A 226,343-nucleotide genomic window follows, 5' to 3' on the forward strand; every position below is an offset into this window, starting at 1 on the left:
TGTCGAGGGCGGTGATGTCCGTCATGTCCTCGTCCGAGAGCTCGAAGTCGAAGATCGCGAAGTTCTCCTCGACGCGGGCACGCGTGACCGACTTCGGGAACACGATGTCGCCGCGCTGGATGTGCCAGCGGAGGACGACCTGCGCCGCGGACTTGCCGACCGACGCGGCGACGCGGGTGATGGTCTCGTCATCGAGGACGAGGCCCTGCGCGATCGGGGACCAGGCCTCGGTCGCGATGCCGAGCTCGCGGTTCACGGCGCGGAGGTCGTCCTGCGCGAGGTACGGGTGCACCTCGATCTGGTTGACCGACGGCGGGACGTCGGTCTCGGCACGCAGGCGGTGCAGGTGGTGCGCCTGGAAGTTCGAGACACCGATCGAGCGGGCGGTGCCGGCGTGGTACAGCTCCTCGAGGGCCTTCCACGTCGGGACGAAGTCCGAGACGGTGGGCAGCGGCCAGTGGATGAGGAACAGGTCGGTGTAGCCGCCGAGCAGGTCGGCCGACTTCTTGCCGTTCTCCAGCGCCGCCTCGGGGGCGTGGAAGCCGTTGTTGAGCTTCGAGGTGACGAAGATCTCGGAACGGTCGATGCCGGACTCGGCGATGGCCTCGCCGACCTCCTTCTCGTTGCCGTACATCTCGGCGGTGTCGATGTGGCGGTAGCCGACCTCGAGCGCGGCCAGTGTGGCGGCCTTCGTCTCGGAGGGGTCGATCTGGAAGACACCGAAGCCGAGCTGCGGGATGGTCTTGCCGTCGTTCAGGGTGATGTTCGGAACGGTCATGGTGTCATGCAACCAAATGCCCCTCAGCGCCCATTCCGCCAACACCCAGGAACGGCGACCCCGGGCGTGCCGTTCAGGCGAGCGCAGCCGTGATGTAGGCCTGGAGTGCCTGGCCGTACGCGATCGCCGGCACCTCGGACGCGAAGCTGCGGTCGGCCCCGCCGATCGTCGCCGTCACGGTGAAGACCACGCGACCGCCGACCTGCACGCGGGTCAGTCCGATGAACGACGGCCCGAGCAGTTCGCGCAGCTGGTCCTCACGGGGGAGCCAGAGCGACTCGGTGGCGGTGACCGAGTCGAGCGCCCACTCGGTGGTGCCGTTGAAGCCGAGGATCGTGCCGGTGGGGGAGTCGTGCCGTTCGACGGTCATCTCGGACACCGTGTAGACGTCGTCGTCGATGCCGGGCTTGTCGATCACGAACCGGTCCCCGGTCTCGGGGTGCCAGCGGAGGCCGGTGTCACGGAGGGACCTGGCGAGTTCGACGGTGATCACGTTCCCACCTTGCCCGCGCGACCCGCCCCTGTCACCACCTAGGTTGCCGAAAGCATCCCGTACTAGCATCGCCGAGCACCCCTCGCGCGAGCGCAACCCGTTCGTGCGCGCGACGTGACGACGCCCGGGCAACCGGTGCCGAGCCTCCAGGCCGTGGGAACCGGCCGCGGGTCGGACCGCCGGTCGGCGTCCCCGACCGAGGCTGACGGACACCCTGCCGCCGAAGAGAAGGACCCGCATGACCCTCGAACGCGAGGAACTCCGCGACGACTGGACCGTGACGATGGCCGGAGGAACCGGTGCGCCGGACGGCGTCGCGGGCCGCACCATCCCGGCGACGGTGCCGGGCCAGGTTCACACCGACCTGGAGCGGGAGGGCCTGCTGCTGGACCCGACGTTCCACCTGAACGAGCAGGCCGCGAAGTGGGTCGGCCGCGCCGACTGGGCCTACCGCCGCACGGTCGACGTCGACCCGCGGGGCCACGAGCGCGTCGACCTCGTCTGTGACGGTCTCGACACGGTCTCGGAACTCAGCCTGGACGGCGTCGTCGTGGGCACGACCCGCAACATGCACCGCCGGTACCGGTTCGACGCCCGCGTGCAGACGGGGTCCGGCGGCACCACGAAGGACCTCGAGATCCTGTTCGAGTCGCCCTACCGCGAGGCCGGCCGGGTCGCCGCGAAGGCCGGCAGCATGCCGGGTCCGTACGACGAGCCGTTCCCGTACGTCCGCAAGATGGCGTCGAACTTCGGCTGGGACTGGGGTCTGACGGCGGTCACGAGCGGCCCCTGGCGGCCGGTCGCGATCGAGCGCTGGTCGACCGCGCGCCTGCGCGAGGTCCGCCCGCTCGTGGACGTCGAAGCCGGCGAGGGGGTGCTCGACGCGCACATCACCGTCGAGCGCTCCGGCATGAACGACCTGGACCAGGACGGCGAGGACGACGACCTCGTGCTCGTCGTCACCGTCAGCGGCGAGACCGAGGACGGCGGCACCACACGCCAGCGGTCCCGCGCGCAACTGACCCCGAAGGACGACGAGACCGTCGTCACCGTGCGCGTCCCCGAGGCGCGGCGCTGGTGGCCGCGCGGCTACGGCGCGCAGCCGCAGTACGACGTCGTGGTCGAGCTGCAGACCGTCGACGGCGAGGTGCTCGACCGCGACACGTTCCGCACCGGGTTCCGGTCCACCCGCATCGAGACCCAGGTCGACGGCATCGGCCGCCCCTTCGCCGTGCACGTCAACGGCACGCTCATCGACGTCCGGGGCGTCAACTGGATCCCCGACGACGTCATCGTCTCGCGCGTCGACCGCGTCCGACTGGCGTCCCGGCTGGGTGCCGCGGCCTCGCTCGGCACGAACCTCGTGCGCGTCTGGGGCGGCGGAGTGTACGAATCGCGCGACTTCTACGAGGTCTGCGACGAACTCGGTCTGCTCGTCTGGCAGGACTTCCCGTTCGCGTGCTCGGCCTACCCCGAGGTCGAGCCCATCCGCAGCGAGGTCATCGCCGAGGCACGCGACAACGTCGCCCGGCTCGCCCGCCACCCCTCGCTGGTGGTCTGGAACGGCAACAACGAGAACATCTGGCTGCACGACGCCGACGGCTGGGGCGCGGAGCTGGGCGATCGGGGCTGGGGACTCGACTACTACCTCGACCTGCTGCCGACGATCGTCGACGCGGTCGACCCGTCGCGCTTCTACACGGTCGCGTCGCCGTGGTCCGGCTCCGAGTCGCTGCCCGCGAACGAGGTCGACCACGAGACGCACCACTCGTGGGACGTCTGGAACCGGCTGCCCGACACCGCCTACCGCGAGTCGGTGCCGCGCTTCGTGTCGGAGTTCGGTTGGCAGGCGCCGCCCGCCTGGCGCACGCTGCGCGAGGCGGTCACGGACGCGCCGCTGCGGGTCGACTCGCCCGGTGTGGTCCACCACCAGAAGGCGGCGGACGGGATGGCCAAGCTGGCCCGCGGGCTGGAGCCGCGCTTCGGCGCGGTCGACCCGGCCGCGTTCGACGCGTGGCACTACCTGACGCAGCTGCAGCAGGCGCGGGCGATCGCGACCGGCATCGAGCACTGGCGCACGCACTGGCCGCGCAACACCGGCGTGGTGGTGTGGCAGTTGAACGACCTGTGGCCGGTGTCGTCGTGGTCGGCGATCGACTCTGCGGGGCGCCTGAAGCCGCTGGCGCACGAGCTGCGCCGCCTGTACGACGACGTGCTGCTGACGATCCGTCCGGTGTCGTCGGTGGCGGTGACGCCGGGTGCGGCCGGTACCGCTGGTGCGTCGGTCGCGGTCGCCGCGTCGGGTGCGTCGGGACCGTCGGGTGCGGAGCGGACTGGAGGCCCGGATCACCCGGGTGCGTCGCCTGCGGTCGGCGAGACGGCCGACCTGGGCGAGCTCGCGGACACGCTCTCGCTGGGCGTCTCACCCGGTGCGTTCGGGTCCTCGCCCGTCGAGGTGGCCGTCCGGTCGACCCGCACCGGGCACGACAGCGTGGTGCGGGTGCGCCGGATCACCACTGCCGGCACGATCCTGGCCGAGGCATCGTTGCCGGTCCGGCTGTCGTCGGCCGGCGTCGCGGTCGTCGCCCTGCCCGAGTCGGTCGGTGTCGTCGACGACCCGGCCAACGAGCTCATCATCGCGGACATGGACTGGCGCCGCGCGGTCTGGACCCCCGGTCCCGACGCCGCGATGCGGTGGGAGCCCGCGCGCTACCGGACCTCGTTCGCGGTGGTCGACGGTGGCCTGGACATGACCGTCGAGGCCGACTCGCTCGTCCGCGACCTGCTGGTGCAGCCGGACCGGGTCGCGGCCGACGGCACGGTCGACCGCGGGTTCATGACGCTGCTGCCCGGCGAGCGGGTGGTGTTCCGGCTCGGCGGCGTGACCGAGGCCGACATCCCGGCGCTCCGCGAGGCGCCCGTGCTGTGGAGCATCGACGGCGTCCTGCGGTGACCGGAGCGCTTCCCTGGGCGAACGGTGTCCGTTCCGAGGACCGGCCTGGGCATCCAGGGGCGGGGGAGTTACCATGGGGGGACACGGACTTCCGCCGCGGTGATCGACGACGATCAGCGGACGGCGACCAGTTCCAGATCAAGGAGTCATGATGATTGGTAACCTGACCGGCCTTCACCTGCTGATCATCCTCGGGATCGTCATCCTGCTGTTCGGCGCGACCAAGCTCCCGGCCCTCGCCAAGGGCCTCGGCCAGTCGATCAACATCTTCAAGAAGGAGATGTCCGACGACGAGAAGAAGGCGCAGGCCAACGGCACGGCTCCGGACGGCACGGTGCAGAACAGCACCGTCCAGAACGTCCCCGCCGAGCCCGCCGCCGGTCCGGTCCTGAACCCGGGGCCGACCGCGCAGCCGAACACCGACTCCCGGCGTTAGGACACCCAGCCCCGTCCCGTCGGCAGCCCCCGCGACCACACCGGTCGCGGGGGCTTCGTCGTGCGGGATCGACCGCGGGGTACCCGGTGCCGCAGGATGAGCACATGACCGCTCCCGTTCCTGTTCCGGCCCCCGTGCCGCACGGCGTCGCGCCGCTCCGGGACGACCGGCGGATCGTGCTGGTGGTGGCGATCCTGGCGTCGTTCGTCGTCGGGCTCGACTCGAGCGTCGTGAACGTCGCACTCCCCGCGATCCGGCAGGAGCTCGGCGGCGGACTCGTCGTGCAGCAGTGGGTCGTCGACGCGTACCTGGTCACCCTCGGCTCGCTCATCCTGGTCGCCGGCAGCCTGTCCGACCTGTTCGGCCGCGTCCGGATCATCACGTGGGGGCTCGTGGTCTTCGGCATCGCGTCCGTGGTGTGCGCGATTGCCCCGACCGGCGAGGTGCTCATCGTCGCCCGGGCGCTGCAGGGCGTCGGCGGGGCGCTCGTCATGCCGAGCGCGCTCGCCCTCATCGTCGCGGCGTTCCGTGGAGCGGCGCAGGCGAAGGCCATCGGCACGTGGACGGCGTGGTCGAGCGCGGCCACGATCCTCGGCCCCGTGGTCGGCGGGCTGGTGGTGGACGGCATCGGGTGGCGGTGGGTCTTCGTGCTCACCGCGGTGCCGATCGCCGTGACGATCCCGCTGGTCCTGCGCATCACCGGCGACGTGCACCCCGCTGTCCGCCCGCGCATCGACGTCGTCGGGGCCGTGCTCGCCGTGGTGGGTGTCGGCGGTGTCGTGCTCGGGCTCATCGAGCAGGAGCGGTTGGGGTGGGGTGCGCCCGTGGTGGTCGGCGCGCTCGTGCTCGGCGCCGCCGCACTCGTGGCGTTCGTGCCGTGGGAGCTCCGGGTGACGCGGGCCACGGGTTCGCCGCTCGTGCCGCTCGAGCTGTTCCGGGCGCGGAACTTCACGGTCGGCAACCTCGCGACGCTGTCCATCTACGGGGCGCTCGGCATGGTGTTCTTCGTCGTCACCCTGTTCCTGCAGGAGGTCTGGCGGTTCCCGGCCTGGCTCGCCGGCCTCGCGACGCTGCCGCCGACGATCATGCTGCTCGCGCTGTCCACCGCCGTCGGGTCCTTCGCCGGTCGGTACGGCCCGCGGTGGTTCATGGCCGCGGGGCCGGCGGTGGGCGCGGTCGGGGCGCTCCTGCTGCTGCTCGCCGGCGACGACCCGACCGGGTACTGGTGGTCGGTGTTCCCGGGCCTGGTGCTGATCGGCGTGGGCATCGCCCTGATGGTCACGCCCCTGACCAGTGCGGTGCTCGGATCGGTGCCGCAGTCCGAGGCCGGGTCCGGTTCGGCCGTGAACAACGCGGTCGCGCGGATCGCCGGACTCGTCACGGTGGCACTGGCCGGCGTGGTGCTCGGCGGCGAGGTGAGCGTCGACGGGCTGCACCGGGCCATGGTGGTGATGGCGCTCCTGCTGGCGGCCGGTGCCGTCGTCTGCGCCGTCGGGATCCGGAATGTCCCGGAGCGCACGTAAGTTGAGTGGAGTAGACTCAACTCCAGGACCACCGCAACGAAAGGACGGAACGCATGGCGAACCTCCAGGGCGCTCCTGACTCGCAAGAACGACAGAAGACCGCCCTCGAGCAGTACGGCATCGACCTCACGGCGATCGCCCGCAGCGGCAAGCTCGACCCCGTGATCGGCCGCGACTCCGAGATCCGGCGCGTCTCCCAGGTGCTGACGCGCCGCACCAAGAACAACCCCGTGCTCATCGGCGAGCCCGGCGTCGGCAAGACCGCCGTCGTCGAGGGGCTCGCGCAGCGCATCGTCGCCGGCGACGTCGCCGACTCCCTCAAGGACAAGCGGCTCATCTCGCTCGACATCTCCGCCCTCATCGCCGGCGCCAAGTACCGCGGCGAGTTCGAGGAGCGGCTCAAGGCCGTGCTCAAGGAGATCAACGACTCCGACGGGCAGGTCATCACGTTCATCGACGAGCTGCACACCCTGATGGGTGCCGGCGGCGGCGAGGGCTCCGTCGCGGCGTCGAACATGCTCAAGCCGATGCTCGCCCGCGGGGAGCTCCGGCTCATCGGCGCGACGACCCTCGACGAGTACCGCGAGTACATCGAGAAGGACGCCGCGCTCGAACGACGCTTCCAGCAGGTCTACGTGGGTGAGCCCAGCGTCGAGGACGCCGTGGCGATCCTCCGCGGGCTCAAGGAGCGCTACGAGGCGCACCACAAGGTGACGATCAACGACTCCGCACTGGTCGCGGCCGCGAGCCTGTCGAACCGGTACATCTCCGGCCGGCAGCTGCCCGACAAGGCCATCGACCTGATCGACGAGGCCGCGAGCCGACTCCGCATGGAGATCGACTCCAGCCCGGTCGAGATCGACGAGCTGAAGCGGAACGTCGACCGTCTGCGTGTCGAGGAGTTCGCGCTCAAGCAGGAGAAGGACGACGCCTCGAAGGCCCGGCTCGAGACCCTGCGCAACGAGCTGCGGACCCGCGAGGAACGGCTGGCCGAGCTCGAGCAGCGCTGGCAGGCCGAGCGCGCGAGCCTGAACCGGATCGGTGAGCTCAAGCAGCAGCTCGACGACCTGAACATGCGGTCGCAGCGAGCCCAGCGCGAGGCCGACTACGAACTCGTCTCCCGCCTGGAGTACGGCGAGAAGCCCCGAATCGAGGCCGAGCTCGCCGCCGCCGAACAGGCCGAGAGCGCCGACCGGATGGTGAACGACAGCGTCACCGACGAGGACATCGCCGCCGTCATCGCGCAGTGGACGGGCATCCCGCTCGGCCGGCTGCTGCAGGGCGAGACCGAGAAGCTCCTGCACCTGGAGAGCGAGCTCGGCCGCCGGATCATCGGGCAGCGCACCGCCGTGACCACCGTGTCCGACGCCGTCCGTCGCACCCGCGCCGGCATCTCCGACCCGGACCGCCCGACCGGTTCGTTCCTGTTCCTCGGCCCGACGGGTGTCGGCAAGACCGAGCTGGCCAAGGCGCTCGCCGAGTTCCTGTTCGACGACGAGAAGGCCCTCGTCCGCATCGACATGAGCGAGTACGGCGAGAAGCACTCCGTGGCCCGCCTGATCGGTGCCCCGCCCGGGTACGTCGGGTACGAGGCCGGTGGACAGCTCACCGAGGCGGTCCGCCGCCGTCCGTACTCGGTGATCCTGCTCGACGAGATCGAGAAGGCCCACCCCGAGGTGTTCGACGTGCTGCTGCAGGTGCTCGACGACGGGCGACTGACCGACGGCCAGGGGCGCACCGTCGACTTCCGGAACACGATCCTCGTGCTGACGTCGAACCTGGGGTCGCAGTTCATGACGGACCTGTCCCTGAGCGACGCGCAGCGGGAAGAGGCGGTCCGTGAACTCGTGCAGCAGGCGTTCCGGCCGGAGTTCATCAACCGGCTCGACGACATCGTGGTGTTCCAGGCCCTGACGGCCGACGACCTCGGGCAGATCGTGTCGCTCTACGTCGACCGGCTGGCTCGTCGCCTGACCGACCGCCGACTCGAGCTCGCCGTCACCCCGGAGGCGCGCGGCTGGCTCGCGGAGCGCGGGTACGACCCGCTGTACGGCGCGCGGCCCCTGCGTCGCCTGATGCAGCGGCAGATCGACGACCGGTTGGCACGCGCCATCCTGTCGGGTGACGTCCGTGACGGCGACACCGTCCGGGTGGACGTCGCCGCGGACGGCGACGGCCTGACCGTCGAGCCCTTCGAGCTGGCCGAGATCGTCGAGGAGTAGCCCACCACGACGGACAGGAGGCCCGTCACCGGTTCCTGGGACCGGTGGCGGGCCGGTCGTCTACCGTCCACGGCATGCCTGAGATCCGCGCGATCCGTCGCCTCACCGACGCCGTCGAGCACGCGAGCGTGCTCGACAAGGTCGTCGACATCGACCGTGCCGTCGTGAACGCCCTCGCCAAGCCGAAGGCGCTGCGCCAGCTGCTGCACGGTGTGCCGTTCGGCCACCCGATCCACCCGCTCATGGTGCAGGTGCCGCTCGGTGCCTGGATCTCCGCCGCGGTGCTCGACCTGGTCGGCGGGAAGGGCAACGCGAAGGCCGCCAAGACCCTGGTCGGCGTCGGGGTGGTCTCGGCGAGCAGCGCCTCGGTCGCCGGCTACGTCGACTGGTCCGAGCTGAACCGCGAGCAGCTCCGGACCGGATGGGTGCACCAGGCCGTGAACTGGACCGGCCTGTCGCTGTACGGCCTGTCGTGGCTGCAGCGGAAGCGCGGCAACCACGGTGCCGGCAAGCTGCTCGGCTTCGCGGGTCTCGCCGTCGTCAGTGTCGGCGGGTACCTCGGCGGACACCTGTCCTACCGGCAGCGTGCCGGCGTCAGTGACCACGGTGAGGTGCCGTTCGACGCCTGATCCGCTTCCCAGGTCCGGCAAAGGTACGTCACGTGTAATGTATCGATGCGCGTACTCGTGGTGGACGACGAACGGGCCCTCGCCGACCTGGTCGCGACGGGCCTGACCCGGCAGGACATGGCGGTGGATGTCGCCTACCGCGGCGACGACGCCGACGAGCTGCTGGCGGTGCACGACTACGACGTCGTCGTGCTGGACCGTGACGTCCCCGGGCTGCACGGCGACGAGGTCGCACGGCGGCTCACCGCGCGCGGCGCGCTCACACGGATCCTCCTGCTCACCGCCGCGACGACGTTGAGCGACCGTGTGCACGGGCTCGAGCTCGGTGCCGACGACTACCTGACCAAGCCGTTCGAGTACCCGGAACTCGTCGCCCGGGTCCGCGCGCTCGGTCGGCGGAGCGTCGCACCCGTCGCCCCGGTGCTCGAGCGTGCGGGGTTCGTCGTCGACACGAACCGGCGGATGGCCACGCGCGACGGGCGGCCGCTCGACCTGACCTCGAAGGAACTCGGGGTGCTCGAGACCCTCCTCCGCGCGGACGGCAGGATCGTCTCCGCCGAGCACCTGCTCGAGAAGGTCTGGGACGTGAACACCGACCCGTTCACCGCCGCGGTCCGCGTGACGATGTCGAAGCTCCGCCGGAAGCTCGGGGACCCGGACCCGATCCGCACGGTGCCCGGCCAGGGCTACGCGCTGTGAGCCGGTGGGGCCGGGGCTGGAGCATCCGGACCCGGACGGCCCTGACGTTCGCGCTCGCGGCCATGGCCCTGGCGACCGGGGTCGTCGTCTTCACGAACACCATGTCGTTGGCCGGTGTCGGTGCCGGCCTCGACACCGCGGCCGTGCAGCGCCCGCCGTCCGGATCGCAGGGCGCCACGACCGCTCCGGCGCCGATCGAGGTCGACGGAACCGACGACGACGGTGCGGTGGCGGTGATCCGGCTCGTGGCCGTGCAGCAGTGGCAGTGGTCCGCGATCGGGATCGCGGGTGCCGGGCTCGCGGCCGGGGGCATCGGTTGGCTCGTCAGCCGCCGGGTCCTCCGGCCCATCGACCGGATCACCGCGACCACGAACCGCATCTCGGCGTCGAACCTGCACGAGCGCATCGCGCTGGACGGTCCCGACGACGAGCTCCGGCGGCTCTCGCGCACCGTCGACGACCTGCTGGCCCGCCTGGAGACCGCGTTCGAGAGCCAGCGCCGGTTCGTCGCCCAGGCGTCCCACGAACTCCGGACGCCCCTGGCGGTGCAGCGCGCGGCGGTGCAGATCGGCCTGCACGACGACGCCGACCCCGCGGCGGTCCGAGCGGTCCGGGCGGAGCTGCTGGAGCAGAACCGCCGCACCGAGCGGTTGGTCGAGTCGTTGCTCGTGCTCGCCGAGGCCGATCGTGGCCTGGCGGGCGCGACGCGCGCCGTCGACCTCGACGAGGTGACCGCCGAGGTCGTCGCGGGAGCGGCCCGGGACGCGGCCGAGGCGGGGGTGACGCTGACCCACGAGCGCCGCACCGGGCCTCCCGGCCTGGTCGTCCCGGGGGAGCCGACGCTGCTGCGGCAGCTGCTCGGCAACCTGGTCGGCAACGCCGTCGAGTACAACGAACCCGGCGGCACCGTCCTGGTGACCACGGAGCCGGACGGGTTCGTCGTCGAGAACGGTGGGCCGGTGGTCGCGGCGGACGAGGCGGAGCTGCTCGTCGAACCGTTCCGCCGCGGCGGGACGGACGACGCACGCGGCCAGCACAGCGGTCTCGGGCTGTCGATCGTGGCCGCGATCGTGCACGCGCACGGGTGGCAGCTGTCGATCACCGCACGGCCGATCGGCGGGCTGCTCGTGCGGGTCCGTGTTTCGTCGGTGCAACCCGACGTGCACGCGGGGCGAAACAGCCGTTCCGGTGTGCTGGAGGCATGAACCACACCACGAAGACGACCACCCGGCGCACCCGGTCCCTGATGAGCGCGGCCGCGGCCGTCGTCCTGCTGCCCCTGTTCCTGGTCGGCTGCTCGGACGCGTCACCGGACGCGTCACCGGACGCCGGCGGGACTGCGGCGTCCGGCGGTGCGGCACCCGGCGTCGCCCTCGCCGAGTGCATGCGCGACCGCGGCTACGACATGCCCGACCCCGGCACGGGTGGCGGGTCGATGCAGCTCAGCGCACCCGACGGCGTCGATCCCGAGCAGTACCTTGAGGACCTCAAGGGCTGCCTCGACGACTCCGCAGCGGCCGGCGACGCGCAGGCCGCGCAACCGATGCCGGGCAGCGAGGAGATCGCGAGGAAGACGGCGGAGTGCCTGCGGGAGCAGGGGTTCCCGGACTTCCCGGACGACCAGGAGGCGCAGAACCGGTTCCAGCCCGACGACCAAGAGGCGTTCGACGAGGCCGCCCACACCTGCACCGACGCGGCCTTCGAGGCCGTCCAGGGCGGAGCCGGGTCGTGACCCACCGTCGCGTCCGTCGCCGGGTGATCGTGTCGGTGTGCCTCGTCGCGGCGGTGGCCGCGGGGGCCGGGACGTGGGCCCTCGCCACGGTGCCGAGCGGTCCGGGAGCCTCGGCCAGCAGCGGGTCGCGCGGCGGGACCGCGTCGACCGGAGCCACCGCCACGGTCACCCGCGGCGACCTGACCGACTCGAAGGTGTTCGCCGGGACGCTCGGGTACGGCGCGGCGACGGGGGTCCCCGGTGCCGCCGCCGGCACGATCACCTGGCTGCCCCGTGCGGGTGACGTCATCGAACGCGACGGGGCCCTGTACGCCGTCGACGAGCGGGACGTCCGTGCGATGTACGGCACCGTGCCGCTCTGGCGGGACCTTCAGCGTGGGCTGCAGGGCGCCGACGTGCGGCAGCTCAACGAGAACCTGGCCGCGCTCGGGTACGACGTGTCCGTGGACGACCGGTTCGGTCCACGGACCGCGCGAGCCGTCCGGCAGTGGCAGCAGGACCGCGGACATGAGATGACGGGGGTGCTGACGGCGGACGACGTCGCGTTCGTGGACGGCGCGGTCCGGGTCGCCTCGGTCGACGGTCGGCTCGGCGAACGGATCGCCGGCGGAGCGGGCGCAGGGGCGGGGGCCGGTGGCGCTGGTGCCGGCGCGGGTGCGGCGGCCGCCGTGCTGCAGGTCACGAGCACCCGGCGCGTCGTCACGGCGACCGTTCCCCAGCGCGACGCGGAGCGGCTCGCGGTCGGCACCGACGTCGAGGTCCGGGTGAACGGTGCCGGGGCGGCGATGCCCGGTTCGGTCGTCGACGTGCAGCCGACGACGAGCGAGGACGGCGGCACGGCCGTCGACGTCTCGGTGTCGTTCAACCCGGGGAAGCGCACGTTGCCCGCGGCAGCGTCCGCGCAGGTCGACGCGAAGGGCACCACCGAGCGCGACGTCCTGTCCGTGCCGGTCGCCGCACTCGTCGCGGGCGCCGGCGGCCGGTACGCCGTCGACGTCGTGCAGGGGGACGGCACGACGGAGCGGGTCCGGGTCGAGCCCGGCTTCAGCGCGGACGGACGGATCGCGGTCACGGGTGACCTGGCCGCCGGCGACCGCGTGGTGGTGCCCGGATGAACGCCGCCGTGCTGCCATCCGCCGCCGTGCGGCCCACTGCCGCCGTGCTGCCGCCGGACTCCGTCCTGTCACTCCGGGACGTCACGAAGACCTACGGCGACGTCGGGGCCCTGCGCGGGGTGTCGCTCGAGGTCACCGCCGGCGAACTCGTCGCGGTCGTCGGCCCGTCGGGCTCGGGCAAGTCGACGATGCTCAACGTCGTCGGGACCCTCGACCGTCCCACGTCCGGCACGGTGACGATCGCCGGCAACGACGTCGCGACGATGTCCGACGACGCCCTGTCCGGACTCCGTGCTGACCACATCGGGTTCGTCTTCCAGCACTTCCACCTGCAGGCCGGCGCGACCGCCACCGAGAACGTCGCCGACGGCCTGCTCTACCAGGGCGTGCCCCGGCGCGAGCGGCACCGACTGGCGGTCGAGGCCTTGGGACGAGTGGGCCTGGCGCACCGGGTGGACCACCGACCGCACCAGCTCTCCGGCGGGGAGCGCCAACGCGTCGCCATCGCGCGGGCCGTCGTCGGCGACCCGACGATCCTGCTCGCCGACGAACCGACGGGTGCGCTCGACACGGCGTCCGGTGCCGCGGTGGTCGAGCTCCTGCGCGAGCTCAACGCGGCGGGCACGACGGTCGTGGTCATCACGCACGACCTCGACCTGGCGGCGTCGCTGCCCCGGCAGGTCCGGATGCGCGACGGCATGATCGAGCCCGAGGTCGCGCCGGTCGTCGACGAGGTCGCCCGATGAGCCGGCGTCGGTCCGTGGGCGCGGTCGACCTGCTCCGCCTCGGCGTCTTCGGGCTGCGGACCCGGCCCGGACGTGTCGTGCTGTCGGCGCTCGGCATCGCGATCGGCATCGCGGCGATGCTCGCGGTCGTCGGGATCTCGTCGTCGAGCAAGGCGAAGGTCGACCAGGTGCTCGACACCCTCGGCACGAACGTGCTCACCCTCACCCAGGCGCAGGGCCTCGGCGAACCGGTCCCGTTGCCGTCCACCGCACTCGAGTCGGTGCTGCGGCAGGACGACGTCGAGTCGGCCGCCGCCGTCGGCACCGTGCCGGACACCGGCGTGTACCGGAACGACCGCGTGCCGGCTCCTGAGACGAAGGGCCTCGGGGTGCTCGCCGCGTGGGGCGACGTGCCACGGGTCCTCGGCGGGCAGCTCGCAGCCGGGCGGTGGATCGACGACGCCGCCGGGGCGCCGCCGCAGGTCGTGCTGGGCGCACGGGCGGCCGCGGTCCTCGGCATGGAGGACCTGCATCCGGACAGCCGGGTCTGGATCGGCGGGCGGTGGGTGCAGGTGGTCGGGGTGCTCGACCCCGTCGCGCTCGCCGAGGACCTCGACTCGCGGGTGTTCGTGCCCCGCGGGTTCGCCGGGCAGCTGGGCTTCGACGGGGCCCCGACCGCGGTCTACACGCGCGTCGACCCGGCGCACGTCGAACGGTCGCGGGACCTGCTCGCCGGTGCTGTCCGACCCGGGGCACCGCAGGACGTCGGCGTGACACGGCCGTCGGACGCGCTGGCCGCGAAGGACGCCACGGACGACTCCTTCACCGGGCTGCTGGTCGGCATCGGCGGGGTGGCCCTGCTCGTCGGGGGCATCGGGGTGGCGAACACGATGGTGATCACCGTCCTGGAACGCCGCGCCGAGGTCGGCGTCCGCCGTGCGCTGGGGGCCCGTCGTCGGAGCATCCGCGACCAGTTCCTGGTCGAGTCCTTGCTGCTGTCGTTCCTGGGCGGCTTGGCCGGCGTCGTGCTCGGCGTCGCGGTGACGGTCGTCTTCGCCGTCACGCAGGGCTGGCCGGTCGCACTGCCGGTGTGGGCCGTCGTCGGGGGACTCGGCGCCACGGTCGTGATCGGCGGGGTCTCCGGGCTCTACCCGGCGGCACGCGCGGCGCGGATCCCGCCGACGTCCGCCCTGGCGGCCGTCTGACGCGTGCGGTGGGCGCGCGCACGGGAGGCCCGGTGCCGGTCCGGCGGACCGGCACCGGGCCTCCAGGCGGTCGCTTCCCCACGCCGGACGCGAGTCGCAGATCATGCCTGGTCATGACCACCTGGTCAAGCATCTGCGTCGATCTGTTCGACATCCGTGATGCCCCGGAAACACGCGGATCGAAAGCGGTCACAGGGACCGATCCAACGGTTGACAAGGGGCCGTGCAGGGTCTTCTATTGCGAATACGCAACGTCCTTTCATAAAGGTCGGACCAAGGGAGTCATCGTGACACGAACGCGTTTCGCCGCACTCGGTGCGCTCGCCCTCGCAGGCGCGCTCGCCCTCACCGGGTGCTCCGCCGGGAGCAACGCCGCTTCCGACGGCGGCACGAAGTCCATCGGCACACCCGATGGCACGGGCAAGACCATCACCGTCTGGATGATGAACGGCGACCTGAGCGACAAGGTGCTCGACGCCGCCGGCAAGCAGTTCACCGCCGACACCGGGGCGAAGGTGAAGATCCAGACCCAGCAGTGGGACGGGATCACCACCAAGCTCACCACGGCGCTCGCGCAGAGCGACGCCCCCGACGTCGTCGACCTCGGCAACACGCAGGTGCCGGTCTACGCGGCAGCCGGCGGGTTGACCGACCTGACGCCGTACCGCGACGAGCTCAAGGACGGCCAGACCTGGCTCACCGGGCTCGAGGGCCCCGCCACCGTCGACGGCAAGCTCTACGGGGCGCCGCTGTTCGCCGGCAACCGCGCCGTGGTCTACGACAAGAAGGTCTGGAAGGACGCCGGTGTGACCGACGTGCCGACCACCTACGACGAGCTCACGGCCGACCTCGACAAGGTCAAGGCCGCCAACCCGGCCAGTGACTTCTCCGCCTTCTACATGCCCGGGCAGTACTGGTACGGCGGGCTGCAGTGGGTCTGGGACGCCGGCGGCGAGATCGCCACGGACAAGGGCGGCAAGTGGACCGGCACGCTCGACTCCGCGGACGCGGTGAAGGGGCTGACCGCCTGGAAGGACTTCCAGAACGCGTACTCGGCGAAGTCCACGCAGGACATCAACACCGACAAGCCATCGCAGAGCGACGTCTTCGCGCAGGGCAACACCTCAGCGTTCCTCGGGTCCGCCTGGGAGATCGGCTCGATCACCACGGCGAAGCCGGAGCTCGCCGACCGCATCGGCACGTTCCCGATGCCGTCGTCCACGGCGGGGAAGACGCAGCCGGTGTTCCTCGGCGGCTCCGACCTGGGGATCCCGGCCAAGGCGAAGAACCAGGAGCTCGCGCTCTACTACCTGAAGATCCTGACCTCGAAGGAGTTCCAGCAGGACCAGGTGTTCGGGGTCGACGGCTGGGAGCCGAACTCCACCGAGCTGCTCGACGCGGTCGCCGGCGACGTCGACGAGCTGCACAAGCCGTACTTCGAGGCGGCCGGCACGAGCCGACCGACCCCGGCCACCCCGGGCTGGGCCACCATCGAGGGCGACGCCTCGTTCCAGTCGATGTTCGCCGACGTCGCCACCGGTCGGAAGTCGCCGGAGCAGGCCGCCGAGGGCTTCTCGAAGCACCTCACGACCGCGCTGAACGCGCAGCCGTAGGCGATGACGTCCACTGCGGAGCCGGTGACCGACGCGGAGCAGCCCGCGCCGGTCACCGGCGGGCAGGCCGGCGGACCGGTTCAGGGTCCGTCGCGGGGTTCCCGTCGAGGCGGGCGGGGCACGGGTCGTCGGTCGCCGGTCGGGTCGCGGGCGCCGCTCGTCCTGCTGGCCCCGGCGGCGCTGCTGCTCCTGGCCCTCGTCGTCTACCCGCTCGTCCGGCTCGTCGTCATCTCGTTCCAGGACTACGGGCTGCGGGCGATCTTCACCGGGCAGGCCGGGTTCACCGGGCTGACGAACTACACGGACGTCCTGACCGACGCGTCGTTCTGGCCGGTCATCCTGCGCACCGTGCTCGTGACGGGCGCGATGGTCCTCGGCACGATCGTCATCGGCATGGGGGTGGCGCAGCTGCTCACCCGTCTCGGGGTCGCGATGCGCACGGTCGTCAGCGTCGTGCTCGTGCTGGCCTGGGCGATGCCGAACGTGGCCTCGAGCCTGGTCTGGCAGTGGCTCTTCCAGCCGTTCTACGGCGTGCTCAACTGGCTCATCACGCAGCTGCGGGTGTTCGGCGACCACACGCAGGACAACTGGGCCTCGCATCCGGGGCAGGCGTACACGATCGTGCTGACGCTCGTCATCTGGCAGGCCGTGCCGTTCGTGGCGCTGACGCTGTACGCCGCGCAGTCCCAGATCGCGCCGGAGTACTACGAGGCCGGTGCGCTCGACGGGGCATCGGTGTGGACGATGTACCGCGCGATCACGCTGCCGGCACTCGCGCCGTCGCTGCTGCTCGTGTCGATCCTGTCGGTGATCTGGGACTTCAACGTCTTCAACCAGATCTGGCTGCTCACCCGCGGCGGACCGGAGGAGGCCACGCTGACCCTCGGCATCTGGACCTTCGTGCAGTCGTTCGTGTCCAACGCCTACGGGCAGGGTGCGGCGATCGCCGTGATCTCGACCCTGATCCTCGGGGTGCTCACCAGCTACTACATCCGCCGGCTCGTCCGCAGCGGTGAGGAGGACCTGTGACCGTCTCGAGAACGGCGCCGCGTGCGGGCAGCGCATCCGCGCCGGGCCCCGTGCGGGTGCGCAAACGCAAGCCGCGCATCGTCGCGAACACCATCGCCGTGGTGTTCTGCCTGGTCTGGGTGTTCCCGATCTACTGGATGGTGAACACGGCCTTCAAGCCCGCCGACGAGGTCACCACGATGACCCCGATCTGGGCGCCGCTGCACCCGACGCTCGACAACTTCACACGGGCGCTCACGCAGGAGGGCTTCCTGGTCTACCTGCGGAACTCCACCATCGTCGTGGTGGCGGCCGTGCTGCTGTCGATCGTCGTCGGGTTCCTGGCGTCGGCGGCACTGTCGCGGTTCCGGTTCCGGGGTCGGCGGGCGATCCTGGTCGCGATCCTGTTCGTGCAGATGATCCCCTCGGGCGCACTGCTCATCCCGCTGTTCCTGTCGTTCCAGACCCTGGGGCTGCTGAACAGCTACGTCGGGCTGATCCTGGCGTACGTGGCGAGCGTGCTGCCGTTCTCGATCTGGGTGATGCGCGGCTTCTTCGTGGCCGTACCCGTCGAGATCGAAGAGGCCGCGAAGGTGGACGGCGCCGGCACCTTCCGGATCCTGTGGAGCGTGCTGTTCCCACTCGTCATGCCCGGGGTCATCGCCACGAGCGTGTTCGCGTTCATCGCGGCGTGGAACGACTACCTGATCGCGTACGTGATGCTCAAGGACCAGGGGATGTACACGCTGCCGGTCTGGCTCGCCGGGTTCTCGACGAACAAGGGCACGGACTTCGGTGGGCTGATGGCGGCGAGCGTGCTGTTCTCGATCCCGGTCGTGGTGTTCTTCCTCATCGTGCAGCGCCGGCTGGTCAGCGGGATGACGGCGGGTGCCGTGAAGGGGTAGCGCTCGCACGACCGGCACCTGTGGACGTGTTGGTTGCGTGACGGAACGGTTGCGTTCTTGTGGGTTTCAGACGTACAGTGCTCGAAACCCAACGGAACGAAGGAGTTCGGGCATGTACGCAACCGAGCGGCACACCGCCATCGCCGCCGAGCTGCAGTCCGCCGGTCGCGTGTCGGTCGCCGGTCTGGCCGAGCACTTCGACGTCACCACCGAGACCGTTCGCCGTGACCTCGACGCCCTCGAGTCCGCCGGGGTCCTGCGCCGGGTGCACGGGGGAGCGGTCCCCGTCGGCCGTTCGAGCGTCGTCGAACTCAGCGTCGCCGAGCGCGAGGGGCAGCACGGCACCGCGAAGTCCGCCATCGCCCGCGCCGCGATGCGCCTGGTGCCGCCGACCTTCACCGGCTCGATCGCCCTCGACGCCGGCACCACCTGCGCCGCCGTCGCCTCCGAGCTCGCCCGCTGGGAGCCCGAGGTCGCCGGCTCGACCATCACCGTCATCACGAACTCGGTGCCGATCGCCGCGACCCTGCAGCACAGCGAGCACCTCGAACTGCACCTGCTCGGCGGCCGCGTCCGTGGCGTCACGAGCGCCGCCGTCGGCACGGCCACCGTCGAGCAGATCGGCGCGCTCCGGCCCGACGTGGCGTTCATCGGCACGAACGGCCTGTCCGCCGGCTTCGGTCTGAGCACCCCGGACGAGTACGAGGCCGCCGTGAAGGGCGCCTACGTGCTCGCCGCCCGACGGGCCGTGGTGCTCGCCGATGCCGCCAAGCACGGCGTGGAGGCCCTGATGCGGTTCGCGCGCCTGGACGAGATCGACACGCTCGTCACCGATGAGCAGCCCCCGGCCGACCTCGCCGGCGCGCTCGCCGACGCCGACGTCGAGGTGGTCGTCGCGTGAACGCCCGCATCGTCACGGTCACCCCGAACCCGTCCCTCGACCGCACGATCGAGCTCGCTGGCGAACTGCAGCGCGGCGCCGTCCAGCGCGCGACCCGGTCCACCGCGGAACCCGGCGGCAAGGGCGTCAACGTCTCCCGCGTGGTCGTCGCGAGCGGTGGGGACACCGTCGCCGTCCTGCCCGGCGACGAGCTCGACCCGGTCCTGCTCGGCCTGGCCACCCGCGGCATCCCGACCGCCGCGCTGCCGATCGGGGCGCCCCTCCGCTCGAACGTCACCGTGACCGAGCCGACCGGCACCACGACGAAGCTCAACGAACCCGGCCCCTCGCTCGCCGGCCGCCTCGACGATCTCGCTGCCCTGGTCGCCGACACCGCCGCTGCGACCGCGACCGGCCCCGCCGCACGCTGGGTCGTGGTCGCCGGGTCGCTGCCGCCCGGTCTGCCCGACGACGCGCTCGCCGTGCTCGTCCGGGCCGTCCGTGCCCGCCACGGTGCCGACGTCCGGATCGCCGTCGACTCGTCCGGGGTGCCGTTCACCGCGCTGCTGCAGTCGGGCGAACGGATCGACCTGGTGAAGCCGAACGCCGAGGAACTCGCCGAGGTCGTCGGCGGCGACCCCGAGGAGTACGAGCGCGACCTCGACGCCGCGGTGGCCGGAGCCCAGCGGCTGCGGCGGAAGAACGTCGGCACCGTGCTACTCACCCTGGGCAGCGCCGGCGCCGTGCTGGTCTCCGACGAAGGGGCGTTCGCCGCCGCTGCACCGAAGATCGTCGCCCGGTCGACGGTCGGCGCGGGGGACTCCTCCCTCGCCGGCTACCTGCTCGCCGAGGTCGCCGGAGCCGCACCCGAGCAGCGTCTCGCACAGGCCGTCGCCACCGGTGCCGCGGCCGCAGCCCTGCCCGGCAGCGACGTGCCGGCACTCGACCACACCGACCCGACGGCGGTCTCCGTCCGGGTGCTCCACACGCACCCGGCCCCCGAACCCGCCTGATCCCCTCCCCACCCCGCCCGACCACCCCACGAACACCTGCACCACCGCGCGATCAGCGCCATTGCGAAGGAGCAAGCACATGTCCGCAGACTCGAGTCCGCGCCTCATCAGCGCACAGCTCGTCGGCCTCGACGAGGACCTCGGCGCCACGTCGACCGACGTCATCCGGGTGCTCGCCGACCGCGTCGCCGCGACCGGCCGCGCCGCCGACGGTGCGACGCTCGCCGACGACGCCATCAAGCGCGAGGCGAGCGTCGGAACGGGCGTCCCCGGTGGCATCGCCATCCCGCACGCCCGGTCGGCGTCGGTGTCCGAGCCGACGCTGGCGTTCTCGCGCCTGGCCCGGAAGGTGCCGTTCGGCGCCCCGGACGGCGACGCCGACATCGTCTTCATGATCGCCGTGCCCGAGGGGGCGGACAAGGACCACCTGACGGTCCTCTCGACCCTGGCCCGTGCGCTCATCCGCGAGGACTTCACCGCCGCGCTCCGTGCCGCGACCACCCCCGACGAGATCGTCCGGTTGGTCGACAACGAGGTGAGCGGCGAAGTGGCCGAGGCCGGCGTCGGGAAGGCGAGTGGTGCCTCCGAACCGGCCACCGCGCCGGAGGCGGGCCGCAAGGTCTTCGTCGGTGTCACCGCCTGCCCGACCGGCATCGCGCACACCTACATGGCGGCCGACGCCCTCGTCGCCGCAGCTCAGCGTGCCGGTGCCGAGATGCACATCGAGACGCAGGGGTCCTCGCAGGTCGAACCCCTCGATCCGGCCCTCATCGCCCGCGCCGACGCCGTCGTGTTCGCGGTCGACGTCGACGTCCGCGATCGCGGTCGGTTCGCCGGCAAGCCGCTCGTGTCCGGACCCGTCAAGCGCGGTGTCGACGAGCCCGACAAGATGATCGCCGAGGCCATCCGCGCCTCGGAGGACCCGCACGCCGCACGCGTGCAGGGTGGTGCCGCCGTCGAGGGCGAGTCCACCGCCAAGAACGAGCACTTCGGCCAGTCGCTCAAGCGCTGGCTCCTCACCGGCGTCAGCTACATGATCCCGTTCGTGGCCGGCGGCGGGCTGCTCATCGCGCTCGGCTTCCTGCTCTCCGGGTACGGCATCGCGCTGAACCACGGCGACTCGGGCATGAGCAACGCCGCCTACACGCTGACGAACTCGACGCTGCTGAACCTGCCGCCGGAGGGCCTCGGCTACTACCTCGGCGCCGCCGCGTTCCAGATCGGACAGGTGTCGCTCGGGTTCCTGGTCGCAGCACTCGCCGGGTACATCGCCTACGCCATCGCCGACCGTCCGGGCATCGCACCGGGCTTCGTGGCCGGGTCGATCGCCGTGTTCATGAACGCCGGGTTCCTCGGTGGTCTGGTCGGTGGCCTCATCGCCGGTGCCGCCGCGTACTGGATCGGGCGCATCCCGACCTGGCGGTGGCTGCGTGGTCTGATGCCGGTCGTGATCATCCCGCTGTTCGCGTCGATCATCGCCTCGGGCCTCATGCTCCTGGTGCTCGGTGGCCCGATCGCCTGGGTCATGACCGAGCTCACCGCCTGGCTCAACTCCCTGTCGGGTGCCTCGGCCGTCCTGCTCGGGATCATCCTCGGCCTGATGATGGCGTTCGACCTCGGTGGTCCGGTGAACAAGGTGGCGTACGCGTTCGCCGTCGCCGGGCTCGGTGCCGGGACCGCCACGAACGTGGTGCCGTTCGAGATCATGGCCGCCGTCATGGCGGCCGGCATGGTGCCGCCGCTCGCACTCGCGCTCGCCTCGACCGTCCTCTACCGCAAGGGCTTCACGAAGCCGGAGCGTGAGAACGGCAAGGCCGCGTGGCTGCTCGGTGCGTCCTTCATCTCCGAGGGTGCGATCCCGTTCGCCGCAGCCGACCCGCTGCGCGTCATCCCGGCGTCGATGGTCGGTGCCGCGATCACGGGTGCGATCTCGATGGCTGCCGGCGTGACCTCGCGAGCGCCGCACGGCGGGATCTTCGTATTCTTCGCGATCGGTGACGTCCTGATGTTCGTCGTCGCGATCCTGGCGGGGACCGTGGTGTCCGCGCTGGTGCTCGTCGCCCTGAAGAAGTGGGTCCGTCGTCGCCCCGTCGACGAGGCCGCTGCGGCCGGTGAGGCTGCCGTGGCCGGCGAGACGGTGGGCCAGCGCGCACCGGTCGCCGCGTAGTCGACGCGACCCCGGGAACGACGGGAGGCCCGGTGCCAGCTGGCACCGGGCCTCCCGTCCGTCGTCCGGTCGCGTCGCGGGCCGGACGTGGGCCGGTCAGGCGGCCATCGCGAGTGCCGACGGGTCGACCTGGCCGGGGACGCACTCGTCGACGTCGCACGGAGCGATCGGCGCGACCGAGGTGTGGGTGATCTTGGGGTGTACCGGGCGGCGTTCGGTCTCGCCGCGTCCGATGAGGTCCTCGTGGAGCTTCTCGCCCGCCCGCAGGCCCGTGAACACGATGTCGGACGGGCTGCCGGTGGCCTGGAGCATGCGCCGTGCGATGTCGAGGATCCGGACCGGTGCACCCATGTCGAGCACGAGGACCTCGCCGGGGTGGGCGATCGCAGCCGACTGGATCACGAGGTGGCACGCTTCGGGGATGGACATGAAGTAGCGGGTGGCGTCGGGGTGGGTGACGGTGAGGGGCCGTCCGGCACGGATCAGCTCCGCGAAGAGCGGGAGCATCGAGCCGCGGCTGCCGAGGACGTTGCCGAACCGGACCGACACGTAGTCGTGGCCCGTGTCGGCGGCGGTCCAGGCGGTCAACCGCTCGGCGATGCGCTTGGTCGATCCGAGCACGCTCGTCGGGTTCGCGGCCTTGTCGGTCGAGATGTTCACGAGTGTCCCCACGCCCGCGGCAGCAGCGGCGCGGAGGACGTTCAGGGTGCCGAGGACGTTCGTCTTCCAGCCTTCGTCCGGGTACTGCTCGAGCATCGGCAGGTGCTTCAGCGCCGCGGCGTGGAAGACGACGTCGGGCCGGCGGGTCAGCATGATGTCGCGGATGGCGTCGGCGTCGCGGATGTCGGCGAGGACGACGTTCTTCGTGTCGAGGAGCCCGTGACCGTCCACGGAGACCTGCACCTGCTGCAGGGCGGTCTCGTCGCGGTCGAGCATGATGATCTCCGCCGGCTCGAACCGGACGAGCTGTCGGCAGAGTTCGCTGCCGATCGAGCCGCCGGCGCCCGTGATCAGCACCGACCGGCCCCGGACGAAGTCGACGGTGATCTCGAGCTCGGCCTCGGGCTGTCGATCCCCGATCAGTGCGTCGATGTCGAGCCCGTCGAGGCCGGGGATGCTGCGCTGTGGCATGGGGGTCTCCTCCGTGAAGTCCTCCCCAGTGTGAACCTCTCACATGTGAAATGTCAATTGGTCAGTCGGCGATGTTCGCCGTGACCGCGTCGATGTACGCCGCACGCTCCTCACGCGAGTGCGGGCGCCCCGGGACGCCCGGTCGCTGCTCCCACGGGAACGGCCCGGCCTCGTGCCGGTACTCGATGCCCATGGCCTCGAGCCGGGCGGTGTGCTCGGCCAGGCGTCCGCGGAACTCGGCGAGGTCGCGCGGCCCGGTGACGTCGGCCGACCACAGTGCCTCGGCGAGGGCGGCGACGCGGGGGAAGAGCTGGTAGTCGAGCCGACGGGCGGAGTCGACGTGCTCCGTCCACATGTTGCCCTGGCCGCCGATGACGTGGGCGCGCTCGTCGTCGGTGAGCCCCGACGGCACCGGGTCGAAGGCGAAGACGTCGTCGACGGTGAGCGCGATCGACACCGGGATCGGCTCGGTCGGCAGGTCGCTCTGGCGGTAGTCGAGGTACACCTGGTCGTCCGGCGACGAGATGACGTCGTGCCCGCGGCGGGCGGCGGTGCGTGCGCCGGTCAGCCCGCGCCAGGAGACCACGGTCGCCGAGGGGTCGAGCGTGCCGCCCTCGAGGATCTCATCCCAGCCGAACGCCCGCCGGCCGTGCGACTCGACGTGTGCGGCGAGCTGTCCGATGATCCAGGCCTGCAGCTGTTCCTCGTCCTGCAGCCCGAGCTCGCGGATGCGCTCCTGGGTGCGGGGGTCGGTCTCCCACTGCACCTTCGGGCACTCGTCGCCGCCGATGCCGATGTAGCCGGAGGGGAAGAGTGCGATGACCTCGTCCAGGACGTCCTTGAAGAAGTCGATCGTGGCGTCCTCGGCGTTCAGGACGTCGTCGGCGATGCCCCACTCCGTCCACACCTCGACCGGTTCGCCCGTGACGCCGAGCGACGGGTAGGCCGCCAGTGCCGCGCGGACGTGCCCGGGGGTCTCGATCTCGGGGACGACGGTGACGAACCGGTCGGCCGCGTACGCCACGATCTCGCGGACGTCGTCCTGCGTGTAGTACCCGCCGTGCGGGCGGCCGTCGGACCCGGCGACGACGAGTGTGCCGTCCGGCCCGGGGACGTGCGCGCCGACCTGGGACTCCCGACGCCAGGACCCGACCTCGGTCAGGCGCGGGTACTTCCGGATCTCGATGCGCCACCCCTGGTCCTCGGTGAGGTGGAAGTGCAGGCGGTTGATCCGGTGCGCGGCGAGCTGGTCGACCACCCGCATGACCTCGTGCTTCGTCCGGAAGTGCCGGGCGACGTCGAGCATCACGCCGCGCCAGGCGAAGGCGGGGGCGTCCTCGACGACCACGGCGGGGACGGACCACGGACCGGTCGCGACCCGGCCGCGGCGGTACACGTCCGGGGGCAGCAGCTGCAGCAGGGCCTGCACGCCGTAGAAGACCCCGGCGGGCGAACCGCCGACGACGTCGACGCCGTCCGGCGTCACCGTGAGGCGGAACGACTCCGCCCGGTCGCCCTCCGGCGTCGTCGGGCCCGCGGGCAGGGACGGGTCGTCGGCGACGCGCAGCGCGATCGTGCCGGTCCCCGGTGCCGTGTCGTCGAGGGCGTCCCGCACCGGCAGCCCGGTCGATCCCCGCAGGGTCTGCTGCAGGTACAGTCGGACGGACTCGCTCGCCGGGTCGGCGGCGATCCGGGTCGACGGGGTGATCGCGAAGGCCCCGACACCGGGAGCGGTGCGGCGCGGTCGTGGGACGAGCATGTCGGAGCCACCATTCCTCAATGATCTTTCGTAATGTGGAGGCTATGACCGTGGAGCAGACGGTGTCAACGACCCCCGGTGTCGTGGGGACGACCCCCGGCGTCCTGCGGCAGATGAACTCGCGGGCGATCCTCGACGAGCTCCTGCGCGATGACGTCTCCCGCACGGTCACCGAGCTCGGGCGCACGGTCGGACTCTCCCGCCCCACGGTCGAGGCGGCGCTCGCCGACCTGGTCGACGAGGGCTGGGTGACCGAGGCCGAGGCGATCGCCACCCCGAACAAGGCCGGTCGTCGCGCCAAGCGCTTCGCCGCGGACGCGTCGGCCGGCTCCGTGCTCGGCGTGGACCTCGGCCTGCACGGGATCGTCGGCGTGCGCGCGGACCTGCGCGGCGTCACGCTCGCCCGCGTCGAGGAGCGCTACACCGACCTCGCCGACGCCGAACAGGCCTGGTCGAGCGTGCAGGACGTCGTCCGTCGGCTGACGGCGCCCGTCGGTGGCGCGGTCGGCGGCTCCGTCGGTGGTGCGCCGGTGCTCGGTGCCACGTTCGGGGTGCCGGCGGTCGTCGACCGCGACGGTGCGATCGACTACACGGTCGCGGTGCCGGAGTGGGTCGAGCGGCGGGTGCCCGGCCGGATCCAGGACCTCTTCCCCGGGGTCGCCACCTTCTTCGACAACGACGCCAAGCTGGCCGCCACGGCCGAGGCCCGGTGGGGGCGGTTCCACGGCGTCCGGGACGGCCTGTACCTGGTGATGGGTCGGCAGATCGGTGCCGCCCTGGTGGTCGACGGCTCGTTGGCGCGCGGTGCGCGCGGTGCCGCCGGCGAGATGGGCGGCATCGCCTCGACCGGCTGGCCCGCCGCGCCCGCCCGCCTGGAGGCCCGGATCCCGTCCGGCACGGACCTCGAGTCCGTCTTCGCCGCGGCGGCCCAGGGCTCGGTGTCGGCCGTCGAGACCGTCCGTGCGTTCGCGGCCGACGTGGCTCCCGGCGTCGTGCAGCTCGTGACGACGATCGACCCCGAGGTCGTCGTCGTCGGTGGCGAGGTCCTGCCGGCTGCCGAGGTGTTCTGCGCCGCGCTCGACGAGATCGTCACGCCACAGCTCCGGCACCCGGTGGTGTTCGCCCCGTCGACCGTCGGTCGCGACGCCGTCGCCCGGGGCGCGCTCGCCCGGTCGCTCGCGCACGTCCGGTCCGCTCACATGGGACTCGGCTGACACCCAGGGAGCGTGCCGGGTCCTGACAGGGCGTTCAGGGATGCTGGGGCCATGACGACTGCCGTGACCGCCCGTGCCATGACCGTCGCCAATGGCGACTCCACCGCCCCGTCGGACCTCGGCGGCCTCTCCGGCCTGGTGCTGCAGCTGATCGACGCGCTGGGGGAGTGGGGCGTCGGGCTGATGCTCTTCGTCGAGACGGTGTTCCCGCCCATCCCGTCCGAGGTCATCCTGCCGCTGGCCGGGTTCCTCGCGGGTGCCGGCCAGATGAACCTCGTGCTGGTCCTGGTGCTGGCGACGATCGGTTCGTACCTCGGGGCGCTCGTGCTGTACTGGCTCGGCGCGAAGATCGGGTTCGAACGCACCACACGGTGGTTCGGCAAGCTGCCCCTCGTCGACGAGGACGACTTCCGCAAGGCGGCCGGCTGGTTCCACCGGCACGGCAAGAGCGCGGTGTTCTTCGGCCGGTTCGTCCCGATCGTCCGCAGCCTCATCTCGCTGCCGGCCGGCGCCGACCGCATGCACCTCGGCACGTTCTCGGTGTTCACGATCATCGCGAGCGGCATCTGGAACAGCGCGCTCGTGCTGCTCGGTGCCGCGTTCGGGTCGCAGTACGACCAGGTCGAGGCGTACACCGAGTGGATCGACCGCGTGCTCTACGTCGCGATCGCCGCGGTCGTGGTGACCTTCGTCGTGCGCCGGGTCCGCCGTGTCCGCGCCGAGCGGCGTGCGGGCAGCCCCGACGACGACCACGACGACGCCGCCGGCAGCCCTGCCGTGGGCGGTGCCCGGGGTCGTCGTCGCGCCGAGCCCGCCCGCGACTGAGCCTCAGGCCTTCGTCAGCGCCGACTCCTTGTGGGCGGCCTGCTTGCCGCTCTTCTCCGACTCGACGATCCAGTACGGGTCGTCGTCGGTCGGCGTGAAGTGCTGCCCGTCGAACTCGAAGTCGCTCGTCCGCTTGCGCACGAGCGTGCCGGTCGTCCTGCCCTGCGAGGTGTTCCAGTGCACCTCGTCACCCTTCGACAACGCCATGCTGTCCTCCTTGCGCGATTCCTCGTCCTGGTGGAGGTCGGACTGTACCCCGTCGATCCCCGGGAACTCAGGGAAGTACGGCGATCACGATGTCGTAACGGCCATGCGGATCGAGAGTCGGACGCGTACCGTTTCCCCTGAGCCCACACGCCGGCAGGCGCCGCGGAACCACGGGCTCCGGACGGGACGACGGACACCATGACCCTGCTGGACAGCGCGCGGGCGGACACCGTCCTCTCTGCGCGGTACCGGCTCGTGAAGCTCATCGGCACCGGCGGCATGGGATCCGTCTACGAAGCCCGTGACGAGCACACGTACCGGGCCGTGGCCGTGAAGCTCTTCGCGACCCCGGACAAGATGACCACCGCCGACCGTGTCCGCCAGGAGCGCGAGATCCGGCTGCTCAGCATGCTCTCCCACCCGGGCCTCATCCCGCTGTACGACGCCGGCACCCACGAGTTCGAGGACGGCCCGCACCGGTTCATCGTGATGGAGCTCATCGCCGACACGACGCTGCTCCGCCGTCTGTCCGAGGGAGCCCTGCACAACTACGAGGTGGCCGACCTCGGTGCGCAGCTCGCCGACGCCCTGGCCTACGTGCACTCCCGCGGCATCGTGCACCGCGACGTCAAGCCCGCCAACATCCTGATCAGCGACGAGGGCTCGTCCGGGTTCGCCCGTACGGTCAAACTCACCGACTTCGGCGTCGCCCACTTCGTCGACGGTTCCCGCCTGACGAACGACGGCACGGTCATCGGCACCGCCGCCTACCTCAGCCCGGAGCAGGTCGCCGGCGAACCGATCAGCTTCGCCACCGACGTGTACTCGCTCGGGCTCGTCCTGCTCGAGGCGCTGACCGGCAAGCAGGAGTACTCGGGCACCCTCATCGAGGCCGCACTCGCACGGCTCCGCCGCGATCCCGAGGTCCCGGACGACGTCGCCGACGAGTGGCGCGAGCTGCTCAGCCGGATGACGGCCCGCGACCCGGAGCGCCGGCCCACCGCGGTCGCCATCGCCAACGCGCTGCGCGGCGGCTCCACCCAGATCACCGGCCCGGTGCCGCTCGGTCCGGAACGCGTCAAGCACCAGCGCGACCACCGCATGCACCGTGCCGCGCACCGGCACGCCAGGCGCGGCACGTTCTCGGCGGTGCGTCGCTGGCGGCGGCGGAACGTCCTGGTCGGGTCCTTCGCGGCCTTCGGCGTCACCGCGGCCTGCGTGGCCGCCTACGTCGCGGGCGCCCTGCACTGACCCGCTCGGCGGCTCCGTGCTCCGGGTACCGGAGCGCCCTGGCAGGATGGACAGCATGACCGACCAGCGCTGGATCAAGATCTGTGGCCTGTCGACGCCCGACACCGTGGACGCCGCCGTCGACGCGGGTGCCGACGCCGTCGGGTTCGTCTTCGCGGCGGGCAGCCCCCGGACCGTCACCGCCGACCTGGCGAAGGAACTCGTCGAGCGGGTGCCGGACGGCATCGACGCCGTCGGGGTCTTCCGTGACCAGAAGATCGACGAGATCGTGGGCATCGCCTCCGAGGTCGGGCTCACGACGCTGCAGCTGCACGGTGGCGAGTCGGCGTCCGACTTCGCCCGCGCGCGCGACGCCGGCTTCTTCACCATCCGGGCCATCGCGGCCGAGGACTACCTGCGCGAGACGCCCGAGCAGCGCGCCGCGTTCGACCACGACCTGCTGCTGCTCGACGCCGCAGTGCCCGGCAGCGGTCGCCTGATCGACCCGGCCACCATCGAGGGCGTGGACGAGGCCTGGATCCTCGCCGGCGGGCTGACCCCGGCCAACGTGGTCGCCGCGGTCGAGGCGCTCGACCCCGACGGCGTCGACGTGTCGAGCGGGGTCGAGTCCGAGCGCGGCGTCAAGGACCCCGCCAAGATCCGCGCCTTCGTCGAGGCCGTCCGCAGCCTGGGCTGAGCGCCCGGCCGCGTCGGTCGCGTTCGCGGCTCTGGACGCGACCGGGGACGGACAGGAGGCGCGGTGCGGGCCCGCCACGGGCCTCCCGTCCGCCGCGCGGTCAGCGCAGGGTGGGGATGAGCTCCGTCAGGAACGCGTCCGTGTCCTCCCAGCCCTCCACCGCGTGGCAGGGGACCCCGAGCGCCTTCACCGGGTAGTCGTTGCCCTCGGGGTCGAGCCGGTCGCCCACGAAGAGCATGTCGTCGAGCGCGATGCCGGTGATCTCGGCGAGGCGCTGCATGCCGTAGGCCTTGTCGATGCCCTTGCGGGTGATGTCGATGCTGGTGGAGCCGCCCGAGCGGACCTCGAGGTCGGGCAGGTCCTGCTGCACCAGGCGGCGCAGGTGGTCCTTCTTCTCGCCGGTCGGGTCCCACTGCTTCTTGACGTCCACCGGGGCGGACTGGCCGAGGGCGGAGAACGTGATCTGCGACCCGCGGTCCTCGAGGATGGCGCCCCAGGTCTCGGACTCCCAGTACCCGGCTTCCTTCGCACGGGCCTCGACCGCGGCGAGGGCGCGGTCCTTCTGCTCGTCGGTGAGGTCCTCGGCGTACTGCAGCGCCCAGTCCTGGTCCTCCCAGCGGTAGTACCGGGTGCCGCAGGTGGGCAGGAGGTGCAGGGCGTCGAGCGTCAGGCCGTCGCGCTGCCGGAGCGGGGTGACCAGCTGCTGCTCGAACTGGGTGAAGTTGCCGCCGGAGATGACCGCGACCGGCACGACCTCGAGCAGGGACGCGAAGGTCTCGAGCATGCGGGGGTCGAGGGAGGACTTCGACGGGGCGAGCGTGTCGTCCAGGTCGAAGGCGACGAGGCGGGGCGTGGTCATGCCCCCGATCCTGCCAGAGCCCGCCGACCACCCGCAGGGTGCGACCAACAGGGCGCCCCGGTGCTGCGCGAAGTCTGCGGGGTCACGCGCGGTGCGTGGCGGGGACCCGGTCGCGCGCGTAGGTGATGTCCGTGTAGCCGTGCGGGGCCGGGCTGCCGTCCTCGTCGAGGTTCACGAACACGACCTCGTCGATCGTCAGGATGCTGCGGTGCGTGAAGAGGTTGCGCGCCTCGGCCCGCATGGTCAGCGACGTGCGGCCGAACCGGGTGGCGACGAGGCCGATCTCGACGATGTCGCCCTCCTTCGCCGAGGACAGGAAGTTGATCTCCGACATGTACTTCGTGACGACCTTGCCGTTGCCGAGCTGGATGATCGCGTAGACCGCGGCTTCCTCGTCGATCCAGCGGAGCAGGCTGCCGCCGAACAGGGTGCCGTTGGCGTTGAGGTCCTCCGGTCGCACCCACTTCCGGGTGTAGAAGTTCATCTCCGGCGGGGCGTCGTCCTGGTGCTGATCCATGTCACGTCATGGTACGCCGACGGCCGCGCCCCCGCAGGGACGCGGCCGTCGTGGCGATCGCGGGCGGCGGTGCCGCCGGAGCTCACTCCTTGACGAGGACGACCTCGTCGAGGGGGATGCGGGTGCGCGGGGCGACCTCGCGCTCGGCGGCCTTGTCGTCGAGCTGCGACGGGTGCGCGACGGTGCCGACGGCCGTGACCGTGTACGGCAGGAAGCGCTCGGGCAGGTCGAACGCGGCACGGAGCCCGGCGGCGTCGATGCCCGCCATCTGGTGCACGTGCAGGCCCTCGGCGTGCGCCTGCACGGTCAGGGCGGCGAGCGACTGGCCGAGGTCGTACTGCGCGAAGGGGCGCTCCTCGCCGTCGGCGGTCACGGTCTCGAGCACGCCGACGACGAGGGCGCTGGCGCGGAAGGCCCAGGCGGCGTTGAAGCCGAGCAGGTTCTCGTTGATCTTCCGGAACGTCTCGGTGCCGCGGCGGCCGGCGATGAAGCGGCGGGGCTGGAAGTTCATGGCCGAGGGTGCCCAGCGAGCGGCCTCGAGGACGGCGTCGAGCTGGTCGTCCGAGATCGTCGCGGTCTCGTCGTAGGAGCGGGGGCTCCAGCGCTCCTCGAGCAGCGGCACGAGCGGCTGGCTGGAGTCGGTGGACCGGGTGAGGGTGTCGGCGTTCGTCGAGGTCATGATGCGCTCAACGGTATTCGATGCGTACGCATTTCCGACCTGAGTGACGTCACATCACCGCCGGCAGGTGCCAGGATGGACGGGATGGGTGGCGTGTTGACCGGCTTCGCGATCATCGGCGCGATCATCGCCGGTGGGTACGTCGTCGGACGCATCGGCCTGCTGGGCCCGCACGCGCAGTTCGTGATGAGCCGACTCGCGTTCTTCGTGCTGATGCCGTGCCTGCTGTTCCACACCATCGCGACCGCCGACATCGCGTCGCTGCTGTCGTCGATGCTCTGGGTCTCGCTGCTGAGCGCCGCCGTGGTCGCCCTCGGTGCCGCCGCCGTGTTCCGCCTCGTGCTGCGCCGCCCCGTCACCACGACCACCGTCGGTGCGCTGGCGTCGAGCTACGTGAACGCGAACAACATCGGGCTGCCGGTGGCCGTGTACGTGCTCGGCCAGGCGACCGCGGTCGTCCCGGTGATCCTGCTGCAGCTCGTCGTGATGGCCCCGATCGCGCTGACGATCCTCGACGCTGCGACCGCGGGTGGCGGCGGATGGAGGCGGCGGATCGCGGGGCCGTTCCGGAACCCGATCATCATCGCCTCGCTCGTCGGGCTCGTGTGCTCGGCGACGGGGATCACGCTGCCCGACCCGGTGCTCGAGCCGTTCTCGCTCGTCGGCGCGGCCGCGGTGCCCGTCGTGCTGCTGTCGTTCGGGATGAGCCTGCACGGTGCGACCCCGCTGCGGGACCCGGCGATCCGCACTGACGTCATCGTCGCGTCGTCGATCAAGCTCGTGGTGATGCCGGCCGTGGCGTTCGTGTTCGCCCGGTTCGTGTTCGGGCTCGGCGACCAGGAGGTCTTCGTGCTCACCACCCTCGGCGCCCTGCCGGCGGCGCAGAACGTCTTCAACTACGCGCAGCGGTACGGGGCCGCGGTCCCGGTGGCGCGCGACGTCGTGCTCATCTCGACGCTCGGCTCGGTGCCCGTGCTCGTCGCGATCGCCGCCCTGCTGCACCCGTAGCGCGCCCTGGACGCGCGTCGCTGGCGTGTGGCCGTCCGGAAGACGCCGTCGTGTTGTCGAGACGCCTCGATGTCGCCGAGACGCCGCCGCATACGGCGGCGTCTCGCGCGCTTGCGGGCGTCCTGCGGACGCGCCGGCGTCTTCCGCGCCGTGGTCGCGCGCCACGGCCGGACGGGAGGCCCGTGGCGGGGCCGCACCGGGCCTCCCGTCCGGCTGTGGTGGCGACCACCGCGGATGGTGAGCAGAAAAGGTCGGGTCGCGTCCGCCGACTCGACCATTCCTGCTCACGAAGCGCGGACGGCACGCGCGTACCCTGGCGGGCACGCGGGGCGGACCGCCTCGTGACCGATGACCATGACGAGGAGACCGGCGATGGACACGATGGCGATGATGAAGAACATGTCGATGACGGACATGCCCATGGAGATGGACATGGACATGATGCAGGACACGATGATGGCGATGAACGCCGCGTCGATGGCGGCGACGATGTGCTCCGCGGCCGACATGCGGATGGGCGGCGAGATGGCCACCTGCGCCGCGATGTGCTCGAACACCGCGATGCTCGCCGACACCGGCATGCGGATGATGATGCGTCCGATGGGGATGGACGCCACCGTGATGCAGGCGATGCTCATGGCCGTCGTCGCGATGGGCACCGCGTGTGCCGCCGAGTGCCGCCAGCACCAGGACATGGACGAGTCGTGCCGGTACTGCGCCATGGCCTGCGACGAGATGGTGTCGAAGTGCCAGGCGATGCTCGACTCGATGGCGGCCTGACCCGCTCCGTGCGCGCTCCGCGACGCGTGGCCGCTAGGCGACGCGTGCGGTGGTCTGTCGACCGCTGGCGCTGAGGATCTCCGCGACCGGGTGGTGGGCGACCGGCTCGCCGACCGACAGGACGCTGTCGGCGTCCGCCACCCGCAGCTGCGTGATGCTCCCGTCGAGGAACAGCACCACGGCGTCGGCTGCGCGGGTCTCGACGACGATGCCGTCGCGCCACGCACCGGGGGCTGCGGTCGCCATGAGGCGCTGGATGGGAAGGATCGTCGTGCGGGACATGGCTTCACCTGCTCTCGAAGGGGTTCGGTGCAGGAAACCTACGTCGGCGTGACGGACGGCTCAATCACGGCGGACGCCGGGCGTAACAGAGCCGGACGGGCGCCGATCCGGGCCGGGCCGGGCCAGCGACCCGACTCCGATCAGAAGATCATCGGGCGGTCGTCGTCGAGCGACGTGTCCAGGTCGAGGTCGACCACCACGGGCACGTGGTCGCTCGGGGCGTCGCCCTTCCGCTCGTTCCGGTGGATCGAGGCGTCGGTGACGACGTCGGCGAAGGCCTGCGAGCCGAGCACGAAGTCGATGCGCATGCCCTCGTTGCGCGGGAACCGCAGCTGCTTGTAGTCCCAGTAGGTGTAGCCGTCGGGCACGATCGGGCGCACGACGTCCTGCAGGCCCCGTGCCTCGAACTCGCGGAACGCTGCCCGCTCGGGTTCGCTGACGTGGGTGGACCCCTCGAAGACCCGCATGTCCCAGACGTCCTGGTCGAGCGGTGCGACGTTCCAGTCGCCCATCAGCGCGAGCGGGGTCTCCGGCGACGCCTCGATCCACTCCGAGGTGCGGTCGGCCAGCTGGGCGAGCCAGTCGAGCTTGTACGTGTAGTGCGGGTCGCCGAGCTCGCGGCCGTTCGGGACGTAGAGGCTCCAGAGCCGCACGCCGTCGACGGTGACGCCGATCGCGCGGGCCTCGACCGGCAGGTCCGGCCCCTCGTGGCCCTTCAGGAACCCGGGCTGGCCGGGGAAGTCGCGGGTGACGTCCTCCATCGGCAGCCGGCTGGCGAACGCGACGCCGTTCCACTGGTTCAGGCCGTGCGCCTCGACGTGGTACCCCGCTGCCTCGAACTGGTCGACCGGGAACTGCTCCGGCTTGCACTTGATCTCCTGCATGCCGAGGACGTCGACGTCCTCACGCACCAGCCAGTCGACGATCCGACCCACTCGGGTGCGGACGGAGTTCACGTTCCAGGTCGCCACGCGCATGGAACAAGAACCTACCGGTGCCGACTGACGACGAGGTCGGCACGTGCGCCGCCTGTGCGGCGTACGGCACGATGGTGTTCGCTGGAGGCCAGCAATCGACCGCACGGAGGCAGCAATGGCATCGACGACCAACCGCGTCGACGGGACCACGACCGGGACCACGACCGGGGCCACGCTCGGGACCGGGGCCGGGAGCACCCAGCCCGCCGGCACCACCACGACGCAGGTCACCGCCAAGGGCAGGACCATCATCGACGACACGGTCGTCGCGAAGGTCGCGGGCATCGCCGCCCGCGACGTCCCCGGCGTCTTCGCGCTCGGCGGCAACGCCTCGCGGGCGTTCGGCGCCATCCGCGACGCCATCGGCTCGAGCGCGCTCGGCCAGGGCGTCCGCGTCGAGGTCGGTGAGACCCAGGTGGCCGTCGACCTGACCATCGTCGTGGACTACCCGACGCCGATGATGGAGGTCGCCTCCGCGGTCCGTGCCGCCGTCACGAACGCCGTCACCGAACTCGTCGGCCTCGAGGTCACCGAGGTCAACATCGCCATCAACGACGTGAACATCCCGGCGCTCAACGGCGTCGCGGACGAGCTCGACACCCGGGACGGTCGGGTCCGGTGAACGCCACCGTCGTCGGGATGGGCACCGGCGCCCTGCTCGCGATCGTCGCCGTGACGCTCGGGTTCTGGGCGTTCGTCGTCGTCGCCGTCTGCATGGCGGTCGGTGCACTGGTCGCCCGCATCGTCACGGGCGACGTCGACTTCCGTCGTCTGCTCGACGTGCTGCGCGGACGCCGGAGCTCGTCGTGAGCGACGCCGCCGTCGCCACGACCGGCGACAGCGGCGTCCGGCTCCGCGGCTCCGACCGCATCGGCACGTCGGCGCTGGTGCACACCGCCCAGGCGGTCGCCGCCGAAGCACTGCGCGTGGCCTTCCGGGAGGTCCGTGCCCGGGTCGCCGACGACGGTCGCGGCGCGCTGGCAGTCGAGATCACGGCCCCGCTCGCCCTGCCGGTGCTGGGCTCGCACGCACTCCCCGACGAACCCGTCGTCGCCACGGCGCACCGGGCTCGCGGCACGATCGCCGAGCGCTTCCGGACCATCACCGGCCGTCAGGTCGCCCGCGTGACCGTGACCTTCGCGTCGTCAGTCGTGGACACCCCGCGGAGGGTCCGGTGACCGCCCCACCCCTCGTCGGCGCGCCCACCGGGGACCACGCTGCCACCCACCGCCGCCTGCTGCGCCGCGAGACCCACGTCTCCCGCTCCGGTGCCGTCGTCGTCGCGATGCTCATCGCCCTGGTGCTCGCCGCCGCTGCGGTCTTCGCCGGTGCGCTCGTCCTGCTCGACCAGAACGTGCTCGGTGTCGACCCCCGTGCCGTGGTCGACGCCGCGCTCGCCGCTCCGGACGGCTTCGACACCACCATCGTGATCGGCATCGGCGCCGTCGTGGCCCTGATCGGCCTCGTGCTCCTGCTGCAGGGGATCCTGCCCCAGCGCCGTCCGCGGCACGTGATGTCGTCCGACCGGCTCGCAGTCGTCGTCGACGACGAGGTCCTGGCCTCCGCCGCGGCCCGAGCCGCCCGTTCCGCGACCCGTCTGGGCGCCGACGCCGCCGTGGGCACCGTCGGTCGCCGCACGGTCGACGTCGTGCTCCGGCCCGCAGCCGGGGTGGACGTCCCCGCGGTCGCCGCGACCGAGGCCGTCGAGCGGGAGTTCGCCGCGATCGACGCGCAGCCGGCCCTCGCCGCGCGCGTCCGGGTGCAGCCGACGGGACGGGTGGACGGATGAACGCCACGAACCGCGCGCTCGGCCGGACGGCGCTCGTCGTGCTCGGGCTCGTGCTGCTCGTCGCCGGGGTCGCCGCGATCCTGGTGCAGACCGCGCAGGGCCTGCCCCTCGTCACATCGTGGTGGCGCACGGTCGGCGATGCCCTCGCCGGACTCGGCACCGGGGCGTCGCGTGACGACTCGGTGTTCGCGTGGACCTGCGTGCTCGGCGGTGGCGTCGTGCTCGGCGTGCTCGCACTCGTCGTGCTGACGACGCTCGGCGGTGGCCGCGAGAGCACCGTCGTGGACAGCGACGGTTCGGCCGACGGCGTCGCCGGCTCGGTGCGCATCGAGTCCACCGCCGTGCAGCACGCGCTCTCCTCGGCCATCGGCGACATGCCCCAGGTCGGTTCCCTCGCCGTCGACGTCTACCGGGTCCGTGGTGGTCGGGCGATCCGGGTGCGGGTCCGTCCGCGCCGGGGTGCCGCGCCGCGGGAGATCACCGAACGGGTCGAGGCCGTCGTCGCCGACCTGGACGCCCTGCTCGGCGAACGCCTGCCCGTGCTGCTCGAGATCGCCCGTGGTGGGTCGGGGTCCTCCCGTCCGGACCGCGTGCACTGAGCGTCACCGTGGTGCGCTCGATCGGTGGGCTGCCCCGGCCGGGTGAGACCGTCCCGGTGCCGCGCGTGGTCACCGACGTCGCCCGAGGGCGTGAGGTCGCGCTCGTCTGGCACAACCAGATCGGCGGGACGACGTTCCGGATCGGACCGGACGCGCACGCCGACGAGTTCGTGAAGGTGCTGCCGCGCGCCTACGGTTCGTGGATCAGTGGCGAGGCCGCGCGGCTGACGTGGGCGTCCCGGTACGCCCGGGTGCCCGAGGTGCTCGACCACGGCGCCGACGACGACGGCGTCTGGCTGCACACGCGTGCCGTGCCCGGCTGGAGCGCAGTCGACCCGCGCTGGCACGACGAACCCCGGACCGCGGTGGTCGCGGTGGGCGAGGGCCTGCGCGCGCTGCACGACACCCTGCCCGTCGACGACTGCCCGTTCACGTGGTCCACGGCGGACCGGCTCGATCGCGCGCGTGGGACGAGCGCCGACGCTGCCGCCGACGCCGAGCGCGGCCCGGGCGGTCTCGGTCCGGAGCCGCCGACCGACCGGATCGTCGTCTGTCACGGCGACCCGTGCACGCCGAACACGCTCATCGGTGCGGATCGGCGGTGGAGCGGGCACGTCGACCTGGACGCGATGGGGGTCGCGGACCGCTGGGCCGACATCGCGGTGGCGACGATGGCGCTCGGCTGGAACTACGGACCCGGGTGGGAGCCGCTGTTCCACCGGGCGTACGGGCTGCCGGACGACCCGGAGCGCACCGCCTGGTACCGGGCGCTGTGGAACGCCGGCGACGACGGGATCGACGAGCCGGAGCCGGAACCGGGCACGTCGCCGGAGCCGGGGTCGATCGGCTAGAAGGCGACCCCGCGAGCGCCCATGAAGGGCACCGGGTCGGTGGTGGCGCCGTTGATGTGCACCTCGACGTGGCTGTGGCAGCCGGTCGACGCCCCGGTGGAGCCGACGAGCGCGATGAGCTGCCCCGCGGAGACCTGCTGGCCGGTGGCGACCCGGAAGCCGCCGTCGACGATGTGGCCGTACGCGGTCTGCACGCCGCCGCCGTGGTTGATGCGGACGTAGTTGCCGTAGCCGCCGTACCAGCCGACGTAGTCGACGGTGCCGGCCGAGGCCGCGACGATGGGCGTGTAGCAGCCGCTCGCCAGGTCGGTGCCCTCGTGCATGGTGACGACGCCGGTGATCGGGTGCACGCGGTAGCCGTAGGGGCTGATGACGTAGCCGCTGGCCGGGCGGACCCAGCCGGTCCCCGAGCCTGCGCCGACGGAACCGCCGCCACCCGAGCCGCTGCTGCCGGTCGAGCCGCCGCCTGACGGAGCGCCCCCGCCGGAGTTCGCGGCGGCCTGTGCGGCAGCTGCTCGCTGCGCGGCGGCTGCGCGCTCTGCGGCTTCGCGAGCGGCCTTCTCCTCCGCCGCCTTGCGGACGCGCTCACCCTTGGCGAACTCGGCTTCGGTCCGGACGCGGCCGGAGGTCAGGGTCGCGAGCTGGGCGTCGAGTCGGGCCTTGTTCGACTGCTGCTCGTCGTAGGCGGCCTGCACGGCGTCGGACGCCGCCTGGGCTTCCTGCATGCGGTCTTCGGCTTCGGCAGCGAGGTCGCCCAGCGCTTCGGCGGCGCGGTCGGCCTGTGCCTCGAGCGAGCTGGCGACGGCGGCGTCGGCGCTCGCGGCGGCCTGCACACGCTCGGCCTGCTCGGAGAGCTTGCTCAGCGCACCGAGGTTGTAGAGCAGATCACTGGCGTCTTCGCCCTGGGTGATCACCGAGGTGGTGACGTCGGCGCCACCGGAGCGGGACATCTGCGCGGCGAACTGCCCGGCCTGCGCGGCGCTCTGGTCGGCGACCTTGGCGTGGTCCTTCGCGTCGGCGCGGAGCTGCTGTTCCTTCTCGGCCGCCGTCTGGGCCTTGCGCTGTGCCTTGTAGAACACGTCGCCGAGCTTCTGCGCCTTCGCCTCGGCAGCCTCGACCTTGGCGTCGAGTTCGCTGATGATGCCCCGGATCTCGGTGATCTGTCCCTGCTTCGCGGATTCCTTGCCGCGGGCGGACTTCACTTCGTCCCACGTGGGGTAGGTCACCGCCTGGGCGGCCGGAGCGTCGGCGATGACCGTGCCGACGAGGCCCGCGAGTGCCAGGCCGGTGACGGCGAGGCGCTGGCGCACGGGGACACGGTGGGCGCGGGGGCTGGTGGGACGAGACATCGAGCACGAGCCTATACATCCGTACAGCGAGCATCGGACGGCAACGCGCCGCTGTGGACAACTTCAGCAGTGGATCAGAAGCCGCGGTCACGCCGGATGACGTCGGCGCTCCCGACGACGTCGCGCCGCAGGATCGCCTGCCCGGCGGTGCCGGCGTAGTCGTAGACGTCGAACCCGGTGCAGTGGGTGATCGTCGCCGGGGGGCCGAGGGAGTCCTCGACCGCGGTGGTCCAGAGGTCGTGCGAGCCGACCACCACGAAGCTCGGGTCGGCGTCGCGGTAGGCGCCGAGGTCGACGAGCCACGGGTACGTCTCGAAGGTGTCGCGGACCTGCAGCAGCCCGACGTTCGTCGCCGCGTAGGTGGCGAGGGGCCGGACCGTCCAGAACTGCCCGACGCCCGTGACCTGGCGTCCGTCGGCCCAGCGGTCCAGGCACGCGGCCGCCGGGTACCGCGCGGTCGACACGGCGTGGGCGGTGCCCGGGGCCACGGCGATCCCGGTCGCGAGGACGGCGGCCATCGCGACCGCCACCCCCGCCCGGACCCCGCGGTGCGGGCGGTGCACGCGGGTGCGGCGGACCGCGGTGCGGGTGAGCTCGGCCACGGCGACGAGCGCGAGCAGCGGTGCCGTCACGATCGGCTGCAGGTAGCGCGGGGTCTCGGACCCGGCGACGACGACCCCGACGGACACGGCGACGACGGTCACGAGCGGCAGCACCGTCGCGACCAGCACGGTGCGTGCGGTGCGGACCCGCCAGGCCCAGACCGTGCCGCCGACGGTGACGAGCACCCCGGCGAACAGCAGCAGGAGCCCGAGGTCGCCCGGTGCCGTGCCCGCCCGGTCGTCGGTCAGCGCCGCGAAGAACCGCAGGGTCTCCCCGGCCCGCGACGGCTGCACGTACGTCGCCGGGTCGAGGGAGACGAACGGCCGGAGCGGGATCCGCACCAGGTACCCGACGACCGATCCGACCGTGACGGCACCGGCGAGCAGCGCAGCGGGGCGCCACGGCACCCGCCGTGCCAGCACCAGGAGCCCGAGGGTGACGACGACGGGAGCGGCGGACCAGGGCACATACAGCGGGTTCGACGCGGTCGTGCACGCGGCGACGAGTCCGAGCACCACGAGCAGGGGCACCGACGCCCGGCCGAGGCGCACCGCCCGCAGCACCAGCACCGCGGTGCCGAGCACCGCCAGCACGGCGCCGTAGTAGTAGGTCGTCGTGAGCAGCAGGGACGCCAGCTCGAGCGAGGTCGCGGTCGCCGACGACTCGGTCAGCACGAGCAGCGTGACCAGGCCGAGCGCCCCCGCCGACACCGCGATCCGGGCGGGGCGCCCAGCGGACGGCATCAGTTCGTTCGCAGCGGCACGCACCAGCGCGTAGACCGCGAGGAGCACGAGCACCCCGTTCAGCGCCAGGGCCTGCTGCGGGGTCCCGGTCACCAGCGAGCAGAACAGGTACACGGGCAGCTCGGGGAAGAAGAACAGCGCGGGCGACATCGCCCACTCGAACGGCTGGCCGGCCTGCAGCGAGCGCTCGACGAGCGGCAGCAGCACCGAGTCGCCGTCGTACCAGAGCAACGCCACCCGTTCCGTCGCGACGACGTGGCGCAGGGCGATGACGGCCAGGGCCAGCGCGACCAGGCCGCCCAGAGCCTCCCGTCCGATCGTGACGGCCACCCCACCGGTCCGGCGGCCGCCGGACGGAGCCGGCTCCACGGCGGGGCGACGCGGTGCTCGGGACATGCCCCGGAGCGTACCGAGGCCGCCTCGGTGCCGGTACGCACGGACCCACAGGCTGGGGGAGCGCGTTGCGGGCCCGACCGACTACCCTTGTGCGCTGTGACCGACGCGCGCGAACAGTTGATCCAGTACATCTCCTCCGAAGCGGTGTTCCACGGCGACTTCACCCTGACCAGCGGGAAGAAGGCGACGTACTACATCGACCTGCGGAAGGTCAGCCTGGACCACCGTGTCGCGCCGCTGATCGGCCAGGTCATGACCGAGCTCGTGCAGCAGGTGCCGGACGTCTCCGCCGTCGGTGGCCTGACCATGGGCGCCGACCCGATCGCCAGCGCCGTCCTGCACCAGGCCGCCGCCCAGGGCCTGACCTACGACGCCTTCGTCGTCCGCAAGGAGCCGAAGGACCACGGCCGCGGCAAGCAGGTCGAGGGACCGGACCTCAAGGGCAAGCGCGTCGTCGTGCTCGAGGACACCTCCACCACCGGCGGCTCGCCGCTCAAGGCGGCCGAGGCGCTCGAGCGCGAGGGCGCGATCATCGCCGCCGTCGCGGTCGTCGTCGACCGGGACACCGGTGCCAAGGAGACGATCGAGGCGGCCGGCTACCCGTACTTCGCGGCCATCGGGTTGGCTGATCTGGGGCTGACCGCGTGACCGAGGAGCGTCCGGACGACGCACGCGAACCCGACGGCACCGCCGGCCCGGCAGACGGGGACGACGGCCTGGAGGCTCGGCGTGCGTCCGGATCGGACGCTCCGTTCCACGGTCTCCGCAGCGCTGCGGACATCTTCGGGGCTCCGCGCGGCGAGGAGGACTGGCCGTCGCGGCGGGAGCGCCGCGAGGCCGAGCGAACCGCCCGTGAGACGGGCGCGCCGCTGCCGGAGCCGTTCGTGGCCGAGGGGGAGGCGGAGGGCGCCGAGGCTGCTGCTCCTGCTCCTGCTCCTGCTCCTGCTGCTCCGGCGCTCGACGACGGCGCGACCCAGGCCATCTCGATGCCGCCCGAGCTGCTCGCACCCTCCGAGAACCCCGACGCCGTCGTCGAGCACGAGCGCTCCACACTGCACGACCGGATCCCGGCCGCCGCCGACGTCGCGCCGGACTCCACCGCGCCGCACCCGTCGTCGATCGTGTTGCCGACGGCACAGACCCACCGCGACGAACGAGCTGCCGCGTCGAAGGCCATCGAGGACGAGCGTCGCCGCGTCGACCCGTTCGGCGAGGGCCGCGCCGACGTCGACTGGCTCGGCCGTGCGACCGGCAACCACCCGGAGTCCGTGGCGCCCGCTGCTGCTGCTCCAGCTGCGCCGCAGCCCCTCGGCGTCGAGAACGTGCTGCCTCCGACCGAAGAGCCGCCGACCTTCACCGACCTGCTGCGCATCACCAGCACCGGGCCGGTCCCCACACAGACGGGCGCGCACGACCGGCCGTTCGACTGGGCGCTCGGTGACGACGAGCCCGGCGAGGTCCCGGCGACGCTGACCACCGACTCGTTCGACACCACCGCGCTGTCCGCCGGGTCCTGGTCGCTCGCCGACGAGTTGGACGACGAGGACGAGGTCGTCGCCGGCGAGGTCGACACCCCGGCCTCCGGGCTGCCGCAGGCACCGCGGACCTACCCGGTGCCGCCGGCGGTCCCCGTGCCGCCGGTGGTGCCGCCGGCGGTTCCGGCTGCGCCCGTGTCGGACACGGCTGCTCCGGCTGCCGTTCCCGCCGCTGATGCTGCTGGTGCTCCGTCGGAGGCGACCGAGGCCGTGGACGTGCCCCGTGAGCGCGCCGGAGGCGACGTGCCGGACGCGACCGAGGGCCTCCAGGCCGATGCCCCGACCACCGCGATGCCGGCGGCCGGGACGCCCTGGTGGTCCGAGCCCGACGCGACCGTGCCGCCGACCGCCGCGCCGCCGCTCGTGGAGCCCGCTGCGGGTGCCCAGGAGTACCCGGCGCACCTGCCGCCGTCGGTGGGGCAGGACCTCGACGCCGTGCTCGGCCTGCGTGGGAACGACACCGGTCCGCAGCCGGAGTCCCTTCCCGCTGCGGCGCCGGACGACCTGGACCAGTCCGAGTGGGACGGCCGCGAGACCAGTGACACGAGTGCCATCAAGGACCTGTTCGGCACCGAGGCCGTCGGGCAGCTCGGCGGGACCGGCTACGACCCGGAGGACACCGGGACGCGGATGATGCCGGCGGCTGCCGTGCCAGCGGCTGCTGCCGCTCCTGCTGCTGTCCCCGCGCCCGCTGCTGCTGGACGGCCGGCCGGCGGTCCGGACCGGCAGCCCGGCGATCGCGACAACTTCATCAACGAGGGCTTCGCGCGGCTGCGGAACGAGGGCAAGCGCGGCAAGCAGCTGCTGATCTACGGGTCGATCGCGCTGATCCTCGTGCTCATCGTGCTGGTGTTCCTGCTGTCGAAGTGGATCCTCGGCAACAACATCGCCGACCAGGCCGTGCCGACGAAGTCGCCGGTGGCTGCCTCCTCGGCGCCGGCGACCCCGAGCGCTGCGCCGTCGGCGTCGGCCTCGCAGCCGGGTGACGCCGCAGCACCGGCCGCCACGCTGCAGTTCGCCACGACCCCGGCCCTGCCCGGCGAGCACCCGTGGACCGACCTGGCTGGCGGGGAGTGCCTGTCGCCGTTCACGAACGCGTGGGCGCAGACCTTCACGGTGGTGGACTGCGCGACGCCGCACATCGGGCAGCTGACCGCACGGCTCGCGGTCGAGGGCGACACCTACCCGGGCGCCGAGGCCCTCGCGACCCAGGCGGCCGACCAGTGCCAGTCCGACGCGGCGCTGAACGCCTCGGCCGCCGCTGCCGTGGGGGACGTGCAGGTGCAGGGTTCCTACGCGCCGGACCAGGCGACGTGGGACCAGGGTGACCGGTTCATCGCGTGCTTCGTGACGCGGTCGTCGGGGCAGCCGCTGACCGGGTCGTTGGCGCCGGGGGCGTAGGGGCGGTCTGTCGGCCGGTCAGCACGGCAAGTCGGCGCGGGTCGGGCGGTCGACGTCCGACGCCGTACGACGATGTCGACGTCGTACGACAACGACATCGTCGTTCCTCGTGCCCCGGGACTGTCCGCGTGTGCAACGAACGACATCCCCGAGGTCGTGCGACGTCGGGGATGTCGTTCTGCGTCGGCGGCGGTGCGGGCCGCGCGGCGTCAGGCGCTCGCGGGCACCTTCGCCGACACGTCGGACAGCGTCTGCAGCTCGTCGGCGGTGAGCTCGAGCTCCGCCGAGGCCAGCAGCGCCGGCAGCTGCTCGGTGTTCCGGGCGCTCGCGATCGGCGCGACGACGTCGGGCTGCGCCTGCAGCCAGGCGAGTGCGACGGTGGCGATCTCCGAGCCGTGGGCGTCGGCGATCGAGGACAGCGCGTCCACGACGGCGAGCCCCTCGTCGGTGAAGTAGCCGGACACCTGGCCCTCGCGGTCCTTGCCGGCGAAGTCGTCCTTCGAGCGGTACTTGCCGGTCAGGAACCCCGCGGCGAGCGAGAAGTACGGCACGACGCCGAGTCCGTGCTCCTGCGCGAGCGGTGCGATCTCCGCCTCGTACGGCTGGCGGGTGACCAGGTTGTAGTGCGGTTGGATGGCGACGGGCTGGGCGAGGCCGTTCTCCGTCGCGATGCGGATCCACTCCGCGGCGCGGTCCTTCGAGTAGTTCGAGATCGCGGTGTAGCGGACCAGGCCGTCCTGCACGAGCTGGTCGAAGGCGCGGACGGTCTCCTCAAGCGGGGTCGACTGGTCGTCGAAGTGCGCGTAGTACAGGTCGATCCGGTCGGTGCCGAGGCGCTCGAGGCTCGCGCGGGCAGCGGCGGCGACGGTGCCCGCGGCGAGGCCCTGGAACTCCGGGTGCTGCGAGCCCTTCGTCGCGATGACGACGTCGTCCCGCTTGCCCGAGGCGCGCAGCCACGAACCGATGACCCGCTCGGACTCGCCGCCCGAGTTGCCCGGCGCCCAGGCCGAGTAGACGTCCGCGGTGTCGATGAAGTCGCCACCGGCCGCGGTGTAGGCGTCGAGGACCTGGTGCGAGGTCGACTCGTCCGCTGTCCACCCGAAGACGTTGCCGCCGAGGGCGAGGGGGAACACGTGCAGGTCACTGGTACCGATGCGGGGCATGCGGAGGTCCTTTCGTGGTCGGAGGTGCGGTGGGAGCGAACCGCACGTCTCCCGACGCTATGCCCCGATGCTTGGCACGGCCCCGGCGCGAGGGGCTTCGATGGACGGATGACCACGCTCACCGATGCCCTCGCCGATCCGCGATCCTCCGCCCGGCTGCAGGCGGTGATGGCCGCGGGGACCACCCCGGACCCCGCGGACCTCGAGGTGCTCGTCGCGCAGTGCGCCGTCGAGCCGGACTTCTTCGTCCGCGACATGCTGACGTGGGCGCTCACCCGGCACCCCGCCGACGACATCGTCGCCCGCGTCCTGCCCGAGCTCGAGCGCCCCGAGCCCCAGGCCCGCAGCCAGGCGCTCCACACCCTGTCGAAGATCGGCGACCCGGAGGCGTGGCCGGCGGTGCGCCCGCTGCTCGAGGACCACGACGACGAGGTGCTCCGCGCCGCCTGGCGCACTGCGGTCGTACTGGTGCCGGACGACGAGCGGGCGTCGCTCGCGCGGACCCTCGCGGTGCAGCTCGGCATCGGCGACCGCGAGCGTCGGCTCAGCCTGTCGCGTGCTCTGGTGGGACTCGGCGAGGACACCTTCGGACCGGTCCTCGCCGCGGCCGCCGACCGGGGGACCGACGCCGTCCGGGCGCACGTGCACGAGACCGAACGGCTGCTGCACGACCCGGATGCGGCATCCGCGCTCGCCCTCGAGCGCGCCCGGCGCGAGGTCGCGCTCGGCCGGACGCGCTCCGTCAAGGGCTAGGGCCGGCGGGCGCGCGCGGCCGGGCGGGCTGAGCGGTCGCGAAGCGTCGGCTGCGCGGTGGTGGGGCGGGCGCGTCGCGCGGTCACGACACCCCGTGGGCGGGGTGCCGAGTGGTCGCGAACTGTCGGTTGCGGGGCTGCCGGGCGACGGTTCCTGACCGCTCGGCGGAGGTGAGCGGGGTGCCGTGACCGGTGGGGGCGTCGGACGGGAGGCGCGTGGCGGCCGCGCACCGGGCCTCCCGTCCGACGCCACGCGCGTTCGCGGGCCGCGCTGCGGTCACGACGCCCCCTGCGCTGGGCGCCGAGTGGTCGCGAACCGTCGGTTGCGGGGCTGCCGGGCGACAGATGGTGACCGCTCGGTGGACGTGAGCGGGGTGTCGTGACCGACCGACCAGCCGGCCGACCATCCCGCCCGCGCACGCCGCGCGGTCAGTCGCCGTCGGGTGCGAGCCAGATGGAGGACGCGGCGGCGGCCGGCAGGTCGACGAGGGACTCCGAGCCGTCGGTCGCCCGCCGCGACACCGCGATGACGCCGGCGTAGTCCCGCACCCGCTCGACCCGCAGGTGCGTGCCCAGTCCCACCCCGAGCTCGTCGAAGTACCGCAGCAGTGAGGGGTCGTCGTCCGAGACCCGGTCGACGGTGCCGCACGCTCCCGGCTCGATCGCGCCGAGCAGGGTGCCGGGGGAGTCCGGCACGATGCCGTCCGCTCCGGGGATCGGGTCGCCGTGGGGGTCGTGCGTCGGGTGGCCGAGGTCGGCGTCGACCCGGTCGAGGAACTGCTCGGACACGGCGTGCTCCAGGGCCTCGGCCTCGGTGTGGACCTCGTCCCACGAGTAGCCGAGCCGCTCCACCAGGAACGTCTCGATCAGCCGGTGTCGCCGGACCATCGCCACCGCGACCTGCTGCCCGAGTGGGGTGAGCACGACGCCGTAGTACGGGGTGTGCTCGATCAGGCCGTCGCGGTCGAGCTTCTTGAGGTTGCCCGACACCGTCGACGCCGACACCTTCAGCGACGCCGCGATGTCCCGCGTCGCCAAGCCGGGCCCGCCGCGCTCGCTGGCCTTCCAGATGAGCTTGACGTAGTCCTCTGCCATGGTGGACAGGGATGGCAGGCGCATACCGCCAATCGTACGACCCGCCTGGTACAACCGGGAGGTGACCACCACCGCCCCCGTCCGAGCCCGCCGCCGTCGCTGGCCGGTGCCCCCGTCGCTGCTGCTCGGGCTCGCGCCGATCGTGGTGTTCGCGGCGATCAGCGCCTGGCGGTCTCGGCCGAGTGACGACTACGCGACCCTCGGGCAGACCGTCGACAGCGTCGTGCACGCCCTGGTCATCCCCGAGGGCATCGCCGTCGTGGCACTCGCCCTGTTCGTCACGGCGCTCGGCTGGTGGCGGATCGCCACGGTCGACCCGGTCCGGACGCGGCTGCGGTGGACGATGCTCGCGCCGATCCTCGTGCTCGTGGTGTGCGTCGTCCGGCTGCCCCTGATCGACTGGACGGCGCTGCCGGCGCACTACTTCCTGCTGCTCGCCGTCGGGGTGCTGTTCGTCGGGGTCTTCGAGGAGCTCATGGCCCGCGGGACCCTGCTCGTCGGGCTGCGCCGCCGCCTGCCCGAGATGGGGGTCTGGGCGCTGTCGTGTGTGCTGTTCGGGCTGCTGCACCTGCTCAACGCGCTCGCCGGGGCGGGCATCGGACCGACGCTGATCCAGGTCGTGTTCGCGGCGTCGTTCGGGTCGACGCTGTACGTCGCGCGCCGGCTGACCGGGTCCCTGCTCGCACCGGTGCTGCTGCACGCCTTCTGGGACTTCGGGTCCATCGGGTTCTCGGCGACCGCGGACACGGGCGACTTCGGGAAGCTGACGCTGCTCGGCCTGATCGGGCTGTTCTCGTTCGGGGTGCTCGCGTTCGGCATCGTGGCCGGCGGGGTCATCGCCTGGTACGACGACCGACGCCGTCGGCTCGCGAAGCGGTGGCGGACGGTACCGCCCATGGGAGCGGTCGTGGTGCCGGGAGGCGAGCCGCGCCTCCAGGTCGACGTGGTCTGAGGGAACGGACGCGACGGCCGCTGCACTGACGGACGCCGCGTGGCGACCCCGCGCGGACGCGACGGTGCCCCGGAGCGCAGCACGCTCCGGGGCACGGTTCGGTCGTGTCGGTCGACGCGACGCGACGTGTCAGTCGGCTCGACGTGTCGTGTCAGTCGACCCGACGCTCCGTGTCAGTCGGCCCGACGCCGGAGCTGTCGACGGCGGACGACGACCAGCGCGATGCCGGCCATCAGGAACACGATCGCGGCGATCGTGACCCCGGTGAGCTGCACGCCGGTGAAGGCCAGGCGCGTCGCGGACGGGTCGGTCGCGGACGGATCGGCGGCGACGGTCTGCCCCGCGGCCCCGGCTCCTGCTGCGGCGCTCGAGGCAGTCGCGGCCCCGCTGCCCGTGCCGGCGCCCGTGCCTGCCGTTCCTGCTGTTCCTGCCGCTCCACCGGAACCGGTGCTCGCGCCCGTGCCGCTGCCGCCGCCGGTCCCCGTGTGCGGCTTCGTCGTGGGCTTCGGGGTCGGCTTCGGCTTCGGCGTGACGGCCGTGGACACGATCCGCGAGACCGCACCGCTCTTCGTGTTCAGGAGCACCTCGCGGTGCTGCGGGTGCGTGAAGTCGAACATGCTCCGGATGGACCCGGCCCGAGCGTCGAACGACTGGTCGCCGATCCGGCCCGTCGACCAGTTGTCCTCGATGAACTTCGTGGTCGACGTCTGCTCGATGGCGGTGTGGTCGACGTGGTTCTGCTTGGCGAACGGCGAGATGACGAGGTACGGCAGCCGCTGCGAGGGGCCGCAGCGGTCGAGGTACCCACCGGCGACACCGACCTTGGTCGCGGCCGTGGTGCAGACCGTGGTGTCGTTCGAGGAGTCCGTCGAGCCGTTCAGGATCGTCGGCGCGACGTGGTCGTACCAGCCGTCGGAGTCGTCGTAGTTGATGACGATGGCCGTGCTCGACCACTCCGGCGACCGCTCGATCTCGTTGATCTTCGACGTCAGGAACTTCTGCTCGTCGAGCGGGTCGGAGTACGCGGCGTGGCCGTCCTGGGCCTCGGGCGCCTTGAGGAAGGACACGGCGGGCATCCGGTGCTCGGCGAGCGCGGTGTCGAACGCCGACAGGTCGTACTGGTGGTTCGCGCGGTCGGTGGAGCCGATCATGCGGTCGCTCGTCGGTGCCAGGTGGTGCGGGTTCGAGGTCGACGCGTAGTACGCGAACGGGTTGTGGTGCGGCGAGTAGTCGTTGCTGACCGAGCCGCCCACGTTCGTCGTGGTGGCGTCGCACTTGGCGAGGGTGCCGGTGCCCGCGTAGGCCGTCGTCGGGGTGAAGCCGCCCTGGAACCAGCCCCAGGTGACGCCCTTCGCGTTGAGCAGGTCGCCGATGTTCTTGCCCGACATCTCGACCAGGTTCGACGTCGACGTGTGGTCCTTGTCGGAGCAGTCGTCGAAGGCGGGGTCGGGGTCGGCGGTGACGGTGCCCTGGCCGGCGGCGTCCTTCGCGACGACGGCGGTCGAGGTCGGCACCGTGGCACCGGTGACGGAGTCCACGCCCGTGCCGCCGTGGGTGTTGCCGCTGATCAGGTTGAGCGCTCCGGGGGTCGAGGGGCCGAAGCCGGTGTCCCAGGCGTTGTCGCTCATCGCGTAGTTCTGGGCGTAGTTCCACAGCCCGGTGGTGGTGTTGCCGTCGTAGTAGTCCATCGTCAGGCCGGGGGACCCGTACAGGCCGGTGCAGGTGTCCACCGAGGTGCTCTCGACGAACTCGTCCATGGCACCCCCGTCGACGGCCTTCTGCTCGGGCAGGTAGTTGTGGTTCTGGTCGCACGTGAGCGCCTGGGCGGGCGTCAGCCGTGACGGGGCGTAGGCGTTCGGGTTCTTCGTCAGGGTGCCGGAGGACGCGAGCGTGTTCACCTTCGGGGTGCTCCGCGCAGCGGTGAAGCGGGTGCCGTCGGTGTTCGCGGCCTTCGGGTAGGTGCCGAAGTAGTGGTCGAACGACACGTTCTCGTCGTACATGACGACGACGTGCTTGATCGGGGTGGTGGTCTTCAGGGAGTTGTCCGCGGCGGACGCCGACTGCGGGATGGCGAGGGCCGTCCCGGCGACGGCCGCCAGGGCCATGATGGCGAGTGCGCCCTGCTGGACGCGTCGTTCGGAAGGTCGGAACACGTGGAACCTCTCACTGGTCGGGACGGTGGGGTGGTGGGGAGCGGTGGGGCCCTGCGGCGGGCGGGCGCGTTCGAGCGACGGCCCGGCTAGGTCCGTGCGAGCAGCCGACGACCCAGCCAGTCGTCCGCGTGGCGGACCCCGGGCAGGGCGAAGTAGTAGCCGCCGCCGACCGGTGACACGTAGTCGACGAGCGGCTCGTCGACCAGGCGCTTCTGCACGGCGACGAACTGCCGTTCCAGGTCGGCCTGGAAGCACGCGAACAGCAGGCCCATGTCGAGGTCGCCGTTCGTGTCGGTGCCGTTGTCGTAGTTGTACGGACGACGGAGCATCTGCTGCGCACGGGCTTCGGCGGTGCGCGGGTTCGCCAACCGGATGTGCGCGTCCATCTGGATGACGTCGCCGGTCGGGTCGTCCTGGTACCGGGGGTCGTCGAACTCGCCGCTGCGGGTGAGCGGGGCACCGGAGTCACGGTGGCGGCCGATCATGTTCTCCTGCTCGTGCAGCGAGACGCGGTCCCAGAACTCGACGAACATCCGGATGGTCCGCACGACGTGGTAGCTGCCCCCGGTGACCCAGTCGGGTTCGCCGTCCTGTCCGCCGCGGGTCCAGACCAGGTCGTCCATGACGCTGCGGTCCGCGGTGGACGGGTTGCCGGTGCCGTCCTTGAACCCGAGCAGGTTGCGCGGGGTGCCGGAGGGGCGCGGCGGGGACGCGAAACCGTCCTGCCGCCAGCGCACCTGCATGCCACCGCGGGTTGCCCGGGCGATGTCGCGGATCGCGTGCAGGACGGTGTCGGTGTTGTGCGCGCACACCTGCAGCAGCAGGTCGCCGTCCGAGATCGACCGGTCGAGGTCGTCGTTCGGGAAGTCCTCCATCGTCCGCAACCGCGCCGGGCGCTGCCCCGACAGGCCGTACCGGTGGTCGAAGAGCGAGGCGCCGACGCTCGCCGTCACGGTGAGCCCGTCGGCCGCGACCTCCGGTCCGAGCACGCCGGAGTCGGCCGGCGGCGCGGTGATCCCGACGTCGGCAGGCGTGCCGCCGCGGGTGAGGAACCGTGCCCGCTCGGTGATCGTCCGGAGCAGGTCGGCGAGCTCCCCGCGGTCGGCCGCGGTCACGTCGAACGCCAGGAACGCCGACTGTCGCTGCGCGGGCGTGGTGATCCCCGCCTGGTGCGCCCCGTGGAACGCGTACGAGGAACCGGGCGAGGCGTCGGCACCGCCAGTGGTCGCGGCGGCTGCCTGGAGGCCCGTCCCACCCCCGGCGGTCAGGCTCGCCGCCGCCGCGGCGGCTCCGGCACCTGCCCCGACCGCGCTGGTCAGGAACGCGCGGCGGCCGACGCCGCGGGTGGGGCCGGTCGGCGGCTGCTGGTCGTCCGGGGCACTGGCGGGACACGCGCTGCCGTCGGCGGACAGTCCGAGGCGGGCGTGCGCCTCGGTCATCCGTCGGTACGTCGCCGCGTCCATCCCGCGTGGGAGTTGCCGGCTCTGGAGGCCCTGCCGGCCCTGGCGCTGCGGTCGTTCGGTCACGAGGTCCTCCTCGGGTCGCAGATGGCGGCGACGGGGGCGAGTCGTTCGAGCGCAGCGTCGAGGTCGGCGTCGAGGTGCTCGCGGGCGGTGCGGTCGAGACCGTCGAGGGTGTCCCAGCTGCCGTCGGGCCGTCGGTGTGATTCCACGTCGGCGCGGAGGGTCGCCAGCGCGCGATCGGTGGCCCGGAGTCCCGGGTAGCGGGTCCGCAGGATCGACCGGAGCGGCTCGAGCGCGTGTTCCGTCCCGATGGTGTTCGCGTCGATCGTCGCCAGTGCGGTGTGGCTGCCGGCGTCGGTGGCCCCGGTCGCCTCGAAGCGGAGTGCGTTCTCGAGGATCTCGTGCGAGCGCAGGCCGATGTCGAGCGGGCCGACCCGTTGGGTGGGGAACGTCCGGCGCAGGTGTGCGACGGCGGCGACCAGGGCGTCGGCGGGCGCGACGGCGCGACGGCTGGGCGCGCCCGACCACAGCAGCGCCTCGACGCGGTGGAAGCCGGTCAGGTGCGGGTCGTCGAGTGCGGTCCGTCCGGCGGCCGGGAGCCCGTTGATCGCGGTGTCGTCGTCGCCGAACGCACCGTAGGCGGCTCCGAGCTGCTCGTACTCTCGGCGCCCGGTCAGCCAGTCCCGCCGTGCGGCGCGGACGTCACCCGCACGGACGTCGGCGTCCAGCGCACGCACGTCGTCGAGCAGCGCCGGCAGGCGGCTCTGGATCCAGGCGCCGTACGACTTCGCGGCGGGGATCAGGTCGTCGCGGGTGACCGGGACGATCCCCGGGGTCTCGTCGCTGACGTGGGTGGCGCCGCGCAGGTGGACGACGGGTCCGGTGCTCGGGTTCGCGTCGGCGGGCAGGCAGCGGAACCGGTACTGGCCGCTTGGGAGTCGGACGCCGTAGTCGTGCGTCGCACCCGACCCCAGCCCCTCCGCGTCGAGGTAGACCGCGCCGTTCGTGGGGTCGACCAGCTGCACCTCGATCCCGGCGACGGAGGTGTTGTGGATCCGGAATGTCTGGGGGCCGGCGAGGGCGCGGTCCGGGCTCGCGGGCCACCCCGTCCCGCACGCGTCGGTGCCGGCCTGCACGGTGACCGCCGACGTCCGCGGCGCCGGCGAGGGGACCAGGTGCGGGGCGACGATCGCGGTCCCCACGAGCGCCCCGAGCGCGCCGACGATCACTGCCGTCGTGGCACGAACCGACATCGGCACCGATGACCCCATCCTGTAGCAACTCACAGAAAACCCTGATCAGAGCCACTTTCGGCTCGACCAGGGCAACCATAGAGTCGCTCCAGGGGCAGTTTTCCCGTCGTTCACCGCAGGGCGGTTCTGTTCACCGGATCGTCATCGAGCGGTCTGCGGTGAACGGGCGCACCCGGGTGGGGTGGGCCGCTAGAGCTCGACCTCGAACGGCTCGGTGCGCACGAGCTCGTGCACGCCGGAGATGACCTCGCTCGGGCGGAACGGGTACCGGTCGATCTCGGCCTGGTCGCTGATGCCCGTCATCACGAGCACGGTGTGCAGCCCCGCCTCGATGCCGGCCTGCACGTCGGTGTCCATGCGGTCGCCGATCATGCCGGTGTTCTCGGAGTGCGCGCCGATCCGGTTCATCGCGGAGCGGAACATCATCGGGTTCGGCTTGCCGACCACGTAGGGCTGCTTGCCGGTGGCCTTCTCGATCATCGCCGCGATGGCGCCGGTGGCCGGCAGGACCCCCTCGGCGCTCGGGCCGGTGGCGTCGGGGTTCGTCACGATGAAGCGGGCACCGGCGCGGATGAGCCGGACGGCCTTGGTGATCGCCTCGAACGAGTAGTTGCGGGTCTCACCGACGACGACGTAGTCGGGCGCGGTCTCGGTCATGATGAACCCGGCCTCGTGCAGGGCGGTGGTCATGCCGGCCTCACCGATCACGAACGCCGAACCGCCGGGCATCTGCGACTTGCAGAAGTCGGCCGTGGCGAGCGCACTCGTCCAGATCCGCTCCTCGGGCACGTGCAGGCCCGAGCCCCGCAGTCGGGCGCTGAGGTCGCGCGGCGTGAAGATCGAGTTGTTCGTCAGCACGAGGAACTCGGTGCCGTCGTCGAGCCACTGCTGGATGAGTTCCGGCGCGCCCGGGAGCGCCTGGTTCTCGTGGACGAGCACGCCGTCCATGTCGGTCAGCCAGCACTCGACGTCGTCTCGGGTCGCCATGGCCCTCACCCTACTGCGCAGGGGTTCAGGCCCGGCTCGTGGCCGGCTCGGAAAGGGCCGGGAGGCCCGGGGCGGCTCTTGCGCGCTGCTCCGAGACCCGAGAAGGTCGAGACACCGAACCGCGGTCGGCTTTTGCCCTACGCTTTTCGGGACACGTACCGAATCAAGGAGGCCCCTCGTGCTCGTCGAACCCGGAACCCCGTCCGCCGCGCCCCGACCCACCCCGGTGTCGGAGACGGAGCTCGAGGTGACGCCGCGACGACGCCGAGGCCGCCCGAACGTGCTCTCCCGCGAGCAGGTGATCGACGCCGCCACGACCATCGCGAACGAGGACGGCCTCGACCGGCTGTCCTTCCGAGCCCTGGGCGTGCGGCTCGGGGTCGCCCCGATGACCGTGCACCGGACCATCGGCGGGCTGGACGACCTGCACGCCGAACTCGTCCGCCGCACCGTCGACGAGTTCACCGCGACCTTCGTCTGGCCGGACGAGTGGCACGCCGTCGTCCGCACCTTCGCCACGACGTTCCGTGACCTGATGCGCACCCACCCGCTCGTGCTCGAGTCGCACAGCCAGCGCGCCCCGCTCGCCTCGACCGAGTCCGACGCCGTCGTGGCGAAGGTCGTCGGTGCCCTGCAGGACGCCGGGCTGCCGCCGGCCGAGGCGATGTACACCTTCTTCGTCGTCTACGACTTCGTGGTCGGGCACGCCGGGGTGCAGGTCGGGCGCGGGGACTCCGAGGCCGGCCGCCCCGAGCGGCACCGGCTGGTGGGCGAGATCCTCGGCGAGCACTCCTACGACGACCGGTTCGCGCTCGGCCTCGACATCCTGATCGCCGGCATCGAGTCGCGCATCGCCCACGGGGCCGGCACCGCCTGAGCCCGCGGCGCCGCCGGGCGCTGCGGTCGTCGGGCCGGTGCCGTGTGCGCCGTACGCTGGTCGGGTGACCACTGCGCCCGAACCGTCGCACGAGCTGACGACCAACGGGGTGGGGCCGCACCCGGAACCCTGGCCCGACGACCCGAGGCTCGACCCGGAGCTGCTGGCCGCCGGGGACTCCCGGAACGTGCTCGACCGCTACCGGTACTGGTCGATGGACGCGATCGTCGCCGAGCTCGACACCCGCCGGCACGCGTTCGACGTGGCGATCGAGAACTGGCAGCACGACCTGAACATCGGGTCGATCGTGCGGAGCGCCAACGCGTTCCTGGCCGGCACCGTGCACATCATCGGGCGACGCCGGTGGAACAAGCGTGGAGCGATGGTCACCGACCGGTACCAGCACGTCCGCTACCACCCCGACGTCGAGGCCTTCCTCGCCGCGATGGCCGAGGAACAGCGACCCGTCGTCGCCATCGACAACACCCCCGGGGCTGAGCGCATCGAGACCGCGACGATCCCGGAGCGCTGCGTGTTCCTGTTCGGGCAGGAGGGCCCCGGGCTGACCGACGAAGCGGTGGCCGGGGCGTCCGGGCACCTGGAGATCACGCAGTTCGGGTCGACGCGGAGCATCAACGCCTCGGCGGCGGCCGCGATCGTCATGCACTCGTGGGTCGTCCAGCACGCGGAGCTGCCCGGCGCGACTCCGTGAGCAGAAATGGTCGGGTACGGGCCCTGGACCCGACCATTCGTGCTCACGAAGCGGGCGGGGCGGAGGCGGGGCGGGCCTCCCGGCCGGGGTCCGTGCTGACGCGTCAGCGCGCGGCGGTGGTGCGGCGCGCGACCAGGCGGGGTTCGACGAGGAGTTCCGTGGCGGCGATCCGCGGATCGGCGATGCGGGCCAGCAGGCGCTCGCCGGCGCCGCGGCCGATCTCGACACTGCGGTCGTCGATGCTCGTCAGGCCGACGTACCGCATCGCCGCCACCGGGGTGTCGTCGTAGCCGATGACGGAGACGTCCTCGGGGACGCGCAACCCGCGTTCGGCGAGTTCGGACAGGGCGCCGAGGGCCATCACGTCGTTCGCGGCGAAGACGGCCGTGACGTCCGGGTGCTCGTCGAGGAGCATGCCGAGGGCGCGGGAACCGGCCTCCTCGGTGGGTTCGCCGGGCAGCACCGTCGTGACGACAGAGGCGCGTGCTGCTGCGGCCTGCTCGAACCCGGACTGGCGTTCGGCCGAGGCCGCCGAACTCGCACCGACGAACCCGAGTCGGGTGTGGCCGAGGTCGAGCAGGTGCTGCGCCGCGATGCCGCCACCGGCGTGGTCGTCGTTCGCCACGGTGTCCGCGCGGGGGATCGCCACGCGGCCACCGGCGATGACGAGCGGCATCGAGGCGGGGATCGCGAGGTCGGTGGTGGGCTCGCCGGCGATCACGATGCCCTCGACGCGCATGGAGAGGAAGCCCTCCACCGGAGACGCATCGAGCCCCGTGTTGAGGAACCGGTCGGCGACCACGAGCCGGTGCCCCTGGTCCTGCAGGCTCTCGCGCAGACCGGTCAGCAGGTCCACGAACCACTGGTTGCGGAAGTCGTCGAGGACCACGCCGATGGTGCGGCTGCGCGTGCCGGCGAGGGAGACGGCCGCGGTGGAGGGCCGGTAGTCGAGCTCCTGGATCGCCTTGAGCACGGCGGCCCGGCGCTGGTCGCTGACCCGGGGGGAGCGCTGCAGCACGAGGGAGACGAGGGACTTCGAGACCCCGGCGCGTGCGGCGACGTCGTAGATGGTCGCGGGCTTGCCGTCTCCCATGATGCGCTTCGACCTCCGTTGGCTCGTGGGTCGATCGTAGCGGTTGACGTGACATGGGCCGGGCGGTGGTGGGGCGGGGCGTCGAGTGAGCAGAAGACGACGGGTCTCGAACAGTCACTCGTCGTCTTCTGCTCACTCCCTTGGGTTCGCGAGTCCTCCACAGCGGAGGCACGGTGCCGGTTCTGCACGGAACTCCGGTTCGGTGAGCGGGGCGTCGGCGCGGGGCGCGAGCGTGTCGGCATGCGACCACGACCACTCCCTCCGGCGCTGCGAGGCCGGGCCTTCGACATCGGCGCGGCTGATCGAGCCGGAGTTCCCCGACAACGACTCCAGCGGAAGGACCTGACGTGCCCGACGCGATCGATCCGATGGCCCCGGGACCGACCACCCGATCCGATCCGCCGCATCCAGGCACTGCGGCCGGTCCTGTTGCCCGGACAGTTCGTCAGCCACACCTCTGCGGGGGTGTTGTGGGGTCTGCCGGTGCCGTGCGGCCCTGACGTACCGGTGCACATCACCAGCGTGCACCCGCAGGCGCAGCCCCGGCGCGTCGGCGTGGTCGGGCACCGTGTGGCTGCTGACCGAGTGAGCACCCGGCAGCGCTGGGGTGTTCCGTCCAGCAGCCCCGCGGCGCTGTGGGTGGAGTGCGGGGACCTGCTCGGACTCGATGAGCTCGTCGTCCTGGGTGACGCCATCGTCACGTCGCGGGCGTGCGCGACCGCGCTGGAGGACCTCGCCGCCGCGCTCGCCGGGGCGGGGAATCGTCGTGGCGTGCGGAAGCTGCGCGTGGCACTCGAGCTCGTGCGGGTGGGGGCCGGGTCGCCGCAGGAGACCCGAGCGCGGCTGGCGATCGTCCGCGCGGGGCTGCCCGAGCCCGAACTGCAGGTCGACGTGCTCGACGAAGCCGGTCGATTCGTCGGCCGCGTCGACCTGGCCTACCCGGAGCACCGCATCGTCATCGAGTACGAGGGCGACCACCACCGGACCGACGCCGAGCAGTGGGGCCGTGACCTCCGTCGCTACCGCGAGATGGAACGACTCGGCTGGGCGGTCGTCCGGTGGACCAAGTCCGACCTGACGCTGCACCGGTCAGCCGCAGTGGCGCACCTGCAGACGCTCCTTGCACGCGGAGGTCGCGTCGAGTGAGCAGAAGACGACGGGTCGCTATTGCACACCCGTCGTCTTCTGCTCACTCGATGTCGCGGGCGGCCCTGCGCGCGAGCGGCCCGCGCCCGCCGCCCCCGCTACCCGATCAGGCTCGGGCGCAGGTCGCGCAGCGTGCGGGAGCGGGTCTGCCGCGCCGTGACCACGAAGGACACCAGGAGCGCCCCGAGCAGCCAGCAGAGCAGCACGCCCGCGTCCGACCACGCGGCACCGAGGTTCCCGCCGTACATCGTCTGCCGGATCGCGTCGACCGAGTACGTCATCGGCAGCGCGAAGTGCAGCGCCGCCAACGGCCCCGGCAGCGTCTGCCACGGGAACGTCCCGCCGGCGGTGACGAGCTGCACGAGCATGAGCACCAGGCCGAGGAACTGCCCCACCGATCCGAGCAGCACGTTGAGCGCCATGATGATCGCCGCGAAGGTCGCCGAGGCCAGCACCATGATCCCGATCGTGCCGCCGACGTGCACCACGTTCAGGTCGAGGGCGAAGCGCACGATGAAGAACAGCGCCACCATCTGCACCAGGCCGAGGAGTGCCGGGGTCAGCCAGCCGCCGAACACCACGGCGAGGGGCTTCCGCACCGCCGTGATCGCACGCTTGGAGATCGGCTTGAGGATGAGGAACAGCGCGTACATGCCGATCCAGGCCGCGAGCGAGATGAAGAACGGCGCGAGGCCGGCACCGTAGTTCGACGCGGCGGCGACGTTGTCGTCCCCGACCTTGACCGGGTCGGAGATGACCGAGGCCTGCGACGCACGCTCCGAGGCGTTCGACGCCGGGATCTTCGTGCGGCCCTCGTCGAGCGACGACGCGAGCTTCGACGAGCCGGTCGTGAGCTTGTCCAACCCCGATGCGAGTGATGACGCGCCCTGGTCGGCGGTCTTCGCACCGGTCGCGAGCTGGGACGCACCCGACGACAGGGTCGGAGCGGCCGAGGCCAGCTTCGACGTGCCGTCGGCCACCTTCGAAGCCCCCGACGAGAGCGTCGAGGCGCCCGTGGCCGCGTCCGCGATCCCGGACGACAGCTCCGGAGCCTTCGCGGCGAGCTTGCCGGTGCCGGCGGCGAGCGTGTCCGAGCCGTCGGAGAGCTGCTGGATGCCGCTCGTCAGCGCCGGGGCCTGCTCGGCGAGCTGGGAGGCGCCAGCGGACACCTGCGCGCTGCCGGTCTTGAGCTTCTGCAGGTTGCCGGACAGGTCGCCGGCACCGGTACCGAGCTCGGTGCTGCCGGCCTGCAGGTTGTCGAGCCCGGCGAGCAGCCGGGTCTTCTGTTCCTCGGAGAGCACCGTGGAGGCTTGGACGACGGGCTTCAGCGACGCGACGAGTTCCGGCGACTGCGCAGAGAGCTGCTGGACGCCCGCGATGAACGGTGCGGCCTCGTCGGCCAGCGTGGCGTTCCCGGCGGCGACCTGCGACGCACCAGTGGACAGGCGCGCAGAGTCGGAGGGAAGCGAAGCCGTCTGGTCACGGAGCTGGTGCAGCCCGGACTGCAGCTGCTTCGCCCCACTGTCCAGCTGCTGCGTCTGCGACGGCAGCGCCGCAGTCTGCTGCTGCGCGCTGGCCAGCCCGGACGCCAGGGTCGACGCCCCCGACGCCACCTGCTGCGCCCCGCTGTCGAGCTGCTGGGTCTGCGACGGCAGGTCGGCCGTGCCGGACGCGAGCTCCGCCGCACCGGACGACAGCTTGCCGGTGCCGTCGGCGAGCGTGTGCGCACCACGGTCCGCCTTCTTGGTCCCGGAAGCGAGCTCATCGGCACCGTCGACGGCGTCGCCGAGGCTGTCGCGGACGTCGGCGAGTCCGACGAGCAGGGTCTTCGCGGCCTGCTTGCCGACACGCTCGGCGACGGCGGTGCGCATGGTCTTGCCCGCCTGCTCGGCGATGGTCGAGGCCAGGTACGAGTTGGTGTCGGCCGTGGTCATGACGAGCTTCGCCTGCGTCGGGTCGTCGGACTGCGCGGACACCAGGTGCTCGGAGAAGTCGTGCGGGATGGTGACGACGAAGTCGTAGGTGCCGTTGCGGACGCCGGAGCGGGCGTCGGCGGCGCTGGTCTTCGTCCACTTGAAGTCGGCGCCGTCGATGGCCTCCTTCGTGACGTCCTTGCCGTAGTCGACGTGGTCGCCGTCCAGCGTGGCGCCGGCGTCGAGGTTCACGATCGCGGCGGGGATCTGGTCGAGCTTCGCGTACGGGTCGCGGTTCGCCCACAGGTAGGCGCCGCCGTAGAGCAGCGGCACGATCATCAGCGCGATGAACGCCAGGCGTGCGAGCGGGGTCGCGGTGAGCCGCGCGAGTTCTGCGCGGACGAGCGAGGTGGTGGTCACTTCTGTGCCTCCGTCGGGACGGTTGCGGATGCTTCGGTGACGGAAGGAGCGGCCGGGAGGCCCGGCTCGGTTCCGTCGGTTCGGGCCACGTCCTCGGGGTCCTCGGTCTGGGGCGTCGCGAGCGTCGCGACGTCGTCGTGCGTTTCGACGCCGCCGTGCGTCTCGACGCCGTCGTGCGTGTCGATCGTGTCGAGCAGGTGCTCGACGGTGGTGGCGGCGGCCTTCGAGGTCACGAGGACCACGGTCACGCCCCGCCGTGCGACGTCGCGGACCACCTGGAACCAGTCCTCGACGGCGCCGCCGTGCCGCTCGGGCGAGGTGATCACGATGCCGGTCACACCGTCGCGGAGCAGGGCGAGTTCGACCAGCAGCCGGACGCGCACGACGGTCGGCACCCGCTGCACGGCGGTGTCGACGTAGTCCCGCAGTCCGAGCTCGTCGAGCACGGTGTCGACGTGCTCGCGGTTCGGGCGCTGCCCGGCGAACGCGAGCTCCTCGCGCACGATCTGCTTGAGGGTCATGACGGGGAAGGGCTCGGCGACCCCGGGGGTGTCCACGAGCGCGAACGAGCGCCGGACGGCTGCCGGGTCCTCGTGGCCGTCGAGCAGCAGCCGACCGGTGTCGGGCTGCATGCGGCCACCGGCGACGAGTGACGCGAGCACGGGTGCCTGCTCGGTCTCGACGGCGAGGACCCCGGGGCGTCCCGGGGCGGCGACGGCGGAGACGACGGGCAGGGGTGCGCCGGGCTCCTCGCCGATGCCGACGTGGTCGAGTTCGAGCGTCATGCGTGGTCCTTCGGGGCAGGAGTGGGAGCGGGAGCAGCGGGTTCGGAGAGCAGTGCCGTGCGCCAGTCGATGCCGGCCATGCCCAGCGCCGACACCACGACCATGCGCCGTCCGTCCTCGTCGCTCGTGCCGGAACGGGTGGCCTCGTCGAGGACGGCGATGCACGCACCCTCGACCAGACGGCCGAGGGTCTCGGGGTCGACGTCGTCCCGCATGGCACCGTCGGCGATCCCGAGCGCGCACGCCTGGCGTACCTGTGAGCGCAACGGCGCGAACACCTCGGCGACGGGTTCGGCGAACGGGCTGCGGACGGCGACCCGGGCCATCGAGCGGACGTGCGACACCTCGGTCCAGAGCGTCACCGCGATGGCGGCGAGACGTGCGGCCGGCGGGAGCTCCTGCAGGTCCGATGCGGTGGGCATGGCTGCGGCGATCCGGGCGGCACCGGCGGTCACGACCTCGCGCACCAGGTCGTCGCGCGAGGGGAAGTGTCCGTACACCGCACGGCGCGAGAGTCCCGCAGCCGCGGCGATCGTCTCGATCGAGGCGTCCGGGTCCTGCTGCAGACAGGTCTTCGCCGCGTCGAGGAGGGCTGCCCGGTTCTCCGTGGCGTCGCGGCGGGGCGCGCGGGAGGGCTGCTCGGTGGTGGTCACGCACCCCATCGTAATAACGTGCACACGGGTGTGCAACTTAACAGGTTCCGTCCCGCGGACGAGGGGAGTCCCCCAAAGTGCGGACTGTCTTCCCTGAGAACGAACGCATAGCTTCACAGGAATCTCATGCGAACCACGGACTGAGCCAGGAGTGCCCTCTTTGAACCGTGCAACACCGAACACCGACCCGAACCCAACCCCCCATCGCTTCACCCGCGTCCTGACCGCCGGCATCGCCGTCGCGGCCCTCGCGTGTGGCGGTCTCGCAGTCGGGGGCGCGGCCTCCGCAGCTCCGGCCGGGATCTCGGTGGCCGACCTCAAGCTCTCCGCCCCGCTCCGCGACGCCAAGCCGACGAAGACCGTCGCCGCGTTCGTGCGCACGACCGGCCAGGGTGCCCTCGAAGTGGACGCCAAGGCGAAGGGCGGGGACCTGACGAAGTCGCGGACCCAGTCCTCCGCGGCCAAGGACCGCGTCGAGGCGATCCAGTCGACCGTCGCCGCGGTGCGGTCGGCCGTCAAGCGCGCCGACGCCGACGCGACCGAGCTCTACTCGACCGAGTACACCGTCCCCGGCGTCGCGGTCGTCGCCGACGTCGACGCGTTCCGGAAGATCGCGGAGCGCTCCGACGTCGAGAGCATCATCCCGCTCACGCCGAAGAAGATCGTCGAGCCGACGGTCAACGAGAACGCCGACGCCGCTCCCTCGGGTGTCGACCCCAGCCTGGTGCAGCCCGGTGCCGACGGCGTCGCGCCGAAGAACGCCGCGAGCGACGTCTACACGCGCTCGCTCAACGCCTGGCAGCAGACCGGCCACACCGGCAAGGACGTCAACGTCGCCGTCCTCGACACCGGTCTCGACTACACGCAGGCCGACTTCGGTGGCCCCGGCACCACCGAGGCGTACCAGCAGGCCCTGGCGAACGCGAGCAGCGGCGCCCCGGACCCCAGCCTGTACGACGCGTCGAAGTTCCTGGGCGGGTACGACTTCGCCGGTGCGACCTACAACGCCGACCCGACGGACCCGGACGCCTACGACCCGGTGCCGGCTCCCGACGACAACCCGATCGACGGCAAGGGCGGCGACCACGGCACGCACGTGTCCGGCTCGATCGCCGGCTACGGCCTGACCGCCGACAAGCAGCAGTTCGACGGCGACTACACCAAGCTCACCACGCAGCAGGTGCAGGACATGTGGATCGGTCCGGGCACCGCGCCCGAGGCCGGCCTGTACGCCCTGAAGGTCTTCGGTGACAACGGTGGCTCGACCGACGTCACCGGTGCCGCGCTCGACTGGGTGGGCCAGGCGCTCACCGAGGGCAAGGACATCAACGTCCTGAACCTGTCGCTCGGCTCCGACTACGGCGCGCCGGACGACCCCGACAACGCCAAGATCGACGCACTGACCGCGCGCGGCGTGCTCCCCGTGATCGCCTCGGGCAACGCCGACGACTTCACCGACATCGGTGGCTCGCCGGGCAACGCCGAGGGTGCGCTCACCGTCGCCGCGAGCGCCACCGGCCAGTCGCTGTACGACGGCGTCCAGGTCACCGCACCGGCCGACGTCGCGAAGACCTACCGCTCGCAGTACTCGTCGAACTTCAAGGGCACCCTGCCCGTCGAGGGCGACGTCGTCGTCCCGACCGCGAACATCGACGGCTGTGCCGCGTTCAGCGCCGCCGACGCCGCGAAGATCAAGGGCAAGGTCGTCTGGCTGAAGTGGACGGACGCCGCGCTCGAGTGCGGTTCCCTCGTGCGCTTCAACAACGTCGAGGCCGCTGGCGGCGTCGGCGTCCTGCTGGCGGGCACGCTCGACACGTTCGAATCCGGCATCGGTGGCAACGCGACCATCCCGGGTGCCGAGCTGACTGCGAAGAGCGTGGCGAGCCTCCAGGCCACCGCCAAGGCGGGGACCCTGCACGTGCGCTTCGCGGACGAGCTCAAGGGCTTCGAGGTCGCCATCGAGGCGGACGCCGTGAACACGCTCGCGTCGTTCACCAGCCGTGGTGTGCACGGATCGTTCGACGACATCGTCAAGCCGGACATCGCCGGCCCCGGGGTCAACGTGATCTCGGCGGCCAACGGCACCGGTGACGGCCGCATGTCGATGAGCGGTACCTCCATGGCCACGCCGGACGTCGCGGGCATCGCGGCGCTGACGTTCCAGTCGCACCCGACCTGGTCCGCCCCGCAGGTCAAGGCGGCCCTGATGAACACGGCGACGCACGACGTAAAGGACGGCAACCGTTCGGCCACCCTGCTCCGCCAGGGCACCGGTCGCGTGGACGCACTGCAGGCGGTCACCGCCGGCACCACGGTCCGCAGCGCCGAGAACGACCAGCTCGTCACCGCGTCGTTCGGCGTCGTCGAGGTCGCGAGCGGGACGAGCGAGACCCGCACCCTGCAGATCGACAACACCGACAGCACGGCGCACACGTACAACGTGTCGTACCAGCCGCAGGTGTCGCAGCCGGGTGTGACCTTCGCGCTCAGCTCGAAGCAGGTCACGGTGCCCGCCAACGGCACCGCGTCGGTCACGCTGACGTTCTCGGTCGCCGACGCGACGAAGCTCCGCCGGGTCATCGACCCGACCCAGGAGGCCGTCCAGCAGGGCTACCAGCGCGAGTTCGTGGCCGCCGCTTCCGGCATCGTGGCGTTCGCGCCGACCGACAGCTCGCTCAACCCGATGCGCCTCGGGGCCTACGTGGCCCCGAAGCCCGTCAGCGCGGTGCGGGCACGGACCACGATCTCGTTCACGGGACCGGGTAAGTCGGCCGAGCTGACGCTCAAGGGCCGCACGCTCGACCAGGGTGGACTGACGACCGGCTACCACGCCGCCGTCGCTCCGTTCGTGCTCGGCGGCACCGACCCGGCCGAGGCGTTCCCCGAGGGTTCGGCGACGCGTTCGCTGCAGGCGGCCGACGTCCGTTCCTACGGTGCGTCGTACGACAAGGCGTCGGGAACCCTGGCGTTCGGCGTGCAGACCGCCGGTCCGGACGCGAACCCGGGCGCCGTGACCAACGTCGAGGTCCTCATCGACACGGACCGTGACGGCGAGCCCGACTTCCTGGTGTACAACGCGAAGTCGGCTGCCGTGGACGCCACGTTCGCCACGACGGTCGACTTGGCGAAGGCCGCCCTGGACGACCCGGACGTCGACCCCGTCGTCGACGTCCAGCCGCTCAACGGCGGTGCGCCCGGACAGGACGTGAACACCTTCGACAGCTCCGTGAAGGTGCTGACCGTCGCTGCGAAGGCCATCGGTTCGTCGAAGAAGTTCGACTACACGGTGCTGACGGAGTCGGCCTACGCCCCGGGTGCTGCCACCAGCGGTTCCTCGGTCGTGGACGAGACGAAGACGGCCACGTTCGACCCGTCGAAGCCGAAGCTGTCGTTCTCGCAGGACGGCACCTCCGGCGTGCTGTTCGCCGACGCCGACTCGCTCACGGTCACCCGTGCCTCGGGTGTCACCAAGGCGACGGTGCTGCTGCTCCACCTCGACAACGCGGCGGGCAAGCAGGCCGACACGTCGACGATCAACGTGGTCCCGCCGAAGCTCGCGCTGGCGAAGGGGAGCAAGGTCACGGTGAGCGGGTCGGCGAAGGTCGGCTCGACCCTCACCGCGAAGCACGGTACGTGGAGCACGACGAAGGCGACCTACAAGTACCAGTGGCTGCGTGACGGCAAGGTCGTCAAGTCGGCAACGGGTACCAAGTACAAGCTCGGCTCGTCCGACGTCGGGCACCGCATCAGCGTGCAGGTGACGGCCCACGCCTCCGGGTACAAGGACGGCACGGCCAAGTCCGGGGCGACCGCGAAGGTCACGCGCCGCTAGGACAGGGTGCGCGCGCGGTTCACGCGCCACATGGTGAGCAGAAGAGGTCGGGTCCCGAGTGGGGATCCGACCTCTTCTGCTCACCAAGCGCGGGGCATCCCACCCCGCGAATGCGTGTTCGGGACAGGTAGTTAGACAAACTAGTGAAGTGGTGCCACTGTTTGTCCCATGCAGAACACGCTGAACCAGCTCCGGTCCAACCCGGTCGAGTGGCGCCGTCGTGGACTCACCCCGCCGGACGTCATCCAGGCCATGATCGAGCAGCGCCTGGCCGAGCCGGGGCACTCCCAGCCCGTCGGTGACCCGTCGTACCAGGACTTCTTCCGGAGCTGATCCGGGGTCGGCCGGGTGGCTCGGGACGCACCGGCAGACAGACGGGAGGCGCGGTGCCAGCTGGCACCGCGCCTCCCGTCTATACGTCGGTGACGTCTCGGACGTCACTTGCCGATCTTGCCGTCGGCCGCGTCCTCGGCCTTGCCGATCTGGTCGCCGTGTCCGCCGCCGGTCGCCTTGTCGGCCGCGTCGCCGGCCTTGTCGAGGCCGGCGTCCGTTGCCTGCTCGCCCTTGTCGCTGTCGGTGAAGTCCTTCGCCTTGTCTCCGATGCCGCTCATGTCGTGCTCCTTTCGCGTCGTGGATCTGGACGCGTCCGACCGTGCTCCGACCGATCCGGACGGACATCCAGGTGCGCTCCATGTGGACAAGCGACCCGCCGTCCACAGGACGTCACAGCGGGTGACGCGCAGGTGACCAGCCGATAGACTCGGGTGGACCACCGGCCCGGACGGCCGTGTGCGGTCCTCCGCCAACGTGAGGAGAACCAGATGCCCGCAGCAGTCATCATCGGAGCCCAGTGGGGCGACGAGGGCAAGGGGAAGGCCACCGACCTCCTCGGCTCCCGCATCGACTACGTCGTGAAGTTCAACGGCGGCAACAACGCCGGCCACACCGTCGTCGTCGGCGGCGAGAAGTACGCCCTGCACCTGCTGCCCTCCGGCATCCTGACGCCCGGCGTGACCCCGATCATCGGCAACGGCGTCGTCGTCGACCTCGAGGTGCTGTTCCAGGAGCTCGACGCCCTGCGCGCCCGCGGCGTCGACGTCTCGAAGCTGCTCGTGTCGGCCAACGCCCACGTCATCACGCACTACCACCGCACCGTCGACAAGGTGACCGAGCGGTTCCTGGGCAAGCGCCAGATCGGCACCACCGGTCGCGGCATCGGCCCGACCTACGCCGACAAGATCAACCGCGTCGGGATCCGGATCCAGGACATCTTCGACGAGAACATCCTGCGGCAGAAGGTCGAAGCCGCCCTCGACCAGAAGAACCACCTGCTGGTCAAGGTCTTCAACCGCCGTGCGATCGACCCGGAAGAAGTCGTCGAATCGCTGCTGTCCTTCGCCGAGCGCCTGCGCCCGATGGTCGCCGACACCGCCCTCGAGATCCACCGCGCGCTCGAGCGCGGCGAGACGGTCCTGTTCGAAGCCGGCCAGGCCACGATGCTCGACGTCGACCACGGCACCTACCCGTTCGTCACCTCGTCGTCCGCGACCGCCGGTGGCGCCGCGACCGGTTCGGGCATCGGCCCGGGCAAGCTCGAGCGGATCATCGGCATCGTCAAGGCGTACACGACCCGCGTCGGCGCCGGTCCGTTCCCGACCGAGCTGTTCGACGAGTCGGGCGAGTTCCTTCGTGCCAACGGCTTCGAGTTCGGCACCACCACCGGCCGCCCGCGCCGCTGTGGCTGGTACGACGCCCCGATCGCCCGCTACACGGCACGCATCAACGGTGTGACCGACTTCGTGCTCACCAAGCTCGACGTCCTGACCGGGCTCGAGACGATCCCGGTGTGCGTCGCGTACGAGGTCGACGGCGTCCGCGTCGACGAGGTCCCGGTCAACCAGTCCGACTTCCACCACGCGAAGCCGGTGTACCAGGAGTTCCCCGGCTGGACCGAGGACATCACTGGAGCCCGCACCTTCGATGACCTGCCGAAGAACGCCCAGGACTACGTCCTGGCGATCGAGGCGATGTCCGGCGCACGGATCTCCGCGATCGGTGTCGGCCCCGGCCGTGACGCCATCGTCGTGCGGCACGACCTGCTCGGCGACGACGAGCGTGCCGACCAGCGCGCCGGCGAACGCACCGACGCAGCGTGACGATGCGGATCCTGTTCGTCTGCAGCGGCAACATCTGCCGGTCGCCGCTCGGCGCGCAGGTCCTGACGGCACGACTCGGCCCGGACGCCCCCGCGTTCGTGGTCGAGTCGGCCGGCACCATCGCCGACGACGGCGCCGCGATGGACGCCGCCGCGGCGGAGCAGTCCGTCCGGCTCGGGGGCGACCCGTCGGCCCACCGGTCGCGGTACCTGACGGCCGAGATCGTCGCGAGCGCCGACCTGGTGCTGACCGCCGAGCGATCGCACCGTGCAGCCGCCGTCTCCCTGGCGCCCCGGGCCTCCAAGCGGACGTTCACGATCAAGCAGTTCGCGCGGGTGCTCGCCGGCCTCGAGCCCGGTGACCTGGCCGACGTGACGACCCCGCAGGAGCTCGTGGAGCGCGTCGCCCGGCTGCGCGGCACGGTCTCGCCGCCCGCGGACCCGGCCGACGACGACGTGGACGACCCCTACCGTCGCTCGACGGCGACGCACCAGCGCGTGGCCGACGAGGTCGACGTGGCCCTGACGGGCATCGCGGACGCATTGCGCGCCGTGGTCTGACCCCCTGACGGACAGGAGGCCCGGTGTCAGCTGACACCGGGCCTCCCGTTTGTCTGGACTGCTCGTGTCCTGCGAGTGATAACGATTCTCAGTTGCATGTAAAGTCGCTGTGGCAGCGCGCAGCGCTGCGTCCCCGCCTCTCAGCAGACCAGGAACCCATGCGTCCACGCTTCCTCATCGGTGCGCTCGCGCTCGCCGTGATCATCCCAGGCGCGCTCCTCGTGCGCCCCGCACCGCCCTCGCCCGACCGACCGCTCGCGGACTCCGTCCCCGCCTGGACCGCACACGCGGAGCGCGGCGACCCGGTGACCGCCGACGAGTTGTCCCTCACCGTCCTCCTCGACCCCGTGCACCTCGACCGCGCCCCGGCCGTGGCGACCTGGTTGCGCGGTGCCGGGCTCCACGTAGGCCCCGTCGAGCGCTCGATCGCATCCCTGCCCGTTCGCGGGACGGCCGCGCGCATCGCGGACGCCTTCCACACCTCCTTCGTGCGGTGGGGCGTCGCCGGACAGAGCGCCGTGGCACCGGTCCGCGCCCTCGCCGTGCCACGCGGGCTGACCGCCGTCGTCGGCGTGTCCGGAGCCGTTGACTCCGACGCCGTCCGACCGACCGAGACGACCACTGCAGCAGCGGTGGCACCCACCCCGGCACCGGGTGAGACCGTCCCGCGACCGCCGGTCCTGGCCGACGACGGACAGTGCGCAGCATGGTGGGGCGAGCGCCTCACGACGGACTGGCCCGCATCGGTGCCGGTCACGCACCGATCGAACGCGCTGTGCGGGTACCAGCCGGCCCAGTTGCGCGAGGTCCACGACGTGCCGGCCGGGTACACCGGACGCGGCGCGACCATCGCGATCGTCGCCGCCTACGACGACCCCGACGTCGAAGCGAACACGGACACCTACTTCCGGGCGGCGGGCGCCCAGCCGTTCCGCTCGGGGCAGTACCAGCACCACGCTCCGGCGTCGCCGGACACCTCCCGCTGCGGCGGGCCGCAGAGCTGGACAGAGGAGCAGCACCTCGACGTGCAGGCGGTGCACGCGATGGCCCCCGACGCCGACATCGAGTACTGGGGTGCCGACGACTGCAGCACCACCTCGTTGTTCTCGCGGATCCTCGACGTCGTCGAACACGGCAGTGCGGACGTCATCAGCCTGTCGTTCGGGTCCACCGAGGACCTGGACACCGCGGACGACCGGACGCTGCTGAACCGGGTGCTCGTCGAGGCGGGGGCCCGGGGCATCTCGGTGTTCGCGTCCTCCGGCAACGACGGCGACAACAGCGCCGTCGGTGACCACGACTCCGGCCCCGACGTGTCGTCGCCGGCGTCCAGCCCGTACGTGACCGCGGTCGGAGCGACCAGCACCGGGCTCGCCCGTGACGGTTCCGTCGCGGTCGAGGCTGGTTGGGAGACCGAGACCCGCTTCGCGCGCAACGGTGCCCTCATCCCGCCGGGCTTCGCGTACGGCGCAGGCGGCGGCGAGTCCGACGTCTACGACCGACCGACGTGGCAGCGCCAGCTGCTCGACGAACCGGGGACCGGGCGACTCGTCCCCGACGTCGCGTCGATCGGCGACCCCAACACCGGCTTCGTCGTGTACGGGCCACACAAGGGCGTGACCGGCTACGTCACGCACGGCGGCACGAGTCTGGCGACCCCGATGGTCGCCTCGATGGTCGCCATGGCCAAGGCCGCCACGGGGGTCCGGATCGGGCTCGTCACGCCGATGCTCTACGAGATGCTCGGGACCGACGCCGTCCGCGACGTCCGCCCCGCTTCCGCTGCCACCTGGTCGCCGCGCGGGCCCGATGCCGGAGCGCTGTGGCCCGAGACCCTGTTCCTCTGGGACACCGGTCGGCAGGGACTCCGGTCCGCACCCGGCTGGGACGACGTGACCGGGGTCGGCGTCCCCGCCGGCCGCGCCTTCTTCACCGCGTTCGCCGAGGAGGCCCGCCGATGACCGATCGTCCACGCACCAGTTCCGTCATCGCGCTCGCGGCCTCGGCGCTGCTCGGCATCGGCCTCGTGGCGCCCATGCTCGCGCTGCCGGCCAGCGCGGACACCGCGGCCGACGGCACCACCCTCGCCGCCGCGTCGGGCGTCGAACTCACCGACATCGACGGTGGCACGCTCACCGCACCGACCCCGGCCGTGCGCTGGGACTCGGGCGACCCGACGGTGGCCCGGGTCGACACGACGCAGGACGTCCTGAAGCTCAACACCACCCGCACGAGCGGTCTGCGCTCGGAAGCCGGCCCGGACGGGGCGACCTCGACGATCGCGAGCGGGGAGTTCACCCTGCGCGATCGTCCCCCCGTCGTGTTCACCGGACTCCGCGCCGCGTGCACTCCCGGCGGTACCCCCGCGGTGTCGTTCGACCGCCTGACCATCGACGGCGACGACGTCACCACCGAGGCCACCGCGACGCCCGGGTGGAGCCGCGACCTGCCGGAGTCCCGTTACGGCGCCACCAAGGTCGTCGTCGGCAGCACCACGACGGCCGCCGACGGCACCACGACGACGGTCGCGCTCCGCATCGACGCCGAAGCCGGTGCCTCCGAGATCTGGCGCGTCCGTGCCGGATCGGTCTCCTGCGCGGCGGGTGACCGCTGGCCGGCACCCACCCCGACGCCGACGCCGACGCCGACGCCCACCCCGACCCCGGCTCCGACGCCTGATCCCGCGCCGCAGCCGACCCCGGCCCACGGCGACGCCCTGGCCACCCGGAGCGTCAGCGGTGTGCAGGTGACTGCCCCGGACGGAACCGTGCTCATCGACGGGCAGCCCACGGTGACCGGCGTCGCGAAGCGCACCGCCGACCGGGTCGACGCTGCCGACGGTTCCCCGTCGACCGCACGTGGGGTCACCGTCTCGACCGCGGCGGACGGTACATCGGACGTGCACCTCGACTCGTTCGAGCAGATCCCCGACCGCGCCTCGGACCCGGTCGCGGAGTACCGCTGGCCAGCGCTGCGCGTGTACGGCCTCGACGCCCACCTCACGCCAGAGGGGACGATGACCGTGGACTTCGCGAACGAGTCGAACGCGGTGTTCGTCAACGGGGTGTGGATCAACACCGCCACCGACCTGTACACCGGCGTCGACGCTGACGGCAAGGAGCGGGTCAGCGTGGCCTTCGGGGAGCGCACGGTGCACGCGGACGGCAGCACGACCCTGACCGCGCTGCACTACCGCGACCTGACGGGGGCGCACCCAGACGTGCGGCTCGGCGCCGTCACGATCCCGGCGAGGGCGAGCAGCCCGACGGACGCTCGGGTCACCGCCGCCTTCGGGGTGGGCGTCCGGGGGACGGACGGTACGGCGCTGGTCGCCCCGCAGCCCCGGGTCACCAGTGCCGGGGAACACCGTTCCGCCGCCCGCATCGACGCGATCGCCGACTACCCCGCCCGGGCAACCGACGTCACGGCGGCGATCGGGGACGACGGCGACACCGCGACCATCTCGGTCGGGCACTTCGAGCAGATCCCGGACGAGGCCACCGACCCCGTCGCCGCCTACCGCTGGCCGGCACTCCGCGTGAACGGATTGCACGCCGAGGTGACGGCGGCCGGCACGATGACGGTCTCCTTCGACGACGAGTCGAACGCCGTGTTCGTGAACGGGGTGTGGATCAACACCGCCACCGACCTGTACACGGGGCTCGCCCCGGACGGGACCGAACGGGTCCGCGTCCACCTCGGCGAACGGACCGAGAACCCGGACGGGACCGTCACGCTCACGGCGCTCCGCTACGAGGACCTGACCGGGACGCACCCCGACGTACTGCTCGGCCAGGTGACGTTGGCGGCGGCGCAGCCCGCCCCGGACCCGACCCCGGGCGGGGGCGGCACCACGCCGACACCGGAGCCGCACGACCCGGCCATCGCACGCTGGCATGCCTTCGGGCTCCGGGCATCCGGACCGAGCGACGTCCCGGCGCAACCCGTCGCTGCGCCCGCCGCCGACGGCACCACCGTGACCGAGCGGGCGGACCAGGTCGGGGACGGCGCCACCGGACAGCTGCGTGTCGACGGGGTCACGGTGCGGTCGGCGACTGACCGCGGCGAGGTCCGACTCGAACGGGTCGTCCTCTACCCGGGCACGAGCATCGCCGGCGAGCTCCGTGACGTCCGTGTCCGGGTGACCCACGGCGGTGCCACCGTGACGACCGCGGGTGGGCGGATCGCGGGCACCACCATCCCGGCGGGCACGATCCGGGCGAACACCCGGATCGCCCTGCCCGGCGGGCTGGGGAAGGTCGTGCTCAACGAGCAGCGGACCCGCGGGCGGGACCGGACCGTCACCGCGCTGCACCTGAGCGATCCCGCCGGGTTGGCAGCCGACGTGTCGGCAGCGGTGGTCACCACGGCAAAGGTCGATCCGCCCGCGAACGGCGGGAATGGCGGGCAGGGCGGCGGCAGCGCAGCCGGAGGCCCGGGCAACGAAGCGGCTCCCGGTGCCCTGACGCCGGACGGCACGAGCCCGGCCGGTACGAGCGGTACGAGCGGCATCGGGACGGGCAGCGGAGACCTCGCGTTCACCGGTGCCTCGCTCCTGCCGGGCCTCATCGCGGCGGTGCTCCTGCTCGGTGCGGGTACCGCGATGGTGGCGCTGCGGCGTCGACGGCGCGTGCGCTGACCGCAGGCCCGCGGGATCGCGGACGTCAGGCCCGGTGCCGGTCGGCACCGGGCCTGACGTCCGCGATGGGGAGGCCCGCGCGACCGCCACGTGCGAGGATGACTCATGCCCGTCGTCGAGTCCCGCTGCGTCATCCCGGTCGAGCCCGACGTGGCGTTCGCCGTCTCGCAGACACAGGGAGCGATCCGGAAGCGGTGGGACCCCTTCATCCGCCGCCAGCACCTGATGGACGGTGCGACCGTGCCGGCGAAGGGCGTCCGGACGTACACGGTGCAACGGTTCGGGTTGGCGATGGAGAGCGAGTACGTCTCGTACCACCCGCCCTCGAACGTGGGGATGAAGATGACGAAGGGCTCGTGGTTCTTCGAGCGGATGGGCGGAGGATGGCGCTTCCAGGCGGCTGAGGGGCACCCCGGGCACACACTCGCGGTCTGGCGCTACAACTTCACCTGCCGGCCGAAGTGGCTCGCGCCGATCGCCGAGCGCATCGGCGTGCTGGTGCTGCAGCGGGACATCGACCGGCGCATCCTGGGGTTCGCCCGCGGCTGCGAGGACCCCGTCGTCCTGGCCCACGTGGCCGCACAGCGCGGTACCTGACCGGACCCGCGAGACGTCGGGGTCCTGCGGGCCGAGTCGGTTCGGAAGACGCCGTCGTCGAGCGATGACGACGGCGTGTTCAGGAGTGCCGAACCCACCCGCAGCGCACTTGCATCCTTCGATGGAACTCCCGCAGGTGCATCCCGAAGCCGGTCGTCCCCGAGCGCCCGGTTTCCTAGCGTCGTGTGCATGACGAACACCACCGAAGTCCGGCCCACCGCCGGCACCGCAGCCCGCGACCGAGGGGGTGTCCGCGGCCTCATCGCCCGGCACCCGCTCGTGTCCTTCTTCACCATGGCACTCGGCCTGAGCTGGCTCGCGTGGGTGCCGTACATCCTGTCCCCGCACGGCATGGGTGTGTGGGACATCCACTTCCCCGAGGTCCTGGGCAGCGGACAGTTCACGGGCGTCCTGCCCGGTGCGCTCCTCGGCCCGTTGGGCAGCGCGTTCATCGTCACCGCGGTCGCCGACGGTCGCGCGGGGCTCCGCCGCTGGGTGGGACGGCTGTTCCGCTGGCGGGTCGCCTGGTACTGGTACGCGCTGGCGCTCGTCGTCGTGCCGGCCCTGATCGTCGTCTCCGCGCTGCCGTTCGCCGGTGGTGACGTGCGTGCCCCCTCGGCCCTGGCCTTCGCCATGCTCGTGCCCGGCCTGATCATCCAGCTGTTCTCGACCGGCCTGAGCGAGGAGCCCGGCTGGCGCGACTTCGCCCTGCCGCGCCTGCAGCACCGCTTCGGGGGCCTCGGCGCCGCAGCGATCCTCGGTCCGATCTGGGCGCTCTGGCACATGCCGCTGTACTTCAGCGACTGGGGCGGGTGGCCGAATGCGCACTGGAGCGAGCCCGTCGTGTTCGCCCTGTTCACCATCACCTTCAACGTCGTGATGATCCAGGTCTTCAACAAGACCCGCGAGAGCCTGCCCCTGGCCCTGCTGCTGCACGTCGGCGTGAACAACACGATCTCGACGCTGTTCCCCGAGATGTACCCGAGCATGACCGCCGGCACGCTGATGATCGGCCTGACGATCATGTCGACGATCGCCGCCGTGGTGCTGCTCGCCGTGACCCGTGGCCGCCTGGGCTACGACCCCGCCCGACGCGCCCTGCCCCTCGACGCACCGGTCCCCACCCACGCCCGCCTCGTAGGATCCAACGATGGCACCCGCTGAGCACGACGCGCTGCGCGCACCGGCCGAGCCGGCAGCGCAGCGCGAGCCGGCAGCGCAGCCCGCGCGATCGGCCCAGCCCGAGCAGCGCGCCCGCCGCGTCGACGTCGTCGTCGCCCTCGGCACGGCCGTCGTCGCACTCGGGCTGCTGCTCGGCCTGCCGCCCCTGGACGCCCTCGAGCCGGACGGCCCCGCCCTGGCGATGCGGGTCCCCGCGCCGTTCACCCTGGCGTGGACCGTGCTCGCCCTCGGCCTGCTGGCCCAGTCGGCCGCCCTGCTCGCCGCCCGTCGGGCACCGCGCACCGTCCTGATCGCGGTCGCCGCCCTGCCGGTGGTGGTCGCGGCGCTCGCCTCGGAGTCGTCCGACCTGTTCGGCCTCACCGCACTGCCCGTGGTCGTCGCCGTCGTCCTCGCCGCACTCCGCGTCCCGCTGGCCCGCCTGTGGCCGACGCTCCTGGTCGCCGGCGCACTGGTCGCCGCCGGCAGCGCGGTGTTGGCCGCCGTCGCCGGTGACACGACGGCCGCCGTGTCCGGCTCGCTCGGGCAGGGCGTGCTGCAGGCGATCGGCGCGGTCGGCCTGCCCCTGCTGGTCACCCTGCTCGTGCAGTCCCGCCGCGAGGTCCGCGTCGCCCGCACCGCCGAGGCCAGCGCCGTGAACCGGGAGCAGGACGCCCTGGTCGACGCCGCGGTGTCCCGCGAACGTGCCGCGATGGCCCGCGAGCTCCACGACATCGCCGCGCACCACCTGTCCGGCATCGCACTGATGGCCGCCGTCATCGACCGGCAGATCGACGCGGACCCGGAGCGCGCCCACGAGGGCGCCCGCCAGGTCCGCGAGCAGAGCACCGCCGTGCTCGAGGACCTCCGCCGCCTGGTCGGCCTGCTCCGCGACGACGCCCCTGCCGAGCGTGCCGTCGAGACGGTCGCCGGGATCGTCGACCTGGCCGAACGTGCCCGGTTCCGCAGCGACGTCCGGCTCGACGTGCTGCCGGGGGACCGCCCGCTGGCCGACGGCGTCGGCCCGCTCGCCCAGCTCGCCGCCTACCGCACCGTCCAGGAGGCGCTGGCCAACGCCGCCCTGCACGCCCCGTCCGCCCCGTGCGCCGTCACCATCGACGACCGCGACGCGACCCGGGTGGTGATCCGGGTGGAGAACGCACCGGCCGCCGTGCCGGCAGCGGGGACCTCTCCCTCGGGCGGCAACGGCCTGCGGGGGATGCGCGAGCGGGCGGACCTGGTCGGGGCGCGCCTCCAGACCGGCCCGACCACGACCGGCGGATGGCTGGTGGAGCTGGCGCTCGGCCGGGAGGCACCCGCCGCACCCGCGCAGGCCGCCGACGGCCCCGGGGTGGTCGCGTGATCCGCGTGCTGGTCGCGGACGACCAGCCCCTGGTCCGCGCCGGGGTGTCCGCGCTCCTCGGTGCGGAGCCGGACATCGAGGTGGTCGGCGTGGCCGCCGACGGCGGCGAGGCGCTCGCGCTGGCGCGCGAGACGCGACCCGACGTCGCCTGCCTGGACATCCGGATGCCGGTGATGAACGGCATCGAACTCGCCCGGATCTTCTGCGCGCCGGACGCCGATCCGGCGATCCCCGCGCTCATGCTGACGACGTTCGACCTGGACGACTACGTGTTCGGGGCGCTCGAGGCCGGTGCGTCCGGGTTCCTGCTCAAGGACGCCGAGCCGGACACCATCGTCGACGCCGTGCGGCAGGTCGCCGCCGGCAACGGCACGCTCGACCAGGCCCTGACCCGGCGGGTGCTGCGGGAGTTCGTGTCGCGGCGGAGCCTGCAGCCGGTCTCCGGCGACCGGGCCGACGGCGTGCTGACCGCCCGTGAGCGCGAGGTGCTCCTGCTGCTGGCGCAGGGGATGTCGAACGAGGAGATCGCCGCAGCCCTGGTGCTCGAGGTCTCGACCGTCAAGTCGCACCTGGCGCGGATGCTGCCGAAGCTCGGGGTGCGGTCGCGGCTGCAGGCCGTGGTGTGGGCGTACCAGAACCGGATCGTGACGGTGCCGGAGCAGCCGTAGCGGCCCAGGTGTCAGCCGGCGGGCTCCGGCGTCAGCCGGCGGGCTGCGGCTCGGTGGCGCCGGGGACGACGAGCTGCCAGACGTCGTCGTCTCCGTCGTGGGAGAGGTACAGGCGGAAGGCGCCCTCGTCGGCGAGGGGGTCGCCCGAGGAGTACTCGACCGGTTCGCCGCTCGTCTCGCACTGGTCCGACGTGCTGATGACCTGGATCGTGTCGCCGGGAGCGACGGCGTCGCCCTTCGTGACGTCCGTGATCGTTGCCTCGTACACCTCGTAGATGCCCTGCGGTTCCACGGTGCGGGCGGTCTTGGTGACGTCGGCGTCGACGACGAGTTCAGCGGCGTCGCGGCGTTCGGCCGGGGTCTTCAGGGAGACGTAGTCGGCGCAGAACCCGGAGTGCAGCGGCCCGGCCTGGGTGCTCGGGTCCGTGGGGCTGGCGTCGCCACTCGTCTCGCTGCCACAGCCCGCGAGGGTGCCGCCGAGCACCACGACGAGTGCCACGACCGGTGCGATCCGTCCCCACTGCATGGGGCGAGTATGGCTCACGACGCGACCGCGGGGCTAGCCCGCTGCGCCCTTGGCACCCTCGGCGGCGATGTGGATCGCCTGCTGCATCCGGACCGACACTTTCTTGGACATCGCGACCGTCGGGTGGACGCCGTCGTAGGTGCGCGAGGACGGCCAGCCGCCGTCGAGCCGGCGGTCGGCTGCCCACGGGTCGACGAACATCCAGCCGCGGGTGAGCGCGTGGTTCTGCAGGTCGCGGTTCAGGATCTCGCCCTGCTTGCGGCGGTCGATGTGCTTCTTGCTGTAGTTCGTGATGTTCGACGGGGCGATCGCGGCGATGACGACGTGGCGCGCGCCGACCTTCTTCGTGATCTTGTCGATGTTGTTCAGGATCGACTTCGTGCTGTAGCCGTAGCGCAGGTCGTTCGTGCCGGCCATCACGACGAGGACGTCGGCATCGTGTGCCGAGCTCCGTTCGAGGATCCGCGTCGAGGTGGCTCCTCCGATCGAGGTGCCTCCGACGTTGGCCATCGTCGGGTCCTTCATCTGCCGCATCCACGAGGCGTCCATGGCCGTGAGCGAGTCGCCGGCGTAGGTGAACGTCAGCTTGCTCGGTGTCGGCGCGGGCGTCGGGGTCGGCACCGGTTTCGGCGTGGCCGTCGGGGCGGTGCTCGGCGTCGGGGCGCTGGTCGGAACGGGCGTGGGCTCGCTCGGCTGGCTCGTCGGCTCCGTGGTCGGAGACGGTGCCGGAACGTCGGTCGGCGCGGGGGCGGGGGCGATCGTCCCGGTTCCCTCCACGGCGGTCGCGGTGTTCGGGACGGTGGCGAGCAGGGTGCCGGCGAAGACGGCGACGGATGCGGCTGCGGCGATGAAGGGCAGGCGGGAGGAGCGCTGGTGGTGAGGCAACGTGAGCTTTCGTTTCGGGTGCGAACTTCCCCACCCTAGAAGCTCCGTGACATGTCATCGTCCCCCAGGTCTGGGGGCGCTGGCGGCTCGCGCTGCGCGGACAGACAGGTCGTTCCCTGTGCTACACGACGCCGGACCCTGTCCGGGGAACGCACGTTCCCGTTCGGGGGACTGTGCACGGTCGCGTCGGGCTGGTGCAGTGTATGCATGCACATCGAAACGCCGCCGGTGACCACACCCGACGACCCCGCCCTGCGGGGTGAGGTCATCCACGGGATGATCACGGCGCTGCGTTCCCGTCCGCTGCACGAGGTGACCCCCGAGGTCGTCGCGGCTGCGGCCGGGGTGGACACCGACGTCGTCGGCCGCACGTTCCCGAGCTGGGACGGCCTGCTGCTCGCGACCATCGACCGGTGGAACGAGGACCGCACCGTGCCGCTCATGCCCCTGGCCGATCAGCACGGCACCATCCGGTTCCTGCGTGCGATCGTCACCGCGAACGTGGCCGACCCGTCGCTCATGCGGTTCCTGACGGCGACGCTGAACATCGCGGCATCGCCCGAGCACCCGCTCGCGCCGATGCTGCACGCCCGGTGGCGACGCTTCCACGCCTTCGTCCAGCACGCCCTGGAGCGCGACGTCCTGCTCGGGCGTGAGCCGAGCACGATGGAACCGGCCCGCGGCTCGGAGCAGCTGCTCGCGACCTACGAGGGACTGCAGCTGCAGTCCATGGTGCGACCGGAGATGGACCTGCTCGAGGCCTTCGACCGCGCCGTGACGCGCCTGCGCGAGGGCTGGTCCCGCGCGTACGTGCCGCCCGTCTGGGACCTCGCCCGGGTCGGTTGACCCGCCGGGCGGCTCGTCGGGCCGCCCCCACAGACCGAGGACGCTAGGGCGTCCGAGGGCAGACGCTCATCGTCTGCACGCGTCGCCGCACGATTCGGGTTCGAGCGGCGGCGCGTACCAATCTCTGCGAGACGGACGTGCGTTGCGCACCGGTCGCCGTGCGCCGGTCGCTCGTTCCGCGCCGTCAGTCCGCGTGCATCGCGAGCGGTCGCTCGGTGTCCACCTCGACCGGCTGCCGGCGGATCGCGATCACCGTGACGTCGTCGTCGTGCGGCACCTCGTCGGCGCGGGCCGACAGCGCGAGGACGACCGCGTGCGGGTCGCGGACGGCGCGGGCGATCGCTGCGACGGAGTCGATCGTGTCGTCCAGGTCGTCGTACAGGTCGAGCACGCCGTCGCTGAACGAGACGAGCAGGTCGCCCGGTTCGAGGGTGCCGTCGGAAGTCGCCCACTCCTCGCGGATGCCGAGGCCGAGCGGCATGTCGCCGGAGCGCAGTCGGTCGACGTGTCCGTCGGCCCGCAGGACGAAGCTCAGCCCGTGCCCGGCGTCGGCCCACTGGAGGGTGCCGTCGTCGGAGATCCGGGCGTGGAACAGCGTGGTGAAGGCGAGGTCGGGTCCGACGCCCTCGGCGGTCAGCCCGTCGGAGGCCCGCTTCAGCGCCTCGCCGGGGTCCTCGACGGTCCGGGCGCTGCGCAGGGTCGCGCGCACGGCGGCCGCGATCAGCCCCGCGCCGACGCCCTTGCCCATGACGTCACCGAGGCTCACCGCCACGCCGGTCGGCGTCGGGTACCAGTCGAAGAAGTCCCCACCGACGCTCCGGGCCGGCAGGCAGGCACCGGCGACGACGACGTCCTCGGTGATGCGGCCCGTCGTCGTCGGGAGCAGGGACCGCTGCACGGCGGCCGCCCGGTCGATCTCGGCGCGGACCTTGCCCTCACGTGCCTCGGCCGACCGCAGGTTCAGGCGCGAGCGGCGGGAGAGCTCGTGCACGACGACGGCGACGGTGCCGAACACGACGACGAGGATGCCCAGACGGACGAGTTCACTCGCGCCGGGCGCGTCGGACGGGGTCAGGACGTAGGGGGCGAGGATCACGACCACGATGCCCGCGATCGCGAAGAGCACGGTGCGACGGCCCTCGAGCGACGCCCACCAGACCACCGGGAGCACCACGATCGCCGTGAACAGCGAGGAGCCGGAGCCCGTCCCGGTACGCAGCAGTGCGATCGTCAGGAAGTCGACGGTGAGCAGGACCGGCACCACCCAGGCTGCGCGCCGCACGAGCGTGGGGATCGCGCTCATCAGCGTCGCGACCACCACGCCGACCACGCTCGCGACGAACAGGTGGTGCTGGGTGATCGCCAGCGTCGGCATCACGACGCTCAGGAACGCCGACAGCGCCAACAGGCCGCTGATCGGAGCCTGACGGACGAGAGGGTTGTCGACGATGCTGGTTGGGCGAGTCATGCTCAGTGCAGGCTAGTGGTCCGCGCTGCCGAGCGACCGCCCCTGACCCCATCTGGGGACGCAGCCCTGGCCGCTCAGCGCGGCCAGGTGGCGACGACCGCGACCGCGTTGAACAGCACGTGCGCCAGGATCGCGCCGCCGATGCGGTCGGTCATCGCGACGAGCGTGCCGGTGAGCAGGCCGAGCAGGAACGTGGTCACGAACACCTGGAACCCGCCGAGCGACGTGCCACCCGCACCGAGCAGCAGGTGGAGCAGCGCGAACAGGAACGCCGTGACCAGCACCGCGAGGAACCGGGTGCGGGGTGTGAGCTCGGCGGCGAGCCGGCGCTGGAACAGCCCGCGGAACACCACTTCCTCGAGCATCGGGCTCACGACGACGATGCCGATCGCCGACACGAGCAGCAGCCCGACGTCGGGCGTGCCGAGGGACGGCGCGGGCACCAGCCCGGTCGTCCCCGTGAACGCGAGTGACATGACGACGTCCACCGCGCGGCACACGATCACGATGCCGATCGCGAAGACCACGATCCCCAGGTCGAGTCGCAGCCGCGACACCATGGCCGATCGCGGGGTCCGACGGAGCACCACGGCTGCCGCGACGACGAGCGGCACCCACACGGCTACGTCCGCGGCGAGCACCTGCAGGACCGGCGAGGGGATGCCCCCAGTCCGGGTGACCTGTCCGACGATCCGGGTCAGGATCACGGCGACGCCGAGCGCGACGAGGATGACGATGAGGTCCCGCTGTCGCCGCACGCTGGGCTCGGTGGTGGTCTGGGCCGTCTCGGAGCGCATGGGGCCACCGTAGAGGACACCGCGCGGCGGATGGCGACTTCCCCCGAGCAGGACTCAAACCTGTGACACTATTTGTATGCCGTGCGCCGGGAGTACCCCGGCGTGCCTGTGTCGGGACCACAGGGACGGTTCGGATCGGGGAAGGCAAAGGCGTGGAACTCCGCGACTACATCACGGTGCTCCGCAAGGGTTGGGTACTCATCGTCGTGCTCGCCCTGGTGGGAGTGGCCGCAGCCGCAGGGTTCTCCCTGCTGAAGAAGCCGGTCTACTCGGCATCGGCGCAGGTCTTCGTCTCCACGGAGACGTCCGGCAGCGCGAGTGATCTGGCCCAGGGCAACACGTTCACCCAGCAGCGGGTGCTGACGTACTCGAACCTGGTGTCGACGCCGATCGTGCTGCTGCCGGTCATCTCGTCGCTCAAGCTCGACATGAACGCAGACCAGCTCGCGACGATGGTGTCGGCGACGGCGCCGACGAGCACGACCCTCATCGCGATCTCGGTGGAGAGCACCGACCCGGTGCAGGCCGCGGACATCGCGAACGCGACCTCGCAGAGCCTGACCAACGTCGTGCAGGACATCGAGGCCACCGACGCGAGCGGCAAGAGCACGGTCAAGCTCACCCGCGTGAAGCAGGCCGACGTGCCGAGCGTCCCGGTCAGCCCGAACGTGCCCGTCAACGTGGCGCTCGGGCTGCTCGTCGGGCTCGCCCTGGGCATCGGGATCGCCGTGCTGCGCGAGACCCTGGACAACCGTATCCGCACCGAGATCGACGTCGAGAAGATCAGCGACAAGCCGGTCGTCGGCGGGATCGCCTTCGACGCCAAGGCCGCCGAGCGCCCGCTCATCGTGCAGGTCGACCCGCGCAGCCCCCGTGCCGAGTCGTTCCGCACGCTCCGCACCAACCTGCAGTTCCTCGACATCGGCAGCGGTGCCCGCACCTTCGTCATGACGTCGTCGATGCAGTCCGAGGGCAAGAGCACCACCGTCGCGAACCTCGCGATCGCCCTGGACAGCGCCGGGTTCCGCGTCATCCTGATCGACGCCGACCTGCGCCGCCCCCGCGTCGCCGAGTACATGGACGTCGAGAGCAACGCCGGTCTGACCGACGTGCTGATCGGCCGTGCCGACCTGGAGGACGTCGCCCACCCCTGGGGCCGCGGCAAGCTCGTCGTCCTGCCCGCCGGTCAGATCCCGCCGAACCCGTCCGAGCTGCTCGGCTCGCGCGCGATGCAGGACCTGATCGACCTGCTCGAGCAGCAGTTCGACTACGTCCTGTTCGACGCACCGCCGCTGCTGCCCGTCACCGACGCGGCGATCCTGGCCAAGAAGGCCTCCGGTGCGATCGTCGCGGTCGCCTCGGGACAGACGCTGAAGGGCCAGCTCGCCGCGGCCGTCGCCACCCTCGAGAACGTGGGGGCCCCGGTCTCCGGCTTCGTCCTGACGAAGATGCCGCTGAAGGGTCCGGGTGCCTACGGACACGGCCGCTACGGCTACGGCTACAGCTACGGCCACGACGAGGACGACAACACCGTGACCACGTCGACGCACCCGCCGAAGCGCGCCGGCAAGAAGCTGGGCGTCCTGCGTCGAGCAGGACGCTGAACGGAGTCGAGGGACATGGACACTCGCCGGGGGACCCGAAGCCTCGGACGTGCACTGCCACGGACCACACTGATCATCGTGGCTGCCGTGGTGGTGGCGCTCGTCGTCGTCGACGTCGTGCTCGTTTCACTCGCCCTCGGCCGCACCGCGCCCGAACAGAACGGGCCAGCCGGCCCCATCCCCACCTTCACGAGGTCACCCGACTCGAGCGAGACGCCGCGGGCGAGTGCGTCCGCTGACGCAGACGCCACTGCGACCAAGCAGCAGGGTCGCCGCCTGTTGGCAGCGGTCGACGGCCAGGAGGCGTGGCGAGCGACCGGTGGGTCGTGCGGCGGCCCGCGGCCGGTGCTGGAACACTCCGTGGACGGCGGGGCGACGTGGGTCCCGGTGGGACTCGGGACGGATGTCGGATCGCTCATGGCGATCCGGGCCTCCAGTGCGGAGCTCTCGGTACTGGTGGGCGTCGGCGACGACTGCACAACGACGGCGCGGACCAGCACCGACGCCGGCGTGACGTGGGAAGCCGGGGCGCCCGGCGCCGCCGGCGCCGGCATCAGCACCGACGGTGTCGTGCTCGCGAGCGGGACGGAGCAGGCGCCGTGCGGCGATCCGATCGACGCGTTCCAGGGTGAGAAGACCGCCGTCGTCATCTGCGACGGCCAGCTCGAGTGGCGCACCGGCGATGCCGCCTGGGTCGACGTGCCGATGGGCGGCGTCCGTTCGATCGGCGTCGACGGCGGCAACTACACGCTCGCCCGCGTCGGTGCAGCAGCGTGCGACGGTGTGCAGATCGAGACCATGTCCGCGTCGGACGTGACGCCCTCGTCGTCCACCACACCGATCGGCTGTGCCGACGGCGCCGACACCGACAACACCGTCACCATCGACCGTGCCGGCCAGGATGTGTGGCTGTGGGACGGCAAGACTGTGCGGGTCTCGTCGGACGGTGGCGCGACTTGGTGACGGTCACCGATCGAGCTGACCAACGCAACGACTCCTGGGAGACGACCTACGCGCGTCGACTGGTCCTCACCGATCTACTGGCCGTGGCCTGGGTGACCTTCGGGGTGCAGATCGCGTGGTTCGGACTCGACAGCCAGATCGTTGACGGCAGCATCCCGGACCTGGCCGTTGGGTACACGACGGTCTCGATCCTGATCATCGTTGCGTGGTTGGTTGTTCTCGCGCTGTACGACACTCGTGACCCGCGATACATCGGGACGGGTGCTGGCGAGTACCGCCGGATCGTAGACTCGGCCATCCGCCTCTTCGCGTTCGTCGCGATCGTCGCCTATGCATTCAAGATCGACCTCGCCCGCGGCTACATCTTCATCGCGTTCCCACTCGGCGTCCTCCTGCTGCTGCTCACACGGTGGATGTGGCGGCAGTGGTTGAACGCGCAACGGCGCAACGGAAAATGTTCTGCCCGCGTCCTGCTTGTCGGTTCCGTCGGCTCGGTGGAACATCTCGCCTCGGAACTCGGGCGGCACCCGGAGGAGGGCTACCGGGTGGTCGGTGCATGCGTCCCCAACGCAGCCGCAGGGAGCCTGCTCCCCAAATCAGGCGTGCGGGTGTTCGGCCAGATCCCTGATGCCTTGCGGGTTCTCGGAGCGAGTGGGGCGGACACCGTCGCGGTGACCAGCTCGGACGAATTGGGCGCTCAGGCGGTCCGTGAACTCAGTTGGGGCCTCGAGGCAGGCCGCCAGCACCTCATCGTGGCGCCGAGCCTGACGGAGATCAACGGCCCCCGCATCCACACGCGTCCGGTCGCTGGGCTGCCGCTCATCCACGTGGAGATGCCCCGGTACGACGGATCGACGCTGTACCTGAAGCGTGGGTTCGACGTCGTCGGCTCCGCGCTCCTCATCGTCGTGCTGTCACCGCTCCTGATAGTCCTCGCCCTGATCGTGAAGTTCACCAGTGCCGGTCCTGTGCTCTACCGCCAGGAGCGGATCGGCCTGAACGGGAGGCCCTTCGCGATGCTGAAGTTCCGTTCGATGCGTGTCAATGCTGACGCGGAGCTCGCGGCGCTCCTCGCAGAACAGGGCCGAGGGGACACCCCGCTCTTCAAGCTCGAGAACGATCCGCGTGTCACGCCGATCGGGCATCTGCTCCGCAAGCACTCGCTGGATGAGTTCCCCCAACTGTTCAACGTGTTGCTCGGCTCGATGAGTCTCGTCGGGCCGCGGCCGCAACGTGAGGGCGAGGTCGCGCTCTACGACGAAGCAGCGCGTCGCCGCCTGCTGCTCAAACCCGGTATGAGCGGGCTGTGGCAGGTGGGTGGCCGTTCGTCGCTCGGATGGGAGGACGCCATCCGTCTCGACCTGTACTACGTGGAGAACTGGTCGATCACAGGGGACCTCGTCATCCTGTGGAAGACGGTGCGGGCAGTCCTCGCCCCTGGACAGGAGGCGCACTGATGCCGGGGCTGATCGCGCATGAGTGGGTTGCGCCGCATGGGGGCTCTGAGAATGTCGCTGAGCTGATGGCTGAGACGTTTCCGAACGCCGACATCCTCGCGCTCTGGAATGACGCACCTAGCCGTTTCGTCGGAAGGCGCGTGCGGGAGACCTGGTTGAGCCGCTCTCCGATGCGTCGACACAAAGCCTTGGCCCTGCCCTTCATGTCGCCGACTTGGGCAGCGATCGATCTGAGACGCTACGACTGGGCGCTCGTCAGCTCCCACGTGTTCGCGCACCACCTCGGTGACGCGCGTCGGGGATCAGCCACGACCGCGAAGTTTGTGTACGTGCACACTCCGGCGCGAACTATCTGGGCGCCCGAGCAGGACTCACGAGGAGCGAGCAGGCTGGTTCGCCTAGCAGCTCCCGTGTTCCGCACTCTTGATAGGTCGCACGTGTCTCAGCGTGTGCAGTACGCGGCGAACAGTAACTATATCAAGGCTCGTATTCGGCACGTGTGGGGGCAGGATGCGCGCGTGATCTACCCTCCGGTCAACGCAAGCGACCTGCTGAACGCACCAGCCGACTTCACTGAGGCAGAACAGGCAACACTGGCAAATCTGCCCGACGGCTATGTTCTGGGTGCCTCGCGCTTCGTGCCGTACAAACGGCTCGACCTCGTGATGCTCGCCGCAGCCGAGGTTCGACGACCAGTTGTGATCGCCGGCGGCGGCCCTGAAGAAGGCCGGCTCAGGGAACTAGCGGCACGTCTGAAAGTGCCAGTTCAGTTCATCGCTTGGCCAAGAAACCCGCTGCTCCACGAGCTCTACCGGCGTGCGTCCGTCTTCGTTTTCCCTGCAGTGGAGGACTTCGGCATCATGCCAGTAGAAGCGATGGCGGCTGGGGTGCCAGTGGTCGTCACGAGTGAAGGCGGTGCGCGTGAGAGCGTCGATCTCGTTGACGGCGGTGAAATCGCTGAGGAAGCTGAGGTTGCTTCGTTCGGGAGGGCGATCAATCGCGCTGTCTCTCGCGACATTTCCTCCGTGCCAGCACGAGTGGTTTCTGCTTTCGGGCGTGAGCGGTTTCAGCGTGAGATCACGGAGTGGATAGCTTGTGCCGATGAGAATTTGTCATTGCCGGGCGCGTAGCGACTGACGCCCTAAGTCTTGTACTTCGAATTAGAAAAAAGCCGTCATCGCGCGATCGTGAGTCCTTTTCACCTTCTGGAGGAATCTGCATGAGAATCGTCGCCGTAAGCCGCTCCTTGCCGGGCCATTCCATCTCCGGGGGCATGGAGCAAATAGCGCACGACCTGTTCAGCGAATGGAGCAGGCGTGGGCATGAAGTGACCTGCGTGACAACTCCCGGCTTTCGGGATCACGGGCAGGCGTACAACGTGGTCACCGTGCCTGGACGGTCGGCAAGATACTCATCCAAATGGCGGAGGGCGCTACCTGGGCAGGTGAAGGCTCTGCAGCCGGACCTCGTGTTCAGTGTGAGTGGAGGAGCGCACGGTCCACTCGTGAAGAATGCGCTAGCGCCGGTTGTGATGCAAGCGCATGGCACCTCGATCGACGAGATACGTACCAAGTTGCGTTCGATGAGACCATTGGACTGGCTGAAAGCGGCAAAGAACGTGCTCGGTCTGATAGGCGATCTGCGGAGCTACCGGCACTACGCGGTGGCGGTCGCTGTCAGTGACACCGTCGCCGAATCGATGAAGCGTTTCCCCAAGCGGCTCCAGGCAAAAATGACACGTGTCATTCCCAACGGGGTGCCGCTTTCTGCGAATCGGAGTGATCGCAGGGATGGGCCGTTGAAGGTACTGTTCGTCGGCCGCATGAAACACGAGAAGGGGCCAGATCTCCTGGTGGGCGCGGCCCGCGGTTCCGACTGGCTCGTGAAGATCATCGGTGACGGACCGGAATTGACATCGTTACGAGAGTCGGCCGGGGAGAACGTCGAATTCACCGGGAAACTCGGTCGAGAATCCGTTCTGATGGAACTCGAGCTTGCCAACGTGCTCGTCGCTGTCTCGCGGCGCATCGAAGGCTTGCCGCTGGTGGTTCTTGAAGCACTGGCTGCGGGGGTGCCTTGCGTCGTGTCCGACTCGATCGCGCATTCGTTCGGTTCGTCGATACCTGACGGATTGGTCGTGGTGGAGCCTGATTTCGCAGAGGTCCGTAGGGGCGTCGCTGCCGCTATAAATATGACTGCTTCATTGCCGCCGGAATTCGGGATAGAAGTCTGCGCTATTCGCTACGAAGAACTCTTCCAGAAATTGGTGGTCGGCGTTGACTGAGTCCGAGGCTAGACTTGTTGGAATCTTCCGAAACACGCAGTTTGTGCCCTCCGAACCGTTTATTGTTGACCAGGCGAGTCGATTGAAAAGATACACTCCGGTCTTGCTTGCCCGAGACAGGTTTGCCCCAAGGTCAATCCCCGGATACTCCTTATCCGGTGAATCACGTTTTGCTGGGCTGGCCTATAGGGCCGGATTCCGAAGCGCGCTTCGACCACTATTTTCTGCGGCACGCGTGCAGCTTATCCACGCGCACTTTGGTGTTGATGCGTTTTGTGCCCTACCAGCCGCTCGGGCAGCTTCTATGCCAATGGTCGTGACTCTGCACGGATTCGATGTCACTTTGGATCCGGATGAGTTCCGGCGTTCATACAAGCCAGCGTGGCGGCAGTACTACAGAGGTCGGAGCAAGCTTCTGAGCTCGAGCGACATCGAGTTCGTGGCAGTCTCTCGATTCGTTGCACAGAAGGCGATCGCCTTGGGCGCCGACGGCGAACGGATCACAGTCGTGCCAACTGGCGTTGACACGTCTTCTCTCTTGCCGAGTCCGCTTCCAGAGGTGCCACGTATCGTCCACGTGGCACGTCTCGTGGAGGTCAAGGGGACGGAGTTCTTGCTTCGCGCCGTCGCTCGTCTCGCCCGCGTCATCGCTGCCGTGCATCTGGACATAGTTGGGGACGGTCCTCTGCGGGAAGATCTCGAGGAGCTTGCTAAGTCCCTCGGTCTGGCTAACCACATCACATTCCATGGGGCACTCCCTCACAACGAAGCGCTGACGCTGATCGGGCAAGCGCGTGTTCTCTGCCTACCGTCGGTGCGTGCTGCTTCTGGTGCCGCGGAGGGCCTCGGACAAGTAAGTTTGGAGGCCATGGCACTGGGGCGGATTGTTGTCGCATCCGATTCCGGGGGGATCGCGGAGGTCGTGCGGAACGGAGAAACTGGGGTGCTCGTTTCCGAGCGACAACCCGCAGAACTAGCCCGAGCTCTTGAGTTCGCGCTCACGTCAGAGCGTGCAGGCGCGCTGGCTGAGAACGGTCGGAAGATGGTGGTGAGTGCGTTTGATTCGACGAAGCAGGCCGGTCGTCTGGAGGACGTCTACGATCGTGCTTGGAGGTCAGCTTGAACTTCTCAAAGGTTTTGATCATTTCAACGGCAGACTGGGACCACCCTCTCCAGACGAACAAGCAGCACGTCGCTCGGTCTCTTGCCTCGATGGGCCTGCAGATCCTCTACGTTGAGACCCTTGGGCTGCGGCCGATAACGCAGCGAGAAATCGGCGACGGCGCTCGTATTGCGCGACGCCTCAAGAACGCTTTTCGCGGGCCCCACCAGCGCGCCAGCAACATCTCGGTTGTCTCTCCTCTGGTGCTGCCAAACTGGGGAAGCGGAATAGTTCGGTCCGTGAATCGCCTAGCGCTGGGCGTTCAAACGTCGCTCTGGATGCTGGCATGGGGGCGTCCTGATTTGGTCATCAGCTACTCTCCGGTCGGTGCGGTCGTGCTCACACCCTTCGTCGTTGGGCTGAAGAAAGACCGTATGAAGGTCGTATACCACTGTGTCGATGATATAGCCGCGCAGCCTGGTATGCCGTCGGGTGTCATTGAGCGCTTCGAGGGATCCCTCATCAAGAAGGTCGACGGTGTAGTTACGACGTCGAAGCGCCTCGCTGAACGGGCGACGGCACTGGGGGCCAGTCGTGTCCTTGAGCAAACGAATGTCGTCGACTACGAGCGCTTCGCTCCGGCCCGCGAGACAACCGCGCGACGCCACGACGGGGTCGTGGTGGGCTTCGTGGGAGCGCTATCCGAGTATAAAGTTAACATGGCGTGGGTTGAGAAAGCAGCGCAGCTTCGCCCAGACCTCGAATTCCGACTCTACGGGCCGCAGGATGAAACGTCGCTCAAGGGCAGCGCTGGGGCTATCCCTGAAAACATTCGCTTCATGGGACCCTTGGGCTCCGATGACGTTCCGTTGGCCATGGCGGAGTTCGATGCGGCTATCATTCCGGCACCCTTCAACCGTTACACGGAATCGATGTTTCCGATGAAGTTCTTCGAGTACATGGCTGCCGGGGTACCCGTCGTGGCCAGCAATTTGTCGTCGCTGCGGGCATTCCGTGACAGCGCAATCTTGGTGAACGATTTCGACGGCTTCCTCGCCGGAATAGATAGCGCACTTGCCGGTGGTGGTCCGTCTCGGGAGGCCAGGTTGGCGACTGCCGAGATGCACACTTACGAAGTCCGTACACGAGAAATGCTTATCGAAATCGAGTCTTGGTGAATGCGAACCGCTGGTGGCGCATTGCTTCGCGTCTCACAGGGTTTGGCCTCATCCCTGCGTTGTCGATCGCCTCGACAGTTATTCTCCTGCCGCTGGTGGCCCACCGGTTCGGCCCCGGAGGTTGGTCGGCCGTGTCCGTGGGTAGCTCAGTCGGTGCCTACGTCGGCGTTCTCGTCGGTTTGAGTTGGCCCATCGTCGGTTCCCATCTCGTAGCCGAGAGCGCCCCCTCAATTCGTCGGTCGATCTACATCAACAGCCTCCGCAGCCGCGGGCTGGTTTTTATTCTGGTGATTGCGCCAGCTCTCGTGTTGTCGTTGCTGTTGACATCGGGGACTGGATATGGTCTTCCGGCGATGCTTGTCACGCTCGCTGTGGGCCTTAATGGATTCACCGCTGCGTGGTTCTTCTCAGGCTCCAACAGGCCCTGGGCATTGGTCCGAAACGAGGCACTCACTCGGTTCGTGACATACGCTCTGATCATCGCGGTGCTCGCGATAGGAGCGCCTTTCTGGATGTATGGAGTGTTGTTGAGCGCTTCCGGTATCGCCATGTTAATTTTCAATCAAGTGACCATACTGGGATGGAAGCGGGCTGGCGAAAGTGTCCGCGACGTTGGCCCTACTCGGCTCCGTGATCACTGGAATGGCGCAACAGCGCGTCTCTCGAATTCTGCGTTCTCGACCCTAACGCCGGTTCTCTTCGCTGCCAGTGGCGCACCCGGCCTGCACATATTCACCGCCTACGACCAGGTGCAGAAGGCGGCCGGTAACGCTCTCGGGGTTGTGCCGCAAGCGTTCGTCAGCTACGTTTCGGGCCAAGTTGATTGGGCTTCTAGAAAGCGGCGATTGCGTTCGGTTGTCGTTGGTGCCGCGATTCTTGCGGTGGCGATACTCGCTTGCTGCTTAACGCTTGGTGGAACTGTCATCGAAGCCCTGTACCGCGGTGAGGTTTCGCCGCTTTGGGTGCAGGTTACACTTGCTGGGGTGGTGGTCACTAGTCAGTTCTTCGCACAGTTCCTGCAGCAAGTGGTGCTGGTCCCCCTCGGACAAGTCGGGCACTCGTACGTTGTGATGTCAGTGGTCAGCATTGTTGCGGTCGCAGTCTTCCTATTGGCGGTCGGCTCAGGAGGTGTGACGGGCGGGCTCCTCGTCGTGGCCGCCGCCTCCCTGCTGACAGTTCTTCTGTACAGCGCGTTGGCGTTGAGCGGAATGTTTTCCATGTGCAAGGGCTCGTGAAGCAGTCGGATGGCATGGTCCGAACGACTTCGACATCAGGCGAACCCGTTGACGGCAGCGCGTGCTCGCCGTGGAGGTTCTTGCGGCGCCCGGGTGTTTCGACGAGGACCTCTGAGGGACTCGCCCGCGGGCTGTGACGTGCTTTCTTGATGGTGCCCGGACGTAGGGGTACGTTCATCCGCTCGTTCTTGAATGCGAATCGTGGGCGACTCCTGCTGAGCTGGTCGCGCGGCACCGGAGCAAGCAGGAGGCAGCGCTCGCGATCAGGTGACGCGGTGCGCAAGGGCCCGCACCGGCGTTGCCGGTTTCAGGATTCTCCGGGTACGCTTCGAGCCGTTGAAGGGGGGCCCGGTGGACTCGACTGCGCTCATCGCCACAGCGCTCCTTGCGCTCGTTCTCGCCGCTCTCTCGCTGACCCTGCGACGGCATGTCAGGCTCTACATCTTGGCGTTCGTCGCCATCCCGCAGTTCTACCTGCCGGGCGTTCCGGTCCCTCTCGCTCAAGCGTACGCGTTGTTCTTGCTCGTCGCGTCCTTCTTTGACACCGACCTTCGCATTCGAAAACGAGCCATCACCGTCCCGATCGGCATCGTTGCGACTCTCACTCTGGTCGCCTTGATCTTCCCGCCGCATCCAGGTAGTGCGATGAGTATCCTTGTCTACTACGGCACTTGGGTGTGCATACTCCGCTACATCTGGGCGGAGCGATCGAGCCCTAGGCACCTGAACATCGCGATCGCCTCGACGATCCCGTGGATTGTTCTTGAGGCGGTCCTCACGGTGTCCTTTCGTCTGCGTCCCTCGCTCGAAAACGCCTTCCTGCACTCACCCGTCGCCGAGCTACTCATCGGTCCGGCCGCTCCTTCGCTGTTCAGCGGTGAACCAAACAATGTGCTTGACCCGGCGAAGGCAGGTGGTCTCTTTGTCAACGGCAACGTCGCCTCAATGTTCCTCGGCGTCGCGTGCCTCACCATCGCAGTCCTCGCCCGGCGGCTGCGCAGCCGTCTCCTCGGCGTCCTCTCGATCGCAACGCTTGCGGCTGTCTTCGCGACAGGGTCCAAGACGGGAGCGGTCCTCGCGATTCTCATCCCTATCGTCGCCTGGGTCATCGTGCGCGTTTCTCGTGGCAGTCGCCGCGTCTTCATCCTCCCTGCGCTGCTCGCCGTCGTGGGCGCGTCAATTGCTGCACCAGCGGCGATCTCCACGCTGTTCCCTTCCTTCACAGCCCAGGGCGACGTCAGCCTCGGCACCCGCGGTGGCCTGTGGGGACTCGCCGGGCGGCTCTTCGTCGACCATCCGTTCGCCGGCGTCGGGTGGGATGAATTCCAGGAGTACGCGCTCCGCCTCACCGGAAGCGCGTTCCCGCCACATAACCTCATCATCGCTGCGTGGGCGAACACCGGGATTCTCGGCGGGATCACCGTCGTCGGGTTCATCGTCGGCTGTGTCGTCGGGGGCCTCGTCGCCGCATTCCGCGCAACTGATCAGCGACAACGCCGAATCATCGTCTACGCGCTCTGCGGCTCGGGATGGGTTTTCATACACGGGATGGCCGATAACACCAGCATCTACGGAGAACCGAAAACCATGGTGCTGCTGTCGTTGCTCCTCGCACTGAGTCTCCCAGCTGCAGCACGCCTGGGAACGGATCGTGTTTCGGCACCTGCCGAGGTCGTATCAGCGGTGCAAGCAAAGTGATCGCGTTCGACCGGTACCGATCTGCGAGGCACTTCCCCCAGCTTGATGGTCTCCGCGCGGTGAGCATCCTGCTGGTGCTGACAATTCACTCGCACGTCTCGCAGCTTCGGTTCCTCAACGGCTACACGGGCGTCACAATCTTCTTCGTTCTCAGCGGCTACCTCATCACGACATTGCTTCTCAGAGAGCAGGACAAGTACAGACGCGTCTCTCTCAAGGGCTTCTACATCCGCCGGGTGTTCCGAATCCTCCCGCTCTACTACCTCGTCCTCGCTGTGAACGTCGTTGCCGTGTACGCCGGCTTGGGCCAGGATCCTGGTGATTTCGCGCATCGACTGGTTCTCTTCCTCACGTACCTCAACGAGTTCGCCAGCCCCGGCACATTCGGGCACAGTTGGTCGCTCGCGATCGAGGAGAAGTTCTACCTCGTGTGGCCGCTTCTGGCCTTCACGCTCCCTGTTGTCTGGAAGTGGCGCGTGGCGATCGCGGGAGCACTCGCCCTTACTGCAGCAGTCAGCGGTCTCTGGGGTGGCTACCTCAGCATCTACGCCCCCATTATCTTTGGCTGCCTCATCGCTCTCCTTCTTCACAACGAGCGCGGTTTCGCCCTCGCCGGTCGTGCAACCCGGCCGTTGCCCGGGATACTTCTCGGCACGCTGGCAATCGTTGTCCTGCTGCTCTCAACGGCGGACTCGCACCACCAGGTTTGGTTCGGGTTCGCGTTCGCGATCGCTCTTCCGGTCCTCATGATCGGTCCTGCCGGTGCGCACGGATGGCTCTCCTGGAAGCCTTTGGTCTTCATGGGCCGCCGGGCCTACGCCACGTACTTGATCCATCCGCTCGTGGGCAGCGGTCTCGATGGCGTTCTTCCGAACACTAGCGAGCTCCCGTGGAGCGTCGTCCACCTCATCCTCATGGCGGCGGTCTCAATAGGCGTTGCGCATCTCCTCTTCATTCTGTTTGAGAACCCGGCGACACAGTTCGGCAAACGGCTGGCAGCCTCGCAACGGCCAGTCGGCTCGCTTCTCGCTGATCCTCGGTCCTGAGCCCGGGTCGCCTCTGCCGCCTCGGTGATCACGTGCCCTCGATTGGGTCAGCTCGATTTCGCGTCCGTGCAGTTGTCCCCGTTGACTCTGCTGGTACCGAAAGTCTCGTTCCGGGCGGGGTTGCAATTGGCGTTAGGGAGACACGTTGAAAGACGATTTGCGGGGCTCAACGCGGTTGTGCAGTGATGGACGAACGTGAACGATCGGTCAGCCGCTGGCCCGGTCGAAGGCCGGGGTGCCCGGGCTCCCTTATCCTGATCCCATGTCCGACGTGCCCGAGTCGCGACGCACTGCAGCACGCCGGGGGTCCAGGGCCCGGGTTGTTCTGTGGGTCGTCCTCGCCCTTGTCCTGTTGTTGATCCTCGCCGTCGCTTGGGTGGGGGTCCGTGGTGTCCTCGCGAAGGGGCACCTGGAGCGTGCCGTTGGGGACGTGGACATGTTGCGGTCACAGTTGAGCGGTGGGGATTCCGCCGCGGTGAAGAAGACCGCGGCGCAGCTCGAAGACGAAGCTGCGTCGGCCCGGTCGCTGACCGGTGATCCGGTGTGGGGTGCGGCGCAGTACGTGCCGTTCTTCGGCGCCAACCTGCGTGCTGTGCGTGAAGTGTCCGTGATTGTGGACGACGTGGCGCAGAACGCGGTGAGTCCGGTCGCCGGCGTGGTCGGTGAACTCGGTTCGGACTCCTTCGCGCCGAAGGACGGCAAAATCGACCTGCGGCCGATCGCGGATGCGCAACCGTCGGTGGCGAAGGCGACGAAGACCCTCGCCGCAGCACAGCAGGACGCCTCGGCGATCGATGTCAGCGGAACCTTGTCGCCGGTGACCACCGCGGTCGGGCAGTTGCGGAACGCGCTGTCGACTGCGTCCGCGCAGGCAGACGCTGCGAACCGAATCGTGCAGCTCGCGCCGGCCATGCTGGGTCATGACGGCGACCGGAACTACGTGCTGTTGTTCCAGAACAATGCCGAGTTGCGTGCTGGTGGGGGGATCCCTGGAGCCGTGGCGCTCCTGCAGGCCAAAGACGGCGCCATCGACCTGCAGACGCAGGCGTCGAGCACTGACTTCGGTCACTTCGAGCAACCCGTGCTGCCGCTCGACGCGGACACGCGGGGCTTGTACGGCAACATCACGGGCGAGTACGTCCAGGACGTCACCCTCACGCCGCGGTTTGACGTGTCGGCGCAGCTTGCGCGGGAGATGTGGAAGCAGAAGTTCGGCCAGCAGGTCGACGGCGTGCTCGCCATGGACCCGGTGACGTTGAGCTACATCCTCAAGGCGACAGGACCGGTGCAACTGCCAACCGGCGACACGCTCACGTCCGCCAACGCCGTCAAGCTGTTGCTGAGCGACGTCTACGCCAAGTACCCCGACCCGGTCATGCAGGACGCGTTCTTCGCCTCCGCGGCCAGTGCGGTGTTCGACAAGGTGTCGTCCGGCGGATTCGATGCGAAGGCCTTCGTCTCGGCCCTGACGCAGAGCTCGTCCGAGGGACGACTGCGCGTCTGGAGCGTGGACAAGGCTGAGCAGCGCCAGATCAGCGGGACGTCGGTCGCCGGGGAGCTCCCGACCGCCACTGCGGACGGACGGCAGCTCGCCGTCTACCTGAACGACGGCACCGGCGCGAAGATGGACTACTACCTCGACAAGCGCCTGTCCGTGGGCAGCTCGGTGTGTCGAAAGGACGGGCGGCCGACGTCCGTCGTCCAGATCACCATCAAGAACACGGCACCGGCTGACGCGGCGACGAGCCTGCCCGAGTACGTCACGGGCGGCGGCAGCTTCGGTGTGGAGCCAGGCAAGATCAAGACGCTCCTCGCCGCGTATGCACCGGAGAACGCGATCTTCCTCGGCGCCACGAAGGACGGCAAGACGACACCGGTGCAGACCCAGACCGACGGTGGGCACCCCGTCGCGCAGCTGCAGACCCTGCTCGCGCCGGGCGAGAGCCTGACCTACCGAGTGGCGTTCCTGGGCGAGTCGGAGTTCGGGCGGGCACCCGTGAGCGCGACCTCGACCCCCGGCGTCCGCTCCACGAAGACCCAGCCGCTTACGTTCTCGTGTGCGGACCCGCTCGCGGCGGGCTGACGAGCACTCATTCCTTCGAAAGATCCGTTGAGCGCGAAGGGCACGCCCCCACTCCGGGGGGCATCCCGCGTGCCTGTCCGACCGCAAAGACTCCTGAAGTGACGATCAGGACGACCGCGGCGCCACAAGCACTGCCGATTGATCAGGGGTTTTCCTGCCGGGTGTCCGCAGAAAGGTCGACAGGGGGTGCCCTGGCGCTCGATCGAGCACGGTGAACACATGACGACCAATGACCAAAATCCAAACGATCTGGCACCTGGCTGTGAAAGTCCGCTAGATTGAGGGAACTTCGCCATAACACCCGCCATAACCATGGCCTGGGTTCGGGTCGGCGGGGGAGCGGGCTCTGGACGTCAGGGTCTGGAAATCAGATCTTTAGGGGAACATTCATGAAGAAGCTCATCGCAGCGGTGGTGCTGGCTGGCGCCGCACTGCTCGCCACTCCGGCCGTCGCCAACGCCGCCGGCTACACGCCTGACTCCGACGTCTCCGTCTCCGGCTCCGCCGTCGCCGGTGGCACCGCTTCGGTGAACTTCACCGAGGGCGCGTTCCAGGACAACGAGACCGTCAACGTCCAGGTCACCGGTGCCGGTGCGGTCACGCTCGGCGCGCTGCCGACCACGACCGTCTCGAAGACCTACACGGCCGCTTCGGATGGCTCGCTCGACGTCAACGTCACGTTCCCCCAGGGCGCCTCGGGCACCTACAACCTGACCGCCACCGGCGCCACCTCGGGCGTCGTCGGCTTCGCGGCCTTCACCGTCGCCCCGGCTGACGCTGCTGCGGTTCCCGCAGCTGGCGCCGGTGCTGGCAACGGCACCGACGGCACGCTGGCCTTCACGGGTTCGACCGTGTCCGCCCTGGCCCTCTGGGTCGCCGGCGGCGCAGTCGTCCTCGGTGGTGGCCTCCTGCTGGTCCGCGGCTCGGTCCGCCGCCAGCGCGAGTCCGTCTGAGTCTCGACACACTGAACGAAGCCCCCGGAGCATCTGCTCCGGGGGCTTCTTCGTGTGCGGAGAACGTCGTCAGCGACGCCGGGCCGCCCGGCTGAGCAGCAGCACACCCGCCACGGCCCCCAGGAGCGCCCCCACGCCGTTGGCGACGACGTCGTCGATGGTCGCGGTGCGGGCGGGCAGGAACAGCGCCTGGCCGGTCTCGATGCACGTGCTGACGACGAGCCCCGCGGCGATGGCGGCCCACCACCAGCGGGCGCCGGCGAGCAGCACCACGAGCAAGCCGAGCGGCACGAAGTAGACCACGTTCGCCAGGGACTCCACGGTGGCGTAGTCGATGCGCTCGGGCAGACCGTGACGGTGCGCGGTCGCGAGGACACGGGTGAGCCACGGGGCCCCTGCGGTGTCGACGGGGGAGCCCCAGAACCCGACGAGCGCCAGGGCGACGCCGTAGGCGATCGCCAGCCCCGTCGCGAACCGACGGCTGCGCCAGGTGGCCGGGGCGCGGTCGTCGACGCGGGGCTTGTCGGAGGTCACGTGCCGACGCTAGCGAGTCGCGCCTCCAGGCAGGTGTCCGCACCATCTCGTCCCCCGATCCCGGCGATCCGGAAAACGAGTACCCCGATCCTGGCGCTGTACCCCGGAAGTGCGACGCATCTGCCCGGAAATCCGGGGCTGTCCGATGGACGGCATTGACGAAACCCGTGAATCGACGGGCCTGGCTGGCGATCCCCTCGGCACTTCTCGTAGCGTTCTGGTGTCAGCAGATGTACCCCGGATCGTGAAGGAGAGCGACATGAGCATCACCGTGAACAACGCGACGCAGGCCGAGGTCACCCTCGACACCGACACCGTGGACACCATCGCGATCCTCGAGGCCGATGCAGCGCTCTCCTCGCGCCCCAAGCGCGCCAAGGTCACCTGGGTGCAGGAAGACCAGGGCGAGTGGATCGCCGGCTACGGCGGGTACTTCGGCGGCAGCGTCGACAAGCGCGACGACCGTTACGTGGCCTCCGACACCTTCGGGCTCGTCGTGGGCGAGTTCTCCTCCCTGGAGGAGGCACAGACCAAGCTCGAGGACCAGCTGCACGTCATGCTCCCGCCGGTCATCCGGCCGGTCGAGTGACGACGACGGACACCAGCTCCACCGGCGTCGATCGCGACGCCCGCACCACCCGGAACCACCGGCACCACCCAGTACGCAGCACAGCACGAAGGAGCATGACCATGAGCACGACCGTCGCCCACCGCCAGCAGGCCGAGGTGACCCTGGACACCCAGACGATCGAGGTCATCGCCGAGATCGAGGCCCAGGTCGTGGCTCCCGTGCAGGCAGCCCCCGTCCGCATCTCGTGGGCCCAGGCCGACACCGGCCTGTGGGTCGCGAACTACGGCGGGTACTACGGCGGCACCGTCGACCGTCAGGGCACCCACTTCTTCGTCTCCGACACCTTCGGTGAGTACGTCGGGGACTTCCGTTCCCTCGACGAAGCAAAGGCGCGCCTGTCCGAGCGCCTGCACGTGCTGCTGCCGGACGTGATCCGTCCGACCGCGTGATCCACTGCTGATCGCTCGCTGATCCTCGAACCCCCGCCGGCCTGCCGGCGGGGGTTCTTCCGTGCGCCCGGGGCGCGAACGGGTCGCGACGGTGGACCGAGACGTGCCGGACCGCCGCGTACCCCCTGAACGAGTGGTCCCCCCTATTGGGGACCCGGATTGTCCCCATCCGAACACGAGGAACTGCCAGGATCAACCTGGCGCCAACGACCGTTCTCCCTGATCCTCCGGTCGGTCTCGGTGCCCGCATCGTCTCGACCCGAAAGTGATCATGCAGCGTACGAACCCGGGCACCGCTGTGCCCAGAAGCCGTCCCGGCCTGCGCGCCGTCGCCATGCTCGGCGCGGCGCTCCTCGCCGGCGTCGGTCTGACCCAGGCCGTCGTGGCCGATCCCGCCGCCGCAGCCGGCGCGCTGGCCTGCGACCAGAACACGCTGTACGGCATCAACACCGCCGCGAACCAGCTCGCCGCCATCGACGCCACCACCGGTGCCGTCACGAACGTCACGAGCATGGCGCCGGGCGACAACGCCCTCGCGGTCGCCCGCAACGGTGTCGCCGCGTACGCGTCGATCAACAACGGCAACACGATCACCGGGTACGACGCGGTGAACGATGCCCGGATTGCCGACGTGACCGCCGCGGACCCGAACGGCAGCCACCAGCTGCTCCGTGGTGCGATCAACCCGGCGACCGGCATCTACTACTACGCGAGCGGCGCGAACCCCGCGTACCTCGGTGCGTACGACACGAAGACCGGCGCGAAGATCGGCCAGGTCGGCACCATCGGCAACCTGCTCACCAACAAGAACGGTGACATGGCGTTCAGCACCCGCGGGCTGCTGTTCGTCGTCACCGGCAACGAGATCCGTCGTGTCGACACCGAGACGGTCCCGACGACCGCGGGCACCACGGCTCTGACGACCTCGAAGGTCGCGACCCTGCCGATCGACGCGAGCACGAGCGGCAGCCCCGGTATCGCGTTCTCGTCCGACGGCTACCTGTTCGCCTCGGTCGGCTCGACCATGTACAAGATCGATCCGGGTTCGGGCGCGCAGGTCAGCACGTTCACGATCGCGAACGGCTACTCGCCGAGCGACCTGGCGTCCTGCAACTACGCCAACACCCTGGCTGCGCAGTCGAGCGTCGATCAGCGGTGGAGCCCGTCCGACCAGTTCGGTCTGGCGGTGACCGGCGGCGGCGTCTCGACGGGCAACACGGCCACCACCAACGGCACGGCCGTCGGCACCCAGCCCCAGAAGGCGGGCGCGGTCCTGTCGACCCCGAACAAGACCTACACGGCTCGCCAGACGGCGGTGGGCACCACCGACCCGTCGAACTACACGACCACGTGGAAGGCCGTGAACCTGAACAGCGACGCGGTCGTCGCCAGCGGCACCGGCACCACGGGGACCTTCACGTTCCCGGCAGCCACCACCGCGGACGGCACGGACGTCCTGGTCACCTTCACGAACACGCTGAAGGCCACGCACGTTGCCACCAGCAGCGACACCGCCACGACCCCCACCGGCACGGCGCTGTCGGTGCCGGCATCCTCGGGTGTGCTCGCGAACGACCAGGGGACCGGCCTGTCCGTGGTCTCGAACACCACGCCGGCGCACGGCACCGCCACGGTCGCGGCCGATGGCTCGTACACGTACACCCCGGCCGGCGGGTTCTCCGGCTCGGACACGTTCCAGTACACGGCGAAGGACTCGTCGGGGCAGACCTCGAGCAGCACCGTGACCGTCACCGTCGCACCGAAGGGCTCCGACGACGCCTACAGCGTGCACGCGGGCACCGTGCTCACGGTGAACGCCGCGGACGGCGTCCTGACGAATGACCGCGGGTCGGACCTGACCCTCACCGGTCACGGTCGGCCGTCGCACGGTCTGGTGAAGATCGGCCCCGACGGGTCGTTCTCCTACGGCGCCGACAAGGGGTACTCCGGTCCGGACTCGTTCACGTACACGGCGAAGGACGGCTCCGGCGCGACCGTCACCGCGACGGTGCGACTCACCGTGCTGCCGACCGCGACGGCCGATGCCGTCACCGCGACGGCCGGGTCGTCGACGACCGGCAACGTGCTCGACAACGACCTGGGCACCGGCCTGACGGTCACGGGCAACAGCGCCCCCGCCCACGGCTCGGCGACGGTGCGTCCGGACGGCTCGTACTCGTACACCCCGGCCGCCGGGTTCTCCGGCACCGACTCCTTCACGTACACCGTGACCGACGGCAGCGGCGGGACCGACACCGTCACGGTGACCGTGCAGGTCGCCCCTGCGGCACAGGACGACACCGTCAAGGTCGCCGCGGGCGGCACTGCCACCGCCGGCACCAGAGCGACCGGCGTGCTCGGCAACGACTCCGGCACCGGGCTCACCGTGGCGTCGAACACGTCCCCCTCGCACGGTGCGCTGACGCTCGACAAGGCCACCGGTACGTTCACGTACACGCCGGCCGAGGAGTACTCCGGCCCCGACGCGTTCACGTACACGGCGGTCGACGGCTCCGGTTCGCCGAGCACCGCGACCGTCACCATCACGGTCAACCCGACCATCGGCGCCGACACCGCGTCGACGGACGCCGGCACCCCGGTGACGATCGACGTGCAGGCGAACGACCGTGGTGCGGACCTCGAGACCACGATCGTCGCCGGCCCGTCCCACGGCACGGCCGTCGTCGCAGCGGACGGCTCGGTCGAGTACACGCCGACCGCCGGAGCGTCCGGCACCGACTCGTTCACCTACACGGTGACCGACGGCAGCGGTGTCACCACCGGTGCGGCGACCGTCACGATCACCGTGCGGCCCGTCGCGACCGCCGACACGGTGTCGACCCGGGCCGACGAGGCGCTGACCATCGACGCCGCCACCCTGACCGGCAACGACCGGGGCACGGGGCTGACCGTGACCGACGTGACCGCAGGCGGGGCCGCCGGCAGCGGCACCGGCAACAGCACCGGCGAGACCGGCGCCGCCCGCGGTACCGTCGCCCTCGACCGTGCCACCGGCCGCGTCGTCTACACCCCGGCCGACGGCTTCTCGGGCACGGACACCTTCACCTACACGGTGGTCGACGGAGCAGGTCGCTCCACCACGGGCACGGTCACGGTCGTCGTCGGCCCCCGCGCCACGGCCGACACCGTCACCGCCACGGCCGGCTCGACGCTGACCGTCGCGAAGGGCGACGGCGTGCTCGCGAACGACCGGGGCACCGGCCTGACCGCGGCCGTCGACCAGCAGCCCGCACACGGCACGGTCGAGCTCGCCGCGAACGGCTCGTACACGTACACGCCGAAGGACGGCTTCTCGGGCACGGACACCTTCACCTACACGGCGACGGACCCTGCCGGCCGCACCACCACCGGCACCGTGACGGTCACGGTCCGCCCCGGCACGGAGCCCGACACCATCACGGTCGCGGCGGGCGGCAGCACCACGGTCACCTCCGGCGCCCTGACGGGCAACGACCACGGCACCGGCCTGACCGTCGTGTCCGTCACGGACGGCAAGAACGGCACCGCGACCCGCAACGACGACGGCACGATCACGTACACGCCGAAGGACGGCTTCTCGGGCACGGACACCGTCACCTACACGGTGACGGACCCGTCGGGCACCACGAACACCGGCACCGTGACGGTCACCGTCACCCCGGTCGCGGGCGGCGGATCGACCTCGGCCGAGGCCGACGCCACCACCACCGTGCCGGCCGGCACCGGACTGCTCGACGGTGCGAAGGGCACCGACCTGGCGGTCACCGACCACACCAAGCCCTCGCACGGTGACGTGACGGTCGACGAGGACGGCTCGTACACGTACAAGCCCGAGCCGGGATACTCCGGCCCGGACGGGTTCGACTACACGGTCACCGACGGCTCCGGCGGGACGACCACGGGCACCGTGACGATCGTCGTCGCCCCGAAGGCCGCCGCGGACACCACGACGACGAGCGCCGCGACCCCGGTCGACGTCGCCGTCACCGGCAACGACTCGGGCACGAAGCTCGCCGTCACCGCGGTCTCGAAGCCCGGCCACGGCACCGCGACGATCACCGGCAGCACGACGCCCGGCGGCACCGGCGGCGGCGCAACCGGCCCGACCGGTGCCAGCTCGGTCACGTACACGCCCGCCGACGGGTTCTCCGGCACGGACACGTTCACCTACACGGTGACCGACCCGACCGGCGGCACCGCGACGGCGACCGTCACCGTGACCGTCACGCCGACCGCGGTCGCCGACGCCCTGCGCACCGCGGCGAACACCGCGCTGCCGATCAGCGGCGCGACCCTGACCGGCAACGACCGCGGCACCGGTCTCGCCGTCACCGCGCACGGTCGCGCCGAGCACGGCACCGTGACCGAGGGCACCGAGCCCGGCTCGCTCGTCTACACCCCGGCGAAGGGCTTCTCCGGCGCGGATACGTTCGAGTACACGGTGACCGACGGCGCCGGACGGACCTCGACCGCGACGGTCACGGTCGTCGTCGGCGTCGCCGCGGTCGACCACTGGCACACCATGTCGACGAACCGCAGCATGCGCATGACCGCCGACAAGGGCGTGCTGGTCGGTGACTCCGGTCGTGGGCTCTGGGCCGCCATGGAGACGAAGCCGTTCAACGGAAAGCTGTCGCTCGAGAAGGACGGCTCGTACGTCTACACGCCCACCTCGAACTGGTCCGGTCGTGACTGGTTCACCTACTCGGCCAACGATGCCGACGGCACCGCGGCGTTCGCGCGCGTCGTCATCGACGTCGCCCCGGCCGCGAAGGACGACAAGGCCTCGACCACGGCTGGCAAGACGGTCCGGGTCGCCGGCCACGGCGTGCTCGGCAACGACCACGGTGACGCCCTGACGGTCGTCGCGGTGGGCCAGGCCCGTCACGGCACGGCCTCCATCGCCGCCGACGGCACGTTCGTCTACACCCCGGCGAAGGGCTTCTCGGGCACGGACACCGTCACGTACCGTGCGCAGGACTCGATGGAGCAGCAGGTCGACGCCACCGTCACGATCACGGTCGGCATCGCCGCGGCGGACGACTCCGGGCACACCGTGTCCGGCACGCCCGTCACCCGCGACGCCCGCCACGGCCTGCTCGCCGACGACCAGGGCGCCGGCCTCACCGCCGCCCCGGCCCGGAAGCCCGCCCACGGAACCGTGACGATCCAGCGGAACGGCGCGTACGTCTACACGCCGGCCGCCGGCTTCACCGGCACGGACACCTTCACCTACACGGTGACGGACGCCTCGGGGCAGACGGCCACCGCCACCGCGACCATGACCGTGGTCGCCGCGGCGGTCGCCACCGACGACTCCGCCACCGGGATCGTCGGACACCGGGTCGTCGTGGATCCGCTCGACAACGACTCCGCCACCGGCGGCGCCACGTTCGAGCCGGGCACGCTGCACCTGCTCCACCCCGAGTCCGGCACACCGACCGACCGCGTGGTCGTCGCCGACCAGGGCACGTGGACCATCCGCGACGGCCGGGTCGTCTTCACCCCGCAGGAAGGCTTCACCGGAACCACCTTCGTCGGTTACGAGGTCACCGACAGCGCGGGACAGACGGTCAGCGCGACCGTCACGGTCCGGTTCCCGACCGGGCTCGCCGCGATCGTGCACGACACCGAGCTCGCCTTCACGGGCGTGACCGGGCTGGTCGGCCTCGGGCTCGCGGCACTCGCGCTCATGCTGGCGGGCGTGCTCCTGGTGACCCGACGACGGATCGCGGTCCGCGTCGCGCCGGGCATCCGCCGCAGCGCACGTCCGTAACAGGGCACCGGACTGGAGGCCCGGATCACCGCAGCAGACCCGCTGCGGTGATCCGGGCCTGCTGTCTGCGCGCGGGGCGCGACCGCCTACGCGACGGGCGCGATGAGCTGCGGTCCGTCGTTCCGCACGCTGTTCACCGTGCGGGAGACCTCGTACTGCGCAAGGCCCGCGGCCACCGCCAGCGACTCGTGGTCGAGCAGGGCAAGCAAGTCGTCTGACCGGAGGTCGCCGCCGAGCCAGTCGTCGTAGCCGTCGGGCGTCAGGAACGCCGGCATGCGGTCGTGGACCTCGCCCGGGGCGACGTGGGCGTCACGGGTGATGATCGCGAGCGACAGCCGCCACTTGTCCGGGTCGCCCTCGGGCTTCGTGGGGTCGGGCCAGGCACTGACCACGCCGGCCATCGCCAGGGCGCCGCCGGGTTCGTGCACGAAGTGGGGTTCCTTGCCGTCCTCGCGCACCACCCACTCGTAGTACCCCTGCGCCGGGACGATGCAGCGGTTCGTGGCGAAGGCCCGCTTGAACATGCCGCTCGTCGCGACCGTCTCGATGCGGGCGTTGATCGGCTTCGGGCGCTGCTTCTGGAAGTCCTTCGCCCAGCTCGGCACGAAGCCCCAGCTGATCTGCGGCAGCTCGCGTTCGCCGTGCCGCTGGCGGACGGCGTACACGGGGTCGGTCGGGGCGACGTTCCAGCTCGGGGCGAGGCCGGGGTGCACCTCGCCGGTGTCCTCGTCGACGTGCTCGGTCCGGGCGGCGAGCTCGCCCATGAGCTCGGGCAACAGATCGGCCGTGGTGTCGGAGACGACGAACCTTCCACACATGTGCCCAGTGTGCCCGTCGCCGCCGACAGTGGTGCGCGTCGGGGTGCGCCGTTCACGCTTCGTGAGCAGGAATGGTCGCGTGCCCCACAGCAACTCGACCCCTTCTGCTCACGAAGTGGGGCGTGCGGGGGTCTCGGGTGCGGGTGCGGGCTCGAGGGACTCGGCGGCCAGGCGGGCTCGTTCGGAGCGGCCGAGGCGGACGACGTACTCCGACAGCCCGATCGTGTACACCGCGATCAAGAGCACCTGGAACCCGCTGGCGGCCCCGAGGACGAACGCCCCGAGGACGGCGACGAGCCCCGAACCGAGCAACGGTGTGACGCGGGCGAGCATGCCGATCAGCCCCCGCCGCAGGAGGACGGTGTCGGTGCGGACGATCTCACGGTGCTCCGGCAGGACCGGCACGGGTCGACGCTGCACGTACAGCTGCGTGGCACGCCGCGCTGCGAGCTGCCACGAGGGCCGCACCTGCCGACCGTTGATCGTCGTCGAGGGGTCCGGCGGCCGCCACGTCGGGATGCACGCGAAGGTGAGCAGCCCGACGCCGAGCGCCAGCAGCACCATCGCGACCACGCTGCGGACCGGGGTGGTCCCCGTCCAGTCGACCCGGGCCTCCAGGACGGCCATGCCGACCAGCGCGACGACCGCCGCGATGCCGGACCACAGAGCAGCACGGCGGACGCGTGCCGGATCCAGCACGTCCGTGACGTGCCGGCGGAAGACCTGCCAGCCGAGCGTGAACATCAATCATGTCTACCCGGTGCTGGTGCGGGGTGCCCGCGCGCTTTGCGTTCAGTGAGCAGAAGATGTCGGGTGCGGGCGGGGGACCCGACATCTTCTGCTCACCAAGCGACGCGCTCGCACACGCCGCCCCGCATCCCACACCCGGACACGCCCGAGCGCTGCGCGCCCGGAGCCGCCGCACCCGCGACGTGATGCTGCCGCTCAGGATTCGTCCAGGCGAGCACGGTGACCTCGGACCATGAGTCTCGACATCGTCTACACCGCCGCTGCCCACGCCACCGGAGGCGGCCGCGACGGGCACGTCCGCAGCGAGGACGACCGGCTCGACCTCGACACCCGCCCGCCCAAGGAGATGGGCGGCAGCGGCGAGGGCACCAATCCCGAGCAGCTCTTCGCCGCCGGGTACGCCGCGTGCTTCCTCGGTGCCCTGCACGCCGCCGGCAAGGAGCTCGAGGTCGACACCACCGGCGCCGAGGTCTCCGCCGAGGTCGGCATCGGCGGCACCGGCAACGGCGCCTTCGGCCTCGCCGTGGAGCTCGACGTCTACGCCCCGAACGCCCCGCAGGAGCAGCGCCAGCGCCTGGCCGAGCGTGCACACGAGATCTGCCCGTACTCGAACGCCACCCGCGGCAACATCACCGTCACGCTGTCCATCGTCGACTAGCGTTCGGCCGGTGGTCACCGACACGACGCGCTGCCCCTGCCTGAGCGGCAACCCCTACGGCGAGTGCTGCGCCCCCCTGCACGCCGGGGCCGTCGCGCCGACCGCGGAACGTCTCATGCGCTCCCGCTTCAGCGCCTTCGCGCTGGGCCTGCCGGAGTACCTGCTGCTCACCTGGCATCCGCGCACCCGCCCGGCGGGTCTCGAGTTGGACCCGACCCAGCGCTGGACCCGCTTGGACGTGTTGGCGACCACCTCGGGAGGCCCGTTCGACTCCCACGGCACCGTCACGTTCCGCGCGTGGTGGCGTTCCGACGACGAGCGCGGCACGCTCGAGGAGACGAGCGACTTCGTCCGCGAGCAGGGACGATGGTTCTACGTGGACGGCGTGGTCGCCTGACGACTGCGCACCGCGCCAGCTGACAGGAGCCCACATGCCCGCACGCGACCTCACCCGCTTCGGTGACCGGACCACGGCCGCCGAGGTCGTCGACGGCCTCGACCTGACGGGGCGCACGGCGATCGTCACCGGCGCTGCGTCCGGCATCGGCGTGGAGACCTCCCGAGCACTCGCCGGAGCCGGGGCACGCGTGACGCTCGCGGTGCGGGACGTCGATGCCGGCCGACGGGTGGCGGACGACATCGCCCGGACGACGGGGACGGAAGCGCCGGCCGTCCTGGAGCTGCACCTGGACCGTCCGGCTTCCGTCGAGGCCTGCACCGCAGCGTGGTCGGGGCCGCTCGACGTGCTCGTCGCCAACGCGGGCATCATGGACGCACCCGAGTCGTACATGCCCGCCGGGTGGGAGTCACACTTCGCGACGAACCACCTCGGGCACTTCGCCCTCGCGCTCGGGCTGCACGACTCCCTGGCCGCCTCGGGTTCGGCACGGATCGTCTCGGTGTCGTCGAGCGGACACGGTGGTTCGCCCGTCGTGTTCGACGACCTGTTCTTCCGCCGGCGTCGCTACGAGCCCGGACTCGCGTACGGACAGTCGAAGACCGCCAACGTGCTGTTCGCCGTCGCTGCCGGCCGCCGGTGGGCCGCCGACGGCATCACCGCGAACGCCCTCATGCCCGGCGGGATCTGGACCGGGCTGCAGAAGCACTGGGACCCGGAGGTCCTGGCCGCCACGAAGATCGCCGCGGCCGATGCCGTGAAGACCCCGGAGCAGGGAGCCGCGACCTCGGTCCTGCTCGCCACCGCACCGGAACTCGACGGGGTCACGGGCCGGTACTTCGAGGACTGCCACGAAGCGGCGGTGGTGGAGCGGATCGAGGACGGCCTGCACGGCGTGCTGCACTGGGCGCTCGATCCGGACCAGGCCGATCGGCTGTGGGACGTCTCCGTCGCGCTGCTCGACGCCGAGGCGCGGTCCCGCGGCTGACCGCGGGGCGCCAGCGTCGTCGTCGGCTAGCTGCCGATGACGGCGGGCAGGTCGACCGCGGTGCGCATCGCCCGGCGGACCCCGGCCTCGTCGGGGAGTAGCTCGTCCTCGTCACCGGTCAGGAAGAACCGGATCTGTCCGATCGCCTGCTCGGTGAGCATGTCGAGGCCGTTCAGCACGCGGCCCCCGGCGTCGGTCCAGCGGCTGGCGACCGCGGTGGGCCACGGTTCGTAGGCGACGTCGAACAGCACGGCCTCGGGCCCCGACGGACCGAACTCGAGCGGGTCAGCTGCACCGCCCGGCAGCGTCGAGAGGACGAACCCGTGGTGCGTGCCGGCGAGTTCGGTCAGGGGATGCACCTCGAGCGTCACCCCGAGCCGGACGGCCAGGTCGACCAGCGCACGCGTCTTCGCGGTGTCGCGGACGAACACCCGGACGAGCGACGCCCCGAGCCGGACGGCAGCGGTCAGGGCGCTCGCCGCGGTGGCTCCGCCGCCCAGGATCGTGGCCTCGCCGGGCAGGTGTCCGAGCGCCTCGACCGGGCGGACGAGGCCCTGCACGTCGGTGTTCGCGCCGGCTCGGACGATCGTGGAGCCCTCGTGGCGGAACGCGACCGTGTTGGCGACCCCGAGCTCGTCGACGAGCGGAGTGGTGCGGTCGAGCAGCGGTAGCACCTCGCGCTTGAGCGGCATCGTGAGGCTCAGCCCACGCCATTCCGGACCCAGCCCCGCGACGAACGCGGCGAGCTCGCCGGACGCGACCTCGTGCCTCCCGTAGGTGAAGGGCAGGTCGAGCGCATCGTAGGCCGCAGCGTGGAGCGTGGGCGAGAGCGAGTGCGCGATGGGGGAGCCGAGCACCGCGAGGTGCGTGCGGCCTGGATCGGTGAACGCCACGGTCACCCAGCCTAGCCAGCCGTTTTCCTGCGCACCCCGTTAGGTTAGGCTACCCTTCGTGAACCGTTCTCCCTTGCGTCTCCGACGCGTGCTCGCCGCAGCCGGCGCCGTCGTCGCAGCGTCCCTCGTCCTCGCCGGCTGCGCGTCCGGCTCCGGCTCCTCGACCGACTCGGCGTCGTCGGGGTCGTCCGATGCCGCGTTCCCGGTCTCGATCACGACCGGCCTCGGCACCACCACCATCGAGTCGGCACCGAAGCGCGTCGTCGCGCTCGGGTGGGGGGACGCCGAGACCGCGCTCGAGCTCGGTGTGCAGCCGGTCGGTGCGAGCGACTGGCTCGCGTTCGGCGGCGACGGTGTCGGTCCCTGGCTCAAGGGTGCGTACGACAAGTCGCCGAAGATCATCCAGACGCTCGAACCGAGCTACGAGGACATCCTCAAGCTCAACCCCGATGTCATCCTCGACGTGAAGTCCTCGGGTGACAAGGAGCGGTACGACAAGCTCTCCGCGATCGCGCCGACCGTGGCGATCCCGAAGGGCGGCGCGAACTACCTCGCGTCGACCGAGCAGCAGACGACCATGATCGCGAAGGCGCTCGGCAAGGAGTCCGAGGGCAAGAAGCTGCTCTCCGGCCTCGACGACGCCTACGCCGCAGCACGCAAGGCGCACCCGGACTTCGAGGGCAAGACGGCCGTCGTCGGTGCCTACAGCTCCGAGGGCTTCGGGGCGTACGCCTCCACGGACAGCCGTTCGACCTTCATGCGGAACCTCGGCTTCGAGATCCCGAAGGCCATCGACGAGCAGGCCGGCAAGGAGTTCTCCGTGCACCTGTCCGACGAGAACCTCGACCTGCTCGACGCCGACCTGACGCTGATCCTGCCGATCTACGTCGACGCGTCGGAGGCCTCGTCGAACAAGCTGTTCCAGAAGGTGCCGTCGGTCGAGGCCGGACACTCGATCGTCTTCGACGACAAGGACGTCTCGTCCGCGTTCTCGATGGGCACCACGGCTGCGATCGAGTGGGCGCTCGACAAGCTGCCGGCGCAGTTCGAGGAGAAGCTCGGCTAGGGCTGGTCGTCGCTGCTGGCCGGTTCCGCTGGTCAGCACCGCTGGTCAGCACCGCGAAAGCGACAGGGTGCCGCCGATGTTCGGTGGCACCCTGTCGCTTTCGCAGTTCGGGGGAGGGTGAGCTGGGCTAGACGCCGATGGTGGAACCCAGCAGCGCGAAGAGCAGCGCGATCAGGGGGAGCGTGCCCTGCTTGAACGCGGAGTTGACGTACTTGCGACCCGAGCCGATCAGGATCACCGCGGCACCGAGCATGCTCGCGGTCGAGAACACCACGAGGGTCCAGCCGCTCACGGTGTTGCCGGCCAGCACGAGCACGACGCCGAGGATCGCCCCGATCGCCAGGAACAGGTTGTAGAAGCCCTGGTTGAAGGCGAGCGAACGGGTCGCCACGGCTTCGGTCTCGGAAGCGATGCCGAAGATCCGGCGCGCTTGCGGACTGGTCCAGATGACCGATTCGAGGAAGAAGATGTACACGTGGATGAGGCCCGCGAGGACCGCACAGACACCCGAGATCACCAGCAGGACCGACATGTGCACATTCTCGCAGCAGCGGGCCGGGTTCCGCTGCACGTCCGCCAGTAGGCTCGGACCATGAACGACGACGTCACCCTGTCCGAGGCCGACGCGAGCGCCGTCGACGAACTGCGGAGCATCCGGCAGAGCATCGACAACATCGACGCCGCCGTGATCCACATGCTCGCGGAACGCTTCAAGTACACGCAGCGCGTGGGGCACCTGAAGGCCGAGTCGGGCATGCCCGCCGCCGACCCGGACCGCGAACGGATCCAGGTCGCACGGCTCCGGTCGCTCGCCGCCGACTCCCACCTCGACCCCGCCTTCGCCGAGAAGTTCCTCAACTTCATCGTCGCCGAGGTCATCCACCACCACGAGCGCATCGCGGGCCGCGACGAATGAGCGCCGAGCTGCCGTCGCTGCTCATCGGTTCGTACACGGCGACCGGTGGCGGGAACGCCACGGGCATCTCGCTGGTCGACGCCGGACCGGTCGGAGCCGTTCCGGCACCCCGGACCGTCGCGGTGCTCGACGACCCCTCGTTCCTCGCCGTCTCGGGTGACCGGGTCTACGCGGTCTCCGAGACGAACGACGGTGCCGTGTCGGCCTTCCGGCTGCAGGGCGGCGCACTCGAACACCTGTGGGACGCCCCCGCCGGCGGAGACGCCCCGTGCCACCTGCGGGTCGACCCCTCGGGCGCGCTCGTCGTCACGAACTACGTCTCGGGCACGGTCACGGCGATCTCCCTCGCGCCGGCCGAGTCACACGCGGCGTCGGTGACCGCCAGCGACGGCGTGGTGCTGCACGGGGACGCCGACCAGCGTTCGGTGCCGGCCGAGGCCGTCGCGGTCGCCGTGCTGCCCGACGCCACGGGTCCTGACGACGACCGCCAGGACGGCCCGCACGCCCACCAATCGATCGCCACCCCGGACGGCACGGTGCTCGTCGCCGACCTCGGCGGCGATGCCCTGCACGAGTTCCGCGTCACGGTGTCGGCCGACGGGGTCCCCGCCATCGAGGCACTCCGCGTGCACCACGTGACACCCGGCGCCGGCCCGAGGCACATGGCCTGGGTTGACGGTGACCTGCTCGTCGCCGGTGAGCTCGACGGGCGTGTGCACCGCCTGCGCCGCGACGACTCCGGGTCGTTCGTGACGATCGCTGCCGTGCCGACGTTCGACGGTGCGGTGGGGGAGTCGCTGCTCAGTCACATCGAGGTCGACGAGGCCGGCCGCGTGTACGTGGCTGTGCGCGGGCGGGACCTGCTCGTGGTGCTCGACGCTCGTGACGGCGGGCTCGCCGTCGTCAGTTCGGTGCCCTGCGGTGGGGTCTGGCCGCGGCACTTCGCGCGGGTGCCCGGGTTCGTCCTGGTGGCGAACCAGATGTCCGACGCCGTCGCCGTGCTCCCGCTCGACGCCGAGGGCATGCCCGGCGAAGCCGTCGCGCAGATCCCGGTCGGCACGCCGACGTGCGTCGTCCCGCTCTGACGCCGGGAACAGCCGGCTAGAACTCGATCAGGTTCTCGAACGGGCGACCCTCGGCCAGTGCGGCGACCTGCTTGCGCATCAGCTCGATCGACCGCGGCACGCTCAGGTCGGTGTTGCCGCCGACGTGCGGGGTGAGCACGGTGTTCGGCGTCGTCCAGAGCGGGTGTCCGGCGGGCAGGGGCTCCGGGTCGGTGACGTCGAGGGCCGCGAACAGCCGCTCCGACCGCAGTTCGGCGACCAGGGCGTCGGTGTCGACGACCTTGCCGCGCGCCACGTTCACCACGAGGGCACCGTCCGGCAGCGCCGCGAGCAGCTCCGCGTCGACCAGGCGTTCGGTCTCGGCGGTGAGCGGCGCGATGAGCACGAGGACGTCGGTCGTCTGAGCCAGCTCGGGCAGCTCGCCGAACGCGTGCACGTGCCGGCCGTCCTGCTCGCGCGCGGTCCGGGCGACCACGGTCACCTCGGTGCGGAACGCCTCGAACCGGGTGGCGATCGCGGACCCGATCGCCCCGTAGCCGACGACGGTCACCCGGCGGTCGGCGAGCGATCGGGTCTCGCGGGCGTCCCAGACGCCGTTGGTACGGTCGATCTGGAACGCCGAGATCTCACGGAGCGACGTCAGCGCGAGGCCGACCGCGAGCTCGGCGGTCTCGTCGTCGTGGATGCCGCGACCGTTCGCCAGCTGCGCGTGACCGGGCACGTGCGGGACGGCGTGCTCGTACCCGGCGCTCGGCAGCTGCAGCAGCTGGAGCTCGGGCAGGTCGTGCACGAACTGCCAGCGGTGCCGCCCCTCGAAGTAGAACGGCAGGAACGTGATCGCGACGTCGTCCGGGCGACCGTACGGCGACTCGACGTCCCAGACGTCCAGCTCGATGCCGTCCGGCACGGGGCCGAACCGGTCGACGAGCTCGGCGAAGGGCAGGGTGACGATCGACATCCGCGACCCGGGCCTAGGCGTCGGTGCGCGGCGAGAAGGCACCGTCGGAGTCGAGCGGCCCGCGGCCGACGTACCCCTCGGTGACGTCCTCGACGATCACGTCGCCGAAGCGGGCCGGCAGCGTCGCGGCGTGGGTGCCGCGCAGCTCGTCGACCGTGGCCTCGAACGCGCCCTGGACCTCGAGCGTGCTCGACGTTGCGTCGGTCACGCCGATGCGCAGCACCGGGAAGCCCCGGCCGTCGCACATGCCCTGGAACCGCACGTCGTCCTCGCGGCGGACGGTGACGATGACGCGACCGGTCGACTCGGAGAACAGCGCGGTCGCGGTGTCGATGCCGTCGCGGGTCTCGAGCTCGTCGAGGACCACGCGAGCGCCGATGCCGAAGCGGAGCACCGACTCGGCGAGGGACTGGCCGAGGCCGCCGTCCGCCAGGTCGTGCGCGCTGGTGAGCAGCTGCTCGCCGGACGCCGCGTACAGCAGCTCGGCGAGGGCCTTCTCGCGCTCGAGGTCGACCGCCGGCGGACGCCCGCCCAGGTGCCCGTGCACGGTGCCGGCCCACGCGGAACCGTCGAGCTCGAGGCTCGTGGTGCCGAGCAGGTAGATGTTGTGGCCGTCGTCCTGCCACCCGGACGGCACGCGCTTGGCGACGTCGTCGATGATGCCGAGCACGCCGACGACGGGCGTCGGGTGGATGGGGGTCGAGCCGGTCTGGTTGTAGAACGACACGTTGCCGCCGGTGACCGGGATGCCGAGCTCCATGCAGCCGTCTGCCAGGCCCTCGACCGCCTCGGAGAACTGCCACATGACCTCGGGGTTCTCGGGGGAGCCGAAGTTCAGGCAGTCGGTGACGGCGGCGGGGACGGCACCGGTGACGGCGACGTTGCGGTAGGCCTCGGCCAGGGCCAGACGGGCACCCTGCTTCGGGTCGAGCTGGCAGTACCGGCCGTTCGCGTCGGTGGCGATGGCGACACCGAGGCCCGTTTCCTCGTCGACGCGGATCATGCCGCCGTCGTCGGGGAAGGACAGCGCGGTGTTGCCGAGCACGTAGGTGTCGTACTGGTTCGTGACCCAGTTCTTCGACGCCAGGTTCGGCGAACCGAGCAGGCTGAGGAACTGTGCCTTCAGCGCGGGGCCGTCGGCCGGGCGGTCGAGCGAGGCGGCGGTGTCGGCCTGCAGCGCGTCGATCCAGGTCGGGTAGGCGACCGGGCGGTCGTAGACCGGGCCGTCGACGGCGACGGTGCGCGGGTCGACGTTCACGATCTCCTGGCCCTGCCAGTCGATGACGAGTCGGCCGGTGCCGGTGACCTCGCCGAGCACGCTGGTCTCGACCTCCCACTTGCCGACGACGCTGAGGAACTCGTCGAGCTTGTCGGGGCGGACGACCGCCATCATGCGCTCCTGGCTCTCCGACATCAGGATCTCTTCGGCGGTGAGCGTGGGGTCGCGGAGCAGGACGTCGTCGAGCGAGATGTGCATGCCGCCGTCCCCGTTGCTCGCGAGCTCCGAGGTGGCGCAGGAGATGCCCGCGGCGCCGAGGTCCTGGATGCCCTCGACCAGGTCCTTCTGGAACAGCTCGAGGCAGCACTCGATCAGGACCTTCTCGGCGAAGGGGTCGCCGACCTGCACGGCCGGGCGCTTGGTCGGGCCACCCTCGGTGAAGGTGTCGGACGCCAGGATCGACGCGCCGCCGATGCCGTCGCCACCGGTGCGGGCACCGAACAGGACGACCTTGTTGCCGGCACCGGACGCGTTCGCCAGGTGCAGGTCCTCGTGGCGGAGGACGCCGACCGCGAGGGCGTTGACCAGCGGGTTGCCCTGGTACACCGGGTCGAAGTAGGTCTCGCCGCCGATGTTCGGCAGGCCGAGGCAGTTGCCGTAGAACGAGATGCCACCGACGACGCCGTGCACGACGCGTGCGGTGTCCTCGTGGTCGATCGCGCCGAAGCGGAGCTGGTCCATCACGGCGACGGGGCGGGCGCCCATCGAGATGATGTCGCGGACGATGCCGCCGACACCGGTGGCCGCGCCCTGGTACGGCTCGACGTAGGACGGGTGGTTGTGCGACTCGACCTTGAAGGTCACCGCCCAGCCGTTGCCGACGTCGACGACACCGGCGTTCTCGCCCATGCCGACCATCAGGTTCTTCGTCATCTCCGGCGTGACCTTCTTGCCGAACTGACGGAGGTAGTTCTTCGAGGACTTGTAGGAGCAGTGCTCGCTCCACATCACCGAGTACATCGCCAGCTCACCCGAGGTGGGGCGGCGGCCGAGGATCTCCTTGATGCGGGCGTACTCGTCCGGCTTCAGGCCCAGCGCGTCGTACGGCTGCTCCTTGTCGGGGGTGGCTGCCGCGTCCTGCACGGTGTCGGGCTTCGGGCGAACGGGTGTCGTCACGGTGTCGTTGTTCCCTGTCACTTGACGAGCGCGTGCTCGATCACGGAGGTGAAGAAGGTCAGGCCGTCGGTGCCCGAGGCCATCGCGGCGGGGGTGTCCGGGCCGAACCCGGCCTCGGTCGCGTGCTCGGGGTGCGGCATCAGGCCGACGACGTTGCCGCGTTCGTTCGAGACGCCGGCGATGTCGTCGATGGAGCCGTTCGGGTTCACGCCGACGTAGCGGAACACGACCTGGCCGTTGTCCTCGATGCGCTTGATGGTGTCGGCGTCCGCGACGAAGCGGCCGTCGGCGTTCTTCAGCGGGATGGTGATCTCCTGCTGGGCGCTGAAGCCGGAGGTCCAGGCGGTCGCGGTGGTCTCGACGCGGAGCTTCTGGTCGCGGCGGATGAACTGCTGGTGCGCGTTGCGGGTGTGTGCTCCGGGGACCAGGCGGGCCTCGGCCAGCATCTGGAACCCGTTGCAGATGCCGAGCACGGGCATGCCCTTGCCTGCGGCGTCGATGACCTCGGCCATGATCGGGGCCTTCGCGGCGATCGCGCCGGCACGCAGGTAGTCGCCGTACGAGAACCCACCGGGCAGCACGATGGCGTCGACACCCTGCAGGTCGTGGTCGCCGTGCCAGAGGGCGACGGGGTCGGCACCGGCGAGACGGACGGCGCGCTGGGCGTCGCGGTCGTCGAGCGAGCCGGGGAACGTGATGACGCCGATGCGCATCCGGGTCACTGGCCTTCGACGGTCACGGACACGACGTCCTCGATGACCGCGTTCGAGAAGACGTCGGCTGCGATGTCGCGGACCTCGGCGAGCTTGGCGTCGTCGACGGGGCCGTCGACGGTCACCTCGAAGCGCTTGCCGATGCGGACGTTGGTCAGGTCGGCCTTGCCGAGGCGGGCCAGGGCGTTGCCCACGGCCTTCCCCTGGGGGTCGAGGATCTCGGCCTTGGGCATGACCTCGACGACGATCGTTGGCACGTGTTCTCTCCAGCACTTCAGGGGTGGGGGGACGCGACCAGTCTACGGGGCGCGCGCGACACGCCGGGACGGCCACGGGCCTCCAGGCCGGCCCTTGCTGTGCGGTTGCTCATGTCTGTTCCAACACGTATATTCCACTTCGAATAGTCAACAACGAACAAGCGGACTGGAGGCACGTGTGCCGTCGCTCACGCCACTCGCGTTCGCCGCGCTCGGGCTCCTGGCCGAGGGGCCGACGCATCCCTACGAGATGTTCCAGACGATGACGCACCGACGGGACGGTCGGAACGTCAAGGTCCGGCCCGGCACCCTGTACCACCAGGTCGGCCGCCTGGTGGAGCTCGGCCTCGCCGAGGTCGTGGGGACCGACCGGGCGGGCAACCGTCCGGAACGCACCACCTACGCCATCACGGACGAGGGGTGGACGGCCCTGCACGACGGGCTCGTCCGGCTGATCGCCGAACCGGCCGAGGAGTACCCCGTCTTCCATCTGGCCGTCGCCGAGATCGAGAACCTGTCGGTCGACGAGGCCGAGTCCGCACTCCGGGCACGGGCCGTCGCACTCCGGGCCCAGCGCGACGAGACGGACGAGATCCTCGGGGTCGTCCGTGCCAAGGACCTGCCCGAGCGGTACTGGCTCGACGTGTCGTACGTGCGTGCCATGCTCACGACGCAGATCGAGTGGCTCGCCGCCACGGCCGACCGGATCGCCGCCGGCCACATCTCCTGGGACGCCTCCGTCGCGTCCGCAGACACCACCACGAACAGCAAGGAAACCACTCGATGACCACCGTCACGCCTCCGCGGACGACCGAGAAGAAGCCGTGGCCTGCCCTGTGGGCACTCGTCGTCGGGTTCTTCATGATCCTCGTCGACTCGACCATCGTGTCGGTCGCCACCCCCACCATCGCGCAGGAGCTCGACGCGGACATCAACTCCGTGATCTGGGTGACGAGCGCCTACCTGCTCGCCTACGCCGTGCCGCTGCTCATCACCGGCCGGCTCGGTGACCGCTTCGGCCCGAAGGTCATGTACCAGATCGGCCTCGTGGTCTTCACGCTCGCCAGCCTGTGGTGCGGCCTGGCCGGCTCGATCGAGGTGCTGATCGTCGCCCGCGTCGTGCAGGGCCTCGGCGCCGCCATGATGAGCCCGCAGACCATGTCGGTCATCACGCGCATCTTCCCGCCGCAGAACCGCGGCGCGGCCATGGGCCTGTGGGGCGCCGTCGCCGGTGTCGCGTCGCTCGTCGGCCCGATCGTGGGCGGCCTGCTCGTCGACGGCTTCGGCTGGGAGTGGATCTTCTTCGTGAACGTCCCCGTCGGTGTCGTCGCGTTCGTGCTCGCGCAGCGCTTCGTGCCGTCGTTCGAGCGGCACGGACACCGCTTCGACTACCTCGGCATCTTCCTGTCGGCAGCGGGCCTGTTCCTGCTCGTCTTCGGCATCCAGGAGGGCGAGACCTACGACTGGGGCGTCATCGCCGGCCCGATCTCGGTGTGGTCGCTCATCATCGTCGGTCTCGTGGTGCTCGCCGGCTTCGTCGTCTGGCAGGGCGTGCAGAAGGGCGAGCCGCTGCTGCCGCTCGGCCTGTTCAAGGACCGCAACTTCACGCTGGCCAACGTCGCCATCACGGCCGTCGGTGTCGCGATCGCGTCGTTCGCGCTGCCGATCATGCTGTGGGCCCAGGACGTCCTGCGCTTCTCGCCGACCCAGGCCGCACTGCTCCTCGTGCCGCAGGCCGTGCTGTCCGCCGCGCTCGCGCCGATCGTCGGCAAGAACCTGAACCGCTGGAACCCGCGCTGGGTCGCCTCGTTCGGGCTCGCCTGCTTCTCGGTCGGCCTGTTCTGGTTCGGCGCCCTGCTGTCGAGCGGTGCCGAGTGGGGCTGGGTGCTCCTGCCGAGCGCCCTCCTCGGTCTCGCCAACGCCTGCATGTGGGGACCGCTGTCCGTCTCGGCGACGCGCAACCTGCCGCCGAAGCTGGCCGGTGCCGGCTCGGGCGTCTACAACACCACCCGCCAGATCGGTGCGGTGCTCGGTTCCGCCGGCATCGCCGCCCTGATGGAGGCCCGGATCACCGCGAACTTCCCGGCGTCGTCCGGTGGGGCCTCGGCCGGTGGTGCCGAGCAGCAGGTCGGCGCGCTGCCGGGCTTCCTGCTCGAGCCGTTCTCCAAGGCCATGGGTGAGTCGCTCTACCTGCCGGCGATCGTGCTGATCGTGGCCATCGTCGCGGCGCTGTTCCTGGCGAAGCCGAAGCAGACCGTCGCGTGGCAGCAGACCGGCTCGGTCACCACGCAGCCCGACGCCGAGCCCGCGGGGGCCCCGTCGAAGTAGGGCACGAGCGCTTCGGCGCCCAACGAGTGAGCAGAAGAAGTCGAGTCACCTCCGGGTACTCGACTTCTTCTGCTCACTCGTGTCGGGGACTCACCCCCGCCCGTCAGCTGCGGCGCTGCAGGTGCGCCCGGGTGAGCTCGTCCATCTGTTCGTCGGTCAGGGCGTCGACGTCCCGGGCCTCACGGCGGTCGGTCCGCTGCCACCGGATGAACAGGGCGACGAGCACGGGGATGTCCGCCACCTCGGCGATGAACCACAGCAGGTCGCCCGCCAGGTGCTGGTCCTGCAGCGGCGACGGGTACCAGGCCCGCCCGACCGCCGGCACGAGGGACCCGTCGAGCACGTGGTTCGTGATGCGCAGCACGATGCCGGGCACCGCGTCGATGACGAGCTCGACGAACGCGAGCAGGAACTCGGCCGTGGCGAATGTCGACGAGACGAGCACGCCGACCTCGGACAGCGGCGCGAGCAGGCCGAACCCGAGTGCCGGCACGGTCACGGTGATGACGGCGGCCCAGGCGGGGGACTCCCGGATCACCGCCGAGAACGGGGTGAGCAGGACGGCGAACAGCGCGAGCGCGACCAACGGGGCGACGATCGCGTTGCCGAGCAGCCGCACCGGACGTGACCCCATGACCGCGTCGGCGACCTGCGCAAGGCGAGCCGGGCCTCCGATCCGGAGCAGTGCGACGGGCGCACCGAGCGCGGCGAAGGTGGGGACCGCGAAGAACAGCAGGGCGGCCCGCAGGACGAACGCCCAGCGCAACCGCTCGTCGTCGACGCCGACGATGCCGAACTGCAGCACGCCGAACAGCACGAGCGCCGTGGCGAAGGCGAGCGTGCGCCACCACGGCCACCGGGCACCCCGTCGGACCGCTCCGACGACCCAGCGGCCGTAGGCGAGCGCGGCGACGACGAGGAGCACCGCCGCCAGTGGGTCGAACCGCCAGGTGCTCCAGAACTCGGGTGTCGACGGCGTGGGGAGCCTCCTGGGGATCAGGCGGACTCGTCCTTCGCGCCGCCGGAACCATCCTCCGTCCGCCCGACGCCCGCCGGGTGTCCGTCGTGGCCCCGCGACGGTGAGAACCGGTTCAGATCCGGGCGACCCCGGGTGCCGGGACGGTCCGTGACAGCAGCCAGACGCCCACCGGTACGGCCACGGCGCCGACGAGCGCGACGCCGAACGACAGGTGCAGCTGCATCACGAGGAACGCCGGGCCGATCGTGCAGAGGGCGGCGACCGCGACGACCGGCCACGACGGACGGTCGGCCGACGGCAGCAATCGGGGGAGCGGCCGGTCGAACCAGCGCAGGGCCCGGGCCACCCCGATCGCGACGGCGAGCACCACCACGAGTGCGACGATGCGCGACGCCCACCACGGACCGGAGCCCGGCGCCGGGAACGGCACCCCGACGAGCAGGGCGATGCCGTTCAGTGCGATGAACAGCGGCAGGTGCCACAGGTAGATGGTCATGCCGTCGCGGCCGAGGACGAACACGGCCCCGAGGGCGGCCCGCGTGCGCATCAGCCGGGTGAGCGGCGCGTGCACGAGCTGGACCAGGCAAGCCTGCGCGATCGCCAGGAACGCCAGCGGGAGCATCGGCGGGTTGAGGTCCTGCAGCATGTCCGGTGCCCAGAGCCCGACCGAGGTCATCGGCACGAGCACTGCGTACGCGGCGACGGCGATGCCGAGCAGGAGCACCTTCGAGCGGCGAGCGAACCAGCCGTCGGCCCAGAGGAAGCCGAGCTGCTGCGCGAAGAGCCACACCGGCCCGAGGTTGAGCAGGCCGACCTCGGCGACCCCGGTGGCCAGGCGGACGGCGTCGACCGCCCCGGCGAGCACGAGCAGCACGGCGAGGGTGGCCCACGGTGCTCGCTCGTGCAGGCGCATCATCACGGGGACGCAGCACTGGGTGATGCCGTAGGCCGCCAGGAACCAGAGCGGCGAACCGATGCCGAACGCGACCTCGGCCAGGAGCTCCGGCGGCGTGCCAGCGGCCGTGGCGACCCCGAGCCCGAGCGCGAGGAACACGAACAGCGGCACCGCGGGCCGGAACAGCCGCACCAGGCGGGTGGCCAGGAAGTCGCGGGCGGGGCTCGGCGCACCACGGGCGACGGTGCTGCGCCAGCCGACGGCACTCGCGAACCCGCCGACCACGAAGAACAGCGGCATCACCTGCCCGACCCAGGTGGCAGCGACGTACCAGGGGAGTTCCTGCAGCGGGCTCGTGACCCGCACCCCCTGGTCGTCGGCGGCGACGCCGACCATCGTGACGTGCACGATGACGACGAGGACGACGCAGGCCGTCCGGATGAGGTCGACGACCAGGTCCCGCTTCGCGATGATCCCCCGGACGTCCGCGGTGCTGTTCGCCTGTTCAGGTAGACCCTGGCTCGTGGACATGTCCGGACGTTAGCGTGCGGAACGGTCGGTCCAGTGTCGTCCCAGCTGATCGCGACCGGATCGTGACACTTCGTATTCCGGTGGCGGCATGCGTCCCCTCGCTGGCCGGCAGCAGAAGCTCGTGTACAGTGAACGCGTTGTCTTGATTCCTGCAAAAGAAAGGCTCAGCATGGACGCCGACGCCGATCTGCTCCGTTCCTCGGGGCTCCGGGTCACGACCCCGCGACTCGCGGTGCTCCGAGCGACCGACTCGATGCCGCACGCCACCGCGGACGACATCGTCACCGCGCTCGCCGTGGAGCTGCCGACCACCAGTCACCAGGCCGTCTACGGCGTGCTGAACGCCCTGACCGGCGTCGGGCTCGTCCGCCGCATCGAACCGGCCGGTAGCCCTGCCCGGTACGAGCGCCGCACCGGTGACAACCACCACCACATCGTCTGCACCCTGTGCGGCGCGATCGAGGACGTCGACTGTGCGGTCGGCCACTCGCCCTGCCTGACCCCGTCCGAGACCCACGGCTTCGCGGTCACCACCGCCGAGGTCACCTACTGGGGCATCTGCGAGCGCTGCGCAGCGGCAGAGCGCGACGACGCAGAACGCGACGACGCAGAGCGCGACGACGCAGAGCGCGACGCCCCAGACGCGCCCGACGCGAGCGCGCAGGCCCCCGGCGCCCCCACGCCCGCCTGACGGCGACCGCCCACCGCACCGGCCGCACGACGCGCCGGACCCCGAACCACCCGAGCACCCCTGACCGAACCAACGTCCCACCTCCAGGAGGAACCGTGTCCGACCAGAACACGCCGACCGGCACCCCGACCACCACGACCAACAGCGGCGCCCCCGTCTCGAGCGACGAGCACTCGATGGGCGTCGGGGCCGACGGCCCCCTCGCGCTGCACGACCACTACCTGGTCGAGAAGCTCGCCCAGTTCAACCGCGAGCGTGTCCCGGAGCGGGTCGTGCACGCCAAGGGCGGCGGCGCCTTCGGTACCTTCACCGTCACGCAGGACGTCTCCCGCTTCACCCGTGCCGCGTTCCTGCAGCCGGGCAAGCAGACCGAGATGCTGGCCCGCTTCTCCTCCGTCGCTGGTGAGCAGGGCTCCCCGGACACCTGGCGCGACCCCCGCGGCTTCGCGCTGAAGTTCTACACCGAAGAGGGCAACTACGACCTCGTCGGCAACAACACCCCGGTGTTCTTCATCCGCGACGGCATCAAGTTCCCCGACTTCATCCGCTCGCAGAAGCGTCTGCCGGGTTCGCACCTGCGCGACCACGACATGCAGTGGGACTTCTGGACCCTGTCGCCCGAGTCGGCGCACCAGGTCACGTGGCTGATGGGCGACCGCGGCCTGCCGGCGAGCTGGCGCGAGATGGACGGCTTCGGCTCGCACACCTACCAGTGGATCAACGCCGAGGGCGAGCGCTTCTGGGTGAAGTACCACTTCATCACCGAGCAGGGCCACAAGACCCTGACGCAGGAGGACGCCGACCGCATCGCCGGTGAGGACGCGGACTTCCACATCCGTGACCTGCACGCCGCGATCGAGCGTCAGGACTTCCCGCGCTGGACCCTCAAGGTGCAGGTCATGCCCTACGAGGACGCCGCGACCTACCGCTTCAACCCGTTCGACCTGACGAAGGTGTGGCCGCACGCGGACTACCCGCTCATCGAGGTCGGCACGATGGAGCTCAACCGCAACCCGGAGAACTACTTCGCGCAGATCGAGCAGGCGACCTTCGCCCCCTCGAACTTCGTGCCCGGCATCGCGGCGAGCCCCGACAAGATGCTCCTCGCGCGCATCTTCAGCTACGCGGACGCACACCGGTACCGCGTCGGCACGAACCACGCCCAGCTGCCGGTGAACGCCCCGAAGAACGAGGTCCACTCGTACTCGAAGGACGGCGGCATGCGCTTCGACTTCCAGAAGTCCGAGGTGCCGGTGTACGCGCCGAACTCGCTCGGTGGTGCGCACGCCGACCCGAACGCGACCGACGACGCCCCGGGCTGGGAGTCCGACGGTGCGCTGCAGCGTTCCGCCGCGACCCTGCACCCGGAGGACGACGACTTCGGCCAGGCCGGCACGCTCGTCCGCGAGGTCCTGGACGACGCCGCCCGTGAGCGCCTGGTCGGCAACATCGCCGGCCACGTCTCGAAGGTGACGCGCGACGACCTGCGTGAGCGCGTGTTCGCCTACTGGACGAACGTCGACGCCGACCTGGGTGCGCGCGTGCGCGCCGCGGTCGTGCCGAGCGCGCCGGGCTCCAACGAGGACCCCGAGAAGGTCGCGGTCGAGGCGTAAGCCCCGCTGCACGACCTGACGGACGGGAGGCCCGGTACCAGCTGGTACCGGGCCTCCCGTCCGTTGGTCGTTGCGTCTAGACCTGCTGGCCGTTCAGCCAGATCGGGCCAGCGGGCCAGTCCTCGAGCTGCGCTGCCACCGGCAGCGCCATCCAGCCGCCCTGCTCGGTGTTGCTGACGCCCGCGCCCTCGGCGGTGAACGCCGAGAAGGTGCCGACGGCCTCGGGGAACTCGTGCCAGCCGAGCTTCGCGTAGAAGGGGATCCGGTCCTCGCCGGCCCCGAGGAACCCGAAGGGGACGCGGAGTCCCTCGAGGACCGCCGCGGTCCGGGTCATCAGCTCGCGGCCGACGCCGGTGCCCTGCAGCCGGGGCGACACGGCGACCAGGCCGGTGTCGCCGACCAGGACGTCTTCGCCGCCGACGGAGATGTACATGCGGCGGATGCCGACGTGGGCCAGGACGACCCCGTCGGCGTCGTGCGCGAGCACCCGGCGTTCCGGCTGCATGCCGGACCAGCTCCGGCCGCCCACGTACCAGTGCGACCAGTCGGGGAAGGCCTGCCCGAGCAGCGCTGCGATCGCTTCGTGGTCGGGGAGCGACAGCGTGCTCTCCTCGACCACCTCCCACCGGATGTCGTCAGTCACGGGTCCATCCTGCACGGATGTGGTGGTGGTCGTTGCATTCTTGCCCCGTCCGGTAATACGTTAACGGTGAAATCGGAGTGATGTCACAATCAAAGGGGAGATCGATGTCGATCAAGAACGTCGTACTGGGTGCGGTCGTGCTGGGGAGTGTCGTGGGCGGCGGGATCGCGGTCGACACCGTGACGGCGCCGGAGGCGAGTGCGGCGACGTGCTGGCGGAAGGTGACGCAGAGCACGGGCTTCAACGATTCGGGGTGTGGTCGCGCTCAGCACTTCAACCGTCTGCGGAGCGGGACGATGAAGTGGGGGAACGTGGTCGGTGGCAACAAGTGGTCCTACCAGGCCGCCTGCTGGACCAACATCGCCCAGTACGGCATGACCCGGGCCTGACGCGGTGATTCGGAGCAGGCTTCGGGCAGCAACGATCGTCGGGCCGATCGCCGCCGTGGGGCTCGTCGGCTGTGCTCAGGCGGATGCTGCACCCCGGGTCGTCGATCCGTCGGGCTTCTCCGCGGCCGGGCCCTGGGCGGGTGAGTTCGCGGAATCAGCCGCCGACGCCAGCCCGTACCAGCGGCAGATCCTCTCGGACGGAACGATCTCGGCGCGGGAGGTCGCAGATGCGCAGTCCCGCATGAGCGCATGCATGCGGGATCTCGGCTACGACTACACGACAGCGGAGGACGGCACGTCCGAAGCCTCGCCGCTCCCCGGGCGGAAGGCTGAAGACGCCACGGCCATGAACGATTCGAAGTCGAAGTGCGCGAAGGACTTCGACAGCGACGTGACCTACCTGTTCAACGAGGTCCGGCGGAACCCGGAGAAGCAGGACGAGGCAACGATCACCGTCGCGTGCCTCCGTGCTGCGAGACTCGTCGACGACACGTACACCGAACGTGAATGGCGCACCCAGAACGACGACGGGAACTTCTCCTTCTCGCCGTGGGACCCCGCAGCCGTACAGTGTCGGCTGGACCCCCTCGGCCTCTGGCGGCAGTGATGCGCTTCCCGTCTGCCGCACTCCTGGCGCTCGGGGCGATGGTGGTCGCGGCGGCGACGGCCGCCGCCATCGTGGTCGTTGTGCCGGCCGAGGTCCCGGCGGCACTCCGGACGGCGGCCCCCGCGAGCACCGTCCGGGTGACCGAGCGCACCGATGCCGACGAACGACAGGTGCAGCTCGCACTCGACACCGGTGCCCCACGGGCGGTCGTGACGTCGCGGAGCGGCACGGTGACGACGTCGACGTGCTCGACCGGGGCACCCGTGCGGAGTGGGGACGTCCTCGCGCGGGTCGACGGGCGGCCGGTGATCTCGCTCGCCAGTGACGAGCCGCTGTGGCGCGACCTCGAGCTCGGCGACCGCGGGGCCGACGTCACGGGGTTGCAGCGGGAACTCACGCGCCTCGGTGCCGGACTGAGCATCGACGGCATCCTCGGTCGGGGCACACTCCGTGCTGCGCAGCAGTTCCTGGTCGACCGAGGCGTCGACCGTGACGACCTGCCCGACGACGTCGTACTGCGGGACCCGTTCGCATGGGTGCCAGCCGCCGAGAACGCCGTCCTGGCGTGCGTGGCCGTCGTCGGGGCCGCGGTCGGCGCCGATGGTGTCCTCGTCGAACTCCCGGCTGAACTCCGCGGTGCACGCATCGAGGCGCTCCCGGTCGATCCGGCGTCGGGGGAGCGCGTGCTGCGGATCGGGAACGCCGATGTCCCGATCGACACCGCAGGGGTGGTCTCCGCGTCGACGGACCTCGCTGCGATCACCGCCCTGCCGGAGTACGCGGCGACGGTCGCTTCGGCGGACGGCGCACCGACGGTGGCCGCGACGTGGACGCTCAGTCGCCCACGAACCGTCCAGGTGGTGCCACCGACGGCCCTCTGGGACCTCGAAGGTGACCGGGCGTGTGTGCAACCGACGACGGGGCGGCCGCTCCGGGTCGAGGTCCTCGGGTCGGAACTCGGGCAGTCGTTCGTCCGGGTGCCCGGCGGACGAACGCTTGACCGGATCCGTGCCGCGCCGGACCGGTCCAGCTCGTGTCGGTGACGCTCGAGGGCGTCGGACACGTCTGGTCGAACGGCACCGTGCTGTTCGACCGCGTCGACCGCACCTTCGCCGAGGGGACCGTTACCGCGGTCGTCGGGCCGAGCGGTTCCGGCAAGTCCACGCTGCTCGCGATCCTCGCCGGGATGCTCCGTCCGACGCGCGGTGCCGCCGTCCGTCCGCCGGGCTGTCGGCCGCTCTGGGTCTTCCAGAACCCGTACGGGGTGGCCCGCCGCCACGTGCTCGACCACGTCGCGCTGCCGTTCGTCGCCCAGGGGGCGGATCGTCGGACCGCGGACGTCCGGGCGCTCGAGGTCCTCGAGCGCTTCGGGCTCGGTTCGCGGGCGCACGCGCGGTTCGCCGAACTGTCCGGTGGTGAGGCGCAACGCCTGATGCTCGCGCGCGCCATCGCCAGCGCGCCGGGTCTGATGCTGGTCGACGAGCCGACGGCGCAACTCGACCGGGCGACCGCGATCGAGGTGAACCGTGGGATCGGTGCGCTCGCCGCGTCGGGGACGGTCGTCGTCGTCGCCACGCACGACGACGCGACCCGTGACGCCTGCGACGGGGTGCTCGATCTCGGGCGGTACCGATGAGCCCTCGCCGGATGCAGGTGACCGAGGTCTGGCTGGAGGCGTGGCGCGACATCGCTTCCGGAGCCTCGTGGGCAGCCACGGCCGCTGTCGTCCTCGCGGTGCTGCTCAGCGGCGTCGTGGGCATGCGCGCCGGAGCGGTCGCCGGTGACGTCCGAGCGGCTGCGGTGTTCGTCGCGAGCGGTGCGGCGACGACCGTCCAGCGGGCCGAGGGCCGGATCGACGGCCGCGTGTGCGATGCCCTCGCGGATGCCGAAGGGGTCATCGCGTCCGGTGCGTTCCGGCGCCTCGACGCCGGGGTCGTCCCCGCCGCGCTGCCGGGCTCGGCGATCCCGACCTACGAGGTGACCGCCGGGGTGCGTGGTCTGCTCGGCGGCTCCGATGCCGACGGCACCGCGGGAGTGATCGTCTCGCCCACGGTGCACGAGACCCTGGGTCTTGCTGCCGGCGATCGCCTCGTGACGGTGGGCGGCGCGGGCACCGGAGTCGCCGGCGTGTACGACTACCCCGACGACGGCCGGGACCCCGACCTGGAGTACTCGGTCCTCGCGCCGACGGTCGACGACGGGTCGCCGTTCGACGCCTGCTGGGCGACGGTGTGGCCGCAGCGCGACGACACGGTCTCGATGCTCCGGCGCACCGTCTTGCCGGCGAGCGGGGCCGAGGGCGAGGACCGACCGACCGCCGGGCAGCTCAACCCGACGCTGGGCGCGGTCTTCACCCCCGCGGCGCGGCAGCCAGTCCTCGTCCCGTTCGGTGCAGCGGCCCTCGCGGGGCTGACGATCGGCGGGGCAGCGGTCGCACGGCGTCGGCTCGCCCTGGCCTCCGATCGGCACGTCGGGGTACCGCGGAGTGCGCAGGTCCTCGGCGTCGTCCTGCAGCACCTGGTCTGGGCATCTGTCGGGGCGGTGGTCGCGACGAGCGTCGCGGTGGTGTCGGTGCGTGGCCTCGAGGTCGACGATGCGCTGCCGATCGTGCGCGAGGCAATCGCGATCGCGTCCCTCGGGCTCGTGGGCGCGCTGCTCGGTGGGGCGCTCGCCGCAGCCGCGATCCGCGAGCGCGCGCTGCACCGCTACTTCCGCTCCCGCTGACCGCGGCCGGCGGGGCGGACGCGCGCCGGGCCTCCCGTCGCCTGCGCGCCCCGTCCGCTGTGCGCCCCCGTGCGCCAAAGCGACAGATCGCCGCAAACCGTTCGCAGCGATCTGTCGCGTTGGCGGGTGCCTCGCGCCGGGATTGCGTGGATCTGTCGCTCTGACGCAGCGACCGATGCCCATTTGGTTGACGCGTCAACTAAATGGGCGCACACTGGTGCCATGCACACGCAGGACCTCCTCGCCGCCGACACCGGGATGGGTGCCGTCACCCTCCGCGTCGCGAACCTCGACCGGATGATCGGCTACTACCGCGACGGCGTCCAGCTCTCGCTGCTCTCGAACGAGGGCGGCGTCGCCGTCCTCGGGCGACCGGGCGCCGGTGGCCTGGCGGTGCCGATCGTGATCCTCGAGCACGCGCCGTCCATGCAGCACGCCGGCTCGCACGACGCCGGCCTGTTCCACACCGCGATCCTGTTCGACACGAGGGCCGACCTGGCCGCCGCGCTGTACTCGGTCGCAACGAAGTTCCCGCAGACCTTCACCGGCAGCGCCGACCACCTGGTGAGCAACGCGTTCTACTTCACCGATCCCGAGGGCAACGGCGTCGAGCTGTACTGGGACCGCGACCGCACCGAGTGGTCGTGGACGCACGGCACGGTCGACATGGACACGAAGTACGTCGACCCGAACGCGTTCCTGCAGTCCCACCTGACGCAGGACGCCCTGGACACCGCCGCGGCACGCCCGGGCAAGGTCGGCCACGTGCACCTGTCCGTCGGCGACGTCGACGCCGCGCGCTCCTTCTACGTGGACACCCTCGGCTTCGAGACCACCGCCGGCTTCGGCGAGGCACTGTTCGTCAGCGCCGGCGGCTACCACCACCACATGGCGATGAACACCTGGAACTCACGTGGGGCCGGGCGCCGCCAGCTCGCGCTCGGGCTCGGACTCGTGCGGATCGAGGTGCCCGGGTCGGACGACCTCGGTGCCCTCGTCGCACGCATGCACGACACCGGGGTGCAGACCGCCGACGACGGCCGGACGGTCGCGTTCGAGGACCCGTGGGCGAACCGCATCGAGGTGACCGCGCCCGGTCGCGGCTGACGAGCGGGTCGCGAGGGGCCGACAGGTCAGGCGCTGTTCGAGATCCCGCCGTCCGACTTCAGCAGCTGCCCGTTCACCCAGGCGCCCTGCTCCGAGCAGAGGAACCCGACGAGCGCGGCGGTGTCCGACGGGCGTCCGAGCCGGCCGAGCGGGGTGCCCTCGACGGCCCAGCCCTTGACCTCGTCGGACATCCAGCCGGTGTCGTTCGGGCCCGGGTTCACCACGTTGGCGCTGACACCGAGGCTGCCGAGCTCCTTCGCGGCGCCGAACACGATCCGGTCGAGCGCGCCCTTCGACGCCCCGTACGGCAGGTTGTACGCGATGTGGTCGCTCGTCAGGGCGACGATCCGGCGTCGGTCGCGCGGTGCGGCGTCCCCGGCGAGCTCGAGCCCGGCCGCGTAGGCCTGCACGAGCAGGAACGGTGCGCGGGCGTTCACGGCGAAGTGGCGGTCCCACGACTCGACGGTCGTGGTGCGGAAGTCGGAGTCGACGGACTCGCAGTGCGACATGACGAGGGCGGTGACCGGGGCGCCGGCTTCCGCCTCGGCGCGGCCGACGAGGGCGGCCGCCTGCTCCGGGTCCTCCAGGTCGACCGGGAGGCGCGTCACCCGTGCTCCCGCCGCCTCGCACTCCTGCACCACCGACTCGACCCCGTCCGGGTCCGCCCCGCCGCTCACGCGGTCGTCGTAGGGCCCCCACCACGAGATGGCGAGGTCCCAGCCGTCGGTCGCCAGCCGGGTGGCGAGCGCTGCGCCGATGCCGGCTCTGCGGCCCACGCCGGTCACCAGGGCGAGTGGTCGTGCGGACGTCATGCGTGCCTCCTGCTCCGGCGCTCCGTCGCGCCGATCGGCACCCAGTCTGCCGGAACCGGCCACCCGTGTGACCATCGCACCCGGTGTCCTGTCGGCGGACGGCCGACCGCGGGGGCCAAGATGGACGGATGCCACGCACACGACGGCCCTCCCGACCGGGGCGCGGACCCCGCGGCGGTCGCCCGGATCCCCGCGACCTGCCGCTCGAGCACGTCCGCGACCGGATGTCGTCGTACATCTACGGCAACATCACGGTGCTCGCCGTCGCGATCGCGGTGAACCCGGAGCAGATCCACCACGGCGCCGCGGTGGCGACCGTCCTGGCGACCGCGGTGCTGACGTACCTGGCGCACGTGCTCGCGCACCTGGTCGCGCACGGACTCGGCGACGACGGCGAGGAATCCGCTGCGGACCGCGCTGCGCGCCGCGACTCGGTCGCGACGATCATCCGGAACGCCAACCCGATCGCGACCTCCGGCATGATCCCGGCGGTCCTCTACGCGGCTGCCTGGATCGGGTGGCTGCCGGCCGAGTGGGCACAGATCGCGGCGACGGTGATCCTGGTCGTGCGCATCGGGCTGGTGGGCGTGTTCATGCAGCGGTTCAGCGGGAAGCAGCCGACGTTCCTCGGGCTGTGGGGCGGCATCGTGCTGGCCGCGGTGGCGTTCGTGATCGGTGTCGTCAAGGTGGTGTTGACGCATTGAGTGACACGCACGCCCACGCCGAACCTCACTCCGAACCCGCCGCCGAGAGCGAGCCGAAGCGCGGCGGGCTGCGGTTCCTGCGCGACCTCGTCATCATCGTCGTCGTGGCGCTGTTGGCGTCCTTCCTGGTCAAGGCGTACCTGGTCCGCGCGTTCTCCATCCCCTCGGGCTCGATGCAGAACACGCTGCTCATCGGGGACCGGGTGCTCGTCAACGAGCTCGTGCCCGGGGTCGTCCCGCTGCAGCGCGGTGACGTCGTGGTGTTCCAGGACCCGGGCGGCTGGCTCGGCATGGGCCAGGGCGATGACCTGATCAAGCGGGTCATCGGCCTGCCGGGCGACACGGTGTCGTGCTGCGACGCCCAGGGGCGCCTGTCGGTGAACGGGCACGCGGTGGACGAGCCCTACGTCGTGCTCGAGCGCGGGTCGGACCGTGTCGCCGGGAAGGACTTCGAGATCACCGTGCCGAAGGGGCGCATCTGGGTGATGGGCGACAACCGGTACGACTCCGCCGACTCGCGCGTGCACGGCACCGTGCCGGTCGACGACGTCGTGGGGCGGGCCTTCGTGACCACGTGGCCGATCTCGCGGTGGTCGGTGCTGTCCCGGTACGGCGACGAGTGGGACCGGGTCCCGACGCCGTGACCACGGACGACGAGGGCTTCGGCTACGAGACCGGCGGGGACGACGACCTGTCGATCCACCGGATCGCGACACCGGGCAAGCGGTCGGGGACGATCGGTCCGCGCCCCGACCACGTCGTGTTCTGGCTCGCGGACGGCCGGGCCAGCCTGACCGCCGACGACGGCGAGCACTGGGAGGTCGGCGCCGAGCGGCCGATGATGCTCTCGGCGTCCGTCGCGTACGGGTTCGAGACCGACGCGACCGCCACGACGCTGCTGCACCTGTCACCGTCGCTGCTCGGCGACACGGGGGAGTCCTCGGTGTTCGGGCAGCCGGACGCGGCCGATCCCGCACTCGAGCCGCTGCGGGCACTGCTGCGCGAGGCCTCCGGGCGCATCCTCGACCCGGCCCTGCCCGCCGACGACCGTGCGGCCCTGAACCGGCGGATCGCGACCGTCGTCCTGTCGACCTTCGCCCGGTCGCGAGCGGACGTCGCGGACCGGATGCGGCGGGCGATCGGCTTCGTGCACGACCACGCCGACCGGACGCTGACCGTGGCGGACGTCGCAGCGGCCTGCGACCTGAGCGAGCGCGGCCTGCAGGACCTGTTCCGCCGTCGTCTCGGCGTCACCCCCATGCAGTACCTGCGCGAGGTCCGGCTCGACCGGGTGCACCTGGAGCTGGGGCGGCCGGGTTCCCGCGCGCTGCTCGTCAGCGAGGTCGCGCGGCGGTGGCGGTTCACCCACCTCGGGCGGTTCGCGGCGTACTACCGGGAGCGGTTCGGGGAGCAGCCGCACCAGACCATCGCGCGGAGCGGCACACCCGGAGAACGGTAGTTCTCGCGTTCTTTGCGGATTCCGGCTATCCTGCTCGCGTGGATGCGCGACGGTCCGAACTGGGGCAGTACCTCCGCGCCCGTCGGGCACTCGTCCAGCCCGAGGACGTCGGCCTCACTCGCGAGCCCGGACGACGAGTGGACGGCCTGCGCCGTGAAGAGGTCGCGCGGCTCGCGGGCATCAGCCCCGAGTACTACCTGCGGCTCGAACGCGGCCGCGATCACCAGCCGTCCGACCAGGTGCTCGTGGCGCTCGGCCGGGCCCTGCGGCTCGACCACGAGGCGGTCGACTACCTGCGCCGCCTCGCACACGCCGAACGCCGCCGCCCCGAGGGGGTCGTGCCGCCGGGGCTCGACGACTCGGTCCGGTCGCTCCTGGCGCAGTGGTCGCACACCCCGGCGTTCGTGATGGACCGCAACCAGGACATCATCCTGTCCAACGCCCTGGCGAGCGCCCTCGGCCCCGGGTACATGGAGCCGGGCGCGAACCTCGTCCTGCAGATGTTCTCCGAGGCGTCCCGGCAGCACGCCGCCGACTGGGACCGCACGGCGCACCGGGTCGTCGCCGCGCTCCGGCTGCACGCCGAACCCGAGGACCCGCGGCTGCAGGAGATCGTCGGCACGCTGACCCTGCAGGACCCGGACTTCGCCCGCATGTGGGCCCGGCACGACGTCGCCGTGCAGCGCACCGGGGTCTCGCGGCACTGGATCGACCCGATCGGGTGGGTCGAGTTCCGCTGGCAGAACCTCGCGATCCCGGGCAGCTCGCACGTGCTCGTCACCTTCTGGGCCGACCCCGGCACCCCTGCAGCCGCGGCCGTCGCCTACCTCGCCGCGCAGGTCCAGCAGGGCACCGCGCGCCGGGAACCGGTCGCGGGCGAGACCGCGGTGGGCTAGCCAGGCGGTCGTCACGGTGGCCGGTGGCCTCGCTCGCCGCGGTCGTCAGGGTGGCCGCGCCCGCGGTCAGGCGGTCGTCGCGCCCTCGTCGAGCAGCCCCCGGAGCGTCGTGAGCCGTGCGGCGGACTCGTCGTCCGCCGCCGTCCACACCACGAGCACGTGCTCGGGGTCCTCCAGCCGACGCAGTTGCTCCCACCGCAGGTCGATCCGGCCCACGAGCGGGTTCTCGAACGCCGACTCCCCGCGGCGAGTCGGCCGGACCGCTCCGCCGGCCCACTCGGTCGCGAACGTCGTGCTCCGGGCCATCAGCTCGCCCAGGAGCTCCTGGAACCGGTCGTCGGCGTCGTGCTCGTCCAACGAGTCCCTGAGCATCGCGGCGGTGCGGTGCGCCTCGGCCTCCCAGCCGTCCACCGAGTCCTCGACCCAGGGGTTCAGGAAGGTGAACCGCGCCAGGTTCGTGCCGACGGTGAGGGACGCGGACAGGGCACCGGCGAGCCGGTTCGCCGCCACGACGTCCAGGTGGCGGTCGAAGACCACGACCGGTTCGGCGAGCGCGTCCACGAAGTCCTGGGCCGACGTCGTCGTCGTGCCGTCCTCGTGTTCCATGCGATCACGCTAACCGGCCGCGCCGTGGAGCAGGGGGGAGAAGGGGGCCCCGGCGGGGACCCCGTCGCCGTGCCTCCGCCCCGCAGGGGGACCCCGGCACGGTGTGTCCGACTGTCGGAGGGCACCGTGCGCCGCACCCGGCGCCGCCGGCACGGGCTGTCGTCGGGGGTGACGGGCAACGACAGGGACACGACGACGCAGCACCCCCAGCCCTAGCGTGACGACGCCGAGACCCCCCGGTCCCCGCACCACCCCAGACGTTCGTCACGAAGGAGACCCGCAGATGGCTGCACCCACCATCGTCCTCGTCCACGGCGCGTTCGCCGACTCCGCCAGCTGGGCACCCGTCACCCGCGAGCTGCTCGACCGCGGCCACACCGTCCTCGTCCCGCCGGTCTACAACCGGAGCCTCGCCGAGGACGCCGCCTCGATCCGCGCCGTCGCCGAGCACGTCGACGGGCCGGTCGTCCTCGCCGGTCACTCGTACGGCGGGGCCGTGATCACCGTCGCCGGCGAGGCCGAGAACGTCGTCGGACTCGTCTACGTCTCCGGCTACGTGCTCGAGGTCGGCGAGAGCCTCGGGCAGCTGCAGGGCGGGTTCCCCGACTCGGACCTCGCCGCGAACCTGGTGTACACGCCGTACCCGGTCGCCGGCGCCGAGGACGGCACCGACGTCTCCGTCGCGATCGACGCGTTCCCGCAGGTCTTCGCCGCCGGGGTCGACCCGCGCGTCGCCGAGGTGCTCGCCGTCTCGCAGCGCCCGCTCTCCGGCGCGGCCTTCGGCGAGCCGGCGTCCGCCGCCGCGTGGAAGACCACCCCCGCGTGGGCGATCGTCTCGTCCGACGACCACACCATCAACCCCGAGGTCGAGCGCTTCGGCTACACCCGCGCCGGCATCACCGACGTGACCGAGCTCGCCGCCCCGCACCTCGTCATGCAGACCCACCCGAAGGACGTCGCCGACGTCATCGAGCGGGCCGTCGCCGCGACCAGCGCGACCGACGCCGCCGCCTGACCCGACCATCCCTGGAGGCGCGGCGTGCGCCCGGCGCACACCGCGCCTCCAGGATGTCCCCGTCCCACCCCAGGAGGCGACGTGACCACGGAACGCACCACCCCCGTACCCCGCGGCGGCGCCCTGGCGCCGCTCGCGATCCCGGTCTTCCGCGCCCTGTGGATCGCGGTGCTGGTGAGCAACATCGGCAGCTGGATGCAGACCGTCGGCGCGCAGTGGCTGCTCGTCGACGAGCACGCCGCACCCGTCGTCGTCGCCCTCGTGCAGACCGCGTCGAGCCTGCCGGTGCTGCTCGTCGGGATCCCCGCAGGCGTGATCGGCGAGTTCGTCGACCGGCGGCGGCTGCTCATCGGGGTGCAGGCGTTCCAGGTGGTCGTCGGCGTCGTGATGACCGTGCTCACCGCGACCGGCGACATGACCCCGGCGCTCCTGCTCACCGTCACGTTCCTGCTCGGGACCGCCTCGGCGCTCCAGCTGCCCGCGTACCAGGCGCTCGTGCCCGAGATCGTGCCGCGCGCCGCGATCACCGACGCCGCGGCGCTCAGCTCCGTCGGCGTCAACGTCGCCCGGGCGATCGGACCGGCGCTCGCCGGAGTGGTGATCGCGCAGCTCGGCGTGCCGTTCGTGTTCGCCGCCAACGCGCTGTCGTTCGCGCTCTTCCTGGTGGTGCTCGTCGCCTGGCACGGCTACCAGCGCCCCGAGACGCGGGCCGAACCGTTCATCGACGCCACCCGCGCCGGGCTGCGGTACGTCCTGCACGCGGCGGTCGTCCGCCGGCTGCTCGTGCAGCTCGCCGTCTTCATGGTGCCCGCGAACGCGCTGTGGGCACTCCTGCCGCTCGTCGCCGACGGCTCGCTCGGCCTGTCCTCCGGCGGGTACGGACTGCTGCTCGCCGCCGTCGGCATCGGGTCCGTCGGCGGGGCGTTCCTGATGCCGGCGGTCCGTGCGCGGCTCGGCATCGGCCGCACGGTCGGCATCGCCTCGGTGGTGTTCGGCGTCTGCACCACCGTCGTCGCGCTCGTCCCCGTGCTGGCGGTCGTCCTCGTCGCGCTGCTGGTCGGCGGGGTGGCCTGGATCGCCGTGGTGACGACGCTGAACGGGACCGTGCAGGCGTTCCTGCCCGCCTGGGTCCGGACCCGCGGGCTCGCCGCGTACCAGCTCGTGCTCTTCGGCTGCACCGCGATCGGCGCGGCGCTCGCCGGCGCGGTCGCCACGCCGCTCGGGGTGACGGGGGTGCTCGCCGGGGCCGGCGTCCTCACCGCGCTCAGCGCCGCAGTGCTGCTCGTGTCCGGGTTCCCGGTGCTCACCGACCGGCAGCGCGCCGTGACGCCGATGCCGTTCGGGGACGAGGTGTTCGTGGCGGACGACCACGGCGCGGCGACGGGGGAGACCCTCGTGCTGCTGCACTGGACGGTCCCTGCGGACGCCGTCGACGAGTTCCGTGCGCGTGCCGAACGGCTCGGGCGGAGTCGTCGGCGGACCGGTGCTCGTGACTGGAACCTGTACCGGGACGCGGCGTCCGGGCCGGACGCCTGGGTCGAGGCGTTCCGGGTGGGGTCGTGGCAGGAGCACGTCGACCAGCACGAGGTCCGGCAGACCGGGGACGACGCGCGGACCCTGCAGGCGGTGCGCGAGGTCGCGGGCGAGCCGCGTGTCGAGCACCTGGTCGCGGAGGGGGTCGGCAGCCCGTCGTCGGGGTGAGGAGGGGTCAGCGGCCCGTCGGGGCGACGGGCTGGGTCAGCAGTCCGTCGTGGTGGCGGGCGGCGTCAGCAGCCCGTTGTGGTCAGGGTGACCGTCGCGACCGTGCCGTCGGACACCTTGGTCGTCTGCGGGCAGAGGTCGCCGGCGCGGACCGTGACCTGGCCGAGGGGAACGCCCGCGAAGTCGGCCGTACCGCCCGGGAACACCCGCTGGTGCTCGGAGAGCTTGCCGGTCGAGGCGAACACCTTGACCTCGTAGGGGTGGTCGGCGGCGTTCGGCGACACCGTGACCGACACCTGGCCGGTGGAGTCGTGGGCGCCACAGCCGGCGAGGGCCAGGAGCGCGGCCACGCCGAGGACGGTTGCGGGGACGACTCGGAGCACGACGACCAGGGTACGCCGCCGCGCCCGAGGACCTGCGCCCTCCGGACTGGGGCCAGGCCCTGTCCGTTCCGCGCGTTACCGTGGGAGCATGCAGCCGGAAACCGCGATGTCCGTGCCCGCGACGACCGGGGCCCATGCCGTTCGGCGAGCGGCCCTGATCGCGGCACTCGACGTGGTCGACGGTGGCGTCGAGGAACGGTTCGAACGGATCACCCGCATCGCGCGCGAGGCCCTCGGGGTCTCCGGCTCCTTCCTCAACCTGGCCGGCGAGACCACCCTGACCATCAAGTCGCAGCAGAGCGACGCAGCCTTCGGCCCGGTCATCCCGCTGCAGGACACCTTCTGCGGCCGGACCCTGGGCGAGCAGGGGCCCGTGGTCGTCCCGGATGCCCGCGAGGACGCCCGGTACGCGGACCTGCCGATGGTGCTCGGCGACCCGAACGTCCGGTTCTACGCCGGTGTCGGGCTCCGTGCCGGCGACGACGACCTGAAGATCGGCACCCTCTGCCTGATCGACCCCGAGCCGCGCACCCTCGACGCCGACGAGCTCGAACTGCTGCAGGAACTCGGCGTCTGGGCGGAGCGCGAACTGCTCGCCGGAGCCGACGAGGACCGCCTGCGCACCGTGCTCAACGGCCTGCAGCCGACCGAGGTGCAGGTGCCCGGCTACCGGATCACGGGGATGTCGATCCCGCACGGGCTCGTCTCCGGTGACTTCCACGACTGGCACCGCTCCGGCGAGGACTCGATCCACCTGACCGTGTCGGACGTCATGGGCAAGGGGATGTCCGCCGGGCTCCTCGCCGCGAACATCCGCGGAGGCCTGCTCGCCCGCGGCGACCAGGACCCGGGCACCGCCGTCGCCGAACTCGAGGCGCAGGTCGCCCCCGAGCTCAGCCGTGCCGAGTCCTTCGCGACGATGTTCCACGGCCGGCTGACCCCGTCGACCGGGCGACTCGACTTCGCCGACGCCGGCCACGGGCTCGTGCTCCAGCTCCGTGACGACGGTGCCGAGCGGATCCTGCGGTCGTCGGACCTGCCGATCGGGCTGCACCCCGCCGGGATGCCCCGCGCCGCCGGGTCGCTCGTGCTCCGGCCGGGTGACGTGCTCATCGTCGTGACGGACGGCGCGCTCGAGCTCTGGGACTCCACGCTCGCGTCGCTGTCCGAGCTGGGGTCGCTGTACCGGGAGTCCCCGGACGTCGAGACGTTCCTGCAGCGGGTGCGCGCACGTGTCGCCGAGAACGACCCGGGCGACGACCTGACCGTCGTCGTCGTGGCGCGCGACGCACTCGGCGCGTTCGAGGCCTGACCGGTCGAGAACTGTCGGCTGGTTCGTCGGCGGTCGCGCGGCGAGTCGTCGCCGGTCGAGTGGTCGTGACGTGTCGTGGGCGGGGCGCCGAGTGGTCGCGAACTGTCGGTTGGCGGGGCCTCGGGCGACGGTTCGTGACCGTTCGCCGGACCTGAGCGGGGTGTCGTGACCATTCGGCCGGCGACGGGCCTCACGCGGCGAGTGGTCGCGACGTGTCGTGGGTGGGGCGCCGAGTGGTCGCGAACTGTCGGCTGGCGGGGCCTCGGGCGACGGTTCGTGACCGTTCGCCGGACCTGAGCGGGGTGTCGTGACCGTCCGGCCGGCGACGGGCGTCACGCGGCGAGGGGTCGCGACGTGTCGTGCGTGGGCCGCCGAGTGGTCACGAACCGTCGGTTGGCGGGGGCTCGGGCGACGGTTCGTGACCGTTCGCCGGACGTGAGCGGGGTGTCGTGACCGGCCGGGCCACGCCACACCACGCGACACCCCGCGCCGGCCTGGCGCGGTGTCAGGCGCCGAGGCGCTCGATCAGCTCGGCGTAGCGCGCAGCCGTGCGCTCGACGATCTCGTCCGGGAGCACCGGCGGCGTGCCCTGGCGGTCCCAGTGCGCGCTGAGCCAGTCCCGCACGATCTGTTTGTCGAACGAGTCGGTGCGGTCGGCGGAGCGGGCGTCCCAGTAGCGGCTGGAGTCGCTCGTCAGGACCTCGTCGGCGATGCGGATCCGGCCGGTGGCGTCCTGCCCGAACTCGAACTTCGTGTCCGCGATGACGACGTCCCGCTCGAGGGCGATGGCCGCGGCCTCGGTGTAGACGTGCAGCGAGAGCTCGCGCAGGGTGGCCGCGGTCTCGGCACCGACCAGGTCGACGGTCTGCTCGTACGAGATGTTCTCGTCGTGCTCGCCCTGGGCCGCCTTGTACGCCGGCGTGTAGATCGGTTCCGGCAGGCGGTCACCGTTGGACAGCCCCGCGGGGAGCGCGACGCCGCACACGCTGCCGGTCTCCTGGTACTCGGCCCAGCCGCTGCCGACCAGGTACCCGCGCACGACGCACTCGACGGGGAACATCGTGAGCGGCATGACGTGCATCGACCGTGCCTCGACCTCGGCCGGCACGGGGGTGCCACCGGAGGACGGACCGATGATGTGGTTCGGGACGTCGCTCAGCTGGGTGAACCAGAACCGCGACAGGCGGGTCAGCAGCTCGCCCTTGCCCGGGATCGGCGGCTCGAGCGCGAAGTCGTACGCGCTGACCCGGTCCGAGGCGACGAGCAGCAGCTCGGACGCACTCGCCAGGTCGGCGGTGCCCTCGGGCACGTAGAGCTCGCGGACCTTGCCGGACGAGACGTGGCGCCAGCCGGCGATCGGCGCAGGGGCGGTCACTTCGCGACCTTCGCGGCGATGTCGGTGCGGAACTGCGCGCCCTCGAGCGTGATGTCGCCGAGCCCGGCGTAGGCACGCTCACGGGCCTGGGCGAAGTCCGACCCGGTCGCCACGACGCTGAGCACCCGGCCACCCGTGGCGACGAGCGTGTCGTCGAGGACGCCGGTGGCGGCGTGCGCGACCGAGACGCCGTCGCGGGCGTTCGCGTCGTCGATGCCGGTGATCGGTCGACCGGTCTGCGGGTTCTCCGGGTAGCCCTCGCTCGCCAGGACGACGGTCACGGCGACCTCGTCGCGGAACACGGGCGCGGGCACGGCACCGAGCTGCCCGGTGGCGGCGGCCAGCAGGAGTTCGCTGAGCGGGGTCGCCAGGCGGGGGAGCACGACCTGCGTCTCCGGGTCACCGAAGCGCGCGTTGAACTCGATCACGCGGACGCCCTGCTCGGTGACGATGAGGCCGCAGTACAGGAGCCCGACGAACGGCGTGCCCTCGTGCTCGAGGCGGCGGACGGTCGGCAGCGCGACGAGCTCGGTGACCTCGTCGACGAAGGCCCGCTCGGACGGCCAGCGCTCGGCGAGCCACGGCAGCGGCGAGTACGCGCCCATGCCGCCCGTGTTCGGTCCGAGGTCGCCGTCGGCCAGGCGCTTGTAGTCCTGCGCGGGGCTGAGCGCGCGGACGTCGTGCCCGTCGCTCAGGAAGAACAACGAGACCTCTTCGCCGTCGAGGAACTCCTCGACCACGACGTGTCCGTGCTGGAGCCAGTAGGTGGCGTGGTCGATCGCAGCCTGGCGGTCGTCGGTCACGAGCACGCCCTTGCCGGCGGCGAGCCCGTCGGCCTTGACCACGTACGGGGCGCCGAGCTCGTCGATCGCGGCGACGGCTTCGTCCGCCGTGCCGGCGTAGACCGGACGCCCGGTGGGCACACCGGCCTCGCCCATGATCCGCTTGGCGAACGCCTTCGAGCCCTCGAGCTGCGCGGCGGCCTTGCCCGGCCCGAACACCGGGATGCCGCGGGTGCGCACCGGGTCGGCCACGCCGGCGATGAGCGGGGCCTCGGGGCCCACGACCACGAGCTCGACGTCGTTCTCGATCGCGTACTCCGCGACGAGCGCACCGTTGGTGGGGTCGAGGGAGACGGTCTCGACGTCGGCGGCGATGCCGGCGTTGCCGGGCGCTGCCGTGATGACGTGACCGGCATGCTCCGCGAGGAGGGCCGTGATGATCGCGTGCTCGCGGGCACCGGAACCGAGGACGAGGATTCGCACCCGATCACCCTACCCAGCCCGACTCGCCGCCCGCGATGCGAGGGCTAGCCTGTGGAGATGCCACCCAGGAGGATCGAGGACGCCGACGGGCGCGCGGCACTGGCCGCGGTGCGTCGTGGGGAGACGGCCCGACCGGCCGTCGCGACCGCGGTTCGGTGGACGTTGCAGTGTCTGGCGGACGAGGTCCCGGGCAACAGCGTCGAGGTTCGGGTGCCGCCCTTCGCCGCCGTCCAGGCCGTGCCCGGACCCCGGCACACCCGTGGCACGCCGCCGAACGTGGTCGAGACCGACGCCACCACGTGGCTCGCCCTCGCGTCCGGCGAGCTGACCTGGGCCGAGGCGGTCGCGCAGTCGCGCGTCAGTGCTTCGGGCTCGCGCGCCGACCTGACGGCGTTCCTGCCGGTCCGGCTGCCCGCCCCCGGCGCCTGACCCTGCGAGCCGCCGGCACCGATCCGCCAGCACCGATCCGCCAGCACCGGTGCGCGGCGGCGAAAGCGTCTGCGGAGAACTCCCACGCGAATTAGGTAGTGCCTACCGATGCGCCCGCATCGACCGGGTTCCTAAGCTTGAAGTCGCCGGGATTCGGACCCGACCCGAACGGGTCCGAACCCGGCGACAGGCACCAAGGTACGCGATGTTCCACACAACGTGTCAATCGTGGCGGCGCGTCGTGCTGCAATCCGCAACGTTCTTGCGTGCGCGACAGCCGACGCGGAACGCGGAACCGGCCGTACCGAGTACCGAGCAGCTCAGAGCAGCTCGCTGAGCTCCGACCGCGCGTGCAGGTCCCACTTCGCGAAGACCCGCGACAGGTGCGCGTCGATCGTCCGCGTCGAGAGCCCGAGGGACTCCGCGATCCGCCGGTTGCTCAGCCCCTGCGCGGCGAGCTCGGCGACCTCGTACTCGCGCTTCGTCAGCGGCGGCTTCGAGTGTCCCGCGGTCACGGAGATGCCATGTGCCGCGAGCAGTCCCTGCGCCGCGATCACCCGCGTGCGGTCGCCAGCGCGCACGGCGTCGGCGTACTCGATCACGGCGGCGGCGAGTGGTCCGTCGACGCGGGTGGCGGCCTCGCGCATCCGCTCGAGCGAGCCGGTCGAGTCGCGCCCCTGCGCCATGCCGACCGCGTGGTGCAGGGCGTACCCGTACATCACGTGCGTCCACGAGCCGTTCGCCGTGCTGCGTTCGATGATCTCGTCGGCGTGCTGCAGTCCGGCCGGGTTGCCGAGCACGGCCTCGGTCCAGGCGATCGACACGGCGACCTGCTCGCCGGTGATGCGCATCGCCCGTTGCGGGGTGGTCCGGGCACGGTCGAGCGCGCTGGCGGCTGCTTCCGGGCGTCCGCCGTACGCGAGCGCCAGGGCCAGCCGCGCCCAGGGGTAGGCAGCGAACCCGCCGTGGTCGGCGATGTCGTACCGCTCGCACGCCGCCGAGAACGCGGCGACGGCGTCGTCCCAGCGGCGCTGTGCGATCGCCAGGTTGCCCTGACCGATGAGCTCGAGCGTGAAGTCGTACTTCAGGTAGGGGCTGGACCGGCCCGCCGGCACCTCGATGATCAGGCCGTCCAGGTCGCCGCGCCACATCTGCACCTGGTGCAGGACGGAGGAGTTCTCGCCGACGCTCCAGGGCGCTGCCTCGACGTGGGCCACGGCGGTGGCCAGGGCACGGTGACCGAGCGCGGACGCGTCGTCCAGTCGGCCGGCGGTCGCCAACGCCATCACGGCGCAGGGTGCGACGGCGAGGAACGACATCGGCATCGTCGGGGCGTCCACGATGCTGCTGCGCTCGATCTCGGCCCGGACCTCGGCGAAGTCGCCGCCCCAGCCCTGGTGCGCCATCCGCAGCAGCCGGAGCCGTTCGACGGCCTCGTCGGACACCACCAGGCGCGTGGCGGCATCGGTCAGGGCGACCGCCGCCGCGATGTCGTCGTCGTGGAACTGGCGGATGTTCGCCAGGGTCTCGCACGCTTCGATGACGGCCTCGTCGGTGACGTCGCCGACGTGCCGCTTCGCCACGGCCCAGGCGGCTTCCGCGTCGGCGCGGCCGGCTTCACGGCCGTCCGAGTACGAGTACGCCAGCGAGCGGAGGCAGTGCGCCGCGACCTGTTCGGTGGGGGTGAGCGTCGTGCGGAGCGCTGCCGAGGCCAGGGCGATCGCGCTCTCGTGCTCCTGCAGCCGCACGGCGACCTGCGCCGCGTCGAGCAGCTGGTCGACCGACGGCAGGACCCCGCACTCGAGCGACCACAGTGCGGCACGCAGGCGTGCGGCGGGCGGTGCGCCCTCGGGCCGGTCGGTGCGGAAGGCGTTGGCGCGCGCGAAGAGTGCCGTTCGCCGGGCCACCGGCACCAGGGTGCGGATGACCTCGCCGACGAGCGGGTGCGACGGCCGGACGACCGCGGCGCCGTCGTCGAGCGAGTCGATCCGGACCAGGCCGAGCGCGACGACCCGGTCGACGTCCCCGCCGGTCACCAGACCGAGCAGGCGGGCGAGCGGGATCGGGTCGGCGAGGGCGACGATGTCGACGACGTCGCGCAGGTCCTCCGGCAGCGACCCGAGTTCGGTGCGGTACATGTCCGCGAGGCTGTCCGACGCGGTCACGCGCCCGCGCCAGTACCACCCGGTCGCGGTGTGGTCGAGGGCGCCGGAGACCCGCGCCGCACGGACCACCTCGCGCAGGTACAGCGGGTTGCCGGCGGTGGCGCGGTGGACGCGCTCGGCCGAGGCGTTCTCGAGCGGCGAGCCCAGCGCCTCGGCCACGAGCGCCGCGGTCTCGTGCAGCGCCAGGGGCTGCAGGTCGATGCGCTCGAGCAGGTCGTCCTGCCACAGCGCGCGGAGCGGCTCGGGGAGCGCCGTGAAGTCGCGGCAGGTCAGGACGAGCCGAGCACCCTGCCGGCGGACCAGCCAGGCGACGTACCGCGCGGAGATCGCGTCGAGGTGGTCGGCGTCGTCCACGCGGAGCAGGACGTCGCGGTCGACGAGGTCCTCGATCGCTCGGAAGCGCTGCTCGGCGCCGGTGTCGTCGGACAGCTCCGAGATGGACGCCGGCAGCTCGCCGAAGCGCTCGGCGACGGCACCGAAGGGCATCGACCGGCTCGCGGCGACCGCCGTGATCGGCACGACGACCGTGCGGCCGGTGCCGTCGCGACCGGCGACGCGGTCGGTCACCCGCGCCGCGGCGGTGCTCTTGCCGATGCCGGGGGCACCGACGAGCGCGACGCTCCACCGGTGCTCGGCGACGACGGCGACGGCGCGGTCCTCTTCCGCGCGCTGCGCGACGGGCCAGGCCACGCGGGCGGGGGCGGCCGGTCGGCGTCGGCGGGCGGGTGCCATTCGTTCACGCATCCGACACACCTCCTCCGCTTGGGATACCGACCAGTAGCGTCCATCCTCTCCCGGATCGGTCGCCGCGCACAGGCCGCGGGACGTCCCACAGTGGGGGACAATGGACGGGTGAGCAACACCGATCAACCCGACGAGCAGCCGCTCCCCACGCCGGCACCGGCTCCCAGCGCGGTCGCCAGCCCCGACGAGGTCACCATCCGCCGTGCACCGAAGTTCGGCGTGTTCATCGTCGGCGGTGCGGTGCTCGGGTTCCTCGCGACCCTCGTCGTGGTCGCCCTCACCATGAACCTCGGCGGCCAGCGTGACCAGACGAGCTTCGGCAGCCTGGTCGGCTACTTCAGCCTGTGGGGCGTCACGATCGGCGCCTTCGTCGGTGCGGTCGTCGCCGTCGTGTTCGACCGGGTCTACGCCCGGCGGTCTGCCCGCCTGACGGCGGAGCGCGTCGAGGTCGAACTGCCGCCCGAGACGGTCGACGGTGAGCTCGACGACCACGGTGACCAGCGGCCGTAGCCGCTCCCGATCAACGGACTGGAGGCCCGGTGCCAGCTGGCACCGGGCCTCCAATCCGTCGTCTGGTCGCGTCTCGGACGCGACCTAGCTGAGCTGGTTCGCCTCGACCCAGGACAGGTACTCCGGGCTCACGGTGCCCGTGACGTACTCGCCCGTGAAGCAGCTCATCTCGAGGTCGGTCACGTCCGAGCCCTCGATGATGGCGTCGCGCATGTCCCCGACCTCCTGGTAGATCAGGTGGTCGCTGCCGAGCACGCGGTTGATCTCCGGGATCTTCCGGTCGTGCGCGATGAGCTCCGCACGCGTCGGCATGTTGATGCCGTAGACGTGCGGGAACCGGACAGGGGGAGCGGCGCTCGTGAACGTGACCTCGTTCGCGCCGGCGGCCCGGGCCATCTCGACGATCTCGCGGCTCGTGGTGCCACGCACGATCGAGTCGTCGACGATCAGGATGTTCTTGCCCTTGAACTCGGACGACATCGCGTTGAGCTTTTGGCGCACCGAACGCTTGCGCTCCGCCTGCCCCGGCATGATGAAGGTGCGGCCGACGTAGCGGTTCTTGTAGAAGCCCTCGCGGTACTCGATGCCGAGCTTCCGGGCGACCTGCATGGCCGCCGGACGGCTCGAGTCCGGGATCGGCATGACCACGTCGATGTCACCGGTCGGCGCGTACTGCTCGATGGTGTCGGCGAGACGGTTGCCGAGGCGCAGACGTGCGTCGTAGACCGAGATGCCGTTCATCACCGAGTCGGGACGTGCCAGGTAGACGTACTCGAACGAGCACGGCACCAGACGCGGGTTCTTCGCGCACTGGCGGGCGTGCATCTGGCCGTTCATCTCGATGAAGACGGCCTCGCCCGGGGCGATGTCGCGGACGATCTCGTAGCCGCCGGACTCGAGCACGAGCGACTCGCTCGCGACGACCCACTCCGGCTGCCCGGCCTCGTCGAACTTGTGGCCGAGGATCAGCGGGCGGATGCCGAACGGGTCGCGGAAGGCCAGCAGTCCGTGCCCGGCGATGGTCGCGATCGTGGCGTAGGAGCCCTCGACCCGCTCGTGCACGCGCTCGACCGCATCGAAGACCTGACCCGGGTCGAGATTCGCGCCGCGGACCTGGCCCTGCAGCTCGTGCGCCAGCACGTTCACCAGGAGCTCGGTGTCGCTCGTCGTGTTCAGGTGACGACGGTCGATGTCGAACAGTTCACGCGTGAGTTCCCGCGTGTTGGTGAGGTTGCCGTTGTGGACGAGGACGATGCCGTACGGCGCGTTCACGTAGAACGGCTGGGCTTCTTCTTCGTTCGTCGCGGCGCCCTTGGTGGCGTAGCGGACGTGTCCGAGCCCCATGGTGCCGAGGAGGGCACGCATGTCGCGCGTGCGGAACGCCTCGCGCACGTGCCCGCGGGTCTTGTGCATGTGGTGCACGTGACCCTCGACCGTGGCGATGCCCGTCGAGTCCTGCCCTCGGTGCTGCAGGAGGAGCAGTGCGTCGTAGATGGATTGGTTGGCGGGGCCCTGCGCAACAAGGCCGACGATGCCGCACATTCGCGGGTGTGCTCCAGACCGTAGAATCGGGGGGTACCGAACAAGTCTGCCATGTCACCGCGAAGGACTCCGCATGCCCAACCCGTACGCCGAAGCCGGAGTGGACACCGCTGCCGGTGACCTGGCCGTCGAACTGATGAAGTCCGCGGTCGCGGCCACCCACAACGCCTCGGTCCTCGGAGGCGTCGGTGGGTTCGCCGGGCTCTACGACGTCTCGTTCCTGAAGGACTTCTCACACCCGTTGCTCGCGACGTCGACCGACGGCGTCGGCACCAAGGTCGCCATCGCGCAGGCGATCGACAAGCACGACACCATCGGGCAGGACCTGGTCGGCATGGTCGTCGACGACATCGTCGTGGTCGGCGCGAAGCCGCTGTTCATGACCGACTACATCGCCTGTGGTCGCGTGGTGCCTGGCCGGATCGCCGACATCGTCGCCGGCATCGCCCGCGGCTGCTCGGAGACCGGCACCGCCCTGGTCGGCGGCGAGACCGCCGAGCACCCGGGGCTGCTCGGCCCGGACGACTACGACGTGGCCGGTGCGGCGACGGGTGTCGTCGAGGCCGACGCGCAGCTCGGAGCGCACCTGGTGCAGGACGGCGACGTGGTCCTGGCGATCGAGTCGTCGGGCCTGCACTCCAACGGCTACTCGCTCGTGCGGCACATCCTGGCGTCGCGGGGCGTCGGCTTCACGGACCAGCTGCCCGAGCTGAGCGGCGTCGGGTTCGGCGGCGCGGTCTCGGTCGGCGAGGCCCTGCTCGAGCCGACCCGCCTGTACACCGCCCCGCTCCTGGCACTGCTCGAGCAGCACCCGGGCGCGGTGCACTCGCTCTCGCACGTGACCGGTGGTGGCATCGCCGCGAACCTGGCGCGTGTGCTGCCCGTTGGCTCCTGGGTCGAGGTCGACCGTTCCACCTGGCAGCCGCTCCCGGTGTTCCGGGTCCTGGCCGACATGGCCGGCACCCCGATCGAGGACACCGAGGGCACCTGGAACCTGGGCATCGGCATGTTCGCCGTCGTCTCGGCCGGGGCTGCTGCCGAGGTCATCGCCTCGCTCGGTGCCGCCGGCATCCCCACGTGGCCCGTCGGCACGATCGCCACGTCCGCACGGGACCTGACCGGGTTCGAGCAGGGCGCCAAGGGTGTCGACGGCGGCGCGGTCCGGCTCGTCGGGAGCTACGCGGGCTGACCCGCCGGGCGGCGTGCTGCCGCCGCGCCGTTCTGCCTGCGGTGAGTGGTCACGAACCGTCGTTCGGCGGGCCTGCAACCGACGGTTCTTGACCGCTCGGCGTCGTGCACGCGGTGAGTCGTGACCGCCCGAGGCCGGGATCCGAGCGCGCCGACGGGCGTCCGGGCACGCGGAAACGCCGCGCTGCCCGAGGGCTGCGCGGCGTGACTGCGAGAGAGGTCAGGCGGACTTGTTCTGGTCTGCCTGGGTCTCGAACTCGTCCTCGTCTTCCGCCGGTTCCGGACCGTACTGGTCCGCCCAACGGTCGACGTAGTTCTCGTCGGAGTGTTGTCCGGCGGAGAGCTCCTGCTCGAGCGCACCGTAGTTCGTCTGCGGGCTGAAGTACTTCAGCTCACGGGCGACCTTGGTGTGCTTCGCCTTCTGACGGCCGCGCCCCATGCGTGACCCCCTCGTTCGGCTCTGGTCCGGTCCTGGCGAATGACGGAAGATCACTCGGGGAACCAGACGGTTCGTGGTTTGAAATCTGCCGATCACTCTACCATGTACCTCGATCTGGACGTCGCGCGACGGCTGGCCCGCACAGCAGAATCGAAGTGATGACGGAACCCCTCGAGACCCCGGTCGACCAGCACGCCCGCGTGGTGGTGATCGGTGCGGGGCAGGCGGGGCTCTCCGTGGGATACCACCTGCGTCGCCTCGGGCTCGTCCCCGGCAGCGACCTGGTGATCCTCGACCGCGCGCCGAGCACCGGTGGGGCGTGGCAGTTCCGGTGGGAGGCGCTGCGGCTCGGAGCGGCGCACCGGGTGCACGACCTGCCCGGCATGCGCGCGATGGGCCTGGAGTTCGACGACGCCGACCGGTCACGGCCCGCGCGGGACGTCGTCGGGGAGTACTACCGGCGGTTCGAGCAGCACTACGACCTGCGGGTGCGGCGCCCGGTCACGGTGACGTCCGTCTCACGCATCGACGGCGACGGCGGCGTGGCGGGCCATGCCGCGACGGACGGTGGCCTGTGCGTCACGACCCGGAGCGCCGACGGCACCGTCACGCGCATCCGTGCCGAGGTCGTGGTGAACGCATCCGGCACGTGGGGCACCCCGTTCGTGCCGTGGTACCCGGGGCGCGACGTGTTCCGCGGACGCCAGGTCGACACGACCGAGTACCGCAGCGCCTCCGAGTTCGCCCGCCAGGACGTCGTGGTGGTGGGCGGTGGGACGAGCGCGATCGGGTTCCTGCTCGAACTCGACGGCGTCGCCCGTTCGACCCGGTGGTTCACCCGGCGCCCGATGGTCTGGGCCGGGACGGCGTCGCTCGACGTCGAGTCCGCGGTGGCCGCCGTCGACGAACAGGACCGTGCTGCCCGCGCCGGCGAGGTCCTGCCGAGCATCGTCAGCGGCACCGGGGTCCCGGTGTCGCGACGGATCCGCGCCGGCATCGACCGCGGCGTGCTGCGCGACGAGCCGATGTTCACGCGGATGGACGAGACCGGGGTGGTGCGGGCAGACGGCACCCACGTACACGCCGACGCGGTGATCTGGGCGACGGGGTTCCGGGCCGACCTGCGGCACCTCGCGCCGCTGCACCTGCGGACCACGGCGGGCGGGGTGGTGGTCGAGGACGGCCGGTCGGCCGAGGAGCCGCGCTTGTTCCTGGCCGGCTACGGTCCCCAGGCATCGACCATCGGTGCGAACCGGGCCGGCCGACGCATCGCCCGCCAGGTCATGGACGCGCTGGCGGGCTGAACGGCCGCGCGGCCCCTCGCACGGTGCGAGGGGCAGCGTGAACGGTGCGAGGTTCCGTTCCCGGAGCGGGCCTCGTGAGCTCTCACCGGGAACGGAACCTCGCACCGGACGGACCGGGACGCGCGCTCAGGCGGGCAGGGGCTCCTCGACGCCACGACGACGGCGCGACGACTTGAGTACCAGGGCGTCGAGCGAGAACCGCCCGGGCCCGGTCAGCGCCACGGCGAGGGACGCCACCGCGAGGACGAGCACGTACTCGAACCCGCCGTCCTGCGAGTAGAAGCCCGCGGTGCCGTGGGCCAGGAACCCGGCGACGACCATGTCGACTGCCAGCAGCACGCCGACGACGCGGGTCGCGACGCCGAGCACGAGCAGGACGCCGCCGACGAGCTCGAGGCCGGCGACGAGGGGTGCTGCGACCTCGGCGAGGGGAACGCCCATGCCCGAGAAGCCCTGCACCACGTTGGGGATGCCCTGGGCGAACTTCTGGGCGCCGTGGGCGATGAACACCACCCCGAGGACGATGCGGAGCGCGGTCAGGCCGATGGAGGTCGATGTCGTTCGCATGGCCACGAAGGTAGCCGGTGACGCGTCATCGATCGTCCTCGAACAGGGGACTGACCGCGCTTCGCCAGAACATGCCCAGAGCATGCCCAGACAGCGGTCCGCCGAAGGGTGGACTGCTTCTCAGGAATCCGCGCCGCGGCCGGTCTGCTGCTGGAGGCGGTCGATGTGCTCCGACGCCTGCGCCTTGGTGAGGTCGGCGGGGAGTTCCTCGCCGGCTTCACGGGCCAGGGTGTCGAGGTAGCTGCGCTGCGGTCCGGTCATCGGCTCGTCGCCGGTGACCCACTGCTCGGGGTCCTTGCTCGCGTCGGTGGAGGGGTCGGGTCGGGGGCCGCCGAGGGTCTCGCCCTGGATCGGTGCGTCCGGGGTCTGCTGCTGGTCGCGGTCTGCGTCACTCATGTCCGCGACGGTACGCCGCACCCCCGTCATGACACGCAGCAGCGGCGTCCCCCGAAGCGGCCCAGCGGCACAACGGCACCCATCTGCCCGAAGCGGCTCAGACGGCCGTCGCCGCGTACCGCACCAGGTCGGGTCCGACGGCACTCGTGGCGATCGGCACGACGCGGTCGTCCCGCCGGATCCAGATGGTCGCCGCACGCTCGTCGATCCGGTCGACCTCGTGCAGCTCGCCGTCGAGCAGCACCGACGCCGTGACCCGGACGTGCCCGCTCGCCGGACGTGGCGGCAACCCGACCACGTCGTCGCCGTACGCCGGGTGCTCGCCGGGCTGCAGGAACGGTGACACCGGGGCCGTGACGACCTCGAGTCCCGCGTCGACCGCGGTCACCGCCACCAGGCGGACGGCCTGGTCGGTCGGCAGCGGCACGTCGACGACGGGCTCGGCTGTGGGGCCGGCCAGTGCGCGGAAGGCGGGCCGACCGTCGGGGGCGAGGTGGGCCTCCAAGCCGTCGATCCGGACGCGACCGCGCCCACGGGAGTCGGCGTAGACACCGGGCTCGATGCCGGACTGCCGCGCCTCGAGCCGGGTGAGGACGACGCGGTCCGGGCGGTACCAGTCGCGGAGCGCGGCCGGGTCCACCCACCCGACGCTCGGGACGCCGCGGGAGAGCGCGGCGGACTCGTCGGCGGCGCGCTCGTCGCGCGCGCCGAGGGGGTGCTCGCCGCGCACGGCGACGAGTCCTTCGAGCGGGCTGCCGGCCGGCGGTTCGTGGTCGAGCACCTCGACGCGCTTCGAGACCTTGCCGCCGTGTCCGTCGAACGTGGCGAACGTCCGCAGGTCACTGATGGTCATGGGGCCACATGCTACGACTCGTCGGCTCCCCGTCGCGGCGGGGAGGGCACGAGGGCGTGGATCTCGCCCGTGCAGAGCGCGGGATCGACGCCCTCGGCGGGGCCCGCCGGACGGGTCGCGCGGCGCGGCTGGATGCTGTTGCGCTCGGCGGACCGGAGCAGGCGGTCCGAAGCCGAAGCCGAGGCCGCGGCCTCGGCCGACGAACCGGGCTGCGCGGGGCGGCGGAGCGGGGGTCGCACGGGCTCGCCGCGGCGCTCCTGGCCGGGCAGCGGGCGGGAACGGCGGCCGTAGAGCAGCTCGGACGAGTCGAGCAGCCACGGCACCAGCGCCACGGTGACGCCGTGCACGAGCAGCAGCTTCTTGCGGATGCGGCGGCCGCGGTGGTTGTGGAGCAGGCCCTCCCACCAGTGCCCGACGATGAAGATCGGGGTGTAGACGGTGACGACCTCGGACCCGTGCTCGTTCCGGTGCGCCTTGATGTACTTGATCAGGGGCATCGAGATGTCGCGGTACGGGCTCGGCACGATCGTCAGCGGTACCTGGATGCCGTACTCGGCCCACTGGTCGCGCAGGCGCTGGGACTCGGCGTCGTCGATCGCGACGTGCACCGCCTCGATGCTCGCGTGCTCGGCGGCGACCGCGTAGTCGAGCGCCTTGAGCACGGGCTTCTGCAGCTTGTTCACCAGGACGATGGCGTGGTCGCCGGTGGCGCCGAACTTCGTCTCGACGTCGGCCTCGATCTCGTGCGAGACGTCGCGGTAGTAGCGGTTCACGCCGAGCATGAGCACGTACAGCACCGGCATGATCAGGAACACGAGCCAGGCACCGTGGGTGAACTTCGTGATCGTGACGATGACGAGCACCACGAGGGTGAAGGTCGCGCCGATCGCGTTGATCGTGCGGGAGCGGACGACCTGCCCGCGGTTCACGGGTGGCTCGCCGTCTGCGGTGGGCGCCCCGTTCCGGTCTCGATCGGCCCGCAGCAGCCGTGTCCAGTGCACGACCATGCCCGTCTGTCCGAGCGTGAACGACACGAAGACACCGATGATGTAGAGCTGGATGAGGCTCGTGACGTTCGCGCGGTAGACCACGAGCAGCGCCGCGGCGACGAGGGCCAGGACGATGACGCCGTTCGAGTAGATGAGCCGGTCGCCGCGGGTCGAGAGCGCTTTCGGGGCGTAGGAGTCGCGCGCCAGGATCGAGCCGAGCAACGGGAACCCGTTGAAGGCCGTGTTCGCGGCGAGGAGCAGGACCGCCGCCGTGGTCGCCTGGATCACGAAGAACAGCACGGAGTTGTTGCCGAACGTCGCGGCCGCGATCTGCGCGATGAGCGAGCGCTGCGGCGTGGTGGCACAGTTCGCGAAGCCCTGCAGGTCGCAGGCGCGCTCGGCGTAGTGCACGTGCGACACGAGCGCCAGGGTGATGAGCCCGATGAAGAGGACGATCGCGATGCCGCCCATCGCGACCAGGGTGGCCTGCGCGTTCTTGATCTTCGGCCGGCGGAACGCCTGCACGCCGTTCGCGATGGCCTCCACGCCGGTCAGCGCCGAGCAGCCCGAGGCGAACGCGCGGAGGAGCAGCAGGATGAACGCCGCCTGCGTGGTGTGCTCGACGTTCTGCACGGTGTACGCCGCGGACTCGGCGACCGGGGCGTTGCCGGCGGCGACGCGGACGAGACCGGTGACGACCATCACGAAGACGCTCGCCACGAACAGGTAGGTCGGGATCGCGAAGGCCTTGCTCGACTCCCGCACACCCCGCAGGTTGGCGGCGGCGAGCAGCACGACGAACAGCAGGGCGAGCTCGACGCGGAAGTGGTCGAGCATCGGGAGCGCCGAGATGATGTTGTCGACACCGGAGGCGACCGACACGGCCACCGTCATCACGTAGTCGACGAGCAGCGCACTCGCGACGACGAGCCCGGCCTTCTCGCCGAGGTTCCGGTGCGCCACCTCGTAGTCGCCACCACCGGACGGGTACGCCTTGATGAGCTGCCGGTACGAGGCGACGACGACCACGAGCAGCAGCACGACGAGTGCGGCGACCCACGGCGCGAACGTCAGGAAGGCCATGCCGCCGAGCAGCAGGATCATCAGGAGTTCCTGCGGCGCGTACGCGACAGAGGACAGCGGGTCACTCGCGAAGATCGGCAGGGCCAGGTGCTTCGGGAGGAGCTGTCCTTCGAGCTTCTCAGAGGGGAGGGGATCCCCGATCAGTCGTGCTTTCAACGACCGGATCTCGTTCGTCACGAGCGGCAAACCTACTCAGTTCCGGGCGCGAGTCAACACGGTTCGCCTGCCGCACATTCCCGGTCGGCTGCGGGCGCTCCACCCTGGGTGTCGGACACCCCTTGCGGTTGACGCAGCGTCAAGCATTACAGTCGCCAGCATGAGCGCATCGACAGGCCCGGGTGACGCAGCTGCGAAAGCTCCCCACGCCATCACCGAGGTGGCGCGTTCCGCCGGTGTCTCGAGTCGGACCCTTCGGCACTACGAGGCCGTCGGACTGCTGCCGGCCACCGCCGTCGGCGCAGGTGGGCTGCGGCGCTACGACGACCGTGCGCTCGTCCGGCTGCAGCGCATCCTGCTGCTGCGCGGGCTCGGACTCGGGCTGCCGGAGATCGCGCGACGGCTCGACGACGAGGGCGATGACGTCGCTGCGCTCACGGCGCACCTGACGTGGCTCGAGCACGAACGGGACCGGCTGGCCCGGCAGCTGGCCGCGGTCCGCACCACCGTGGCGCGCGTCGAGCACGGGGAGGACCTGACGGCAGGCGAGGCGTTCGCCGGCTTCCCGCCGACGCGGCTGCCGACCGCCGATCCGCCGGGTGCGGGTCGCTGAGGAACCAGGTTCCGGACACCACACCGCGCATCTGCACGGTGCTGTGTCCGGAACCTGGTTCCGGGGGCGGGCCCGGTTCCGCAGGCGGTCCCGGTGACGGCCGGGAGGCCCTGGTCGCCACCGCCTGTCGGCCGCGGGCCGTCAGAGCGACTTGCGCAGGGCCTCCAGGCCGTCGCGCAGACGCGTCACGGTGTCCGCACCGAGCGTGCCGCGGGTCGCCCGCCGGCGCAGGTCCGCACGCACCTGCTGCCGGAACGACGACAGGGCCATCTCGAGCTCGCGCAGGGCGCGGGCGCTGTCCGACGGGACGGACACGGGCTCCTCGGCGGAACCCGTCGCCGGGCTCTCGGCGGCGGCGGCCAGGTCGGCACGGAGCGAGCGCATGGCCTCGCCGACCGAGGCGCGCACGCCGTCGGCCAACGACTTCACCGAGTCGCTGACGCCGGACTCGACCGCGGCGATCTCGTCGGCACGTGCCGCGAGCTCGGCACGGCCGGCGTCCGTGATCGCGTAGACGGTCTTGCGGCCGTCGGCGGTCTTCGTGACCAGGCCGTCGTCCTCGAGCTTCGCGAGCCGGGGGTAGACGGTGCCGGCGCTCGGCACGTAGGTACCGCCGAAGCGGTCGCCGAGTGCCTGGATGAGCTCGTAGCCGTGCATGGGGTGGTCGGCCAGCAGGACGAGCAGGTAGAGGCGCAGGTGGCCGTGTGCGAAGACGGGGCTCATTCGGGCACCTCGCTCTCGTTCGTCGGGGTGGTCGGCGGCGTGGTTGTCGTCGTCGGGGGTGTCGGCTCGGCGACCGGCGGGGCGTGCAGCACCGCGATGTCGCCGGAGACGGAGTTCACCCGCAGGTCGATCCACTGGCCGGACAGTTCGCCGCCCTGCTTGACGTACGAACCGCGCACCCCGCGGATCTCGGCGTCGTCGAACTGCAGCTTGCCGGTCGCGGTGTTCACCGTGCACTTGTAGGCGACGCCGTCCGCCAGGCGGACGCTCACCGACCCGGACACCGTGTTGACGCGGGCGGACTCGGGGACCCCGTGCAGGTCGAGCACGACGTCGGCCGAGACGCCGTCGGCCTGGAACCGCGGGATCTCGCCGGTGGCCACGACGTCGCCGGAGACGGTGTGCACCGCGAGCGCGCCGTCGAGGTCGCGGATCGTGGTGGCACCCGAGACGGCGTTGACCGTGACGTCACCCGCGACGCCGTCGACGACCAGGTCGCCGGACACCGTGTTGAGCGTGGCACCGCGGTTCGTGCCGGACAGCAGCGCACCGGCCGAGACGACACCGAGCGTGATGCCGGCGTCGCGGGGGACCAGGATGCTGACGTCGGCGTGGGCCTTGCCGCGGAAGGACTTCAGGAACCCGATGGGGTCGTCCCACCGGACCTGGGGGTGGTCGACGGTGAGGGTGTCGCCGTCGACCTCGATGAGCATCTGCTTGCCGGACACGCTGTGGACCTCGACCCGGGCCGTGGGTTCGTCGTGCGCGACGACGTCCACCTGCCCGCCGACGAGGCCGACACGCACGGTGCGCACGATGCCGGTGTCGATGACCTTGGGCTCGTCGACGAGCCACTTCTCCTGCGCCATGTTGCCTCCTGGAACTCGCGATGTATCGCGTCTGTGGAGGTCACGCTATATCGCGTTGCACCGAGCCGCAAGGGGTCGCACGCGATCGCCGGGTGATCGTGAGCAGGAATGGTCGGGTGGGGGCCGTGGACCCGACCGTTCCTGCTCACGAAGCGGGCGTGGCGGGGGTGGGGCGGGCCTCCAGTGTGGGTGTGGCGACGTTCGCTGCGGGCGCCGCCGTGCGCTCGGGGCTCCACGGGAACCGGCGGAAGTGCGGCATGAGCGGTTGGACCATCGGGCCGATCGCGAACGCCGCGATGACGGTGCCGGCACCGACGTCCCCGCCGAGGATCCACCCGACGATCACCACGGTGACCTCGACCAGGGTCCGGGCGAGCCAGATCGGCCAGCCGAGCCGCTGGTGCAGGCCCACCATCAGGCCGTCTCGCGCGCCCGTGCCGAACCCCGCACCGATGTAGAACGCCGTCGCGACCGCGAGCAGCACGAGTCCCGCCGCGAACAGCCCGATCCGGGCCACGATCCCCGACGGCTCCGGCACCAGCCAGAGCACCAGGTCGGCACTCGGACCGATCGCCAGGGCGTTCAGCAGCGTCCCGATGCCCGGCTTCTGGCGGAGCGGGATCCACAGCAGCAGGATGACGCCGCTCGACACCACCGTGATGACGCCGAACGACCACGGCACGACGTTCTCGAGCCCCTGGGTCAACACGGTCCACGAGCTCACACCGACCACCGCGCGGACCTGCAGTGCGGTCGAGGCGCCGTAGAGGAACAGTCCGACGAAGAGCTGGACGAAGCGCAGGGTGAGGGCGGTGCGACGGGGCATGTGGCCATCGTCCCGACAGATTGGCCTGCTGGTCGAGAGCCAATCGCGCTACCGTGGACCCGTGCCCCCTGTCCTGATCAGTGCCCGCGCCGCTTCCCACCTGCTGACCGACTGGCGCGCCGGGACCGACGCCCCGGCCTACGAGGCGCTCGCCGATGCCCTCCGGGTCCTCGTCATCGACGGACGGGTCGCCCAGGGCGTCCGGCTGCCGGCCGAGCGCGGACTGGCCGCAGCCCTCGGCGTCTCGCGCACCACCGTCGCGAACGCGTACGCCCGCCTGCGCTCCGACGGGTTCCTGGTGTCCGTCCGCGGCTCCGGCAGCGTGGTCCACCTGCCCCGTGACCTGGTCGGGCGGCCCGACCCCGAACGCCTGGGCGGAGTCGTCGAGGGGGACCTGCTCGACCTGCGCAAGGCGGCCCTGCACGCCGCCCCCGGCATCGACGAGGCGGTCGAGCGGGCGGTCCGGCACGTCCCAGCGGCGCTCGCCGGGATCGGCTACGACACCGTCGGCGACCCCGGCCTCCGCGCCGCGATCGCCGCGCGCTACACCGAGCGCGGATTGCCGACGGAGCCCGCCCAGGTCATCGTCACCCTCGGCGCGCAGCACGCGATCGCCCTGCTCGCGCGCGTGCTCGTCCGCCGTGGCGACGCCGTGCTCGTCGAGTCCCCGACCTACCCGCACGCGCACGAGGCCTTCCGCGAGGCCGGCGGCCGCCTGGTCGGCGTCCCCGTCGACGCGCGGACCGGGTGGGACGCCGCCGCGCTCGAGACGACGCTGCGTCGCACCGCGCCCTCCGTCGCGTACGTCATGCCCGAGCTCCACAACCCGACCGGTGCGACCATGTCCGCGTCGACCCGCCGGCTCCTGCTGTCGGTCGCGTCCTCGGTCGGCACGATCGTGATCGCCGACGAGACGATGGGGGAGCTCCGGATCGACGGGGAGCCGTCGCCACCGTTGGCAGCGGCGGACCCGTCAGGGTCGTCGGTCGTGATGATCGGTTCCGCCGCCAAGGTCTTCTGGGGCGGCCTGCGGATCGGCTGGATCCGTGCCGACCCGGCGCTGCTGCAGCGGCTGCTGCTCGCCCGCCCCACGGGCGACCTCGGCACCCCCGTGCTCGACCAGCTGGTCGTGCGCGAGCTGGTCCCGCGCACGGCGGCCTTCCTGGAGGCGCGACGTGCGTCCCTGCGCGAAGGTCGCGACGCGGTCGTGGGGGCGCTCCGGGCGCGGCTCCCGGAGTGGGACGTCCCGGCGCCGGCGGGCGGGTTGACGACGTGGGTGGGGCTTGGCCGACCGGTGTCGAGCGCGCTCGTGCTCGCCGCGCGGGCCGAGGGAGTGGTGCTGGCCTCGGGCGGGGTGTTCGGGCCGGACGGTGGGTTCGAGCGGTTCCTGCGGGTGCCGTTCACGATGGCGCCGGCGGATCGGGGGCGGTTGGTGGACGTGCTGTCGCGGTCGTGGGAACGGGTGGGCGGCGAGACGAGCGGCGTGCGGGGGTCGTTGGCGGCGGTGGTCTGAGCGGTGCGTCGTCCTGGGGTCGGCGTCATCCTCTGGGGTGAGGTCGGGTCGGGGGTTCTCGCTCCTCGGGGTGATGCGGCTCCGGCGGGGTCCGGCGAGGCTGGTGCCATGAACGCGACCCTGTCCGCCGGAACCCGTTCCGCTGTGCCGACGCCCGTCGAGCCGCCCGCGGCGGTCCCCGCCGTGGTGCGGGTCACCATCGCGCTCAGCGGGGCGTTCCTGGCGGGCGTCCTGACCTCGTTCGGGCAGGCCGTGCCCGCACTCGCCTCCGTGTCGAACTCGGCCGGGCCGTGGTTCCTCGTCGCCGCGCTGCTGTGCCTGGTCGCCGGAGCACGAGGGGGCCGGGTCGCCCTGCCGCTGGCGATGGTGCTCGGCGTCGTGCTCCTCGAGCTCATGCACGTCGGGTACTGGGCCACGACGGTCCTGCGCGGGTTCCCCGACGTGCTGTCGATCACGAACCCCTGGGTGCTGCTCGGGGTGCCGGCCGGGCTGCTGGCCGGAGCGGTCGCCGTGGCGGTGCGGTCCCGCGACGCCCGGTGGCGCGGGGGGGCGTTCGGTGTGACGGCTGCGGTGCTCGTCGGCGAGGGGATCCGCGGGCTGCTGCAGGTCGCCGCGACGACGGGACACGTCACCTGGGCCGTCGAGATCATCGTCGGCGTGGTGCTGCTCGGCATCGGGGTCCTCGGCACCCGCTCACCCGTCGGGCGCGTGGTGGCGCTCGGCACCGGGGTGGTCGGCACGGTGGCGGTGCTCGGGGCGTACCTGGTGCTCGGCGGGTTCTGATCCTGCAGTCCTGATCCGACGGCGGGTCCTCGCCGCTCCGTCCTGATCCGACGGCGGGTTCTGGCTGCCAGCCGAACGTTCGTCGGTCGGTCCTGCGAGGATCGATGACGTGCACCTCCTCTCGGTCTTCAGCCTGCGCAACCGGGCCCTCATCGCGCTCGTCACGATCGTGGTCGCGGTCTTCGGCGGCATCGCGCTCTCGAGCCTCAAGCAGGAGCTGATCCCCAGCGTCGAGTTCCCGCAGGTCGCGATCGTCAGCGCCTACCCCGGAGCCACGCCAGAGGTCGTGTCGAACGACGTCTCGACCAAGATCGAACAGGCGATCCAGGTCGTCCCGGACCTCGAGTCGACCAGTGCGACCTCGTCGACCGGGCAGAGCGTGGTGTCGGCGTCGTTCCAGTACGGATCGAACCTGGCCAGCGCCGAGGACAAGATCCAGACCGCGGTGAACGCGCTGTCGCTGCCCGACTCGGTGCAGACGCAGATCGTCACCGGGTCCTTCGACGACCTGCCGGTGCTGCAGGTCGCCGTCTCGGCGTCCGGCAACCAGGAACAGCTCGTCGACCGGCTGCAGGCCTCGGCGATCCCCGACCTCGAGAAGCTCGACGGTGTGCGGCAGGCGGACGTCTTCGGCAACCCGGGTCGTCGGGTCGTCATCACGCCGGACCAGGACGAGCTCGCCGCCCGCGGCCTCAGCCAGACGGCGATCTCGGACGCGCTCGACGACAACGGCACCCTGATCCCCGGCGGCACCATCACCGAGGACGGCTCGACCCTGTCGGTGCAGACGGGCGAGCGGATCGCGTCGCTCAAGGACATCCGCGCCCTGCCACTCACGAGCTCGTCGAGCTCGTCGAGTTCGGACGGGACCGGGTCGGGTGCCACCGGTGCCAGCGGGACAACCTCGTCCGGTGACGGCACGGCTGCGGGTGCGACCGGCACGGGCGCGACCGGTGCCGCGCCCACGGGTGACGCCGCGACGGGCGGGTCGACGCCCGCGGCCACGCCGACGGACACCACCCTGGGCGACGTCGCGAAGGTCGCCATCACCGAGTCGCCGCGCACCTCCATCAGCCGCGTGGACGGGCAGCAGGCCCTGACGATCTCGATCACGAAGACGCAGGAAGCCAACACCGTCGACGTCTCGAACACCGTCCGCGACGCCCTGCCCGGCATCGAGGACAAGATCGAGGGCGACCCCCGCTTCACCGTCGTCTTCGACCAGGCGCCCTACATCCAGCAGTCCATCGACTCCCTGGCCGAAGAGGGCCTGCTCGGGCTCGCCTTCGCGGTGCTCGTCATCCTGGTGTTCCTGCTGTCGTGGCGCTCCACGCTCGTCACCGCGATCTCGATCCCGACGTCGGTGCTCCTCGCGGCGATCGGCATGCGCGCCGCCGGGTACACGCTCAACATCATCACGCTGGCGGCCCTCACGATCGCGATCGGCCGCGTGGTCGACGACTCCATCGTCGTCATCGAGAACATCAAGCGGCACATGCTCCCCGGCGTCGACCGCGGCCAGGCCGTGCGGGACGCCGTTCGCGAGGTCGCCGGAGCGGTCACCGCCTCGACCCTGACCACCGTCGCGGTGTTCCTGCCGGTCGCCTTCGTCGCAGAACTCGTGGGGGAGTTGTTCCGACCGTTCGCCGTGACGGTCACCCTGGCACTCGTCGCGTCGCTGTTCGTCTCGCTCACCATCGTGCCGGTGCTGGCGTACTGGTGGCTGCGCCCGCCGAAGGCGAAGCCGGGCGACGCGACGGCGGCAGCGGAAGCGCCCACGGACGCGCAAGCGACACCGTCGGCGATCGATGCCGAGCGCGCGCACGAGGGCGACCGCTCGGAGGGTGCGCTCGCCTCCGCCGCGGACCTGCACGACGCTGGCCGGGTCGACCGTCTGCGCCGCGTCTACCTGCCGGTGCTCCGGTGGGTCGTCCGCAAGCCGGTCGTCGTCATCCTGCTCGCCGTGATCGTGCTCGGCGGAACGGTCGCCACGCTGCCGTTCGTCACCACGAACTACCTGGGCGACTCGGGGCAGAACACGTTCACGGTCACGCAGGACCTGAAGGCCGGTTCGAGTCTCGCCGTCCAGTCCGAGTCCGCACGCAAGGTCGAGCGGGCACTGCAGGACGTCGACGGCGTCGAGACCGTGCAGACCACCATCGGCACGAGCGGCCAGTCGATCCAGGCGGCGTTCGGCGGGGGCGGCAGCGCCTCGGTGCAGTACGCCGTCACGACCGACGCCGAGGCCGACCAGCCCACGATCCAGGCCGACGCGCGGAAGTCGATCGGGACTATCAAGGACGTCGGCGAGGTCACCATCGCGTCCTCCGGCGGCGGGTTCGGCGGCAGCAGCGACATCGAGGTCGACGTGACCGCGCCGACCCAGTCGCAGCTCGAGACGGCGTCGCGCCAGGTACTGAAGACCATGCAGTCGGTCCCGGACACCACGGGCGCCACGAGCAACCTGTCCGCGGCAGAACCGTTCCTCGCCGTCCGGGTCGACCGTGCCAAGGCTGCGTCACTCGGTCTCACTGAGACCCAGGTGGGTGGCCTCGTCGCCGCCGCGGTCTCGCCGCGGGACACCGGCAGCATCGAGATCGACGACGCGACGCTCGACGTCTACATCGCCGACCCGGAGCCGCCGACCACCATCGCCGCGCTCCGTGCACTCGACGTGCCGACGAGCACCGGCACGGTCCCGCTGTCCGACGTCGCCACGGTCGAGGAGTCCGAGGGCCCCACCACCGTCACCACGACGAACGCGGCCCGCACCGCCACGATCACCGTGACGCCGGACGCTACGAACCTCGGTGCGGCCGTGCAGTCCGTCACGACCGCCGTCGACGAGCTCGACCTGCCGAAGGGTGCGACCGCCTCGATCGGTGGCGTCGCCGCCAGCCAGTCGTCGGCGTTCTCGCAGCTCGGGCTCGCGGTGCTGGTCGCCGTGCTGATCGTCTACGTGATCATGGTCGCGACGTTCCGGAGCCTGCTCCAGCCGCTGCTGCTGCTCGTGTCGGTGCCGTTCGCGGCGACGGGCGCGATCCTGCTGCAGATCGCGTCGGGCGTCCCGATCGGTGTCGCGTCGCTGATCGGTCTGCTCATGCTCGTCGGCATCGTCGTGACGAACGCGATCGTGCTCATCGACCTCGTCAACCAGTACCGACGGCGCGGGTTGCGAGTGCGCGAGGCGTTGATCGAGGGCGCCACACGACGCCTCCGTCCGATCCTGATGACGGCGATGGCGACGATCTTCGCGCTGCTGCCGATGGCGATCGGGCTGACGGGCAAGTCCGGCTTCATCTCGCAGCCGCTGGCACTGGTGGTGATCGGTGGCCTGGTGTCCTCGACGCTGCTGACGCTCGTGGTGCTGCCGGCGCTGTACTTCGTGGTCGAGCGGGCTCGCGAGCGCAACGACGACCGGATCGCCGCGGGCAAGACCCGGAAGCAGGCGCGCGCTGAGCGACGCCAGGAACGCGTGGAACTCCGGCAGGAACGACAGCGGCGACGAGCGGCGCGTTCCGGCAGCGCTGCCTAGCGGCGGTACTCGGCGTCGATCGCGGCGAGGGGCGAGACGACGACGCGCTCGGTCCGCTCCTCGCGCTCGACGGCCCGGAACCAGGACACCAGCACGAGGGTCAGCGTCACGAGGAACACCACGGCGGCGACCTGCGACACGACGGCCAGCTGTCCGGTGACCGAGGCGTACCCGCCGAACGACACCGCGGCGACGAACGACAGCCCGAGCAGCAGCTCCCCGAACGTCTGCAGCGCAGGGCGGTCCCAGCGGGTCGCAGCGGCGCGGGCAGGGCGGGTCGAGGTGTCGGTCACCCCCGAAGTCTGCGGCCAGGGGGTCGGCAGCGGCAGTCCCGACTCCGGGTGGCACCCACCCGGGGCACGCGGTCGGTCTCCTGCGCCGGCAGCCCCAGCCGGCCGCCGGTCGGCCGCCCGCGGTCAGCCCAGCTGCGTCCGCAGGAACGTGACCACCCGGCGGCTCATCGCCTCGTCGAGCTGGGCGATCGAGTGGGCCGTGCCCTCGACCGCCACGAACGTCACCGGGACGTCGTGGGAGCGGAGCGTCGCGGCGAACTCCTGCGACTCCCACATCGGGATGAACTCGTCGGTGGAGTGCCCGATGAAGAACGGCGCGGTGTCCGAGGTGACGTGGAACTCCGGCGACGCCCGCGTGGCCGCCGGGCACCTGGCATAGGACCGGCACCCCAGGTAGAGCAGCTGCTTGCGCTGGAAGGCCGCGGACACCCCGTCGGGCTCGGTGGACCGGGTGGTCAGGTTCGTCGGCCCGCTCAGGTCGACCACGGCACGGATTCGGTCGCCGTCGGCGTACGCGGCGGAGTCGTGGTCGGTGACGGCGAGCATCGCGGCGAGGTTGCCACCGGCGCTGCCGCCGAACACGCCCACGCGCTGGGAGTCGACGTCGTAGGTCTCGAGCGTCGCGGGACGGAACACGTAGTCGAGCGCGCGGCGGACGTCGTCGAGCCCGGCCGGGAACGGATCCGTCGGGGCCAGGCGGTAGTCGACGTTGAACGTCACGAAGCCCTCGGACGCCAGGTACTTGCACACCGACCGGTACGCGGCCGTCGCCTTGTCGCCGTGCGACCAGCTGCCGCCGTGGATCATCAGGACCGCCGGGCGTCCGGTGGTGGCCTCGACCGCTTCGGCATCGGGGTCGGCGGTGGCCGAGGCGGACGGCGTCGCAGTGGGCGTCGCCGTCGTCGCGGGGTCGCTGTCAGCGGGCAGGCACACGTCGAGGCGCTGCAGCGGGTCGGTGCCGTAGGGCACGTCGGCCACCACGTCGATGCCGTGGTACCGCAGCGACAGCGGGTAGATGACGCTGTCCGCGGTCACGGTGGCGTTCTCGTCGCCGACCGGGTCCGTGCTGCAGGACGCCATCGCGCCGAGCGCCACCACCGCGGCGACGAGCGCGAGCACTGAGCGGCGGCCGGACTTCATCACGTCCACGCTAGCCGCCCCGGCGACCGCCCACGTCACCCGAGCGGAGGACGGCAGTGCGAGGATGAGCACGGCAGCCGCCGACCGGAGCACCGCAGGAGGACCCGTGAGCAATCGCAAGGCCTGGAACGCCGATCCCGAACCACTGCTCCGCGTCGAACCCGGGTTCCGCCTCGACCAGGTGGACCCGGACGGCACCCCGGGCTTCCCCGGCCGAAAGATCGACGGCCTCGAGGCCCTCGCCGCCGGTGCCTCCCGTCTCGCCGCCCTGCAGGAGCGCCTGTACGCGGCGTCGACGGCCGGCGACGAGCGCCGGGTGCTGCTCGTGCTGCAGGCGATGGACACCGCGGGCAAGGGCGGCATCGTCTCGCACGTCGTCGGTGCGGTCGACCCGAACGGCGTGCACTACGCCGGCTTCAAGGCCCCGACGGCCGAGGAGCGCGAGCACGACTTCCTCTGGCGCATCGAGAAGCAGCTGCCGGCAGCCGGGCAGCTCGGCGTGTTCGACCGCTCGCACTACGAGGACGTGCTCGCCCAGCGCGTCCGCGGGCTCGCCGCGCCGGACGAGATCGAACGCCGCTACGGCGCGATCACCGCGTTCGAGGACGGCCTCGCCGCCGCCGGCACGACCATCGTCAAGGTGATGCTGCACATCTCGAAGGACGAGCAGCGCGAGCGTCTCGGCGACCGGCTCGACCGCCCCGACAAGCACTGGAAGTTCAACCCGAGCGACATCGACGACCGCCTGCTCTGGGACCGCTACCAGCAGGCGTACCAGATCGCCCTCGACCGCACGTCGACCCCGCAGGCACCCTGGTACGTCGTCCCCGCGAACCGCAAGTGGTACGCCCGCCTCGCCGTTCAGCAGCTCCTGCTCCGGGCGCTGGAGGACATGCACCTGTCCTGGCCGAAGGCGGACTTCGACGTCGCCGAGCAGCGTCGTCGGCTCGCGGAGTCCTGAGCGCACGACCTCCGGCCTGGAGGCCCGTCCCGCGCCCGGCACGCCGCCACCGGACCGCGTGGGGCTGGCGTCAGGGCACCGGCTCGCGTAGACTCGCTCGGTCGGCCTTCGACGTCGTGACATTGTGATCACGGAAATTCTGCTGGGTGTGTGTTGCTCGAGGGCTGGAATCACGTCGACTCGCGACGGGATGAACCCCCTCTCCGCAAGCAGCCCCCGCCGATGTCGCTGTCGGGCGCTGCGGTACGTTGCGCACCCGAGAAAGCAGCCATGGCCCCGTACAACAAGGGCGGCGCGGACAACCGCGCCTCCGACCGCGTCCGCCACCCGAACGGCACCCCCGCCGCCCGCAGCAGCAAGCACCGCGGGTTCCGCGCCGCCGACTCGTCGCAGCCGCGCCAGAAGCAGCGCTGGGACGCCGAGGAGCGTCGCGGTCGCGCGTCGCAGGGCGAGCGTCCGGCCCGTCCGAACTGGGAGCCGCGTGACAGTGGCGGCCAGCGTCGCCCCGACCGCGACGACCGTGGTGGTCGCGGCTTCAACCGTGACGACCGCGCCCCGCGTCGCTTCGATCGTGACGACCGTGCGCCCCGTCGTGACAACGACGACCGTCCCCGTCGTTCCTTCGACCGCGACGACCGTGCACCGCGCAGCTTCAACCGTGACGACCGTGCCCCCCGTCGTGACAACGACGACCGTCCCCGTCGCTTCGACCGCGACGACCGTGCACCGCGCAGCTTCAACCGTGACGACCGTGCGCCCCGTCGCGACAACGACGACCGTCCCCGTCGCTCGTTCGACCGCGACGACCGTGCACCGCGTCGTGACAACGACGACCGTCCGCGTCGTTCGTTCGACCGCGACGACCGCGCACCGCGCAGCTTCAACCGTGACGACCGCGCGCCCCGTCGGGACAACGACGACCGTCCCCGTCGCAGCTTCGACCGTGATGACCGCGCTCCGCGCAAGTTCGACCGTGATGACCGCGCTCCTCGTTCGTTCAACCGCGACGACCGTGCGCCCCGTCGGGACAGCGACGACCGTCCCCGTCGCAGCTTCGACCGCGACGACCGCGCCCCGCGCAAGTTCGACCGCGACGACCGTAGGGACCGCACCCCGCGCCGCTCGTTCGACGAGCCCGAGCGCGGCAAGTTCGTGCCCGCAGACGACGTCAAGCTCGAGAAGCTCCAGGCCGAGGCCACCATCGCGGCCGACGTCGAGGGCGTGACCTTCGGCGACCTGGGCATCGGTGGCAACATCTCCCGCGCCCTGCAGGAGCTCGGCGCCTCGAGCCCGTTCCCGATCCAGGCGGCGACGATCCCCGACGTGCTCGCCGGCAAGGACGTCCTCGGCCGTGGCCGCACCGGTTCCGGCAAGACCATCGCCTTCGGTGCGCCCCTGGTCGAGAAGCTCATGGAGCACGGCGGCGGCACCAAGCGCAAGATGGGCCGCGCCCCGCGTGCGCTCATCCTCGCGCCGACCCGTGAGCTCGCCCTGCAGATCGACCGCACGGTGCAGCCGATCGCCCGCTCGGTCGGCCTGTTCACGACGCAGATCTACGGCGGCGTCCCCTACGGCCGCCAGGAGGGCGCACTCGAGCGCGGCGTCGACATCATCGTCGGCACCCCCGGCCGTGTGCAGGACCTCATGAACAAGGGGAAGCTCGACCTCAGCGAGGTCATCATCTCCGTGCTCGACGAGGCCGACCACATGTGCGACCTCGGGTTCCTCGAGCCGGTGCAGGAGATCCTCTCCGCCACGGCCGAGGTCACCCCGCAGGGCAACCGCGCACAGAAGCTGCTGTTCAGTGCGACGCTCGACACCCAGGTCGCGGCGCTCGTCGAGCAGTTCCTGCACGAGCCGAGCGTGCACGAGGTCGCGGGTGAGGACCAGGCGTCCTCGACCATCGACCACCGTGTCCTCGTGGTCGAGCAGCGCGAGAAGGACCGTCTGCTCGAGGAACTGGTCGCCGGCGACGGCAAGACCATCGTCTTCGCCCGGACCCGCGCCTACGCCGAGCGTCTGGCCGACCAGTTCGAGGACGCCGGCATCCGCGCGACCTCGCTCCACGGTGACCTGAACCAGTCGCGCCGCACGCGCAACCTGCAGCTGCTCACCAGCGGCCGGGTGAACGTGCTCGTCGCCACCGACGTCGCCGCCCGCGGCATCCACGTCGACGACGTCTCGCTCGTCGTGCAGGCGGACGCCCCGGACGACTACAAGGCGTACATGCACCGCTCCGGCCGCACGGGTCGTGCCGGCAAGGAGGGCACGGTCGTGACGATCGTCCCGCGTGGCCGCATCCGCAAGATCGAGGGCATCCTCGAGCGCGCCGAGATCGAGGCGGACCTGGTGCAGGCCGCACCCGGTGACGGCATCGTGTCGGAGCTCGCCGCGCGCTAAACGCGACCAGACGACGGACGGGAGGTGGGCCCCACCCGCCGGTACCGGCGTGACGCGCCAGCGGCACGACGGCCGTGACGGGAGGGACGGTACCAGCTGGTACCGGGCCTCCCGTCCGTCACATGGTGAGCACCAATGGTCGGGTCGCGACGTCGGACCCGACCATTCCTGCTCACGAAGCGACCGCGCGACCGTGCGACCGCGCGCGCTCAGCGGTTGAAGAACAGCAGCCCGCGCACGAAGCCGGCCTGTCCGGCGTGCTGCGTGCAGTCGTCCAGGATGCTCACGAGCCGCGCGCCGGCCGTGACGGGCGGGTCCCACGCGTCGTCGACGACGGGGTCGAGGTCGTCCGGGCCGAGCGTGCCGACGTACGCGACGGTGCGCTCGTGCACCGCACGCAGGTACCCGGTGAGCAGCTCGGCAGAGGCCCGAACCCGCCCGACGTCGTCGCGGGACATGCCGTACCCGAGCGCCTCGGCCGGGAACGGCAGCCCGAACCGGTCGTACCAGCCGTCCGCCGTCCAGACCTGCTCGGAGCCGGCGAGCTCGGCGATCTGCACGTCCTGGCCACGCGCGATGTGCCACGCGAGCCACGCGAGGGTGTTCGCCCCGGCGGCAGGTCGTGCCGCGAGCTGGTCTTCGGAGAGCCCGTCGACGGCCCGCTCGACCGTCTCGGGGACGCGGGAGAACGCTTCGGTGAGGAGTTCAGAGGGGGTCATGGCGCTCACGCTACGCGCGGGCCGTGACACCCGCTGTCACACGGCGGCGCTGCGGTGGTGGCGCTCCAGGGCGGCGCCGAGGCCCTCGAACGCGGCGGCGACCACGGCGCGGTCGGACGGTGCGACGACCTGCCGGAACGCATCGGAGTACACGGCGCCGACCTCGCGGGCGACTGCCGTGCCCGACGGCGTGAGGTGCAGCAGCACGCTCCGGCGGTCCTCGGGGTTCGGGCGACGCTCCAGGTGTCCGTGCTTCTCGAGCCGGTCGATCAGCGACGTCATCGCGCCGGTCGTGAGTTCGAGGTACTCGCCGGCCTGCTTCGGGGTGACGCCGTGGCCGCCGGCGGCGCTGAGGAAGAACACGAAGCGGGTGTCCGTGGCGTTCAGTGCGCGGACCGTGCTCTCGTGGTGCAGGACGCGCGCGTGCTGCATCTGGAGCACCCGGAAGGTGGTGAGCAGTCGCGGCAGGTCGGCGTCGGGGTCCGTGTCGGCGGTGACGGGGTCGAGCGCAGTGACGTCGGGCGACATCGGTGCCGGCGGTGTGGTGGGGGCGACGCGTGCCGCGGGGACGGCGGGTGCGTGCGGGGGGAGGACGACCGGGTCGGTGTCCGTCATGGGAGCTCTTCTCGGGTACAGGGTGGGAACTTCAGTCAACAAGTAACTCACTCGTCAAGACACCCCCATCAGTGGGGACATCTCAGGTCTTGTGAGCTGCTCGAGGGCCAAGTAGCTTGATCGTCGTACCACCTCGGCACGTAGCGCGACCAACCACCGCGGGCCCGTCCGAACCACCGATCAGACCTCTTCCTCACGGAGTCCAACCATGTCTCGTGTCACGCCTCGTGCTGCCCGCCTCGCCGCCTGGATCGCCATCCCCGCCGCCCTCGTCGCCTCGGGGGTCGTCGTCTCGACGGCCTCGTACGCGGCCTTCTCCTCGACCACCGTCAACCCGACGAACAACTGGACGGCCGGCAGTGTCGCCCTGTCCGACGACGACAACAACACCGCGCTGTTCACGGCGAACAACCTGAAGCCCGGCTCGACCGGTGCGAACTGCATCGCGGTGACCTCGACCGGTTCGCTGCCCTCGGCCGTGAAGCTCTACGGCACGAACGTCTCGACCACGAAGGACCTGGCGGCGAACGTCAACCTGACCGTCGAGCAGGGCACCGGCGGCGGCTTCGGCTCCTGCTCCGGCTTCACCCCGGCCGCCACCGGCGGCTCGCTCTACAGCGGCACCGTCGCGGGCTTCGGCGCCGCCTCGACCAACTACGCGACCGGCGTCGGCACCTGGGCCCCGACCGGCACCGCGTCCGAGACGCGCGTCTACCGCGTCACCTACACGGTCTCGAGCACCGCCCCGAACACCGTGCAGGGCGGCACCGCAGCCCTCGGCTTCACCTGGGAGGCCCAGAACAGCTGACCCGGGACCGGGGCCGAACCAGCCCCGTCCGTTCCCTCTCCGCAACGCGCCCCCGGTCGAAGGCAGTCATGAGCAGCATCGCAGTGCACGGTGGTCCCGCACCGCACGCAGCGGTCCGTGACGCCGTCGACTGGGGGCGCGTCGTCGTCGCCACCCTCGCCCGAGGCGTGGTCGCGACGCTGCTCGGCCTCGCGCTCTGGGCGGCCGCGCCGGCGCTCATCGGGTGGCAGCCGACCACCGTGATGACCGGTTCGATGGAGCCGCGGATCGTCCCCGGCGACGTGGTCGTCTCGCGTCCGGTCGGCTCGGGCGAGATCGCCACGGGCAAGGTCCTGCTCGCCGACGACCCGGACCAGGCGGACCACCTGCGCATGCACCGGTACGTCGAGGACGGCCCCGGCGGCACCATGGTCACGAAGGGCGACGCCAACCCCCAGCAGGACTCCACACCGATCGAGCGCTCGGCCGTGCACGGCATCGCCTTCCTGCGCATCCCGTTCATCGGGACACCGATCCGGTGGATCAGCACGGGGGAGTGGGGCCCGGTCGCGATGCTCGCGCTCGGTCTGACCGCGGTGCTCGCGCTCTGCACGATCGACGGGTCGCTCCGGCGACTCGTCGAGGCCGAGGCCGACGGTGCGGCCGGTGGCCCCGACGACGCGGCCGGTCCGGACGACGCTGCCGGTCCGGTGGGCGGTACGGACGACGGCCTGGAGGCGCGGGACGGCGCCGCCACGGGCCTCCCGACCGCCGCGCCCACCGTCCTCACCCGTCGCGCGCTGCGTCGACGAGCGCGTCGCAGGCGGCGGCTCCGCCGTGTCGGCGGCGGCGCCGCGGTGCTCGTGCTCGCGGCGGCCGCCGGCGTCCTGCTGCCCGGAGCGGCGGACGCGGCCCCGTGGTCACGGACCACCGTCGCACCGACCGCGACCTTCACGGCGGGCACGGCGACCGGTGTCCCCACCCTGACCTGCGCCCCGGCCGGGTCGAACACGGTGACGATCGCCTGGACCTACGACAACGGCGCGACCGTGCCGGTGTCGTTCGACCTGATGAACGGGACGACGCAGGTGGCCAGCACGACCACCGTCGGTGCCCGTTCGATGGTCTACGGGGGCGCCGGACTCCTGAACCTCGGCACCACCTACACGCTGCACCTCCGCACGAACCTCGGCAACAACTGGACGGCGACGAGCACACCGACGGTCAAGGTCCGGGTCGTCTCGGTGCTGGGCCTGGCGTCCGCGAGCTGCGTGACCGCCTGAGTCCTCCACAGGGCACCGCGAGGTGTCCGGAGATGTCCCCGGCCGGCGTTACCGTGGCGGCATGCGCATCCTGCACACCGGCGACTGGCACCTCGGCCGCACACTGCTGGGTGCCGACCTGCTCGAGCACCAGGCCGCGTTCACCGACTGGCTCGTCGACCTCGCCCGCGAGCGCGCGGTCGACCTCGTCGTCATCGCCGGCGACGTCTACGACCGTGCGATCCCGCCGGTGGACGCCGTCCGCATGCTCTCCCGCGTGCTGGAGCGCCTCGCCGAGACCACGACGGTGGTCCTCACGCCGGGCAACCACGACTCCGCCGCACGGCTCGGCTTCGGGGCCGGCGTGATGGGGCAGCGCGTCCGCATCCTCGCCGAGCCCGCCCACGTGGCCGATCCGGTGCTCGTGCCCGACGACGACGGCCCGGTGGCCGTGTACGGCATCCCGTACCTGCACCCCGACCTCACGCGGTACGCCCTGGCGGCGGTCCCCGACGAACCCCTCGCCCGCTCGCACCACGCCGTCGTGCACGCTGCCACCGAACGGATCCGCGCCGACCTGGCGACGCGGGCCGACACCCGGAGCGTCGTCGTCGCGCACGCCTTCGTCGGGGGCGCCGACCCGAGCGACAGCGAGCAGGACATCCGCGTCGGCGGTGTCGACCGCGTGGCCGAGTCGGTGTTCGACGGGTTCAACTACGTCGCCCTCGGGCACCTGCACGGCCCGCAGCGCGTCGGCGACGACGGCCGGATCCGGTACGCCGGGTCGCCGCTGGCGTTCTCGTTCGGCGAGCGGCACCAGCGGAAGTCCGTGACGATCGCCGACCTCGACGCGGCGGGTGCTGTCACCGTCGAGCTCGTACCGACCCCGGTGCCGCGGCGGCTCGTCGACGTGCGGGGCAGCATCGACGCCATCGAGTCCGGGGAGTTCCGGGCCGATGCCGACGCCTGGGTCCGCGTCGCGGTGACCGACACCGTGCACCCGGAACGCATGTACGCCCGCGTGAAGGACCACTTCCCGCACGCCCTGGCGATCACGCACGAACCGGCGGACCGGCCGGCCGCCACCGCAGCGCGGGCCGTCACCGCGACGTCCGACCCGGTCGAGGTCGCCGGCGACTTCGTGGCCTTCGCCACCGGCGGGCTGCCCGACGACGACGAACGCGCGGTGCTGACCGAGGCGTACGAGGCCGCGGTGCTCGCCCTGCAGCGTGAGGGGGACCGCTGATGTACCTGCACCGACTCGAACTGCGCGCCATCGGGCCCTACCCCGACCTCGTGACGATCGACTTCGCGGCGCTGGCCGCCTCCGGGGTCTTCCTGCTCGAGGGGCCGACCGGTTCCGGCAAGTCGACGATCATCGACGCCGTCGTGTTCGCCCTGTACGGCGGACTCGCCGGTTCCGACGCCAGCTCCGACCGGCTGCACAGCCAGCACGCCGACCCCGCGGTCGAGCCGTTCGTCGAGCTCGTGTTCGAGACCGGTGCGGGCACGTACCGGGTCCGTCGCACCCCGCAGTACGACCGCCCGAAGCAGCGGGGGACCGGCACGGTGAAGCAGCAGGCGTCGGTGCAGCTGTTCCGGCTCGCCGCGCCGACCGACGTCGCCGGCGAACCCATGTCGTCCCGCATCCCCGAGGTCGGGGTCGAGATCGCCCGGATCGTCGGGCTCGACCGCGCGCAGTTCCTGCAGACCGTGGTGCTGCCGCAGGGCGAGTTCGCACGGTTCCTCCGCTCCCCGGGGGAAGACCGCCGGAAGCTCCTGCAGTCGCTGTTCGGCACCCAGGTCTACGACCGCACCGCCGACGAGCTCGCCGCTCGCCGCCGAGCCGTGCAGGCCGAGGTCGAGGGGGCCGACGACCGCGTCCGCGAGGCCCTGGCCCGGTTCGCGCAGGCGGCCGACCTCGCCGACGCCGACGAGTCCGTCGTCCCCGGCACGGTGGCGTCCCTCCGCGCGACGGCCGACGCCGCCGGGGCGGCCCGGACGGCTGCGGCTGCCGCTGCGACGGCGGCGACCGAACACGAACGATCGGTGACGGCCCGTGCGGGCGCCCTCGAGCGACGAGCGGCGCTGCTGCGGCGGCAGGCGGTCCTCGAGGACGACGCCCCGGCGATCGAGCAGGCACGGGACGCGGTCGCGACGGCCGAGCGCGCCGCCCGGGTCGCCGCGGTGGCCGACGGCCTCGACGCCGCGACCGTCCGGGCGGACGACACCGCCGCGGCAGCCGCCCGGTTGCGCGAGCAGCACGCACTCGGCGCGGTCGACGCACAGCAGGTCGCCCGGCGCCGCGACTCGCTGACCGACGCCCTGTCCGACGTCCGGCACCTCCTCGAGGTCGAGGCCGATGCAGACGCCAGGCGCACCGCCATCGCCGAGGCCACTGCGACCGCATCGCGCCTCACCGACGACCTCGCCGCCCTCGACACCGCGCTCGAGGCCCGGCCGACGGAACGAGCCCGGATCGTCGAGGCCGCCCGCACCGCCTCGACGACCGCTGCCGACGCCGACGCCGCCGCGCACGAGGTCGCCCGGGTGCAGTCGCTCCGCGCCGACCTGGCCGCCCGCGACCGCGCCGAACAGCGGGTCGCCGGTGCCGAACGCATCGTGGCCGAGGCCCGCCGTCGGGCCACCGAGGCGCTCGACGCCGAACGCTCCCTGCGCGAGCGGCGGATCGCCGGACTCGCCGGAGAGCTCGGTGCCGCGCTGACCCCCGGCGACCCCTGCCCGGTGTGCGGATCGACGGCGCACCCGTCGGTGGCCGCGCCACAGGACGACCACCCGACGATCCAGGCGGTGGAGTCCGCGGGCGACGCCACGCGTACGGCCGACCAGCAGCTCGCCGACGCCGCGGCCGACCTGGCCGTCGAGCGCGCCGAGCACCTCCGGCTGACCGACGTCGTCGGCGCCGTCGACACGGTCGCCCTCGACGCCATGGCGGTGGCCGCCGACGAGCGGGTCCGAGCGGCGCACGACGCCGCGGCGCTGGTGCTGGAGCACGAGCGCGAGCGGACGGCGCACGACACCGCGACGTGGGCGCTCGAGCGCGAGCGGAACGACCTCGACGCCCGGCGCACGGTGCTCGCGTCGACCGCGGCCTCCGACGCCGAGCGGCTCGAGGCCGACCTGCGATCCGTGCACGAGGCGATCGACCGGCTCGCAGCACTGCTCGACAGCGACCACGGCAGCTCGCCTGGGTCGCTCCGGGCCGTGGTCGACGAACTCGACGGACGGCTCACAGTGCTCCGCGCCGTCGCCGAGGCCGACGACCGCGCGACTGCCGCCGCCCGCGCCCGCGCCGAGCGCAGCGCCGAGGTCGCCCGGGTCCTCGACGAGCAGGGGTTCCCCGACGTCGACGCCGCACGAGCCGGCCTGCTCGAGCCCGACACCGTCGCACGCTTCCGCAGCAGCATCAGCGCAGCCGAGGCCGAACGCGCCGTCGTGCGGGCAGGGCTCGACGACCCCGCGGTGGTGCAGGCGGCCGACGACGATCCGGAGCAGCTCGACGTGCCGGCGGCCCAGTCCGAACGGGTCCGCGCGACGGCCGAACTCGACGAGGCCACCCGGCTCGCGGTGACCGCTGCCCACCGTGCCGAGGCCGTCGAGCAGTGTGCGACCGAGGTCGACCGCACCGTCCGTACGCGACAGGAGACCTCGGCCCGCAGCCGCGCGGTCGTCCGGCTCGCCGACGTCGCGAACGGGGTGGCATCGGTCAACCCGACCGGCATCACGCTCGGCACCTACGTGCTCATGCGGCGCTTCGAGGACGTCGTGGCGGCAGCGAACGACCGGTTGCGCGGCATGCTCGCCGGGCGCTTCACCCTCGAGACCTCCGACGAACGGGAATCCGGGTCACGGGCGCGACGGACGGGGCTCGCCCTCGCCGTGCACGACCACACGACCGACACCGTCCGCGATCCCCGCAGCCTGTCCGGCGGCGAGACGTTCACCGTGTCGCTGTGCCTGGCGCTCGGGCTGGCTGACGTCGTGCAGGCCGAGGCCGGCGGGGTCTCGCTCGGCACCCTGTTCGTCGACGAGGGGTTCGGCACGCTCGACCCCGAGACCCTCGACGACGTCATCGGGCAGTTGTCGCGACTGACCGCGGGCGGGCGACAGGTCGGGATCGTCAGCCACGTCGAGGAACTCAAGCAGCGGATCCCGGAGCGGATCGCGGTGCGACGCACCCCGGCCGGCGGGTCGCAGGTGACGACCACGGTCTGACCAGACCCGACCAGACGCTACGGGGTCGGCGTCGACTCCACCGTGCCGTCCGGCGGCGGCAGGATGTCCGCCGCGATCCACGGGAACACCCACTGGAACAGCACGAACACGATGGCGACGAGGAGCACGAGCAGCTCGAGCACCTTCAGGGCGGTGGGGCCGGGCAGCAGCCGCCAGACCAGGGGGAAGATCACTTGGCGGTCTCCGAGAGTTCCTTCGGGGTGCCCTCGGACGCGGGCATCCAGTAGTCGAGCTTCGCGTGCGTCACGAACCGCTCCGCCGCGGACCACATCGGGTGGCAGGCGGTCAGCGTGAGCCAGCGATCCTGGGGGGTCGGTTCCACACCCGGCTTGTTCGGCACCGGCGCGATCGTCTCGATCTTGTCGGGCGTGACGATCTGGCTGTCGGTGACCTTGTAGACGTACCAGACGTCGAACTTCGTCTTCGCGTCGGTGACCCGGACCACGACCGAGTCGCCCTTCTTGAGCTCCGCGATCTGGTTGAGGGGCTTGCCGTAGGTGACCCGGTGTCCGGCGACGGCGAAGTTGCCGGGTGCGCCGGGCATCGCGGTGTCCTGGTAGTGGCCGAGCCCGATGGTGTTGAGGACCTTCTCACGATCCGTGCCCTCGCCGATCGGCCGGTTGTAGTCCTTGCCGAACCGGGGGATCTGCATCGTGCCGAAGACGTCCGACAACCCCGGCGGTTCGTCCAGCACGGGTGCGGTGCCGCGGTGCTCGGTGCCCTCGGCCTTCGGGGTCTTGACCTGGTCGAGGCCCTGCACGAGCTTCGTCTGCTCGTTCACGGCGACCACGTCGGTCCACCACGCCGTCCACACGACGTACAGGCCGGTGCCGGCGCCCGCGATGATGAGCAACTCGGCGACGAGCGACACGATCGCACCGCCGACCGTCTGCCGTCTGCGCGGGGAACGCCGGGACCGCGAACCGGCTTCGTCGTCCCGTGCGCTGCGGCGCGACGGGAGGGTGTCGTGTGCGGTCACGGGGCTCCTGATCGGCTGGGTGGTCGGACAGGTCTATCAGATCACGGCGACAGGCCGGTGACGACGTTCTCCCCACCCCCGTTAACGTGGGGGCATGGAGTACCGGATCCGCCCCTTCCGCACCGAGGACACCGACGGGGTCGTCGCACTGTGGGAATCGTGCGGCCTCGTCCGACCCTGGAACGACCCCCGACGTGACATCGCCCGCAAGCTGACCGTCCAGCCCGAGCTCTTCCTGGTCGCCGAGCCCCAGGCCGCCGGCACCGGCACCGACGACACCGACACCGACACCGGCGTCGTCGCCGCGGGCATGGCCGGCTTCGACGGGCACCGCGGCTGGGTGAACTACCTCGCCGTGCGCCCCGACCTGCAGGGCTCCGGCCTCGGTCGCACCCTGATGGCCGAGTTCGAGCGGCTCCTGACCGACCTCGGCTGCCCGAAGCTCAACCTGCAGGTGCGTGCGGGCAACGAGCAGGTGCTCGGGTTCTACGCGTCCCTCGGCTACACCGACGACCGCACGGTCTCGCTCGGCAAGCGCCTCATCCCCGACGCCTGACCGCGCCCGCCCGTCGCACCGTGCGGGTTCGCTCATCCGGTGCGGCGTTGGCGGCTCGGTGCGGTGCTGCAAGTCCGCACCGGGCGGTCAACCTCGCACGGTTCGAACGACTCGGCACCGTGCCGGCCCCGCCCGGCCCCGCCCGGCCCCGCCCGGCCCCGCCCGACCCCGCCGCGACCCACGCGCTACGCCAACGCCAGCGCCACCGACGCGACGAACGCCAGCACGATGCCGATCCACTGCTGCGCGGTCAACCGCTCCCGCAGCACCACCCCGGCCAGCACCACCGTCCCGATCGGGTAGAGCGCGTTGAGCACGCTCACGACGGGCAGGGTCGCCGGGTCGTCGCTGCTGTGCAGCCCCGCCTGGATGAACACGTTCGCCATCGCGTCGAAGACGCCGCACACGGCGACGGTGACCAGCAGCCGCGGACCCCATGCGCCACCCGGCCGATGCTCGCGGACGGCGGCAGCCCCGTCGGGGCGGGCCGACGTCGGGGCGGACACCGGGCCTCCCGTCCGGAGCACGACGACGATCGCCGCCGCACCCAGCAGCACCGCCTGCAGCACCCGCGCGACCACGAGGGGTGCGATGCCCGAGTCGGACGGCGTCATGTCGTAGGCCAGCACGATCCCGCCGAAGCCGCACCCGGCGACGGCGGCGGCGACCACGCCTCGGGCGGTGAGCCGCGCACCCGAGGCGTCCCGGACCACCGCGACCAGGACCACCGCGACGACCGCGACCACGAGCGCGCCGGTCGCCACGGGTGACAGCACGATGCCGCGGAACACCGCGACGAGCACCGGCACGACGGCCGCGAAGACGGCGGTGACGGGGGAGAGCACGCTCATCGGCCCGATCGCGAGTGCGGCGTAGAGCAGCAGCACCCCGACACCGCCGGAGAGCCCGGCCACTGCACCCCAGACCGCGGCCGGCCACGAGAACACGCCACCCAGGACCACCAGTCCGACGAGCAGCGGCAGGATCCCGATCGCGGCGGCCACCGCCGTGACGACGATCGGGCGGACCCGGCGCGAGGCGAGTCCGCCCAGGAAGTCGGCGAACCCGTAGACGATCGCGCCGGACAGGCCGAACAGGACGGTGAGCACGGCTCCCATCCTGCCCGGCCCGGTACCCTGCGGTGCGTGAGTGTTCCCTACCAGCGCCTGCCCCGGATCGACGGACGGTGGAGGTGGTGGCGGCCGCTCGTCGCCCTCGCGTTCCTGGCGGGGTGGTACCTCGTGTCGCAGATCGTCATCGCGGTCGCGTACTTCGTGCCGATCGGCGCAACGCAGGGGCCGCAAGCCCTGATCGACCTGCAGAACGACCTGGCCGGTGGCGCGCTCGACCCCACCGACCCGCTGATCCTGTCGCTGTCGCTGGTGTCGCTCGTGGTCCTGCTGCCGGGCATCCTGCTCGCCGTCAAGATCGCGCGGATCGGACCGGCCGGCATCCTGTCGTCGACGCGGTTCCGGGTCCGGTGGGCCTGGACGGCGTGGTGCCTGCTGCCGACGCTCGTCATCGCCGCGGTCATGTTCGTCGTCCAGACCGGCCTGTTCTGGGACGGCGGGATGATCACGACCGACGGCGGCTTCGCCTGGAACCACGACGCGATCGGTCAGTCGACGGTCTCCCTCGGCACCCTCACCCTGACGATCGTCCTCGTCGTCCTGCTCGTCCCGTTCCAGGGCGCTGCCGAGGAGTACATCTTCCGCGGCTTCCTGATGCAGACCGTCGCGTCGTGGATCCCGCGTCGCGTCGGCACGATCATCGCCGTGGCGGTCTCGACGGTCGTCTTCGCGGTGCTGCACATCCCGAACGGCTACAACGTCTGGGGCATCCTCGACGTCGGCTCGTTCGGTCTGATCGCGGCGATCATCGTCCTCCGGACCGGCGGGCTCGAGGCCACGGTCCTGCAGCACGCCTTCAACAACATCATGATCTTCGTGCTGCAGGCGCCCGGCTGGTCCGGGATCGACCTGACCTCGTCGGACGCGAACGGCACGTGGCAGGGGACGCTCGTCACCCTCGTCACGTCGCTCGCGTTCTGGGGCATGGTCGAGTTCCTGGCGTGGTGGCGGGGGCTGGACCGCCGGTTCGCCGGGCACGAGGCACCCCGGTTCCGCGGTGTGACCCCGGCCTGGGCGGGCGGCGTCCGCTGGACCCGGCCGGGAGGCACGGGCTGGGCGACCACGCCGGCCCGCGCCGACGACGTGGCCGGGTCCGACCACCGTGCCGGCTCCGACACGGACGGCGCTGTGGACAGTGCGGTGGGTGTCGCCGGTCGCCCGTAGGCTCGTGGCATGAGCACCACGCCCGCGTCCGCTGCCGTGCCTGCTCCCGCCGCCGTGTCCGCACCCCGTGCCGCTGCGCTCGACGTGCTGCACCGTGTGTGGGGCTACGACGACTTCCGCGGCGAGCAGGCGGCCATCATCGACCAGGTGGTGGCCGGTGGCGACGCCCTGGTGCTCATGCCGACCGGTGGCGGCAAGTCCCTCTGCTACCAGGTGCCATCGCTCGTCCGCGACGGCGTCGGGGTCGTGGTGTCGCCGCTCATCGCCCTCATGCAGGACCAGGTCGACGCCCTGGCCGCGAACGGCGTGCGCGCCGCGTTCCTCAACTCCACGCAGGGCCCCGACGAACGGTCCCGGGTCGAGCGTGCCGTGGTGCAGGGCGAGGTCGACATGCTCTACCTCGCGCCCGAGCGGCTGCGGCTCGAGTCCACCCGTGCGCTCCTCGACCGGGCGCGCGTCTCGCTGTTCGCCATCGACGAGGCACACTGCGTCGCCCAGTGGGGCCACGACTTCCGCCCGGACTACCTCGAGCTGAGCGTCCTGCACGAGCGGTGGCCGACGGTGCCGCGTATCGCCCTCACCGCCACTGCGACGCCGCAGACCCACCGCGAGATCTCCGCACGGCTCGGCCTCGACGACGCCGCGCACTTCGTCGCCGACTTCGACCGGCCGAACATCCAGTACCGCATCGAACCGAAGACCGGTGCGCTGCAGCAGCTGCTCACCTTCATCCGCACGGAGCACAGCGGCGACGCGGGCATCGTGTACTGCCTGTCCCGCAACTCCGTCGAGCGCACCGCGTCCGCCCTGGCCGAGCAGGGGATCAACGCCCTGCCCTACCACGCGGGCCTCGACGCCCGGGTTCGTGCCCGCAACCAGTCGACGTTCCTGCGCGAGGACGGCGTCGTCATGGTGGCGACCATCGCGTTCGGCATGGGCATCGACAAGCCCGACGTCCGGTTCGTGGCCCACCTCGACCTGCCGAAGTCGGTCGAGGGCTACTACCAGGAGACCGGCCGTGCGGGTCGTGACGGGCTGCCGGCCACCGCGTGGCTCGCGTACGGCCTGAACGACGTCGTCCAGCAGCGGCGGATGATCGACCAGTCCGAGGGCGACGCCGCACACCGTCGGCAACTCAGCGCCCACCTCGACGCCATGCTCAGCCTGTGCGAGACGATCGAGTGCCGCCGGGTTCGGCTGCTCGCGTACTTCGGGCAGGAGAGCACGGCGTGCGGCAACTGCGACACGTGCATCGCGCCGCCGGAGTCGTGGGACGGCACGGTCCCCGCGCAGAAGCTGCTGTCCACCGTCGTGCGGCTCGAGCGTGAGCGCCGCCAGCGGTACGGCGTCTCGCACCTCGTCGACATCCTGATCGGCAAGCGGTCGCCCCGCGTGCAGGAACTCCAACACGACACCCTGGCGACCTTCGGCATCGGCGCGGACCTGTCCGAGGGCGAGTGGCGCGCGGTCGCACGACAGGTGCTGGCCCAGGGCTACGCGGCGGTGTCGGGCGACGGCTTCGGCACGGTCGTCCTCAGTCCCACCAGCGCCGAGGTCCTGACCGGCAAGGTGCAGGTGCGGATGCGTCGCGACCCGGTCAAGGCTCCGCGAGCCGGACGCAGCAGTCGACGGACGGTCGTCACCGACATGCCGCAGGAAGCCGTCGGCCTGTTCGAGGCCCTGCGTGCCTGGCGTGCTGCCGAAGCCCGCGAGCAGGGCGTCCCCGCGTACGTGGTGTTCAACGACGCGACGCTCCGGGGCATCTCCGCCGTCCGTCCCGCCGACGTCGACCAGCTCGGCGAGATCTCCGGCGTCGGCGCGGCGAAGCTCGAGCGGTACGGGCGCGCGGTCCTCGACGTCGTCGCCGCGGCCGACTGATCCCCGACCAGCACTGCATGCCGTTCCGGGCATGTGCCCTCCGCGCGCCTCATTACACTCGGTAGCTCGTCACCACGAGGAGGTCCGGTGTCCGGTTCGACGAAGTTCGCCACCGTGCTCAGTCGCGCGGTGGTGACCCCGCTCGCCCGGTTGCTGTGGCGCCCGAAGATCATCGGTCGTCGGAACGTCCCGAAGCGTGGTGCGGTGATCCTCGCGAGCAACCACCGCTCGTTCATCGACTCGCCCGCGATAACGCTCATGGCACCGCGCAAGGTCTCGTTCCTGGCGAAGCAGGAGTACTTCACGGGTTCGGGCCTCAAGGGAGCCGTGTCGCGCGCGTTCTTCGGGGGCATCGGCGCCATCGGGGTCGAGCGTGGCGCGGGTGCGGCAGCGCAGCAGGCCCTCGACCTCGGGCTGGCACGCCTGCAGGAGGGCGAGGCGTTCGCGATCTACCCGGAGGGCACGCGCTCGCTCGACGGCCGGATCTACAAGGGCCGCACGGGTGTGGCGTGGCTGGCGCTGACGAGTGGCGCCCCCGTGGTGCCCGTCGCGCTCACCGGCACCGAGGACGTCCAGCCGGTCGGGTCCCGGCTGCCGAAGCTCGCCCGCGTGACGATCGAGTTCGGGCAGCCGATCGACCTGTCGTCCTTCGGCGAGGCGACGTCCGGTCGTGCACGGCGCCACGCGACCGATGCGGTGATGGCGGCGATCCAGGAGCTCAGCGGCCAGGAGCCGGCGAACACCTACAACAACCCGCCAGCGACGATCGTGGAACGGGTCCGTCGTGCACTGCAGCCGGACGACCCGACCGCGGCTGCCGTCGACCCGGACTGATCGCTGCGACTGTCCGGTCACTATTGCACATCTGAAATATCGATGGTTGAATGGCGGACGTGCCGCTCGGCACGCCGCCATCGCCGGTCGCCCGAGAACGACCAGCCACGACATCCAGATCGGACCGTCCGCAGCATGTCCTCCACCCCGCTCTTCGACTCCATCGCCCAGCGTCGCGATCAGGCCGACGCTCCGCACTCCACCGTGCGCTCCACCCCGTCACCGGCGCTCGCCGTCGTGACCCCCGTGCCGACCTCGCCGATGTCCGCACCCGTCCGCCCGGGTGACTCCACGCTGGTGCCGGCCGCCCTCGTCGCCGCGATCGACGAGATCCCGGTCCGGGTGGCATCGGCCCTGGTGACCGAGGTCACGATCCGCCCCGAGCACCTCGTCCTGGTCGAGACCGTCGCCGACGCGATCACCCGCGCGGTCGTCGACGCCGTCGTGTGCGAGCTGGACCGGATCGCCCGTGACGGCGTCGTCCGCGTCTGACCGGGCTGGTCACCGCAAGATGACGACCCCCGACGACGGCCTGCCCCGGCGCCCACGCGGTGCCGAGCGCCGCGCCGCCGCCCGACCGACCGCGCCCCGGCCGCGCCGTGCACGGCACGCTGCACAGCCGGGGCCGCTCCGAGCCGCCGGGGTGGCGGTGCCCCCTCCCGCCACCCCGGCTTCCACCCAGCCCGCACGACGCATCCGGCCTCCACAGCCCAGCCGGCCCACGCGGTCGGCCGCTCCGACGCAGCCGGCTGCCTCCACGCAGCCGGCCGCTCCCACGCGCCGCCGCCCCGCGTCCTTCCGGATCCCCGCCCGGCGGACCCTTCCCGCCGCGGCGGTGACCGCCGTCACGTGCCTGTTCGTCGCGGTCGGCTCCCCGCAGACCGCCGTCGCCGCTCCGGCCGCTCCGGAACCCACGTCGGCAGCCATCGGCACGCAGCACTTCGTCGCCGACGGTTCGACCGGTCCGACCGCCGGCCGCGACGACTTCTCGGTCGGCCGTGCTGCCGCAGCGCTCCGGGTCCCCGGTAGCTCGGGCCCGACCGGTGGCGCCGCCCGCCCCACGGCCGGTGCGATCCCGGACGCCGGTGGCTTCGGCTCCCGCTGGGTCGTCGGCTGCGCGGCCTGCTCGTCGAACCACCAGGGGGTCGACTTCGCCGCGGCCATCGGGACCCCGGTCGTCGCCGCGCTGCCCGGCCGGGTCGTCTCGGCGGGTGTCCTCGGTGGGTACGGCAACCAGGTCCTCCTGCAGCACGCCGACGGCACTGCGACCCGGTACGGGCACCTGTCGGCGATCGACGTCCGCCCCGGCCAGGTCCTCCGCGCGGGGGAGCGCCTCGGGGCCGTCGGCAACACGGGCGTCTCGACCGGTGCCCACCTGCACTTCGAGGTCATCGTGGCCGGCACCCCGATCGACCCGGCCACCTGGCTGCAGGCTCGCGGCCTCCTCTGACGGCGTCGGGCGTAGCGTCGGAGCGGTCGCGGCACGGAGCCGCGCCAGGACGGAGACGCACGTGCGAGTGACGGTGTTGGGGACGGGTGCGATGGGTGCCGGCGTGGCGGGATCACTGCTCCGCGACGGCCACGAGGTGACGGTCTGGAACCGCAGTGCCGACAAGGCCTCGCCCCTGGGTGACCGCGGCGCGACGGTGGCGAGCGACCCTGGCACTGCCGTCGAGCACGCCGAGGTCGTCCTGCTCACCCTGTTCGACACCGATGCGGTCGTCGACGTCCTCGAGCAGGCCGCCGGCGACGCCCCGACCGACGCCGTGTGGGTGCAGGCCTCGACGATCGGGGTCGACGGCACCGCGACGGTCGTGCAGCTGGCCGAGAAGTACGGCATCACCCTGGTCGAGGCGATGATGCTCGGCACGAAGGCCCCCGCCGAACAGGGCAAGCTCACGATGCTCGCGGCCGGCCCGGCGGACCTGCTCGACCGTGTCGACCCCGTGCTCGACGCGATCGGCGCGAAGACCGTCCGCGCCGGTGACCACGTCGGCGACGGCACCGCACTCAAGCTCGCCGCGAACGCCTGGATCGCCTCGATCACCGCGGCGACCGGGCAGTCCCTGGCCCTCGCGGCGGCGCTCGGGCTCGACCCCGCGCTGTTCCTGCAGGCCATCGAGGGCAGCGCGAGCGACTCCGCCTACGCCCACACCAAGGGCGCCGCGATGATCGCCCGCGAGTTCCCCGCCCAGTTCGCGCTCGACGGGCTGCGGAAGGACATCGGGCTCATCACCGATGCCGCCCGGACTGCGGGGGTGTCCACCACGCTGCTCGAGGCACTCGGGCGCGTCTACGCCGATGCCAGCGCAGCCGGGCACGGGGGCGACGACATCGCCGCGGTCGGCACGGCGTTCTGACGCACGGGCAGACGCACGCGCACAGACACCGGCACCCGCACGCGCACGGGTCGGCCGAGCGATCAGCCTCGACGGAACAGCTGCCGCAGGCGCTTCGTGAGCCGCCCCACGGCCTCGTCGTTCATGGTGTTGGCGAGGTCGAACGCCTCACGAGCCGGATCTGACCCGGCCTGGATCCGTCGGAGCGCGGCGTCGGCACGGGCCCGCGAGTCGAGCTCGGCGAACGGCATGTCGTCCTCGGGGTGGTGTTCGCCGCGAGGGTCCATGCGGTCCAGGCTACGCGCGACGGAGGTGGTCCGACCCGGCGTCGAGCTCGTCCACGACACGGACCATCTCGTCCAGGAAGTCCACGACGACGGCCATCTCGTTGCTCGGCAGGTGCTCGGTGACCTCGAGCGCGCGGGCGTCGAGTTCCTCGATGACCCGGAGCGCGTGGCGCATCGAGGTGCCGGTGGCGGTGAGGATCACGCCACGGCGGTCGTTCGGGTCGGCGTGCCGTTCGACGTGGCCGCTGCGGACGAGCCGGTCGACGAGCGCCGACGTCGACGCCGCGGTGATCTCGAGCCGCTCGGCGAGGTCCTTCGCGTTGACGGTGCGGCCGTCGTGCTCGGCGTCGATCAGGAACCGGAGCGCCAGCAGGGCGTTCTCGCCGATCCCCAGTGCCTCGCGCGCTCGGCGCTGCGCAGCGCTCTCGGCCGTCCGGTACCGCCGCAGGGCGTTGAGGACGTCAACGGCGGAGACCGCGGAGTCCTCGTACCAGTACCCCGCGGTGCTGGTCATCACCTCGGACGTCATGCCCCAATGCTAGACGCTCTAGTTAGATTGTCTAGCGAGCGCGGAGACGGGACACCTGCAACACCCGTGACGCGGTTCTGTAACACCCCGGCAACGCCGGCTCGTTAGGTTCTGGACATGCAGGAGCAGCCGTGCTGAGCCGCCTCGCGGGGAACGTCTTCCACGTGGGGAGCGCGGTGGAGCGCACCGACGTCGTCGCACGGTTGCTCGACGTCTACGTCGCCCGCCGCGAACCAGGCACCCTCGACGACGACCGGCTCGTGTCCACCGAGCTCCGCAGCGTCATCGGGACCACCGGCCCCGCGAACGACCCGGACCGTGCCGCCACCGTCGACGCCCTCGCACTCGACCGGCACGAACCCGCGTCCATCGCCGCCGCGGTCGCCGTCGCCCGCGACCACGCACGCCGCGCCCGCGAGGTCGTCTCGAGCGAGCTCTGGGACTGCCTCGACGTCACGCGGTCGCGGATGCCCCGGAAGATCGCCCCCGACCGGGCGCACGAGTTCCTCGGCTGGGTGCGGGAGCGCAGTGCCCTCGCCATCGGGGTGGTCGAGGGGGACGCCAGCCGTGACGAGGTGTGGGAGTTCTTCACCCTCGGGCGATCACTCACCCGCTGCGCCTCCACCGCACGGCTGCTGGCATCGCGGCTGCTCGAGCCGGACGCGGTCACCTCGTGGACGGCGGCGCTCCGGGCGTGCGGCGCGGGCGAGGCCTTCCTGCGCGGCCGTGACCACGCCCCGGTGCCGTCCGACGCCGCCGCCTTCCTGCTCCTCGACGCGCACAGCCCGCGGTCGTTGCGCTTCACGGTGCACCGCGCGGCCGAGTGCCTGGCCGACGTCGCCCCGTCCTGCGTCGCGGACGAGGTCGCCGGGTTCGACGAGGTCCGCGCCCTGCTCGACGGGATCCCGGAGGAGTCGGCCCTCGCCGTGGCGGGTGACGTCGGGCAACGGCTGGCGGTCGCTGCCGACCGCGTCGCCGCGGCCCTCGACGAGCGCGTCTTCGCGTCGTCCGCACCCGTGCTCTGAGCCCACCCGGCGCGCGTGTCCGGAGCCGCGTCGGCGCGGGTGTGGCTGGACCGGGCCGGTGCGCGCGTCGTGACCGCGGCCATGTGCCCGGGTGGCGCCGGACGGGAGGCCCGTGGCGGCGCCGGTGCGGGCCTCCCGTCCGACGGTCGGTGCGTCACGAGCCGTCGGCCGACGGGCAGGGCGACCCGCCGGTCCGTCAGACGGCGCTGGAGCGGTCGGCGAGCGTCTCGTCGCGTTCCAGCTCGCGGCGGAGCGCCGCGCGCGAGCCGACCACCGGCACGGCGTGCGTGATCGCCAGGTGCAGCCGTGAGTCGGCGTCGTAGCGCAGCCGGACCCGCTGGTACCGGACGAGCCAGACGAGCGCGATCCCGAGTGCGACGAAGCCCGAGGCCGCGCCGACGACGATCGCCCAGCGTGGGCCGAAGGCGTCGGCGACGGCACCGACGAGCGGGGCGCCGATGGGGGTGCCGCCCGCGAAGATCGCCATGTAGAGCGCCATCACGCGGCCGCGCATCGCGGGCTTCGTCGTGGTCTGCACCAGGGCGTTCGCCGTGGTCATGAAGGTCAGGGACGCGAGCCCGACGAACACCAGCACGATCGCGAAGGTCCAGTACGTCGGGGCGAGGGCAGCGGCGGTGCACGCGAGCCCGAACCCGCCCGCCGCGAGGACGAGGGTGCGCATCCGCGGCCTGTCCCGTCGGGCGGACAGCAGCGCACCGAGCACCGAGCCGACCGCCATCACCGAGTTGAGCAGCCCGAACTCGCCGGCGCCCTGGTGGAACTCGACCCGCGCCATCGTCGAGGTGAAGATCGGGAAGTTCACGCCGAACGTGCCGACGACGAAGATCATGCAGAGCACGACGACGATGTCCGGCCGGGTGCGGACGTACCGGAAGCCGGCGACGATCTGCCCCTTGCCGCGGCCCGCCCGGACCCGTTCGGCGAGCTGGGCGGGGTCGACGAACCGGAGTGCGAGCAGGACGGCCAGGAACGACCCGGCGTTGATGACGAACACCCATCCGGAGCCGATCGCCGCGATGAGCACACCGGCGACCGCGGGGCCGATCAGGCGTGCGGCGTTGAACGACGCGGAGTTCAGGGCGACGGCGTTCGAGACGTCCTCGCCCTGCACGACGTCGGAGACGAAGGCCTGCCGGATCGGGGCGTCGAACGCGGCGACGATGCCGAGTGCCAGGGCGAAGCCGTACAGCGCGAGCAGGGTGGCGGTGTGCGTGAGGACCATGACGCCGAGTCCCAGCCCGAGCAGCCCCATCAGGCCCTGGGTGAGCATGAGCATCTTCCGGCGGTCGAACCGGTCGGCGGCGAGCCCGGTGAGTGGCAGGAGCAGCAGCTGGGGGCCGAACTGCAGGGCCATCGTGATGCCGACCGCGACGGCGTTGTTGTCGGAGAGCTGGGTCAGCACGATCCAGTCTTGGGCGGTGCGCTGCATCCAGGTGCCGACGTTCGACACCAGGGCCCCGGCGAACCAGATGCGGTAGTTGCGTCCGGCGAGGGAGCGGAACATGGCGGTCACTGCTGGGCCAGCCTCCTCATGATCTCGGTGGCGTCGGCGAGGGTGCCCCGCTCGTCGGCGGTGAGTGCTGCGAGCCGCGGGGAGAGCCAGCCGTCGCGGCGGCGTCGGGTCTCCTCGACGAAGGCGGCTCCGGCGGGCGTCGCGCCGAGCAGCACCTTGCGGCGGTCGTCGCCGTGCCCGCACTTGGACACCAGGCCCCGCTCGACCAGCACCGCGATGGTCTTCGTCATCGAGGGCGGGGTGACGCCGTCCTGTCGGCTCAGGTCGGCCAGGGTCATGGCGCCGTCGCGGTGCAGTCGGGCGAGGGCGGAGAACTGCGCGTCCGTGACGCTCGAGTCGGCCTTCTGGGCACGGAGGGTGCGGGACAGCCGGTTCACCGCGATGCGGAGGTCGGTGGCGTCGGTCATCGGTCGTTAGCCTATCTCATTAGTTCAGCGAACGAACTTCAATTCGGGTGTACCGTGGTTGTAGACAACACGTGTTGCCGAGAGAGAAGGAGAACATGTCCGAGTTCGAGGGCAAGGTCGCCGTCGTCACCGGTGGTGGCAGCGGCATCGGTGAGTCGGTCGCGAAGGAGCTCGCCGCGGCGGGCGCCACGGTGGTCGTCGCCGACATCAACCTGGCGGGCGCCGAGCGCGTCGCCGCGTCGATCGTGGAGGCCGGTGGCACCGCCCGCGCGTTCGAGGCCAACTCCGCGGTCGCCGCGGACAACGAGCGCATGGTGCAGTTCGCGGTCGACACGTTCGGCGCGCTGCACCTGGCCGTGAACAACGCCGGCATCGGCGCAGCACCGCAGCCGATCGGCGAGTACGACATCGCCGCCTGGGACCGCGTCCGTGCAGTCGACCTGGACGGCGTCTTCTACGGGCTGCGCTACGAGATCCCCGCGATGGTGGCCGCCGGTGGTGGTGCGATCGTGAACATGGCGTCGGTGCTCGGCACGGTCGGCATGGCGCAGAACGCGGCCTACGTCGCCTCGAAGCACGCGCTCGCCGGACTGACCAAGGTCGCCGCGCTCGAGTACTCGTCGCAGGGCGTCCGCACGAACGCCGTGGGCCCCGGGTTCATCGACACCCCGCTGCTCCGGAAGTCGCTCTCGCCCGAGGCCATCGCGGCGCTCGAGGACGAGCACGCCTCGAAGCGGCTCGGCACCGACGCCGAGGTCGCCGCGCTCGTGCTGTTCCTGCTGAGCGACAAGGCCTCGTTCATCACTGGCAGCTACCACCTGGTGGACGGCGGCTACTCCGCGCACTGACGGGTCCGGTGCACCTGGTCGTTCCGGGCGTACCTGGTCGAAACGGGCGTACCTGGTCGGTTCTTCCGACCAGGTACGCCCGTTTCCGCTTTCCAGCGCGGGTGCGATGGGAAGGAACGTCGGACGGGAGGCCCGCCCAGCGTGCGCCGGTCGGCTCGCGCTGGGCGGGCCTCCCGGCCTTCAGAGCCGCGCGTCCGTCAGGATCGCGTCGTGCGGGAGCAGGGCGTGCACGCCCCACGTGCGGTTCGCGACCTGCGTGATGCGCATGCTCACCGCCACGCTCGCCATCGCGAGTGCCTCGGCGCGGCCGATCCCGTGCAGCCCGGCGATCCAGTCGACCATCCGGTCGAGCGCCGTGGCCGTCGCGACGTTGAGATCGGCGTCGAAGCCGAAGGTGATGCGTCCGGCGGGGGTGTCGGCGTGCACACCCTCGACCGGGGCCGCATCGAGGAGCGTCAGGGTCATCGTCGTCGTCATGCCGCACTCGACCGCCGTGCCGGAGACCTCGCCGTCGCCCTGGGCCGCGTGCCCGTCGCCGACGTGGAGCAGGGCGTCCGGCACCGTCACCGGCAGGTACAGGGTGGAGCCGGCGACGAGCTCACGGCAGTCGACGTTGCCGCCGCCGACCGTGCGGGGTGGGATCGTGGAGTGCTCCCCGGTGGGCTCGGGTGGGACGCCGACGACGCCGAGGAACGGTGCCGTCCGCACCCCGAGGCCGAGCTGGTTCACGGCGACTCCGGCGGGCACGTCGATGTCCCAGAGCAGCGGGCCGCGCGACGCCGGGTCGGTCAGGCCGAGTGCGCGGTTCACCGGGGAGTCGACCCCGCCCGAGGCCGTGTAGCCCCAGTCGTCGGGCACGAGGTCGTCGAAGTGCACCGCCAGGACCATCCCCGGACGTGCTCCCGCGACGGCGATCGGCCCGACCAGGCAGTGGCCCCGGCGCGGGTCGATCAGGGTCGGGGCGTCGACGCCCGGGCCCGGCTGGCGTTCCGTGTAGCCCGCGGCGCTCAGGGTTCGGACGGTCACGGTGTCGCCCGGTTCGACGGTCAGGACCGGCTGGCGTTCGGCGGTGAAGACGTCGACGGCGGAGTCGACCGTGGCGTCGAGGTGGTGGGTGGTCACCGTTCGATCATCCCAGGCGGGGCAGGGCGGTTCCGGGCGTACTTGGTCGGAACGGGCGTACCTGGCGGAATCGGGCGTATCTGGTCGGAAGTTCTGACCAGGTACGCCCGATTCCACAAGCCATCGCGGGTGTTCCGGGAAGGAACGTCCTCAGTGGAACTGGGGGATCGTCAACCAGATGCCGGCCAGCACCGCGGCGACGCACAGCGCGAAGCACAGCACGGCTCCCGCGAGTGCCGCCGGCGGGGTGTGCCCGGAGCGCGGGGTCTCGTCGGAGTACTGCGTGCGCTCGCCGCCCGCGTCGTCCGGCTGCCCCGTGCCGAGCAGCCGCAGGCCGAGCGTGTACACGAGCACCAGGCCCACGGCGGCCACGAAGCCGACGCCGGCGACCGTGCCGATCGCGGTGAAGTCGATGTCCATCGTCGTTCCCCTCAGTTCGCTGCGCCGGTCGGCTGCGGCTCGGCCTGCTCGGCCGGCCCGGACTCGGTCGTGATGTCCTCGTGCGAGATCGGCTTGCGCTTGGCGAGGACGTAGAAGGTGAGCCCGCCGGCCAGGGCGAGGACCGCGACGAGCACCAGCCCGAAGGCCGAGGTCGACGCGAGCCAGGTCGCGAGCGCCCCGACCACCGCAGCGGCGGGCAGCGTGATCACCCATGCGATGACGATGCGGCCGACGACCGACCAGTGCACGTCGGCGAGCTTCTTGCCGAGGCCCGAGCCGACGACCGCGCCGCTCGTCACGTGGGTCGTCGAGAGCGCGAAGCCCAGGTGCGACGAGATGAGGATCGTCGCGGCGGAGCTCGTCTCGGCGGCGAAGCCCTGCGGCGACTGCACGTCGGAGATCTTCTTGCCGACGGTCTGCATGATCCGCCAGCCGCCCATGTACGTGCCGAGGCCGATCGCCAGCCCGCAGGCCAGGATCACCCAGAGCGCCGGACCGGTGCCGGCGGCCTGGTAGTTCGCGGCGATGAGGGTCAGCGTGATGACGCCCATCGTCTTCTGCGCGTCGTTCGTGCCGTGCGCGAGCGACACCAGCGACGCCGAGATCGTCTGCCCGTGTCGGAACCCGGTCGCGGCACCGTGCGTCGTCGCGTTCTTCGTGAGCACGTACGCCAGGTACGTCGCGACCAGGGCGATCACCCCGGCGATGACCGGGGAGAGCAGCGCCGGCAGCACGACCTTCGACACCACCGTCGCCCAGCTGATCGAGTTCAGCCCCGCTCCGATGATCGAGGCCCCGATGAGCCCGCCGAACAGCGCATGGGTGGACGAGGACGGCAGCCCGAGGTACCAGGTCGCCAGGTTCCAGAGCACCGCGCCGACGAGCCCCGCGAAGATCATCGTGGGGGAGATGTGGATGCCGTCCTGCCCCTCGCGGATGATGCCCTGCGAGACGGTCTTGGCGACCTCGGTGGACAGGAACGCGCCGACGACGTTGAGCACGGCGGAGATGAGCACGGCGGTCCGGGGCTTGAGCGCTCCCGTGGCGACCGACGTGGCCATGGCGTTCGCGGTGTCGTGGAAGCCGTTCGTGAAGTCGAACACGAGGGCCACGACGATCACCAGCGTGACGATGACGATGACGTCCATGCGCAGGACGGTAGGCCCGCCCGGAACGCCCTGCGTGAACGCCGGGTGAACAGGTCCGGGATGAAGCGCGTCTGCGAGGATGCTCACGTGCCCACCTTCTCCGCCGCTCGCGGCGACGCCTCGTTCACCGACGCTCACGGCGTCGAGATCGTCTACTCGACCTGGCGTGCGGCGCGGCCGAAGGGTGTCGTGCAGATCGCGCACGGGGTCGGGGAGCACGGGCTCCGGTACGAACCGCTCGCGCAGGACCTGGTGCGCGCCGGCTACACCGTGCACGCGAACGACCACCGCGGGCACGGACGCACCGGCCTGACCCAGTGGGACGGCGACCGCGCCAAGCTCGGTCGGCTCGGCCCCGGCGGCCTGCGCGCGGCGATCGCCGCGGTGGAGCAGATGAGCGCGGTCGCGCGGGCCGACGAACCGGGGCTGCCGCTCGTGCTGCTCGGGCACTCGTGGGGGTCACTCATGGCGCAGCGGATCGTGAACACCTCGTCGGACCGCTACGACGGCGTCGTCCTGTCCGCGAGCGCCTACCGGCTGCCCGGCTGGATGAACAGCGGCGACCTCAACGCCCGGCACGCGGGGTCCGGGCCCACCAAGTACGAGTGGCTCACCCGCGACCGGAAGATCATCGACGCGATGGCGGTCGACCCCCTGGCGGTCGAGGCCGACGTCATCGGGCTGTTCGGGCTCGCCGACACGCTCCGGCTGCTCGGGGTGCCGCGGCGGGGGATCCCGCACGACCTCCCGATGCTGCTGCAGGTCGGCTCCGATGACACCCTCGGGGGTCCGCGCTCGATCGAGCGTCTGGCGCAGGCGTACCGCCGACGCGGCCGGCTGTCCGACGTGACCGTGCAGGTGTACGAGGGCGCGCGGCACGAGGTCTACAACGAGACGAACCGCGCCGAGGTCATCGGCGACCTGGTCGCGTGGCTCGACCGGGTGACGACGCGCTGACGGCGCTCGCCGCGTCCTGCGACGCGACCGGCGACGGACGGGAGGCCCGTGGCGGCGCCGCCACGCGCCTCCAGTCCGTCACCAGGCCGGCTCACTGCCGGGCCGTCGGCCGTCCGGAATAGGGTGGCGGCATGCACGGTGAGTACAAGGTCCCCGGAGGCAAGCTGGTCGTCGTCGACCTCGAGGCCGTCGACAGCACGATCCAGCAGTTCCGCCTGGCGGGTGACTTCTTCCTGGAACCCGACGACGCGCTGCCGCTCATCGACGCGGCCGTGAACGGGCTCCCCGCCACCACCGACGCCGCGGGCATCGCCGCAGCCGTGCGGGCGGCCCTGCCGACCGATGCGGTGCTGCTCGGCTTCACGCCCGAGTCCGTCGGCGTCGCGGTGCGCCGCGCGCTGTCGCGGGCTTCGACCTGGCGCGACCACGACTGGCAGATCGTGCACGAGGGGCCGATCAGCCCGAACGAGCACCTCGCGCTCGACCAGGTGCTGACCGAAGAGGTCGGTGCCGGCCGTCGCGGTCCCACGCTGCGCATCTGGGAGTGGGACCAGCCGGCCGTCGTGATCGGGTCGTTCCAGTCGCTCAAGAACGAGGTCGACCCCGCCGGCGCCGAGAAGTACGGCGTGCAGGTGGTCCGACGCATCTCCGGCGGTGGCGCGATGTTCATGGACGCCGGCGCCGTCATCTCCTACTCGCTCTACGTGCCGTCCGACCTGGTGCAGGGCATGACGTTCGCCGACTCGTACGCGTTCCTCGACGAATGGGTGATCGAGGCGCTCAAGTCGCTCGGCATCGAGGCCTACTACCAGCCCCTCAACGACATCACCTCGACCAAGGGCAAGATCGGCGGGGCCGCACAGAAGCGCCTCGGTACCGGGTCGCTGCTGCACCACGCCACCATGAGCTACGACATGGACGGCGAGAAGATGGTCCAGGTGCTGCGCATCGGGCGCGAGAAGATGAGCGACAAGGGCACCACCAGCGCTGCGAAGCGCGTCGACCCGCTCCGCTCGCAGACCGGGCTGTCCCGCGCCGAGATCATCGAGCGGCTGATCGGCACCTTCACCCGCCTGTACGGGGCGACCGAGGGGCACGTGACCGAGGCCGAGCGCGAGCGGGCGCAGGAGCTGGTGCGGACGAAGTTCGCGACGAAGGAGTGGCTCGAGCGGGTGCCGTGAGCCCTGCTCGGTCGACGGTGGACGCGACGGCCGGAGCTGAGGGGGGACGTCCCGGCCGCCGCTGCTTCGAGTGTGCGCCTCGACCTCATGAACCAGACGTGTGGATGATGAGAATCCCCCGCGCGGCTGATCCGCTCGCCGCGCAGCCCACGTAGCGTCGCTGCCGTGAACTGGTTGATCTTCCTGGGGGCGGTGGCCGCCGTGGCCGTCGTGGTGTGGATCGCCGATCGCATGGGGTGGATCGACCTGTCGAACAAGTCCCAGCGGAGCGGCGGATCCGGAGGCATGGGCGGGATGCTGGACGAGGTGTTCGCACCGACCCGGCACGAGACGCAAGCTGAGTACGAGCGGCAGGCGCGCCTGCCGAAACAGGCCCCGTCTCCGGCGGGCCACGACCACGACCTGCTCAGCGGCAGCGTGCTCATCCGGGTGCCGGCGGTGCGGAGCGCCGGGCGGCACGAGGCCCGCGCGGGGACGCACGACCGGTCGTACTGAGCTGACGGGCGCCGTGCTCGTGTGTGCCTCGCTCGTGTCAGCGCGTCGTGAGCTCCTGGTAGTCCGGGTGCCGCTCGATCCACGCGTGCACGTAGCTGCACTGCGCGACGACCCGGCGTGACGAACTCGCACGCACGTCGTCGAGGGCGTGCTGCACCAGGATCGACGCGTGCCCACCACCGCGGTGCTCGGGATCGACCTCGGTGTGCACGAAGCGGATCTCGTCGCCGTCGATCTCGTACGCCGCGAGGCCGATGACCTCGCCGTCCTCGATCAGGGAGTACTGCTGCTTGTCGGTGTCGTTGCGGACCTCGGGTGCTGCTGCCATGCACTCGACCGTACGCCGGGGCCGAGGCGTGCGGTGCGTGTCCGCTCGGTGCGGCGCGGTGCGGCGCGGTGCGGTGCGGTGCGCGTCGAGCGTGCTCGCTCGGTGCGCGACAATGGGTCCGTGCGCAGGGGAGACGACCGAGGCCCGGACCGCGTCGTCCTCGGCGACGCCCTCGACGTGGTCCCCGCGTACCCGGACGGGTCCTTCACGCTGGTGTACCTGGACCCGCCGTTCAACACCGGCCGGTACCAGCGGCGGCACGCGACCTCCGCCGTCCCGAAGGCCGACGGTCCGGTGATGGGGTTCCACGGCCGGACCTACGAGCGGGTGCGCGGCGACCTGATGCGCTTTGACGACCGGTTCGAGGACTACTGGTCGTTCCTCGAACCCCGACTCATCGAGGCCTGGCGGCTGCTCGCCGCTGACGGCACGCTGTACCTGCACCTCGACTACCGCGAGTCGCACTACGCCAAGGTGCTGCTCGATGCGCTGTTCGGCCGCGAGTCGTTCCTGAACGAGATCGTCTGGGCCTACGACTTCGGTGCCAAGTCCAAGACGCGCTGGCCCACGAAGCACGACACGATCCTGGTCTACGTGAAGGACCCGTCGCGGTACTGGTTCGACTCCGAGGCCGTCGACCGCGAGCCGTACATGGCGCCGGGGCTCGTCACACCCGAGAAGCGCGAGCGCGGCAAGCTGCCCACCGACGTGTGGTGGCACACGATCGTCTCGCCGACGGGCCGCGAGAAGACCGGCTACCCGACGCAGAAGCCCGAGGGGGTGCTGCGGCGGATCGTGCAGGCGTCCTCACGCGAGGGGGACTGGGTGCTCGACTTCTTCGCGGGCAGCGGGACCACGGGCGCGGTGGCGCAGGCGCTGGGGCGGCGGTACGTGCTGGTGGACGACAACCCGGCGGCGATCGACGTGATGCGGAAGCGGCTGCCGGGGGCGTCGTTCGAGGTGGCCGAGGCCGGGGCGGGGTCGGCAGCGGGGGACGCGGCGCCGGCGGTCTGAGGCTGGCGGGGTCTGCGACCGGTGCGCATGGTGCATACGGGTGCACCGAGCGACAATCCACGAGTCGTTCGACGCGCGTTCTGTCGGAAGATGCACACGCACACGATGCGGGTGCATGCTGCGACGATCCACGAGTCGTTCGACGCGTGGATCGTCGGAACATGCACACACACCGAGCGAGCGCCCGCACCGACTACTCCGCCGAGTGCCGCCCGCGCGCGTGCGCGTCGTCAGCGTCCGTCCGGGAGGCCCGGCTCGCCTCCGCCGGGTCGGCTCCGGCCCCGGGAGCGTCCGGCTCCACGACCGGGGCAGCGTGGGCAGCCCGGGTCCGGATGGCACCGGTCGTCGTCGGGGGTTCGTCCACCGGCGCAGCCGCCGAGTGCGCACCGTGCGTGGTGGCGTTCGGCAGCGGCGCGCGGGTGTCGTCGACCCCGTGCGGTAGCACCGAGACGTCCGACGCTCCCGCGGCCCGGGCGGACCGCGGCTGCACGTCCGGCGACGTCGGAACGTCGGGCGAGGTCGGGACTTCGGCGGACGCCGCCCCCGACGGCACCGGACCGGCCCCGGGCGCCGCGGCGGCAGCGGCTGCGGCGGCACTCCCGTCCGACCCCGCCCCGGCAGCCGTGCGTGCGGCATCCGCCTGCTCCTGCAGCGCCGAGGTCTTGCGGAGCGGCGGCACCCGGAAGAACCACGTCAGCACGAACGCGAGCAGGATCACCGCGAGGCCGACGTAGTAGACGCGGACGGCCGAGTCGCTGAACCCGACCAGGAACGGACGGCTCAGCCGGGGGTCCGCCCCGTTCAGGAACGACGTATCGCTCGTCGCCGAGTCGGTGGACGAGCTCGCGGCCGAGTCACCGCTCTTCAGCTGCTTGATGAGCGTCGGGGCGACCTGGTCGACGACGTTCTCCCGCTGAGCCTCGTCCGAGTAGTCGATCTGCAGCGTGCCGTCGACGACCGAGGCGTTCGCCTTCGTGGCCGCCGTCTCGAGCGCCTGCTGCTCGGCTGCGGGCTTCGCGTCGTCGACCTGCTGGGCGATGATCGTGTCCGCTGCGGCGGCGGGGACCGTGCCCGCGGCGACCTGCCGCTGCACGGCTGCGGTCACCTGCTTGGTCACGGCAGCGTCGGCAGCCTGCTTCGCCTGGGCGGTGCCCTGGTCGAGACCGTCCTGCACGTTCTTCTGCACCGGGTCGACGATCTTCGTCCAGATCTCGTCCATCACGCCCTGGTTCTTCGACGCGTTCGCGACCGAGGGCGTCATCGCGGCGTTGAGCGCGCTCTTCAGGTCGGACTCGTTCTGCATCGCGGCGCTGATGTTCGTCGGCATCAGGGTGAAGAGCACGGAGAGCAGGACGGCGGTACCCATGGTGCCGCCGATCTGGCGGAAGAACGTCGCGGCGCTCGTGGCGACGCCGATGTCCCGCGGCGAGACCGAGTTCTGCGCGGCCAGGGTCAGCGTCTGCATGAGCTGTCCGAGTCCGAGCCCGATGCCGAACATGCCGAGCATCAGGAACCACAGGGGTCGGTCGGCGGTCAGGAACGTCAGGACCGTGAATCCGATCGCCGTGAACGCCGTTCCGGTGATCGGGAAGATCTGGTAGTTGCCGGTGCGGGAGATGATCTGGCCCGAGGCGATCGACGAGATCATCAGGCCGAGCACCATCGGCAGCATGGCGAACCCGGACTCGGTCGGGGTCACGCCCTTGACGATCTGCAGGTAGAGCGGGATCGTCAGCATCGCGCCGAACATGCCGAAGCCGACGAGCACGGACAGGATCGCGGACATCGAGAACACCCGTGACCCGAACAGCTTCATCGGCAGGATCGCGTCGTCGCCCATGGCCCGTTCGACGATGATGAACGCGATCAGGCCGAGGGCACCGATGGCGTAGCAGGCGAAGGCGGCGGGGGAGTCCCAGCCCCACTCACGGCCCTGCTCGGCGATGAGCAGCAGCGGCACGAGCGTGACGATGACGAGCGTCGCGCCCCACCAGTCGATGCGGGGCTTGCCGCGGTCGCCGAACTTCGGCAGGTGCAGGAACGTCAGCACCATGAACAGGGCGATGATGCCGATCGGCACGTTGATCAGGAACACCCAGCGCCAGCCGGCGATGAACAGCAGCTGGTCGGCGCCGGCGAAGACGCCACCGACCAGCGGGCCGATGACGGACGAGATGCCGAAGACCGCCAGGAAGTAGCCCTGGTACTTCGCCCGCTCGCGCGGGGCGAGCATGTCGCCCATGATCGCCAGCGGCAGGGACATCAGGCCACCGGCACCCAGGCCCTGCAGTGCGCGGAACCCGGCGAGCATGAGCATCGAGTCGGAGAACGACGCCGCGAACGAACCGACGATGAAGATGCCGATCGCGGTGATGAAGAGCGGCCGGCGACCGAAGATGTCGGAGAGCTTGCCGTAGATCGGGGTCGTCACCGTCGAGGCGATGAGGTACCCGGTGGTGACCCAGGCCTGCTGGTCGAGCCCGTGCAGGTCGTCACCGATGGTGCGGATCGCGGTGCCGACGATCGTCTGGTCGAGGGCACCGAGGAACATGCCGGCCATCAGGCCGTAGATCACCAACAGGATCTGTCGGTGGTTCATCACGACGTTGGACGCCGTGGTGGGGGCCGCGGGTGCGGTCGCCGTCTGGGTCATGAGCAGGGTCTCCCGGGGTACCGATGCGCTGGCAGAACGATTTTTGCGCTGCCTGCAAAGTTACAACTGCCGCAAGTGCTCGGTCGCACCGAGACGGCTTCCTGAGTGGATCGGCAGTCACGGTACGCCCAGTGGACCCCGGTGGCACACGGCCTGGAGGCCCGGCTCGGTTCCGGCGGACGGGCTGCGGTGTCCGAGACCCGCAGCCCGTCCGACGAGGGCGCTACGCGCCCAGTGCTGCGTCGACGATCTCCTTGGCCTCGCGCTGCACCTGCTCGAGGTGCTCCTGCCCGACGAAGCTCTCCGCGTAGATCTTGTAGACGTCCTCGGTGCCCGACGGCCGCGCGGCGAACCACGCCTTGTCGGTGACGACCTTCACGCCGCCGACGGCTGCGTCGTTGCCCGGGGCCTTCGACAGCTTCGCGGTGATCGGGTCGCCGGCCAGGGTGTCCGCGGTGATGGCGTCGCCGTCGAGCTTGCCGAGGCGGGCCTTCTGCTCCTTCGAGGCCGCGGCGTCGACGCGCTGGTAGACCGGCGCGCCGAAGCGCTCGGTCAGCTCGGCGTAGAGCTGCGAGGGGGTCTTGCCGGTGACGGCGACGATCTCGGACGCCAGGAGCGCCAGGATGATGCCGTCCTTGTCGGTGGTCCACGCGGTGCCGTCGGTGCGCAGGAACGACGCACCCGCGGACTCTTCGCCGCCGAAGGCCACGGAACCGTCGATCAGGCCGGGGACGAACCACTTGAAGCCGACCGGGACCTCCCACAGGCGACGGCCCAGGGACTCGGCGACGCGGTCGATGATGCTCGACGACACCAGGGTCTTGCCGATCGCGGCGTCGTCGCGCCACTCGGGCCGGTGCGCGTAGAGGTACTCGATCGCGACCGCGAGGTAGTGGTTCGGGTTCATCAGCCCGCCGTCGGGCGTGACGATGCCGTGCCGGTCGGAGTCGGCGTCGTTGCCGGTGAGCACGTCGAAGTCGTCCTTGCGGGCGAGTACCGAGGCCATCGCCGAGGGGCTCGACGGGTCCATCCGGATCTTGCCGTCCCAGTCGAGCGTCATGAAGGCCCACGTGGGGTCGACCTCGGGGTTCACGACGGTCAGGTCGAGGCCGTAGTGGTCGCGGATGGCGTTCCAGTACGGCAGCGAGGCACCACCGAGCGGGTCGGCACCGATCTTCACGCCGGCACGCTTGATCGCGGCGATGTCGATGATGTTCTCGAGGTCGGCGACGTACGTGTTCAGGAAGTCGTAGCGCTCGGGTTCAGCGTCCTCGGTGCGCTGCACCTCGGCGTTGCCACCCTCGATGATCGCGTTCGCCCGGTTCGCGATCCAGCTCGTGGCGTCGCTGTCGGCGGGACCGCCGTGCGGCGGGTTGTACTTGAAGCCGCCGTCGCGGGGCGGGTTGTGGCTCGGCGTGATGACGATGCCGTCGGCCGTGTCCGGGTTGCCGGCGCGGTTGTAGCGGATGATCGCGTGGCTCAGCGCGGGCGTCGGCACGAAACCGTCCTCGCTGTCGGCGAGCACGCGGACGCCGTTGGCGGCGAGGACCTGCAGCGCGGTCTGCTCGGCGGGGGCCGAGAGCGCGTGGGTGTCGCGGCCGATGAAGAGCGGCCCGTCGGTGCCCTGGTCGCGGCGGTACTCCACGATCGCCTGCGTGATGGCGGCGATGTGGGTGTCGTTGAAGGCGGTGTCGAGCGACGACCCGCGGTGTCCGGACGTGCCGAACACGACCTTCTGCTCGGGGACCGAGACGTCGGGCACTCGGTCGTGGTAGGCGGCGAGGAGCTCGTCGAGGTCGACGAGGTCGTCTGCGGTCGCTGGGGTGCCGGCGCGGTCGTTCATGCGTCCATCCTGGCATCGGCCGCCCTGGCGCGTTCGGGGGAAGTGCACCGGAGGTCGGGGGAACGCGAGCGAGCGGCCGCCCCACCCGGGTTGAGGGGGGACCCCCGGGGTGGACGACCGCTCGCGGTCTGTGGAGGCAGGTGCCTCAGGCGGTGCGGAACGAACCCGTCGCCGTGCGGAACGAGCCGGTCACGGTGCGCGTCGAGGACGTCGCGGTGCCAGGACGGCGGAACTGCGTGTCGACGAAGCGGCCGAGTGCGCGGCCGGTGCCGGTGCCGGTGTAGCTGCCGATCGGGCTGCGGGTCGCGTCGCCGGTGAAGGCGCCGAGCTCGGCGCGGGTCTCGAGGCCGGTCACGTAGGCGCCGCCCAGGGGGTTCTGACGGTTCTGCATGGGTGCTCCTCGTCGTCGTGCCGAGGTCCGCAGGTCACCGAGCCGGCGACCGCGACGCCGTCGGCTGGATGACCACCACTCTACGCGCTTGTCTTGCATCGTGCAAAACAAGCGCGTGTCGGAGCCTCAGGCGAGCAGCTCGCAGAAGTTCCGGCCCTCGGCCGTCCAGCTCTGCCGCGCGACCAGTCCGGCTTCCGCCGCGTGCCGGTGCAGGGCGTCGAGGCCGACCTCGGCCCAGGGGAACCCGGCGCTCTCGTTGCCGTCGGCGTCGACCACCCGGGCGGTGTACACGCGGTCGGCCGTGACCTCGGGGTTCGTCTCGACGATGACCCGGCCTCCGGCGCGCACGATCTCACGACAGCGGGCGAGCAGGGCGGTGGGGTCGCCGCCGATGCCGATGTTGCCGTCGATCACGAGCGCGGTGTCCCAGTGGCCCTCGTCGGGCACAGCGTCGAACACGGAACCCTGCAGGGCCGTGCCGCCGGAGCGCTGCGCGATGGCGACGGCCTCGGCGGAGACGTCCACGCCGAGCGCCGGGATGCCCCGGGAGCGGGCGGCGACGAGCATCCGGCCCGGGCCGCAGCCGATGTCGATGACGCCGCCGTCGACGTCGTCGAGCAGCGAGCGGTCGACACGGTCGGCGGCGGCGCTCCAGCGGCCGACGTCCATCGTGGTGACGGCGTCGGGACGGTCGGCGTCGGTCAGGCGCAGGTGGCCGTCGGTGCGGAGCGCACGGGCGTACGGCTCGCCGCCGCCGGCACCGAACGAGACGGGTGCGTGCATGGTCATCGGGTGCTCCCCACGGTCTCGGCACGGAGTGCCCGGGTGAAGTCGGAGTCGGGTGCGAGGTCGGCGACCCGCTCGGCGTCCGGCATGGTGTCGACGTCGAGCAGCTCGCCGAGCACGCCCACGTCGAGTCCGGCGTCGGACAGGCGTGCGAGCTGCACGGCTCCGGTGTCGTCGCGCGACATCGGGACGCCGCGCAGCAGGTCGCCGGTGGGCTCTCGCAGGTACAGCGACCAGAAGCCGCCGTCCTCGGCCGGGCCGAACCAGGCATCGCGGGCGGCGTCGTCGAACACCGGGGCCAGGTCCGCGGTGGACACCTGCGGGGTGTCCATGCCGACGAGCAGCAGCGGACCGTCGACGGCGTCGAACAGGAACCCGAGGCGCTCGTCGAGACCGCCACCGGGCTGGTGCAGCACCTCGAACCCCTCGGCCGCGGCGGGCACGACGTCGCCGTCGAAGAACAGGACCCGGCGTGCCGCGGGCAGTGCGCGGACGGTCGCCAGGGTGTCGGCGAGGCTCGCGGACGCGACGCGTGCGGCGCCCTCGGGGGAGAGCGCCGGCGTCAGCCGGGTCTTCACCTTGCCGGGCAGGCACTCCTTCGCCACGACGGCGACGGTGACGTCGGTGCGCGAAGCGTCGCCGGCGTGGACGTGGGTGGGGTCGGCGGTCACGAGCGGGCCTCCTCGACCACGGGGGTGGACTCGGCCGCCTGGCGGAGCGGTCCCGGCGCGACGACCCGGACACGGGCCTCCCGGCGGTACGCACGGAGCAGACGGGACATGTCCCGCACCGCGTTGACCGTGCCGCGGAGCGTGCCGGTGACCTTGCTGTCGCCGATGCGCTGCGCGTACCCGATGTCGGATTCGTCGACGCGCCAGCCGGCGGCGTGCGCGGCGAGGACCATCTCGAGCGGGTAGCCGCTGCGGCGGTCGCGCAGGTCGAGGGAGACGAGGTCCTCGCGGCGCATCACGCGCATCGGGCCGAGGTCGCGCAGGCGGTAGCCGGTCGCGCGGTGCATGAGGACGGCGAGGACGCGGTTCGCGAAGCGTGCGTGCGGAGCCCACGCACCGCGGCCCGTCGGGACGCGGCGGCCGAGAGCCAGGTCGACGCGGCCACTGGCCACGCGGTCGACCAGGGGCGGGAGCTCGGCGGGGTCCATCGAGGCGTCGGCGTCGCAGAACGCGACGAAGTCGGCGGTCGCCGCGGCGACCCCGGCGGCACAGGCCGAACCGAACCCCTTGACGGGCTCCGTCACCACCAGGGCACCGTGGGCGCGGGCGACGTCGGCCGATCCATCGGTCGATCCGTTGTCGACGACGATGGCCCGGTAGCCCGCGGGGAGGCGCGCGATGACCTTCGGCAGGGCGTCCGCCTCGTCGAGGCACGGCAGGATCACGTCGACAGTCATGTCCGTCATTCGGTGCGGTCGGTCGGATCGACGGGTCTGTCCTGGCATGCACTCGACACAACACGACGACGCGCTGCGGGGTACAGGAAACTGCCGGGTCCTGGTCGTTCAGCGCGTCCGGTTCGCGGACGGTCCCCAGAACGGGGGACAGGGTGCGCGCGCGTCGCGCGTTCCGTGTTGCCGAGACGCCGTCGTGTTGCCGAGACGCCGCCGAATGGGGCGGCGTCTCGCGCACCTGGGGGCGTGGTGCCGACACGACGGCGTCTCGCGTGGCCCTGGGGGCGGGGACTGCGGACGGGAGGCGCGGGGCGGCGCCGTCACGGGCCTCCCGTCCGGTGGCTGGTCGCGCTCTCAGGCGCGGCCAGCGGTGCGCCGCTCGCGCACGCGTTCCGGCTAGCGGACGGCGCTTCGGAGCGGTGCCGTCGCGAAGTCGCGCATGCCGGCCTCGAAGTCGACCTCGGCGTGCCAGCCGAGCTCGGCGGCGATGCGTGCCGAACTCGCGGTGACGTGGCGGACGTCGCCCAGGCGGTACTCGCCCGTGACGACCGGCTGCGGGCCGTCCGGTCCGGCGATCGCGGCGGCCATGTCGCCGATGGTGTGCACGGTGCCGGAGCCGACGTTGTACGCGCGGAACGTGTCCGACGGCAGGTCGGCGGTCGCCGCGATCGAGGCGGCGTTCGCGCCGGCGACGTCGTCGACGTGCACGAAGTCGCGTCGCTGGGCGCCGTCCTCGAAGACGCGGGGTGCCTCGCCGCGGGCCAGTGCCGAGCGGAACAGGGACGCGACACCGGCGTAGGGGGTGTTCGCAGGCATGCCCGGTCCGTAGACGTTGTGGTAGCGGAGCGCGATCGCGCGGCCCCCCGTGGCTCGGGCCCAACTGGAGGCGAGGTGCTCCTGCGCGACCTTCGTCTGCGCGTACACGTTTCGGGGGTCGAGCGCGGCGGACTCGTCGATCAGGCCGGGCAGCAGGGGCTGACCGTCGGGGCCGATCGGGTCGAAGCGGCCGGCGTCGAGGTCCTCGCGGCGGCGGGCCGGCGGACGGGTGGGTTCGCCGGAGGCGGTGGTGTACGCGCCCTCGCCGTAGACGACCATCGAACTGGCGACGACGAGCCGGCCGATGTCGTGCCGGTCCATGCCGGCGAGGACGTGGGCGGTGCCGGCGTCGTTCGACGAGACGTAGTCGGGGGCGTCCTGGAAGTCCACGCCGAGGCCGACCTTCGCGGCCTGGTGGCACACGACGTCGATGCCGTCGAGGGCGGCGTCGAGGGCGACCCGGTCGCGGACGTCGCCGTGCACGAACGCGATGCCCTGTTGCTGGTGGGCGCGGATGACCTCGGCGGGGTCGCCGTGCACGTCGTCGCGCAGGGAGTCGAGGACGCGGACCTCGTGGCCGTCGGCCAGGGCGCGGCGGACGATCGCGGAGCCGATGAAGCCGGCGCCGCCGGTGACGAGGAGGCGGGTCATGCGGTGGCGCCCGTGGTGGTGGTGGCGGCGGGCTGGGCCTTCGTGGCGGTGGGGCCCGCGGGCTGGGCCTGCATGATGCTGGCGCTCGCGCTGGTCGGGACGAGTTCGCGCGGGGTGAAGTCGGCGGGGATGGCGGCGACGATCTGGCCGATGGCGCGGACGATGACCTCGTTGGCACGGGCGAGGCGTTCCATGACGAGGGCGTGGGTGACGACGGCACCGGCGTCGTCGACGTCGGGGCCGCTGGCTGCGGCTGCGGCTGCGGCTGCTGCGGCGGCCTCGTCCTCGGTCGGGGCCAGGCCGGCGTCGGCATCGGTGACGAACGACAGGTTCACCGTGGCGATGCCGAGTTCGGCGGCCAGGGGGACCTCGGGCGTCATCGTCATGTTGATGGTGTGGCCGCCGGCCTGGCGGAGCCAGACGGACTCGGCGCGGGTGGAGAACCGGGGGCCCTGGATGACGACGCAGGTGCCGGTCGGACGGAACGGCACGTCGAGTCCGGCGACGGCGTCGATCGCCGCGCGGCGGAGCGTCGGGTCGAACGGGTCGGCGAAGGACAGGTGCTGCACGTCGTCCTCGAAGAACGTGTCGGCGCGGCCCCAGGTGCGGTCGATGAGCTGGTCCGTCACGACGAAGGTGCCCGGGGCGTAGTCGGGGTGCAGGCCGCCGACGGCGCTCGAGGACACGATCGCGCGGACGCCGAGCGAACGGAGCGCCCAGACGTTCGCACGGTGGTTGATGCGGTGTGGGGCCACGGAGTGCTCACGGCCGTGGCGGGTCAGGAACGCGACCCGTCGTCCGGCCATCGTGCCGATGCTGATCGGGCTCGACGTCGGGCCGAACGGGGTCGGGACGTCGAGCTCGTCGGCGGTGCCCTCCTCGAACAGCTGGTAGAGGCCGGAGCCTCCGATGACACCGATCGTCACGGCTTCGTCGTTCTCCACAGGTCCTCCGGTTGGTCGTCGGCGCGGGCTGCGCGCTGGATACGCTACTGACGGCACCACCGGGCGAACCGGGAGCGGCGCCACCAACCCCCTGTTCGGAGGCACCTGTGCGAACGATCGGTCAGCACCGCGACGACCTGGCGGCGTTGCTCGCGCCGGTGGTGGCGGGCCTCGGAGCAGAAGAACTGTCGATCGGCGAACTCGCCGGTGCGGGTGCCGGGTTTGCTCACCGCGTGCTCGCGGCAGCCGTCCGGTCGCCCGTTCCGCTGCCGCCGTTCGACAACAGCCAGATGGACGGGTTCGCCGTGCGGGCAGCGGACGCGGGGCAGGCCGTCCGGGTCGTCGATCCGATCCCGGCCGGCGTGGTGCCCGAACCGCTCGAACCCGGCACGGCCGCGCCGATCATGACGGGTGCGCGGATCCCGACCGGTGCCGACGCGGTGTTCCCGGTCGAGGCGACCGAGCCCGGTGCGTTCCCGGCGGCGCTCGAGCTGCCCCGGGTGACGGTGCCCGCCGACCTGACCGCCGGCACCTTCGTGCGGGTGACCGGCAGCGACCTGCCCACCGGTGCTGAGCTCGCTCCGGCCGGTTCCCCGGTCACGCCGGCGCTGCTCGGGGCGCTGGCTGCTGCGGGGGTGACGACCGTGTCGGTGCGCCGACCACTGCGGGTCCTCGTCGTGTCGACCGGGTCCGAGCTGCAGGGTGCCGACGCGGACGCGGCGACCATCGGTGACGCCAACGGCATCGCGCTGCGGGCAGCCCTTGCCCAGGTCGGTGCGGACTCACGGGCCGTCCGGGTGCCCGACGACGTCGCTGCCTTCGACCGGGCCCTCGATGCAGCCGTGGGGGACTGGGCCGACCTCGTGCTGACCACCGGGGGCATCAGCGCCGGGGCGTACGAGGTCGTTCGGCAGGCGCTCGAACCCCGGGGGCTCGCGGTGACGCCGGTCGCGATGCAGCCCGGTGGGCCGCAGGCGTTCGGCAGCGTCGTGTTCGGAGCCGACGGCGTCGCTCGTGCTGGTCGCGCCGTGCCCGTCGTGTCCTTCCCCGGCAATCCGGTGTCGGCGCTCGTCTCGTTCGAGGTGTTCCTGCGCCCGCTGCTCGCTGCCGCCGTCGGACTCACGCCGGACCGCCCCACGCAGGTCCTGCCGGCGGCGTCCGCTGCCGGCTCACCCGTCGGCAAGCACCAGGTCCGTCGCGGCCGGGTGCAGGACGGTGCCGTGCACTTCGTCGGTGGGCCGAGTTCGCACCTGCTCGTCCACTACGCCGCCGCCACCCACCTGGTGCACGTCCCCGTGGGGGTCGACGCCGTCGAGGTCGGCGACCCCCTGACCGTCTGGAGCCTCCGATGACCGACCCGTCCGCCGCTGACCAGTTGTCGCACGTCCGCGCTGACGGCACCGCGCACATGGTCGACGTCTCCGCGAAGGACGTCACCGACCGGTCGGCCACCGCCACCGCCACCGTCGTCACCCGTCCCGACGTCGTCACACGCATCCTCGACGGCTCGCTGCCCAAGGGCGAGGTCGTCGGCACCGCCCGGATCGCCGCGATCATGGCGGTGAAGAAGACCTCCGACCTGATCCCGCTGTGCCACCCGCTGCCGATCGCCGGCGTGCAGGTCGACATCACCGGCACCGACGACCGCGTGCTGATCGAGGTGTCGGTCCGCACGACCTCGCGCACCGGCGTCGAGATGGAAGCCCTGACCGGGGCGAGCGTCGCCGCCCTGACGGTGTACGACATGGTGAAGGCCGTCGACCGAGCGGCCGTGATCACGGACGTCCGCGTGCTCGAGAAGCACGGCGGACGCTCCGGGGACTGGAGCAACCGATGACCGCCGAGCCGACCAGGGGCCGGGCCGCCGTCGTCGTCGTGTCCACGCAGGCCGCCGCCGACCCCGCACTCGACCGCACCGGACCCGTGATCGCCGACTGGCTGCGCGACCACGGGTTCACCACGAGCGACCCGATCATCGTCCCCGACGGCGGCGCGATCACCGAGACCATCACCGCGGAACTCCTGGCCGACGCCCGGGTCGTCATCACCACCGGCGGCACCGGGGTCACCCCGACCGACCGGACCCCCGAGGCGGTGGCGGGGCTGATCGACCTCGAACTGCCCGGCATCACCGAGGAGATCCGTCGACGCGGACTCGCGGGTGCCGGCCCCACCGCCCTGCTCACCCGCGGCGTCGCCGGGGTCACGAACGCCGGCTGTCTGCTCGTCACCCTGCCCGGGTCGCGCGGTGGGGTGTCCGACGGCCTCGCCGTGCTCGACGGAGTACTCGACCACGTGGTCGCACAGGTGCACGGTGAGGGCCACGCCCCGCGGAGCGCCTCGTGAGCAGCACTGAGACCGCCGCACGGGTCGTGCTCGCCGACGTCGTCGACCGCGACATCAGCGTCGACGAAGTCGCAGCCGTGGTGGCCACCGAACAGGACGGCGCGGTGGTGACCTTCGCCGGCATCGTCCGTGACCACGACGGTGGCAAGGGCGTCACCGCGCTCGACTACGAGCAGCACCCCAGTGCCGGCGAGGTCATCACCGAGGTCGCCCGGACCATCGCCGAGGACCACCCCGACGTCCGGATCGCCGTGCTGCACCGGGTCGGGGCGCTCGGCATCGGGGACGTCGCGCTCGCCGCAGCGGTGTCGTCGTCGCACCGGGCGCAGGCGTTCGCCGCGTGCGGTGCGCTGGTCGACCTGGTGAAGGAGCGCGCGCCGATCTGGAAGCACCAGCGGTTCACCGACGGGACGGACGAGTGGGTCGCGGCGCTGTGACCGGCCACCACCCTGTGCACCTTCGCAACCGCGACGCTCGTTCGGGGAATGGTGAGACTCCAAGCGGATCCATAGAATCGCGAACATGAGCGTCTTGCTGCCCGGGATCACCGTCATCCTGCTGGTCTTCGCCCTGATCGACATCCTGACGAAGACGGATGACCAGATCCGCGGCCTGCCGAAGATCGCGTGGGTGATCCTCGTGATCCTGGTCCCCGTCGTCGGCAGCATCGTCTGGTTCGCCATCGGCCACGACTGGGCTCCGGGCGAACGGAACCACGGTCGCTACATCGAGCCGACCCGCCACGAGGACCGGTACGCCACCCTCGGCGACGCCCGCAGTGCGCACGGCGCCAAGCGCGTCACCGGTACCGAGCAGGAGCTCGCCGAGCTCGAGCGCGAGATCGAGTACTGGGAGGCGCAGGCCCGGTTGAAGCGCGCGAAGGAAGCCGCGGGCGAGGGCGACGCCGCCCCCGCGAGCTGATCGTGTCCACGCCGGCCCCGCATGAGTTCGCCGGAGCCACGGTCTCCGAGGAGACCTGGCAGCAGGTGGAGGACCGTCTCGCGGGGGCGTCAGTCGGACCGCGTGTCCGCCGTTCGATGGTCCGGCGGGTCATCTGGATCGTGCTGGCCGTCGTCGCCGCGGTTGCAGCCGGGTGGCTGAGCGCCGAACACCTGCCGCGCTTCGAGCTGCCCTCGACCGGAAGTGGCCTGCCGGGCTGGGCGTTCTTCGTCATCGTCCCGCTCATGATCGTTGGCCCGGTCTGCTGGGTGATCGCCATCGTCCGGGGCGGTGGGCAGTTCCAGAGCGCGATCTCCGACCCGTTGCTCGGGCTTCCCCGTGCCGACCGCCGACGGCTCGAGCGCATGGCTCGTGGGCAGCAGCCCGCCGACCCGCAGCACCGGACCGCGCTCGTCGCACTCGCCGGCCGTCGGCTCGGTCAATCGACATCGACGTTCTGGCTCGCCCTCGGATGGACGCCGTTCGCGTTCGCGCAGTTCCTGCTCAACTGGGCGACGTTGTTCGGGCTGCTGTACGCGCTCCTCACCGTGTTCTTCCTCGCGATGCTGCTCTGGACCGTCAGCAAGCGGAAGCAGTGGCGAGCGTTCCTGCAGGAGACCGAGCCCCGCGCCGGGGCCGAGCCAGCCCCCACGAGCTGACCCGGGCCTCCAGGCCGACGCGCCGACGCACCGTGCGCGGTCCGTCGGCTGGTGCGAGGTTGCGCGTTCCGTGTGCCGCTCCAGGCTCGCACCGAGCGGGCAACCTCGCACCACTCGAACAAGCGCGCACGGTGCGACCAGAGCCGGCCGGCCGAACACCCGAACCACCCGCCCCGCACCCACCACCCCGCCGCGCCACCTACCCTTGACGCGTGGCACATCTCCTCGGCGCCGAGAACCTGCATCTCGAGTTCCCCACCAAGGTCGTCTTCGACAACGTCACCCTCGGCATCGACGAGGGTGACCGGATCGGCGTCGTCGGCCGGAACGGCGACGGCAAGTCGACCCTCCTCGCACTGCTGTCCCAGCGCCTCGAGCCGGACGGCGGCCGCGTCACGCACCGCCGTGGGCTGACCATCGGTTACCTGGACCAGCGCGACATCCTGCCCGAGGGCGCGACCGTCGGCAGCACCGTCGTCGGCGACCTCGAGGAGCACGAGTGGGCCGGTGACCCGAAGATCCGCGACATCATCGGCGGTCTGGTCTCGGACATCCCGTGGGACGTCAGCGTCGACGAGCTGTCCGGTGGGCAGCGTCGTCGTGTGGCACTCGCGCGGCTGCTGGTCGGCGACTGGGACGTCCTGTTCCTGGACGAGCCGACCAACCACCTGGACGTCGAAGGCATCGAGTGGCTCGCCGGGCACATCAACCGCCGCTGGTCGTCAAACCAGGGCGGCATGGTGGTCGTGACGCACGACCGGTGGTTCCTCGACGCGGTGTCGACCGACACGTGGGAGGTCCACGACGGCGTCGTCGACCCCTTCGAAGGTGGCTACGCCGCGTACATCCTGCAGCGCGTCGAGCGTGACCGGCAGGCTGCCACGATCGAGCAGCGCCGGCAGAACCTGGCCCGCAAGGAGCTCGCGTGGCTCCGCCGCGGCGCTCCGGCCCGCACGAGCAAGCCGAAGTTCCGCATCGACGCGGCGAACGCCCTGATCGACGACGTCCCGCCGATCCGCGACACCGTCGCGCTGTCCCGGACGGCGACCGCGCGCCTCGGCAAGGACGTCGTCGACCTGCTCGACGTGAGCGTCTCGTTCGACGGCACGCAGATCCTCGACCGCATCGAGTGGCGCATCGCACCGGGGGAGCGGACCGGCATCCTCGGCCCGAACGGCGCCGGCAAGTCCACGCTCCTCAACCTGGTCTCCGGGCGGCTGCAGCCGACGAGCGGGCGGGTGAAGACCGGCAAGACGGTGCAGGTCGCGGTCCTCGACCAGCAGCTCGCCGACCTGCAGCAGTTCGCCGACGACCGCGTGCGCGAGGTCGTGGCCCGCAAGAAGACGAGCTACGTCGCCGACGGCAAGGAGATGACGCCGTCGCAGCTGCTCGAGCGGCTCGGCTTCACCTCGGAGCAGCTCTCCACGCCGGTCAAGGATCTGTCCGGTGGGCAGAAGCGGCGCCTGCAGCTCATGCTCATCCTGCTCGACGAGCCGAACGTGCTGATCCTCGACGAGCCCACCAACGACCTCGACACCGACATGCTCGCCGCCATGGAGGACCTGCTCGACACCTGGCCCGGCACCCTGCTGGTCGTCAGCCACGACCGGTACCTGCTCGAGCGCGTCACCGACCAGCAGTACGCCGTGCTCGGCGGGCACCTGCGCCACCTGCCCGGCGGCGTCGACGAGTACATGCGTCTGCGCGAGGCCGGTACCGGTGGCGGGACCGCCTCTGCGGCTGCCGCCGCGTCTGCCGGGAGGCCCGACACGGTCGGCGGGACCGGCTCGGCCGGTGCTGTGGCCGGGTCCAAGGCCGCTGGTGCGTCGGCCCTGTCGGGAGCGGACCGGCGGACGGCCGAGAAGGAGATGTCGGCGCTCGACCGGAAGATCGCGAAGGTCGGCGCGGACCGCAAGAAGCTGCTCGACCAGTTCGCGACGCACGACCAGTCCGACTACGCCGGGCTCGGCGAACTGCAGTCGAAGCTCGGTGCGCTCGAGGCAGAGGTCGAGCAGCTCGAAGAGCGCTGGCTCGAGGTCGCGGAGCTGCTCGGGGTCTGATGCGGTCTACTCGACGGACGCGGGGTCGACCGCGTCCTGGCCGCTGTCCGTCGGTGTGGCGTCCTCGGGGGCCTCGCCGCCGGGGTTCGCCACGACCTCCCACAGGTGGCCGTCCGGGTCCTGGAAGAAGCCGGACCACATGCCCCACGGGCGCGTGTACGGCGGTTCGGGCATCGTGGCGCCCGCTGCCTGTGCTCGCTCGAGGAACGCCTCGGCCTCTGCCTGGCTGCCCGTGAAGTGCCCGATCGTGCTGCTCGGTGCCGTGGCCAGCTGCACGCCGGAGTCCTTCGCCATGTCGTCTCGGCCGTAGACGCTGACGATCAGGCCGTCGTCGAGGGTGAACATCGCCGTAGTGCCGCCGGCCTGCGTCTCGGTGGCGGGGTACTCGGTGCCGATGACGCCGCTGCCCTCGATGCCGAGCAGCGCGCGGTAGAACTCGGCCGATCGAGCGACGTCGGCGACGGCGAGGGTGATGGCGTGCATGCGGCGCACGCTACGCCGGGGCCGCTCGGCCCGTGTCACGCTTTCGGTCAGTCCCCGAGACCCAGGATGAGGCGGCGGAGCAGCCCGGCCAACTGGCCCTGCTCGTCGGCGGAGACCCCGGACAGGATGTCGCGCTCGGCGGCCAGCAGGTCCGCGATCGCCGCGTCCACCGCCACCCGGCCCTTGCCCGTCAGCGAGACGAGGATGCCGCGGCCGTCCTTCGGGTCGGTCCGACGCCCCACGAAGCCGCGGGCCGCCAGACGGTCCACCCGGTTCGTCATCGTTCCGCTCGACACCAGGGTCTGCTGCAGCAGGGTCTTCGGGCTCAGCTCGTAGGGCTCACCCGCTCGCCGCAGGGCCGACAGGACGTCGAACTCCCACGGTTCCATGTCGCTCGCATCGAAGGCCGTCCGCCTGGCGCGGTCCAGGTGCCGGGCGAGCCGGTCCACCCGGGACAGCACCTCGAGCGGGCCGAAGTCGAGGTCGGCACGCTCACGACCCCACGCCGCGACGATGCGATCGACCTCGTCCTCATGCGGCATCCCTCCATCTTGGCCGAACCCGGAGCGGACAGCCAGCCTCGTCGGTCGTGGGAAGATGGAGGAGCACCCCTCGGTGCGTTCCGCCTTGGTGTAATGGCAGCACGACGGCCTTTGGTGCCGTTAGGTCCGGGTTCGAATCCTGGAGGCGGAGCAACTCCGCGCTGACCGGTCGCATCTTCGCTGCTCAATTCGAGCGACCCGACCGCAGGGGCGAGTGCGCTGCATCTGTCAGGGATTGCCCGGAAGTGGTTCCTTCTGGTTGCTTCCCATCACTATAGTGACCTACGCGTCACTATAGTGATGTTGGATGACCGAGGTGAGGAGGGTGTCGTGCAGCTGCAGAGCCCGTTCGCGGCGTTGTCGAGCGGCCTCGATGGTGACGTTCTGATGGTGCTGAGCAGCCTGTCGGACCGACCCTTCACGGTGTCCGCGATCCAGCGGCTCGTGCCCGGAGGCCGTTCGCGAAACGGCGTGAAGAAGGTGCTTGACCGTCTGACGGAGCAGGGCATCGTTGTGTTCGACGACATCGGCGGCGTGAGCACGTACGCGCTCAACCGAGACCATCTCCTCGCGTCGGCGGTCCTCGAGGTCGCCGGAGCTCGTACCCGCTTCCTCGACAGGGTCCGCGGGGAGATCGCATCGATGCCGGTCCGCTACGCAGCGTTGTTCGGCTCGGCCGCGCGAGGTGCGATGCGACCGGACAGCGACATCGATCTGTTCTTCGCCGTGGATGCCGTTTCGCGGACGGATGCTGAGGACCGCATCTACGACCTCACCATTGCCGTTCACCGGTGGACCGGCAACCAGGTGAACCCCATCGTGTACGACGTCTCGGGGGTCAGCCCCGATGACCCGCTCATCGGTTCCATCGCGAGTGAGGGTATTCCCCTCGTGGAAGACCGCCGATGGCTCCAAGCCCACCTCAGGAAGGCCGCACGTTGACTCCACCGAAACTGCCGTCGACCACTGACGGCGACAACGCTTTCATGCGCGGTCGGCTCGAGAAGGCCAAGGGCTTCCTCGAGTCAGCCGAGACGCTGTTCGAGTTCGGTGCCGAGGACGGGATCCTGGTTCCGACGTCCCCTCATGCCGACTCCTTCGTCGACCTGTGCGTCGACGCAGGGATCGCCGCGGCAGACGCCATCTGCATCGGCAAGACCGGGAGGTACAGCAGTGGGGCGAGTCACAACGACGGCGTCTCGATCCTGCAGGATGCGACAGACCGGCCGATTGCGAAGCACCTCGAGACGCTCGTTCGGGTCAAGAACAAGGCGGCCTACAGCGCGAGGTCAGTAGACGCATCGGACATCCACAATGCCGGTGCGGCCGCCCGCGCACTCGTTGCCGTCGCGGAGGACTTGGTCTGACGACCCGTCGCGGACAACGCGCTCAGGCCCGATTCGTCACCACGAGCTCGGCGCGTAGTCCTTCAGGAAGACGCCGAACACGTCCTCGCCGGCTTCGCCCCGGACGATCGGGTCGTAGACGCGAGCTGCGCCGTCCACCAGGTCGAGCGGTGCGTGGAAGCCCTCTTCGGCGAGCCGGACCTTCGTGGGGTGCGGCCGTTCGTCGGTGATCCAGCCGGTGTCGACGCTCGTCATCAGGATGTTGTCGGTCTCGAACATCTCCTGCGCGCTCGTGCGGGTGAGCATGTTCACGGCGGCCTTCGCCATGTTCGTGTGCGGGTGCCCCGGCCCCTTGTAGGCGCGGCCGAACACCCCTTCCATGGCGCTGACGTTCACCACGTAGGTGCGGCGTCCGGTGCTGGCGGCCATCGCGGGGCGGAGCTTCGAGATGAGGATGAACGGAGCCGTGGTGTTGGCCAGCTGGACCTCGAGCATCTCGAGCGGGTCGACCTCGTCGACCTGCTGGGTCCACGAGTTCTCGTCGTGCAGGTCGGGGACCAGGCCGCCGGCGTCGATGGCGGTGCCCAGGGCGAGCCGTTCGAGCGAGCTCGATCCCGGCGCCATCGCCTGTTCGGTCAGCTCGTCGGCTCGGGCTGCGGCGGCCGCGAGGATCGGGTGCGCGGCAACTGAACGGGCGAGCGCCAGCGGGTGCTGGTCGTTCGTGTGCCCGAAGGTCACGAGTTCGGGCAGCGGTCCGTCGGGCAGCGGCGCGAGTTCCGCGTCGACCAGCGGCTGGTAGGCCCCGGTCGACCGGCGCACGGTCTGCGTGGCGTTGTTGATCAGGATGTCGAGGGGGCCGGACGCTGCGACGTCCTCGGCGAGCCCGATCACCTGGGCGGGGTCGCGCAGGTCGATGCCGACGACCTTCAGACGGTTCATCCAGTCGGCCGAGTCGGGCAGGCTCGCGAACCGGCGCACCGCGTCGCGGGGGAACCGCGTGGTGATGGTGGTGTGGGCCCCGTCGCGCAGCAGCCGGAGGGCGATGTACATGCCGATCTTCGCGCGACCGCCCGTGAGCAGCGCCCGCTTGCCGGTCAGGTCCGTCCGGGCGTGGCGCTTCGCGTGGCTCATGCGGGCGCACGCCGGGCAGAGCTGGTGGTAGAACGCATCGACGACCGTGTAGTGCTGCTTGCACATGTAGCAGGGCCGTGACTTCAGGAGCGTGCCCGCGGTCGTCGACGCGGTCGAGGTGCTGATCGGGACGCCTCGGGTCTCGTCGTCGATCCGGTCGGCGGCCCCGGTGGCGGTGGCGGCGATCACCCGGCGATCGGCCTCGGCGATGACGCCGCGCTTCTCGAGGCGGTGCGCACGCTTCACGGCCTTGAACATCTTCGCGGTGGCCTGGCGGACCCGGATGAAGTCCGGGTGCGTCTCGTCGATCGACGGAAGCTGCTCGAGCACCCGGAGCGCGACGGTCAGGTCGTCGGGGTCGATGCCGCTGGGTTCGGGGTGCTCGGAGCTCACACGCGATCCTACGTCGGGACCGAGCACCGATCAGACGAGCTGCTGCTCCATGCACACGCTCGTCGGGTCGTCGACGTACGGGCCGAACCGGGGGATGTCCGCGTACCCTGCCTTCCGGTACAGCGCGATCGCCGCGGCTTGCGGCAGGCCGGTCTCGAGCCGGACGGTCCCGATGCCGACCGCGCGGCCCCGGTCGTGCAGGGCGTCGAGCAACCGCGTCCCCACGCCGAGCCCACGCGCGGCGTCGCTCACGAACATCCGCTTGACCTCGCCGGTGCCGTCGCCGGTGTCGACGAGCGCCACCGTGCCGACGGCGGTGCCGTCCTGGCGCGCCACCAGGAACGTGACGTCGGGCTGGTCCAGGTCGTCGACGTCGAGGGCGTGGTAGTTCTCGGCCGGGTAGAGGCTCAGTCCGTAGTCGTCGCCCTGCTGCAGCAGGTGCAGGACGTCGTCCTGTCGGGGGCTCTCGATCCGCACGGTCAGCACCGTCACACAGTAGCGAGGACGACGAGAACAGTGCGCAGACGAGGCCCCCGGCCGACGGCGATCAGGCCAGGAGTCCCTCGCTGACCTCCCACAGGCGCCGGGCATCGTCGGCGTCGAGCATTGCCGAGTTCGCGTCCGACGGGATGCGGTCGGCGGTGAGGGGCAGGACCCGGTCGTTGATCACGGCGACGTCGCTGTCCTTCAGGTAGACCCCGCCGACGCCGTCGAGCAGCGGGCTCGCGGCACCGAACACGAGCGTCGCTGCGCCCTGCTCGACGGTCTTCTTGCCGACCTCGGGGTCGATGACGGTCACCCCGTGGTCGTCGACCAGTCCCTGCTCGCGGTACGACGCGAGCACCGTCGGGTCGTGCGGTCCGGGTCCGATGATGACGCCGGGGTGCGCGGCGAAGGCGCGGATGCCCTGGTCGGCGTACCGGCGGTCGAGCTCCACCGTGAACAGGACGTTGGCGCGCTTCGACTGCCCGTACGCGGTGACCGGGTCGTACCCGTGCGCGAACGTCAGGTCGTCCCACCGGATCTGCCCGAACCGTGCCGCGCCGGAGGTGACGGTCAGGACCCGCGCACCACGGGCCTCCAGGAGGGCGGGGAGGAGCGCTCGCGTGAGCTGGAAGTGCCCGAGGTGGGTCGTCGAGAACGCCAGTTCGTTGCCGCGGCCGTCGAGCCGGCGGTCCGGGGTGAAGAGCATCGCGGCACTGTTCACGAGCATGTGCAGCGGGCGGCCGGAGGCCGACCAGCGCGCGGCGAAGGCGTCGACCGACGACGGGTCGGTGAGGTCGAGGGCCTCGACGTGGATGCCCGGGATGTCGGCGACGGCTGCGGATGCCCGGTCGACGTCGCGGGAGGCGACGGTGACGTCGGCGCCGGCCGCCGCGAGGGCGCGGCTGGTCTCGCGGCCGAGGCGGCTGTGTCCGCCGGTCACGACGACGTTCCGGCCGGTCAGGTCGACGCCGTGCAGGACGTCGGCGGCGGTGGACGCGGCGGTGAACGGAGTGGGCAGGGGGTGCTGGTGGGTGATCACGAGTGGTACTCCTTCGATTCGATGTGGCCGACGGCGGCAGCGGGGCCGACGGCGGCAGCAGGGCCGGCCGCGTCGGCGGTGGTGGGGCCGACGGCGTCGGCGACCGCCGACCACGCGTCGGGGTCGAGGCCGAGCTCGGTCCGGAGGAACGCCGTCGTGGTGTGGCGGACGAGGTCCACACGCTCGGGGCTCTCGTCGGTGGTGGCGGTCGACTCGTAGTCCTGGATCCCGCCGAGCAGGTGCTCCCCGCCGTGGACGGTCACCAGGTGCCGCGCGCCGGGGCTCAGGTGGTAGACGTCGGTGAACCAGTCCGGGCCTCGGGTCGAGAGCTGGGACTGGTCGTGGTCGCCGGCGACCACGAGTGACGGGGTGTGCAGCTGGCTGAAGTCGGGGCTCATGAACGCGAAGTGCTCCTGCGCGAACGGCACGAGGTCGCCTCGCGCGATCCCGGTGGTGGACAGCAGGACCCCGGCGCGCACGCGGTGGTCGGTGCGGTCTTCGCCCGGCCGTCCGTCGGCGTCCAGGACGCGGGCCCCGAGCAGCATGCCCACGGACTGTCCGCCCCACGAGTGTCCGACCGCGGCGGTGCGCACGGTGTCGACGCGCCCGCTCAGGCCGGGGACCGCGTCGATGAGCTGGTCGAGGTCGTCGAGCACCCGCTCGAGGTCGTCGACGCGCGTCCGCCAGATGGTCGGGTAGCGCGGGTCGTCGAGCGTCAGCCCGTAGGTCTTCGCGTCGAGGAACGTCGGTTGGACGACGACGAAGCCGTTCGCGGTCCAGTGGTCGACGAGGGGGTCGCCGCCGGTCATGGACTGGCCGAAGCCGTGGGCGAAGACGATGACGGGCAGGTCCGTTCCGGTCGTCGGTGCGGTGATCCGGACCTCGAGGTCCTGACCGCGCGAGGGTGCGGGGAGTGTGACGGGGCGCACGCTGATGACCTGTGGTCGGGGTGCTGTGGGTGCCATGCGGGGCCTTTCCGGGATGCCGTGTCGCCCGCGGACGGAGCGACTGTCGTCCGAAACGGAGCGACGTTCCGGAACGATACGGAACAGCGATCCGGATTGCAAGAGGAAGCGGAGCACTGTTCCGCATCGCGTCGGTGTCGTGCGATGATCGAGGCATGAGCACCCCGTCGCCCGACCCCGCGCCGCGTCGCCGTCGCGACGTCGAGCGCAACGAGCGCACGATCCTCGACGCCGCTGCCGCGGTCTTCACGGCCTCGGGCGTCGGCGCACCGGTGCGCGAGGTCGCCACCGCCGCGGGGGTCGGGATCGGCACGCTCTACCGGCACTTCCCGACCCGTTCGGACCTGGTCGTCGCCGTCTACCGGCACCAGATCGAGGCCCTGGTCGACGCGGGGCCGGCGCTGCTCGACTCCGAACCGACACCGTTCGCCGCCCTGCTGCGCTGGGTGCACCAGTTCGTCGACTTCCTCGGCACCAAGCACGGTCTGGCGCGCGTCTGGGAGGGCGACGCCGACGGCTTCACAGCGCTGCACACCCTGTTCGTCGACGAGCTCGTGCCCGTGCTCGGCCGGCTGCTCGACGCCGCGCGGGCATCCGGCGAGGTGGCCGCACCGACCCCGCCGTACCAGCTGCTCCGGGCCGTCGGCGACCTGGTGGCGTGGAGTCCCCAGGACCCCGACTACGACGTCCGGACGATCGTGACCCTCCTGGTCACCGGGCTGCGGCAGGCGCAGCCGACGGTGACCGACAGCGCGTAGCCGGCCACGCGCACTGGTCGCGACCGGCACCGGACTGGAGGCGCGGTGCGGGCCCGTCACGCGCCTCCCGTCCGGCGTCGCGACCGTCTCGGGCCGCACCAGCGCCGTCGGGGCCGGTCCGGGCCCTACGATCGTCCCGACGAAGGGGGACCACCATGACGGAACTGGCGGACTGGGAGACCGAGGGGGCCAGGGCTCGTCCGGCTCGACCGGGTGACCACGAACCGGCGCCGGCCGCGCTGCGGGCCGTGACGATCATCGGGGTGTTGTTCCTGATCGCCGCGGGCTGCGTGTTCGTCGCGACGGCGTTCCTCCCCACGTCCGACGAGACGGCCGTGCCGGACGGCCTTCGACTGCTGATGGCGACGGTCGTGTCGGTCGGCATCGCCGTGGTCGGCGTGGTCGCCCTGCTGCTCCGACTCGTCGCCGGGGTGCTCGTCCGCCGCTGACGGCCGGCTCAGCGTCGGCCCGGCTCCGCGATGCCGGGCTCGGGGTCCCCGTGCTCCGGCAGCACGTCGACGTCGGTGACCGTGTACCCGAGCGGCACCTGGCCCAGCGCGAGCAGGAGCGCCGTCCGCCGGTCGTCGTGCTCGGTCTCGATCACCCGCCGCTCGGTCGGGACGACGACGAGTCGGACCCGGTGCGTCACCGGTGCCCCCATGCGGCGGTGCCGCGCAGGCGTCGCCCGGCGTGCTGACCACGTCGCCGACGCAGCAGCAGATGGCGGACCGCGAGCAGGTGCGGGAACTCGACGAGCATGCCGACGACGATCGCCGTGGTGACCAGCGGCTGGTGGGGGAGTGCGGCGCTCGTCAGCCCGATCATCAGGGGTGCGTTGCGGGCCGCCGTCGTCATCGCGAGCAGCGCCGACCGCGGGTACGACAGGGCGGCGAGGCGTGACGCCCACTCGGCTGCGATGAACATCACGGCGAAGAAGACCACCGCGCACCCCAGTACGGCGACGAACACCGGCAGGTTCGCCAGCAGCAGCCCGATGTGCGAGGCGAAGAGCCCGGCGACCATCGCGCCCACGATCCAGGGGACCGCGCGGCCGGGCAGGGCGGCGGCGCGGGCCCGAGCGCCGTCCGGCAGGAGCGAGATCCCGAGGCGGATCACCACGGCGATCGCGGCGGGCAGGACGAACCACTGCAGCAGGGTGCCGATGGTGCCCACGGCATCGATGCCGGCGTTGCCGCCCAGGACCGTGATCCACACCGGGAACAGCAGCAGCTGGGTGACCATGTTGATCGGCAGCAGGGTCGCCCCGACGGCGGTGTCCCCGTCGCTCAGGCGGGTGAACGCCAGGAACCAGTCGGTGCAGGGCGCCAGGAAGTACAGCATCACGCCGAGCTGGACGGCCGGGTGTCCGGGCAGGGCCACGCGCGTGAGCAGGAACGCGACGAGCGGGGCGAGCAGGAAGTTCATGCTCCAGGCGATGCCGATGACCTTCCAGGCGCCGGGCGTCCGTGGCAGGCGGTGCAGGGGGACGTCGACGAACAGGGCGACGACCAGGGTGATCACCAACGCGTCCACCACCGAGCCCATCGCGTCGCCGGCCGAGGGCGAGACGCCGCCGATCACCGACCCGAGCAGGATGGCGCCGCCGACGATCGCGGGGGCGGCCCAGAGTCGTGCACCGGCGGGGCGGGCGGCCCGCTGTGCCGGCATCAGCACGCGCATTCGACACCACAGCAGCTCAGGTCGGCGGTGAGCATCCCGGCGTCGTCCCACTCCTGCAGGGCGCCGCAGTCGCGCCCTGCTCGTTCGCCGATGACGCGGGCGACGTGGGCGAACCGCTGCCGGAACTTGTAGACGAAGCAGAACTGCAGTGCGCCGTGCCGGAGCGCGGTGCCGGCCAGGAAGAGTCCGGGCGTGGTGGTCGACTCGTCGTCCTCGGTGAGCAGCGGCCAGCCGTCCGCGCGGGTGTCGAACAGGCTCGCGGCCGGTCCGAGCCCCGGGCCGTACCCGGTGGCGAGGATCGGTGGCGCGTCCGCCACCAGGGCGGTCCGTCCGGCGACGCCGACGGTGAACCCGTCTCCGGACCGTTTGATGCCGGTGACCTGGCCGTCGTCGACCAGGGTGAGGCGTCCACTGGCCCGTGCGGCCGCGAGCCGTTGACGGGTCCGCGGCGCGAGGCGGAACGACGGGTCCGACCCGCTGCCGGCGTCCCAGGGGTGGGACGGGTCGACGACCGTCACCGTCGCCCCCTGTTCGACGTGGTGGCACGCCAGGTCGATGCCGGACTCGAAGCCACCCACGACCACCACGTGGCCGGGCCGTGCCACCCAGGCTGCCTCGGCGGAGGCGTGCACCCCGAGCGAGGTGCCCGCGCAACGGGGCAGGATCGGGTCGGAGAACTCGCCGCCGGCCCAGACCACGTTCCGGGTGATGACGGGGCCGCGGCTCGTGGTCACGCGGAAGCCGTCGTCGTCCGGCTCGATGCGCTCGACCTCGGTGTCGAGCAGGGTCGGCAGGTGGAAGGCCGCGACGACGCCCCGCAGGTACCGGGCGTACTCGGGCCCGGACGGGTAGTCGGTCCCCAGGCTGTAGGCGGGTGAGGTGCGCGGGTGGACCGCGTTGAGGTCGGTCGCCCCGAACCCGTTGCCGGTGAAGGACGGCGTCAGGAACCGCTGGTGCTCCGGCCACCGACGGAACGTGTCCCCGACGACGCCGCGTTCGACGACGCCGAACAGCAGGCCGTCGACGGCGTGGAGTGCCAGGCCGGTGCCGACGCCGGCCGGTCCGGCTCCGACCACGAGGGCGTCGAGGGTCTCGGTGGGGTGTGGTGCTGGCATGGGGTCGGTCTTCCCAGCAGCTGCGGCTGCGTCGATGGAACGGCCACCGTGGTGTGGTCGCTGCACACCATCTTAGTGAGAACCGTTATCAACATGCCATCACGGCATCAACCGACCGGCGACGAGTACAGGACCGCCAGGGTCGCCACCAGTCCGACGACCACGATGCCGAGGTCGAGCAGGGCCAGGGTGACGAGTCGGGTGCGCTGCGGCCGCACGGAGGCCCGCACCACGACCATCGTCACGAACAACACGACGACGAGCACCAGCGCCGGCCAGCCGATCGCCGGCGCCCGGATCGCCATGAGGACCATCACCGCGGCGACGATCACGGCCGTGACGGCTCCCCACACGAGCCAGTTCGAGCCCGACGCCGTCCGGAGTGCGGGCTGGTCGCCGACGCGGGTGGGATCGGGGCGGCGGGGCTGTTCGTCGGACACGAGCCGGACGGTACGCGGCGGCCCCTGCCCGTGCCCGCAGGCGCTCGGCCACGAGAGGATGGGGTTGTGCACACTGCCGCGACCATCCTCGACGCCGTCGTCCGGCACATCGACACCACCGGGTTCGCCGCACACGGCATCCACGTGCGCACGCGGACTGCGGCTCCGGGCACCGAGAGCACCGCGGACGACGTCGCCGAGCACCACTGGACCCCCGACGTCCGACGCGAGATCCACTCCGCCGCGAAGGGCGTCTGCGTCCTGGCCACCGGCATCGCCGCCGACGACGGCCTGGTCGACGTCGACGAACCGATCTCGACGTCCCTGGTCGGCACCGGCCTCGGTGCGGAGACCGGGCTCGAGCTCGGCGACGGCGTCGACCGGGTCACCCTCCGCCACCTGCTCACCATGACCAGCGGGATCGACATGCCCTGGTCGGCGACCGAGCTGACGGACTGGCCGGACCTGGCGGCCGAGTTCCTGCGGCGACCGTCCCGCGGCCGGGTGTTCCAGTACGCGAACGCCAGCACCTACACGGCGATGCGCGTGCTCGAGACCCGGGTCGGCGACGTCGGCGCGTTCGTCACCGAGCGACTGTTCGCGCCGCTCGGCATCCAGGACGTCGAGTGGCAACGCTGCCCGAACGGGTTCGTCGCCGGCGGCGAGGGACTGTCGCTCCGAACCGAGGAACTCGCCCGCATCGGTCGGCTGATCCGCGACCGCGGGGTCGTCGACGGACAGCGGATCGTCAGCGCGCGGTGGTGCGACGCGATGCACACCGACTGGGTGGAGCGCGAGGGCACCGGCCCCGGCTACGAGCGGTACGCGATGGCCGGATGGGGTGGTCCCGGCCGACTCTGGCGACTGCACGGTGCGTACGGTCAGATGCTGCTGTTCGACGAGACCGAGGCGAGCAACGACTCCGGCACCGTCGTCACCATCACTGCCGACGACCACTTCGGCGCCGACGCGCTCGCCGCCTTCGTCGCCGACGAGCTGGTCCGCCAGGACCCCCGCCGGTAGCGACCGCGACCATCCGACCTGCACGTCCGCGCGCGCCCGGCGTGGGAGGATCGATCAGTGCAGCAGCAACCCGTCGCGATCATCATCGCGGCCATGAGCGAAGAGGTCTCGGCCTTCGCCGACCTGTTCGGCGGTGTCCCCGTCCTCGACGGCCCGGTCGGCGGCCACGACCCGCACCAGCTGCTCGACATCGGCGGCGCCACGGTCGTCGTGCGCCGCAGCGGCATCGGCTTCACGAACGCCACGGCCGCCGTTGCCCACGGCTTCCACGACTTCGGCCCGGGCATCCCGGTGATCAGCGTCGGGACCGCCGGTGGGCTCATGCACGGTGTCGCCATCGGTGACGTCGTGGTCGGCGACCGGTACGTCAACCTCAACGCCGACGCCACCGCGTTCGGCTACGCCCTGGGCCAGGTCCCCGGCATGCCGACCGGCTACGCGCCGGACGCCCGGCTCGTCGAGCTGGCGATGGGTGCCGACATCGCGTGGCCCCTGCGGTCGGCGACGATCGGCTCGAGCGAGGTCTTCGTGACCGAAGGCCGTGCCCGCGCGCTCCGGGTCGCGTTCCCCGAGGTGGCCGCGGTCGACATGGAGTCGGCCGCGATCGCGCAGTTCGCCCACGTGCACGACATGCCGTTCGTGTCGGTCCGGTGCATCAGCGACCTCTGCGCGCCGGACGGCGCCGAGTTCCGTGAGCACCTGGACGACGCCGCGGCACGCGCAGCGCGCGTGGTCCACGACCTGGTGCTCGGCCTGCGTTCCTGAGTCCGCCCGCGCGCTCCCTCAGCCAGCTCGCGTGCCGGCGCTCACGCGACGACTCCCACGGCACGGAGGCGTCGGACGGCGAGCCGGTCGGCGGCTCCGGGCGCTGCGCCGAGGGCGTGCGACGCGATCGTGACGTCGCCGTGACGGAGCAGACAGATGCCGGCGTCCCGTGTCTGCCCGCTGTGCCAGATCAGCCCGTCGCGGTGCTCCCACGCCAGGAAGTCCGGCTCGATGCGTCCGATCCCCACGCCGAAGCGCAGGAGGTCGGACATGGTCGACCAGATCCCGGCGGCCGGTGCGTAGGGACCTGATCCGACGGTCCAGGGTTCACGGGGACGGCCCCGCCACGACCGGAGCAGGGTTCGTCGTTCGGGTGCCGGGTCGAGGGTGGCGCTCGTGATGCCGAGCGGAGCCAGGACCTTCCGCTCGGCGACCGTGGACCATGCTTCCCGCGCGACGTGCTCGAGCAGCCGACCGAGCACCGCGTAGCCGAGGTTGGAGTAGTCCCGCTCACCCGGTGTCGTCGGGGTCTGGCGCAGCGCACGCGTGATGTCCGCCTCGGACACGTCCGCGTACGGGTCGCCGACGATCCCGGCCGACATGCCCTGGTGCACACGGGGCAGGCCCGAGCGGTGTCGGATCAAGTCGTCGACCGTGTAGGTGGCGTCGTCGGGGACGTCCGGCAACAGGTCCCGGGCGGGGGTGTCCCGTGGGATGTCCCGTTCAGCGAGGAGGACGAGCACGGCGGCGGCGGTCACGGTCTTCGTGACGCTCGCCCACTCCACCAGCGCGTCCGCTTCGTAGCGACCGCCGAGGTCTGCGGTGACGTCGCCCCCTGCGTCGATGATCACGGCTCGGTTCGCAGCGGTCACGCTCGTCCTCCTGATCTGGTCGAAGCCACCATGATCGCAGCCGGTCATGCGGGGAACCTCGTTCGGCGTGGACGAGCCCCCCCCGGTGCCGGAGGGGCACGGTCCGGCCCTCGGCACGGCCGGAATTGCGTTCCACGGACGTTCCGGGACGGATCGCGAACTCGCCTCCGAGGCCCTCGCTAGCCTCCATCCCGGGGGGCCAAGGAACCACGGCCAATCACACAGGGAGATCAGCCATGAGCGCCTACACGAGCGACGAGAACGTCGAACCTGCACGCATCACCACCTTCAAGCGCGTCCGCAAGCAGTGGCGTCGGACGGGTGAGGTCGGCTACACCCACAGTGGCAGCGACTTCTTCCGCGACGACGCTCCGGAAGCGGTCCAGCGGTAACCAGCGGCAGCCACGAAGTGCCCGCCAGGAGCGATCCTGGCGGGCACTTCTGCGTCAGCGACCGAGCTGGTCCCGCAGGTACGGGGCGGTCCGGCTGGTGGTCGACGCGGCGACCTCGGCGGGCGTGCCGGAAGCGACCACCTGGCCACCCTCGACACCGCCGGACGGACCCATGTCGATGACGTGGTCGGCGCTCGCGACGACGTCCATGGCGTGCTCCACCACGACGACCGTGTTGCCCGCGTCGGTCAGGCGGGCGAGCTGGGCGGTGAGCAGCTCGACGTCGGCCGGGTGCAGGCCGGTGGTGGGCTCGTCGAGCAGGTACAGGGTGTGGCCGGTCCGCGCGCGCTGCAGTTCCGTGGCGAGCTTGATGCGCTGCGCCTCGCCGCCGGACAGCTCCGGAGCAGGCTGGCCGAGTCGCAGGTAGCCGAGGCCGACCTCGCGGAGGGTCTCGAGTCCGCGCCCGGCTGCGGGCAGGGAGGCCAGGAACGGCGCCGCTTCGTCGACGGTCATGCCGAGGACGTCGGCGATGGACGCCCCGTTCCACCGGACCTCGAGCGTCTCGGCGGTGTAGCGGGAGCCGTGGCACTCGGGGCACGGGGCCCAGCTGCCGGGCAGGAAGAGGAGTTCGACGGACACCGACCCCTCGCCCTGGCAGACCTCGCACCGGCCGCCGGCGACGTTGAACGAGAACCGCCCGGCGCCCCAACCGCGGGCCTTGGCCTCGTCGGTCTGGGCGAAGGCTGCCCGGACCGCGTCGAACAGGCCGGTGTAGGTGGCGAGGTTCGAGCGGGGCGTCCGGCCGATCGGCTTCTGGTCGACCTGCACGACGCGGTCGATGAGCGGGTGCGACGTCGCGACACCGGGCAGCACGCCACCGACGAGTGACGACTTGCCGGAGCCGCTGACCCCGGTGACCGCGGTGAGCACACCGAGCGGCAGGTCGACGTCGAGCCCACGCAGGTTGTGCAGGGTGAGGTCGCGGAGTTCGAGCGTGCCGATCGGGGTCCGGACGGCGCGGTCGGCGGTCGGCTGCCGGGGCTCCAGGAAGCGCCGGGTGACCGACGCCTCGACCTCGGCCAGGCCGGCGACCGGGCCGCTGTACAGGACGGTGCCGCCGCCGGTGCCCGCGCGGGGGCCGACGTCGACGATCCAGTCGGCTCGGCGCACGATGCTCATGTCGTGTTCGACGACGAAGACGCTGTTGCCGCCGGCACGCAGGTCGTCGAGGACGTCGACGAGGGACTCGGCATCGGCGGGGTGCAGCCCGGCGCTCGGTTCGTCGAGCACGTAGACGACGCCGAACAGGCCGGAACGGAGCTGCGTCGCGATCCGCAGCCGCTGACTCTCGCCGGGCGAGAGCGTCGGGGTGGCGCGGTCGAGCGCCAGGTACCCGAGACCCAGGCCGACCAGCACCTCGACACGGGTGAGCAGGTCGCGCGAGATCGCCACGGCGACCTCGGTGTGCTCGCCGGACGATGCCCGCGACGTCGCCGCTGCTGCGTCGGTGATCGCCGCGATCGGGCGTAGGACGTCGGCGAGGCCGGTCAGCGGCAGCGCGTTCAGCTCGGCGATCGAGTGGCCGCCGATCGTCACGGCGAGGGCGGCTCGGGTCAGGCCGGTGCCGCCGCAGAGCCCGCACGGGCCGGACTCGACGAACTGCAGCACCTTCTTGCGCTGGGTCTCGCTCTGCGAGTCGGCGAGGGTGTGCAGCACGAACTGGCGAGCGCTCCAGAACCGGCCCTTGTATGGCTTGGCCACGCGGTCGCGCTTCGGCTGCACCTGCACGACGGGCTGTTCCTCGGTGAAGAGCAGCCAGTCACGGTCCTCGCGCGACAGCTCACGCCACGGGCGCTCGATGTCGTAGCCGAGCACCGCGGTGACGTCCCGCAGGTTCTTGCCCTGCCACGCACCGGGCCAGGCGGTGATCGCGCCGTCGCGGATGCTCAGCGACGGATCGTGCACGGCCGATGCCTCGGTGACCTCGTGCGCGGTCCCGATGCCGTGGCACCGCGGGCAGGCGCCGGCGACGGTGTTCGGCGAGAAGGAGTCCGACTCGAGCCGGTCGGCGCCGGACGGGTACGTGCCGGCGCGCGAGTAGAGCATGCGCATCGAGTTCGACAGCGTGGTCATGGTGCCGACGGTGGAACGGGAGCTCGGGGCGCCGCGACGCTGCTGCAGGGCGACGGCGGGCGGCAGTCCGGTGATCGAGTCGACGTGCGGGGTGGACCCCTGCGCGATCAACCGCCGCGCGTACGGGGCGACGGACTCGAGGAACCGGCGCTGGGCCTCGGCGAAGACGGTGCCGAAGGCGAGCGAGGACTTGCCGGAGCCGGAGACGCCGGTGAACGCGACGATCCGGTCGCGGGGGATGTCCACGTCGACGTCGCGCAGGTTGTTCTCGCGGGCACCACGGACGCGGATGAAGTCGTCCGGCCCGGGTCGGTCGTCGGTCTGGGTCGAGCGAGGAGCGGGCATTCGCTCGATCGTAGGCTCGGCCACTGGGAGAAGCAGTACCGGTGCGGAACCGCGAACGACGAAGAGCCGCTCCGCCCTGATCGGCGGAGCGACTCTTCGCATCGTGCGGTGGTGCGGCAGGTGCTACTTGATCTGTGCGGTGATGGTGGCGGTGCCGACGAGGAGGCCGCGCTTGACGGCGTCGGTGCCGAAGGTCTTGTTCAGCAGGCCGGCGGCGTCTTCGGAGATGTGGACGGTGGTGCCGGTGAGGATGGCGTTGTCGCCCTCGAGCTGGAGGGGCTTGAGGGAGCCGCCGTGCAGCTCGAACAGGAACGCGTTGGCCGCGGCGACCTTGCCGTTGACGAGGACGTCGCCGTAGAGCTTGGACGAGCCCGGGTTCACGACGAAGTTCTCCAGCGTGACGGTGGTGTCGCCGGCCTTCAGGGTCAGACCCGAGTCGTCGTGGTTCAGCAGGCCCTGCACGTACGGGCGGTAGTTGCCATCCGGCGACCAGTAGGTGACCGACCCGGCGGTGATCGGGAACGACACCGACCCGTCAGCCAGGGTTGCATCGCCGGAGACGCCGGGGGTGAGCTTCAGGGCGGTGAGGGCGTCGGTGAAGCCGGAGTCGAGCTTCACGGCGGTGGAGCCACCGAGGACCTCGGGGACCGAGGCGACGGGTGCGGGGATCTTCGACTCGGACGACGAGGACACCGTGTGCACGTTCGGGGTCGCGGCCTGGGCGGAGGAGATCCCGAACGCGGCACCGCCGAGGACGAGGGCGCCGGTCGTGGCGAGGGTGATGGAGGTCTTGAGGCTCTTACGCATCGTGATCAGTCCTTTGCTGTTGTCGCGCTCGGCGCGGTTGCTGTGTGCGCGCCGAACACACCCTTGGTGGGGTGGAGAACCAGCGATGTGCGGCTGGTGAGCGCTCCGGGTGTTTCCCGGTCGTTGCAGGTGATTCGGCACCCTCCGGCGAAGGGTTTGGACGGATCTGCCGTCGTTACCGCTCTGTGACCTTCGGGTGCATCCGGACAGCGCTCACGCCTCCAAGTACGTTCGCTGTGAGGCCGCTGAACGCGGTCCATCGAGAAAGGCACTCCCCATGGCATCGACGTCCAGTCGTCCCACGTCCGTCACCGTCGCGTTCGTCATCTGGCTGGTGGTGGTCCTGGCGAACATCCTGCAGGGCATCATCAACCTCACGTCGGGCTCCTCCGCCGACGTCGCTGACAGTGTCGGCACCGCCCCGCTCGTCGGCGGCGCGATCTTCGCGTTCATCCTCGCCGTGATCGAGCTCATCATCGTCTTCAAGATGCGCGACGGCCGCAACTGGGCCCGCATCGTGCTGACGGTCCTCGCGGTCCTGCAGCTCATCGGTGTCGGCGTCGGCGCGGCCTCGGGTGGCAACGCCTTCGGCTGGATCGGTGGCGTCGCGGTGCTCATCGCGACGATCCTGATGTACGTGGGCGGCGCGAACGGGTACTTCCGTCGCCACTGAGCGCGCGTGCGTGCGTATGCGCTCCTGCGTGACGCACATCGGTCGCTGAACGCGACCACCTGACGGACGGGAGGCCCGGTGCCAGCTGGCACCGGGCCTCCCGTCCGTCGTCCGCTCGGGTCAGAACGCCTTGCCCGGGTTCAGGGTCCCCGCCGGGTCGAGCGCGTCCTTGACGGAGCGGTGCATCGCGAGCACGCGGTCGCCGAGCTCGACCCGCAGGCCCGGCAGCTTCAGCAGCCCGACGCCGTGCTCACCGGTCACGGTCCCACCGAGCGCCAGGCAGTCCGCCACGATCTGGTCGAACGCGGTCTTCGCGCGGGCCTTC

At 71.4% G+C, this 226,343-nt stretch carries 219 protein-coding genes, 1 tRNA gene and 1 pseudogene (2 of these 221 only partly in view); 129 read left to right on the top strand and 92 right to left on the bottom strand.

Annotation, left to right across the window (positions count from 1 at the left end; genetic code table 11):
- Positions 1–778, bottom strand: partial view of an aldo/keto reductase gene (locus DEJ11_RS02505; RefSeq protein WP_111104101.1) — the 5' portion only. 53 nt of this gene lie to the left of the window's left edge; only the first 778 of its 831 coding nucleotides appear in the window; the start codon lies at positions 776–778; its stop codon lies beyond the left edge, outside the window.
- Between the two features lie 73 nt (positions 779–851).
- Positions 852–1,271, bottom strand: coding sequence for a pilus assembly protein CpaE (locus DEJ11_RS02510; RefSeq protein ID WP_111104103.1), 420 nt, complete (start codon positions 1,269–1,271; stop codon positions 852–854).
- 238 nt (positions 1,272–1,509) lie between these two features.
- Between DEJ11_RS02510 and DEJ11_RS02515 the strand changes: the two genes are divergently transcribed.
- The 17 genes from DEJ11_RS02515 (at position 1,510) to DEJ11_RS02595 (ending at position 22,096) form a co-directional block, all read left to right on the top strand.
- Entirely contained in the window at positions 1,510–4,224 is a 2,715-nt protein-coding gene (locus tag DEJ11_RS02515; RefSeq protein ID WP_111104105.1) for a glycoside hydrolase family 2 protein, read from the top strand.
- Between the two features lie 151 nt (positions 4,225–4,375).
- Positions 4,376–4,660: a twin-arginine translocase TatA/TatE family subunit gene (tatA, locus tag DEJ11_RS02520; protein ID WP_111029830.1), complete on the top strand. Its 285-nt coding sequence runs from the start codon at positions 4,376–4,378 to the stop codon at positions 4,658–4,660.
- A gap of 104 nt (positions 4,661–4,764) precedes the next feature.
- Positions 4,765–6,183 carry an MFS transporter gene (locus tag DEJ11_RS02525; protein ID WP_111104107.1) on the top strand — a complete coding sequence of 473 codons (1,419 nt, stop codon included), beginning with the start codon at positions 4,765–4,767 and terminating at the stop codon, positions 6,181–6,183.
- Between the two features lie 53 nt (positions 6,184–6,236).
- The gene (locus DEJ11_RS02530; protein WP_111104110.1) at positions 6,237–8,405 is read left to right on the top strand and encodes an ATP-dependent Clp protease ATP-binding subunit; all 2,169 of its coding nucleotides are present in this window, start codon (positions 6,237–6,239) and stop codon (positions 8,403–8,405) included.
- A gap of 74 nt (positions 8,406–8,479) precedes the next feature.
- Complete coding sequence (locus tag DEJ11_RS02535) at positions 8,480–9,034, top strand: DUF2231 domain-containing protein (protein ID WP_111104112.1); 555 nt, start codon at positions 8,480–8,482, stop codon at positions 9,032–9,034.
- A gap of 45 nt (positions 9,035–9,079) precedes the next feature.
- The gene (locus tag DEJ11_RS02540) at positions 9,080–9,733 is read left to right on the top strand and encodes a response regulator transcription factor (protein ID WP_111029730.1); all 654 of its coding nucleotides are present in this window, start codon (positions 9,080–9,082) and stop codon (positions 9,731–9,733) included.
- Positions 9,730–10,938, top strand: coding sequence for a sensor histidine kinase (locus tag DEJ11_RS02545; RefSeq protein ID WP_111104114.1), 1,209 nt, complete (start codon positions 9,730–9,732; stop codon positions 10,936–10,938). Before DEJ11_RS02540 ends, DEJ11_RS02545 begins: the two co-directional genes overlap by 4 nt.
- Positions 10,935–11,465: a hypothetical protein gene (locus DEJ11_RS02550; protein ID WP_111104116.1), complete on the top strand. Its 531-nt coding sequence runs from the start codon at positions 10,935–10,937 to the stop codon at positions 11,463–11,465. Before DEJ11_RS02545 ends, DEJ11_RS02550 begins: the two co-directional genes overlap by 4 nt.
- The gene (locus DEJ11_RS02555) at positions 11,462–12,580 is read left to right on the top strand and encodes a peptidoglycan-binding protein (RefSeq protein WP_111104117.1); all 1,119 of its coding nucleotides are present in this window, start codon (positions 11,462–11,464) and stop codon (positions 12,578–12,580) included. The genes DEJ11_RS02550 and DEJ11_RS02555 overlap by 4 nt, the downstream gene beginning before the upstream one ends.
- 8 nt (positions 12,581–12,588) lie before the next feature.
- Positions 12,589–13,326: an ABC transporter ATP-binding protein gene (locus tag DEJ11_RS02560; protein WP_258375461.1), complete on the top strand. Its 738-nt coding sequence runs from the start codon at positions 12,589–12,591 to the stop codon at positions 13,324–13,326.
- Positions 13,323–14,510, top strand: coding sequence for an ABC transporter permease (locus DEJ11_RS02565; protein WP_181438917.1), 1,188 nt, complete (start codon positions 13,323–13,325; stop codon positions 14,508–14,510). Before DEJ11_RS02560 ends, DEJ11_RS02565 begins: the two co-directional genes overlap by 4 nt.
- Positions 14,511–14,797: 287 nt before the next feature.
- The gene (locus DEJ11_RS02570; protein ID WP_220038334.1) at positions 14,798–16,123 is read left to right on the top strand and encodes a sugar ABC transporter substrate-binding protein; all 1,326 of its coding nucleotides are present in this window, start codon (positions 14,798–14,800) and stop codon (positions 16,121–16,123) included.
- 3 nt (positions 16,124–16,126) lie between these two features.
- Positions 16,127–17,152, top strand: coding sequence for a carbohydrate ABC transporter permease (locus tag DEJ11_RS02575; protein WP_111104120.1), 1,026 nt, complete (start codon positions 16,127–16,129; stop codon positions 17,150–17,152).
- Entirely contained in the window at positions 17,149–18,036 is an 888-nt protein-coding gene (locus DEJ11_RS02580) for a carbohydrate ABC transporter permease (protein WP_241660478.1), read from the top strand. Before DEJ11_RS02575 ends, DEJ11_RS02580 begins: the two co-directional genes overlap by 4 nt.
- A gap of 112 nt (positions 18,037–18,148) precedes the next feature.
- Positions 18,149–18,937 carry a DeoR/GlpR family DNA-binding transcription regulator gene (locus DEJ11_RS02585; protein WP_071404329.1) on the top strand — a complete coding sequence of 263 codons (789 nt, stop codon included), beginning with the start codon at positions 18,149–18,151 and terminating at the stop codon, positions 18,935–18,937.
- Positions 18,934–19,929, top strand: a complete 996-nt coding sequence (locus DEJ11_RS02590; RefSeq protein WP_071404330.1) for a 1-phosphofructokinase family hexose kinase — start codon at positions 18,934–18,936, stop codon at positions 19,927–19,929. Before DEJ11_RS02585 ends, DEJ11_RS02590 begins: the two co-directional genes overlap by 4 nt.
- 79 nt (positions 19,930–20,008) lie before the next feature.
- Positions 20,009–22,096, top strand: coding sequence for a PTS fructose transporter subunit IIABC (locus DEJ11_RS02595; RefSeq protein WP_111053861.1), 2,088 nt, complete (start codon positions 20,009–20,011; stop codon positions 22,094–22,096).
- A 96-nt stretch (positions 22,097–22,192) separates the two neighbouring features.
- Here DEJ11_RS02595 and DEJ11_RS02600 read toward each other — a convergent pair whose 3' ends face one another.
- Together DEJ11_RS02600 and DEJ11_RS02605 are read right to left on the bottom strand one after the other, a co-directional pair.
- A complete protein-coding gene (locus DEJ11_RS02600; protein ID WP_110864239.1) occupies positions 22,193–23,227 on the bottom strand; it encodes a UDP-N-acetylglucosamine 4,6-dehydratase family protein in 1,035 nt (344 codons plus the stop codon).
- A 61-nt stretch (positions 23,228–23,288) separates the two neighbouring features.
- Positions 23,289–24,986 (bottom strand): beta-N-acetylhexosaminidase, encoded by a 1,698-nt coding sequence (locus tag DEJ11_RS02605; protein WP_111104122.1) that lies wholly within the window; start codon positions 24,984–24,986, stop codon positions 23,289–23,291.
- Positions 24,987–25,030: 44 nt separating this feature from the next.
- On the opposite strand from DEJ11_RS02605, the gene DEJ11_RS02610 reads away from it, so the two are divergent.
- Together DEJ11_RS02610 and DEJ11_RS02615 are read left to right on the top strand one after the other, a co-directional pair.
- On the top strand, positions 25,031–26,200 hold the full coding sequence (locus DEJ11_RS02610; RefSeq protein ID WP_181440866.1) for an ROK family transcriptional regulator: 1,170 nt from the start codon (positions 25,031–25,033) through the stop codon (positions 26,198–26,200).
- Between the two features lie 51 nt (positions 26,201–26,251).
- A complete protein-coding gene (locus DEJ11_RS02615; protein WP_258375463.1) occupies positions 26,252–27,025 on the top strand; it encodes a DedA family protein in 774 nt (257 codons plus the stop codon).
- A gap of 3 nt (positions 27,026–27,028) precedes the next feature.
- Here DEJ11_RS02615 and DEJ11_RS02620 read toward each other — a convergent pair whose 3' ends face one another.
- On the bottom strand, positions 27,029–27,232 hold the full coding sequence (locus DEJ11_RS02620) for a hypervirulence associated TUDOR domain-containing protein (protein ID WP_071404335.1): 204 nt from the start codon (positions 27,230–27,232) through the stop codon (positions 27,029–27,031).
- A gap of 198 nt (positions 27,233–27,430) precedes the next feature.
- Here DEJ11_RS02620 and DEJ11_RS02625 point away from each other — a divergent pair, with 198 nt between their 5' ends.
- On the top strand, positions 27,431–28,483 hold the full coding sequence (locus DEJ11_RS02625) for a serine/threonine-protein kinase (protein WP_111022754.1): 1,053 nt from the start codon (positions 27,431–27,433) through the stop codon (positions 28,481–28,483).
- Positions 28,484–28,538: 55 nt separating this feature from the next.
- On the top strand, positions 28,539–29,159 hold the full coding sequence (locus tag DEJ11_RS02630; protein WP_071404336.1) for a phosphoribosylanthranilate isomerase: 621 nt from the start codon (positions 28,539–28,541) through the stop codon (positions 29,157–29,159).
- A 100-nt stretch (positions 29,160–29,259) separates the two neighbouring features.
- On the opposite strand, the gene DEJ11_RS02635 is transcribed toward DEJ11_RS02630, so the two are convergent.
- The 3 genes from DEJ11_RS02635 to DEJ11_RS02645 all read right to left on the bottom strand — a co-directional run bounded on the left by DEJ11_RS02635 (position 29,260) and on the right by DEJ11_RS02645 (position 31,214).
- Positions 29,260–30,018, bottom strand: a complete 759-nt coding sequence (locus DEJ11_RS02635; RefSeq protein ID WP_071246484.1) for an HAD-IIB family hydrolase — start codon at positions 30,016–30,018, stop codon at positions 29,260–29,262.
- Positions 30,019–30,100: 82 nt separating this feature from the next.
- A complete protein-coding gene (locus DEJ11_RS02640) occupies positions 30,101–30,535 on the bottom strand; it encodes an acyl-CoA thioesterase (protein ID WP_082046898.1) in 435 nt (144 codons plus the stop codon).
- A gap of 82 nt (positions 30,536–30,617) precedes the next feature.
- A complete protein-coding gene (locus DEJ11_RS02645; protein ID WP_027464865.1) occupies positions 30,618–31,214 on the bottom strand; it encodes a nitroreductase family protein in 597 nt (198 codons plus the stop codon).
- A gap of 84 nt (positions 31,215–31,298) precedes the next feature.
- Between DEJ11_RS02645 and DEJ11_RS02650 the strand changes: the two genes are divergently transcribed.
- Positions 31,299–32,222, top strand: a complete 924-nt coding sequence (locus tag DEJ11_RS02650) for an AEC family transporter (protein WP_111104126.1) — start codon at positions 31,299–31,301, stop codon at positions 32,220–32,222.
- Positions 32,223–32,506: 284 nt separating this feature from the next.
- Here DEJ11_RS02650 and DEJ11_RS02655 read toward each other — a convergent pair whose 3' ends face one another.
- Positions 32,507–32,656 carry a hypothetical protein gene (locus DEJ11_RS02655; protein WP_181440868.1) on the bottom strand — a complete coding sequence of 50 codons (150 nt, stop codon included), beginning with the start codon at positions 32,654–32,656 and terminating at the stop codon, positions 32,507–32,509.
- On the opposite strand from DEJ11_RS02655, the gene DEJ11_RS02660 reads away from it, so the two are divergent.
- The gene (locus DEJ11_RS02660; RefSeq protein ID WP_258375465.1) at positions 32,655–33,002 is read left to right on the top strand and encodes a four-helix bundle copper-binding protein; all 348 of its coding nucleotides are present in this window, start codon (positions 32,655–32,657) and stop codon (positions 33,000–33,002) included. The two genes, DEJ11_RS02655 and DEJ11_RS02660, sit on opposite strands and share 2 nt — an antisense overlap.
- A 33-nt stretch (positions 33,003–33,035) precedes the next feature.
- Here DEJ11_RS02660 and DEJ11_RS02665 read toward each other — a convergent pair whose 3' ends face one another.
- Positions 33,036–33,284, bottom strand: a complete 249-nt coding sequence (locus tag DEJ11_RS02665) for a nuclease (RefSeq protein ID WP_111104128.1) — start codon at positions 33,282–33,284, stop codon at positions 33,036–33,038.
- 140 nt (positions 33,285–33,424) lie between these two features.
- Positions 33,425–34,261: an exodeoxyribonuclease III gene (locus tag DEJ11_RS02670; RefSeq protein WP_111104130.1), complete on the bottom strand. Its 837-nt coding sequence runs from the start codon at positions 34,259–34,261 to the stop codon at positions 33,425–33,427.
- A 115-nt stretch (positions 34,262–34,376) separates the two neighbouring features.
- On the opposite strand from DEJ11_RS02670, the gene DEJ11_RS02675 reads away from it, so the two are divergent.
- Genes DEJ11_RS02675 through DEJ11_RS02700 form a run of 6 tightly spaced genes read left to right on the top strand, consistent with a single transcriptional unit; the run spans position 34,377 to position 37,500 of the window.
- Entirely contained in the window at positions 34,377–34,883 is a 507-nt protein-coding gene (locus DEJ11_RS02675) for an Asp23/Gls24 family envelope stress response protein (RefSeq protein WP_111104132.1), read from the top strand.
- The gene (locus DEJ11_RS02680; RefSeq protein ID WP_027464859.1) at positions 34,880–35,071 is read left to right on the top strand and encodes a DUF2273 domain-containing protein; all 192 of its coding nucleotides are present in this window, start codon (positions 34,880–34,882) and stop codon (positions 35,069–35,071) included. The genes DEJ11_RS02675 and DEJ11_RS02680 overlap by 4 nt, the downstream gene beginning before the upstream one ends.
- Positions 35,068–35,439 carry a hypothetical protein gene (locus DEJ11_RS02685; protein WP_110858768.1) on the top strand — a complete coding sequence of 124 codons (372 nt, stop codon included), beginning with the start codon at positions 35,068–35,070 and terminating at the stop codon, positions 35,437–35,439. The genes DEJ11_RS02680 and DEJ11_RS02685 overlap by 4 nt, the downstream gene beginning before the upstream one ends.
- Positions 35,436–36,050 carry a hypothetical protein gene (locus DEJ11_RS02690; RefSeq protein ID WP_111104134.1) on the top strand — a complete coding sequence of 205 codons (615 nt, stop codon included), beginning with the start codon at positions 35,436–35,438 and terminating at the stop codon, positions 36,048–36,050. The genes DEJ11_RS02685 and DEJ11_RS02690 overlap by 4 nt, the downstream gene beginning before the upstream one ends.
- Complete coding sequence (locus DEJ11_RS02695) at positions 36,047–36,649, top strand: hypothetical protein (RefSeq protein WP_111104136.1); 603 nt, start codon at positions 36,047–36,049, stop codon at positions 36,647–36,649. Before DEJ11_RS02690 ends, DEJ11_RS02695 begins: the two co-directional genes overlap by 4 nt.
- Positions 36,650–36,657: 8 nt before the next feature.
- Positions 36,658–37,500, top strand: coding sequence for an aminoglycoside 3'-phosphotransferase (locus tag DEJ11_RS02700; protein WP_284176659.1), 843 nt, complete (start codon positions 36,658–36,660; stop codon positions 37,498–37,500).
- On the opposite strand, the gene DEJ11_RS02705 is transcribed toward DEJ11_RS02700, so the two are convergent.
- Complete coding sequence (locus DEJ11_RS02705; RefSeq protein ID WP_111104138.1) at positions 37,497–38,849, bottom strand: M23 family metallopeptidase; 1,353 nt, start codon at positions 38,847–38,849, stop codon at positions 37,497–37,499. The genes DEJ11_RS02700 and DEJ11_RS02705 overlap by 4 nt on opposite strands.
- Positions 38,850–38,923: 74 nt before the next feature.
- Entirely contained in the window at positions 38,924–40,591 is a 1,668-nt protein-coding gene (locus DEJ11_RS02710) for a hypothetical protein (RefSeq protein ID WP_146250076.1), read from the bottom strand.
- A 96-nt stretch (positions 40,592–40,687) separates the two neighbouring features.
- Here DEJ11_RS02710 and pyrE point away from each other — a divergent pair, with 96 nt between their 5' ends.
- Positions 40,688–41,239 carry an orotate phosphoribosyltransferase gene (pyrE, locus tag DEJ11_RS02715; RefSeq protein WP_071404348.1) on the top strand — a complete coding sequence of 184 codons (552 nt, stop codon included), beginning with the start codon at positions 40,688–40,690 and terminating at the stop codon, positions 41,237–41,239.
- Positions 41,236–43,527 (top strand): septum formation family protein, encoded by a 2,292-nt coding sequence (locus DEJ11_RS02720; RefSeq protein ID WP_111104141.1) that lies wholly within the window; start codon positions 41,236–41,238, stop codon positions 43,525–43,527. The genes pyrE and DEJ11_RS02720 overlap by 4 nt, the downstream gene beginning before the upstream one ends.
- 209 nt (positions 43,528–43,736) lie before the next feature.
- On the opposite strand, the gene DEJ11_RS02725 is transcribed toward DEJ11_RS02720, so the two are convergent.
- Complete coding sequence (locus DEJ11_RS02725) at positions 43,737–44,690, bottom strand: aldo/keto reductase (protein ID WP_111104143.1); 954 nt, start codon at positions 44,688–44,690, stop codon at positions 43,737–43,739.
- 108 nt (positions 44,691–44,798) lie between these two features.
- On the opposite strand from DEJ11_RS02725, the gene DEJ11_RS02730 reads away from it, so the two are divergent.
- Positions 44,799–45,443 (top strand): HEAT repeat domain-containing protein, encoded by a 645-nt coding sequence (locus DEJ11_RS02730; protein ID WP_111104145.1) that lies wholly within the window; start codon positions 44,799–44,801, stop codon positions 45,441–45,443.
- A gap of 428 nt (positions 45,444–45,871) precedes the next feature.
- On the opposite strand, the gene DEJ11_RS02735 is transcribed toward DEJ11_RS02730, so the two are convergent.
- Positions 45,872–46,561, bottom strand: coding sequence for a metal-dependent transcriptional regulator (locus DEJ11_RS02735; RefSeq protein ID WP_027464846.1), 690 nt, complete (start codon positions 46,559–46,561; stop codon positions 45,872–45,874).
- Between the two features lie 37 nt (positions 46,562–46,598).
- On the opposite strand from DEJ11_RS02735, the gene DEJ11_RS02740 reads away from it, so the two are divergent.
- Complete coding sequence (locus DEJ11_RS02740; protein WP_181440867.1) at positions 46,599–47,489, top strand: CPBP family intramembrane glutamic endopeptidase; 891 nt, start codon at positions 46,599–46,601, stop codon at positions 47,487–47,489.
- A gap of 173 nt (positions 47,490–47,662) precedes the next feature.
- On the opposite strand, the gene DEJ11_RS02745 is transcribed toward DEJ11_RS02740, so the two are convergent.
- The 4 genes from DEJ11_RS02745 to DEJ11_RS02760 all read right to left on the bottom strand — a co-directional run bounded on the left by DEJ11_RS02745 (position 47,663) and on the right by DEJ11_RS02760 (position 53,345).
- Complete coding sequence (locus tag DEJ11_RS02745) at positions 47,663–49,642, bottom strand: phospholipase C (protein ID WP_258375468.1); 1,980 nt, start codon at positions 49,640–49,642, stop codon at positions 47,663–47,665.
- Between the two features lie 86 nt (positions 49,643–49,728).
- Entirely contained in the window at positions 49,729–51,168 is a 1,440-nt protein-coding gene (gene efeB / locus DEJ11_RS02750; RefSeq protein ID WP_258375469.1) for an iron uptake transporter deferrochelatase/peroxidase subunit, read from the bottom strand.
- Positions 51,165–52,358, bottom strand: coding sequence for an EfeM/EfeO family lipoprotein (locus DEJ11_RS02755; RefSeq protein ID WP_111104179.1), 1,194 nt, complete (start codon positions 52,356–52,358; stop codon positions 51,165–51,167). The genes efeB and DEJ11_RS02755 overlap by 4 nt, the downstream gene beginning before the upstream one ends.
- Before the next feature lie 189 nt (positions 52,359–52,547).
- The gene (locus tag DEJ11_RS02760; protein ID WP_027464991.1) at positions 52,548–53,345 is read right to left on the bottom strand and encodes an HAD-IIA family hydrolase; all 798 of its coding nucleotides are present in this window, start codon (positions 53,343–53,345) and stop codon (positions 52,548–52,550) included.
- A gap of 178 nt (positions 53,346–53,523) precedes the next feature.
- On the opposite strand from DEJ11_RS02760, the gene DEJ11_RS02765 reads away from it, so the two are divergent.
- The gene (locus DEJ11_RS02765) at positions 53,524–54,222 is read left to right on the top strand and encodes a TetR/AcrR family transcriptional regulator (RefSeq protein ID WP_163343243.1); all 699 of its coding nucleotides are present in this window, start codon (positions 53,524–53,526) and stop codon (positions 54,220–54,222) included.
- Positions 54,223–54,286: 64 nt separating this feature from the next.
- On the top strand, positions 54,287–54,934 hold the full coding sequence (locus DEJ11_RS02770; RefSeq protein WP_111104151.1) for a TrmH family RNA methyltransferase: 648 nt from the start codon (positions 54,287–54,289) through the stop codon (positions 54,932–54,934).
- A gap of 103 nt (positions 54,935–55,037) precedes the next feature.
- Here DEJ11_RS02770 and DEJ11_RS02775 read toward each other — a convergent pair whose 3' ends face one another.
- Positions 55,038–56,027, bottom strand: a complete 990-nt coding sequence (locus DEJ11_RS02775) for a LacI family DNA-binding transcriptional regulator (protein ID WP_111048005.1) — start codon at positions 56,025–56,027, stop codon at positions 55,038–55,040.
- A gap of 507 nt (positions 56,028–56,534) precedes the next feature.
- Here DEJ11_RS02775 and DEJ11_RS02780 point away from each other — a divergent pair.
- Positions 56,535–57,173: an endonuclease domain-containing protein gene (locus DEJ11_RS02780; RefSeq protein ID WP_181437879.1), complete on the top strand. Its 639-nt coding sequence runs from the start codon at positions 56,535–56,537 to the stop codon at positions 57,171–57,173.
- A gap of 98 nt (positions 57,174–57,271) precedes the next feature.
- On the opposite strand, the gene DEJ11_RS02785 is transcribed toward DEJ11_RS02780, so the two are convergent.
- Genes DEJ11_RS02785 through DEJ11_RS02795 form a run of 3 tightly spaced genes read right to left on the bottom strand, consistent with a single transcriptional unit; the run spans position 57,272 to position 60,944 of the window.
- On the bottom strand, positions 57,272–59,506 hold the full coding sequence (locus DEJ11_RS02785) for a YhgE/Pip family protein (protein ID WP_111104155.1): 2,235 nt from the start codon (positions 59,504–59,506) through the stop codon (positions 57,272–57,274).
- Positions 59,503–60,291, bottom strand: a complete 789-nt coding sequence (locus DEJ11_RS02790; RefSeq protein WP_111104157.1) for a hypothetical protein — start codon at positions 60,289–60,291, stop codon at positions 59,503–59,505. Before DEJ11_RS02790 ends, DEJ11_RS02785 begins: the two co-directional genes overlap by 4 nt.
- On the bottom strand, positions 60,288–60,944 hold the full coding sequence (locus DEJ11_RS02795) for a TetR/AcrR family transcriptional regulator (RefSeq protein WP_111029758.1): 657 nt from the start codon (positions 60,942–60,944) through the stop codon (positions 60,288–60,290). The genes DEJ11_RS02790 and DEJ11_RS02795 overlap by 4 nt, the downstream gene beginning before the upstream one ends.
- A 160-nt stretch (positions 60,945–61,104) precedes the next feature.
- On the opposite strand from DEJ11_RS02795, the gene DEJ11_RS02800 reads away from it, so the two are divergent.
- Together DEJ11_RS02800 and DEJ11_RS02805 are read left to right on the top strand one after the other, a co-directional pair.
- Positions 61,105–64,776, top strand: a complete 3,672-nt coding sequence (locus DEJ11_RS02800; RefSeq protein ID WP_111104159.1) for a S8 family peptidase — start codon at positions 61,105–61,107, stop codon at positions 64,774–64,776.
- Positions 64,777–64,944: 168 nt separating this feature from the next.
- The gene (locus DEJ11_RS02805; RefSeq protein ID WP_155896763.1) at positions 64,945–65,109 is read left to right on the top strand and encodes a hypothetical protein; all 165 of its coding nucleotides are present in this window, start codon (positions 64,945–64,947) and stop codon (positions 65,107–65,109) included.
- Positions 65,110–65,213: 104 nt separating this feature from the next.
- On the opposite strand, the gene DEJ11_RS02810 is transcribed toward DEJ11_RS02805, so the two are convergent.
- Entirely contained in the window at positions 65,214–65,387 is a 174-nt protein-coding gene (locus DEJ11_RS02810) for an antitoxin (RefSeq protein WP_111104161.1), read from the bottom strand.
- Between the two features lie 210 nt (positions 65,388–65,597).
- On the opposite strand from DEJ11_RS02810, the gene DEJ11_RS02815 reads away from it, so the two are divergent.
- The 8 genes from DEJ11_RS02815 (at position 65,598) to DEJ11_RS02850 (ending at position 75,917) form a co-directional block, all read left to right on the top strand.
- Entirely contained in the window at positions 65,598–66,932 is a 1,335-nt protein-coding gene (locus tag DEJ11_RS02815) for an adenylosuccinate synthase (protein ID WP_017886319.1), read from the top strand.
- Between the two features lie 2 nt (positions 66,933–66,934).
- Positions 66,935–67,492, top strand: a complete 558-nt coding sequence (locus tag DEJ11_RS02820) for an arsenate reductase/protein-tyrosine-phosphatase family protein (RefSeq protein WP_258375472.1) — start codon at positions 66,935–66,937, stop codon at positions 67,490–67,492.
- Between the two features lie 158 nt (positions 67,493–67,650).
- Positions 67,651–69,453: a S53 family peptidase gene (locus tag DEJ11_RS02825; protein ID WP_111104165.1), complete on the top strand. Its 1,803-nt coding sequence runs from the start codon at positions 67,651–67,653 to the stop codon at positions 69,451–69,453.
- Positions 69,450–72,131: a hypothetical protein gene (locus tag DEJ11_RS02830; RefSeq protein ID WP_284176663.1), complete on the top strand. Its 2,682-nt coding sequence runs from the start codon at positions 69,450–69,452 to the stop codon at positions 72,129–72,131. The genes DEJ11_RS02825 and DEJ11_RS02830 overlap by 4 nt, the downstream gene beginning before the upstream one ends.
- A 105-nt stretch (positions 72,132–72,236) precedes the next feature.
- Positions 72,237–72,728 carry an SRPBCC family protein gene (locus tag DEJ11_RS02835; RefSeq protein WP_111103882.1) on the top strand — a complete coding sequence of 164 codons (492 nt, stop codon included), beginning with the start codon at positions 72,237–72,239 and terminating at the stop codon, positions 72,726–72,728.
- A 189-nt stretch (positions 72,729–72,917) separates the two neighbouring features.
- A complete protein-coding gene (locus DEJ11_RS02840; protein ID WP_111103880.1) occupies positions 72,918–73,892 on the top strand; it encodes a CPBP family intramembrane glutamic endopeptidase in 975 nt (324 codons plus the stop codon).
- Positions 73,879–75,249, top strand: a complete 1,371-nt coding sequence (locus DEJ11_RS02845; protein ID WP_111103878.1) for a sensor histidine kinase — start codon at positions 73,879–73,881, stop codon at positions 75,247–75,249. The genes DEJ11_RS02840 and DEJ11_RS02845 overlap by 14 nt, the downstream gene beginning before the upstream one ends.
- Positions 75,246–75,917 (top strand): response regulator, encoded by a 672-nt coding sequence (locus DEJ11_RS02850; RefSeq protein ID WP_110892023.1) that lies wholly within the window; start codon positions 75,246–75,248, stop codon positions 75,915–75,917. Before DEJ11_RS02845 ends, DEJ11_RS02850 begins: the two co-directional genes overlap by 4 nt.
- A 31-nt stretch (positions 75,918–75,948) precedes the next feature.
- Here the strand turns inward: DEJ11_RS02850 and DEJ11_RS02855 are convergent, their stop codons facing one another.
- Together DEJ11_RS02855 and DEJ11_RS02860 are read right to left on the bottom strand one after the other, a co-directional pair.
- Entirely contained in the window at positions 75,949–76,443 is a 495-nt protein-coding gene (locus DEJ11_RS02855; RefSeq protein ID WP_111103876.1) for a hypothetical protein, read from the bottom strand.
- Positions 76,444–76,476: 33 nt separating this feature from the next.
- Positions 76,477–77,328, bottom strand: coding sequence for a GDSL-type esterase/lipase family protein (locus DEJ11_RS02860; protein WP_111103874.1), 852 nt, complete (start codon positions 77,326–77,328; stop codon positions 76,477–76,479).
- 207 nt (positions 77,329–77,535) lie between these two features.
- Between DEJ11_RS02860 and DEJ11_RS02865 the strand changes: the two genes are divergently transcribed.
- Positions 77,536–78,174, top strand: a complete 639-nt coding sequence (locus DEJ11_RS02865) for a TetR/AcrR family transcriptional regulator (RefSeq protein ID WP_111103872.1) — start codon at positions 77,536–77,538, stop codon at positions 78,172–78,174.
- 184 nt (positions 78,175–78,358) lie between these two features.
- Here DEJ11_RS02865 and DEJ11_RS02870 read toward each other — a convergent pair whose 3' ends face one another.
- Complete coding sequence (locus DEJ11_RS02870) at positions 78,359–79,642, bottom strand: PP2C family protein-serine/threonine phosphatase (protein ID WP_146250069.1); 1,284 nt, start codon at positions 79,640–79,642, stop codon at positions 78,359–78,361.
- Between the two features lie 74 nt (positions 79,643–79,716).
- Positions 79,717–80,439, bottom strand: a complete 723-nt coding sequence (locus tag DEJ11_RS02875) for a CPBP family glutamic-type intramembrane protease (protein ID WP_111046636.1) — start codon at positions 80,437–80,439, stop codon at positions 79,717–79,719.
- Positions 80,440–80,591: 152 nt separating this feature from the next.
- Between DEJ11_RS02875 and DEJ11_RS02880 the strand changes: the two genes are divergently transcribed.
- The 12 genes from DEJ11_RS02880 to DEJ11_RS02935 all read left to right on the top strand — a co-directional run bounded on the left by DEJ11_RS02880 (position 80,592) and on the right by DEJ11_RS02935 (position 96,042).
- Positions 80,592–82,043, top strand: coding sequence for a tyrosine-protein kinase domain-containing protein (locus DEJ11_RS02880; RefSeq protein ID WP_111103868.1), 1,452 nt, complete (start codon positions 80,592–80,594; stop codon positions 82,041–82,043).
- A 78-nt stretch (positions 82,044–82,121) separates the two neighbouring features.
- A complete protein-coding gene (locus DEJ11_RS02885) occupies positions 82,122–83,006 on the top strand; it encodes a beta propeller repeat protein (protein WP_111103866.1) in 885 nt (294 codons plus the stop codon).
- Positions 83,003–84,463: a sugar transferase gene (locus tag DEJ11_RS02890; RefSeq protein WP_258375434.1), complete on the top strand. Its 1,461-nt coding sequence runs from the start codon at positions 83,003–83,005 to the stop codon at positions 84,461–84,463. Before DEJ11_RS02885 ends, DEJ11_RS02890 begins: the two co-directional genes overlap by 4 nt.
- Positions 84,463–85,593: a glycosyltransferase gene (locus DEJ11_RS02895; RefSeq protein WP_111103864.1), complete on the top strand. Its 1,131-nt coding sequence runs from the start codon at positions 84,463–84,465 to the stop codon at positions 85,591–85,593. Before DEJ11_RS02890 ends, DEJ11_RS02895 begins: the two co-directional genes overlap by 1 nt.
- A gap of 143 nt (positions 85,594–85,736) precedes the next feature.
- Entirely contained in the window at positions 85,737–86,747 is a 1,011-nt protein-coding gene (locus tag DEJ11_RS02900; protein WP_258375437.1) for a glycosyltransferase family 4 protein, read from the top strand.
- Between the two features lie 43 nt (positions 86,748–86,790).
- The gene (locus tag DEJ11_RS02905) at positions 86,791–87,870 is read left to right on the top strand and encodes a glycosyltransferase (RefSeq protein WP_258375436.1); all 1,080 of its coding nucleotides are present in this window, start codon (positions 86,791–86,793) and stop codon (positions 87,868–87,870) included.
- On the top strand, positions 87,867–89,027 hold the full coding sequence (locus tag DEJ11_RS02910; RefSeq protein ID WP_146250068.1) for a glycosyltransferase: 1,161 nt from the start codon (positions 87,867–87,869) through the stop codon (positions 89,025–89,027). The genes DEJ11_RS02905 and DEJ11_RS02910 overlap by 4 nt, the downstream gene beginning before the upstream one ends.
- Positions 89,024–90,262 (top strand): hypothetical protein, encoded by a 1,239-nt coding sequence (locus DEJ11_RS02915; RefSeq protein WP_146250067.1) that lies wholly within the window; start codon positions 89,024–89,026, stop codon positions 90,260–90,262. The genes DEJ11_RS02910 and DEJ11_RS02915 overlap by 4 nt, the downstream gene beginning before the upstream one ends.
- Before the next feature lie 351 nt (positions 90,263–90,613).
- Positions 90,614–91,960, top strand: coding sequence for an O-antigen ligase family protein (locus DEJ11_RS02920; protein ID WP_146250066.1), 1,347 nt, complete (start codon positions 90,614–90,616; stop codon positions 91,958–91,960).
- On the top strand, positions 91,957–93,006 hold the full coding sequence (locus tag DEJ11_RS02925; RefSeq protein ID WP_258375432.1) for an acyltransferase family protein: 1,050 nt from the start codon (positions 91,957–91,959) through the stop codon (positions 93,004–93,006). The genes DEJ11_RS02920 and DEJ11_RS02925 overlap by 4 nt, the downstream gene beginning before the upstream one ends.
- Before the next feature lie 262 nt (positions 93,007–93,268).
- The gene (locus DEJ11_RS02930; RefSeq protein WP_111103850.1) at positions 93,269–95,089 is read left to right on the top strand and encodes a DUF4012 domain-containing protein; all 1,821 of its coding nucleotides are present in this window, start codon (positions 93,269–93,271) and stop codon (positions 95,087–95,089) included.
- A gap of 389 nt (positions 95,090–95,478) precedes the next feature.
- Complete coding sequence (locus DEJ11_RS02935) at positions 95,479–96,042, top strand: hypothetical protein (RefSeq protein WP_110864288.1); 564 nt, start codon at positions 95,479–95,481, stop codon at positions 96,040–96,042.
- A 69-nt stretch (positions 96,043–96,111) separates the two neighbouring features.
- Here the strand turns inward: DEJ11_RS02935 and DEJ11_RS02940 are convergent, their stop codons facing one another.
- Positions 96,112–96,576 carry a VanZ family protein gene (locus DEJ11_RS02940; RefSeq protein ID WP_111103848.1) on the bottom strand — a complete coding sequence of 155 codons (465 nt, stop codon included), beginning with the start codon at positions 96,574–96,576 and terminating at the stop codon, positions 96,112–96,114.
- Between the two features lie 259 nt (positions 96,577–96,835).
- Here DEJ11_RS02940 and DEJ11_RS02945 point away from each other — a divergent pair, with 259 nt between their 5' ends.
- From DEJ11_RS02945 to DEJ11_RS02955, 3 genes are all read left to right on the top strand, one after another.
- The gene (locus DEJ11_RS02945) at positions 96,836–97,165 is read left to right on the top strand and encodes a hypothetical protein (protein ID WP_071248415.1); all 330 of its coding nucleotides are present in this window, start codon (positions 96,836–96,838) and stop codon (positions 97,163–97,165) included.
- A 101-nt stretch (positions 97,166–97,266) separates the two neighbouring features.
- Complete coding sequence (locus tag DEJ11_RS02950; protein ID WP_217499688.1) at positions 97,267–97,596, top strand: hypothetical protein; 330 nt, start codon at positions 97,267–97,269, stop codon at positions 97,594–97,596.
- Positions 97,597–97,894: 298 nt separating this feature from the next.
- Positions 97,895–103,372, top strand: coding sequence for an Ig-like domain-containing protein (locus DEJ11_RS02955; RefSeq protein ID WP_146250065.1), 5,478 nt, complete (start codon positions 97,895–97,897; stop codon positions 103,370–103,372).
- An 86-nt stretch (positions 103,373–103,458) separates the two neighbouring features.
- Here DEJ11_RS02955 and DEJ11_RS02960 read toward each other — a convergent pair whose 3' ends face one another.
- Positions 103,459–104,190, bottom strand: a complete 732-nt coding sequence (locus DEJ11_RS02960) for an SOS response-associated peptidase (RefSeq protein ID WP_110864292.1) — start codon at positions 104,188–104,190, stop codon at positions 103,459–103,461.
- 108 nt (positions 104,191–104,298) lie between these two features.
- Positions 104,299–104,934 (bottom strand): hypothetical protein, encoded by a 636-nt coding sequence (locus DEJ11_RS02965; RefSeq protein WP_111103844.1) that lies wholly within the window; start codon positions 104,932–104,934, stop codon positions 104,299–104,301.
- Between the two features lie 238 nt (positions 104,935–105,172).
- On the opposite strand from DEJ11_RS02965, the gene DEJ11_RS02970 reads away from it, so the two are divergent.
- From DEJ11_RS02970 to DEJ11_RS02980, 3 genes are read left to right on the top strand one after another with little or no spacing between them, the layout of a single operon-like run.
- Positions 105,173–105,598 (top strand): organic hydroperoxide resistance protein, encoded by a 426-nt coding sequence (locus DEJ11_RS02970; RefSeq protein WP_027465016.1) that lies wholly within the window; start codon positions 105,173–105,175, stop codon positions 105,596–105,598.
- Between the two features lie 10 nt (positions 105,599–105,608).
- Positions 105,609–105,995, top strand: coding sequence for a YchJ family protein (locus tag DEJ11_RS02975; RefSeq protein WP_111053813.1), 387 nt, complete (start codon positions 105,609–105,611; stop codon positions 105,993–105,995).
- Positions 105,996–106,029: 34 nt separating this feature from the next.
- Complete coding sequence (locus DEJ11_RS02980; RefSeq protein ID WP_111053812.1) at positions 106,030–106,983, top strand: SDR family NAD(P)-dependent oxidoreductase; 954 nt, start codon at positions 106,030–106,032, stop codon at positions 106,981–106,983.
- A gap of 26 nt (positions 106,984–107,009) precedes the next feature.
- On the opposite strand, the gene DEJ11_RS02985 is transcribed toward DEJ11_RS02980, so the two are convergent.
- A complete protein-coding gene (locus DEJ11_RS02985) occupies positions 107,010–107,876 on the bottom strand; it encodes a shikimate dehydrogenase family protein (RefSeq protein WP_111053929.1) in 867 nt (288 codons plus the stop codon).
- Positions 107,877–107,934: 58 nt separating this feature from the next.
- On the opposite strand from DEJ11_RS02985, the gene DEJ11_RS02990 reads away from it, so the two are divergent.
- Complete coding sequence (locus DEJ11_RS02990; RefSeq protein ID WP_071404382.1) at positions 107,935–108,942, top strand: iron-siderophore ABC transporter substrate-binding protein; 1,008 nt, start codon at positions 107,935–107,937, stop codon at positions 108,940–108,942.
- Between the two features lie 127 nt (positions 108,943–109,069).
- On the opposite strand, the gene DEJ11_RS02995 is transcribed toward DEJ11_RS02990, so the two are convergent.
- Positions 109,070–109,474, bottom strand: a complete 405-nt coding sequence (locus DEJ11_RS02995) for a DUF1304 domain-containing protein (protein ID WP_111024254.1) — start codon at positions 109,472–109,474, stop codon at positions 109,070–109,072.
- A gap of 60 nt (positions 109,475–109,534) precedes the next feature.
- Between DEJ11_RS02995 and DEJ11_RS03000 the strand changes: the two genes are divergently transcribed.
- Positions 109,535–109,858: a chorismate mutase gene (locus tag DEJ11_RS03000; protein WP_111053811.1), complete on the top strand. Its 324-nt coding sequence runs from the start codon at positions 109,535–109,537 to the stop codon at positions 109,856–109,858.
- Positions 109,855–110,943: a lactonase family protein gene (locus DEJ11_RS03005; RefSeq protein ID WP_111053810.1), complete on the top strand. Its 1,089-nt coding sequence runs from the start codon at positions 109,855–109,857 to the stop codon at positions 110,941–110,943. Before DEJ11_RS03000 ends, DEJ11_RS03005 begins: the two co-directional genes overlap by 4 nt.
- A gap of 16 nt (positions 110,944–110,959) precedes the next feature.
- Here the strand turns inward: DEJ11_RS03005 and DEJ11_RS03010 are convergent, their stop codons facing one another.
- From DEJ11_RS03010 to purS, 4 genes are read right to left on the bottom strand one after another with little or no spacing between them, the layout of a single operon-like run.
- A complete protein-coding gene (locus tag DEJ11_RS03010; protein ID WP_111053809.1) occupies positions 110,960–111,880 on the bottom strand; it encodes a 2-hydroxyacid dehydrogenase in 921 nt (306 codons plus the stop codon).
- A 13-nt stretch (positions 111,881–111,893) separates the two neighbouring features.
- On the bottom strand, positions 111,894–114,275 hold the full coding sequence (gene purL, locus DEJ11_RS03015) for a phosphoribosylformylglycinamidine synthase subunit PurL (RefSeq protein ID WP_231495638.1): 2,382 nt from the start codon (positions 114,273–114,275) through the stop codon (positions 111,894–111,896).
- Positions 114,276–114,292: 17 nt separating this feature from the next.
- Positions 114,293–114,988 carry a phosphoribosylformylglycinamidine synthase subunit PurQ gene (gene purQ, locus DEJ11_RS03020; RefSeq protein WP_027465024.1) on the bottom strand — a complete coding sequence of 232 codons (696 nt, stop codon included), beginning with the start codon at positions 114,986–114,988 and terminating at the stop codon, positions 114,293–114,295.
- A gap of 5 nt (positions 114,989–114,993) precedes the next feature.
- Complete coding sequence (gene purS / locus DEJ11_RS03025) at positions 114,994–115,245, bottom strand: phosphoribosylformylglycinamidine synthase subunit PurS (protein ID WP_017886272.1); 252 nt, start codon at positions 115,243–115,245, stop codon at positions 114,994–114,996.
- Between the two features lie 178 nt (positions 115,246–115,423).
- Between purS and DEJ11_RS03030 the strand changes: the two genes are divergently transcribed.
- Entirely contained in the window at positions 115,424–116,032 is a 609-nt protein-coding gene (locus DEJ11_RS03030) for a PadR family transcriptional regulator (RefSeq protein ID WP_181433132.1), read from the top strand.
- Entirely contained in the window at positions 116,029–117,573 is a 1,545-nt protein-coding gene (locus tag DEJ11_RS03035; protein WP_111091897.1) for a DHA2 family efflux MFS transporter permease subunit, read from the top strand. Before DEJ11_RS03030 ends, DEJ11_RS03035 begins: the two co-directional genes overlap by 4 nt.
- 103 nt (positions 117,574–117,676) lie before the next feature.
- Here DEJ11_RS03035 and DEJ11_RS03040 read toward each other — a convergent pair whose 3' ends face one another.
- Both DEJ11_RS03040 and DEJ11_RS03045 read right to left on the bottom strand, forming a co-directional pair.
- Positions 117,677–118,498 carry a cytochrome c oxidase assembly protein gene (locus tag DEJ11_RS03040; RefSeq protein WP_111103841.1) on the bottom strand — a complete coding sequence of 274 codons (822 nt, stop codon included), beginning with the start codon at positions 118,496–118,498 and terminating at the stop codon, positions 117,677–117,679.
- 166 nt (positions 118,499–118,664) lie between these two features.
- Complete coding sequence (locus tag DEJ11_RS03045) at positions 118,665–119,978, bottom strand: acyltransferase family protein (protein ID WP_111046660.1); 1,314 nt, start codon at positions 119,976–119,978, stop codon at positions 118,665–118,667.
- A gap of 169 nt (positions 119,979–120,147) precedes the next feature.
- Between DEJ11_RS03045 and DEJ11_RS03050 the strand changes: the two genes are divergently transcribed.
- Both DEJ11_RS03050 and DEJ11_RS03055 read left to right on the top strand, forming a co-directional pair.
- Positions 120,148–120,669 carry a Fur family transcriptional regulator gene (locus DEJ11_RS03050; protein ID WP_258375431.1) on the top strand — a complete coding sequence of 174 codons (522 nt, stop codon included), beginning with the start codon at positions 120,148–120,150 and terminating at the stop codon, positions 120,667–120,669.
- 95 nt (positions 120,670–120,764) lie between these two features.
- The gene (locus tag DEJ11_RS03055) at positions 120,765–122,282 is read left to right on the top strand and encodes a catalase (protein WP_111103839.1); all 1,518 of its coding nucleotides are present in this window, start codon (positions 120,765–120,767) and stop codon (positions 122,280–122,282) included.
- Between the two features lie 76 nt (positions 122,283–122,358).
- On the opposite strand, the gene DEJ11_RS03060 is transcribed toward DEJ11_RS03055, so the two are convergent.
- Positions 122,359–122,925 (bottom strand): GNAT family N-acetyltransferase, encoded by a 567-nt coding sequence (locus DEJ11_RS03060; protein WP_071405850.1) that lies wholly within the window; start codon positions 122,923–122,925, stop codon positions 122,359–122,361.
- A gap of 104 nt (positions 122,926–123,029) precedes the next feature.
- Here DEJ11_RS03060 and DEJ11_RS03065 point away from each other — a divergent pair, with 104 nt between their 5' ends.
- The 6 genes from DEJ11_RS03065 to DEJ11_RS03090 all read left to right on the top strand — a co-directional run bounded on the left by DEJ11_RS03065 (position 123,030) and on the right by DEJ11_RS03090 (position 127,752).
- Positions 123,030–123,314, top strand: coding sequence for a hypothetical protein (locus DEJ11_RS03065; RefSeq protein WP_111029808.1), 285 nt, complete (start codon positions 123,030–123,032; stop codon positions 123,312–123,314).
- A gap of 55 nt (positions 123,315–123,369) precedes the next feature.
- Positions 123,370–123,921 (top strand): hypothetical protein, encoded by a 552-nt coding sequence (locus tag DEJ11_RS03070; RefSeq protein ID WP_111103837.1) that lies wholly within the window; start codon positions 123,370–123,372, stop codon positions 123,919–123,921.
- On the top strand, positions 123,921–124,964 hold the full coding sequence (locus DEJ11_RS03075; protein WP_111103835.1) for a peptidoglycan-binding domain-containing protein: 1,044 nt from the start codon (positions 123,921–123,923) through the stop codon (positions 124,962–124,964). The genes DEJ11_RS03070 and DEJ11_RS03075 overlap by 1 nt, the downstream gene beginning before the upstream one ends.
- The gene (locus DEJ11_RS03080) at positions 124,955–125,557 is read left to right on the top strand and encodes an ABC transporter ATP-binding protein (protein ID WP_111029812.1); all 603 of its coding nucleotides are present in this window, start codon (positions 124,955–124,957) and stop codon (positions 125,555–125,557) included. Before DEJ11_RS03075 ends, DEJ11_RS03080 begins: the two co-directional genes overlap by 10 nt.
- Positions 125,554–126,645, top strand: a complete 1,092-nt coding sequence (locus DEJ11_RS03085; RefSeq protein ID WP_146250063.1) for a hypothetical protein — start codon at positions 125,554–125,556, stop codon at positions 126,643–126,645. Before DEJ11_RS03080 ends, DEJ11_RS03085 begins: the two co-directional genes overlap by 4 nt.
- A gap of 222 nt (positions 126,646–126,867) precedes the next feature.
- Entirely contained in the window at positions 126,868–127,752 is an 885-nt protein-coding gene (locus tag DEJ11_RS03090) for a VOC family protein (protein ID WP_111103832.1), read from the top strand.
- Between the two features lie 26 nt (positions 127,753–127,778).
- Here the strand turns inward: DEJ11_RS03090 and DEJ11_RS03095 are convergent, their stop codons facing one another.
- Positions 127,779–128,564 (bottom strand): SDR family oxidoreductase, encoded by a 786-nt coding sequence (locus DEJ11_RS03095; RefSeq protein WP_111053797.1) that lies wholly within the window; start codon positions 128,562–128,564, stop codon positions 127,779–127,781.
- A 128-nt stretch (positions 128,565–128,692) separates the two neighbouring features.
- On the opposite strand from DEJ11_RS03095, the gene DEJ11_RS03100 reads away from it, so the two are divergent.
- The 4 genes from DEJ11_RS03100 to DEJ11_RS03115 are packed head-to-tail and all read left to right on the top strand — an operon-like array spanning position 128,693 to position 131,623.
- Positions 128,693–129,268 (top strand): hypothetical protein, encoded by a 576-nt coding sequence (locus DEJ11_RS03100; RefSeq protein WP_146250062.1) that lies wholly within the window; start codon positions 128,693–128,695, stop codon positions 129,266–129,268.
- Positions 129,265–129,912 (top strand): signal peptidase I, encoded by a 648-nt coding sequence (gene lepB / locus DEJ11_RS03105; protein ID WP_146250061.1) that lies wholly within the window; start codon positions 129,265–129,267, stop codon positions 129,910–129,912. Before DEJ11_RS03100 ends, lepB begins: the two co-directional genes overlap by 4 nt.
- On the top strand, positions 129,909–130,727 hold the full coding sequence (locus DEJ11_RS03110) for a helix-turn-helix transcriptional regulator (RefSeq protein ID WP_146248668.1): 819 nt from the start codon (positions 129,909–129,911) through the stop codon (positions 130,725–130,727). Before lepB ends, DEJ11_RS03110 begins: the two co-directional genes overlap by 4 nt.
- A gap of 38 nt (positions 130,728–130,765) precedes the next feature.
- Positions 130,766–131,623: a helix-turn-helix domain-containing protein gene (locus DEJ11_RS03115; RefSeq protein ID WP_111103831.1), complete on the top strand. Its 858-nt coding sequence runs from the start codon at positions 130,766–130,768 to the stop codon at positions 131,621–131,623.
- Positions 131,624–131,689: 66 nt separating this feature from the next.
- Here DEJ11_RS03115 and DEJ11_RS03120 read toward each other — a convergent pair whose 3' ends face one another.
- Positions 131,690–132,229 (bottom strand): MmyB family transcriptional regulator, encoded by a 540-nt coding sequence (locus DEJ11_RS03120; protein ID WP_111029819.1) that lies wholly within the window; start codon positions 132,227–132,229, stop codon positions 131,690–131,692.
- A 283-nt stretch (positions 132,230–132,512) separates the two neighbouring features.
- On the opposite strand from DEJ11_RS03120, the gene DEJ11_RS03125 reads away from it, so the two are divergent.
- A complete protein-coding gene (locus tag DEJ11_RS03125; RefSeq protein ID WP_111103830.1) occupies positions 132,513–133,244 on the top strand; it encodes an alpha/beta fold hydrolase in 732 nt (243 codons plus the stop codon).
- An 81-nt stretch (positions 133,245–133,325) separates the two neighbouring features.
- Entirely contained in the window at positions 133,326–134,945 is a 1,620-nt protein-coding gene (locus DEJ11_RS03130; RefSeq protein ID WP_181440850.1) for an MFS transporter, read from the top strand.
- Positions 134,946–135,010: 65 nt separating this feature from the next.
- Here DEJ11_RS03130 and DEJ11_RS03135 read toward each other — a convergent pair whose 3' ends face one another.
- Positions 135,011–135,328 carry a hypothetical protein gene (locus DEJ11_RS03135; RefSeq protein ID WP_111029822.1) on the bottom strand — a complete coding sequence of 106 codons (318 nt, stop codon included), beginning with the start codon at positions 135,326–135,328 and terminating at the stop codon, positions 135,011–135,013.
- An 88-nt stretch (positions 135,329–135,416) separates the two neighbouring features.
- On the opposite strand from DEJ11_RS03135, the gene DEJ11_RS03140 reads away from it, so the two are divergent.
- Positions 135,417–136,640, top strand: coding sequence for a PP2C family protein-serine/threonine phosphatase (locus DEJ11_RS03140; RefSeq protein ID WP_111103827.1), 1,224 nt, complete (start codon positions 135,417–135,419; stop codon positions 136,638–136,640).
- A gap of 505 nt (positions 136,641–137,145) precedes the next feature.
- Here the strand turns inward: DEJ11_RS03140 and DEJ11_RS03145 are convergent.
- Both DEJ11_RS03145 and purD read right to left on the bottom strand, forming a co-directional pair.
- Complete coding sequence (locus DEJ11_RS03145; protein WP_071248348.1) at positions 137,146–138,015, bottom strand: phosphoribosylaminoimidazolesuccinocarboxamide synthase; 870 nt, start codon at positions 138,013–138,015, stop codon at positions 137,146–137,148.
- Positions 138,012–139,280, bottom strand: coding sequence for a phosphoribosylamine--glycine ligase (gene purD / locus DEJ11_RS03150; RefSeq protein WP_111103826.1), 1,269 nt, complete (start codon positions 139,278–139,280; stop codon positions 138,012–138,014). Before purD ends, DEJ11_RS03145 begins: the two co-directional genes overlap by 4 nt.
- Before the next feature lie 57 nt (positions 139,281–139,337).
- On the opposite strand from purD, the gene DEJ11_RS03155 reads away from it, so the two are divergent.
- Positions 139,338–139,709 carry a sterol carrier family protein gene (locus tag DEJ11_RS03155; protein ID WP_071248502.1) on the top strand — a complete coding sequence of 124 codons (372 nt, stop codon included), beginning with the start codon at positions 139,338–139,340 and terminating at the stop codon, positions 139,707–139,709.
- A 320-nt stretch (positions 139,710–140,029) separates the two neighbouring features.
- On the opposite strand, the gene DEJ11_RS03160 is transcribed toward DEJ11_RS03155, so the two are convergent.
- Positions 140,030–142,618, bottom strand: coding sequence for a helix-turn-helix transcriptional regulator (locus DEJ11_RS03160; RefSeq protein WP_146250060.1), 2,589 nt, complete (start codon positions 142,616–142,618; stop codon positions 140,030–140,032).
- Between the two features lie 108 nt (positions 142,619–142,726).
- Between DEJ11_RS03160 and DEJ11_RS03165 the strand changes: the two genes are divergently transcribed.
- On the top strand, positions 142,727–143,128 hold the full coding sequence (locus DEJ11_RS03165; RefSeq protein ID WP_110858851.1) for a hypothetical protein: 402 nt from the start codon (positions 142,727–142,729) through the stop codon (positions 143,126–143,128).
- Between the two features lie 84 nt (positions 143,129–143,212).
- On the opposite strand, the gene purF is transcribed toward DEJ11_RS03165, so the two are convergent.
- Positions 143,213–144,670: an amidophosphoribosyltransferase gene (gene purF, locus DEJ11_RS03170; protein WP_027465037.1), complete on the bottom strand. Its 1,458-nt coding sequence runs from the start codon at positions 144,668–144,670 to the stop codon at positions 143,213–143,215.
- A gap of 73 nt (positions 144,671–144,743) precedes the next feature.
- Between purF and purM the strand changes: the two genes are divergently transcribed.
- Positions 144,744–145,859 carry a phosphoribosylformylglycinamidine cyclo-ligase gene (purM, locus tag DEJ11_RS03175; protein ID WP_111103821.1) on the top strand — a complete coding sequence of 372 codons (1,116 nt, stop codon included), beginning with the start codon at positions 144,744–144,746 and terminating at the stop codon, positions 145,857–145,859.
- A gap of 219 nt (positions 145,860–146,078) precedes the next feature.
- On the opposite strand, the gene DEJ11_RS03180 is transcribed toward purM, so the two are convergent.
- On the bottom strand, positions 146,079–146,297 hold the full coding sequence (locus DEJ11_RS03180) for a DUF3073 domain-containing protein (RefSeq protein WP_017886249.1): 219 nt from the start codon (positions 146,295–146,297) through the stop codon (positions 146,079–146,081).
- A 158-nt stretch (positions 146,298–146,455) separates the two neighbouring features.
- Between DEJ11_RS03180 and DEJ11_RS03185 the strand changes: the two genes are divergently transcribed.
- The gene (locus DEJ11_RS03185; RefSeq protein WP_111103820.1) at positions 146,456–147,601 is read left to right on the top strand and encodes an NAD(P)-binding domain-containing protein; all 1,146 of its coding nucleotides are present in this window, start codon (positions 146,456–146,458) and stop codon (positions 147,599–147,601) included.
- Positions 147,602–147,727: 126 nt separating this feature from the next.
- Here DEJ11_RS03185 and DEJ11_RS03190 read toward each other — a convergent pair whose 3' ends face one another.
- The 4 genes from DEJ11_RS03190 to DEJ11_RS03205 all read right to left on the bottom strand — a co-directional run bounded on the left by DEJ11_RS03190 (position 147,728) and on the right by DEJ11_RS03205 (position 151,675).
- Positions 147,728–148,168: a DoxX family protein gene (locus DEJ11_RS03190; RefSeq protein ID WP_071405836.1), complete on the bottom strand. Its 441-nt coding sequence runs from the start codon at positions 148,166–148,168 to the stop codon at positions 147,728–147,730.
- Between the two features lie 120 nt (positions 148,169–148,288).
- Positions 148,289–148,564, bottom strand: a complete 276-nt coding sequence (locus DEJ11_RS03195) for a DUF3072 domain-containing protein (protein ID WP_017886246.1) — start codon at positions 148,562–148,564, stop codon at positions 148,289–148,291.
- 97 nt (positions 148,565–148,661) lie between these two features.
- Entirely contained in the window at positions 148,662–149,417 is a 756-nt protein-coding gene (locus DEJ11_RS03200; protein ID WP_111103819.1) for a hypothetical protein, read from the bottom strand.
- 11 nt (positions 149,418–149,428) lie between these two features.
- On the bottom strand, positions 149,429–151,675 hold the full coding sequence (locus tag DEJ11_RS03205) for an APC family permease (protein ID WP_111103817.1): 2,247 nt from the start codon (positions 151,673–151,675) through the stop codon (positions 149,429–149,431).
- A 130-nt stretch (positions 151,676–151,805) separates the two neighbouring features.
- Here DEJ11_RS03205 and DEJ11_RS03210 point away from each other — a divergent pair, with 130 nt between their 5' ends.
- Positions 151,806–152,258 carry a MerR family transcriptional regulator gene (locus tag DEJ11_RS03210; RefSeq protein WP_111103816.1) on the top strand — a complete coding sequence of 151 codons (453 nt, stop codon included), beginning with the start codon at positions 151,806–151,808 and terminating at the stop codon, positions 152,256–152,258.
- A 141-nt stretch (positions 152,259–152,399) separates the two neighbouring features.
- Here the strand turns inward: DEJ11_RS03210 and DEJ11_RS03215 are convergent, their stop codons facing one another.
- The 3 genes from DEJ11_RS03215 to yczE form a co-directional block, all read right to left on the bottom strand.
- Positions 152,400–152,981 carry a PadR family transcriptional regulator gene (locus DEJ11_RS03215; protein ID WP_027465044.1) on the bottom strand — a complete coding sequence of 194 codons (582 nt, stop codon included), beginning with the start codon at positions 152,979–152,981 and terminating at the stop codon, positions 152,400–152,402.
- Positions 152,978–153,850, bottom strand: a complete 873-nt coding sequence (locus DEJ11_RS03220; protein WP_111103815.1) for a DUF4097 family beta strand repeat-containing protein — start codon at positions 153,848–153,850, stop codon at positions 152,978–152,980. Before DEJ11_RS03220 ends, DEJ11_RS03215 begins: the two co-directional genes overlap by 4 nt.
- 145 nt (positions 153,851–153,995) lie before the next feature.
- A complete protein-coding gene (gene yczE / locus DEJ11_RS03225) occupies positions 153,996–154,676 on the bottom strand; it encodes a membrane protein YczE (protein WP_111103813.1) in 681 nt (226 codons plus the stop codon).
- A 61-nt stretch (positions 154,677–154,737) separates the two neighbouring features.
- Between yczE and yczR the strand changes: the two genes are divergently transcribed.
- The 3 genes from yczR to DEJ11_RS03240 all read left to right on the top strand — a co-directional run bounded on the left by yczR (position 154,738) and on the right by DEJ11_RS03240 (position 160,507).
- Positions 154,738–156,189: a MocR-like transcription factor YczR gene (gene yczR / locus DEJ11_RS03230; RefSeq protein WP_258370629.1), complete on the top strand. Its 1,452-nt coding sequence runs from the start codon at positions 154,738–154,740 to the stop codon at positions 156,187–156,189.
- A gap of 108 nt (positions 156,190–156,297) precedes the next feature.
- Complete coding sequence (locus tag DEJ11_RS03235; RefSeq protein WP_111103812.1) at positions 156,298–156,972, top strand: DUF6518 family protein; 675 nt, start codon at positions 156,298–156,300, stop codon at positions 156,970–156,972.
- Positions 156,973–157,081: 109 nt separating this feature from the next.
- Positions 157,082–160,507 (top strand): efflux RND transporter permease subunit, encoded by a 3,426-nt coding sequence (locus tag DEJ11_RS03240; RefSeq protein ID WP_111103811.1) that lies wholly within the window; start codon positions 157,082–157,084, stop codon positions 160,505–160,507.
- Here the strand turns inward: DEJ11_RS03240 and DEJ11_RS03245 are convergent.
- Both DEJ11_RS03245 and DEJ11_RS03250 read right to left on the bottom strand, forming a co-directional pair.
- Positions 160,504–160,800 (bottom strand): hypothetical protein, encoded by a 297-nt coding sequence (locus DEJ11_RS03245; protein ID WP_111024960.1) that lies wholly within the window; start codon positions 160,798–160,800, stop codon positions 160,504–160,506. The two genes, DEJ11_RS03240 and DEJ11_RS03245, sit on opposite strands and share 4 nt — an antisense overlap.
- 123 nt (positions 160,801–160,923) lie before the next feature.
- Positions 160,924–161,940 carry an alpha/beta hydrolase gene (locus DEJ11_RS03250; protein ID WP_111091869.1) on the bottom strand — a complete coding sequence of 339 codons (1,017 nt, stop codon included), beginning with the start codon at positions 161,938–161,940 and terminating at the stop codon, positions 160,924–160,926.
- A 106-nt stretch (positions 161,941–162,046) separates the two neighbouring features.
- Between DEJ11_RS03250 and DEJ11_RS03255 the strand changes: the two genes are divergently transcribed.
- Positions 162,047–162,901, top strand: a complete 855-nt coding sequence (locus DEJ11_RS03255) for a polyphosphate kinase 2 family protein (protein ID WP_084741266.1) — start codon at positions 162,047–162,049, stop codon at positions 162,899–162,901.
- A gap of 270 nt (positions 162,902–163,171) precedes the next feature.
- A complete protein-coding gene (locus tag DEJ11_RS03260) occupies positions 163,172–165,301 on the top strand; it encodes a DEAD/DEAH box helicase (RefSeq protein ID WP_111103809.1) in 2,130 nt (709 codons plus the stop codon).
- 209 nt (positions 165,302–165,510) lie between these two features.
- Here DEJ11_RS03260 and DEJ11_RS03265 read toward each other — a convergent pair whose 3' ends face one another.
- Together DEJ11_RS03265 and DEJ11_RS03270 are read right to left on the bottom strand one after the other, a co-directional pair.
- Positions 165,511–166,020: a mycothiol transferase gene (locus DEJ11_RS03265; RefSeq protein WP_111053776.1), complete on the bottom strand. Its 510-nt coding sequence runs from the start codon at positions 166,018–166,020 to the stop codon at positions 165,511–165,513.
- Between the two features lie 36 nt (positions 166,021–166,056).
- Positions 166,057–166,635 carry a MarR family winged helix-turn-helix transcriptional regulator gene (locus DEJ11_RS03270; RefSeq protein WP_111103808.1) on the bottom strand — a complete coding sequence of 193 codons (579 nt, stop codon included), beginning with the start codon at positions 166,633–166,635 and terminating at the stop codon, positions 166,057–166,059.
- 208 nt (positions 166,636–166,843) lie between these two features.
- On the opposite strand from DEJ11_RS03270, the gene DEJ11_RS03275 reads away from it, so the two are divergent.
- The 4 genes from DEJ11_RS03275 to DEJ11_RS03290 all read left to right on the top strand — a co-directional run bounded on the left by DEJ11_RS03275 (position 166,844) and on the right by DEJ11_RS03290 (position 172,920).
- Positions 166,844–167,443 (top strand): M73 family metallopeptidase, encoded by a 600-nt coding sequence (locus tag DEJ11_RS03275; protein WP_110864334.1) that lies wholly within the window; start codon positions 166,844–166,846, stop codon positions 167,441–167,443.
- 68 nt (positions 167,444–167,511) lie between these two features.
- Positions 167,512–168,705, top strand: a complete 1,194-nt coding sequence (locus tag DEJ11_RS03280) for a S24/S26 family peptidase (protein WP_111103807.1) — start codon at positions 167,512–167,514, stop codon at positions 168,703–168,705.
- A 61-nt stretch (positions 168,706–168,766) separates the two neighbouring features.
- Positions 168,767–169,930 (top strand): metallophosphoesterase family protein, encoded by a 1,164-nt coding sequence (locus DEJ11_RS03285; RefSeq protein ID WP_111103806.1) that lies wholly within the window; start codon positions 168,767–168,769, stop codon positions 169,928–169,930.
- A complete protein-coding gene (locus DEJ11_RS03290) occupies positions 169,930–172,920 on the top strand; it encodes an AAA family ATPase (protein ID WP_111103804.1) in 2,991 nt (996 codons plus the stop codon). The genes DEJ11_RS03285 and DEJ11_RS03290 overlap by 1 nt, the downstream gene beginning before the upstream one ends.
- Before the next feature lie 17 nt (positions 172,921–172,937).
- Here the strand turns inward: DEJ11_RS03290 and DEJ11_RS03295 are convergent, their stop codons facing one another.
- Both DEJ11_RS03295 and DEJ11_RS03300 read right to left on the bottom strand, forming a co-directional pair.
- Entirely contained in the window at positions 172,938–173,114 is a 177-nt protein-coding gene (locus DEJ11_RS03295; RefSeq protein WP_156463787.1) for a hypothetical protein, read from the bottom strand.
- Entirely contained in the window at positions 173,111–173,920 is an 810-nt protein-coding gene (locus DEJ11_RS03300; protein ID WP_258375428.1) for a class E sortase, read from the bottom strand. The genes DEJ11_RS03295 and DEJ11_RS03300 overlap by 4 nt, the downstream gene beginning before the upstream one ends.
- A 94-nt stretch (positions 173,921–174,014) precedes the next feature.
- On the opposite strand from DEJ11_RS03300, the gene DEJ11_RS03305 reads away from it, so the two are divergent.
- Positions 174,015–174,476, top strand: a complete 462-nt coding sequence (locus tag DEJ11_RS03305) for a GNAT family acetyltransferase (RefSeq protein ID WP_111103803.1) — start codon at positions 174,015–174,017, stop codon at positions 174,474–174,476.
- A 185-nt stretch (positions 174,477–174,661) separates the two neighbouring features.
- Here DEJ11_RS03305 and DEJ11_RS03310 read toward each other — a convergent pair whose 3' ends face one another.
- A complete protein-coding gene (locus DEJ11_RS03310; protein ID WP_111105288.1) occupies positions 174,662–175,585 on the bottom strand; it encodes an EamA family transporter in 924 nt (307 codons plus the stop codon).
- 36 nt (positions 175,586–175,621) lie between these two features.
- Between DEJ11_RS03310 and DEJ11_RS03315 the strand changes: the two genes are divergently transcribed.
- The 6 genes from DEJ11_RS03315 to DEJ11_RS03340 all read left to right on the top strand — a co-directional run bounded on the left by DEJ11_RS03315 (position 175,622) and on the right by DEJ11_RS03340 (position 181,842).
- Positions 175,622–176,770: a CPBP family intramembrane glutamic endopeptidase gene (locus DEJ11_RS03315; protein ID WP_111105289.1), complete on the top strand. Its 1,149-nt coding sequence runs from the start codon at positions 175,622–175,624 to the stop codon at positions 176,768–176,770.
- Between the two features lie 9 nt (positions 176,771–176,779).
- On the top strand, positions 176,780–178,648 hold the full coding sequence (recQ, locus tag DEJ11_RS03320) for a DNA helicase RecQ (protein WP_111024949.1): 1,869 nt from the start codon (positions 176,780–176,782) through the stop codon (positions 178,646–178,648).
- 87 nt (positions 178,649–178,735) lie between these two features.
- A complete protein-coding gene (locus tag DEJ11_RS03325; protein WP_111105290.1) occupies positions 178,736–179,482 on the top strand; it encodes a lysophospholipid acyltransferase family protein in 747 nt (248 codons plus the stop codon).
- A gap of 135 nt (positions 179,483–179,617) precedes the next feature.
- Positions 179,618–179,974, top strand: a complete 357-nt coding sequence (locus DEJ11_RS03330; protein WP_111030844.1) for a hypothetical protein — start codon at positions 179,618–179,620, stop codon at positions 179,972–179,974.
- A gap of 343 nt (positions 179,975–180,317) precedes the next feature.
- Complete coding sequence (locus DEJ11_RS03335) at positions 180,318–180,932, top strand: M23 family metallopeptidase (protein ID WP_284176681.1); 615 nt, start codon at positions 180,318–180,320, stop codon at positions 180,930–180,932.
- A 73-nt stretch (positions 180,933–181,005) separates the two neighbouring features.
- Positions 181,006–181,842 (top strand): NAD(P)-dependent oxidoreductase, encoded by an 837-nt coding sequence (locus tag DEJ11_RS03340; RefSeq protein WP_284176817.1) that lies wholly within the window; start codon positions 181,006–181,008, stop codon positions 181,840–181,842.
- A gap of 62 nt (positions 181,843–181,904) precedes the next feature.
- Here the strand turns inward: DEJ11_RS03340 and DEJ11_RS03345 are convergent, their stop codons facing one another.
- Entirely contained in the window at positions 181,905–182,108 is a 204-nt protein-coding gene (locus tag DEJ11_RS03345; RefSeq protein ID WP_017886198.1) for a hypothetical protein, read from the bottom strand.
- A 10-nt stretch (positions 182,109–182,118) separates the two neighbouring features.
- Positions 182,119–182,637, bottom strand: coding sequence for a MarR family winged helix-turn-helix transcriptional regulator (locus DEJ11_RS03350; protein ID WP_110864346.1), 519 nt, complete (start codon positions 182,635–182,637; stop codon positions 182,119–182,121).
- 131 nt (positions 182,638–182,768) lie between these two features.
- Here DEJ11_RS03350 and DEJ11_RS03355 point away from each other — a divergent pair, with 131 nt between their 5' ends.
- On the top strand, positions 182,769–183,662 hold the full coding sequence (locus tag DEJ11_RS03355) for an alpha-E domain-containing protein (protein ID WP_071406023.1): 894 nt from the start codon (positions 182,769–182,771) through the stop codon (positions 183,660–183,662).
- Between the two features lie 196 nt (positions 183,663–183,858).
- On the opposite strand, the gene DEJ11_RS03360 is transcribed toward DEJ11_RS03355, so the two are convergent.
- Together DEJ11_RS03360 and DEJ11_RS03365 are read right to left on the bottom strand one after the other, a co-directional pair.
- Complete coding sequence (locus tag DEJ11_RS03360) at positions 183,859–185,187, bottom strand: MFS transporter (RefSeq protein ID WP_349775179.1); 1,329 nt, start codon at positions 185,185–185,187, stop codon at positions 183,859–183,861.
- A 5-nt stretch (positions 185,188–185,192) separates the two neighbouring features.
- Positions 185,193–185,603, bottom strand: coding sequence for a MarR family winged helix-turn-helix transcriptional regulator (locus DEJ11_RS03365; RefSeq protein ID WP_110864348.1), 411 nt, complete (start codon positions 185,601–185,603; stop codon positions 185,193–185,195).
- Between the two features lie 95 nt (positions 185,604–185,698).
- Here DEJ11_RS03365 and DEJ11_RS03370 point away from each other — a divergent pair, with 95 nt between their 5' ends.
- Positions 185,699–186,451: an SDR family NAD(P)-dependent oxidoreductase gene (locus DEJ11_RS03370; RefSeq protein ID WP_071406021.1), complete on the top strand. Its 753-nt coding sequence runs from the start codon at positions 185,699–185,701 to the stop codon at positions 186,449–186,451.
- Positions 186,452–186,631: 180 nt separating this feature from the next.
- Here DEJ11_RS03370 and DEJ11_RS03375 read toward each other — a convergent pair whose 3' ends face one another.
- From DEJ11_RS03375 to DEJ11_RS03385, 3 genes are all read right to left on the bottom strand, one after another.
- The gene (locus DEJ11_RS03375) at positions 186,632–187,573 is read right to left on the bottom strand and encodes an acetamidase/formamidase family protein (RefSeq protein ID WP_111105191.1); all 942 of its coding nucleotides are present in this window, start codon (positions 187,571–187,573) and stop codon (positions 186,632–186,634) included.
- A gap of 150 nt (positions 187,574–187,723) precedes the next feature.
- Positions 187,724–187,993 carry a hypothetical protein gene (locus DEJ11_RS03380; protein ID WP_111105190.1) on the bottom strand — a complete coding sequence of 90 codons (270 nt, stop codon included), beginning with the start codon at positions 187,991–187,993 and terminating at the stop codon, positions 187,724–187,726.
- Between the two features lie 11 nt (positions 187,994–188,004).
- Positions 188,005–189,162, bottom strand: a complete 1,158-nt coding sequence (locus DEJ11_RS03385; protein ID WP_111046699.1) for an inorganic phosphate transporter — start codon at positions 189,160–189,162, stop codon at positions 188,005–188,007.
- An 87-nt stretch (positions 189,163–189,249) separates the two neighbouring features.
- Here DEJ11_RS03385 and DEJ11_RS03390 point away from each other — a divergent pair, with 87 nt between their 5' ends.
- From DEJ11_RS03390 to DEJ11_RS03400, 3 genes are all read left to right on the top strand, one after another.
- Entirely contained in the window at positions 189,250–190,119 is an 870-nt protein-coding gene (locus tag DEJ11_RS03390; protein WP_181440906.1) for an alpha/beta hydrolase, read from the top strand.
- Positions 190,120–190,250: 131 nt separating this feature from the next.
- Positions 190,251–191,300: a lipoate-protein ligase LplAB gene (lplAB, locus tag DEJ11_RS03395; protein WP_111105188.1), complete on the top strand. Its 1,050-nt coding sequence runs from the start codon at positions 190,251–190,253 to the stop codon at positions 191,298–191,300.
- A 165-nt stretch (positions 191,301–191,465) separates the two neighbouring features.
- Positions 191,466–191,795 carry a hypothetical protein gene (locus DEJ11_RS03400; protein WP_111105187.1) on the top strand — a complete coding sequence of 110 codons (330 nt, stop codon included), beginning with the start codon at positions 191,466–191,468 and terminating at the stop codon, positions 191,793–191,795.
- Between the two features lie 37 nt (positions 191,796–191,832).
- On the opposite strand, the gene DEJ11_RS03405 is transcribed toward DEJ11_RS03400, so the two are convergent.
- Entirely contained in the window at positions 191,833–192,123 is a 291-nt protein-coding gene (locus DEJ11_RS03405) for a GNAT family N-acetyltransferase (RefSeq protein WP_027465074.1), read from the bottom strand.
- Positions 192,124–192,243: 120 nt separating this feature from the next.
- Between DEJ11_RS03405 and DEJ11_RS03410 the strand changes: the two genes are divergently transcribed.
- Positions 192,244–193,137 (top strand): DNA-methyltransferase, encoded by an 894-nt coding sequence (locus DEJ11_RS03410; RefSeq protein WP_111105196.1) that lies wholly within the window; start codon positions 192,244–192,246, stop codon positions 193,135–193,137.
- Between the two features lie 193 nt (positions 193,138–193,330).
- On the opposite strand, the gene DEJ11_RS03415 is transcribed toward DEJ11_RS03410, so the two are convergent.
- The 8 genes from DEJ11_RS03415 to DEJ11_RS03450 form a co-directional block, all read right to left on the bottom strand.
- The gene (locus DEJ11_RS03415) at positions 193,331–195,790 is read right to left on the bottom strand and encodes an MDR family MFS transporter (RefSeq protein WP_111105186.1); all 2,460 of its coding nucleotides are present in this window, start codon (positions 195,788–195,790) and stop codon (positions 193,331–193,333) included.
- Between the two features lie 223 nt (positions 195,791–196,013).
- Complete coding sequence (gene pgm, locus DEJ11_RS03420) at positions 196,014–197,633, bottom strand: phosphoglucomutase (alpha-D-glucose-1,6-bisphosphate-dependent) (RefSeq protein WP_071406014.1); 1,620 nt, start codon at positions 197,631–197,633, stop codon at positions 196,014–196,016.
- A gap of 145 nt (positions 197,634–197,778) precedes the next feature.
- Positions 197,779–198,024, bottom strand: coding sequence for a hypothetical protein (locus DEJ11_RS03425; protein WP_110864358.1), 246 nt, complete (start codon positions 198,022–198,024; stop codon positions 197,779–197,781).
- A gap of 126 nt (positions 198,025–198,150) precedes the next feature.
- On the bottom strand, positions 198,151–198,813 hold the full coding sequence (locus DEJ11_RS03430) for a class I SAM-dependent methyltransferase (protein WP_071406012.1): 663 nt from the start codon (positions 198,811–198,813) through the stop codon (positions 198,151–198,153).
- Positions 198,810–199,481, bottom strand: coding sequence for a TIGR04282 family arsenosugar biosynthesis glycosyltransferase (locus DEJ11_RS03435; RefSeq protein WP_111105185.1), 672 nt, complete (start codon positions 199,479–199,481; stop codon positions 198,810–198,812). Before DEJ11_RS03435 ends, DEJ11_RS03430 begins: the two co-directional genes overlap by 4 nt.
- The gene (locus DEJ11_RS03440) at positions 199,478–200,227 is read right to left on the bottom strand and encodes a glycosyltransferase family 2 protein (RefSeq protein WP_111105184.1); all 750 of its coding nucleotides are present in this window, start codon (positions 200,225–200,227) and stop codon (positions 199,478–199,480) included. The genes DEJ11_RS03435 and DEJ11_RS03440 overlap by 4 nt, the downstream gene beginning before the upstream one ends.
- Positions 200,228–200,611: 384 nt before the next feature.
- Positions 200,612–201,682 (bottom strand): NAD-dependent epimerase/dehydratase family protein, encoded by a 1,071-nt coding sequence (locus DEJ11_RS03445; RefSeq protein ID WP_111093698.1) that lies wholly within the window; start codon positions 201,680–201,682, stop codon positions 200,612–200,614.
- On the bottom strand, positions 201,679–202,626 hold the full coding sequence (locus tag DEJ11_RS03450; RefSeq protein ID WP_111105183.1) for an MTAP family purine nucleoside phosphorylase: 948 nt from the start codon (positions 202,624–202,626) through the stop codon (positions 201,679–201,681). The genes DEJ11_RS03445 and DEJ11_RS03450 overlap by 4 nt, the downstream gene beginning before the upstream one ends.
- A gap of 107 nt (positions 202,627–202,733) precedes the next feature.
- Here DEJ11_RS03450 and DEJ11_RS03455 point away from each other — a divergent pair, with 107 nt between their 5' ends.
- From DEJ11_RS03455 to DEJ11_RS03485, 8 genes and pseudogenes are all read left to right on the top strand, one after another.
- On the top strand, positions 202,734–203,978 hold the full coding sequence (locus tag DEJ11_RS03455; RefSeq protein WP_111105182.1) for a molybdopterin molybdotransferase MoeA: 1,245 nt from the start codon (positions 202,734–202,736) through the stop codon (positions 203,976–203,978).
- Positions 203,975–204,463 (top strand): cyclic pyranopterin monophosphate synthase MoaC, encoded by a 489-nt coding sequence (gene moaC / locus DEJ11_RS03460; RefSeq protein ID WP_111105181.1) that lies wholly within the window; start codon positions 203,975–203,977, stop codon positions 204,461–204,463. The genes DEJ11_RS03455 and moaC overlap by 4 nt, the downstream gene beginning before the upstream one ends.
- Positions 204,460–204,972, top strand: a complete 513-nt coding sequence (locus tag DEJ11_RS03465; RefSeq protein ID WP_111095490.1) for a MogA/MoaB family molybdenum cofactor biosynthesis protein — start codon at positions 204,460–204,462, stop codon at positions 204,970–204,972. The genes moaC and DEJ11_RS03465 overlap by 4 nt, the downstream gene beginning before the upstream one ends.
- Positions 204,969–205,409 (top strand): molybdenum cofactor biosynthesis protein MoaE, encoded by a 441-nt coding sequence (locus tag DEJ11_RS03470; RefSeq protein ID WP_181440905.1) that lies wholly within the window; start codon positions 204,969–204,971, stop codon positions 205,407–205,409. Before DEJ11_RS03465 ends, DEJ11_RS03470 begins: the two co-directional genes overlap by 4 nt.
- Positions 205,410–205,494: 85 nt before the next feature.
- Positions 205,495–205,893 carry a PLDc N-terminal domain-containing protein gene (locus tag DEJ11_RS03475; protein WP_051596635.1) on the top strand — a complete coding sequence of 133 codons (399 nt, stop codon included), beginning with the start codon at positions 205,495–205,497 and terminating at the stop codon, positions 205,891–205,893.
- A gap of 2 nt (positions 205,894–205,895) precedes the next feature.
- The gene (locus DEJ11_RS03480; protein ID WP_111105180.1) at positions 205,896–206,570 is read left to right on the top strand and encodes a hypothetical protein; all 675 of its coding nucleotides are present in this window, start codon (positions 205,896–205,898) and stop codon (positions 206,568–206,570) included.
- Between the two features lie 212 nt (positions 206,571–206,782).
- Positions 206,783–207,251, top strand: a pseudogene (locus tag DEJ11_RS18110) (ATP-binding cassette domain-containing protein); the annotation flags it as partial.
- A 23-nt stretch (positions 207,252–207,274) separates the two neighbouring features.
- Positions 207,275–208,630 (top strand): ABC-F family ATP-binding cassette domain-containing protein, encoded by a 1,356-nt coding sequence (locus DEJ11_RS03485; RefSeq protein WP_502866921.1) that lies wholly within the window; start codon positions 207,275–207,277, stop codon positions 208,628–208,630.
- A gap of 6 nt (positions 208,631–208,636) precedes the next feature.
- On the opposite strand, the gene DEJ11_RS03490 is transcribed toward DEJ11_RS03485, so the two are convergent.
- Together DEJ11_RS03490 and DEJ11_RS03495 are read right to left on the bottom strand one after the other, a co-directional pair.
- Positions 208,637–209,113, bottom strand: a complete 477-nt coding sequence (locus DEJ11_RS03490) for a VOC family protein (protein ID WP_146250117.1) — start codon at positions 209,111–209,113, stop codon at positions 208,637–208,639.
- A 47-nt stretch (positions 209,114–209,160) separates the two neighbouring features.
- Positions 209,161–209,655, bottom strand: a complete 495-nt coding sequence (locus DEJ11_RS03495) for a MarR family winged helix-turn-helix transcriptional regulator (protein WP_027465090.1) — start codon at positions 209,653–209,655, stop codon at positions 209,161–209,163.
- A 79-nt stretch (positions 209,656–209,734) separates the two neighbouring features.
- Here DEJ11_RS03495 and DEJ11_RS03500 point away from each other — a divergent pair.
- The 3 genes from DEJ11_RS03500 (at position 209,735) to DEJ11_RS03510 (ending at position 211,022) form a co-directional block, all read left to right on the top strand.
- Positions 209,735–209,806: transfer RNA gene (locus DEJ11_RS03500), tRNA-Gln, on the top strand.
- A 179-nt stretch (positions 209,807–209,985) separates the two neighbouring features.
- Positions 209,986–210,597: a nucleotidyltransferase family protein gene (locus DEJ11_RS03505; protein ID WP_181440904.1), complete on the top strand. Its 612-nt coding sequence runs from the start codon at positions 209,986–209,988 to the stop codon at positions 210,595–210,597.
- Complete coding sequence (locus DEJ11_RS03510) at positions 210,594–211,022, top strand: hypothetical protein (protein WP_146250115.1); 429 nt, start codon at positions 210,594–210,596, stop codon at positions 211,020–211,022. The genes DEJ11_RS03505 and DEJ11_RS03510 overlap by 4 nt, the downstream gene beginning before the upstream one ends.
- A 36-nt stretch (positions 211,023–211,058) precedes the next feature.
- Here the strand turns inward: DEJ11_RS03510 and DEJ11_RS03515 are convergent, their stop codons facing one another.
- From DEJ11_RS03515 to DEJ11_RS03530, 4 genes are all read right to left on the bottom strand, one after another.
- The gene (locus DEJ11_RS03515) at positions 211,059–212,525 is read right to left on the bottom strand and encodes an SDR family NAD(P)-dependent oxidoreductase (protein WP_111105176.1); all 1,467 of its coding nucleotides are present in this window, start codon (positions 212,523–212,525) and stop codon (positions 211,059–211,061) included.
- A gap of 30 nt (positions 212,526–212,555) precedes the next feature.
- Positions 212,556–213,011, bottom strand: coding sequence for a GNAT family N-acetyltransferase (locus DEJ11_RS03520; protein ID WP_258375562.1), 456 nt, complete (start codon positions 213,009–213,011; stop codon positions 212,556–212,558).
- Between the two features lie 61 nt (positions 213,012–213,072).
- On the bottom strand, positions 213,073–214,050 hold the full coding sequence (locus tag DEJ11_RS03525; protein ID WP_111105174.1) for an SDR family NAD(P)-dependent oxidoreductase: 978 nt from the start codon (positions 214,048–214,050) through the stop codon (positions 213,073–213,075).
- Complete coding sequence (locus tag DEJ11_RS03530; RefSeq protein WP_111105173.1) at positions 214,047–215,015, bottom strand: alpha/beta hydrolase family protein; 969 nt, start codon at positions 215,013–215,015, stop codon at positions 214,047–214,049. Before DEJ11_RS03530 ends, DEJ11_RS03525 begins: the two co-directional genes overlap by 4 nt.
- A gap of 155 nt (positions 215,016–215,170) precedes the next feature.
- Between DEJ11_RS03530 and DEJ11_RS03535 the strand changes: the two genes are divergently transcribed.
- On the top strand, positions 215,171–215,773 hold the full coding sequence (locus DEJ11_RS03535; protein WP_111105172.1) for a TetR/AcrR family transcriptional regulator: 603 nt from the start codon (positions 215,171–215,173) through the stop codon (positions 215,771–215,773).
- 155 nt (positions 215,774–215,928) lie between these two features.
- A complete protein-coding gene (locus DEJ11_RS03540) occupies positions 215,929–216,222 on the top strand; it encodes a hypothetical protein (RefSeq protein ID WP_111055354.1) in 294 nt (97 codons plus the stop codon).
- 8 nt (positions 216,223–216,230) lie between these two features.
- Here the strand turns inward: DEJ11_RS03540 and DEJ11_RS03545 are convergent, their stop codons facing one another.
- The 4 genes from DEJ11_RS03545 to DEJ11_RS03560 form a co-directional block, all read right to left on the bottom strand.
- The gene (locus tag DEJ11_RS03545; protein WP_146250114.1) at positions 216,231–216,422 is read right to left on the bottom strand and encodes a hypothetical protein; all 192 of its coding nucleotides are present in this window, start codon (positions 216,420–216,422) and stop codon (positions 216,231–216,233) included.
- Positions 216,419–217,441, bottom strand: coding sequence for an arsenic resistance protein (locus tag DEJ11_RS03550; RefSeq protein ID WP_146250113.1), 1,023 nt, complete (start codon positions 217,439–217,441; stop codon positions 216,419–216,421). Before DEJ11_RS03550 ends, DEJ11_RS03545 begins: the two co-directional genes overlap by 4 nt.
- Positions 217,441–218,568: an NAD(P)/FAD-dependent oxidoreductase gene (locus tag DEJ11_RS03555; protein WP_181440903.1), complete on the bottom strand. Its 1,128-nt coding sequence runs from the start codon at positions 218,566–218,568 to the stop codon at positions 217,441–217,443. The genes DEJ11_RS03550 and DEJ11_RS03555 overlap by 1 nt, the downstream gene beginning before the upstream one ends.
- A 107-nt stretch (positions 218,569–218,675) precedes the next feature.
- Entirely contained in the window at positions 218,676–219,008 is a 333-nt protein-coding gene (locus DEJ11_RS03560) for a hypothetical protein (protein WP_146250112.1), read from the bottom strand.
- 66 nt (positions 219,009–219,074) lie between these two features.
- On the opposite strand from DEJ11_RS03560, the gene DEJ11_RS03565 reads away from it, so the two are divergent.
- Together DEJ11_RS03565 and mtnN are read left to right on the top strand one after the other, a co-directional pair.
- Positions 219,075–220,031: a serine hydrolase domain-containing protein gene (locus DEJ11_RS03565; RefSeq protein ID WP_111105168.1), complete on the top strand. Its 957-nt coding sequence runs from the start codon at positions 219,075–219,077 to the stop codon at positions 220,029–220,031.
- A gap of 57 nt (positions 220,032–220,088) precedes the next feature.
- Positions 220,089–220,796 (top strand): 5'-methylthioadenosine/S-adenosylhomocysteine nucleosidase, encoded by a 708-nt coding sequence (mtnN, locus tag DEJ11_RS03570; protein WP_110864380.1) that lies wholly within the window; start codon positions 220,089–220,091, stop codon positions 220,794–220,796.
- 41 nt (positions 220,797–220,837) lie between these two features.
- Here the strand turns inward: mtnN and DEJ11_RS03575 are convergent, their stop codons facing one another.
- Positions 220,838–221,668: a serine hydrolase domain-containing protein gene (locus tag DEJ11_RS03575; protein WP_181440902.1), complete on the bottom strand. Its 831-nt coding sequence runs from the start codon at positions 221,666–221,668 to the stop codon at positions 220,838–220,840.
- A 236-nt stretch (positions 221,669–221,904) separates the two neighbouring features.
- Here DEJ11_RS03575 and DEJ11_RS03580 point away from each other — a divergent pair, with 236 nt between their 5' ends.
- Positions 221,905–222,060 carry a hypothetical protein gene (locus tag DEJ11_RS03580; RefSeq protein ID WP_155896774.1) on the top strand — a complete coding sequence of 52 codons (156 nt, stop codon included), beginning with the start codon at positions 221,905–221,907 and terminating at the stop codon, positions 222,058–222,060.
- 54 nt (positions 222,061–222,114) lie between these two features.
- Here DEJ11_RS03580 and DEJ11_RS03585 read toward each other — a convergent pair whose 3' ends face one another.
- Both DEJ11_RS03585 and DEJ11_RS03590 read right to left on the bottom strand, forming a co-directional pair.
- Entirely contained in the window at positions 222,115–224,538 is a 2,424-nt protein-coding gene (locus tag DEJ11_RS03585; protein ID WP_111105166.1) for an excinuclease ABC subunit UvrA, read from the bottom strand.
- Between the two features lie 123 nt (positions 224,539–224,661).
- A complete protein-coding gene (locus DEJ11_RS03590) occupies positions 224,662–225,345 on the bottom strand; it encodes a hypothetical protein (protein WP_110865654.1) in 684 nt (227 codons plus the stop codon).
- Between the two features lie 277 nt (positions 225,346–225,622).
- Here DEJ11_RS03590 and DEJ11_RS03595 point away from each other — a divergent pair, with 277 nt between their 5' ends.
- On the top strand, positions 225,623–226,018 hold the full coding sequence (locus DEJ11_RS03595) for a hypothetical protein (protein ID WP_111024640.1): 396 nt from the start codon (positions 225,623–225,625) through the stop codon (positions 226,016–226,018).
- A gap of 120 nt (positions 226,019–226,138) precedes the next feature.
- On the opposite strand, the gene DEJ11_RS03600 is transcribed toward DEJ11_RS03595, so the two are convergent.
- Positions 226,139–226,343, bottom strand: partial view of an FAD-binding oxidoreductase gene (locus tag DEJ11_RS03600; protein ID WP_111054938.1) — the final stretch only. It continues 1,193 nt past the right edge of the window; the window shows 205 of its 1,398 coding nt (coding positions 1,194–1,398); its start codon lies off the right edge, out of view; it ends in the stop codon at positions 226,139–226,141.

Source organism: Curtobacterium sp. MCLR17_058, from assembly GCF_003234705.2.
GTDB classification, from domain to species: Bacteria; Actinomycetota; Actinomycetes; order Actinomycetales; family Microbacteriaceae; genus Curtobacterium; species Curtobacterium flaccumfaciens.

Coding starts and splice junctions, on each gene's coding strand:
- DEJ11_RS03140 (WP_111103827.1), top strand. CDS start 135,417: ATGCAGCCGGAAACCGCGATGTCCGTGCCCGCGACGACCGGGGCCCAT.
- DEJ11_RS03305 (WP_111103803.1), top strand. CDS start 174,015: ATGGAGTACCGGATCCGCCCCTTCCGCACCGAGGACACCGACGGGGTC.
- DEJ11_RS02865 (WP_111103872.1), top strand. CDS start 77,536: ATGCACATCGAAACGCCGCCGGTGACCACACCCGACGACCCCGCCCTG.
- DEJ11_RS02980 (WP_111053812.1), top strand. CDS start 106,030: ATGCCCGCACGCGACCTCACCCGCTTCGGTGACCGGACCACGGCCGCC.
- DEJ11_RS03580 (WP_155896774.1), top strand. CDS start 221,905: ATGAGCGCCTACACGAGCGACGAGAACGTCGAACCTGCACGCATCACC.
- DEJ11_RS02615 (WP_258375463.1), top strand. CDS start 26,252: ATGACGACTGCCGTGACCGCCCGTGCCATGACCGTCGCCAATGGCGAC.
- DEJ11_RS02900 (WP_258375437.1), top strand. CDS start 85,737: ATGGAGCAAATAGCGCACGACCTGTTCAGCGAATGGAGCAGGCGTGGG.
- DEJ11_RS02775 (WP_111048005.1), bottom strand. CDS start 56,027: ATGGGAGACGGCAAGCCCGCGACCATCTACGACGTCGCCGCACGCGCC.
- DEJ11_RS02735 (WP_027464846.1), bottom strand. CDS start 46,561: ATGCGCCTGCCATCCCTGTCCACCATGGCAGAGGACTACGTCAAGCTC.
- DEJ11_RS02825 (WP_111104165.1), top strand. CDS start 67,651: ATGCGTCCACGCTTCCTCATCGGTGCGCTCGCGCTCGCCGTGATCATC.
- DEJ11_RS02725 (WP_111104143.1), bottom strand. CDS start 44,690: ATGCCCCGCATCGGTACCAGTGACCTGCACGTGTTCCCCCTCGCCCTC.
- DEJ11_RS02530 (WP_111104110.1), top strand. CDS start 6,237: ATGGCGAACCTCCAGGGCGCTCCTGACTCGCAAGAACGACAGAAGACC.
- DEJ11_RS02525 (WP_111104107.1), top strand. CDS start 4,765: ATGACCGCTCCCGTTCCTGTTCCGGCCCCCGTGCCGCACGGCGTCGCG.
- DEJ11_RS03280 (WP_111103807.1), top strand. CDS start 167,512: ATGAGCAGCATCGCAGTGCACGGTGGTCCCGCACCGCACGCAGCGGTC.
- DEJ11_RS03045 (WP_111046660.1), bottom strand. CDS start 119,978: ATGTCCACGAGCCAGGGTCTACCTGAACAGGCGAACAGCACCGCGGAC.
- DEJ11_RS02665 (WP_111104128.1), bottom strand. CDS start 33,284: ATGTCCCGCACGACGATCCTTCCCATCCAGCGCCTCATGGCGACCGCA.
- DEJ11_RS02585 (WP_071404329.1), top strand. CDS start 18,149: ATGTACGCAACCGAGCGGCACACCGCCATCGCCGCCGAGCTGCAGTCC.
- DEJ11_RS03160 (WP_146250060.1), bottom strand. CDS start 142,618: ATGCGTGAACGAATGGCACCCGCCCGCCGACGCCGACCGGCCGCCCCC.
- DEJ11_RS02730 (WP_111104145.1), top strand. CDS start 44,799: ATGACCACGCTCACCGATGCCCTCGCCGATCCGCGATCCTCCGCCCGG.
- purF (WP_027465037.1), bottom strand. CDS start 144,670: ATGTGCGGCATCGTCGGCCTTGTTGCGCAGGGCCCCGCCAACCAATCC.
- DEJ11_RS03155 (WP_071248502.1), top strand. CDS start 139,338: ATGCCACCCAGGAGGATCGAGGACGCCGACGGGCGCGCGGCACTGGCC.
- DEJ11_RS02660 (WP_258375465.1), top strand. CDS start 32,655: ATGGACATGATGCAGGACACGATGATGGCGATGAACGCCGCGTCGATG.
- DEJ11_RS02950 (WP_217499688.1), top strand. CDS start 97,267: ATGAGCACGACCGTCGCCCACCGCCAGCAGGCCGAGGTGACCCTGGAC.
- DEJ11_RS03210 (WP_111103816.1), top strand. CDS start 151,806: ATGAGCGCATCGACAGGCCCGGGTGACGCAGCTGCGAAAGCTCCCCAC.
- DEJ11_RS02650 (WP_111104126.1), top strand. CDS start 31,299: ATGGGTGGCGTGTTGACCGGCTTCGCGATCATCGGCGCGATCATCGCC.
- DEJ11_RS03490 (WP_146250117.1), bottom strand. CDS start 209,113: ATGCACGCCATCACCCTCGCCGTCGCCGACGTCGCTCGATCGGCCGAG.
- DEJ11_RS03195 (WP_017886246.1), bottom strand. CDS start 148,564: ATGAGTGACGCAGACCGCGACCAGCAGCAGACCCCGGACGCACCGATC.
- DEJ11_RS03540 (WP_111055354.1), top strand. CDS start 215,929: ATGACGGAACTGGCGGACTGGGAGACCGAGGGGGCCAGGGCTCGTCCG.
- DEJ11_RS03220 (WP_111103815.1), bottom strand. CDS start 153,850: ATGGCGCAGGAGAAGTGGCTCGTCGACGAGCCCAAGGTCATCGACACC.
- DEJ11_RS02535 (WP_111104112.1), top strand. CDS start 8,480: ATGCCTGAGATCCGCGCGATCCGTCGCCTCACCGACGCCGTCGAGCAC.
- DEJ11_RS02835 (WP_111103882.1), top strand. CDS start 72,237: ATGCCCGTCGTCGAGTCCCGCTGCGTCATCCCGGTCGAGCCCGACGTG.
- DEJ11_RS02810 (WP_111104161.1), bottom strand. CDS start 65,387: ATGAGCGGCATCGGAGACAAGGCGAAGGACTTCACCGACAGCGACAAG.
- DEJ11_RS02640 (WP_082046898.1), bottom strand. CDS start 30,535: ATGGATCAGCACCAGGACGACGCCCCGCCGGAGATGAACTTCTACACC.
- DEJ11_RS02600 (WP_110864239.1), bottom strand. CDS start 23,227: ATGCCACAGCGCAGCATCCCCGGCCTCGACGGGCTCGACATCGACGCA.
- DEJ11_RS03365 (WP_110864348.1), bottom strand. CDS start 185,603: ATGACCGACGCCACCGACCTCCGCATCGCGGTGAACCGGCTGTCCCGC.
- DEJ11_RS02970 (WP_027465016.1), top strand. CDS start 105,173: ATGAGTCTCGACATCGTCTACACCGCCGCTGCCCACGCCACCGGAGGC.
- DEJ11_RS02630 (WP_071404336.1), top strand. CDS start 28,539: ATGACCGACCAGCGCTGGATCAAGATCTGTGGCCTGTCGACGCCCGAC.
- DEJ11_RS02965 (WP_111103844.1), bottom strand. CDS start 104,934: ATGTTCACGCTCGGCTGGCAGGTCTTCCGCCGGCACGTCACGGACGTG.
- yczE (WP_111103813.1), bottom strand. CDS start 154,676: ATGCCCCGTCGCACCGCCCTCACCCTGCGCTTCGTCCAGCTCTTCGTC.
- DEJ11_RS02610 (WP_181440866.1), top strand. CDS start 25,031: ATGACCGTGGAGCAGACGGTGTCAACGACCCCCGGTGTCGTGGGGACG.
- DEJ11_RS03035 (WP_111091897.1), top strand. CDS start 116,029: ATGACCACCGTCACGCCTCCGCGGACGACCGAGAAGAAGCCGTGGCCT.
- DEJ11_RS03360 (WP_349775179.1), bottom strand. CDS start 185,187: ATGTTCCGCTCCCTCGCCGGACGCAACTACCGCATCTGGTTCGCCGGG.
- DEJ11_RS02960 (WP_110864292.1), bottom strand. CDS start 104,190: ATGTGTGGAAGGTTCGTCGTCTCCGACACCACGGCCGATCTGTTGCCC.
- DEJ11_RS03010 (WP_111053809.1), bottom strand. CDS start 111,880: ATGTCGATCGTCACCCTGCCCTTCGCCGAGCTCGTCGACCGGTTCGGC.
- DEJ11_RS03595 (WP_111024640.1), top strand. CDS start 225,623: ATGGCATCGACGTCCAGTCGTCCCACGTCCGTCACCGTCGCGTTCGTC.
- DEJ11_RS02695 (WP_111104136.1), top strand. CDS start 36,047: ATGAACGCCACGAACCGCGCGCTCGGCCGGACGGCGCTCGTCGTGCTC.
- DEJ11_RS03370 (WP_071406021.1), top strand. CDS start 185,699: ATGTCCGAGTTCGAGGGCAAGGTCGCCGTCGTCACCGGTGGTGGCAGC.
- DEJ11_RS02635 (WP_071246484.1), bottom strand. CDS start 30,018: ATGACCACGCCCCGCCTCGTCGCCTTCGACCTGGACGACACGCTCGCC.
- DEJ11_RS03350 (WP_110864346.1), bottom strand. CDS start 182,637: ATGACGTCCGAGGTGATGACCAGCACCGCGGGGTACTGGTACGAGGAC.
- DEJ11_RS03000 (WP_111053811.1), top strand. CDS start 109,535: ATGAACGACGACGTCACCCTGTCCGAGGCCGACGCGAGCGCCGTCGAC.
- DEJ11_RS02995 (WP_111024254.1), bottom strand. CDS start 109,474: ATGTCGGTCCTGCTGGTGATCTCGGGTGTCTGTGCGGTCCTCGCGGGC.
- DEJ11_RS02830 (WP_284176663.1), top strand. CDS start 69,450: ATGACCGATCGTCCACGCACCAGTTCCGTCATCGCGCTCGCGGCCTCG.
- DEJ11_RS02710 (WP_146250076.1), bottom strand. CDS start 40,591: ATGTCCCGAGCACCGCGTCGCCCCGCCGTGGAGCCGGCTCCGTCCGGC.
- DEJ11_RS03235 (WP_111103812.1), top strand. CDS start 156,298: ATGAACGCGACCCTGTCCGCCGGAACCCGTTCCGCTGTGCCGACGCCC.
- DEJ11_RS02550 (WP_111104116.1), top strand. CDS start 10,935: ATGAACCACACCACGAAGACGACCACCCGGCGCACCCGGTCCCTGATG.
- DEJ11_RS02655 (WP_181440868.1), bottom strand. CDS start 32,656: ATGTCCATCTCCATGGGCATGTCCGTCATCGACATGTTCTTCATCATC.
- DEJ11_RS03590 (WP_110865654.1), bottom strand. CDS start 225,345: ATGCGTAAGAGCCTCAAGACCTCCATCACCCTCGCCACGACCGGCGCC.
- DEJ11_RS02605 (WP_111104122.1), bottom strand. CDS start 24,986: ATGCTCGTCCCACGACCGCGCCGCACCGCTCCCGGTGTCGGGGCCTTC.
- DEJ11_RS02845 (WP_111103878.1), top strand. CDS start 73,879: ATGGCACCCGCTGAGCACGACGCGCTGCGCGCACCGGCCGAGCCGGCA.
- DEJ11_RS03405 (WP_027465074.1), bottom strand. CDS start 192,123: ATGGCAGCAGCACCCGAGGTCCGCAACGACACCGACAAGCAGCAGTAC.
- DEJ11_RS02945 (WP_071248415.1), top strand. CDS start 96,836: ATGAGCATCACCGTGAACAACGCGACGCAGGCCGAGGTCACCCTCGAC.
- DEJ11_RS03550 (WP_146250113.1), bottom strand. CDS start 217,441: ATGCCGGCACAGCGGGCCGCCCGCCCCGCCGGTGCACGACTCTGGGCC.
- DEJ11_RS02595 (WP_111053861.1), top strand. CDS start 20,009: ATGTCCGCAGACTCGAGTCCGCGCCTCATCAGCGCACAGCTCGTCGGC.
- pgm (WP_071406014.1), bottom strand. CDS start 197,633: ATGAACGACCGCGCCGGCACCCCAGCGACCGCAGACGACCTCGTCGAC.
- DEJ11_RS03260 (WP_111103809.1), top strand. CDS start 163,172: ATGGCCCCGTACAACAAGGGCGGCGCGGACAACCGCGCCTCCGACCGC.
- DEJ11_RS03200 (WP_111103819.1), bottom strand. CDS start 149,417: ATGACCATCAGTGACCTGCGGACGTTCGCCACGTTCGACGGACACGGC.
- DEJ11_RS03120 (WP_111029819.1), bottom strand. CDS start 132,229: ATGGAACACGAGGACGGCACGACGACGACGTCGGCCCAGGACTTCGTG.
- purM (WP_111103821.1), top strand. CDS start 144,744: ATGCCCAACCCGTACGCCGAAGCCGGAGTGGACACCGCTGCCGGTGAC.
- DEJ11_RS03050 (WP_258375431.1), top strand. CDS start 120,148: ATGGACGCCGACGCCGATCTGCTCCGTTCCTCGGGGCTCCGGGTCACG.
- DEJ11_RS03215 (WP_027465044.1), bottom strand. CDS start 152,981: ATGAGCCCCGTCTTCGCACACGGCCACCTGCGCCTCTACCTGCTCGTC.
- DEJ11_RS03415 (WP_111105186.1), bottom strand. CDS start 195,790: ATGACCCAGACGGCGACCGCACCCGCGGCCCCCACCACGGCGTCCAAC.
- DEJ11_RS02625 (WP_111022754.1), top strand. CDS start 27,431: ATGACCCTGCTGGACAGCGCGCGGGCGGACACCGTCCTCTCTGCGCGG.
- DEJ11_RS03180 (WP_017886249.1), bottom strand. CDS start 146,297: ATGGGGCGCGGCCGTCAGAAGGCGAAGCACACCAAGGTCGCCCGTGAG.
- DEJ11_RS02565 (WP_181438917.1), top strand. CDS start 13,323: ATGAGCCGGCGTCGGTCCGTGGGCGCGGTCGACCTGCTCCGCCTCGGC.
- DEJ11_RS02805 (WP_155896763.1), top strand. CDS start 64,945: ATGCAGAACACGCTGAACCAGCTCCGGTCCAACCCGGTCGAGTGGCGC.
- DEJ11_RS02935 (WP_110864288.1), top strand. CDS start 95,479: ATGAAGAAGCTCATCGCAGCGGTGGTGCTGGCTGGCGCCGCACTGCTC.
- DEJ11_RS02820 (WP_258375472.1), top strand. CDS start 66,935: ATGCGGATCCTGTTCGTCTGCAGCGGCAACATCTGCCGGTCGCCGCTC.
- DEJ11_RS03385 (WP_111046699.1), bottom strand. CDS start 189,162: ATGGACGTCATCGTCATCGTCACGCTGGTGATCGTCGTGGCCCTCGTG.
- DEJ11_RS03095 (WP_111053797.1), bottom strand. CDS start 128,564: ATGACGTCCGCACGACCACTCGCCCTGGTGACCGGCGTGGGCCGCAGA.
- DEJ11_RS03440 (WP_111105184.1), bottom strand. CDS start 200,227: ATGACGGACATGACTGTCGACGTGATCCTGCCGTGCCTCGACGAGGCG.
- DEJ11_RS03250 (WP_111091869.1), bottom strand. CDS start 161,940: ATGAAGTCCGGCCGCCGCTCAGTGCTCGCGCTCGTCGCCGCGGTGGTG.
- DEJ11_RS03465 (WP_111095490.1), top strand. CDS start 204,460: ATGACCGCCGAGCCGACCAGGGGCCGGGCCGCCGTCGTCGTCGTGTCC.
- DEJ11_RS03285 (WP_111103806.1), top strand. CDS start 168,767: ATGCGCATCCTGCACACCGGCGACTGGCACCTCGGCCGCACACTGCTG.
- DEJ11_RS03090 (WP_111103832.1), top strand. CDS start 126,868: ATGCACACGCAGGACCTCCTCGCCGCCGACACCGGGATGGGTGCCGTC.
- moaC (WP_111105181.1), top strand. CDS start 203,975: ATGACCGACCCGTCCGCCGCTGACCAGTTGTCGCACGTCCGCGCTGAC.
- DEJ11_RS03475 (WP_051596635.1), top strand. CDS start 205,495: ATGAGCGTCTTGCTGCCCGGGATCACCGTCATCCTGCTGGTCTTCGCC.
- DEJ11_RS03185 (WP_111103820.1), top strand. CDS start 146,456: ATGACGGAACCCCTCGAGACCCCGGTCGACCAGCACGCCCGCGTGGTG.
- DEJ11_RS03330 (WP_111030844.1), top strand. CDS start 179,618: ATGTCCTCCACCCCGCTCTTCGACTCCATCGCCCAGCGTCGCGATCAG.
- DEJ11_RS03380 (WP_111105190.1), bottom strand. CDS start 187,993: ATGGACATCGACTTCACCGCGATCGGCACGGTCGCCGGCGTCGGCTTC.
- DEJ11_RS03190 (WP_071405836.1), bottom strand. CDS start 148,168: ATGCGAACGACATCGACCTCCATCGGCCTGACCGCGCTCCGCATCGTC.
- DEJ11_RS02840 (WP_111103880.1), top strand. CDS start 72,918: ATGACGAACACCACCGAAGTCCGGCCCACCGCCGGCACCGCAGCCCGC.
- DEJ11_RS02895 (WP_111103864.1), top strand. CDS start 84,463: ATGCCGGGGCTGATCGCGCATGAGTGGGTTGCGCCGCATGGGGGCTCT.
- lplAB (WP_111105188.1), top strand. CDS start 190,251: ATGCACGGTGAGTACAAGGTCCCCGGAGGCAAGCTGGTCGTCGTCGAC.
- DEJ11_RS03495 (WP_027465090.1), bottom strand. CDS start 209,655: ATGCCGCATGAGGACGAGGTCGATCGCATCGTCGCGGCGTGGGGTCGT.
- DEJ11_RS02875 (WP_111046636.1), bottom strand. CDS start 80,439: ATGCGCTCCGAGACGGCCCAGACCACCACCGAGCCCAGCGTGCGGCGA.
- DEJ11_RS03125 (WP_111103830.1), top strand. CDS start 132,513: ATGGCTGCACCCACCATCGTCCTCGTCCACGGCGCGTTCGCCGACTCC.
- DEJ11_RS03345 (WP_017886198.1), bottom strand. CDS start 182,108: ATGGACCCTCGCGGCGAACACCACCCCGAGGACGACATGCCGTTCGCC.
- DEJ11_RS03275 (WP_110864334.1), top strand. CDS start 166,844: ATGTCTCGTGTCACGCCTCGTGCTGCCCGCCTCGCCGCCTGGATCGCC.
- recQ (WP_111024949.1), top strand. CDS start 176,780: ATGAGCACCACGCCCGCGTCCGCTGCCGTGCCTGCTCCCGCCGCCGTG.
- DEJ11_RS02515 (WP_111104105.1), top strand. CDS start 1,510: ATGACCCTCGAACGCGAGGAACTCCGCGACGACTGGACCGTGACGATG.
- DEJ11_RS03270 (WP_111103808.1), bottom strand. CDS start 166,635: ATGACGGACACCGACCCGGTCGTCCTCCCCCCGCACGCACCCGCCGTC.
- DEJ11_RS02675 (WP_111104132.1), top strand. CDS start 34,377: ATGGCATCGACGACCAACCGCGTCGACGGGACCACGACCGGGACCACG.
- DEJ11_RS03065 (WP_111029808.1), top strand. CDS start 123,030: ATGTCGATCAAGAACGTCGTACTGGGTGCGGTCGTGCTGGGGAGTGTC.
- DEJ11_RS02755 (WP_111104179.1), bottom strand. CDS start 52,358: ATGTCGGTTCGTGCCACGACGGCAGTGATCGTCGGCGCGCTCGGGGCG.
- DEJ11_RS03535 (WP_111105172.1), top strand. CDS start 215,171: ATGAGCACCCCGTCGCCCGACCCCGCGCCGCGTCGCCGTCGCGACGTC.
- DEJ11_RS02620 (WP_071404335.1), bottom strand. CDS start 27,232: ATGGCGTTGTCGAAGGGTGACGAGGTGCACTGGAACACCTCGCAGGGC.
- DEJ11_RS03265 (WP_111053776.1), bottom strand. CDS start 166,020: ATGACCCCCTCTGAACTCCTCACCGAAGCGTTCTCCCGCGTCCCCGAG.
- DEJ11_RS03005 (WP_111053810.1), top strand. CDS start 109,855: ATGAGCGCCGAGCTGCCGTCGCTGCTCATCGGTTCGTACACGGCGACC.
- DEJ11_RS02855 (WP_111103876.1), bottom strand. CDS start 76,443: ATGCAGTGGGGACGGATCGCACCGGTCGTGGCACTCGTCGTGGTGCTC.
- DEJ11_RS03425 (WP_110864358.1), bottom strand. CDS start 198,024: ATGCAGAACCGTCAGAACCCCCTGGGCGGCGCCTACGTGACCGGCCTC.
- DEJ11_RS02645 (WP_027464865.1), bottom strand. CDS start 31,214: ATGACCTCGACGAACGCCGACACCCTCACCCGGTCCACCGACTCCAGC.
- DEJ11_RS02705 (WP_111104138.1), bottom strand. CDS start 38,849: ATGTCTCGTCCCACCAGCCCCCGCGCCCACCGTGTCCCCGTGCGCCAG.
- DEJ11_RS02575 (WP_111104120.1), top strand. CDS start 16,127: ATGACGTCCACTGCGGAGCCGGTGACCGACGCGGAGCAGCCCGCGCCG.
- DEJ11_RS03445 (WP_111093698.1), bottom strand. CDS start 201,682: ATGACCCGCCTCCTCGTCACCGGCGGCGCCGGCTTCATCGGCTCCGCG.
- DEJ11_RS03555 (WP_181440903.1), bottom strand. CDS start 218,568: ATGCCAGCACCACACCCCACCGAGACCCTCGACGCCCTCGTGGTCGGA.
- DEJ11_RS03075 (WP_111103835.1), top strand. CDS start 123,921: ATGCGCTTCCCGTCTGCCGCACTCCTGGCGCTCGGGGCGATGGTGGTC.
- tatA (WP_111029830.1), top strand. CDS start 4,376: ATGATTGGTAACCTGACCGGCCTTCACCTGCTGATCATCCTCGGGATC.
- DEJ11_RS03290 (WP_111103804.1), top strand. CDS start 169,930: ATGTACCTGCACCGACTCGAACTGCGCGCCATCGGGCCCTACCCCGAC.
- DEJ11_RS03100 (WP_146250062.1), top strand. CDS start 128,693: ATGCCACGCACACGACGGCCCTCCCGACCGGGGCGCGGACCCCGCGGC.
- DEJ11_RS02540 (WP_111029730.1), top strand. CDS start 9,080: ATGCGCGTACTCGTGGTGGACGACGAACGGGCCCTCGCCGACCTGGTC.
- DEJ11_RS02760 (WP_027464991.1), bottom strand. CDS start 53,345: ATGGCGACCCGAGACGACGTCGAGTGCTGGCTGACCGACATGGACGGC.
- DEJ11_RS03585 (WP_111105166.1), bottom strand. CDS start 224,538: ATGCCCGCTCCTCGCTCGACCCAGACCGACGACCGACCCGGGCCGGAC.
- DEJ11_RS02790 (WP_111104157.1), bottom strand. CDS start 60,291: ATGACGCTCGAACTCGACCACGTCGGCATCGGCGAGGAGCCCGGCGCA.
- DEJ11_RS03530 (WP_111105173.1), bottom strand. CDS start 215,015: ATGGCACCCACAGCACCCCGACCACAGGTCATCAGCGTGCGCCCCGTC.
- DEJ11_RS03430 (WP_071406012.1), bottom strand. CDS start 198,813: ATGACCATGCACGCACCCGTCTCGTTCGGTGCCGGCGGCGGCGAGCCG.
- DEJ11_RS02670 (WP_111104130.1), bottom strand. CDS start 34,261: ATGCGCGTGGCGACCTGGAACGTGAACTCCGTCCGCACCCGAGTGGGT.
- DEJ11_RS03085 (WP_146250063.1), top strand. CDS start 125,554: ATGAGCCCTCGCCGGATGCAGGTGACCGAGGTCTGGCTGGAGGCGTGG.
- DEJ11_RS02870 (WP_146250069.1), bottom strand. CDS start 79,642: ATGACTCGCCCAACCAGCATCGTCGACAACCCTCTCGTCCGTCAGGCT.
- purQ (WP_027465024.1), bottom strand. CDS start 114,988: ATGCGCATCGGCGTCATCACGTTCCCCGGCTCGCTCGACGACCGCGAC.
- DEJ11_RS02815 (WP_017886319.1), top strand. CDS start 65,598: ATGCCCGCAGCAGTCATCATCGGAGCCCAGTGGGGCGACGAGGGCAAG.
- DEJ11_RS02930 (WP_111103850.1), top strand. CDS start 93,269: ATGTCCGACGTGCCCGAGTCGCGACGCACTGCAGCACGCCGGGGGTCC.